This is a genomic window from Microbacterium sp. MYb54 (assembly GCF_002979515.1).
In the GTDB taxonomy this organism is placed as follows: Bacteria; Actinomycetota; Actinomycetes; order Actinomycetales; family Microbacteriaceae; genus Microbacterium.
In genome coordinates this window covers 341047-568422 of record NZ_PCPA01000001.1, presented here as the reverse complement: position 1 = coordinate 568422, position 227376 = coordinate 341047, and the positions used below count along the sequence as shown (strand labels likewise).

Genomic DNA, 227376 nt, shown 5'->3' with positions numbered 1-227376 from the left:
GACCGAGACCCCCTCGATCCTGGGTGCGGCCGGCGCGATGTTCTCGACGCTCGACGACGGGCGCGTGTGGGCCGAGATGCTGGGCACCGGTGCTCTGCTCACCCCCGACACTCAGAAGCTGCGGCTGATCGGCCATCCGATTCCCCGCCCGCCGTACGACGAGTATGCCGTGGGCATCGGTGAGACCGGCGGGTGGTGGGGGCACAACGGCGAGGGGATCGGCTTCACGGCTGCGACGTTCCACGACCCGGACTCCGGCGCGAGCATCGTCGTGTACATGAATGAGTCGAACATCCCCGAGGCGCATCCGGCCGATGCTGCGTTCCGCGCCCTCGCGGCGGTCCTCGACGTGTCCGCGGGCGGATGAAGCCGGGCCGTCCACATGCACTGTCGTCTCCTGTGCGACGCGACACGCACACCCTGGCGAGCGTCGCGTCGTAGACCTAGGCTCCCCGCATGGGACTTCTGACTTTCAGCATCAACGTCACCGTCGACGGCTGCGTGGATCACCAGGAAGGGATCGCCGACGACGAGACCCACGCCTTCTTCACCCGCCTCCTGCGGGAGTCAGGTGCGATGCTCTGGGGCCGCACGACCTACGAGATGATGGAGGTCTACTGGCCAGCGGTCGCGCGCGGTGATGTGGAGGCGCCGCCGGCACTGCAGGAGTGGGCGGTCGCGCTCGATGCCAAGCCGAAGTACGTCGTGTCATCCACGCGCGAGGTCTTCTCATGGACGAACAGCCATCGGCTCACCGGTGACCTCCGTGCGAGCGTGCAGAGACTTAAGGACGAGACGCCGGACGGCGTCCTCCTCGGAAGCGGCATGCTCGCCACCGAACTCGATCGGCTGGGCCTGATCGACGAGTACCGGTTCCTCGTCCACCCCCGGATCGCCGGCCACGGCCCGACGCTGTATCAGCGAGGGCTGCCGGGCACTCGTCGGCTCGACCTCGTCTCGGCTACGCCGCTGCGCAACGGGGTGATCGCGACGCACTACCGGCGCGCAGACTGAACCCGACCTTCCTGACGACGTCGCGGCGCGTACGCTGGAGCGCACGACTCGAATCGACCATCGGAAACGGGGCTCTCAGACATGGCGGGACGCATCGTCATCAGCGGGGCATCGGGCCTCATCGGCTCCGCCCTCGCCTCATCCCTCCGTGCCGACGATGTCGAGGTCACCACGCTCGTGCGGCGTGCCCCACGGTCGGACGACGAAGTGCAGTGGGCACCGGGGGAGAGCGTGCTCGACCCCGAGGTGCTGACCGGAGCCGACGCGGTCGTCGCGCTCGGAGGCGCCAGCGTCGGGCGTCTGCCCTGGACACGCGGCTATCGCCGTGAGCTCGTCGATTCGCGTCTGCAGGCGACGCGTACGCTCACGACGGCTCTGCGGGCTCTGCGCTCCGACGCTCCGGCCCTCGTCTCGGCATCCGCCGTCGGGTACTACGGCTCCGCGCCCGGCGAGGTACTCACCGAGGATTCCGCTGCAGGGCAGACCTTCCTGGCCGATTTGACCGTGCGATGGGAGGCCGAGGCCCGACAAGCGGAAGACCACACCAGGGTCGCGCTGCTCCGCACCGCCCCGGTCATCCACCGGCGCGGCGTCCTCAAGCCGCTCATCCAGCTGACCCGATTCGGTGTCTCCGGGCCACTCGGTCGAGGAACTCAGATCTGGCCGTGGATCTCCCTCGACGATGAGGTTCGAGCGATTCGCCATGTGCTCGACAGGAAGATCGCCGGGCCCGTGAACCTCACCGGCCCCACGTCGGCCTCCGCGAATGAGATCGGCCGAGCCCTCGCGGCGCATATGCATCGCCCGTTCTGGCTGCCAGCTCCGACGTGGGCGTTGCGATTCGCTCTCGGCGACGCGGCGGACTCGCTGTTGCTGCCGGACGCAGATGTGCAACCGCAGGTGCTGGAGAACTCGGGATTCCGGTTCACCCACGCCACCGTGACCGAGGCCATCGCGTCAGCGCTCTGACTTTGTTCCGGTGAGGCCCCTCCCGAATCGGGACCCTCCACTGCAAGACTGAGCGCATGGAGATCATCGAGAACTCGAAGCTCACGGTCGTCGGCGCGGGAAGCGTGGGATCGAGCGTCGCGTACGCCGCTCTCATCCGAGGATCGGCTCGCCACGTGGCCCTCTACGACATCGCGACCGAGAAGGTCGAGGCGGAGGTTCTCGACCTCGCCCACGGCACGCAGTTCACGGGCTCCAGCGACATCATCGGCGGCAGCGACATCTCCGTGGCGGCGGGTTCGCACGTCGTGGTGATCACCGCGGGCGCGAAGCAGAAGCCCGGCCAGACGCGGATCGAGCTCGCCGAGGTGAACGCGGGCATCATCCGCAGCATGATGCCCGACCTGCTCGAGGTCGCCCCGAACGCGATCTATGTGATCGTGACGAACCCGTGCGACGTGCTCACGGTCATCGCGCAGGAGGAGACGGGTCTTCCACCCGAGCGGATCTTCGCCTCCGGGACGGTGCTCGACACCTCGCGGTTGCGGTGGAAGCTCGGACAGCGCGCCGGCGTCTCGACCGCCAGCGTCCATGCGCACATCATCGGTGAGCACGGCGACACCGAGTTCCCGCTCTGGTCTCGCGCGACGATCGGCACCGTGCCGATCCTCGAGTGGGAGACTCCCGGCCACCCCCGCTTCACTCTCGACGAGCTGCAGGAGATCGCGGTCGACGTGCGCGACGCCGCGTACAAGGTCATCCAGGGCAAGGGCGCGACCAACTACGCGATCGGACTGTCGAGTGCGCGCATCGTGGAGGCGATCCTGAGTGACGAGCATGCCGTGATGCCGGTGAGCACCGTGTTGCGGGACTTCCACGGGGTCGACGGCGTGGCCCTTTCGGTGCCGTCGATCGTGAGCGCCACGGGCGCCGTGCCGATCCGGAACACCTCGTTCTCAGAGAACGAGCTGGCGCTGCTGCGACAGTCGGCCGACGCGCTCACAGCGGCGGCGGCATCACTGCGTCCCTGAGCGGGGTGCCGGTGCGGATCCGACACCCCGCCCCGGATCAACGCCCGTGCGGGTCCGTGCCGTTCAGCGTGGCGACGACCTGGTCGTAGTCGCCTCGGACCTCGGCGTAGCGGAGGAACTTCACACGCTCGACCTGGATCTCGGTCGCGTCGGGCTGTGTCTCGATCAGCGCCATGACCTCATCGATGAACTCGTCGAGCGGCATGGCCGACTCGTTGTCTTCGTGTCCGGGCATGAGAGGTGTGCGAACGGCCGGTGGCTCCAGCTCGAGCACCGACACGCTGCTGCCTTCGAACTGCAACCGCAGGGACTCGCTGAGCAGATGGATCGCTGCCTTGCTGGCGTTGTAGGTCGGCGTCACCCGCAGCGGTGCGAACGCAAGACCCGAAGAGACCGTCATGATCGTCGCATCCGGTTGTGCACGCAGGTGCTCGATGAAGGCAGCGATCAGCCGGATCGGCCCGAGGATGTTCGTGGTGACGGTCTCCTCTGCGGTGGACAGGAAGCCCGCTGGAGTGCTCCAGTCCTCAGCGCGCATGACACCGGCCATCGTGATGAGCACGTTCAGCTCAGGGTGCTCGGAGATGACGGCTCGGGAGGCCTCGTCGATGCTGTCCGCGTCGGTCGTGTCGATCCGCACCGTGTGGATGCCGGGATGCTCAGTCGCGATCGCCGTGAGACGGTCCTCGCGACGCCCGCCCACGATGACGGTGTTGCCACGGTCCTGCAGACGCAAGGCCATGGCGAGTCCGATGCCACTCGTCGCGCCCGGGATGAAGATGGTGTTTCCGCTGATGTTCATGCCCCCAGCCTCGGCCCTTCACCACTGGCGCTCCAGAGACCGGTCATCCAGGGATCGGCGGTCCCTGGAACGTGCACCCGGGGCGGGGGATACTTCAGGAGTGGATCGTGATGCATTGGCCGAATTCCTCCTCCGTCGGCGCGAGGCGCTGAGGCCCTCCGACGTCGGGCTCTCGGCCGGGCCGCGGCGTCGCACCGCAGGGCTCCGCAGAGAAGAGGTGGCGCAGTTGGCCACCATGTCGACGGACTACTACACCCGCCTGGAGCAGCGGCGGGGCCCCCAGCCGAGCGTGCAGATCCTCGCCTCTCTCGCGCGGGCGTTGCGTCTGACCGAAGACGAGCGCGACTACCTCTTCCGCCTCTGCGGCCACAGCGCCCCCGACCGGGCCCACGTGACCGAGTACGTGCGCCCTGGCATCCTCCGTGTACTCGACCGATTGCACGACACCCCGGCTTTCGTCGTCTCCGTGCTGGACGAGGTCCTCGTGCAGAACGACGCCTCTCGCGCGCTCGTCGGCGACTCGAGCGCGCTCACCGGGCTCGATCGCAGCGGCATCTACCGCTGGTTCGCCTATCCCGACGTCGAACGGCGTCGATATCGGGAGGCCGACCACGCGCGACAGGCCCGCGCGCTCGTGGGTTCGCTGCGCGCCGCGCACGGAGTCATGGGCGCCCGCTCCAGGGCGGGGGAGATCGTCACCGCGTTGACCGCCCGAAGCCCGGAGTTCGTCGAGCTGTGGGATGCGCACGAGGTGAGTCGCCGATTCGAGCAGCACAAGGTGATGGTGCACCCCGAGCTGGGCGAGATCGAAGTCGACTGTCAGGCCCTCTTCACCGAGGACGAGTCGCACGCGCTGATCGTGCTCACCGCCGCGCCTGGAAGCGAATCGGCGAGCAAACTCGAGTTCCTACGGGTGCTCGGAACGCAGAACGTCTGACGCGGATCGGCGTCAGGACTCCTCATGGGTTCGCGGATCGGCGTCGAACAGGCGTCCATCCGGGCGTCCGAGTGCGGTGATCGCCGCGACCTCTGCATCGTCGAGCGCGATCTCCGCTGCTGCGAGGTTCGCCACCTGGTGCTCGAGGGATGAAGCCTTGGGGATCGAGACCGTGCCTCGGGCGACGTGCCAGGCCAGGACCGTCTGTGCTGTCGTGATACCGCGGGCGGCGGCGATGTCGTGGATCACCGCTTCGTCGAAGAGCTCCTTCGCGCGTCCCAGCGGGCTCCACGCCTCGGTCAGGATGCCGCGCTCACGGTGATAGGCGAGCTGCTCCTCCTGAGGGAAGAACGGGTGCACCTCGATCTGGTTGACGACGGGCCGGACCCCGGTCTCCTGCTCGATGCGCTCCAGGTGCTCCGGGAGGAAGTTCGAGACGCCGATCTGCCTGACGACGCCGCGTGCCTGGGCGTCGACGAGCGCGGCCCATGCCTCGACGTACTCGTCCTGGATCGGGTTCGGCCAGTGGATGAGGTGCAGATCCGTCACGTCGAGACCGAGACGGGAGCGGCTCTCCTCGATGCTCGTGGTTGCCTTCGCCGAGGGATGATGGCGCCCGGGGAGCTTCGTGGTGACGATGATCTCGGGGCGCGCGACATCGGCAGCGGCGATTCCATGGCCGACAGAGCCCTCGTTCTCGTAGTTGAACGCCGTGTCGACCAGGCGATAGCCCGCGCCGATACCGCCGGCGACGGCTTCTGCTCCGGCATCGCCGTTGAGACCGTAGGTGCCGAGGCCGATGGCCGGGAGGGCGAACCCGTTGTGGGCGGTGAACGAGGGGACGACGGGCTGAGTGGTCACGGTGCTCCTTCTGGCCTTTTCGTCGAGCGTACGCTGAAGGGATGACAACGGAGACGGAGAAGGCGCTGGATGACGTCGTGATCGCGGACGAGGACCGCTGCCCGTGTTCGTCCGGGGACGTGTTCGGAGGATGCTGCCGACCGCTGCTCGATGGTGCACCTGCTCCGACGGCGGAGCGTCTGATGCGCTCGCGCTACACCGCCTTCGCCCTCCAGGACGCGGTGCACCTCCTGCGCACCTGGCACCCGACGACGCGGCCGGAGTCTCTCGACTTCGAGCCGGACTTCGAGTGGCGGCGGCTGCTCGTGCTCGATCGCGTGGCCGGAGGGCCCTTCGACCGCGATGGTGTCGTGGAGTTCGAGGCGTTCTGGCGTCAGGGGACGGATCGTGGCTCCCTGCATGAGCGCAGCCGCTTCGTGCGGGAAGACCGCCACTGGTACTACGTCGACGGCGACGTGCACTGATGGGGCGGATGTCGCGACAGCGACTAGATTTGGAAGCGTGAACGCCAGCCCCGAGAACCAGCGCACCCTGCTCGACATCGCCGACCTCGACCGGCGCATCGCGCAGGCCGAGCGTGCCCGAACGAAGCCGAGCCAGGCGGGGCGGATCACCGAGCTCGTCGCCATCCGCCAGGGGCAGCTCCGCGAGCTGACCACTCTCGCCGGCACGCGCGACGACGTGCGCACCGAGCTGAAGCGTCTGGAGTCCGATGTCGCCGTCGTCGAGGCGCGCCGGAATCGCGATGCCGAGCGCCTCGCCGCGTCGACGAGCTCGAAAGACGCACAGGCCCTCGAGCATGAACTCGCGAGTCTCGCCCGCCGTCAGAGTGACCTGGAAGACGCCGAGCTCGATGTCATGGGCCGGCTCGAAGAGGCAGAAGCCGCCCTCGCCGCCCAGCAGGCGCTCCTCGACACGACGACAGCCGAAGGCTCCGCACTCACCGCGCAGGCGAAGGCCGACGTCGCCGCCGCAACCGATCTCGGTGCACAGCTCGCCCGCGATCGTGCTGCCGTCGCCGAGAGCGTGTCGCCGCAGCTGCTGGCCGAGTACGACCGTCGTGCCACGAACAGTGCCGGTGCGGCGCTGCTCACCCGCGGCACCTGCGAGGGCTGCCGCATCCTGCTTCCCAGCACCGACCTCAACGACATCCGTCGCGCTGCGGACGACCTCGTGGTCTCCTGCCCCGAGTGCGGCTGCATCCTCGTGCGCACCGAGGAGTCCGGGCTCGCATGAGCGGCACCTGCCGACGCCGGCGATGACTGCACCGGCGTCGGGCGTCGAACGACGCATCGCGCTGACCTCCATCGGGTCGCAGCAGTATGTGGCGATCGAGCTCGACGGGAACGACCAGGAGCAGAATCGCACGTCTCTGCGTGCCGATGAGCTCGCGGGGTGGGTCGGCGCTGTCGAGGCGGCCGATGCCCCGCGATGGATCATGCGCTCTGCCGCGGAGACCTACGCTCTCCTTCTCGGCGACGGGGTGCGGATCAGCCGCAGTCATGATCTGGTCCTCTGCCATGCGATCCTGCGTGACACCTCCGCGGTGCCGACCCCGTTGCCCGCATCTCAGGATTGGGTGCGGCGGGAGCAGACCGTGGCGGCGCCGTCGCTCTTCGACGTGTTCGACGACGTGAGCGGCGACGACGCGATCGCGACGATGCTCGATCAGTACCGGGCGCAACGCGAGGTGATCGCTGCGGCACCGGACGGACGCCTCACGCTGCTCTGTGCAGCGGAGTCGGCGGGCGGACTCATCGCGGAGGAGATGCGGGCCGCGGGATTGCCCTGGGACGAGGGCGTGCACGATGCGATCCTGACCGACACCCTGGGCATCCGGCCGGTCGCCGGTGGAGTCCCGAGTCGCATGGTCGAGCTCGGCGATCGCGTGCGTGAGCTCCTCGGCGACGCATCGCTCCACCTCGACAGCCAGCAGAAGCTGCTCAGGGCACTGCATCGTGTCGGAGTGCAGGTGGAGTCCACGAGCCGCTGGGAGCTCGCGGAGCATGACCACCCCGTCGTCGAGCCGCTGCTCGCGTACAAGAAGCTCTCCCGCCTGCTCAGCGCCAACGGATGGGCGTGGCTCGCGGAATGGGTCCACGACGGCCGATTCCGCCCGGTGTACATCCCCGGCGGCGTCGTGACCGGGCGCTGGGCCTCGGCCGGTGGGGGCGCCCTGCAACTCCCGCGCAGTCTGCGCCCTGCCGTGCGCGCTGACCCGGGATGGACCCTTGTCGTGGCGGATGTCGCGCAGCTCGAGCCGCGGATGCTCGCCGCGATGGCAGCGGATGAGGCGATGGCTCAGGCTGCGCGGGGGACTGACCTCTACGCCGGCGTCGTCGCTTCCGGTGCGGTCGCGACCCGCGAAGAGGCGAAGTACGCGGTCCTCGGCGCGATGTACGGGGCGACGACCGGTGACAGCGGCAGGTTGGTTCCCCGGCTGCGGAAGGTGTATCCCCGAGCCATGGCGCTCGTCGACGCCGCAGCGCGCACCGGGGAGGACGGGGGCATCGTCTCCACCTGGCTCGGTCGGTCCTCGCCTCGGCCGTCGGCAGAGTGGATGCGACTGCAGTCAGAGGCGACCGATGCGGACGCCGACCCCGCGGTGGTGGCCCTCGCCCGGCGCAGAGCGCGCGACTGGGGGCGGTTCACACGGAACTTCGTGGTGCAGGGCACGGCTGCGGAGTGGTCGTTGATCTGGCTCGCCGAGATCCGTCACCGGTTGCAGCAGATTCCGGAGGTGTTCGCCGAGGCAGCGGCATCCGGTCCGTTCGCGCGCTCCCCGCATCTGGCGTTCTTCCTGCACGACGAGGTGATCCTGCACGTTCCGCTCGAACATGCCGAGGCGGCCGCCGAGGCCGTGCGAGAAGCTGCGGCCACCGCGACGACGCGGCTGTTCGGTTCCTTCCCGATCGACGTGCCCCTCGATCTGCGCATCGCGGAGTCGGCGGAGAAGTAGCCGCGGGCCGCGGGTTGCGGAGAACGTAGACTGGAGACGCGAATGGGTCGACTGGACGGTCGCGTTGCGGGCAACCGCACCGAGGAACGTCCGGGCTCCTCAGGGCAGGACGGTGGGTAACGCCCACCCGGAGCAATCCGCGAGAAAGTGCCACAGAGAGTAGACCGCCCCGCAAGGGGTAAGGGTGAAAGGGTGGTGTAAGAGACCACCGGGGGCCATGGTGACATGGCCCGCCAGGTAAACCTCGTCCGGAGCAAGGTCAGACAGAGGATGTTGACGCGGCTCGCCGAGTCCTCGGGTAGACCGCTAGAGTGCCACGGCAACGTGTCGCCGAGAGAGATGGCCGTCGAAGGGGCGAAGAACCCCGGAACAGAACCCGGCGTACAGGTCGGCCCATTCGCATAAACCGACTTGAACAGCTATTTGTCCTAGACCCCTCCGTGCAGATTCCGCAGGACTCCCAGGCACGGCTGTCAACGGCTTCTCGAGTTCGGTCATCAGAGTCCGCCCCACAAAGAGAGCCCCTTACAGTCGGTCTTACCGAGGCCTACCGTTGCGCCTGCAGCGGTCGTCGTTGTCCGGGGAGGGAACGCACGAGCGCTGCGAAGATGGCGGCCCGGTGTGGTGTGAAGGGACACCATGGCGGGTCGCCGTCGGCTCCGGTCTAGATGAGCGATGCCACGTGATCTATATACACCTGCTGGACTCCAACGCCCGAGGCGCCCTGCAGTCTGAAGTGGGCGAGGTGACCATATGCCGCCATTGAGTGGCTTGCCACCCCGGGATAGTCGGGTCCATACCCGGCTTCGTATCCAGGGTTAGCGAGAACCTCGTCACTAGGGATGTATCCGGGTACCTCGTTGGCGTAGGCCGTGAACCAAAGTTCGTTAGTTCCACCGTGAAGCGAACGGAAGTACACCGCATAGCCGGATACGACTTCGCCGCCGGAGAAGATCATGGTCAGACCGGGTGCCCCTGCGAATCGCCACCTCTGCACAGGGAGCGGGACCGTGGTATCGAGTGGGGCCGATGCGTCAGCAGCGACCGCCTTCATCGTCTGTCCGTGACGACGAATGTAGGGCGCTTCTCCCGTGAGTTCTCGCGATTGGAACACTTGCTGCAGTGCGGCTCTGTTCGCGGGGTTTTCTGTGACTTCAAGAGGAAGTGACACTTCGGAGATGGCCGTAAGAATCGGTCCAGTCAGCGTTCGACCTGGGGTTGCGATCGCGTTCGCTACCGTCAGTCCGAGGTCGTACCCGTACGCATCGGACTGCATGTATCCGTCAAGCGTGAGCGGGTTCTGATCCCCGGCCGGTCCGAGGACGAACTGGGCGAAAACACCGTCGTAGCTCGCTTCGATGGTCTTGATGGCTTCGCTGGGATAGTCGGGATCGAAGAGTGCTCCAGCGCCTCCAGCGACAGGGTGTGCGCCGTAGCTGAACAGCACGGCGCGCGGGGTTCCATCCGTCGCGCGCGCGACAAGAGTCGGGACTGCGGTTTCGACGTAGCTGAGTCCGATTCGGTTGTAAGAGAAGTTCTCGTCGGTGACGAGGTAGTCGAGGGTGCAAGTCGTCCGCGGGCTACTGAGGGCAGTGCTGACCAACGCGATGATCTCTGTGACCAACCAGTCGGAATAGCCGGCAATCTCTGCCATATCGGTGACCGCGTAGGAGATGTATGGGTCCAGCCTCTCGATCAGGACGGGCCCGTTGTGAGTGTGTGTCGCGTTTAGAACAAAGTCAGCGTTGCCAACGCCCAATGCCGTCACACCGGCGCGAATCTGCTGGTGCATTGTTCGGCCGAAAGCGAGCACATCTGCGCTTACGATCACGTTTGGTGCACCGTCATCCCAAAGGATGGTGCACCTCGCCATCAGCGGTTCATTCACCCCGGCAGCTCGACGCGGCTCGGTCGCCGTCGCGAATCCAGCCATGGGGTAGCCCGCTTCCGGCGTGATGTCCACCTTGGAGGTGGACACCTGAAATGACGACGCTGCGAAGGCAGGTTCGGCGAGGACCACTGAGACAGCGGCGACTGATCCCGCGATAAGGAAGCTTCGCCGAGACAGCTTCGGCAGCGGCGAGAACAGATCCTTGTGCGGGTTTTGGGGCGTCATGGGGAAACCGTACACGCGCGTGTGTACGTAGCGCTGTCCCCTTTTCTGGCTACAGACAAACACCGGATCTACTCGGTAGCTTAAGAGGTTTGTCTCACGCGTCGTCCATCATGACAGCGTTGCCTCGCCCCCAGCACCGAAGCGCCTGGTCGCCTGCCGTGAACTCGATTCCAGCAGCAATGGGGTCGACCGCATCAGTTCGCATCCACACGTATCACCTCCGGACCGAACCTCGCGATCGCACGCACTTGCTTAGGGCTTTGGTGATGCACAGCCAGCAACGCGGATTCAGAGCCCGGCGTACCGGTCGGCCCATTCGTATCATTTTCCCCTGATCCCCTCGTCCCCAATGGGCGAGCAAGCGGTTTCCTGCACGACGAGCATCTTGCTAGCTTCTGCTCCATCGTGCACGAATCGACGGAGGAGATCTCATGGCGAAGAAGCCCAACATCATCCTGTTCATGTCTGACGACGTCGGCTGGGGTGATCTCGGATGCTACGGAGGCGGGGAGAACCGTGGTGCCCCGACTCCGAACCTCGACCGACTCGCTGCCGAAGGCCTGCAGTTCATGTCGTTCTACGGGCAACCCAGCTGCACCCCGGGGCGCGCTGCCGCGCTGACGGGGCGCCTGCCGATCCGCAGCGGCATGACCACGGTCGCGTTCCCCGGGGACGGCGGAGGTCTCCCTGCCCCGGAGTGGACGCTGGCGAGCGTGCTGAAGAAGGCCGACTACAACACGTGCCATATCGGGAAATGGCATCTGGGCGAAGCGGACTACGCCATGCCCACCGCGCACGGGTTCGATGAGATGTACAACACGACCCTCTACCACCTGAACGCCTACACGTACACGGACAAGGGCTTCAACCCGGACTTCCCGTTCGACGACGAGGCGACCATGAAGATGTGGGGCAACATCATCGGGGCGCTCGACGGAAAAGCTGGCGAGGCGCCCACCGAGGTGGAGAAGCTGGATTCGGCGAACATCCCGTTCATCGACGAGAAGTCCACCGACCACGCGCTCGGCTACCTCGAGGCGCACGCAGACGACGACGAGCCGTTCTTCCTGTACCTGAACACGGCGAAGCTGCATCAGCCGAATCTCCCGCACCCCGACTTCGAGGGGGCTTCGATGGGGAAGTCGAAGTTCCTCGACTCGCTCGTCGAACTCGATCATCGAGTGGGAGCTGTCATCGACAAGGTCCGTGAACTCGGGATCGCCGAGGACACGCTGGTCGTGTGGACGACGGACAACGGGGCCTGGCAAGACGTCTACCCCGACTGCGGGTACACCCCGTACCGCGGCACCAAGGGCACGGACTACGAGGGTGGCAGTCGCGTCCCCGCCATCGCGTGGTGGCCCGGGACGATCGAAGCCGGCCGCCGCAATTCCGAGATCGTGGGATCGCTCGATTTCATGGCGACGTTCGCGGGTCTGGCGGGCGTCGAACTCCCCACCGAAGACAGGGAGGGCGAACCCACGATCTTCGACAGCTTCGACCAGTCGGCGCTGCTGAAGGGGGAGGCAGGCTCGGCCAGGGACCACTGGCTGTACATGACCGAGACGGAGATGATTCCCGGAGCTGTGCGGGTCGGAAAGTGGAAGGCGATCTGGAACGTCCGAGACCAGTGGCGAGGACCGTCGTCGTACACGGCGATCGTCCCCGAGCTCTTCGACCTCTGGCAGGATCCGCAAGAGCGCTACGACATCTTCATGACCAGCTTCGCGGAGAAGACATGGCAGGCACCGCAGATGGCCGCCCGCCTGCTGAGCGTTCTCCCGAGCTATCAGAAGTACCCGAACCGACCGCTGCAATCGGCCGGCATCAGTTACGCCATGTTCGATGTCGAGGACGCTCAGGTGCAGCAGCAGATCCAGAAGATGCTGCACGGCCTGACGTCGAGTGCCTGACGTCGAGTGCCTGACGCCGCCTCAGACAGACGAAGGCCCCGATGACTGCATGGTCATCGGGGCCTTCGGCGTCAGGACGTTCGCGGATCAGTCGCCGGCGAGAGAGGCCGCGCCGATGATGCCCGAGTTGTTGCGGTGGATCGCCGGGACGATCGGCGTCTTGAGGTCGAGCAGCGGGAGGAAGTCTCCGGCGTTCTTCGACACGCCGCCGCCGACCACGAACAGGTCGGGGCTGAACAGGAACTCGATGTGCGAGTAGAACGCCTGCAGGCGCTCAGCCCACTCGGCCCAGCTGAGCCCCTCGCGCTCACGCGCGGAGGTCGCAGCGTACGTCTCGACCGACTCGTACTCACGGAAGTTCAGGTGGCCGAGCTCGGTGTTCGGAAGGAGCACGCCGTCATTGAGGAAAGCCGATCCGATCCCGGTGCCGAGCGTGGTCAGCAGCGTGAAGCCGCGGACGTCCCTGGCGGCACCGTGGCGCGCTTCGGCGACACCGGCAGCGTCTGCGTCGTTCACGAACACGATGTTGCGACCGAGTCCGTCGCGGAAGAACCGCTCGGCATCGAAGTCGACCCATTCCTTCGACACGTTCGCAGCGGAGAGCGTCTTCCCGCGCTTGACGATCGCAGGAAAGGCGACACCGAGCGGCAGCGTCGAGTCGTCCACATCGAGTGTCTTCAGGACGGTCTGCACCGCCACGAGGACGTCCTGCGGCGATGCGCCCTCAGGTGTGGGGACCCGCACCCGGTCGGACGCCATGATGCCGTGGTCGAGGTCGACGATTCCTGCTTTGATTCCCGTGCCGCCGATGTCGACGCCGATCGCTTTTGCCATGGGGGATAGCTTAGCGACCGCGGTGCGCGCCAGTAGGATCGATGACATCACGTGAAGAAGGGGCAGACATGACTGACGGCGACCACAAGTACTGGTACAACTCCGAGACCGGTGAGATCGAGTTCGGCATGATCTCGCCATCCATCGACCGCATCGGTCCGTTCGACACGGAGGCCGAGGCCCGCCGTGCTCCTGAGGTCGTCAAGGCGCGTTCGCGCGCCTGGGCTGAGGAAGAAGCCGTCGAGCAGGGCTGGGATGTCAAGGGCGACGCAAAGGGCCAGGGCGCAGAGTAGTCATGGACAAGCAGAGGGACTTCGTCCTCCGGACCATCGAGGAGCGCGGCGTCAAGTTCGTGCGGCTGTGGTTCACCGATGTGATCGGCACTCTCAAGTCGGTGGCGATCGCCCCGGCCGAGGTCGAGGGGGCGTTCGCGGAGGGCATCGGGTTCGACGGCTCTGCGATCGAGGGGCTGACTCGCACCTACGAGTCCGACCTGCTCGCCCAGCCGGATCCGACGACGTTCCAGACGCTTCCCTGGCGTGGGGAGATCGATCCGACGGCGCGTATGTTCTGCGACCTGACGACACCTGACGGACAGCCGGCCGTCGCCGATCCGCGGCACGTGCTCAAGCGCACGCTGGCCAAGGCTGCCGACGCCGGATTCACGTTCTACACGCACCCGGAGATCGAGTTCTATCTGCTGAAGTCCTCCTCGTTCGGCCCCGACGGCCCCGTGCCGGTCGACTCGGCCGGCTACTTCGACAACGTTCCCGGAGGCACGGCGCACGACTTCCGTCGCCGTTCGGTGCGGATGCTCGAAGACCTCGGCATCTCCGTCGAGTTCAGCCATCATGAGGGCGGGCCCGGACAGAACGAGATCGACCTCCGTTACGCCGACGCGCTCACGACGGCCGACAACGTCATGACCTTCCGCACGGTGATCAAGGAGGTGGCGATCGAGCAGGGCGTCTACGCGACGTTCATGCCGAAGCCGCTCAGCGGCCAGCCCGGCAGCGGCATGCACACGCACATGTCGCTGTTCGAAGGCGATCAGAATGCGTTCTACGAGGAAGGCGCGAAGTACCAGCTCTCGAAGACCGGGCGGCACTTCATCGCAGGGCTCCTCAAGCACGCGAACGAGATCTCCGCGGTCACGAACCAGTTCGTGAACTCGTACAAGCGGCTCTGGGGTGGCGACGAGGCCCCGAGCTTCATCACCTGGGGCCACAACAACCGTTCCGCGCTCGTGCGTGTGCCGATGTACAAGCCCAACAAGGGGCAGTCGTCGCGCGTGGAGTACCGTGCGCTGGATTCGGCCGCGAACCCGTACCTGGCGTATGCGCTCATGCTCGCCGCAGGGCTCAAGGGCATCGAAGAGGGCTACGAGCTCCCGCCCGAGGCAGAGGACAACGTCTGGGCGCTCAGCGATGCCGAGCGACGGGCATTGGGCTATTCGGCTCTGCCGGCGAGCCTCGACCACGCGCTCGAGTACATGGAGGCGTCCGAACTCGTCGCCGAGACGCTCGGGGAGCAGGTGTTCAACTACGTGCTGCTCAACAAGCGCAAGGAGTGGGAGGCCTACCGCGGTCAGGTCACTCCGCTTGAATTGAAGAACAACCTCGAGCTTCTCTGAGGGGCGTGCATGGCCCGTCCGGACGATTCGGTCTCGCTCTCGGCGCTGGCCAGGCTCGGGTTCGCCGAGCTGAGCGAGGCTGCCGCATCCCTTTCGGAGCTGGCGATGATCCTCGATCAGCCACGCTCGGTGCTGCTCGAGGCTGCGGATGCCGCAGATCCAGACGCTGCGGTGCGCGGGCTCCTGCACGTGGCGCGCAGAGACGCGACACCGTTGCGGTCGCTGCTCGGTGACGAGCAGACGCGTCGGCGGGTCTGGCGGGTTTTCGGTGCCTCGGAAGGACTCGCCGAGTTCTTCCTTCGTCATCCCGAGCAGCTCTCCATCCTCGAAGAGCCGATCACGGGTCTGCCGTCGGCAGAGCAGCTACAGGAACGTCTGCTGGCTTCGGTCGGTGCGCACGACGGTTTCGCGGAGTCAGGAGACGACGACGCGGTCGTCGCGATCCGGGTCGCCTATCGCCGCAATCTCGCGGCCATCGCCGCATACGACCTCTCGCATCCGGCTCCGGAGACCGTCGTCGCAGAGGTATCGGCGACTCTGGCCGACATCGCGGGTGCCGCCCTCGAAGCGTCGCTCGCGGTGGCCAGAACACGACTGCAGGAGTCGATGGGCCGCGAGGAGGTCGCGGCTACCCGCCTCGCGATCATCGGCATGGGAAAGGCCGGCGCACGCGAGCTGAATTACGTCAGCGATGTCGACGTGATCTTCGTCGGGGGAAGCAGTGATGAAGATCGGGTGAGCGAGGCTCGTGCGATCGACATCGCGACGCGCCTCGCCCGCGAGACCATGCGCAACCTCGATGCGATCGAGGTGGAGCCTGCCCTGTGGGAGGTGGATGCCGCGCTCCGCCCCGAGGGAAAGCAGGGGGCGCTGGTGCGCTCTCTCGCATCGCATCTGGCCTACTATGACCGCTGGGCGAAGAGCTGGGAGTTCCAGGCGCTGCTCAAGGCGCGTCCGCTTGCGGGAGATGCCGAGCTCGGAGCCGAGTACATCGCAGCCGTGCAGCCGAAGATCTGGTCGAGTGCTGCCAGGCAGGACTTCGTCGAGAGCGTGCAGCGCATGCGCGAGCGGGTGATGGAGCACATCGATCCGGAGGATGCGCCGTATCAGCTGAAACTCGGTGCCGGCGGCTTGCGCGACATCGAGTTCACCGTGCAGCTGCTGCAGCTCGTGCACGGTCTCACCGATGAATCCCTGCGTACCCGAGGCACGCTCGAGAGCCTCGATGCGCTCGTCGAAGGCGGCTACATCGGACGGGTCGATGCGGCCGCGTTCGCCGACGATTACCGACTTCTCCGCCTCATGGAGCACCGTCTTCAGTTACGTGAGCTCAGTCGCACGCACCTCATGCCTCGCACACCCGCCGGTCTCCGGATCCTGGCGAGAGGCACGGGGCTCGCCGAGAGCGGCGAGGGTGTGTGGGCGAGGTGGGAGAGCGTGCGACGCGAGGTGCGGGAGATCCACACGCGCCTGTTCTACCGCCCGCTGCTCAGCGCCGTCGCAGGTCTTCCGGAGGAGGAGCGCACGCTCTCGGCCGCGCAGGCGCACGACAGGTTGGCTGCGATCGGCTTCCGCGATCCGGCTGGAGCCCTGCGTCACATCGGCGCCCTCACGAGCGGGCTCAGCCGTAAGGCGACGATCCAGCGGCATCTGATGCCCATCATGGTGCGCTGGTTCGCCGACGGCAGCGACCCCGACTACGCACTCCTCGCCTTCCGCCGCATCAGCGAGCGTCTCGGTGACACCCCCTGGTTCCTCCGGATGCTGCGGGACTCCTCAGGCGCAGCCGAGAGCCTCACGCGCCTGTTGTCGTCTTCGCGCTATATCGGCGAGCTGCTGGAGTGGATCCCCGAGTCGGTGGCATGGCTGGACAGCACGGGACGTCTGCGTCCCCGAGGCGCGGCCGCACTGGACGAGGAGGCCCGCGCGATCCAGACGCGGCACGAGACGATCGGCGACGCCCTTCGTGCGGTCAGGGCCCTGCGGCGACGGGAGCTGCTGCGCACGGCCATGGGAGCCGTCCTCGACGTTCTCACGATCGAAGAGGTCGCCGCAGCTCTCACCGAGATCACCGAGGCGACGATCCAGGCCGCCCTTCGCGCAGTGATCCGCGATGTGGTCCCGCCGGAGGACGAGGCGCTCGATTTCGCGGTCATCGCAATGGGACGGTTCGGCGGCGCGGAGCTCGGATTCGGCTCGGACGCCGACATCCTCTACGTGTACGACGCGAACGGCGTCGACTCCCAGCGCGCCCAGAAGCTCGCAACCCAGATCGTGGCGGGTCTTCGCGAGCACCTGACGGATCATCGCCTTCCGCTCGACCTCGATGCCGACCTCCGCCCGGAGGGACGCAACGGCCCGGTCGTGCGATCGATCGAGGCTTACACCGAGTACTACCGGCGCTGGTCGCTGTCGTGGGAGGCTCAGGCTCTGCTCCGCGCCCGCGGCGTGGCCGGGAGCACCAAGCTGATCGAGCGCTTCACGGCGCTTGCCGACACGATCCGTTACCCGGAATCCGTCGATCTGCAGGGCACGCGTGAGATCAAGCGCATCAAGGCCAGGGTCGAAGGGGAGCGTCTGCCGCAGGGGGCCGACCCTCGACGTCACCTGAAGCTCGGTCCCGGTTCACTCAGCGATGTCGAGTGGCTCGTGCAGCTGCTGCAGCTGCAGCACGCTCACGCCGTGCCGGGATTGCGCACCACCTCCACCCTCGGAGCTCTGGATGCCGCCGTCGCGGCGGAGCTCGTGGCAGAAGACGACGCCGTGCGTCTTCGAGAGGCCTGGCGCCTTTCAAGCCGGCTCCGCTCGGCGATCACACTGCTGACCGGGCAGACCAGCGACGTCCTTCCCGCAGATCGACGGCAACTCGATGCGATCGGACGGCTGCTCGGTTATCCCGATCGTTCGGCGAGCGAGCTCGAAGAGGACTATCTCGGTGTGACCCGACGGGCACGGAAGACGTTCGAGCAGCTCTTCTACGGCTAGCCGCCAGGCCGAGTTTGCGGTAACGGGCGGTGTGACCCAAGCTGGCGATATGACCCACGCACGCATCGGCATCGTCTGGAATCCATCGAAGGTCGACGAGAAGGTCCTGCAGGACGCGGTGGGTCGTGTGTTCGACGACCAGTACGACATTCGCTGGTGGGAGACGACGCCGGACGACCCGGGGCGCGGCATGGCGCGCGAGGCACGTGAAGACGGTCGCGACATCGTGATCGCGGTCGGCGGAGATGGCACCGTCCGCGCGGTCGCCGAGTCGCTGGCCGGTTCGGATACCGCTCTCGGAATCGTGCCGCAGGGGACGGGCAACCTTCTCGCGCGCAACCTCGAGGTTCCGCTGAACAACGTGAAGGCCGCGCTGGAGCGCGTTCGCGACGCCGAGCCGCGTCGTATCGACCTGGGGTGGGTGTCCTACGACGGCACCGAGCACGCGTTCGCCGTGATGGTCGGCTTCGGCGTCGATGCGCAGATGCTGGTGGAGACCGACGACGACCTCAAGTCGAAGGCCGGCTGGCTCGCCTACGTCGAGGCGATGGGTCGTGCTCTCGCCGGCACCGAGATGACAGACATCACTCTCACCATCGACGGCGAGAAGGCGGTCGCAGTCCGTGGCCACACGATGCTCATCGGCAACTGCGGAATGGTCCAGGGCGGCATCCGCCTGCTCCCGGACGCGGTCCTCGACGATGGCAAGCTCGACGTGCTGATGATCAGTGCCGACGGTGCGCTGCAGTGGTTGGACACCCTGCGCTCCTTCGTCTGGGACAACGGCATCCGTCGCCTCTTCGGAGCCACGGACGAAGCCGTCAGCACCGAGTCAGCGCGCCACCTGCCCGTCGAGAACATCTCGGTGGAGTTGAAGACGCCTCTTGTGTTCGAGATCGACGGCGAGGAGATGGGAGAGGTCTCGGCGTTCGAGGTGCGAGTCGATCCCGGTGCCCTGCTCGTTCGCTGAGAGCCGCCGGCCTGAGAAGAGGCCGACGACCGCTCAGACGCTGGCAGCGGGGGGAACGATCTTCCGGTCCTGAGCGGGGAAAGTCACCTTCTGCACGATGATGATGATGCTCGCGGCGACCGGGATCGCGACGAGCGCGCCCAGGATGCCACCCAGCGCGGCACCCGCCACTGCAGCGATCACGACGAGTGCGCCGGGTACGGCCACCGCCCGGCTCATGATCCGTGGCGAGAGTACGTATGCCTCGATCTGCATGTAGATGAGGTAGTAGATGATGGCGATCAGTGCGGTCAGGGGCGATACGAAGAGGCAGATCAGCGAGTTGATGATCGATGCCGTCAGCGTTCCGACCAGCGGGATCATCGAGCCGATGAAGGCGATGAGCGCGAGCAACGCCGGCACCGGGGCACCGATGATGCTGAGGAAGATGAGGCTCAGGATTCCGTTGATGAGTGCGAGGCTCACCTGGCCAATCACGTAACGGCCGACAGCGCCTGAGACGTCCTCCAGCAGGCCGCTGAACGTGTCGCGCTGGTAGGCCGGGACGAAGCGGGCGGCGACATGCTTCATGCTCCGCAGCGACGCCATGAAGTACAGAGTCAGGATCAACACGATCGTGATTCCCGTGAAGCCGCCGGCGATACCGGCGCCGACCGCGAACACGCCGCCACCGATGTCGACGAAGTTGCCAGGGTCCTTCACGAAGCCGAGCACACCCTGCACAGCGTCGTCGATGGTGGAGCCGAACTGGCCGCTGATGTCTTTGAACCAGGCGCTGGCCATGAAGTCCTCGACCATCTTCGGCCCGTCCTTGACCAGATTGGTGATCTGCTCGACCAGGATCGGGACGATGGCGAGGATGATGCCGGCGAACGCGAGGATCACGCCGGCCACCACGATGGCCACGGCTGCGGGTCGCGGGAGCTTCTTCTCGATGAACCTCACGATGGGGTCGAGGCCGAGTGCGAGGAACACCGCGACGCCGACGTACACGAGGACGGTGGCGAGCTGCCCGACGACGCCTCCGATCCCCAGCGCCACCAGCACCCCGAGCGCACCGAGCAGGCCGAACATGAACGGGTTGGTTCTCGCGTATGCCGCGACCGCATTCGACGGCTGTGACGGGGCGGCTTCGACCGGCGTTCGACGCTCGGTGTTCGCGTTCATTCTTCTACGGCGCATGATTCCCCCGGTCGATGGTCAGACTCACAAGTTGATCACCCGGAACACGCTCGGTCAAGCGGTCACAGGGAGGGCGATTCGTGTCACGTCAGCGTATGTCGCGCAGACCGAGAATCTTGGCGAGAACACTGCGAATCTCGTAGTTCGGCTCCCAGATGAACGCCACCAGGTCGTCGAAGTCAGCGTCCGGGCGAAGAAGGTCCAGCACGTCGCCTTCGAACACGTGGTGCGCTGCAGCCTTCGCCAAAGCGGTTGCTTGAAAGCGGAGGTAGTCGGCGCGCGATCGGAAGTGGATCGAGAACCTCCCATCGCTGCGCTCTGCGACGGAGACATTCCAGATGCGCACGAGTGTCTCGAGCGTGCTGTCGATCGAATCGTCAACGGGTGCGGCGGCAAGGAGATCGGTCCCGCGAGCTTCCCGCGCAGAATCGTCCGGACAGGTGCCTTCCCACTGGATGGCCACCTGCTGTTCGAACCCGATCAATTCGAGATTCCGCTGGCTGGTCTCGAAGAAGTCAGACTTGAGGTAACCACGCGCGTGACGGGTGAGCCAGATGATCGGGGCATCGATCAAGTTGTAGAGGAGTGAATCATCACGCGTGCCATCCACTGAGCGGCGAATGTCGCGCAGAAGTTCCTCGCGGTGATACTCCGTGCAGAATCGGAAGTAGTGGGCAGTGATCCGGGGAAGCTCATCCCAGATGGAGTTCGCTTTCAGCGGGAATTGGCTTTGGATCGCTTCGAGTTCGCGCTGAAGGTTCGTCGATTCAGGAGAGAGCACCCGCCCGTTCACGTCGTCCGGCATCCCGAGTCCCTCGCGCTCGAATGTCTCCTTGCACATCGTGTACAACGTGGAATGGACGCAGGCGCTCAGCAATTCGGGGCTTGCGCTGTACGCGATCTCTGCATGGTACTTCACGTCATAGCGGCCGAGGTCCTCGTCCGGGATCCGCTCGAAGATGTACTTCGCGGACAGGATGTCCTCGCTCGCCCGCGCCAGCACGCGCTCGGCTTGATCACCGCCGAAATCGACAGGAATCTCCGCCTCGGCGAGATTGGTCTTCGTGGTGATCATCGCAGCTTCGACTCGTCTCGTCGCAAGGTGGAGCATGTCCTTCACGGCTTCGATCCCTGTTCGCTGCGTGTCGTCCTGCAGCGTCATTCGCTCGACGACGAGGTCGAGGTCGGCGAGGAACGGATGCACATCTCCGATGCGTTTGTGCCGGACGCCCCGGGCATTCTGTTTCGTGAAGGCCTCGGTGATGATGAGGCCGAGCGCGAAGATGTCGGCGGGCTTTCCGATGCGTGCGGCTTCCTTCTTCGCCATCTGCTCGGGGGCTTGGTAGTTGCGATTCGCGAGGAGTTCCCCGCGCCGCGTGAGCGTCGAGTCCTTGAAATGAGCGATCCCGAAGTCCGCGAGGACCAAGCGCCGTTGCTCGGGGTCGATGAGGATGTTCTCTGGTTTGATATCGCGGTGATGGATGCCCTGGGCGTGGACGTATGCAAGACCGTCGCATAATTGCGAGAGGTAGTGGAGAAGGACCCCATAGTCGAACTCTTCGGAGATGACGTCCCTGAAGCTCTTCGCGTACAGGTCCATCGTGTAAAAGAAGTGGGTATCGTCCTCGTGCTGTGCGTGAATCTGGATCACGTGCTCATGCTTCGCGACCATGCCGAAAGCGATCTCGCTGCGGAACCGCTCGTTGCGCCGACGTGATTCGCCATCCTTCGCGATGCGTTTGAGTGCGTAGGACCGGCCGTCGGCTACGGACCGGACTCTCCAGACCTCGGCCGTTCCTCCCTGACCGAGCACGGATTCGAACGCGAAGGAAACGCCGTCGATCTCTGGAATCTCGCGCTGCCTCACAACATCAATCTATCGAAGCCCAAACCTCAGCCTTCTCGCACCAGAGAGACGGAAGAGCCCACCTCAGCGGACGCTGCGGCGGGCTCTTCTCGGAGTCGTGGTGTCTGTGAGGTCAGACCCCGAAGTACAGCTCGTACTCGAACGGGTGCGGACGCTGGGCCATCGGCAGGATCTCGTTCTCGTACTTGTAGGAGATCCAGGTCTCGATGAGCTCCTTGGTGAACACGCCACCCTCGAGGAGGAACTGGTGGTCGGCCGCCAGTGCGTCGAGCGAGTCGAGCAGCGAGTTCGGAACCTGAGGGATGTCCTTGGCCTCCTCGGGGGGAAGCTCGTAGAGGTCCTTGTCGACCGGCTCGTGCGGCTCGATCCGGTTCTTGATGCCGTCGAGTCCTGCCATCAGCTGTGCGGCGAAGGCGAGGTACGGGTTGCCGGAGGCGTCGGGCGCGCGGAACTCGATGCGCTTGGCCTTGGGGTTGGAGCCCGTGATCGGGATGCGGATCGCGGCGGAGCGGTTTCCGGCCGAGTAGACCAGGTTGACCGGAGCTTCGAAGCCCTTCACCAGACGGTGGTAGCTGTTCAGCGTCGGGTTCGTGAAAGCGAGCAGTGCCGGCGCGTGCGCCAGGATCCCGCCGATGTACCAGCGTGCGATGTCGCTGAGCTGGCCGTAGCCGGCCTCGTCGTAGAACAGCGGCTTGCCGTCGGCCCACAGCGACTGGTGCGTGTGCATGCCGGAGCCGTTGTCGCCGTACAAGGGCTTGGGCATGAAGGTCGCGACCTTGCCCCATTCCTCGGCGGTGTTCTTGACGATGTACTTGAACTTGAGGATGTCGTCCGCCGCGTGGACCATCGTGTCGAAGCGGTAGTTGATCTCCTGCTGGCCGCCCGTGCCCACCTCGTGGTGCGAGCGCTCGAGGATGAAGCCCGCGTCGATCAGGTTGAGGGTGATGTCGTCGCGCAGGTCAGCGGTCTTGTCGACCGGGCTGACCGGGAAGTATCCGCCCTTGTACGGGGTCTTGTTGCCGAGGTTGCCGCCCTCTTCTTCGCGGCCGGTGTTCCAGGCGCCCTCTTCCGAGTCGACGCTGTAGAAGCTGGAGTTCGCGGTGACCGAGTAGCGGACGTCGTCGAAGATGTAGAACTCGGCCTCGGGAGCGAAGAACGCGGTGTCAGCGATGCCCGTGGAAGTCAGGTACTTCTCGGCCTTCTTGGCGACCTGGCGCGGGTCCTTCGAGTAGATCTCGCCCGTGCGCGGGTTGTAGATGTCGAACAGCATCACGAGGGTGCTCGCCTCGCGGAACGGGTCGACGTACGCCGTGGTGACGTCGGGGATGAGCTGCATGTCGGACTCGTGGATGCTCGCGAAGCCGCGGATCGAGGAGCCGTCGAACAGCTGGCCGTCGGTGAAGAAAGCCTCGTCGACCGTCGATGCAGGAATGTTGAAGTGCTGCTGTACACCCGGGAGATCGGTGAAACGGATGTCAAGGAACTTGACGTCGTTCTCCTTGATGTAGGTCAGTACCTCGGACGAATCTTTGAACATGTACGACTCCTGTAATGCGGATCGATGGCTTCACGGCCACTCTGCAGAGTACGGACGGGGGATTTCTCTACGGTATCCGCTTTGTTTCGTGTGTGTTACAGGAGCCGGGCGACAGAGCGTCATGTTGCGCTCGGTAGGCTGGGGGAGTGACGGATGCTGTGAACACGTACCCCGGTGAGCGACTCGGACTCCCCGAATCCGGATCCAGGAGCATCGCTCGCCCCGGTCGTCGCATCGGCGCCCTCGTGATCGACTACGTCGCGGCGACGATCATCGCCACCGGTTTCCTCGGATACGATCAGTTCGCCCTCCCGACAGAGGCCGGACTCACCCAGTTCGCACCGATGCTGGTGTTCGCCGTGCTGCAGATCCTCTTCATTCCGACCGCTGGTGGCAGCCCGGGTCACCGCATCCTCGGAATGCGTCTGGTGCGTCTCGACGGCAGCTGGATCGGGCTGTGGCGTCCTATCGTTCGCACGCTGCTTCTCGTCGTCGTCGTGCCTGCGGTCATCTGGGACACCGATCAGCGAGGCCTCCACGACAAGGTGGTCGGCACGGTGCTGATCCGCACCTGAGGCTCGTGCTCAGTCCCGGCCGCGGTTGCGCCGACGGGCTTCCCGCGGAGCTCGTCCGCCGAGGAAGGAGCGCGCAGGATCGACGACGTAGCCGCGACGCAGTGCCTCGCGGCCGATGAGCATCCGGAAGCCCATCTCGTCGCGGTTGTTCAGCGTGACCTCCGCCAGCACCTCGCGGTCGACGAGACGGATCAGCAGCTCCACCACGAGTCGCTCCTGGGCATGTCCTGAGGAACTACGGACCGCGCGCCGATCGTGGACCGGGCACTCGACGACCACGGCATCCTCCTGGCTGTCCTGCCAGGGCTTGACCTTGAAGCGGACCCAGGGCTGATCGTCCTGCACGAACTCCACGATGTCGAACGCGTGCAGCGATGAGGTGCGCGCACCGGTGTCGATCTTCGCCTTTATCCAGTCGACTCCGAGATCGGGCAGGCTCACCCATTCTCGCCACCCCGTAAGGGTGTTTGAATGGGGGGTAGTCCTACTCACCTGATACATCCTGGCAGGAAATCCCCCGTGAAGATCGCAGTGCTCTCCCGCGCGCCGCAGGCGTACTCCACTCAGCGACTGCGTGCGGCTGCGCTTCAGCGCGGTCACAACGTCAGGGTGCTCAACACCCTGCGCTTCGCGATCGATCTGACCGCAGATGAACCCGACCTCCACTATCGGGGGCGCCAGCTCAGCGACTACGACGCGATCCTCCCGCGCATCGGCAACTCGATCACGTACTTCGGTACGGCGGTGGTGCGTCAGTTCGAGCAGATGGACGTCTACACGCCGAACACCGCGAATGGAATCTCCAGCGCTCGTGACAAGCTGCGCGCGAACCAGATCCTCTCCCGCCACAACATCGCGATGCCGCCGACCGCGTTCGTGCGCAACCGCGCCGACGTCCGTCCCGCGATCGAGCGCGTCGGCGGAGCGCCTGTCGTCATCAAGCTGCTGGAAGGTACTCAGGGGATCGGCGTCATCCTCGCGCCGCAGGTGAAGGTGGCCGAGGCGATCATCGAGACGCTGCATTCCACCAAGCAGAACGTGCTCATCCAGAAGTTCATCTCGGAGAGCCGTGGACGTGACATCCGCGCCCTGGTCGTCGGTGACCGCGTCGTCGCCGCCATGCGACGTTCCGCGGCCGGAGACGAGTTCCGATCGAACGTGCACCGCGGTGGATCGGTGGAGGCTGTAGAGCTTGACCCTGTGTACGAGCGCGCAGCCGTGCGCTCCGCCCAGATCATGGGGCTGCGGGTGGCCGGCGTCGACATGCTCGAGGGTGACGAGGGGCCTCTGGTGATGGAAGTGAACTCCTCGCCGGGACTGCAGGGCATCGAGACTGCGACGAAGCTCGACGTCGCCGGCGCCATCATCGACTACATCGCAGGTCAGGTGGCGTTCCCGGAGATCGATGTCAGGCAGCGTCTGACGGTCTCGACGGGTTACGGCGTCGCAGAGCTGATGGTGCACGGAGCGGTCGACCTGGTCGGAAAGACATTGGGTGAGGCGGGGCTCTGGGAACGGGACATCACCGTGCTCACGCTGCACCGCGGCGTCAGCGTGATCCCGAACCCCCGCAAGCACGTCGTCCTCGAGGCCGACGATCGGTTGTTCTGCTTCGGCAAGCTCGACGAGATGCGCTCGATGGTCCCCGAACGCCGTCGGCGTCGCGCGAAGGTCCGCCGGCTACCGCGCCAGCCTCTCTCAGAGTGAAAGAGAACGCGGCCGCCCTCGAAAGAGGACGGCCGCGTTCTTCGTTTCAGCGGAGACGGGAGCTCAACGAGGACGCTGAGAGCGCACCTTCGTCGGGTCGATGCCCTTCGGGATCGGCAATGACGACAGCGACTGCGACACCGAGTCCACGCGGCGGATGACAGCGGCCATCGTGGCCTTGTCGATCGCCTTCGGAAGCTTCTTGATCGTCTTCGATAGATCGGCGATCGCGACCTCGTCGTCACCGTGTCCGACGTAGAGGACGGTGACCGGGACGCCATGTGCGACGCGCTGGGCCTTGCTGCGCTCTTCGTTGACGAGACGGGTCAGCCGCCCGCGGGCACCCTCGCCCACGACGACGATGCCGCCGCGGCCGATGGTGCGGTACACGGCCTCCTGCGTCTTCGGGTTGATGCCGACGGGTGTCTCGGATGCCTGCCAGCTGCGGCCGAGGCTGGTGCTGAGCACGTGCCCGGTCGCGCCGGGCATGCCGTCGATCTTCGAGTACATGGCGGACGTCGACAACCGCGTCATGAGGAACAGAGCGCCGAGGACACCCAGCATCAGGCCGGTGATGCCCCAGAGGACGAGCGTCCACACCTGGAAAGGGGGAATCAGATACCCGGCGACGAGGCCGAGAAGCACACCACCGACGAGGATCGCAGCCTGTGCCCAGGGGAGCCAGGCGTACGCCTCACGAGTGAACCGGAAGAGGGACTTGATCTGGGAGAAGAACCCAGGACGCTTTTCGGGTTCAGGAGCACGCTTTGCCATGGGCACCAGCCTACCGAGTCTGCGGGCTCGGTGATGTCGGCGTTCGCGCGAAGCGGAGTGACAGTGACCTCACTTGTTCTGCACATCAGGGGTGTCGGCGACAATCCATCCCGATGGCGCCAGAATCAGCGGCCGCGCGTCCCCGTTGCGCTGTGATGGGGGAATGGCAGACATCGAGATCGCGGAGAGACGGGGGACGCCACTCATACCGGGTGCGCATCGGGTGATCAGGGCGATCGACGCGACCGAGGGCCCGTTCGCGGGGACGCTCGTGACCCAGGGGGAAGGGGTGGTGGTGAGGGTCGATGCGGTCGCGCTCAGCGGATGGGTGGGATGGCGGTTCTCGGGCGCTGAACACGTTGCTGCACCTCTCGATGTCAGTCGACGCCAGGGAGGTCACGATGCGCTGCTTCCGTGGTGCACGGACCGGGTGCTGGGGTTCCTCGGTCGTCGGACAGCGGCAGGAGGGGGCTTGGCGTCCGGGGAGTGCAGCACGGTCGTGGTCAGTCTTCTGCGTGGTCTCGATGAGCTGGGGGAGGGCGCAGAAGGTGTGCGCACCGGAGTGTGGTGGCTCACCGATGGTGGCCGCCCCGTGTTCGTCCTCGGGCACGGGTCCGATGCCAGGACGGGGGTCGTGGAGATCATCCAGCAGCTGAGCGAGCTCAGCACCGACAAAGTGCTGCGACGTGCGCTGGGAGTGATCGAGGAGGGGCTGGGCAAGACCCTCGCGCAGCCGCGTCTTCCGCGCAAGCTCACCGAGGTCTGGGAGCAGGAGTTGCTGAGCGTCGCCGCCCCGCAACCGCTGCAGCGAGGAGCCCCCGCCCCTGAGCGTGCGAGGGACGTTGCGCGGACGATGACTTCGCGTGAACTCGTCGTGCCCCCGCGCGAGCTTCGCCTGCGAGCGGATCGATCCCGCAGGAGGGAGGCACGGATCGTGAACAGGGTCGGGGGCGTTCGCAGCGCCGCACGCACTTTGGTCGGGGTGATTCAACCGCGGCTCGAGTCCGTGCGGCGCATCCGTTCCGCGCGAAGCACGCCGATGGCTAAGGCGACAGGGGGCAACGAGCCGCGGGGACACCTCCGACGACGTTCGTTGCTCGTCGCGGGAGCCGCCGCAGCACTGGTGCTCGCCGGCGGGTTGCTCTGGCCGAATGGCGACGCGCCAGGCAAGGCTTCGGATGAGGCTGGGGGAGCCTCATCCGAGGGGCCGGCGCCGACTCCCGATGAGACGCAAGCTCCGGGAACACCGGCAGCTAGCGAGGCCCCCGATGAAGACGACGGTAGTGGGCTCCCGTCGGCGGCAGTCGAAGACCCGGCGGCGGCCGCGCCCGCGCTTCTGAAGACGATCGCGGATTGTCGAGCTCAGGGGGACAGTTCGTGCACTGACGCGGTGGCGGGGGATTCAGAGGGTGTGGTGGAAGCTCTTCGCGGGGTGGAGCCGGCGCCATCGTCAGCGGAACTGGTCGATGCCTACGGTGATGTGGCGGTGATCCGACTCGGCACGGATGCCGGCGGTGGCGATGCGGTGGAGGAGAGCAGACGAGCTTCCGCGCAGATGATCGTCGTACTCATCCGGACCGAAGAGAAATGGCTGGTCCGCGACGTCTATGACGTCGCGGACCAGCCAGGATGACTTCTTGCGATCAGGCGCCGAGCTGAGCGGCGAACTGAGCCGCCTCGAGTCGAGACTTGATGGCACCGAGGAACCGGGCCGCGTCGGCGCCGTCGATGATCCGGTGGTCGTAGGAGAGGGCGAGGTACACGTACGAACGGATGGCGATCGCATCTGCACCCCCGACCTTCACAAGGCCCGGACGCTTGACGACCGTGCCGGTGCCGAGAATCGCGGACTGCGGAAGGAAGACGACCGGAGTGTCGAACAGCGCGCCACGTGAACCCGTGTTGGTCAGCGTGAAAGTACCACCGGCGAGCTCGTCGGGCTTCAGCTTGTTGTCGCGGGTGCGTGCAGCGAGATCGGCGATCTCGTGTGCGATCTGAGCGATGCTCTTCGAAGCAGCGTCACGCAGAACCGGGGTGAGCAGGCCGCGCTCCGTGTCGACAGCGATCGAGACATTCTCGCTGGCCGGGTAGACGATGTTCTCACCGTCGACGGTGGCGTTGACGATGGGGAACGCCTGCAGGGCCTCAGCGGTGGCGAGTGCGAAGAACGGCAGGAACGACAGCTTGTCGCCCGTCTTCTCCAGGAACGATGCCTTCACGCTGTCGCGGTAGTCAGCGACAGCCGTGACATCGACCTCGACGACCGTGGTCAGCTGAGCAGTCTGCTGCATCGACTCGACGGCACGCTTGGCGAGAACCTTGCGCAGACGCGACATCGGCTGCGTGGTCCCGCGAAGAGGCGAGACTTCGAGCGGAGCAGGTGCGGCTGCGGTAGCAGCGGGTGCTGCCGACGCGGTCTCTGCTGCCTTGAGGACGTCTTCCTTGCGGATGCGGCCTCCGACGCCGGTTCCGGTGACAGAAGCCAGGTCGACGCCCTGCTGTGCAGCCAGACGACGCACCAGCGGCGTCACATACAGGTTGTCGCTTTCGGTCGGCAGCGTGAGCTTCGATGCGGCCGGAGCCGATGCAGCCGCCGGCGCGGGTGCGGGCGCCGCCGCAGCGGGAGCAGGTGCAGCGGGAGCAGGTGCAGCGGCCGGAGCCGGGGCGGCGGCCGGAGCCGGGGCGGCGGCAGGAGCCGCGGGGGCCTCAGCAGCCGGTGCGGCTGCGGGAGCAGCACCGGAGCCGACGCGCGCGAGCACAGCACCGACGGCGACTGTCTCATCTTCGCCGGCGACGATCTCCTGCAGTACACCGGCAACCGGCGACGGGATCTCGGTGTCGACCTTGTCGGTGGAGATCTCCAGAATCGCTTCATCTACTGCGATGCTGTCGCCGACCTGCTTCAGCCAGCGGGTCACGGTGCCCTCGGTGACGCTCTCACCCAGCTCGGGAAGAACGATGTCGGTCGCATCGCCTGCGGGCGCAGCCTCGGCGGCGGGAGCCGGTGCTTCTGCTGCCGGGGCAGGAGCGGGGGCCGCGGGGGCGGGCTCGGTGGGTGCCTCTTCTGCTGCGGGTGCAGCGGCAGCCGGAGCATCCGTTGCCGGAGCCGGAGCGCTGCCATCGCCGATGCGCGCGAGGAGGGCGCCGACCTCGACGGTCTCGTCTTCGGATACGAGGATCTCCTCGATCACACCGGAAACGGGGGAGGGGATCTCGGTGTCGACCTTGTCGGTCGAGATCTCGAGCAGGCCCTCGTCCGCCTGCACGGTGTCTCCCACCTGCTTGAGCCAGCGGGTGACCGTACCCTCTGTGACGCTCTCGCCGAGAGCGGGGAGGACGACGGATGTGCTCATGACTGAGTCTCCTTCAGGAAGTTGTATGACGCTTGTCTAGCTTAGTGACTCGGGCACCGGTTGGTGCTCAGAGGGCGTGCAGGGGCTTGCCGGCCAGGGCGAGGAAGGCCTCGCCGAGGGCCTCGCTCTGTGTCGGGTGAGCATGGATCAGGGGAGCGATGTCCTCGGGGTGAGCCTCCCACGCGACCGCGAGCTGCCCTTCGGTGATGAGCTCGCCGACACGATCGCCGAGCAGATGCACACCGATGACGGGGCCGTCCTTGAGGCGGACGACCTTGACGAGTCCGCCCGTCCCGATGATCTCGCTCTTGCCGTTCCCGGCGAGGTTGTACTCGTAGGCGACGATCGCGTCGGCGCCGTGCTCGGCGGTCGCAGCTTCCTCGGTCACGCCGACAGAGGCGACCTCGGGGCTCGAGTACGTGACCTTGGGGATCTGCACGTCCGGGATGTTGGCCGGAGACAACCCGGCGATCCGCTCGGCGACGGCGATGCCCTGCTGGAATCCGCGGTGGGCGAGCTGGAGGCCGGGGACGATGTCGCCGACAGCCCAGACGCCGGGAACTCCGGTGCGCAGATCTTCGTCGACGGTCACGAAGCCCCGGTCGAGGGTCACGCCGGCCTCTTCGAAGCCGAGGTCGGCCGTGACCGGCCCGCGCCCGACGGCGACGAGGAGATAGTCGGCCGTGAATTCCTTGCCGTCTTCGAGTGTGACGGTGACGGACGAGTCGTCCTGAACCGCGCTCTGGAAGCGGATGCCGAGGGAGTACTGGATGCCGCGACGGCGGAAGGCTCGCTCCAGGCCCTTGCTGAGGGCGATGTCTTCGTTGGGCACGAGGTGCGGCAGTGCCTCGATGATCGTGACCTCGGAGCCGAACGAGCGCCAGACGCTGGCGAACTCCACGCCGATCACACCGCCACCGAGGATGAGGACACGCTCGGGAACCACGTCGAGGGCGAGTGCCTGCTCGCTCGTGAGAATCCGACCGCCGATGTCGAGGCCGGGAAGCGACCGGCTGTAGGAACCGGTCGCGAGTACGACGTCGGCACCGACGTACACGTCGTCGCCGACGGTGATGCTGTGGTCCGGGTTCAGTCGTCCGAGACCTGCGACGGTAGTGATGCCACGGGCTTTGACGAGCCCTTCGAGACCCTTGAACTTCTTGGCGACGATGCCTTCGCGGTAGGCGCGGACGCCGGCGGGGTCGATGCCTTCCAGCGTGGCGCTCACACCGACGGACGCGGCGTCACGCACATGCTCAGCGACCTCCGCCGCGTGCAGCAGCGCCTTGGTCGGGATGCACCCGCGGTGCAGGCAGGTGCCGCCGACCTTGTCCTTCTCGATCAGCGCGACCGACTTGCCGAGCTCACTCGCGCGCAACGCTGCGGCATAGCCGCCGCTGCCGCCGCCCAGGACGACGATGTCGAAGGTGTGGGTTGTCATATGTCATGCCTCCGTGTGGGATGCTGCGGCGAAGGCGATGATCGATCGGACCATCGCCCCGGTGGGGCCCTTCTCAGTGAAGCCGTAAGGGGCGCCGGCGTGCTCGCCGGATCCCGCGATGTCGAGGTGCACCCAGGGGATGCGGGGGGCGTCCTCGGCGTCCGATGTGCGCCCGACGAAGCGGCGCAGGAACAGGCCGGCGTACGAGGCGCCGCCCATCCGGTCTCCCATGTTCGCGTTCTGCAGATCGGCGATGGGGGACTCGAGCGACTCCTCCATGTACTCCGGCAGCGGCATGTGCCAGGCGGGCTCGTCGACCTGCGCGGTCGCGGAGATGAACGAGGAGACCGTCTCGACGTCGCCGAAGACACCGGTGTGCCGGTGGCCGAGTGCGGCGACGATGGCGCCCGTGAGGGTTGCCACGTCGATGATGACGTCAGGGTGTTCGCGGCTCGCGGCGACCAGGCCGTCGGCCAGGACCAGCCGACCCTCGGCATCGGTGTTGTTGACCTCGACGGTCGTGCCGTCGAGGATGCGGATGACGTCGCCGGGGCGCAGTGCCCGACCCGAGGGCATGTTGTCGGTGATGCAGAGCCATGCCGTCACGTGGACCGGGAGGCCGAGCGTGGCGATCGCGCGGACCGCGGCGAGCGAGGTCGCAGCTCCTGCCATGTCGAACTTCATGCCGACCATCGATGCGGCGGGCTTCAGCGACAGACCGCCGGTGTCGAAAGTGATGCCCTTGCCGACCAGTGCGATGTGTCGCGTGGCATCGGCGGGGGAGTAGTCCAGGCGCACCAGCCGCGGCGGGCGGTCAGAGCCCTGCCCGACGCCGAGGATGCCACCGAAGCCCTTTTCTGCCAGGGCGGTCTCATCGAGGATCTCGACCGTGACGTCGAGGTCGGCGACGCTGTCGGCCGCACTCTGCGCTAGCTGTGCGGGGCTCTGCCACTCGGCGGGGACATTCACGAGGTCCTTGATGAGCGCGACCGCGTCACCGATGACCTGGGCGTACTCGGCGTCCTCGTCGTCGAGTACGGCGTGCAAGGTGATCGCGGTGGCGCGCGTCTTGCCCTTCTCGGTCCGGTATCCGTCGAACTTGTGTCCACCGAGCACAGCGCCCTCGGCCGCTGCCGAGGCGAAGGACTCGAGACCCTCGGCAAGAGCGACCGCGACGTGCTCGAAGCCGGTGAGCGTTCGCAGCGCCGCTCCGGTCGCGTTGCGCACCGCCGCCGCATCCGGCTTGTCGCCGGCACCGACGACCGCGAAAGGCAGCGACGTCACCTCCGGCGCATACACGCGGGTGAACGATCCCGGCGAACCGGTGAAGCCGACACCGGCCAACGCATCGGCGAGGCCGGGATAGGCCGTCAGCGATTCCGCCGAATCGGGAAGAGCGGCGACGACGAGCACTGCGGCATCTGCAGCGCTTCCGGGGAACTGATCAGTGGTGTGCGAGAGCACGGGAAGCGTCATGTCTCCATCCTAGGATCTCCGCCGCAGCGAGGTCGCGCGCCCTCCGTGTGCGTGTTCGCTCTCAGCATGAAGCACCGGGCCCCGGTATCCGGACCTGCTCGTAGCATGGACACATGCCCTTCTCCGGTGAGATCCACGAACGCGTCGCGAACGCGCCCGCAGTGCCGCATGGCCTGCCGCTGGTGCTGCTGCTCACCGGCTTCACGGATGCGGGCAGCGCGGTGTCCGGCCTCATCGACCACCTTCGTGAGACGGCGTCGCCGGAGCCTGTCGTCGTGTTCGAGAACGACGCGCTGCTCGACTACCGCGCACGCCGCCCCGTGATCTCGTTCGATCAGGACCATCTCACCGAGTTCAAGCCGCCGAGGCTCGAGCTGTCGCTCGCGACGGATGCGCTCGGGCGCCCGTTCCTCCTTCTCGCCGGCTACGAGCCGGACTTCGCCTGGGACCTCTTCGCGAGCACCGTCCTCGCATTGGCCAGCGAGTTCGAGGTCTCCGGCCTGCACTGGGTGCACTCGATCGCGATGCCTGTTCCCCACACCCGCCCGATCGGTACCACCGTCAGCGGCAACCGCCGCGAACTCACGGTCGCGCACTCGGTCTGGCGGCCGCGCACCCAGGTGCCGGCGACCGCCGGCCATCTGCTCGAGTTCCGCTTCGTCGAGCGAGGCGACCGTGCGGTCGGCTTCGTCCTGCTGGTCCCGCACTACCTCGCCGAGACCGAGAATCCTGATGCCGTCATCGCCGCAGCCGAACGTCTGATGGCGTCGACGGGCCTGGTGCTGATGCTCGATGCCGTCCAGGAGCGTCGGGAAGACTATCTGAAGCGCGTCGACGAGCAGGTGGCGGGAAACGACGAGCTGCAGCAGATGGTGCACAACCTCGAGCGCCGTTATGACGCCTACATGGCGGGGCGCAATCCTGACGATGACTCCTACGACGAGGGTGGCTTCAGCGAGCGCGACCTTCCCAGCGCCGACGAACTGGCCGCTGAGCTGGAGCGCTATCTGGCGTCACGGCCCTCTGGCGATGAGGACAAGCCGGGCCGCGGCTGAGACCGATTCAGGAGAACTTCGACGGAATGCGTCCGCATCGCCACACGTGTGCGATACTAGGACTCTGACCCGTTGTCAATCAGTGTTTTCGAGCGCTGGACTTGACAAGGGTCTTACTAGTGTCCGAAATGTCCCGGGGCTACACAGCAGCTCCGTGAAAGGCGAAACGTGACTCCTGCCACGACGAAGAACACCCGGACGAAGAAGGCTGCCGAAGAGACGACCGCCGACGCTTCGGCCGAGGTCGAAGCTACCGAGAAGCCTGCGCCCCTGAGCGCGGCCAAGCGCGCCGCCGCGAAGCGTGCCCCCGTCAAGAAGAAGAAGTCCGAGGACGTCGTCGAAGAAGACGAGGCTCCTGTTGCTGGCGCTACCGACGACAGCGACGACGACGACGAAGACTCCAAGCCGAAGTTCACCGAGCCGCTGCCGACCGGCGCGATCGTCATCTCCTCGAACGATGACGAAGATGTCCCGGTCTACTCGACGCAGATCACCGGCGCGACGGCCGACCCGGTCAAGGACTACCTGAAGCAGATCGGAAAGGTCGCGCTGCTGAACGCGGCCGAAGAGGTCGAGCTCGCGATGCGCATCGAGGCAGGTCTCTTCGCCGAGGAGAAGCTGTCCGCGATGAGTGCAGCGGAGAAGACAGGCCAGCTCGGCCTCGACCTGCAGTGGGTCGCCCGTGACGGTCAGCGCGCCAAGAGCCACCTGCTCGGTGCGAACCTGCGACTGGTCGTCTCGCTCGCGAAGCGCTACACCGGCCGTGGAATGCAGTTCCTGGACCTGATCCAGGAGGGCAACCTCGGTCTCATCCGCGCGGTCGAGAAGTTCGACTACACCAAGGGCTTCAAGTTCTCGACGTACGCCACCTGGTGGATCCGTCAGGCCATCACCCGCGCCATGGCCGACCAGGCCCGCACGATCCGTATCCCGGTGCACATGGTCGAGGTCATCAACAAGCTCGCCCGCGTGCAGCGGCAGATGCTGCAGGACCTCGGTCGCGAACCCACTCCGGAAGAGCTCAGCCGTGAGCTCGACATGACGCCGGAGAAGGTCGTCGAGGTGCAGAAGTACGGCCGCGAGCCCATCTCGCTGCACACGCCGCTCGGCGAAGACGGAGACAGCGAGTTCGGTGACCTCATCGAGGACACCGAGGCCGTGGTTCCCGCCGACGCAGTCGGCTTCACCATGCTGCAGCGTCAGCTCGAGCAGCTGCTCGACTCGCTCTCCGAGCGTGAGGCCGGCGTGATCCGGATGCGCTTCGGACTCGGCGACGGCCAGCCCAAGACCCTCGACCAGATCGGTGACACGTTCGGCGTGACGCGTGAGCGCATTCGCCAGATCGAGTCGAAGACCATGGCGAAGCTGCGTCACCCGAGCCGCTCGCAGTCCCTGCGGGACTACCTCGAATGAGCCAGGAGAACGGCACCGCGAACGACGGCAAGGCGCTCGAGGCGAGCGTCGACGGCAAGAGCTATGCGCGTATTCCGCTGCGTACCCGAGTCGTCATGCCCGAAGACGATCTCGATGCGATCATCACCGAGTACGCGAAGGATCACGTGCAGCCGGGCGACCTGCTGTTCGTGACCGAGAAGATCGTCGCGATCACGCAGGGACGCTCGTACCGTCTCGATGAGATCAAGCCCCGCAAGCTCGCGCTGTTCCTTTCGAAGTACGTCACCCGCACGCCCTACGGCATCGGGCTCGGCATGCCGGAGACGATGGAGATGGCGCTGCGTGAATGCGGTACGCCACGCATCCTGTTCGCTTCAGCGGTCGCAGCGGTCACCAAGGCGTTCGGTCGTCGCGGTGACTTCTACCGCATCGCGGGCGACAAGGCGCGAGCGATCGACGGTCCCACTAAGCACACCATCCCGCCTTACAACGAGGCGGTCGTGCTCGGACCGAAGGATCCCGACGGTGTCGCCGCACGCGTGAAGGCCCTTGTCGGCGGTCAGGCTGAGGTCGCCGTGGTCGACATCAACGACCTCGGCGGCAACATCCTCGGATCGACGCTCGACAAGGACGGCGAACGTCGCCTGGTCAAGATCCTCGGCGACAACCCGCTCGGTCAGGGCCTGGAGTCCACGCCGCTCGGCATCGTGCGCGAGATCTGACCCGCGAGAACTCATGAAGAAGGCCCCGGATGCTGCGCATCCGGGGCCTTCTCGTTGTCTCAGAAGCCGATGGCCTCGCGGTAGCGCGGCTTGTGGCCGGTGCGGATGCCGGTGACGCTGGGCTTGTTCTCATACACGCCGGCGCCCCAGTTGCCTTCGACCAGTACCGGTCCGTCCGGAGAGACGACGATGTCCCAGCCGACGTACTGCACCTGCGGCACGACGCGAGCGACCTTGTCGATGAATGCGCGCACCTCGTCCATGTACGGCAGCTGGAAGTCGGCGATGCGGAAGCCGGAATCGGGATGCGTCTCATGTACGTGTCCGTGCGAGTCGTAGCCGGCGCCCACGGCGTGTCCGTTCTCGTCGAGCATCGTGTAGAAGCCGCCGAACGTCATCTGATCGCTCACTGCGCCGCGGCCGAACTTCTGCGCCATGGCGAGGATGTGGGCTTTCTCGCCGTCGAAGAATGCGGTGATGCGAGTGGTGTTCACGGTGCCGGGGCACACGGCCGCAAGCGCATCGTGCTGGCGGATCACCTCTTCGATGAGCAGTTCGCCTCGAGTCAGGAGCCCGCGGTGGAACTCGTCCCAGTCGGTGATGTCGGCGGCGTGGTAGCGGTGCACGCCGGTGCCGGCCTGTCCCACCGGCTCCTTCGTGACGATCGTGCCCAGGCGCTGCGTGAGCTCGCGCACAGCATCCGCGTTGCCCGCTTCGACGACCATCCACTCGCGATGCAGGTACTCGGAGAACTGCTTGTCGAACTCGACCTTGTCCTGGAAGATCCAGCGGTAGTCCGGGTGGTCGTACCGCTGCGAGAGCTGGTTCGAGACCGGATGCGTCATGTAGGTCTCACGCTCGGACCTGGTCAGGATGGCGAAGTCGTAGTCGATGTAGTCCTGGAATCCGACGTTGTGACGCGCGGCGGACCAGAGCATGTCGACGACGATGGCCGGGACAGCCTTGTGGTGCTGCTCAGATGCCTCTTTGGCACGTTCCACCACCGATCCGACATCGATACGGCGGGCACGTCCCAGCAGATAGCGGATGCGGGGCGCGAGGGAAAGACGAGACATGAGGCTCCAGGGTCGGGGTCTCCACCAGTCTACGGGGGCCACGGCGGCTGACCTGGGAGGCGGAAGCTAGGGTGGAACACGTGTGTGAGACGACTTCCAGCTCCCTGCCGCGCGCGATGATCTCGCGCTCCGCCCTGGCTGCGGGAGCCACGGCGGCCGTGCTCGGGGGTGGTCGAATCGCCGATCTCCGCCGCGACGCGTGGGGTCACGGTGTTCTCGCCGTCGCTCAGGTGGTTGCCGCTGCCGGTGCTGACCGGGTGCTCGTCGACGCGCAAGGAGAGGTCGAAGCGCTAAAGCTCGAAGGAATCCACGGTGTCACCACCGGTGTGCCCGATATCGATCCGATGCTCCTCTACGGCCTCCCTGATGACGCAGGCACGCTCATCACGCGACCGGTGATGCGCCTGACCGGCAGTGTCCTCTCGACGAAGCGCCTGCGGCCGGGCGATGCGGTCTCCTACGGATACACCTATCGTGCCGCGGAGGCGACCACGGTGGCCCTCGTGACCGGGGGATATGCGCAGGGGATCGTGCGGGCACTCGGCAATCGCGCCGATGTGGAAGTCGGCGGCATCGCCAGGCCCATCGTCGGGCGGGTTGCCATGGACGTCTGCGTGGTGGACCTCCAGGGTGAGGATGCAGAGGTCGGGGCGGCGGTCACGTACTTCGGCGGCGAAGGTCCCTTGGCGGCAGGTATCACGCGCTGGGCCGCGGTGACCGGGATGGACTCCGCGGAGCTCGTCGCCGTCGCCGGAGCACACGCCGTACGGGGGTGGGAAGCATGACGCGCCCCGAGCTCCGCCTGAGCTCCGGCGCCCTCCGCGCGAACGTCGAGGCCGTGCGCGCACGTATCGCCCCGTCCGCCCTGATGCTCGTCCTCAAGGACGACGCATACGGACACGGACTCTCCTGGGCGGTCGAGACCGCGGTCGACTCGGGTGTCGAGTGGTTCGGCAGCTACGACATCCGCAGCGCGATAGCGGTTCGGAGAGTAGCCGGAGGCGATGTCAGGATCTTCGCCTGGGTGACGTCGACCGATGGGGAGATCGATGACGCTCTGCTGCAGAGGATCGATCTCGGCGTCGGCACGATCGAGTACCTGAGACGGATCATCGCGCGCGCAGAAGCTCTCGGCACGAGCGCCAGAGTGCACTTGAAGATCGACACGGGGCTGCACCGCAACGGCATCCTTCCCGAGGACTGGGTGTCAGCCGTGATCGAAGCGCGGCAGGCCGAGCGGGCAGGTCATCTCGACATCGAGGGCGTGTGGAGCCACATCGCCGAGGCGAGCGATGCGGACGACGATGTCGCTCAGACGGTCTTCCTCGATGCTGTCCGCGTCGTGGGGGAGTCCGGTACGACGCCTGCTGCGCTGCATCTGACTGCATCCGCTGCGTCGTGGTGGCGACCAGAGCTTCGCGGCACCATGTCTCGTATCGGCGCGTTCTGCTACGGCGTCCGTTCAGCCGACGGGCCTGAGCTCGAGGGCATCCGCCCGGCGGCGAGCCTCATCGCCACCGTCACAGACATCGCCGACAACGAGGCGACGATCGGTATCGGGAGTTTCGACGGACTCCCGTCGTCTTTGTCCGGCGCCGGCGTCGGTACGCCGGGCGGCAAGCGAGAACTCACGTCTATCGGTCACACGACCTCGGTCGTCCGCAGTTGGCCGGGCGCCCGTATCGGCGACGAAGTCGTCGTCTTCGGTGATGGAGCTCACGGCGAGGAATCGGCGACGACCCTCGCAGAGCGGATCGACACCGTTGGCGAGGAGATCCTCACCAGGCTCACATCACGCGTGCGTAGGGTCGTCGCCGACTGACCTCGGTCAGTCGACGGATCAGACCGTCTCGACGAGACGGGCGGTCTCGTCGTGCCAGCTGGTGGCGATGCTACGGAGCTTCTCTTCGTACTTGCGACCATGGTGGGCGCAGAACAGAAGCTCGGATCCGTTGACCTCAGCGGCGATGTACGCCTGAGCGCCGCATGAATCACAACGATCCATGGCGGTCAGGCGGAACTCGACGGTGGAGGTGTCACGTTCGGTCGTTGCGTTCATCTCGGCGCCTCCTCGGGTGTCGGCTTCGCTGGGGGATTTGGTCAATACAACCACGCTCCACCTGTACGCATGCCCGGTTTGCGGCGTGTTTCGCTCAGCGCGTACGGGGCCGCGGTCAACTGCACTCTCGCGGGGAGTGTCTGCGGAGCCGGAGGAGCTCACGAGATTAGACTCGGAGATTGTGAATGCCGAGTACTCCGCCCATCATCTCCAGGTGCTTGAAGGCCTTGAGGCCGTCCGCAAGCGCCCGGGAATGTACATCGGGTCGAACGGGTCGCCCGGGCTCATGCACTGCCTCTGGGAGATCATCGACAACTCCGTCGACGAGGCGGTCGCCGGGAACGGCACGAAGATCGACATCATCCTGCATGCGGACGGCAGCGTCGAGGTGCACGACCTCGGTCGCGGTATCCCCGTCGACGTCGAGCCGCGCACCGGTCTCACCGGCGTCGAGGTGGTCTACACGAAGCTGCACGCCGGCGGGAAGTTCGGTGGTGGCTCCTACGCGGCATCCGGTGGACTGCACGGTGTCGGCGCCTCGGTCGTGAACGCGCTCTCCGAGCGCCTCGATGTCGAGGTCGACCGCAACGGCAAGACCTACGCGATGTCGTTCCACCGCGGCGAGCCCGGCATCTTCGAAGACTCCGGCGAGAAGCGCCCGGATGCACCTTTCACACCGTTCCAGGAGAACAGCGAACTGCGGGTGATCGGCAAGGCGCCTCGTGGTGTCACCGGCACCCGAGTGCGCTACTGGGCGGACAAGCAGATCTTCACGAAGGATGCGGCCTTCCAGCTCGCCGATCTCGAGACGCGCGCAAGGCAGACGGCATTCCTCGTTCCGGGGCTCGAGATCGTCGTCGCCGACGAGCGCACCAACCGCCCGGTCACGCCGGACGCCGATGTCGCCGTGGACTCCGATTCAGAGGTTCTGCAGGCTGAAGGGTCGGTGACCTCCTATCTCTATGAGGGCGGCATCTCGGAGTTCGTCGACTATCTCGCCGTCGACCCTCCGGTCACCGACAACTGGCGCATCCAGGGCGAGGGGACGTTCAAGGAGACGGTTCCGGTCCTGCAGGCCGACGGACACATGATCGCCACCGAGGTGGAGCGTGTGTGTGCCGTGGACATCGCGCTGCGCTGGGGCACCGGGTACGACACCAAGGTCCGCTCGTTCGTCAACATCATCGCGACGCCCAAGGGCGGCACCCATCAGCAGGGCTTCGAGCAGGAGCTCCTCAAGGTGCTCCGCTCACAGGTCGAGCAGAATGCCCGCCGGCTGAAGGTCGGCAACGACAAGCTCGAGAAAGACGACGTCCTCGCCGGACTCACCGCCGTGCTCACGGTCAACGTGCCCGAACCGCAGTTCGAGGGGCAGACCAAAGAGGTTCTCGGTACGCCTGCCGTTCGGCAGATCGTCGCACAGGTGATCCGGAAGGACCTGGCCCAGCGGTTCAGTTCGACCAAACGCGACGACAAGAATCAGGCATCGCAGCTGCTGGACAAGATCGTCTCCGAGATGAAGGCCCGTGTCTCCGCGCGCGCCCACAAGGAGACACAGCGCCGCAAGAACGCACTGGAGTCCTCGACGCTTCCGACGAAGCTCGTCGACTGCCGTACGAACGAGGTCGAGCGCAGCGAGCTCTTCATCGTCGAGGGTGACTCGGCACTCGGCACCGCCAAGAACGCGCGCAACAGCGAGTTCCAGGCGCTGCTGCCGATCCGCGGGAAGATCCTCAACGTGCAGAAGGCCTCCGTCAGCGACATGCTGTCGAACACCGAGTGCGCGTCGATCATCCAGGTGATCGGCGCCGGCTCCGGACGGACATTCGACATCGACGCTGCCCGCTACGGCAAGATCATCCTCATGAGCGACGCCGACGTCGACGGCGCGCACATCCGCACGCTGCTGCTCACCCTGTTCTTCCGGTACATGCGTCCCCTGATCGAGCACGGCCGCGTGTTCGCGGCCGTCCCGCCGCTGCACCGGGTCATCGTGATGAACCCGGGTTCGAAGCCGAACGAGACGATCTACACCTACAGCGAGCAGGAGATGCACACGCTGCTGGCTAAGCTCCGCAAGGCCGGCAAGCGCTGGCACGAGCCGATCCAGCGCTACAAGGGTCTCGGCGAGATGGATGCCGAGCAGCTGGCGAACACGACCATGGATCGTTCCGGGCGTCTGCTGCGTCGGGTGCGCATGGAAGATGCAGAGGCCGCCGGCCGCGTGTTCGAGCTGCTCATGGGCAACGAGGTCGCTCCTCGTCGCGAGTTCATCATCGACTCTTCCGACCGGCTGTCGCGCGAGTCGATCGACGCCTGAGCCGAACCGGAGGCCGACGATGATCCGCGGCCTCCGGTTCGCTCAGACGAGAGTTCGCCCGATGCTGCCGATCACACCGTCGATGGGCTGACCGGATGCGTCACGTCGTGCTCCTGCCTCTGGCAGCTTGCGCACGGCTCCGGTCGGGTCGACGGCCTGCGGCGGATTCGGACCCACCCATGCGACGGTGAGCCGGTCCTCGCCCTTCAGGAACGAATGCGCGCGCACGCCGCCCGTGGCCCGGCCCTTGGCGGGGTATTCGGCGAAAGACGACACCTTCGCACGTCCCGGATCAGTGCCGGGCAGGATGCTCTCGCCGCCGGATACGGTCGCAACGACGGCCTCCGCCGTCGGATCGACCACGCCGAAGAAGAGCACCGATGCACCGGATCCGAGCTTGACGCCCGCCATGCCTCCTGCAGGTGCGCCTTGCGGACGCACTGACGATGCCGCGAAGTGCAGCAGCTGGGCGTCGGTCGTGACGAATACGAGTTCGGCGTCGTCCGGCGCCTCAGCCGCGCCGACGACGGTGTCGCCGGGCTTCATGCCGATGACCTCGAGGTCAGGACGCACGGGGAGAGTCGAGGGGACGATGCGCTTCACCGTGCCCTGCGCGGTGCCGAGCGCGATCGGCGTCTCGCTGTCGAAGCGCACGAACCCGACGATCCGCTCACCCTTGGTCGTGATGCCGAGGTAGTCACGCAGGGGTGTCCCCGCTGCGAGCTGCACCGACGTGGCCGGCACGGAGGGAAGGTCGACGGGGGAGAAGCGCACGACGCGTCCGAGGCTGGTGAGCGCGCCGAGCTCGGCGCGGACGGTGGTCTCCACCGTGGTCAGGATCGCGTCGTGCTTGCTGCGGCGCGCGGGGACAGTGAGCTCCTGGCCCTCGCCGAGATCGACGCGGACCGTGCGTCCTGTGGTCGAGAGCAAGAGCACCGTAGGTGCGTCCGCGATCTGCAGATCGACCGCGCCCTTCGTGGCGCGCGGCTTGGGCGGCGCAGCGTTCATCAGCAGCGTGCGCCGAGGGGTGCCATAAGCGTCTGCAGCGGCATCCAGTTCCTTGGCGACCTCGGCGCGGAGCAGCACGGGGCTGCCCAGGAGCTCTCGGAGGGCCGCGATCTCCGCCAGCAAGGCATCGCGCTCGGTCTCGAGCTCGATACGGGAGAACTTGGTCAGGCGGCGCAGTCGCAGTTCCAGGATGTACTCCGCCTGCAGCTCGCTCAGGTCGAAGACGGAACGCAGGCGCGAACGGGCCTGCTCGGAGTCGTCCGAGGAGCGGATGACCTGGATGACCTCGTCGATGTCGAGGATCGCGATGAGCAGGCCCTCGACGAGGTGCAGGCGCTCTTCGCGGCGCTTCAGCCGGTATCGGCTGCGACGCGTGATGACCTCGAGACGGTGGCCGACGTAGACGCTCAGCATCTCCTTGAGCCCGAGCGTGCGCGGCTGCCCTTCGACCAGGGCCACGTTGTTGATGCTGAAGGAGTCTTCCAGCGGAGTCAGTCGATAGAGCTGATCGAGGACCGCGTTCGGGTCGAACCCGGTCTTGATGCCGATCGCGACGCGAAGACCGTGGTTGCGGTCGGTGAGGTCGGTGACGTCGCTGATGCCCTGCAGCTTCTTCGACTGCACAGCATCACGGATCTTCTCGAGCAGGCGTTCGGGGCCGACCATGTACGGCAGCTCCGACACGATGATGCCGGTGCGTCGAGGGCCGAGGGGCTCGATCGACGTCTTCCCGCGGACCTTGAGGGCACCGCGCCCGTTGGTGTAGGCGTCTTTGACGCCGTCGAGGCCCATCAGGATGCCGCCGGAGGGGAAGTCCGGTCCCGGCACGAACTCCATCAGGTCCTCGGTCGTGGCATCCGGGTTCTCGAGGAGGTGAATGGCCGCGGCCACGACCTCGATGAGGTTGTGTGGCGCCATGTTGGTCGCCATGCCGACCGCGATCCCGCTCGCGCCGTTGACGAGAAGGTTCGGAAATGCGGCGGGCAGCACGGCCGGCTGCTGGAACTGACCGTCGTAGTTCGGGATGAAGTCGACGACGTCCTCATCGAGGTTCTCGGTGAGCGCGAGTGCCGCGGCGGCGAGTCGAGCTTCGGTGTACCTGGCAGCGGCTGGACCGTCGTCGAGGGATCCGAAGTTTCCGTGTCCGTCGACGAGGGGCACGCGAAGAGCCCATTCCTGCGCCAGGCGGACGAGGGCGTCGTAGATCGCGGAGTCGCCGTGGGGGTGGAGTTTACCCATCACCTCGCCGACGACGCGCGCGCTCTTGACGTGACCGCGATCGGGGCGCAGGCCCATCTCTGCCATCTGGTAAAGGATGCGACGCTGTACGGGCTTCAGGCCGTCGCGGGCGTCGGGCAGAGCGCGCGAGTAGATCACCGAATACGCGTACTCGAGGAACGAGCCCTGCATCTCTGTGGAGAGATCGATGTCCTGGATGCGCTCCTCGACAGGCTCGGGCGGCGGGGTTTTCGGCATGGACTTCCTGAGGGCGTACGGGAGCCTGTGTCAGACTGGCTCGGATGTCCCTCATGTTACCGTCCGCGTCGCCGAGCGCCCGGAGCGTCGTCGGGGTGGCGGACGACCTGTTCGCCGTGCTCCGCGGCGAATCCCCGGTGCTCCCTCGCGCGGAGTCCGTCGTCCTCGTCGTGATCGACGGCCTCGGTGCGATCAGTCTCCGCGGGCACACAGGGCACGCACGTGCCCTCACCGTCGGGATGACGAAGAAGGATGTCGCCCAGTCGGTGTTCCCTTCGACCACGGCGGCGGCGCTCACGAGCATCGTCACCGGAGTGTGGCCGGGCGAGCATGGTCTCGTCGGCTATCGGGTGCTCGATGCGAGCCGGGACCTCCTCGTCAACCAGCTCAGCGGCTGGGAGACCGACGGGATCGATCCGCTCACGTGGCAGTCGGCACCGACCATCTTCGAGCGGGCTGGCCACAGCGGTCATGCGAGTTTCGCGGTCGGCTTCGCCGGATACGCGCACAGCGGGTTCACCAAGGCAACGCTCCGCGGAGCGGAGTTCGTCGCGGCCACGACGGCGGGTTCACGCATCGAAGCCGCCTACGAGCTCGCCCACGCTCATCCTGGTTCGCTCGTCTACTGCTATCTCCCCGAAGTCGACAAGGCCGGCCATAAGCACGGCATCGCCTCTCGCGAGTGGGTCGCGGCACTTGAGGATGTCGACGCCGCGTTGTCGATGCGGGTGCCGCCCGGGGTCGGCGTGCTCGTCACGTCGGATCACGGCATGGTCGATGTGGCGCCGAATCGGCAGGTCGTCTTGGAGGAGGAGCATCTCGAAGGCATCCGCCATGTCGGTGGAGAGCCCCGGATGCTGCACGCGTACCTCGAACCCGATGCGGATACGGCCGCCGTCACGGCAAGGTTGCGGAGAGACCTGGAGGGTGTTGCCGACGTCGTCACCCGCGACGAAGCCGTGCGCGGCGGGCTTTTCGGTCCGACGGTCACCGCCGCGGCATCATCGCGGATCGGCGACGTTCTCGTGATCGCCCGTGGCACCTGGGCTGTCTACGACGGGACGGCGGCAGATCAGCGCGGGCGCGGCATGGTCGGCCAGCACGGTGCTTTCACACCTGAGGAGCGACAGGTTCCGCTGATCCGGCTCGGCGCGTTCGCTCGCTGAATCGCCGAGCCGACACGGTCACCCGCGAGTCACTCGTCGGTGCGGGCACCGAAGACGATCTCATCCCACGAGGGCATCGCGTTGCGGCGGCGCCGGCGACCGTTGGTGTCACCCGAATCTGAAGCGTTGGTCGCCTGAGGAGCGGGCGTCGGCGGTTCCGGCTCGTCGGCAGGCTGGTCGAAAGCCTCGAAGAGCGAGATCGGGCTCGGGTCGGAGCGCTCAGAGTCTTCGGTGTCATCGAGCAGCGGCGCGGTCTCTCGCTGGCCACGACGACGACGGAGCGCCTCGAGCAGATCGGCCGTCTCCGGGCTCGTCGTCTGTGCGGCGGGTGCGCGCTTGATCGCTGCATCCTGCGCGGCAGCGTCGGAGCGCTCGGGGAGGGATGGATCTTCGATCTCCGCGTCCGGCGCAGGCAGCAGGCGCGGGCCGAAAGCACCGGAGTCGAAGCGACTCTCGTCCTTGTACGGAGAGGTGATCCGGTCGGCATCCACTGCGCGCAGGCGGGGGATGAGGCCTTCAGGCAGGGAACCCTGCCGAGACAGTTGCGTGGCGTCGGCGTTGAGCGGCGACAGAGCGCTGCGGCGAGGATCGAAACTCCAGCGGGCATCGTGCTCGACGTCGTTGGCAGTGAACTCGAGCTTGATGGTCCAGCCGGAGTCCTCCTTCCAGCTCGCCCAGCGCTCCGACGTGGCCTCGATCTCGGCGAGCTTCGCGCGGACGGCGACGCCGAAGGTCGGCTGCGCGTCAGGCTCGACTTCGCTGCCGATGAGGACGGGAACCGCGAGCGCCTGCCCGATCACGTGCTCGCGCTCGGCGAGGACAGGCCCCTCGAAACGGGCGACGTCATCGACGCTGATGCCGAGCAGCTCGGCAACCTCGGGCGCGGTGAGACCGGCACGGATCTGCGCCTGGATATCGCGCGGGCTCGCGGCGAGTTTCTGCGCGGTCGGCTCGCTCTGGCGGGTCGCGCGACGGATCTCGCGCTGCAGCATGTCGTCGATGGGCAGCGCGAACCGCTCGCCCGACTCGGTCGCGAGTACGAGGACTCCTGCTTCTGTGCCGACGATGGTGACGTTTTCCATGCGAATGCCCCTCTGATGGGTGTCCGATCATGGTGTCACGCATGGGGCGTCGGGGCCGGGAATACCCTGGGCGTGCCGTGAGTTTGCTCTGTCGAACGGACAGCATTTGCGTTATCGCGTCCGGTCGTGCAAACTATGGCCGCCGATACCCGACGGCGCACCACCCACTCGCACCATGAAAGTGGAGATTTACCGCATGGCAACCGATTACGACGCCCCCCGAAAGAGCGAAGACGACTCCGAGTCGATCGAAGCCCTCAAGGAGCGTGTGCCGGACAAATCCTCCGGCTCTAGCGGGGACGAAGACTCCGACAACCCGTCGAGCTTCGACCTTCCGGGTGCCGACCTTTCCGACCTCGAGCTCGACGTCGTCGTGCTGCCAGCGCAGCAGGACGAATTCACGTGCATGAGCTGCTTCCTCGTGAAGCACCGCTCACAGCTCGACCACGAGGGCGCATCCGGGCCCATCTGCAAGGAGTGCGCTGCGTAAGCAGTCCTCCGAGCGACGTATCACGCGCCCCCGACCACTCCGGTCAGGGGCGCGCTGTCGTGTACGGGCGCTTCTCAGTTCTGGGAGGCGCGGATCGCTGCGGCGAGGCGGTCCGGTGTTCGGGTGGAGATCGTCCACGCATCGACCGGGTCGTCCTGATCGAGGTTCGGGATCACCACGATGCCATCGATGCCGCCGCGGATCAGATGCCATCCGCGCGCCGGGAGACCGGGACCACGAGCCTCGCGGGCTTCTGCACCGGTCAGCGCCACAGGCTCGCCGAGATGCTTCGTGTCGATATGCGCGCGGCCCGCGCGCAGCACGGTGCCGACGACCGAGACGACGGGCGTGGCCGCTATGAAGCCCGCCACCAGGAGCGCGGAGACTGCCGCGCCGAGGACGAGCGCGACGGTCGAGCCGATCGGCACGAAGACGAGCGACACCATGGGGCCGGCCACGGCGACGGTCACGAGCAGCCAGAGGCTCGGAGCGAGTCGTTCGCGGTAGCGGGGACGTGTGTCAGTGGTGGGGTTCTGCATTAGCCTCATTGGGTGACCGATTCCGTTGATGTCCCCATTATCGCCGCAGTGGTGCCCGGGTATGCGCATCCGGGTGATGCCGGTGCCGATCTGATCGCGGCAGAAGCCGTGCACCTCGAGCCGGGGGAGCGCGCACTCGTGCCCACAGGGGTCAGCATCGCACTGCCGGATGGATACGCCGCATTCGTGGTTCCGCGCAGCGGGCTGGCGGCGAAGCACGGGATCTCGATCGTGAACTCGCCGGGTACGGTCGACGCCGGCTATCGCGGAGAGATCAAGGTGAGCCTGATCAACACCGATATCAAGAGCGCGTACGATGTGGCGGTCGGCGATCGTATCGCGCAGCTGATCATCATGCCGGTCACGCGCGCCACGTTCATCCCGGTCGACGAGCTGCCGGACAGCGTCCGTGGTGCCGGTGGATTCGGTTCCACCGGGTACCAGGCAGCGACCCCTCAGAACGAAGCAGGACAGGCCAATGACTGACAACAACGAGACTCCTTCGAAGTCGGCACCGCTGAACCGTGCCACCGACGGTCCTTTCGATGACTCCGAGGCGAACCCGGTCCGCCCGTACATCGATCTCGGCGGCATCAAGATCCTTCCGCGCGAAGGACTGAATCTGCGCCTCGAGGTCGAGGAGCAGTCGAAGCGCATCGTCGCGGTCGGTCTCGACTACGCGGATTCCTCGCTCCAGGTGCAGCCGTTCGCGGCCCCCCGTACCGGTGGACTGTGGGACGAGACGCGCGTGCAGCTTCGCGACCAGGTGAAGGCGCAGGGCGGCCGCGTCGAAGAGAGGGAAGGCCCTCTGGGCAAGGAGCTCCTCGCCGAGGTTCCCGCGACAGCTGCAGAAGGATCCGGTCTGCGGCTGGCACGCTTCATCGGCATCGACGGCCCGCGCTGGTTCCTCCGCGGCGTGATCGGCGGAGCCGGCGCCTCCGATCTGGAAGCGGCCGAGAAGGTCGAAGACCTCTTCCGCTCGATCGTGGTCGTCCGCGGCGGCACGCCGATGCCTCCTCGCGATCTGATCCCGCTGAAGATGCCGGCGACCCCTGGTTCCGCGTGAGCACCCCGGAACCCGACGCAGAACGCGAGAAGAGCACCTCCGAGATCCTCGGCGAGGCCCTCGGCGGCGTTGCGCGTCGTGCCGGGCTCGACCCGTCGGAGAGCTCGGCCACCCACAAGGTGGTGTGGACCGCCATGGGCGGGTGGCGGGGCATCCTCGAGTCGGTGCTGCCCAGCCTCGCTTTCGTCATCATCTTCACGATCCGCCCTGAACCGCTTGTCCTCTCACTCGGCATCTCGGTCGGTCTCGCCGCCGTCTTCACGATCGTGCGCCTCGTGCAGAAGTCGCCGCCATCGGCAGCCCTCGGCGGGCTCATCGCCGCCGTCGCCGCAGCCGCACTGGCGCTGTGGACCGGCCGCGGTGCGGACAACTTCGTCCCTGGTCTCATCACGAACGCGGTCTACGGATCGGTCATCTTGGTATCGGCTCTGATCGGGTGGTCGCTGATCGGTCTCGCGGTGGGATTCCTGATGGGGGAGGGCACGACGTGGCGCAACGATCGCCGCAAGCGTCGTGCGTACTTCTGGCTCGGAATCGCCTGGGCCGCGCTGTTCTTCACTCGCCTGGCCGTGCAGCTGCCGCTCTATCTCGCAGGCGACGTCACGGCGCTCGGCACGCTCAAGCTCATCATGGGTCTGCCGCTGTTCGCCCCGCTGATCGCCGTGACCTGGCTCGTCGTTCGCGCGCTCCATCCGCGCGCGCCTGCGCGCGAAGATGCCGCTGAGGCGTGATAGATTTATCTTGACATCAAGATAAATCGCAGGCTTTCGCCCGTGAGCTTCGCGGAGCAGACTGGTTAGGTCCGCCTTGCTAGCCGCAGGGGCTCTCTGGCGAGCAAGATGGAGGCGCCTGTCGCTCCCATCCGAATAGAAGGAGACGGATTCGTGTCCACGGTGAACAGCTTCGGTGCCAAGAGCACCCTGACAGTCGGCAGTACCGACTACGAGATCTTCCGCATCGACACGGTGCCCGGTTTCGAGAAGCTCCCCTTCAGTCTCAAGGTCCTCCTGGAGAACCTGCTTCGCACCGAGGACGGCGCGAATGTGACGAAGGCGCAGATCGAGGCTCTGGGTTCGTGGGACGCCGCGGCGGAGCCGAACACCGAGATCCAGTTCACGCCGGCCCGTGTGGTCATGCAGGACTTCACCGGTGTTCCCTGCATCGTCGACCTCGCCACCATGCGCGAGGCCGTCACGGCCCTCGGTGGAGACGCCAACAAGATCAACCCGCTCTCGCCGGCCGAGATGGTCATCGACCACTCCGTCATCGCCGACCTGTTCGGCTCGGAGAACGCCCTCGAGCGCAACGTCGAGATCGAGTACGAGCGCAACGGCGAGCGTTACCAGTTCCTGCGCTGGGGTCAGACCGCGTTCAGCGACTTCAAGGTCGTCCCGCCGGGAACCGGCATCGTCCACCAGGTGAACATCGAGCACCTGGCGAAGGTCATCTACGATCGCGACGTCAATGGAGTGCTCCGCGCATACCCCGACACCTGCGTCGGCACCGACTCGCACACGACCATGGTCAACGGCCTCGGCGTGCTGGGCTGGGGCGTCGGCGGCATCGAGGCCGAGGCCGCGATGCTCGGTCAGCCCGTGTCGATGCTCATCCCGCGCGTCGTCGGCTTCAAGCTCTCCGGTGAGATCCCGGCCGGCGTCACCGCGACCGATGTGGTGCTGACCATCACGGATCTGCTGCGCAAGCACGGCGTGGTCGGAAAGTTCGTCGAGTTCTACGGCAAGGGCGTCGCATCGGTGCCGCTCGCGAACCGCGCGACGATCGGAAACATGAGCCCCGAGTTCGGCTCTACCGCCGCGATCTTCCCGATCGACGACGTGACGCTCGACTACCTGCGTCTCACCGGTCGCAGCGAAGAGGCCGTCGCCCTGGTGGAGTCCTACGCCAAGGAGCAGAAGCTCTGGCACGATGCCGCGCACGAGCCGACCTTCAGCGAGTACCTCGAGCTCGACCTCGGCACGGTCGTTCCGTCGATCGCCGGTCCGAAGCGCCCGCAGGACCGCATCCTCCTCTCCGAGGCGAAGACGCAGTTCGAGCACGACATCCTGAGCTACGCGACGGCATCGACCTCGGACTCGATCGTCGACCTCGAGTCGAAGCACTCGTTCCCGGCCTCCGACCCCGGTCAGTCGCCCGGCGATGAGGAGACGACGACGCGTCCCGTGCACATCAACAGCGGCGCCCCGGCAAACGCCTCCACGCCCGTGCCGGTCACGACGCCGTCGGGGGAGAAGTACATCCTCGACAACGGTGCCGTCACTCTCGCCGCCATCACATCGTGCACCAACACGTCGAACCCGTCGGTGATGATCGCCGCCGGTCTCGTCGCACGCAAGGCGCTCGAGAAGGGCCTGAAGCAGAAGCCGTGGGTCAAGACCACGCTCGGCCCGGGTTCCAAGGTCGTCACCGACTACTACGAGAAGTCCGGACTCGACAAGGATCTCGAGGGCCTCGGGTTCTACACCGTCGGCTACGGCTGCACGATCTGCATCGGCAACTCGGGCCCGCTGATCGAAGAGGTCTCCGAGGCGATCAATTCGCACGACCTCGCCGTGACAGCTGTGCTCTCGGGTAACCGCAACTTCGAGGGTCGCATCAGCCCCGACGTGAAGATGAACTACCTCGCGAGCCCGCCGCTGGTCATCGCGTACGCACTCGCAGGGTCGATGCACTTCGACTTCGAGAACGACGCGCTCGGCAAGGGCACCGATGGCGAAGACGTGTTCCTGAAGGACATCTGGCCGACCCCGGCCGAGGTCCAGGAGCTCGTCGACTCGTCGATCTCGCGCGAGCAGTTCATCAAGCAGTACGCCACCGTCTTCGATGGCGACGAGCGTTGGAAGAGCCTGCCGACGCCGGATGACGCGATCTTCCAGTGGGACGAGAACTCGACCTACGTGCGCAAGGCCCCGTACTTCGACGGCATGACGATGGAGCTCACTCCGGTGCGCGACATCGAGGGTGCTCGTGTGATGGCCACGCTCGGCGACTCGGTCACGACCGACCACATCTCGCCGGCCGGAAACATCAAGACGGGCACGCCCGCGGCGCAGTACCTCACCGAGCACGGCGTCGACCGCAAGGACTTCAACTCCTTCGGATCGCGTCGTGGCAACCACGAGATCATGATCCGCGGCACGTTCGCGAACATCCGTCTGAAGAACGTCATGGTCTCGGCCGTGAACGATGGCCAGGTCGTCGAGGGTGGCTACACCCGTGACTTCACGCAGCCCGGAGGCCCGCAGTCGTACATCTACGATGCGAGCATGAACTACCAGGCGCAGGGCACGCCCCTCGTGATCTTCGGTGGCAAGGAGTACGGCTCCGGCTCGTCGCGCGACTGGGCTGCAAAGGGCACGAGCCTGCTGGGCGTCAAGGCGGTCATCACCGAGAGCTTCGAGCGCATCCACCGCTCCAACCTCATCGGCATGGGCGTCGTCCCGCTGCAGTTCCCTGCGGGCGAGAGCTGGGAGTCGCTGGGTCTCGACGGCACCGAGATCGTCTCGATCTCGGGCCTGGACGAGCTCAACAACGGTGTGACGCCGAAGACCGTCAAGGTCACGGCCACGCCGAGCGAGAACTCGGCAGAGGGCAAGCAGCCGGTGGAGTTCGACGCGGTCGTCCGCATCGACACCCCCGGTGAGGCTGACTACTACCGCAACGGCGGCATCCTGCAGTACGTGCTGCGTTCGCTGGTCTGATCCCACATACGAAGGGGCTCCGATCTTCGGATCGGAGCCCCTTCGTCGTGTCAAGGGGGTGCTGTTTCACCGTGCTCTCCGAGCCTGGCGGGGTAGGATCGACACGCGCCCGCACCGTCGTCGGGCGCTTCTGACGGAGCCTGTGAGGAGGTGCAGATGCCGATTCTTCCGAGCATCTCAGGACCCCGTGATCTGGACGCGCTTTCGACTGACCAGCTGGCCGAACTCGCTGCGGAGATCCGGGCATTCCTGGTCGAGAACGTCTCGCGGACGGGTGGCCACCTCGGCCCCAATCTGGGCGTCGTCGAGCTGACGATCGCCCTGCACCGGGTGTTCTCATCCCCGGACGATCCCTTCATCTTCGACACCGGGCATCAGTCCTATGTGCACAAGCTCCTCACCGGACGTCAGGACTTCTCGGCGTTGCGGGTGCGGGGAGGCCTCGCGGGCTACCCGCAGCGCGGAGAGAGCCCCCACGACGTCGTGGAATCGTCGCATGCCTCCAGCTCTCTCAGCTGGGCGGACGGCATCTCCCGGGCGCTGACGGCTACCGGCCGGGCCGATCGGCATGTGGTCGCGGTCGTCGGCGACGGTGCGCTGACCGGCGGCATGACGTGGGAGGCCCTGAACAACATCTCCGACGACAACGATCGCAACCTGGTGATCGTGGTCAACGACAACGGCCGCTCGTATGCGCCGACGATCGGAGGCATGTCGCGGTATCTCAACCGCGTGCGTACCGCGGCCGCATACAAAGACCTCCACCGCAAGTCCGACCGCCTGTTCCGGGCCTTCGGTCCCGTCGGGCGTGCCGTGTTCCGTGGCGTCCGCGGGGGCACGCACGGTTTCCTCTCACGATTCACCAACAACGAGGCGCTGTACTCCAACCTCGACATCAAGTACCTCGGGCCCATCGACGGACACGACCTCCCCGCCCTCCTCGAGACGCTGGAACTCGCCAAGTCCTACGGCGCCCCGGTGATCGTCCACACGATCACCGAGAAGGGCCGCGGCTATCAGCCGGCCCGCGACGATGAGGCCGATCAGTTCCACGCCGTGGGAAAGATCGATCCCACGACCGGTGAGACGTTGTCGTCCGGCGGGCGCGGCTGGACGGATGTGTTCTCGGAGGCGCTGGTCTCCGTGGGGGAGCGGCGCAGCGACGTCATCGCGATGACGGCTGCCATGTTGCGACCGACCGGCCTCGCGCCGTTCGCCGAGCGCTTCCCCGATCGGGTCTACGACGTGGGCATCGCCGAGCAGCACGCGGTGGCCTCTGCCGCCGGGCTCGCGTATGGCGGTCTGCACCCCGTTGTCGCGCTCTACGCCACGTTCATGGGGCGTGCTTTCGATCAGGTGCTGATGGACGTCGCGCTGCACCGCGCCGGCGTCACCTTCGTGCTCGATCGCGCGGGAGTCACCGGTCCAGACGGTCCCAGCCACCACGGGATGTGGGACCTTGCGATGCTGCAGATCGTCCCGCATATCCGCATAGCCGCACCTCGTGACGGCGCGCGACTGGCGGAGGCCCTCGCTGAGGCTGTCGAGGTTGACGATGCCCCGACCGTCATCCGCTTCCCGAAGGGGGAAGTCGCCGCCGACCTTCCAGCGATCGAGCGGCTGAAGGATGGGGTCGACCTGCTCGCCCGCGGCGAGTCGGAAGACGTGCTGATCGTCGCCATCGGCCCGTTCGCCGAGCTCGCACTCGATGTCGCCGAGCGCCTGCGGGCACAGGGCATCGGCGCGACCGTCATCGATCCTCGCTGGGCGATCCCGGTGCAGCCCTCGATCGTCGAGCTGGCGGCCCATCATCGCCTCGTGATCACACTCGAAGACGGCATTCGCGTGGGCGGCATCGGCACCCGAGTACGCCAGGTCCTTCGCGAGGCAGGCATCGATACCGCCGTCGACGAGCTGGGTCTACCTGACGAGTTCATCGACCACGCCTCCCGCGACCAGATTCTTGCCGATGCTGGTCTCACGGCGCCGAAGATCGCGCAGGACATCGTGTCGCAGGTGCTCGGAACGCGCATTCCCAAGGCGCGTCACGCCGGCGAGACCGGAACCATCGATCTGCCGCTGCACGAGCGGCGCTGACCCCGGGACGTCGCGGCGCCTGTAGCGTCCTCAGTTCAGGGCGTGCAGCGCTGCGACCGCCTGCGCTCCTCGATCTGCGTCCCGGAGCGCGGTCGCCATCAGGTACCCGTCGGTGAGTGCGTCGCCGGTGACCATCACCCGCACGAGCTCCACACCGCAGGCACGGCGGACCTCTTCCGCGCTGGCGGCTATCACGCGGGTGTTGATCTCGTCGTTGTGTGGCAGTTCCGAGCCGTCGAGCCCGCGGATAACGTCTCTCAGCGCCGCACCGACGATGTTGGAGGCGCGTTCCTTGACGTTGACGACATCCAGCTCGAAGACGCGCAGGTCACCGCCCGTCGGTATCGGGCGCCATTCGAACGACGCGTGAACCCGATGCTGATGCCCGCTCGAGCCGCTCATCTCGCGTGCGGGGAGATCTGTCGCGCGGCAGCGCACGTCGATGAGCCGATACCAGTAGAACAGCGGGAACGCTCCATGCGACCCCGGATCGAGCACGACCACCTCGCCGACTGCCCCGCCGCGGTTGGTCGGTCGGCGCTGCGGACGATTCCGGATGATCGGCTTGCCGTTCCGCGTGCGGATCGCCGCCCAGCCCTCGTCGACCGTGACGACGAACAGCTTGAGCAGAGCGGGGAGGATCAGGAGAGTCGTGAGGAGCGCCGTGCCGGTCTTCAGCAGCCCCGACATTCCCTTGCCGCCCAGCATCGTGAAGAGCATGTCCATGACACCACTGTGCAGGCTCGTCGCGCGTCAGAACGCAGCGGGGAGGCGCCGGGAGGGGGAGTTCATGCGCTGTTCGCCACACGTTCCCCGCGACGCTGTGCAGTGGAAACGCGCCGGCCCGGATCCGCCGGGGAAGGGGTCAGGTGAGGTCGGCCAGTGTGCGCGCGACGACCTCTTCGACGGCCTCGCGGCACCGCTCACGATCGGCATCCACGAGTCCGACACGCGTGCGTCGGTCGAGAACGTCATCCGGGGTCATGGCGCCTTCCACGCGCAACGAGAACTCCACCTCCGCGCGGGTCAGCCCCGTCGGTTCGTCGAGCAGATCGTCGGATGGGGGAATCACGCGCTCGACGAGTCGCAACGATGCCGTGCGGCTCGGCGCCGCCTGCAGCCCGAGGGTCCGCGACGCGAGGTCGACGGCATCTTCCGCCATCCGCCGGTAGGTCGTCAGCTTTCCACCGAGGACCGTGATGAAGCCTGACTCGGAAGCCGTCACGAGGTGCCGCCGCGATACGTCCGCCGTGGCATCCGCTCCGCTGCGCACCAGCGGCCGCAAGCCCGCGAAGGCGCCGCGTACGCGTTCACGGCCGATCGGTTCGGCGATGACACGGTTGAGGCTTCTCAGCAGGAACTCGATCTCGGGCTCTGTCGGCTGAGCCACGCGCGGGACTGCGCCGGGGGCGTCCTCGTCCGTGAGGCCGACGATCACCCGGCCGTAGGCCTGAGGCAAGGCGAAGACGTAACGGCTGATCGACCCCTCATGGGGGATCGTCAGCGCCACCGTCGGAGCACCGAGATCCTCCGCATCGAGCACGATGTGGGTGCCTCGGCTCGGGCGCACGCTGATCGTGTCGTCGAGGGAGCCTGCCCACACGCCGGTGGCGTTGATCACAGCGCGGGCGCGGATCTCGAATCGCTCGCCTGTGAGCGTGTCTTCGGCAGTTGCGCCGTCGCCTCGCAGCTCGATCGCGCGGACCCTCGTGAGGATCCGCGCACCGAGTGATGCCGCGGTGCGGGCCACCGTGGCCACGAGCCGGGCGTCGTCGACCAGCTGGCCGTCGTAGGAGAGCACGCCGCCGCGCAGACCGTGTGCGGCGAGCGCCGGTGCTAGTCGGGTCGCCGTGCGTGCGGAGATGAGAGTGGGAGCCGGCAGCACCGCGCGGGGCGTGCGCGCCTTCATCCGCAGGAGATCGCCCATGCCCATGCCTATCGCGCCAGCCGCACGCTGACGCAGCGTGACACCCGAGCTGAAAGGCAGCAGCTGTCCGAGCGGGCGGATGAGGTGCGGAGCGATCGTCGTCATGAGGAGGTGGCGTTCGATCGCGCTCTCCTTCGCGGTCGCGACATCACCGGTCGCGAGGTAGCGCAGTCCGCCGTGCACGAGCTTCGAGCTGAACCGGCTGGTGCCGAAGGCGAGGTCCTCGGCTTCGATCAAGGTCACGCTGAGGCCGCGGGACGCGGCGTCGAGAGCGACCCCCACGCCGGTGATCCCGCCGCCGACGACGAGTACGTCGACTCGCTCGTCTGCGGAGAGCGTGAGATCGACCCTCCGTCGCGCGGTGTTGAGCGCGGAAGACTCCCTGATCATGGGCGGAGCAGTCCGTCGAGCGCCGCACGCAGCTCACGCTCCCACGCGGCCTCGGAGATGAGGTCGGCCACAGTGCCGTGGGAGAGCACTGCGGACTGGGCGATGAGCAGCAGCATCACAGAGATCTCCTGCGGCGCGCCGGGTCTGACCGAGCCGTCCTCCTGCGCTGAACCGATGGCCGTGGCGAGCCACGACAGGATCATCCGCTGGCTCGACCCGACGCGCTGCAGCGTGTAACGGGTGAACGCTTCTGGTTCGTCTGCGAGCAGGCGCGCGTAGAGCGGATCGTTCCGGAAGAGCGTCGTGAAGCGCAGCACGTCATCGACGAGGGCTGTTCTGGTGCGCGCGTGGGCGGGGAACGTGCCGAGGATACCGTGGACTCGCCGCAGGAGAGCGGCCCGGACGACGTCGTCGGCATCGCTCCAGTTGCGATAGATCGTCGGACGGCTGAGGTCTGCGCGGCGCGCGAGTTCCGCGATAGTCACCCCGTGCACGCCGCGTCGCTCGATCAGTGCATCCGCGGCATCGAGGATCCGCGTCTGCGTCGCATCCCAGAGAGGTTGACGTTCTTCCATGATGTGTCACACTGTAACGCATGGGCCAAGACAATGGCAGGGTCGATGCCGACCCGTCGATGAGATGGAACGGCTGGGGCGATCCGGCCAAGGCGAAGGATCTGCCGCTCGCGGTTCGCGCGCTGCTGCCGCTGCTGCTCGGGCGCATCCGTCGACCGGAGCCGGCTGTCGAGTTCGCCGAGGTGCGGCTGGCGCCGTCTGCGTTGACCGATGGCGACCTCGAGGCGTTCCGCACTGCGGTCGGCCCGCAGAATGTCGATGACTCCGCCGAGGCCCGGATCCGTCACGCCGGTGGGCGGTCGACTCCCGATCTGCTGCGTCGACGGCAGGTCGAGCAGGAAGTGCCGGATGCCATCATCCGTCCTGCCAGCCACGACGAGGTCCGTGCGTGCCTGGCGGTCGCGGCCGCTCGCGGCGTCGCCGTCATCCCGTTCGGCGGCGGCACGAGCGTCGTCGGGGCGCTGGATCCCGAGAGGGGCAGACATCACGGGGTCGTGAGCCTCGACCTGCGACGCTTGAGCGGCCTGACCCGTCTCGATGAGATCAGCGGTGAAGCGGTGCTCGCTGCTGGCACGACGGGACCGGAGGCGGAGGTGCTGCTCGGCGCTTACGGGCTCGAGCTCGGTCACTTCCCGCAGAGTTTCCGTTACGCCACGATCGGTGGATTCGCCGCCGCACGCTCCTCAGGGCAGAACTCGGCGGGAAACGGTCGGTTCGACGCGATGGTGACCGGAATCCGGGTGGCGACGCCCACCGGCGACATCGAGCTCGGGCGTTCGCCCGGATCTGCGGCCGGCCCTGATCTGATCAGGGTGTTCCTGGGTTCGGAGGGGATCTTCGGGGTGATCACGGAGGTGCGCGTGCGGGTGCATCCGATCCCGCGAGACAGGTTCTTCGAGTCGTGGTCGTTCCCCGACTTCGCCGGCGGCGTCGAGGGGCTGCGTCGGGTGGCACAGCAGGGGGCAGGCCCGACCGTGATCCGCCTCTCCGACGAGGCGGAGACGGCCGTGAGCCTCGCCCAGGTCGGCAAGATCGGTAAAGCCCTCGCAAAGGGCGCGAGTGTCGTGACGGTGTACGAGGGTGACGCCATAGCGGAGCGTCGAGCCCGTGCCAGTGCACATCTCACGGCGGCAGGTGGAATCTCAGCGGGCGAGGGCGCGGCCGAGGAATGGTTGGAGGGCCGTTTCGACGGGCCCTACCTCCGGGACTCGCTGCTCGACGCCGGTGTCTTCTGCGAGACGCTGGAGACGGCGACGACCTGGTCGAACCTGCAGACGCTGCGGGCCGCCGTCGAGAGCGCGCTCAAGGACGGTTTCGCCGACGCGGGTGCCAAGTCCTACGTCATGTGCCATGTGTCCCACATCTATCCCACAGGTGCATCGCTCTACTTCACCGTGCTCGCCGGAATCCGCTCCGATCCTCTCAGCGTGTGGAGACCCGTCAAGGCGCGGGTCAACGATGCGATCATCGCGGCCGGCGGCACCATCAGCCACCACCACGCGGTCGGTCGGGATCATGCTCCCTGGCTGGAATCGGAGATCGGGGAGACCGGCATCCGCATTCTCGCCGCGATCAAGCGGGAACTCGACCCCACCGGCATCCTGAACCCCGGCGCCGTGATACCGATCGAGCGGACGCGCTGACGTGGCTGAGCACATCGCCGTGCTCGCGAACCCGTTCTCCGGCAAAGGCCGGGGTGGGCGAGCGGCGGAGACCGCTGTTCTGCACCTCAGAGAGCGCGGTGCAGACGTACGCACATACGCGGGGGCTTCCGCGGCGGACACCGCTCGACTCGCCGTCGTGGCCCTCGCTGACGAACCTCGGGCGCTCGTCGTGGTTGGTGGCGACGGAACGCTGTCCGGCGTGCTCGACACGGTGTGCGCCGCGTCGGTCCCGGTGGTTCTGGTCGCTGCCGGCACGGGCAACGACCTCGCCCGCGCCCTCGGTCTGCCTCGCAGCGATGCCGCAGCCGCCGCGGAGCTCGCGCTCACCGGTGTTCCCCGGGCGATCGATGTGGGAGAGATCCGCACCGCGGGGGGAACGCGCAAGTTCCTCACGATCGCCGCACTCGGGTTCGATGCGAAAGTCAGTGATCGAACCAACCGGCTTCGCTGGCCCCACGGCGCACCGCGCTACTACCTCGCCCTGTTGATCGAGCTCGTGCGCCTGCGTGCCATGGCCTTCACCCTCGCCGTCGACGACGAGCCGCCAACGAGTTCTCCCGGCACGCTGATCGCGGTCGGAAGCACATCGAGCTACGGCGGCGGGATGCCGATCTGTGCGGGGGCCGTTCCCGACGACGGGCTGCTCGACTTCGTGCACGTCGCTCCACTCGGACGACTGCGTCTGCTGCGTCTCTTTCCGTTGCTGTTGCGGGGGACGCACCTGAACCGGCGGGAAGTCGTGCATCGCCGTGCGCGGACCGTGACGGTCGCAGCGCCCGGCCTCGTCGTCTACGCGGACGGCGAGCGGATCGGCGAAGACGAATGCACGGTGTCGGTGCTTCCCGCAGCCTTCACGATGCTCGTGCCGGAGGAGACCAATGGCTGAGTTCGACGAGGACGTCGTCATCGTCGGCTCGGGCTTCGGAGGCTCGGTCGCCGCGCTTCGTCTGGTCGAGAAGGGCTATCGGGTGCGCGTGTACGAGGCGGGGCGTCGTTTCGAGGACGACGATTTCGCGAAGACCAGCTGGAACCTGCGCCGCTACCTGTGGGCTCCCGCGATCGGTTGCTACGGCGTGCAGCGCATTCATCGACTGCCGGACGTGATGATCCTCGCGGGTGCTGGGGTCGGCGGGGGCTCGCTCAACTATGCCAACACGCTCTATCAGCCGGGTGCCGCGTTCTTCCAGGACCCGCAGTGGCGGGGCATCGCCGACTGGGAGTCCGAGCTCTCCCCGCACTACGCGACGGCGAAACGGATGCTCGGCGTGGTGGAGCACTATCCGCACACCGGACCCGTCGAGCGGATCATGGCCGGCGCGGCCGACGACCTCGGAGTCGGCGCCACCTTCCGTCACGCGCCGGTAGGGGTGTGGTTCGGAAAGCCGGGGGAGCGCACGCCTGACCCGTTCTTCGGCGGCGAGGGCCCCGATCGCACCGGATGCACGCTCTGCGGCAACTGCATGGTCGGATGTCGTGTCGGCGCGAAGAACACCCTGATGAAGAACTACCTGGCGCTTGCCGAGCGACGCGGCGTCGAGATCGAAGCGCTGCGCACCGTCAGCGAGGTGCGTGAGCTCGCCGGCGGTGGATTCGCGGTGACGACGCAGCGCAGCGGCGCCTGGTTCCGGCACGCGCCTCGAACCGTGACAGCCGCGCAGGTCGTGTTGGCGGCCGGCACCTGGGGCACGCAGCAGTTGCTGCATCGGATGAAAGAGTCCGGCGCGCTGCCACGGATCTCGGATGCGGTCGGCCGCCTCACCCGTACCAACTCGGAGGCTCTCGACGGTGCGGTCGCCACGAAGGTCCCTGAATCCCTGCAGCTTGCTCGGGGTGTGGCGATCACCACCTCTTTTCACGTCGACGATCGCACCCACGTCGAGAACGTCCGCTATGGACCGGGCTCGAACCTGATGGGAGCACTCGCGACCGTGCTCGTCCCCGGCGATCGGCGCCTCGGCGCCCGATTGGGCAGCCTCCTGACGCAGGTGGTCCGTTCGCCGGTGCGACAGTTCCGACTCGGGAACCTGCGCCGGTGGAGCGAGCGAGGCATCATCGCCCTGGTCATGCAGACCGCGGACAACTCGCTCACGCTCTCGTTGCGGAGGCGGTTCGGCAGGCTCGTGATGACGAGTACCCAGGGGCACGGAGAGCCGAATCCGAGCTACCTTCCCCAGGCCCACACCGCTGCCGCAGCCATCGCGGCGCGGGTCCAGCACGAGGGCGGCGTGTCGGCGCAGGCGCGCGGATCATGGCCGGAGGTGTTCGGCATCCCGCTCACGGCGCATTTCCTCGGCGGTGCGGTGATCTCTGCCTCGCCGGAAGAGGGTGTCATCGACGCCTATCACCGTGTCTGGGGTCATCCCGGCCTGCACGTCGTCGACGGTGCGTCCGTTCCCGCGAATCCCGGTGTGAACCCGTCTCTCACGATCACCGCGCTGGCCGAACGGGCTCTGTCCTACTGGCCGAGGGTCGACGAAGCGGATTCCCGACCGTCGCAGTAGACGACGAAGGGGCCGCATCTCTCGATGCGGCCCCTTCGAGTGCGATCAGCGGCTCTCGATGCCGCGGATCTGCGGGGTGTGGAACGAGCCGCCGAACGCTCGCTCCGAAGCCCCTTCACGGTCGAGATACGGCGAGGCGCCACCGTCGATGAACGGCCAGCCCGCGCCCAGGATCAGGCACAGATCGATGTCTTCGACCTCGGGGACCACTCCCTCGTCGAGCATGAGCTTGATCTCGGTGGCGAGACCGTCCTGTACGCGCTGGAGGATGGTCGCAGCCGTTGCCGGAGTCTTGCCCACAGCCGGCTTGAGCACCTTCTCGGCCTGCTTGCTCCAGCCGACGACACGCCCACCCTTGTCCTTCTCCACGACCGCGTCGAGCTCGGCGAGAGCGTGGAAGTTCTCGTTCGCGTAGAACCGTTCGGGGAAGGCGTGCACCATCGTGTCCTGCACGTGGGCTGCGACCTTCCAGCCCACCAGGTCGATCAGCTGGAAGGGGCCCATCGGCAACCCGAGCGGGCCGAAGGCCTTCTCGACATCAGCGATCGGCGTGCCCTCGTAGACGGCACGAGCGGCCTCGCCCATGACCTTCGCGAGCAGTCGGTTCACGACGAACCCGGGGGCGTCCGCGGTGAGAACCGCGTTCTTGCCAAGGTTCTTCGCGACGACGAAGGCGGTCGCCAGCGCCGCGTCTGCCGTGTGCGGCGTCTTCACGATCTCGATGAGCGGCATCACCGCGACCGGGTTGAAGAAGTGGAACCCGACCAGGCGCTCCGGGTGGGCGAGCTTCGACCCGATCTCCTCGACCGAGAGCGACGAGGTGTTCGTCGCGAGGATCGCGTCCTCTGCGATGATCTTCTCGATCTCACCGAACACCTGCTGCTTGACGCCGACCTCTTCGAACACGGCCTCGATCACGAAGTCGCAGTCCGCGTAGAGGCTCTTGTCGGTGGTGCCGGTCACGAGCGCGCGCAGCTTGTTCGCGCTGTCGGAGTCCAGGCGGCCCTTGGCTTCGAGCTTGCCGATCTCCTCGTGGATGTACGCGACGCCCTTGTCGACGCGCGCCTGATCCAGATCGGTGATCAGAACGGGCACCTGGAGCTTGCGCACGAAGAGCAGCGCGAACTGGCTCGCCATGAGTCCGGCGCCGATGATGCCCACTTTGGTGACCTTCTTCGCGAGCTGCTTGTCGGGAGCGCCGACAGGTCGCTTCGCACGCTTCTGCACCAGGTCGAACGCGTACATCGAGGCGGCGAACTGGTCGCCCGTGACGAGATCGGCCAGAGCCTCGTCCTCGCGGGCGAAGCCCTCTGCCTTCGTGCCGCTCTTCGCCTTGTCGAGAAGCTCGAGTGCCGCATACGGCGACTTCGGCATGGTGCCGATCTTCGACTCCAGCATCCCGCGGGCCATCTTGATGGCGATCGGCCACTTGGTGAGGCGTTCGATCTTGCCCGGCTCGTTCTTGCGCTCGACCTTCTTGCCGCCGAGGACCGCATCAGCCCACGCCAGCGAGTTCTCGAGGTAGTTCGCTGCGGGGAAGATCGCATCGAAGATGCCGAGGTCGAATGCCTGCTGCGGCTTCAGCATCCGGTTCTGCTTGAGCGGGTTCGAGATGACGACCTCGAGCGCATTCTCGATGCCGATCAGGTTCGGCAGCAGGTACGCGCCACCCCAGCCGGGGATGATGCCGAGGAAGACCTCGGGCAACGCGATCGCGGCAGCAGAGGAGTCGACCGTGCGGTAGCTGGAGTTGAGTGCGATCTCCAGGCCGCCGCCGAGGGCGAGGCCGTTCACGAACGCGAACGACGGTACACCGAGCTCTCCGAACTTGCCGAGGACCTTGTGGCCGAGCTGCGCGATCAGCCGCGCGTTGTCACGGGATCCGACCTTGCTGATGTCGGACAGGTCGGCGCCGGCGGCGAGGATGTACTGCTTGCCGGTGATGCCGACTGCCTGGATCTCGCCGGCCGCGGCGCGCGCCTTGAGTCCGTCGAGGGTCTCACCGAGCTGCGTGAGCGTCGCAGGGCCCAGGGTGTTGGGACGGGTGTGGTCACGGCCGTTGTCGAGGGTGATGAGGGCGAGGACCTTGCCGGAGGCGAGACGGATGTCGCGCACGGGGGAGTGCGTGATGACCTCGCCCTCGGTGAGCGCCTGGATCGGGGAGAAGTCGATGGCTTCGTAGTTCGTCACGTTCGCGCTCACTTCTTCTTCTTGCCGTCGTAGTGCGGGTTCTCCCAGATGACCGAGCCACCCTGGCCGAGTCCGACACACATGGCGGTGAGGCCGTAGCGGACGTCGGGACGCTCAGCGAACTGGGCCGCGAGCTGGATCATCAGACGCACACCGGAGGCGGCGAGCGGGTGCCCGATCGCGATCGCGCCGCCCCACTGGTTGACGCGGGGGTCGTCGTCGGCGATGCCGAAGTGGTCGAGCAGGGAGATCACCTGGATGGCGAACGCCTCATTCAGCTCGAACAGGCCGATGTCGGCGATGGTGAGGCCGGCCTTCTTGAGCGCCTTCTCGGTCGACGGGATCGGGCCGATGCCCATGATCTCGGGCTGCACTCCGGCGAAGGCGAACGACACCATGCGCATCTTCGGGGCGAGGCCGAACTCCTTCACAGCACCACCGCCCGCGAGCAGCGACATGGTCGCACCGTCGGTGAGGGGAGACGAGGTGCCGGCCGTGACACGCCCGTGCGGACGGAACGGCGTCTTCAGCGCGGCGAGGTCTTCCATGGTGGTCTGCGGGCGTCGGCCCTCGTCCTCCGTGGCGAGACCCCACGCACCATCAGCGGTCTTGGTCGCCACCGGCACGAGGTCGGGCTGGAGCTTGCCGGCATCGTATGCCGCCTGCACCTTGTGCTGGCTGAGCATGCCGTAGCGGTCGGACCGCTCCTTGGTGAGGTGCGGGAAGCGGTCGAAGATGCGCTCGGCGGTGACGCCCATGTTGAGCGCGCCGGGGTCGACCATCTTCTCGGCCACGAAACGCGGGTTCGGATCGGCGTTGGCGCCGATCGGGTGGTGTCCCATGTGCTCGACACCGCCGGCGAGGGCGAAGTCGTACATGCCGACACCGATCGATGCGCCCATGGTCGTGACGCTGGTCATGGCGCCGGCGCACATGCGCTCGACGGCGAGACCAGGCACGCTCTGTGGGAGTCCGGCGAGGATGGCCACCGAACGACCGAGGGTCAGTCCCTGATCGCCGGTCTGGCTCGTCGCGGCGATCGCGACGTCGTCGATGCGGTCGGCCGGGACGGCCGCGTTCCGCTCCATCAGGCCGATGGTCGCCTTCACGGCGAGGTCATCAGCGCGGGTGTTCCAGTACATGCCCTTTTCGCCGGCACGCCCGAAAGGCGTGCGTACTCCATCGACGAAGAAGACGTCCGAGATCTCGGCCACTCTGCCTCCAAGTTAGTGCGTGACCTCAGTCTATGAAGCCCGCGAAACCGGGAGGAATCGGTTGGATCGAACCTACGAAGCGGGTGCGGGGGTGGTGTCGGGCTCTTGCGCCGCATCTACAAAGGCGGCCGCGATCTTCTGTGCGGTCTGTTCAATCTGCCACGGGCGAGCACCCAGCGCGGCGAGTGCCGCAGCGATCTCCTCCGGGGTTTCGCCAGGGAGGTCCCACGCGACGCGACGGAGGTACTCCGGCGTGAGCAGGTTCTCGGTGGGCATCCCCAACTCCTCGGCCACCGCTTCCACGACGGGGCGCGCGGCCTTCAGGCGAGCATCCGCCTCGGGGTTCCGGTCGGCCCAGGCACGGGGTGGAGGGAGAGTGTCGCTCGGCACACGTTCGCGGGGCAATTCTTCGGTGGCGCGGCCGTCGACGAATGCCTGCCACCAGCGGTCGAGTTGCGTGCGGCTCGCGCGGCCCTGGAACTCCTTGATGCCGGCGAGCGCCTGCTTCGACTGCGGGTTCGCCATCAGAGCGGCCACCAGGGAGCGGTCAGGGACGAGGCGACCGGGGGACACGTCCTGTTCCTGAGCGTAGGATTCGCGGGCCTGCCACAGCGAGCGGGCGACGGCGAGGTTTCGAGCTCCGCGCACCTGGTGCAGTCCGCTGAGTCGACGCCATGGGTCCTCGCGGGGAGGTTTGGGCGCGCGAGTGAGGGTTGCGGCGAATTCTTCGGCTGCGTAGGCGGTCTTTCCCTGTTCCTCCAGCTCGGCGACGAGGATGTCCCGCACATCGATCAGGTGCAGCACGTCGAGGGCGGCGTACTCGAGCCAGGAGTCGGGGAGCGGACGCGTCGACCAGTCGGCGGCGGAGTGCTCCTTCTTGAGGGTGATGCCCAGAGTGTCTTCGACGACGGCACCGAGACCGACACGCTCATGCCCGAGGAGGCGCGAAGCGAGCTCGGTATCGAAGATGACCGGAGGCTCGAGGTGGAGCTCCCGCAGGGAAGGGAGATCCTGGCTCGCAGCGTGCAGCACCCACTCGACATCGCCGATGGCCTCTTGGAGTGGCGCGAAGTCTCCGATCGCGGGTGGATCGAACAGGAAGACCCCGGCTTCTCGCCGGAACACCTGCACGAGATAGGCGCGCTGAGAGTAGCGGAAGCCGGACGCGCGCTCCACGTCCACGGCGACGGGCCCGGTGCCTGCGGCGAGCACGGCGCAGGCTGCGCGGAACTCCTCAGCATCCGAGATCACGGAGTATTCAGTCACGTACAGCCTTTCGCGCGCCGATCACGGCGATGCCCTCGGAGCCGGGCGGAAGTCCCGCCAGCATTCCGACCAGCTCGGCCCATGCTTCGACGTGAGGTCGGAACGGGCCTTCCGGAGTCCAGGACGCCCGCAATTCTATCTGGGCGCCGTCTCCTTCGACGGCGAGACCGCCGAATCCCTTCGACAGCGTCTTCGTCGAGGTACCGGACTCCGAGTGATAGACCGCGTCGCGCGAGTCGAGAGCGTCGACCAGCCAGGACCACGTCACGTCGGCCAGAAGCGGATCGGTCCCGATCTCGGTCTCCAGCGGTGCCTGCGCGAAGATGACGATGCGCCACGATCCACCCCAGGCGCCGGGCTCGTCGGGATCATGCAGCAGCACGAACCTGCCGGTGCCGTACACGGACTCGCCTTCGCCCTCCGGGCGCACATCGGCGGCGAGCGCGATGGCGAAGGGGGCGAGGCCCTGTGGGGTCGCGATCTCGCGCACCGTGATGTCATCTCGGAACTCGGTTTCGCGCAGTTCAGCCACGGCGCTCTCGAAAGGCGTCCCGGCTTCGGGGGGTGCGGTCACGGCAACAGGCTAGAGTCAGGAAGCGATGAAGAGTCTCAGGCACGCCGTTACGCTCCTTGTCCCTGCCTTGCTCGCACTCGGAGCGGGGTTCGCCTTGCTCGTGTTCGCGGTCGCCCGACGCGTCGTGACGCCCATGCGACGCGCCACCGACACCGAGATCATCGCCGTCGACACCGGCGCGCAGACGATCGAACTGCAGCGCACCCTCGACACCGCGCTGCCGGGGAGATACGGCCTCTTCACCACCGGTACCTACGGATACGTCAAGCTCGGCGCCGTTCTCAGCGCTGACGGGACGAGCGTTCGTCGCAAGCTCCTGACCCAGATCGAGCCCGGTGCTCGTGTCGATCGCGCTGCCGCATTCAGCGGGTACTACTACTCATCGCCGAGCGAGCTCCACCTGCGCTGGGAGAACCTGTTGATCGGTTCTCCCGCCGGACCTTGTCCTGCGTGGTACTTCCCCGCAGCTTCGTCGACCTGGGTGATCCAGGTGCACGGACGGGGTGCCACCCGTGCGGAATGTCTGCGGGCAGTGCCGGTGTTGCATGCCGCTGGTCTGCCCAACCTCGTCGTCTCCTACCGGAACGACGGTGAAGCTCCGCGCACCAGGGCAGGGGCATATGCGTTGGGGGCGTCGGAGTGGCGCGACGTCGATTCGGCGATCGCCTACGCGCTCCGGCATGGTGCGGAGCGGGTCATCCTGATGGGATGGTCGATGGGTGGAGCGGTCTCGCTGCAAGCCGCAGTGACCTCCGGTCACCGAGATCGAATCGCCGGGATCATCCTCGAGTCCCCTGTCGTCGACTGGCGCACAGTGCTGCGCTTCCAGGCGAGACTGGCCGGGGTGCGGGCTCCGCTGCCCGAGCTCGCGATGGGAGCTCTCCAGATGCCGCTCACCGCGCGCCTCAGTGGGGCCGACGAGCCGATCCCGTTCGACCGCCTCGACATGGTCGCGCGTGCCGATGAGCTGACCGCGCCGATCCTGATCCTGCACAGTGACGACGACGGCTTCGTGCCGGCCGACTCTTCGCACGCGCTGCAGGAGGCGCGTCCTGACCTCGTCACGATGCCGAGGTTCACGGTGGCGCGCCACACGAAGCTGTGGAACTACGACCAGACCGGGTGGACGACCGCGATCACCGACTGGCTGGATGCGCAGGGCTTCAGCGCTTCTGCCTGACCTGATTCTTCGCGCGCATCAGCATCCCGGTCATGCCGCCGATGCGCAGCGGTGACACCGCCTTGGTGAGTCCGATGCTCTGCGGGTAGTCGTTCGGGATGGCGAGGACCTCGTCGGCGGTGAGTCCGGTGAGGCCCTGCACCAGGATGCTCGCGAACCCGCGGGTCGTCGGAGCCTCCGGCGGCGCGGTCGCGTGCATGGTCACGATGTCGTCGTGCACCTCGACGTGGATGTACACGGGGGACTGGCACTCCGCGACGCGCTCGTACATCTCCGGGTGGGTCGCGACCTCGTCGGACACATCCGGAAGCTCGTCGGAGAACTCGAGCAGCAGCAGGAGGCGATCGGTTTCAGGGGTCTCGAGGAACCCGTCGCGGATCTCGGCGAGGGAGTCAGGAACGTCGCTGGTGCTCATCCCTGTCATTGTCACATGTTCAGAGCGCGCCGGGCTCCGAACCGGTGACGATCGGCACGCGTACCGCGCTGCCCCACTCGGTCCAGGACCCGTCGTAGTTGCGCACGTTCTCGAAGCCGAGGAGGTGCTTGAGTACGAACCAGGTGTGGCTCGAGCGTTCCCCGATGCGGCAGTAGGCCACGACGTCGTCTCCGTCGTTCAGACCGGCGCCGTCTCGGTAGATCGCATCGAGTTCGGCACGACTGCGGAAGCCTCCATCCTCAGCGACGGCCTTCGCCCACGGCACACTCTGCGCGGTGGGGATGTGACCGGCGCGCAGCGTCCCTTCCTCGGGGTAGGCGGGCGCCGTGGTGCGCTCACCGCTGTATTCCTCAGGGGAGCGCACGTCGATGAGCGGGCTGCCGATGTGCGCCAGGACGTCTTCCTTGTATGCACGGATCACCGAGTCGTCTCTCTCGACGATCGGATACTCGGTCGCCGGGCGGTTCGCCGGCTCCCGGGTCAGCTCGCGGCCTTCGGCGATCCAGCGGTCGCGACCGCCGTCGAGCAGACGCACGTCTTCGTGGCCGAAGAGGGAGAACACCCACAGGGCGTAGGCGGCCCACCAGTTGTTCTTGTCGCCGTAGATGACGACCGTGTCGTCGCGCGAGATGCCCTTGCGGCTGAGCAGCTCGGCGAAGCCCTCGCCATCGACGTAGTCGCGTCCGACGGGATCGTTGAGCTCGGTGTGCCAGTCGACCTTCACCGCACCCGGGATGTGGCCCGTCTCGTACAGCAGTACGTCCTCGTCGGATTCGACCACCACGAGGCCTGGGGCGCCCAGCCGTTCGGCGAGCCACTCGGTCGTCACGAGACGGCCGGGTTCGGCGTACTCGGCGAACTTGGGGGAGGAGGAATCGAACTCGATGGCCATGGGATCTCCGAAGCGTTGAGCGGACGAGGGCGCGGGTGCGAACGGCGTAGTGTTGATCCGTCCCTTCGACGATAGATCCCCGCCGAGCACCCTGCGCCCGATTCGTAAGACTTCGACACAGGCGAGCACCCGATTCAGGACCGTGATGACCGACACGACCAGCCGAACCGTGCACCTCACCGAGCGTCAGCCGACCGTCACCGGACCAGAGATGCTGGCGAGCATGGTGCCGCCGCCCCAGTTCGACACGGCGACGTTCGACAGCTACCGCGCTGATCCCGCCTATCCCTCACAAGAGGAGGCGAAGGAAACGCTGATGCGTTTCGCCGGGCGCGGCGCCCCCGTGAAGCGCGGCGGCCTGTTCAGTCGTGCGAAGAAGGAACCTGAGCTCAAGCCGGGCGTCTACCTTGACGGTGGGTTCGGCGTCGGCAAGACCCACCTGCTCGCCTCGATCTACCATGCGATGCCCGCACGTCGGAAGTACTTCGGCTCGTTCATCGAGTACACCGCGCTCGTCGGCGCACTCGGGTACAAGAACACCGTCGACCTGCTCAAGGGCGCCGACCTGCTGTGCATCGATGAGTTCGAGCTCGATGACCCGGGCGACACGATGGTGATGACCAGGCTCCTGGGCGAGCTCGTCCCGACCGGCACCCGGCTCGCCGCGACATCGAACACCCCGCCGAACGCCCTCGGCGAGGGGCGCTTCGCCGCGCAGGACTTCCTCCGTGAGATCCATGCCATGTCCGACAGCTTCCAGACCCTGCGCATCGACGGCGTCGACTTCCGCCAGCGCGCCCTCGACGGACACGCCGTCGTGCTCGACGACGCTGCCTATAAGGCCGCCATCGCGACCGTCGGAGCGGAGGGCGCAGTTTCCGACGACCTGTTCGACGAGCTGATCCGTCATCTCGCCCAGGTGCACCCCTCGCGCTACATCCGGCTCATCGACGGCGTCGGTGGCGTCGGCCTGCGCGACGTGCGCCAGCTCACGGACCAGTCCGAGGCGCTGCGTTTCGTCGCGTTCATCGACCGGGTGTACGACGCGCAGATTCCGATCATCGCCACCGGACTCGGCCTCGACTCGGTCTTCTCCGACGAGATGCTCGCCGGCGGTTACCGCAAGAAGTACCTGCGCGCCATCTCTCGGCTCAATGCGCTGACACATTCTGCGTAAGCCCGCAGACTCGCGTAACGCGATGTTCACAGGCGGAGCCGCGCTGTAACCGCGGGGAAACAAACCTCACGCATTGACGAAACCGCAGGTCGTCACACTGAAGCTCTCAATTACTTCGGATGTGAGGTTTTCCTATGGATGCTCCCGGCAACATCTCGTGGGCGATCACCGCGACAGCGTTGGTTCTGCTCATGACGCCCGGCGTCGCCTTCTTCTATGGCGGTCTCGTCAAGGCGAAGAGCGTCGTCAGCATGATGATGATGAGCTTCGGCTCCATCGGACTCGTCGCCGTGCTGTGGATTCTCTTCGGCTTCTCGATGAGCGCCGTCGACAGCCCGACCGCCTTCGCAGGCAACCCGTTCGCCGACTTCGGCCTCTCGAGCCTCGCCGAGGGTGAAGGGTCGAACGTGGCGCTCCTGGGTGTCGCCTACGGCGCCACCTTCGCGATCATCACCGTCGCGCTGATCTCCGGGGCGATCGCCGACCGCGCCAAGTTCGGCAGCTGGCTGATCTTCGCGGGCATCTTCGCCACCGTCGGCTACTTCCCGGTCGCCGCCTGGGTCTGGGGTGGTGGCTGGATCATGAATCTCGGCACCACGCTCTTCGGTGAGGACAGCGGTATCGGCGTCATCGACTACGCCGGTGGTACCGCGGTGCACATCAACGCGGGTGCTGCCGCACTCGCCCTCGCTCTGGTCCTCGGCAAGCGCATCGGATTCCAGAAGGGCATCCTCAAGCCGCACAACGTGCCGCTGACCCTGCTCGGCGCGGCATTGCTGTGGTTCGGGTGGTTCGGCTTCAACGCCGGTGCGGAGTGGCTGTCCGAGGACATGGGCGGTGTCGGCCTCATCGGTCTGAACACGCTCGGTGCGACAGCTGCGGCCATCCTCGGCTGGATCCTGATCGAGAAGATCAAGGACGGCAAGCCCACCTCGGTCGGTGCCGCTTCCGGTGCTGTTGCCGGTCTCGTCGCCATCACCCCGGCGTGCGCCAACCTCACACCCGGTTGGTCGCTGCTGCTCGGTGCCCTCGCCGGTGTCGTCTGCGCCCTCGCCGTCGAGCTGAAGTTCCGCCTCGGGTTCGACGACTCGCTCGACGTGGTCGGCATCCACCTCGTCGGTGGCCTCATCGGAACGCTGTACCTCGGCCTCTTCGCCACCGGCACCGGACTGTTCGTCGGAGGCGACGCTCGCCAGCTCGCGGTGCAGGTGATCGCCGCATTCGGTGTTCTGATCTACTCCTTCGTGGTCGCCTTCATCATCGGCTTCGCGATCGAGAAGACGATCGGCTTCCGCATCACGAACGAGGACGAGATCGCCGGTGTCGACTCGGTCGTGCACGGCGAGGAGGGCTACGCGCTCGCAGACGCCTGATCTGCGGTTAGGGTGACCGTGTGAGCAAGACCAACGGCATCCTGACGACACTCGTGGAGATCCTGCTCAAGGCGGTGGGATCCGGCCGGGCGTCTCGGACATCAGGTCCGAGGCGCCCGGACGCGCGTCTGCGGCCATCAGCACAGCCCTCGGCCCCGGCCTCTCCCGCAACGGATCCCGGACGTGTGCGCGGAACCGAGACCGTCCGCATCGATCCGGACCGGATCAAAGGGCTTCAGGTCGCGTATGCGCCACAGCGTGACGGCGCCCCGGATGCCGGCGAGATCGTCTGGACCTGGGTGCCGTACGAGGAGAACGACGGGCGTGGCAAAGACCGTCCTGTGCTCGTGATCGGCCGGGAGTCCGCGGAGCGGGTCTATGCGGTGCGGATGACGAGCAAACCGCACGAAGGCGAGCGTGACTACCTCTCCATCGGCGCCGGTGCCTGGGATTCCCAGGGACGGGAATCCTGGATCGATGTCGAGCAGCTGTACAGCGTGCACGAGCGAGGACTGCGGCGGGAGGCCGCCGTCCTCGATCGGGGGCGCTACGACCGCGTCGGAGCCGCTCTCACGCGGCGCTACGGGTGGTCCGTCGCGGGCTGAGGGCGGGGAACGCCTGCAGCACCATCTCCACGAGCTCGGCCAGAGGTCGGGTAAGCGGATCGGTCGCAGGAAGACCCGTGTCGAGTTCGATCTCATCGATCGCTGCGGCCAGCTGCGCCTTCGAGAGGTTCTCGTGGTTGACAGTGACACCGATCACCCGGGTGTCGGCGAACGCCTCGATCAGGGCGATCTCGCTGGTCACCGTGGGCATCGCCACCATGGGGAAGTCGCCGAGGACCTTCCGGCCCGGAGCATGCTGCACGATGACACCGGCGGGCTGGCTGCCTCGAAGGATGTGGGCGGACGTGATGTAGGCGGGGTGGCTGAGCGCCCCCTGACCCTCGACGATGATCACGTCGGGGTTCTCGCCCTCGAACGCGGCGACGACCTGGTTCTCGACCTCGCCGGAGCAGAACTGCGGCACGAGGGCATCGAGTGCGACGCCGTAGCGGCCACCCTGGATGATCGTCGTCTGTCCGGTGCCGACCATGACCGCGTGGATGCCCTGCTCGTTGAGCGCACGTACGAGGATCGTGGCGGTGGTGCGCTTGCCGATCGCTCCATCGGTTCCGAGGATCGTGATGCGCGGGCAGGTCACATCGAAGATGCGGCCCGAGAACAGGTGGAGGTCCTTCTTGTCGCGAGGACGACGGATGTCGGTGATGGTGACCTCGGCGAGGAGGGCAGCGGCGACGAATTCGGCGTCGTCCGTGAGGAACTCATGCAGACCGTTGATGATGTGCATGCCCCGAGCGATCCCGTCGAGCAGCACGGTGCGCTGACCGGCTGAGAGCAGCCCGTCGGCTGGTGCCACTCCGCAGATCAGGTAGTCCGGTACGTGCCCCGCATGCGCGATCGCGGTGGCGAGACCGTTGAGGATCGGGATGCCGTTCGCCTCCCCGTCGAGCACCATCCCCGCGTCGGCGCCGGCATGGGTGCTGTCGATGACGCTGAGGATGTCGTACTTCTCGGAGTGGCGGACGAGTCCGTTCGCGGTCTTGCCGTCCTGCTCGCCGAACTGGCCTTCGCAGTAGACGATCGCCGACGTACCGACCGGCAGGGCGATAGGGGCAGCCCACGCGTGCGCAGGGTCGCTGAAAGAGGGAACTGACGGGGTGGGCATGACGCTCCTCGGGCTCACACAGAGGAGGCGACGGAGAACGAAATGACCGGTGAGGCCCGTTGGTCGACAAGAAGTCTTCCCTGATGCCGGCAAGATACCGGCATGCTCACCGTAGCAGCGCTGCCTGGGACCGGGCCGCGAGTATGTGGCGGCCAATCCACAGCGCATACCCCCCCCGCGAACCTGGCGATATCGAGCGGAAACCGGAGAGGTGCAATCCGATCTGACGCGGGCTTCGAACCAGTGGTGAGTCGCGAAGAGCGGCGCCACACAAGGAGGAATCATGCGTTTCATCCCTACCAAGGTCCACGGAGCCCTCGACTACATCGTCGGTATCGCGTTGATCGCCGCGCCCTGGCTGTTCGGCTTCGCGAATGTGGGCGGAGCAGCTGTCATCATCCCGATCGTGCTCGGCATCGGACTCATCGTCTACAGCCTGTTCACGAAGTACGAATGGGGCCCCTTCGGCTTCATCCCGATGCCCGTCCACCTGGTGTTCGACATCGTCGCCAGCTTGTTCCTCGCTCTTTCACCGTGGATCTTCGGCTTCTCGGGCGAAGCGCTCAACGTCTGGCTCCCGCACGTTGTCGTCGGTGTCGCCGTGATCCTCGTCGTGCTGTTCTCGCAGCCGCAGCCGGCGACCACTCGGGGTCGTGCCGCCACGGCATGACCTCTTCGCAGACGCGATGCCGGGCGACTGGACTTCCCGAAGCAGTCACCCGGCATCGTCATGTTCATGCGTCGGACGAAGCGCCATCGAGGCCGCGTAAAGCGCGGCTGAGCCAGCGCGCGTAGAGCAGCCACGGGTCGCCCTCCTCGCGGAGGGCGCTCACGTGCGTGTGCAACTCGTTCGTGTAAGTGAACCACTCGCCGCCTTCGCGGATTCCGGCGAACTCCCGGTGGCGCTGTTGCTCGACTGCTCGACCGCCGCGTTCGAAGGCGAGGAGCTCGTCGTGCCGGATCGCGACCAGCCGCTGCCTGGGCCGTCTGCTGGTGCCGATCTTCACGCGCTTGTCGAAGCGGAGGTAGTAGACCACATCGACGCGGGGGAGCGGAAGGTCGGGGTCGGGTGCGTCACCGTAGCGCCAACCGCACGCTGCGCAGATCCACACCCCATCGGTGCGGATGCCCTGAACGCCCCCGCAGAGGGAGCAGGGGCCCGGGAGGGTGCGTTTCGACACGACTGCAGGCTACGCGCGACCTCGGACACCGTCATTCCTTCTCCGGACCCGCTCGCGCGCCTAGTGTCGAAGGCAGGACGAAGGCAGGACGAAGGGAGCGGCGCTGATGACGACCTCGCGGGGCTTCGGTGCGTGGTCCGTCATGTCGGTGGCCTCGATCGTGTTGGTGGCATGCGCTCCGACGCCTCAGGCGTCGCCCTCCCCGCCGCTCCCCTCGCCCTCCGGTTCTGTGTTGCCGGGGGAGGAGAGAACCATCGTCGACGAACTGGCTGCCCCCTGGTCCATTGCCTTCTATGAGGGGACGGCGCTGATCAGCGAGCGCGATGCCGCCCGCATCGTGGAGGTGACGGACGATGGCAAGGTTCGAGAGGTCGCAGTGATCGACGGCGTGGAACCGCGCGGTGAGGGCGGGCTGCTGGGCATCGCGGTCCAAGACGGTCGGTTGTACGCGTACTCCACGGCGGAAGACGAGAACCGGGTGCAGCGTTTCGACCTGTCCGGGTCTCCCGGCGCACTCGAGCTCGGAGAGCCCGAGACGATCCTCTCGGGGATGGCCGCAGCGACGAATCACAACGGAGGCCGTATCGCGTTCGGTCCCGACGGCATGTTGTATGTGACCGTCGGCGATGCGGGAGACCGCGAGAGCGCTCAGGACCTGACGTCTCTGTCGGGCAAGATCCTCCGCCTCACGCCGGATGGGGACGTGCCAGAGGACAACCCCTTCGACGGCTCGCCGGTCTTCAGCCTCGGCCACCGCAACCCGCAGGGTCTTGCGTGGGACGAAGACGGCACCCTGTATGCGAGCGAGTTCGGGCAGGACACCTGGGACGAGCTGAACGTGATCGAACCCGGTGGGAACTACGGCTGGCCGGAGGTGGAAGGCATCGCCGACCGGGACGGCTTCCTCGACCCGGTGCAGCAGTGGGCTCCTGATGTCGCAAGTCCCAGCGGCATCGCGATCGCTTCGGAGTCTCTCTTCGTCGCGAATCTCCGTGGCGAGAGGCTGCGAGAGGTGCCTCTGGATGACCTCGCAACGTCCGCCGAGTACTTCGTCGGTGCGTTCGGCAGGCTTCGCGACGTGGCAGTCGCCCCGGATGGCGCCCTGTGGGTGCTCACCAACAACACCGACGGTCGCGGCGATCCCGGGGACGGCGATGACCGAGTCCTGCGCGTTCCGATCGAGTGATCCTCGACCGCCCGGAGGATGCGAGCATACTCTCGGGCGTTCTTCGCCCCGGCCCGAAAACAGAAGAACCCCCGAATGGATCGGAGGTTCTGTGGTGGGCGATACCGGACTCGAACCGATGACCTCTTCCGTGTGAAGGAAGCGCGCTACCAACTGCGCCAATCGCCCATACCCGCGGGGTACGTCAACCGATACTACCCGACGCTCAGAGGCCGAGTGGACCACCCAGGGAGACACGCGCGAGATTCGCTGCCGGTTTGGCAGGTCGCAGATCTTCGGCTAATGTTTCATGAGTGCCCGGGACAACCGGGAACGAAATGCGGATGTAGCGCAGTTGGTAGCGCACAACCTTGCCAAGGTTGGGGTCGCGAGTTCGAGTCTCGTCATCCGCTCGAGTGAAGTAGGTCTTCTTCGGAAGATCTGCAGCACGTGGGGTCAATCCACACGGTGGCGTGGCCGAGCGGCTAGGCACCGGCCTGCAAAGCCGTTTACACGGGTTCGAATCCCGTCGCCACCTCACTGGAAAACTTAATAAGCCCCAACGGGCGCGATTGGCGCAGCGGTAGCGCGCTTCCCTGACACGGAAGAGGTCACTGGTTCGATCCCAGTATCGCGCACAGACAAACCCCCGGTTCTCCGGGGGTTTTTTCGTGTCCGGAGGAGTGCCGGCGAAGGCTGTGTGCCCAGGCGATCCCGGGCACGCAGCCTCCGCTCAGACCAGGAGCGTGTCTCCGATGAACCCGCCTTCCGTGCACCCGGGTGGGACGGCGAACACGGCGGAACCGATCGGGACCGTCCACTCGTTGAGAAGGTCGAGCTCGTCGAGCCGTCGCTGCATCGGGATGAACTGCCGCTCGATATCGGCCTGGAAGGACACGAAGATCAACCCCGACTCCGAGACTTCGGCGCCGACCGGTCTCTCGTCGTAGTTGTACGCACGCCGGAAGATGCGTTCCTCGCCGTCGCCACGGGCACGCCGGATGTGCGCGAACTGGGGGATGACGGGGAAGCCGATTGACGTCTTGGCCTCGAAGTCGGGCTCGTCGAACTCGTCGGTGCCGGTCAGCGGGGCACCGTTGGCCAGGGTCCTGCCCACGGATGCGTCGCGCCCGCCTCGGTCGAGACGGTCCCACTTGTCGAGGTCCATGCGGATGCGGCGGACCACGATCCCGGTCCCGCCGGCGAGCCATCCTTCGTCGCTCCAGACGACCCGATCGAAGTCTGACGTGCCCGGTTCCGGGTTGGTCGTGCCGTCGACCTGCCCGAACAGATTGCGCATCGTGGTTCCAGGGCGTTCGGTCCCGTAAGCACGCCGGAAGCCCTGCTGCGTCCAGCGGATGCTGGCGAAACCCCTGGCATCCTTCAGCAGCATCCGGGCCGCATGAGCGACGGTCAGCGGATCGTCGGCTGCGATCTGCATCAGAAGGTCGCCGTCGGAGAATTCAGGGCGCAGCTGATCCACTCCGAAAGCGGGAAGGGGAGCGAGCCAAGCCGGCCCGGTCGCGGTGGCTCGCGTGATGAAGCCGGGGCCGAATCCGAAGGTGATCGTCAGCCGTGCCGGTGACAAGGCGAGTTCCGGCTCGGAGTCGGCGAGGGCCGGGAGGCCCTGGGTGAGTCGCGCCGCATCGTCGGTCAGCAGGCGCATCAGGCGGACGAGGCCGTCGCGATCGACCTCATCGCGAAGATCCAGGCTGAGGAAGACGCCGTTGGCCTGTGCCGCGGTGTCGACACCCGCCTGGTGCACGCCGAAGAAGGGGACGCTGCGTTCACCGTTCATCGGAGGGGAGACCGGCTTCGCGCCGCTCTCCTGAGAGTTCAGGGCGAGATCCACTCCCACGGCCGCGACCGCGCCGACACCGGCGACAGCTCCTCCGAGGAGGAACTGTCGCCGAGTCGACCCGGCACGTCGGGAGCGGGCGCCCTCAGCGGGCGCCGACATCACTGCCCCGAGCCGTCTTTCTCATCGCCGCTTTCGTAGTTCTCGTTCGCGCCCGAGTAGTCCTTGACAGGAGCTGAGAACTCGTAGGTGGAGTCGTCCGAGAAGGTGAGCGTGAAGCTGACTTCGCTACCGGCCGTGAGTGGGCCGGTCAGCTCCATCATCATGATGTGGTTCGCGCCAGGCTCGAGTGCGAGCTCTCCGTCAGCGGGGATGACGAACCCGCCGTCCTTCTCGCGCATCACCATCTCGCCTGACTCGTTCTCGACCGTCTCATGCAGCTCGAGCATGGTCGAGGCATCCGAGGTGACGGAGACGACGGTCACGTCGTCTCCGCTGCCGTTGACGAGCGTTCCGAATCCGGCGGACATCCCTTCTTCGGCTGACTTCACCCAGGCGTCCTCGATCGTGACGACGTCGCCTGCCGGGCGCGTCTTCGATTCGGCTGGCGCGCTCTCCGGTGTGCATCCGGTCAGCGCGAGCACGGAGACCGCGATCACGGCCGCGAGGCGGGGGAGAGTTCTGGTGGTGTTCACAATGGTGCCTTTCACAGGTCATCTGCCGCGGAGCCGCCGGATTCCGGCGGTGCGGCTGCCGTCCGAGGACGACGAAGGAAACGAACGAGCACGAGGACGAGGACGGCTACGGCCGCCCCGCCTGCGCCGATGAGCAACACCCTGAGGGCGCCGCCCGACTCTGCGGTCTGATCTGACTGTTCTGTGGATGCTGAGGGGGTTTCCGGCGTGCCACCGGTCGTGGCCATCTTCATCGGTGCGGCGTCGCCCACCGTGAAGGGGACGACACCGGCGATCGGATGGCCGTCCTCTGACACGACCTGCCAGCGCACCTCGTAGCCGGCGGTCGGCATCCCTGGTGCGAGCGCCGCGGTGACGGTGCGTCCTTCCACCGTGACGTCTCCGGCGACCCAGTCCTTGCCCGACGCGTCGACGACCAGGACGACGGCGCCGGTCAACGATTCATCGAGTACCAGGAGCTCACCCGAGAACGTCATCGTGATGCTCTCCGGTGGAGTCGCCAGCTGTTCGTCTGTGGCGGGTGTGCTGGAGATCAGCTGGTCATGGGCCGACGCGGGTGCTGCGATCGCGAGTGTCGCGATCGCCGCCAACGTCAACCCGGCCGCGATCCTGCGGACAGGGGACATGGGAATGGCCTCTCATCAGACGTCGCGCGTGCGACGTGCATGCATGCGTTCAGAACCCGCGCACATCGGATGTGCGCGGCAGGACGCACCACGGAGCCATGAACCGGCCCAGGGTGCGGATCAGATCGCAGCGGAGAGAGGCGGTGCTCGACCACGAAGGGTCGCGAGGAGAACGAGGTCGACGACGCGTGCGATGTCGAAGCGACCGCGGAGACGGGCAGCGACGCGAAGTACGGGGAGGATCAGCGCATGATCGACGCGATGACGCAGCCACCGGACCAGCTGGACGGCGAGGTCGCGCACCAGGAGGAGCAGGCGTTCGCCCCGGTGCAGGGCTGCAACCGTCAGCAGAGCGGCGAGCGCGTGCCCGAGCCACATGGACGCGTCAGCGGTGACGGCTTCAGGGATGCCCGTCGCCGGAGGCAGCACGAGCGGCGCTCCGTGCACGTGCGGCATCGAGACAGCGGACGGTGTGATGGTGCCGAGGACGAAGAGCGTGTGGAACAGGAACTGGCTCACCGCGACGGAGATGCCGAGTCTGACCAAAGACAGCGAGCGTCCTGCGAGCAGCACGCAGATCATGAACGAGAAGACCCACGGCACGAGGATGCCGAGCGGGCCGGGCATCTGCCCTCCGCCCGAGACGTGGCCCGCGAGTGCGACGAAGATCGCCAGCGACGAGGCAGCGAAGCCGCGGACGACGGCTGGCTTCCTGGACTCGGTCACGCGTCCAGTCTGGCATGAACGCTGCGCCGGGCCCGTCGAGTCGGTGTGCGCATCCGCTCGACCAGACGGTGTTCGGTCAAGCGTGCCGAGCGCCGGCCGCACCCTTGACGACGTCGTATGCGGCGAGCGCGGCCTTCCTCGTCTCGCCGAGATCGACGATCGGCTGCGTCGGCGCTTCGGACGCCCACTGCGAGATGTAGATGCTCTGCGGATCGAACTTCTTCGCCTGGAGCTCCGGGTTGAACACGCGGAAGTAGGGAGCGGCGTCAGCACCTGAGCCCGCGACCCACTGCCAGTTGAAGGGGTTGTTGGCCTCGTCGGCGTCGACCAGCGTGTCCCAGAACCACTCTTCGCCGAGTCGCCAGTCGATGAGCAGGTTCTTCACGAGGAAGGATGCCACGACCATCCGCACGCGGTTGTGCATGTAGCCCGTACGCCAGAGCTCTCGCATCCCGGCATCCACGAGCGGCACTCCGGTCTCGCCGTGCTGCCACGCCTCCAGGTGCGTGGGGTCGAGAGGTGGCCAGGGGAAGGCGTCGAACTCCGGACGGAGGTTCTTCGTCGCCAGGTCAGGCGCTCGGTAGAGGGTGTGCCAGGCGAACTCGCGCCACCCGAGCTCGGAGAGGAATCCTCCCGCGCCGTCGACTCCGACCGACTCGTGCCAGACCGTGAAAGGGCTGATCTCGCCCCAGCGGAGCCGCGGCGACAACAGCGAGGTGGCTCCGGCGGCGGGTTCATCCCGTGCACGGTCGTAGGAGGGGAGGTCGTTCTCGAGGAACTCCTTCAACCGGCGACGCGCCGCGGGCTCACCGGGTTCCCACATCTCCCTCAGTCCGTCCGCCCAGTCCGGCGTCGTCGGCAGGAGGCGCCAGTCGTCCAGTGTCTCCGATGCGGGTGGTTCTGACAGGCCGGGAATCGCGCTCGGCTCGGGCAGTGGCATCCGTGGCGCGGGGAGGGCGAGGCAGGCGCGCCAGAACGGTGTGAAAACCGAGTAGTGGGTGCCGCTTCCGGTCGTCACGGTCCACGGCTCGTGCAGCAGAGATGCTGCGAAGGAGGTGACCGTCACTCCTTCGGCGCGGAGGGCCGTCTTGATCCCGGTATCCACCGAACGCTCGGGGCCGCCGTAGCGGCGGTTCCAGAACACGGCACCTGCTCCCATCTCCGCCACGACTCCGCGCACGACGGCATCAGCGGGACCACGACGCAGGATCAGTTGCGCGCCTCGCTCCCTGAGTCGCTCGCCGAGTGACGAGAGGGAATGATGCAGCCACCAGCGTGCCGCGGCTCCGAGCGGCCGGATCCCGAGGGATTCCTCGTCGAGCACGAACACTGCGACGACGGGTTCACCGCGATCGACGGCGGCGAGGAGCGCCGGGTTGTCCGCGATGCGGAGATCGTCACGGAACCAGACGAGTGAGGGCGAGGACATCGACCCATTCTCGCCGACCGCCCGCGGTTGCCGAGGCCGGCGTATCGAATGGGGTCTGTCTGCGAGGCGCTCAGGAGATCACACTGCGGTAGGGGCCGGTCGATACCCGCGTAGCTGTCGATCGCTCGCGTCGAAACCTACGCTCGTTCAGATGTGGACACGTGGTGTTGCGCTCGTCGCCGGACTGATCCTTGTCGGCGCGAGCCTGGGCGGATGCGCCGCTCTAGAGTCCGGGCCGAGGACGACCGAACAGATGCCCGTCGAAGACGTGGGCGTCGTCGAGCTCGCGACGGGAGGGTCGCTGCACATCACGCTGGGCACGACGCCGTCGCTGACCGTCACCGCGGGCGAGAAGGTCATCGATCGTCTGACCGCCGACCTCGATTCAGGAGTCCTCCGGCTGGGGGTCCGGGCCGAGTCGATCGAGTACGTGGGGGAGATCCGCTACGAGCTGGTGATCTCCGCCCTTTCCTCGATCACGGTTCTGGGGTCCGGCGACGCAGCGGTCGATTTCACCGGGACGGCCGACCCGTCGATCGTCGTGCGGGGTTCCGGTGGCGTCGAGGCGGTCGGCGTCGACGCGCAGACGGTGTCGTTGACCCTCGCCGGCTCCGGCTCGATCGACGTCTCGGATATGAAGGCGCAGCAGCTGACAGTGCGGATCGACGGATCGGGTGGTGTGCGAATCGACGGCACCGTCGCCGATCAGGACGTCGAGCTCCGCGGTCCTGGCGAGTACTCCGCCTCGGACCTGTCGACCGTCGACGCCCGAGTGGCCGTGCGCGGCGACGGCGAGGCATCCGTCGCCGCATCCGGAGCACTCGACGCTGAGGTCGACGGCAGCGGCGAGATCATCTACGTCGGTGACCCGCGCGTGACCGAGGACGTCACTGGCTCTGGTGAGGTGAACCGCCGCTGACCGGCGCCCCGCCAGGCCGAGGGCGTCGAGAGCTCAGCGGCGACGGGCACCGCTGCGCTGCGTGGGACCCTCGTCGGTGGACCACAGCGCCCATGCGACGAGCAGTGGCTGCAGGAAGAGTCGTCCGAGACGTCTGGCATCGGTGTCGAGCCCGGGAGTGGAGCGGCGGGTGCGCCACTGATGGATGTTCCCGGGAAGCACCGCCACGAAGAACGCCGCCGTCGCCCAGCCGATCCGTCGACGCTCCTTCGGCAGCGCCACCAGTCCCGCGGCGAGCGCGATCTCGGCAGCACCGGAGGCGATCACGATCGCGTTCTTGTCGAGCTTGGTGATCCGGGTCGCCCAGTCGGGGACCACGACGCGAAAGCCGCGGGTGCTCACGAAGTGGGTGACGCCGATGGCGCCGAGGGCGATGGCGAGGATCCAGCGTGCGACGGCTCTGCTCATCCGCTCACGCTACATGCCACGCCCCGGAACGCGGTCGCGCCCCGGGGCATCGCGCGCGACGGTCAGTCGCCCGTGACCTGGCTAGCCTGCTCCCACGCGCGGAAATCATCCGCGATCTCGGGGGAGTGCGTGTGGTGGAGGTAGTGCTCTCCGTCGACTGGCACGACCATTCCATCTGCGACAGCTGCCGCCTGGGTCTCGTGAAGGGCGAGCCAGTCGGGGTTCTTCGCGTTGTCGGCCTCCACGAAGAGGAGGAGCGGCAGGTCCTCCGGGAAGGCTGAGCCGAGTGCGTCGGCGAAGTTGATGCGGATGTGCGACATCTCATCCAGGTAGGTCGGTGTGAGGGAGTTCCGGTTACTGAGCAGGGCCATCTGCTCGCGCGCGTCTGCCGAGTACGCCGACAGACTGTCGTCGTCACCGCCGAAGGCCGTCAGCAGTCGGACGAGGCCGAGGTTCTTGGCGACGGCCATCAGATCGGTCGGGAACACCGTGTCCATGTTCGGCTGGCCGGGCACACTGGTGTCGATCCCGACGAAGGCGGTGACCTCATCCGGATAACGGTGCGCGAACTCGATGCCGTAGATGCCCGCGATGGAGTGCCCCATCAGAACGTAGGAGTGCACGTCGAGAGCCTGGAGCGCCTCATGCACCTCAGTCACGATGTTCTCTGTCGTCCGTGGCTGATCGGTGCTCTCGCTCAGGCCGTAGCCGAACGGTTCGACCACGATCACGCGATGATCCTGCGCGAGATCGTCGACCAGCGGCTCGAAGTCGAGAACCGGTGATGCCGTGCCGAATCCGGGAAGCAGCACGATCGTGTCCGCCCCTTCGCCCGCGACTTGGACGTTCATCTCACGCCCGTCGACCGTCACAGTCTCTCCGTAGGGGACGATCCGATCCGCTTCTGCGTTGCTTGCCACCGCGTTGACGATCGTCGTGGCAGCCAGCCCCACCGCCACCACGGCGCCGATGGCCGTCACGGTGATCAGCGCTTTCTTCGCGAACTTCTTCATGGAAACCTCTCCGGAGGCACGCGGTGCGCCTCTGGTCTCCAGCGTTTCGCGTCGTGCTCCGTTTCGCGTCCCTCTGGCGCAGACACCCTTGTACTGCGTTCGCGGTACGCGAATGTGGTCCCGGTGGGGGACTCGCCGTCGAGGCAACCGCGGAATACTGGAAGCATGCCGGTAGCCCGAACTCGTGGGATCGCAGGGCCCCTCCGCGACGTCATCGTCTTCGCCGTCATCGTGACCTTCGCCGTCCTGCCGTTCCCCGACGAGGATTTCCGTGCGCGCGGATGGCTGCTGGTGCCGGCGCTCGTGCCCGCGGCGGCGGTGCTGCTCCGACGCCGTCTGCCCTTCGTCGCGCTCGGGGTGAGCCTCGCGTGCGCGATCGCTCTGGCCATTGCGGGTGTCGTGTCGCCCAGCTCGCTGATCGCGGCCGCCGTCAGCTGCTACGCGCTCGTCGATCTGCGCGGACGCCGCATCGGGCTGATCGGAGTCGTCGCTGCCGCGGTGATCGTGTTCCTCTCCAACGGCTTGGCGATGGAGGGAGATCTGGTCGACGCGACGGCCCTGCAGTTCGTCCTGTTCATCCTGCTGGCCGGGGCGATGGGAGATGCGGCGCGGTCTCGACGGGAGTTCATGGAGGCGATGACGGATCGCGCGGAGCGGGCGGAGCGAACCCGCGACGACGAGGCCCGCCGCCGGGTGACGGAAGAGCGGGTGCGGATCGCACGGGACCTGCACGATGTCGTCGCTCACCAGATCTCGGTGATCAGTCTCAACGCGGGGGTGGCCTCATCCGCGTTGGAGACCCGCCCGGAGCGAGCGCGCGAGGCGCTCGCGACCATCCGCAGCGCGTCGCGAACCGTGCTCGCCGACATCGGTGGGTTGATGTCGCTCCTCAGATCTGATGACGCGGGTGACGCGCCCGACCTGCATCCTCAGCACGGACTCGCCGATCTGGACACGCTCGTCGAACGGTTCGCGGATGCCGGGCTCCGCGTGGGCATGGATCGTGCCGTCGATCCCGTCGCCCTGTCTCCTGCGAGCGACCATGTCGCGTACCTGGTGGTGCAGGAGGGCCTGACCAACGCGCACAAGCACGGAGCTGGCGGTACGGTCACCGTCATGGTCCGGGTGGTCGACGATGCGCTCGCGCTCACCATCACGAATCCGGTGCATTCGCTGGACGCCGTAGCCTCCTCGCCGAGCGGCCATGGGCTGCGCGGACTCCGCGAGCGGGTGTCTGCGGTGCGCGGCGAGGTCTCGACCGACCGGACAGAAGGAGAGTTCGTGCTGGCAGTTCGCATTCCCACGAATGAACGGAGCGCGCGCGCATGATCTCCGTGCTCGTGGTCGACGACCAGCCGCTGGTCCGTCAGGCGGTGCGTGACATCCTCACAGACGGCGGTCTGCGTGTGATCGGTGAGGCGGCCTCGGGGCGTACGGCGGTCGCATCTGCCGCAGGGCTCGTCCCCGACGTCGTGCTGATGGACATCCGGATGCCTGACCTCGACGGAATCGCCGCGACCGAGCTGATCTGCGCAGCGCGTCCGGCCGGAAGACCGCGGGTGCTCATTCTCACGACGTTCGAGGAGGACGAGTACGTGGTCGCCGCGCTCAGGGCTGGAGCGAGCGGTTTCATCGGCAAGGGGGCTGAGCCGGAGGACATCGTCCGCGCCGTGCGCACGATCGACGCGGGGGAGGCGCTGCTGTCTTCGACCGCGACGCGCACGCTCATCGAACGATCGGTACGAGGGGCCGCCGCGCCGGTGTCCGGTGCGCATCGCGAGGTGCTCTCACGGCTGACGTCGCGTGAGCACGAGGTGCTGCTGCTGGTCGCCGGCGGAAAGACGAATCAGGAGATCGCGTCTTCTCTCACGATCTCGCCGCACACGGCCAAGACGCACGTCAACCGGATCATGTCGAAGGCGGACGCGCGGGATCGGGCGCAGCTCGTGATCCTCGCCTACGAATCGGGCATCGTGGTCGCCGGCGGCTGAGCGGACGCCCTTGCGTGTGCCGCCGATCGTGCATGCACGGCGGTCAGGACCGCGTGATCATGCGAGTAACCTGGGTACCGACCCAGATGGAGAGTTTCTGTGCCTGAAAACGCCCGGCCGAATGACGGCTTCGCCCTGTTCACTGACCGAAACGTCGTCGCGATGCGCGTCAACGGCGATCTCAAGGATCTCGCCACGACCGTCACCGACACCGACGAGGTCGAAGCGGTCACGATCGACAGCGCGGACGGGTTGAACATCCTCCGCCACTCCGCGGCCCACGTGCTCGCGCAAGCCGTGCAGCGGATCAACCCGCAGGCGAACCTCGGTATCGGCCCGCCCATCACCGACGGCTTCTACTACGACTTCGGTGTCGAGACTCCGTTCACGCCCGAGGACATCAAGGCCATCTCGAAGGAGATGCAGCGCATCGTCCGCGAGGGCCAGCGATTCGTCCGCCGTGTGGTGACCGACGACGAGGCTCGCGCCGAGCTCGCGAACGAGCCGTTCAAGCTCGAGCTCATCGGGCTCAAGGGCCCGGGCAAGGAGGTCGCCGAAGGCGCCTCGGTCGAGGTCGGCGAGGGCGAGCTGACGATCTACGACAACACGACGCGTGACGGCGAGGTCGTCTGGAAGGACCTCTGCCGCGGACCGCACCTGCCGAACACCCGCATGATCGGCAACGGCTGGGACCTCACCCGCATCGCGGCCGCGTACTGGCGTGGCAGCGAGAAGAACCCGCAGCTGCAGCGCATCTACGGCACGGCATGGCCGACGAAGGATGAGCTGCGCGCCTACCAGCACCGTCTCGAGGAGGCAGCCAAGCGCGACCACCGGCGCCTCGGCAAGGAACTCGACCTGTTCTCGTTCCCCGAGGAGATCGGCTCCGGCCTCTCGGTCTGGCACCCTCGTGGCGGCGTGATCCGCGGCGAGATGGAGCAGCACGCTCGCAAGCGCCACATCGAGGGCGGCTACACCTACGTGTACACGCCGCACATCTCCAAGGAAGACCTCTTCCTCACCTCGAACCACCTCGTCACGTACAAGGACGGCATGTTCCCGCCGATCGTGATGGACGAGGAGCGCGACGACGAGGGCAACATCACCAAGCAGGGCCAGGACTACTACCTGAAGCCGATGAACTGCCCGATGCACATCCTGATCTACAAGGAGCGCGCGCGCAGCTACCGTGATCTGCCGCTGCGCTTCGCGGAGAACGGCACGGTCTATCGCAACGAGCTCTCCGGCGCGCTGCACGGCCTCACACGTGTGCGGGGCTTCACTCAAGACGATTCGCACCTCTTCGTCACGCCCGACCAGCTCGAGGCCGAGGTCAGCAAGGTCCTCGAGTTCATCCTCTCGATGCTTCGCGACTTCGGTCTGACCGATTTCGAGCTCGAGCTGTCGATGAAGGACGACGAGAAGTCGAAGTGGATCGGCTCCGACGAGTTCTGGGAGTCGTCCACCGATGCGCTGCGCCGCGTCGCCGTCGCCTCCGGCCTCAAGCTGACCGAGGTCCCCGGTGAGGCCGCGTTCTACGGTCCGAAGATCGACCTCAAGACGCGCGATGCGATCGGCCGCACCTGGCAGCTCTCGACCGTGCAGGTCGACCCGAACCTGCCGGAGCGCTTCGACCTCGAATTCATGGACAAGGACGGGCAGAAGAAGCGCCCGATCATGATCCACCGCGCGCTGTTCGGCTCTATCGAGCGGTTCTTCGCGATCCTGCTCGAGCACTACGCGGGTGACTTCCCGGTGTGGCTGTCTCCGGTGCAGGTCGTGGGTATCCCGGTCGCCGACGACTTCGCCGACTACCTGGGCGGCGTCGTCGACACACTGCGCTCCCAGGGCGTGCGTGCCGAGCTCGACACGTCTGACGACCGCATGCAGAAGAAGATCCGCACGCACACGACCGGCAAGGTGCCGCTGCTGCTGATCGCGGGGGAGAAGGACCGCGACGCGGGCACCGTCTCGTTCCGCTACCGCGACGGCGCGCAGGAGAACGGTGTGCCGATCGCAGACGCCGTGGCCCGTATCCGTGCCGCCATCGACTCCCACGCCCTCGTGCATACAGCGGGGGACCTGGCGTGACCGACGGGGCGCAGCCGCTGGAGGATGCCGGACTCCTCGCCGGGGTTCCGGACGAGTTCCAGCGGCTGTGGACCCCGCACCGGATGGCGTACATCCAAGCCGGACCTGAGCCGTTGCGTGAGGAGTGCCCGTTCTGCGAGGCGCCGAGGTTCCCTGATGCTGAACGGCTCGTGGTGGCTCGTGGCGAGACGGCCTACGTGCTGCTGAACCTCTTCCCGTACAACTCCGGACATCTCCTCGTGTGTCCATACCGCCACATCGGCACGTATGACCAGGCGACTCCCGAGGAGGTCGCCGAGATAGGCGCGCTGACGCAGACCGCGATGCGGGTTCTGCGGGAGGTGTCACGCTGCGACGGCTTCAACCTGGGCATGAATCAGGGCGCCGTGGCAGGGGCCGGTGTCGACGCCCACCTGCATCAGCACGTGGTGCCGCGGTGGACGTCGGACGCGAACTTCTTCCCGATCATCGCGAAGACCAAGGCGCTCCCGCAGCTCCTCGGCGAGGTGCGCGACGCCGTGGCCGACGCCTGGCCGCAGCCGCTCGCCTGACCTCGGTGCTGAACGATGACCTTCTCCCTGCGACGCAGTGCGTCCGTTGTCCTTCTCGGCCTCGTCGCCTCCCTCACCGTCTCGCTCGTCGCCTGCACGCCGCAGCCGACCCCCGAGCCCACCCCGACGCCGACCAGCGCGGAGGACGAGGGGCGTGCGTTCTACCTCGCCCAGGGCTATGCAGAAGGCGAGGGACGACTCACGCCGAAGACGCCACAGCAGCAGCAACTGGTGGACGAGGTGATCGAGAGCGGCGTCTGGGCGGGCATCCCTGACGACGATGTCGCGTGGATGAGCCTCGAACTCACGATCGACGCCTGCCTGGTGGCGATCGAGAACGAACATCGTGTCGATGCTGATCTGGTGAGCGCGCACATCGATTCCTCGAACATCCTTCGCACGTGGTCGGATGCGTTCGAGGAGAGCGATCCCGGTCTGCCGTTCATGCTCGGTGGACTCGCGATCTCCGGGATGCAATACCTCTGCCCTGACGACTATCCCGACTGGATCGCCGCGTATCGAGAGCTCCCGATCCCGTCCGGGTGAGCCAGGTCGGCCCACCCGATAGGAGGCTCAGCGCACCTGACGGGCCGTGAACTGCATCTGCGGGTTCGCGTAGAACTCCTGGGCTTCGACGAGCTGCAGCTCCCGCTCACCGGAATCCAGCGTGGCCTTGAGCAGGTCGTACACGCTGGAGGCCGTGCGCTCGAGAGCGATCTTCGCACTGCCGGTCTCGACATAGTGCGCGGTGAACAGTGCGGCGGTCACATCGCCGGAGCCGTTCGCCTTCATCGGCAGGTGCGGCGTCTGCACGACCCAGGCACCCTGGTCGTCGGCGGCGAGCATCTCGATGGTGCCCTCTTCGCGGTCGGGACGCTCGACGCTCGTGACGAGCACCGTGCGCGGACCCATCGCGTGCGCGAGGTCGACCGAGGCCAGAGTCGACTCCAGCGTGTCCGGCTCGGTGTCGGTGAGGAAGCCGAGCTCGAACTGGTTCGGCGTGATGATGTCGGCCACCGGCACGACGCGCTCTCGCAGCAGCACCGGGATGGCGGGGGCGACGAAGCATCCGGACTTCGCGTTGCCCATGACCGGGTCGCACGCGTACACGGCGTTCGGGTTCGCGGCCTTCACGCGTGCGACGGCGTCGATGATCACGTCACCGATGCCCTCTCCGCCCTGGTAGCCGCTGAGGAGGGCATCGATCTGGCCGAACACGCCGCGCTCCTCGATGCCGGTGATGACCTCGCGCACGTCATCGGGGGCGATCAGCGGCCCACGCCAGGCGCCGTAGCCGGTGTGATTGGAGAAGTTCACGGTGTAGACCGGGAGCACCTCGACGCCGATGCGTTGCAGCGGGAACACTGCGGCGGAGTTGCCGACGTGCCCGTAGGCGACGGCTGACTGGATGGAGAGGATCTTCATTCCCCGGCTCTTTCGTTCAGGGCGGGCCGGTGCCCGCGACGGATGGTCATCGCCCGGCGGCGACGAGGTCTGCGACGAGGGATTCGGCCTCATCGTCGGAGAGATCGTGCACGGTCAGGCGCAGGTGGTGCGACGGCTCTGCCTTCTCGTCGAGTGCGAAGTCGTCACCGGTGCGGGCGAGCCATCCGCGCCGCATCAGGCGATCGGCGACGGTGCGTGCCGACTGGGGGAACTCGACCCACAGGCTCATGCCGTCAGACACGGTCGCATCGATGCCGTTCGCCCGCAGCCGCGCGGCGAACGAGGCGTTCCGCTCCGCATAGTGCGACGCAGCAGCTGCGACCTCGGCCATCACGGTCTCGTCGGTCAGCTGTGTGAGTGCGAGGCGCTGCAGCAGGTGGCTCACCCACGTGGTGCCGGGGCTCAGCCGCATCGCGAGGCGTTCTGCGGTCTCGGTATCAGTCGCTGCGATCGCGACGCACATGTCGGGCCCCAGGAACTTCGACACCGACCGCACGAGCGCGAAGCGGCGGTGAGCGGGTCCGATGAGCGACTCGTAGCGGCGCTGCGACAGCATCGAGAAGTGGTCGTCCTCGATGATCAGCACGTAGGGGTGGTCGGCGAGCACGGCGCGGAGCGCTGCTGCTCGTGACTCGGTGAGGCTCGCGCCGGTTGGGTTCTGCGCGCGAGGAGTGCAGATGATCGCCCTGACGCCGGCATCCAGCGCGGCACGGAGGCCGTCTACCGTCATGCCCTCGTCGTCGACCGGCACCGGAACCGCGCGGTATCCGCCGAGGCGCACGGTGTGGATGCTCGCCAGGAAGCACGGGTCTTCGAGCGCCACCGCGTCATCGCGCATCAGAGCTTGAGCGAGCAGTCGTTCGACCGCATCGACGGCCCCACTCGTGATGGTGATGCGGAAGTCGACGTCTCCGAGATCGGCGGAGATCCACTGCCGCGCCCATTCGTCGAGGCCTCGGTCGATCACCGGCTCGCCGTAGAGCACGGGGCGCGAGGCGATGGTCATCAGCGCCGGAGCCGGGTCGGGGATGAGCCGGGGATCGGGGTTGCCCGTGCCGATGTCGCGCAGCACGGTGTCGGGCGCGTAGCCCTCCTGTGCCACCGACTCGAGACCGGCGACGACCGTTCCGGCGCGGCCGCGTGAGATCACGAGGCCGGCCTGTGCGAGTTGGCGGTAGGCGGCGACAGCGGTGTTCCGGTTCACCCCGAGAGTCGCTGCGAGCTCTCGCACCGGCGGCAGAACGCGCCCGGCCTGGAGGATTCCGCGGTCGCGCAACGAGCGCACGCTGTCGGCGATGTCCGATGCGGTGGTGCCTGTGATCTGGTCGCTCATGGTCCTCCTCAGTGATTCTAGGTCGAATCGGACAGTGCTATGTTTGACATAGATCAAACCCGACTTTGGTGCATCCGACAGGAGTTCCCCATGACCGAGCAGACCACCACCGGATCGTCGCGCGTCAAGCGCGGCCTCGCCGAGATGCTCAAGGGCGGCGTCATCATGGACGTCGTCACGGCAGAGCAGGCGAAGATCGCCGAAGACGCCGGCGCCGTCGCCGTCATGGCGCTCGAGCGGGTCCCGGCAGACATCCGCGCTCAGGGCGGCGTCTCGCGCATGAGCGACCCCGACATGATCGACAGCATCATCGACACGGTCTCGATCCCGGTGATGGCGAAGGCGCGAATCGGACACTTCGTCGAGGCGCAGATCCTTCAGGAGCTCGGCGTCGACTACATCGACGAGTCCGAGGTGCTCTCGCCAGCCGACTACGTGAACCACATCGACAAGTTCGACTTCAAGGTGCCGTTCGTGTGCGGCGCCACCAACCTCGGCGAGGCGCTCCGTCGTATCAACGAGGGTGCGGCGATGATCCGCTCCAAGGGCGAGGCCGGCACCGGTGACGTCTCCGAGGCGATGAAGCACATCCGCAAGATCCGCGGCGAGATCGCTGCTCTCACCGCGCTGCCCAAGGACGAGCTGTTCGTCGCGGCCAAAGAGCTGCAGGCGCCGTACGAGCTGGTCGCGGAGATCGCGCAGACCGGCAAGCTTCCTGTCGTGCTGTTCGTCGCCGGTGGCGTCGCGACGCCCGCGGATGCTGCGATGATGATGCAGCTCGGCGCCGACGGCGTGTTCGTGGGCTCCGGCATCTTCAAGTCGGGCAACCCGGTCGAGCGCGCGAAGGCGATCGTCAAGGCGACCACGTTCTACGACGATGCGAAGGTCGTCGCCGAGGCCTCGCGCGGTCTCGGCGAGGCGATGGTCGGCATCAACGTCTCCGATCTCCCCGCACCGCACCGCCTCGCCGAGCGTGGCTGGTAACTCCCGGGTCGGCGTCCTCGCGCTGCAGGGCGACGTGCGTGAGCATGCCGCCCTGCTCGCCGGACTCGGAGCCGACGTGGTTCTCGTGCGTCGCCCCGACGAGCTCGCGTCGGTCGACGGCCTCGTGATCCCGGGGGGAGAATCGAGCGTCATAGACAAGCTGTCCCGCATCTTCGGCATGCAGTCGCCCATCCGTGCGGCGATCGCCGCAGGGCTTCCCGTGCTCGGCACCTGCGCGGGGTTGATCATGTTGGCCGATGACATCGTGGACGCGATCGAAGGACAGGAATCGTTCGGTGGACTCGACGTCGTCGTGCGCCGCAATGCCTTCGGCCGGCAGGTCGAGTCGTTCGAGGCTGAGCTCGACGTTCCCGCCTTCGGTGGTGAGCGCGTCTCGGCGGCCTTCATCCGCGGCCCGGTGGTCGAATCGGTGGGGCCTCACGCCGAGGTGTTGGCGACCCTGCCCGACGGTCGCGTGGTCGCCGTGGAGCAGGGAAATCTGCTCGGGCTGAGCTTCCACCCCGAGATCACGGGGGAGAAGCGCTTCCACGAGCGCTTCCTCGCACGGGTGGAAGCGCGTCATCGAATGACGGCACCGCAGGGCGCGTAGTCAGAGCAGTGTGGCGAGCCAGCGCAGTGCCGGAACCGCCTGTGCGCGCTGGAAGGCGCGAAGGCCGGGAAGCTGCGGTATCTCGGGCTGAGCCTGCTGATACCAGAGGAATGACGCGAAGGCGGAGATCACCGGCAACAGTTCGCCCTGAGATGGTGCACCGTGCTCTTCGAAGACGGCCCACGCTTCTTCGCAAGACGGTCCGCCCGACGCCTCGATGCTCGGCAGCAGACAGGGCAGGTCTATCCAGGCGGTGCCCTTCCGCGCATGCGGCCAGTCCAACAGGTGCGCTCGCCCCTCGCTGATGAGGATGTTGTCGGCGCGCACGTCGTCGTGAACGATGACGTCGCCGTGCAGCGCGTCGCGGAAGTTCTCTTCGATGCGCAGGAGCTGCGGCATATGCGCTGACAGGCTGTGGGGGAGTGCATCGAGAAGGTGTGGATCCGCCGCGATCTCGGTCCAACGAGTGAAGCCCGGGATCATGCGGTCTTCTGCTCGAGGCATCTCCGACGGCGCCGCGGTGGTCGACAGCGTTCGGAGCGCCTGCGCCACGGCGTGCAGGTCGGCGGTGGTCCACGGCTGGCCCGGGTGGTGCCCGTCGATCGCCTCGATCACGAGTGCGGTGCCTGTCGCGTCGTCGATGGCGGCCAGGAGCCGCGGGGCGATGATGGATGGCAGGTGCGCGAGCGTGCGCATCTCCTCCCTGAGGAAGTGCAACGAGTCCGTGTGCCAGTCGGCGGCGCAAGCCTTTACGAAAACCCGGCCGACCGTCGTCGTCACGACGCCCGCGTAGGACGCGCTGAATCCGCCGTGCGCAGGTTCGTCCTTCACGAACTCACCTCCGATCGCTCCGACGATCTGTGCGCGGAGGGAAGAGGGAAGGGTCGTCCAGGCGGGACGGAGACGGTCCGCTCCTGCGTTCATCGCGCTGCGCCCTCGGCGTCCTCACCGTTCCGCCGGTGGGAGAGCAGCCAGTCGTAGAACGCGGGGTTATCGTACGTCTCGGTCCAGGAGTCGTGACCGACGCCCGCATATCGGGTGAACCGCACATCGGCGTCGAGAGACCGGAGCTCGGTAACGATCTGCTCCGTTGCGGAGATCGGCACGACGTCATCGGCGTCGCCATGGAAAGCCCAGACCGGCAGGCCGCGGATCGGCGCAGCGCTCTGCATCCACAGTCCGCCGCAGATCGGAGCGATCGCGGAGAACCGATCGGGGTAGCGCACCGCGAGGCTCCAGGTCCCGAATCCGCCCATGCTGAGTCCGGTCACCGATACGCGGGCCGGATCGATGCGATGCGCCGTGATGACCTCGTCGAGCAGCACGGACAACGTCGAGAGCTCGGCGACCCATTGACTCGACTCGGAGCACTGGGGTGTGACGAGGATGAAGGGGAACTCGCGGCCAGCATCCGCCAGCCTCGGCGGCCCGTGCACGGCGGCGAGATCGAGGTCGGAACCTCGTTCGCCGGCACCGTGCAGGAACAGTACTACGGGCCAGAGCCTGCCCGGATCAGCGTCGTAGTCGTCCGGCAGATGGATCAGATATCGCAGGGTATCGGCCGGTGTCTGCTCGTCGTCGCGCACGTCCGACGAGCGAAGGGCAGGAGTGATGTGTCGCGATCGGCGCATGCATCCATCCTGCTGCACTTGCGCCGTTCGTTAGACTGGACGACGCGCTGAGTGCGAGCTCACGCGGATACGACGAGCGGAGACTTATGTCCGGGCATTCCAAGTGGGCGACCACGAAGCACAAGAAGGCCATCATCGACTCGCGGCGCGCGAAGTCCTGGGCCAAGCTGATCAAGAACATCGAGGTTGCGGCGAAGCTCGGCGGACCAGACCTCGTCGGCAACCCGACACTCTTCGATGCCGTTCAGAAGGCCAAGAAGACCTCGGTCCCCAAGGACAACATCGACCGCGCAGTGAAGCGCGGTGCCGGCATCGGCGGCGAGGTCGTCGAGTACACCTCGATCATGTACGAAGGCTACGGACCCAACGGCGTCGCGCTCATGATCGAGTGTCTGACCGACAACAAGAACCGCGCGGCCGCTGAGGTTCGTACGGCGCTCAGCCGCAACGGTGGGACGCTCGCCGACCCGGGCAGCGTCGCCTACAACTTCAGCCGCAAGGGTGTCATCGTCGTCGGCTCCGATGGCACGACTGAGGACGACGTCATGATGGCGGCGCTCGAGGCGGGCGCAGAGGAGATCGAGCCGCACGCCGAGGGCTTCGAGGTCATCACCGAGGCGACAGACCTGGTTGCGGTGCGCAGCGCGCTGCAGGAAGCCGGGATCGACTACGAATCGGCCGACGTCGAGTTCGTGCCGAACCTCAAGGTCGAGATCGACGCAGACACCGCCCGCAAGATCTTCCGTCTGATCGACGCTCTGGAAGACAGCGAAGATGTGCAGAACGTGTTCACGAACTTCGATCTGACCGCCGAGGTGCAGGCGGAGCTCGAGAACGACGAGGCCTAGGCGCGCCGGAAGGCCGGTGTCGGTTCCGCCGCCTAGCCTGGGGGAGTGACCTCCACCCTGCGCGTGCTCGGCATCGACCCCGGGCTCACCCGCTGCGGCGTCGGCGTCGTCGACGTTGACGGCTCGCGCCGCGGCACGCTCGTGCACGTCGGGGTGATCAGGTCGTCGCCGGATGCCGAGATCGGCGATCGTCTCGCGATCGTCGCCGCTGGCATCCGCGCCGTGATCGCTGAGCATCGTCCGGATGCGGTGGCTGTGGAGCGCGTGTTCGCTCAGCAGAACACGCACTCGGTCATGGGAACGGCCCAGGCCAGCGGCGTCGCGCTGCTGATCGCCTCCGAGTCCGGCCTGCCCGCTGCGACCCACACTCCGAGCGAGGTCAAGGCGGCTGTCACGGGATACGGCGCAGCCGACAAGCGTCAGGTGCAGACCATGATCGCGCGCATCCTGCGCCTCGACGAGCTTCCACAGCCCGCTGACGCCGCTGACGCCCTGGCCATCGCCCTCTGCCATGCGTGGCGCAGAGGAGGGCCCTCCGCTTCCGGCCAGGGGGCACTGACTCCGGCGCAGCGCGCCTGGGCCGCCGCGGAGAAGCGTGTCGCTCGAACATAGATACGAGCGACGCCGTAGGCTGAGAAGATGATCTCCTCTCTGCACGGTGTCGTCCTGCATGCGACATCCGATCAGGTCGTCATCGACGTGGGCGGAGTCGGGTTCGCCGTCGCCGTCCCCGCTGACGTCGCGCACACGGCGACGGTGGGGGAGAAGCTCCTCCTGCACACGAGCCTCATCGTCCGCGAAGACTCGTTGTCGCTGTTCGGATTCGCCGACCGCGGCGAGCTGGAGATCTTCGGTCTGCTGATCAGCGTCACGGGCGTCGGTCCGAAGTCGGCGCTGGGGGTGCTCTCGCACCTCACAGGTGATCAGATCGCCGAAGCGGTCACGGCAGAAGACGACGCTCCCTTCCGGCGCGTGTCCGGCATCGGCCCCAAGACCGCGAAGCTCATCGTGCTCCAGCTCACCGGCAAGGTGCAGGCTTTCGCCGCACCGTCGAAGCCGATCGCCGCAGGCGGCACCGACGTCGTGTCGCAGGTCGCAGCGGCGCTGGTCGGCCTCGGCTGGTCGGAGAAGGTCGCTGTCGAGGCGGCATCGCAGACCGCGGCCGAAGCGACGGAGGGCGAGCGCGCATCGGTCGCCTCGCTCCTGCGCCGCACGCTCGCCCTTCTCGGGCCGGCGCAGGGAGGCCAGGCCCGTGTCTGACCCCCTCGACGCCGCCGAGCCCTCCGACGAGACCGAACTCGCGATCGAAGGCGCCCTGCGGCCCACCAGCCTGGGTGAATTCGTCGGACAGCAGAAGGTCCGCGGACAGTTGCAGCTGCTGCTCGAAGCCGCACGCATCCAGAGCCGGCCCGCCGACCACATCCTGTTGGCGGGGCCTCCTGGTCTCGGGAAGACCACGCTCGCGATGATCGTGGCGCATGAGAGTGAGCGTCCGCTCCGACTCTCCAGTGGCCCGGCGATTCAGCACGCCGGAGATCTCGCCGCCCTCCTGTCCAGCCTGGTGCCGGGCGAAGTCCTCTTCATCGATGAGATCCACCGCATGGCGCGCTCCGCGGAGGAGATGCTCTACCTCGCGATGGAGGACTACCGCATCGACATCATGGTGGGCAAGGGCGCCGGCGCCACGAGCATCCCGCTCGAGCTGTCGCCGTTCACCCTGGTCGGCGCGACAACGCGTTCCGGTCTGTTGCCGAACCCGCTGCGCGATCGCTTCGGGTTCACCGGACACCTGGAGTTCTACGATGAGCCCGAACTGGAGCAGGTGATCGCACGTTCGGCCGCCGTCCTCGGCGTCGACCTCCCGAGGGACTCTCTCTCCGAGATCGCGCGTCGCTCTCGCGGCACACCCCGTATCGCGAATCGTCTGCTTCGTCGGGTGCGCGACTATGCGCTCGTGCACACCAACGGCGTGGCGACCATCCACGAAGTCCGGGCGGCGCTGGAGCTCTACGACGTCGATCCGATCGGCCTCGACCGGCTGGATCGCGCGGTTCTCGAAGCGCTCGTCCGCCGTTTCCGCGGCGGACCGGTCGGCCTCAGCACGCTCGCCGTCGCCGTCGGCGAGGAGGCTGAGACCGTGGAGAGTGTCGTCGAGCCGTATCTCGTTCGCATCGGGTTCCTCGGACGCACTCCGCGTGGTCGCGTGGCGATGCCGGAGGCGTACGCGCATCTGGGCGTGGCGCATCCGGACGGGATGCTTAAGTTGAATGACCTATAATCACTGAAGACTTCCCGGTTACCTTCGCGCGCCCAAAGGCTGGAGCGTGCACCTGAGAAAGGCGCTTCCCCCATGCCCATGGAATTTCTCCTCTTCGGTCTTCTTGCCGTCCTCCTGGTCTTCATGATCTTCAACACGCGCAAGCGGACGAAGGCGATGAAGGCGGAGCAGGAGGAGAAGGCGACCAAGACGGTCCCCGGCGCCAAGGTGCTCCTGCAGGGCGGCATCTACGGGACGATCGTCTCGTACGACCCCGAGGACCTCGACACCCCGGCCCTCGTCGAGATCGCTCCCGGCACCATCATCGACGTCCACAGCCAGGCCATCCTGCGCGTCGTCGAGCCCAAGGACGCCATCGTCGAGTCGCCCGTAGACGAGATCGAGGAGCCGGCTGCTGATGCGTCGATCGCTCCCGAGGTCGAGACCCCCGAGGAGACGCGCGCCCGTCTCGAGCGCGACGCCGACGACAAGTAAGTCCGCGGCCGGCGCGGCCTCTCGGATCTCCGTCCTCCCAGAAAGCTGAACACACGTGGCTTCATCCTCTCCTGTCCGTCATGCCTGGCGGGTCCTTCTCGGCCTGCTCCTCGTGACGGGCGTGCTCTTCGGCATCAACGCCATGGGTGTTTACGTCTTCAAGGACAGCAACGGGGAAGCGGCCAGCTCCTGGTCGCCTGAGCTCGCGCTCGACCTCCAGGGCGGCACGCAGATAGTCCTGAGCGCCGAGACGGAGGATGGGGCTGCTCCCTCCTCCGAGCAGCTCGACCAGGCCGCCGCGATCATCCGCCAGCGTGTCGACGCGTCCGGTGTCGCCGAGGCCGACATCACGACCGAGGGCGGACAGAACATCGTCGTCCAGATTCCGGGTGAGGCCGACGCGCAGACGCGGGAGCGGATCCAGTCCAGCGCTCAGCTCGAGTTCCGTCCCGTGCTCTACACGACGGCGGCGACCAACGAGTTCGTCGGCGAAGACGGAAACTCCACGCCGTACCCCAGCCCGGACCCGGGCCTGAACTCGACGCCGACGGCTGAGCCGACCGACGCGAGCGACCTCTCCTGGGTCACCGACAAGCTGGCTGCAGAGTTCCAGGCATACGACTGCGCGAACCCCGACAACGACGCCGCGAAGGCGCCGAAGGACCAGCCGCTCATCGCGTGCTCGGCCGACGGCTCCGCGAAGTACATCCTCGGACCGGCTGAGCTCGACGGCACGGCCGTCACGGATGCCTCGGCCGGCCGCGACCCGAAGTCGGGAGCATGGCTCGTCCAGCTCACGATGAACGCGGACGGCGCTGACGCGTTCGGCAAGGTCAGCACGCGTCTGAACCAGAACCGCCTCGACAACCTGTCGCCTCGCGATCAGTTCGCCTTCGTCCTCGACGGCAACGTGATCAGCGCGCCGCGGATGAACGGTCAGATCCTCGACGGCAAGCCGAGCATCTCGGGCAGCTTCACGCAGGAGAGCGCGACGACTCTCGCCGATCAGCTCAAGTTCGGTGCCCTGCCCCTCAGCTTCACGGTTCAGAGCTCCGACACGATCTCCGCGACCCTGGGTACGCAGCAGCTACAGATCGGTCTGATCGCCGGTCTCATCGGTCTCGCGCTGGTGGCGATCTACTCGCTCATCGTCTACCGCGCGCTCGGGTCGGTGATCATCGCGTCGATCGCGGTAATGGCGATCCTGACCTACATCATCATCTGCATCCTGGCCTGGCGCATCGGTTTCCGCCTCTCGCTCGCCGGTGTCGCCGGTCTGATCGTCTCCATCGGCTTCACAGCCGACTCGTTCATCGTCTACTTCGAACGAATACGAGACGAACTCCGCGACGGGAAATCCATCACCGCTGCGGTCGAGGACGGCTGGGGGCGCGCGAAGCGCACGATCTACATCTCGAAGTCGATCAACATCCTGGCAGCGCTGGTCCTCTACATCCTGGCCGACGCCACTGTGAAGGGCTTCGCGTTCACGCTCGGACTCACCACCCTCATCGACGTGTTCATCTTCGTGATCTTCACCCACCCCGTGATGCAGCTGCTCGCGCGGACACGATTCTTCGGTGGCGGCCACAAGCTGTCCGGGCTCGATCCCGAAGCACTGGGAGCCGTGTACCGCAGCCGTTCGCAGTACCGCGAAGTGACCACTGCGACCGCCGGCCGCGGCGCGAAGAACGCCCGCTCCCGCGGTGAGGCGGATCGCAGACAGACCATTGCGGAACGCAAGCGCGCCGAGGCCCTCACCACGGGCGAGAAACCCACCAACGCCGGAAGTGAGGGAGACGCCTGATGCCTTCCATGAATGAGTTCGGCAACAACCTCTACTCGGGCAAGACGTCCTTCCCGTTCGTCGGCAAGCGTCGTCTGTGGTTCATCATCGCGATCGTGCTCGTCGTCGGTTCGGCACTCGTGCCGCTCATCCGCCCGATCCAGTTCTCGATCGAATTCACCGGTGGTTCGCAGTTCACGGTGCAGGCACCGGACAGCGTCGAGCAGGACACTGCGACCACTGCCGTGCAGTCCGTCGTGCCGGGGGCCGCCACCAAGGTGGTCGTCGTCAGCGGCAAGGACGTCCGTGTCCAGACCGACCAGATGAGCGCCGAAGAGACGCAGCAGGTCGCCGACGCGCTGGCCGAGGCCTACGAGGTCGAGCCGTCGGCTGTCACCTCGTCGTTCATCGGCCCAGCCTGGGGTGAGAACGTCACGAAGCAGTCCCTGTGGGGTCTCGCGATCTTCCTGGCGCTCACCTTCCTGATCCTGGCGATCTACTTCCGCACCTGGAAGATGTCGGCGGCCGCGATCATCGGTCTCCTCGACGTGCTCGTGATCACGGTCGGCGTCTACGCGCTGGCTGGCTTCGAGATCTCTCCCGCGGCCGTGATCGGCTTCCTGACGATCCTCGCGTACTCGCTGTACGACACCACGGTGGTGTTCGACAAGGTTCGAGAGAATACGACCGAGGACGGGGAGAAATCTGCCCGGTTGTTCGGGGAATCGGTGAACCTCGCGGTGAACCAGACTCTCGTCCGCTCGATCAACACATCGGTCGTCGCGGCGCTGCCGGTGGGTGCCGTGCTCTTCATCGGTGCCTTCTGGCTCGGTGCCGAATCGCTCACCGACATCTCGCTGTCGATCTTCGTCGGCATCCTCGTCGCGACGTACTCGACGCTCTTCGTGGCTGCTCCGCTCTACTCGCTGTTCCGCGAGAACGAGCCGCAGCTCAAGGCGCGTGACGCCCGCATCCGCGAGGCCCGCAGCAAGGCGTCCGTCGAGGCCTGACCGGTCTCCGCGGCGGGAGCTCCTCCCGTCCAGCACGCGTAGGATGAATTGATCGGGAGGTGAGTTGATGGCGGAACCGCAGACGTCATCGCAGGGTTCCAGTCTGCGACGGCTGGTTCCTCGCATCTTCTCCCGCGCGTCCCGGATCAACGACCTCGACAACCTGATCCGCACCGTGCGTGCGAATCACCCCAAGGGCGATTTCTCGGTCATCGAGAGGGCCTATGCGGTCGCCAAGGAGAAGCACGAGGGTCAGAAGCGACAGAGCGGCGAGCCGTACATCACGCACCCGCTCGCGGTCGCCCAGATCCTGGCCGAGCTCGGCCTCGGACCACGCGCGATCGCAGCGGCACTGCTGCACGACACGGTCGAGGACACCGGCTATGCCCTGACCGACCTCACCGCCGAGTTCGGTGACGAGGTCGCGATGCTCGTTGACGGCGTCACCAAGCTCGACAAGGTCAAATACGGCGAGAGCGCCCAGGCCGAGACCGTCCGCAAGATGATCGTCGCGATGTCGAAAGACATCCGGGTGCTGTTGATCAAGCTCGCCGACCGTCTCCACAACGCGCGTACCTGGGGCTTCGTGCCGCCCGAGAAGGCGGCCAAGAAGGCCAAGGAGACCCTGGAGATCTACGCGCCGCTGGCGAACCGCCTCGGTATCCAGGCGATCAAGTCCGAGCTCGAAGACCTCTCGTTCGCGGTGCTGCACCCGAAGATCTACAACGAGATCCACAGCCTCATCGCGCAGCGCACCCCGCAGCGTGAGAAGTACCTGAACCAGGTCGTCGAGGAGATCGACGAAGATCTTCGTGATCTCCGCATCCGCGGCAAGGTCGTGGGTCGTCCGAAGCAGCTCTACTCGGTCTATCAGAAGATGGTGGTCCGGGGCCGCGAGTTCGACGACATCTACGACCTGATCGGCATTCGGGTCATCGTGGCCTCTGTGCGTGACTGCTATGCGGTCCTCGGCGCGATCCATGCGCGTTGGACTCCGTTGCCCGGTCGGTTCAAGGACTACATCGCAACCCCGAAGTTCAACCTCTACCAGTCGCTGCACACGACCGTGATCGGTCCGGCCGGTCGCACGGTCGAGATCCAGATCCGCACGCACGAGATGCACCAGCAGGCCGAGTACGGCGTCGCCGCGCACTGGATGTACAAAGAGCGGATGAACGGCGGCAGCAAGACCGAGGTGCGCGCCTCCGATACCGACATGGCCTGGCTCGCGCACATCTCCGACTGGCAGGCAGAGACTGCCGACCCGGGTGAGTTCCTCGAGTCGCTCCGCTTCGAGATCGGCGCGAAAGAGGTCTACGTCTTCACGCCGAAGGGGCGCGTGATCGGACTCCCGTCCGGCGCCACTCCGGTGGACTTCGCCTATGCCGTGCACACCGAGATCGGCCATCGCACGATGGGCGCCAAGGTCAACGGTCGACTCGTGCCACTGGAGTCGGAACTCAAGAGCGGTGATGTGGTCGAGGTATTCACCTCGAAGAATCCCGATGCCGGTCCCAGCCAGGACTGGCTCGGTTTCGTGGCCAGCACTCGAGCCCGCAACAAGATCCGTGGATGGTTCACGAAGGAGCGGCGCGAAGAGGCGATCGAGCAGGGCAAGGAGGCCATCGCCCGCGCGATGCGTCGACAGAACCTGCCGCTGCAGCGCTTGATGAGTCATGACTCGTTCACCGAGGTGGCGAGGGGGATGCACTTCGAAGACGTCTCCGCGCTCTATGCCGCCGTCGGCGAGGGGCACGTCTCCACGCAGTCGGTGTTGGAGAAGGTCACCGCTCTGGTCGCCGCGAACGATCCGACGACTGGTGCCATCGATCTTCCCGGCACCGTCTCGACGCGCGAACCCCGCTCCGGCGACTCCGGGGTGCTCGTGCGCGGCGCGAACGACATCCTGGTGAAGCTCGCGAAGTGCTGCACTCCCGTCCCCGGAGACCAGATCGTCGGATTCGTGACGCGCGGTAGCGGCGTCTCGGTTCACCGCTCGGACTGCGTGAACGTCAAGGCCTTGAGCGCCGAGCAGGACCGGTTCGTCGAAGTATCCTGGGCGCCGACGACGAAGAGCGTGTTCCGCGTGCAGATCCAGGTCGAGGCACTCGACCGCTCAGGACTGCTCTCCGACGTCACGCGAGTGCTGAGCGAGCACCACGTCAACATCCTCTCGGCGACGGTCACCACGACCGATGAGCGACTGGCGCTCAGCAGGTTCGTGTTCGAGATGGGAGACGCCGTTCATCTGGACCGTGTCCTCAATGCCGTGCGACGCATCGATGCCGTCTACGACGTGTACCGCGTCACCTCGTCCTAAACTCGAGCCTCTCCAGCACGGCCAATCCGGCGCGACTTCCGGGGACGCGTCGCATGCCGCGCAACACGGCACCCGCGGCCTCAGGTGCATCGGGGAAGACGATGGCGAGACGGTGCATCCACGTCAGCACACGAGGATCGCGATGCAACGTCGTGGCGAGGTCGAGCATCGTCCGCACCGGCATCGACACCGGGACTCCGCCGATCATCTCGAGGTCGTCAGCCGGCAGCACCGTGTCATGGAAGACCAGTCGCGAGCTGGTTACCGGGCGGATCCGTCGTTCGACGCAGCGCTTCACATGATGCACTGCAGGCGGGGCATCGCCTGCGCCGTGGATCCAGGCGGCGGTCGGGCCTGATGCGGCGGTACCCGGCTGTATGAGCGATGCGATAGTGCTGGCCCTGACATCGGGACTTTCCACCAGGTCGGCGGGGACATACGCGTCGCCCACCTCGACCACATGCCCGTCGATGCGCGCCGCACTCAGCTCCGGTTGACTCAACCGCTCGCCGGGGACATACAGAAACGCGGGGTGCATCACGCCAGTCTGGCGCAGTGCACCCCGCGTCTTCAGCAGTCGCGGATTACCTGTGGAGAACCGATCAGCTGCCGAGGGCGTTCAGCCAGGCGCGGCGAGCCTCGAGGGCGTCGGTCGCGGCCTTGGCGGCCTTCTTGTCGCCCGACTTCTCTGCAGCGGCGACCTCGGCCTCGAGCTTCTCGATGGCCTCGAGCAGCTGCGAGCTCATGTCGTTCGCGCGCGCCTTGGTCTCGGGGTTGTTCTTCTTCCAGTCCACGTCTTCGCGGCCCTTGAGACCCTGCTCGATCGCACGGAGCTTGTCGTCGAGCGCGCGCTCCTTCTCCCGGGGGAAGACACGGCCGAGCTCGTCCCACTGACGCTGGATGCGCGTGAGAAGGGCGCGAGCGCGCTTGATGTTCGACTCGTCCGCGACGGCCTTCGCCTCTTCGAGGAGTGCCTCGCGGGCCTCGATCTTCGGCGCTGACTCGGCTTCCTCGGCGGCGGACTGCTCCGCACGCGCCGCGTAGAGCGCGTCACCGGCAGCCTTGAAGCGTGCCCAGAGAGCATCGTCGGCCTTACGGCCGGCCCGTCCGGATGCCTTCCACTCGTCGAGGAGGTTCCGGTAGGCGGGGATTCCGTCTGTGCCGCGCGGCGCGAGGGCCTCGGCACGCTCGACCAGGCGGGTCTTCGCGTCGCGAGCGGCCTTGTGCACGTCGTCGAGCTCGGAGTAGAACGCGCGGCGCTGCTTGTCGACGACGGCACGTGCATCGCGGAATCGCTTCCAGAGCTGCTGCGAGACGCCCTTCGACAGGCGCGGACCGCTCTGCTGCTGGGCCTGCCAGGTGTCGAACAGCTCACCGAGTTCGGCAGTGACCTGCTTCCACTGGACCTTGCTCAGGTCGCGTGCAGCGATCGCCTCAGCTCGTTCGACAAGGGCGGTGCGCTCGGCGATCGCCTGATCGACGAGTTCCTTGGCCTGCTGAGCTTCCTGCTCCGTCGCCTCGGACAGCGACGACGTGAGAGCCGTGAGTCGGTCGCGCAGTCCCGCCAGGTCACCGACGGCGGCGGCATCCGTGGCTTCGGCCAGCACGTGACCGGCCTGCTTGACGAGGTCGCTGGCCGCCGCTCCGCCGGCCTGGTGGCGCTGCTCGAGCGCGTGCACCTTGAAAGCGATGTCGTCGTACTTGCGCACGAAGTAGGCGAGTGCCTCGTCAGGCGTGCCGTCAGGGTATTGGCCGACGACGCGCCAGGCGTCGCCTTCCTTGACCTCGACGGTGCCGTCTTCGGAGACTCGACCCCATTCGGCCGATGTCGATGAAGAGACCGGTGCGGTCGTGATCGGTGCGACGCTGGCCGGGATCGGCGTTTTGCGTGGCATCGGCTTGGCAGGCGGTGCAGGAACGGGTGGAGTCGGCTTCGAAGGCTCGGTGGCAGACACGTGATTCTCCTTGCGCGGTCGGGCCGCGGGAGGCGGAAGGGACGGTGCTCAGCCTAGTACGCGCCGCGCTTCCGTGCCGGACTGGCCCCCTGCATGTGATCTCACATCACCGTTACCCAGTTGTGAGCAGAACGTTCGATCGGTGTAACACCGAGCGGGCGCTTCACGAAACACCGCGTCCATATCGTCGAGTACACGAACAGAGGAGAGCTCGTGGTGGTTCGGGAGAGCACATCGTCGGATGTCGTAGTGGTGGGCGCCGGGATGGTCGCGCACCGTTTCGTCGAAAGCCTTCGACGGGGTGGGCAAGGCGGTCCGACCGTCACGGTCATCGGCGAGGAGGGGCGAGCGCCCTACGACCGTGTGGGCCTGACCTCGTACTTCACGGGGATGAGCACCGACGACCTCACGCTGGATGAACGTGTGCTCCAGGACCATGGCGTGCGTTTCATCGGCGATGATCGCGTCACCGGAATCGACCGTTCCCGGCGCTCGGTTCGCACGCGCTCTGGATCGGAACACACCTACGGAACGCTGGTCCTCGCGACGGGCTCCTTCGCGATGCGACCGGCCGTCGACGGCGCAGACCTTCCGGGATGCTTCGTCTATCGCACACTCGACGATGTCGCCGCCATCCGCTCCTACGTCGCCCTGCGGACCGTCGCGCTCGGCCGTCCCCTTCGCGGAACGGTCATCGGCGGCGGGCTGCTGGGACTCGAGGCCGCTGGCGCGCTACAGGGGCTCGATGTGCAGTGCTCGGTGGTGCAGTCGTCCGATCGCCTCATGTCCGCCCAGCTCGATCAGGCCGGCGGGGCCATCCTGCGCCGTCTGATCGAGGCAAAGGGCATCGCCGTGCACACCGGAGCGCGCACCACCCGGCTTGATCCTGACGCCTCCGGGGCGGTGGCGGCTTTGCAGTTCCAGGACGGCAGCATGCGCTCGACGGACCTCGTGATCTTCACAGTGGGCGTGCGCCCGCAAGACTCGCTCGCTCGTCTCGCTCAGCTCGCAGTGCATCCGTCGGGCGGAGTGCTCATCGATTCGCGATGCCGCACCGCGGACGAGAACATCCTTGCGATCGGCGAGGTCGCCAGCTTCGACGGCCGGTCGGTCGGGCTGGTGGCCCCCGGGTATGCGATGGCCGAGGTCGCAGCGACTCGCCTGCTAGGTGGTGACGCGACCTTCCCTGGTTACGACGACGCAGCCAAGCTCAAGCTCTCAGGTGTCGATGTCGCGAGCTTCGGTGACGCGATGGCCGCGACCCCGAACGCGTTGGATGTGGTGTATACGGACCCCGTGAACGGCGTTTACAAGAAGCTCGTCCTTTCGGATGACGCCAAGACGCTGCTCGGCGGAATCCTCGTGGGCGATGCGTCGGCGTACGGATCACTCCGTCCGCTCGTGGGGGCGCCGCTGGGTGCGGATCCGGCCGCGTATCTGTTGCCGGCAGGCGGTATGTCGCTCCCGGACAGCGAACTGCCGGACGATGCGGTCGTTTGCTCCTGTTCGAACGTGACGGCCGGACGCATCCGCGCTGCTGTGCACACTGAGGGCTGTGCGGATGCCGCCGCGGTCAAAGCCTGTACCAGAGCGGGTGCGACGTGCGGATCGTGCATGTTCAGCGTCAAGAAGCTCGTCGGCCAGGAGCTGACCAAGCTCGGACAGACGACGTCCGACGCCCTGTGCGAGCACTTCGCGATGTCACGGCGGCAGCTCTTCGACGCGGTGCGGGTCTCCGAGCTCTCGACGTTCAGCTCGATCATCTCGCGCTTCGGCAGCGGACGAGGCTGCGACATTTGCAAGCCCGCACTCGCCAGCATCCTCGCCGTCCTCGTCGGCGCTCATGTGCTTGACGGAGAGAACGCCGCGCTGCAGGACACCAACGATCATGTGATGGCCAACATGCAGAAGGACGGTACCTACTCGGTCGTCCCGCGGATGCCCGGCGGTGAGGTGACCCCGGCCGGGCTCATCGCCATCGGCCACATCGCCGAGACATACGGTCTGTACACGAAGATCACCGGCGGCCAGCGGATCGACATGTTCGGCGCCCGTCTTGAGCAGCTTCCGCAGATCTGGCAGCGGTTGGTCGACGCCGGCTTCGAGTCGGGGCAGGCCTACGGCAAAGCACTGCGCACGGTCAAGTCGTGTGTCGGCTCCACCTGGTGTCGGTACGGGGTCCTGGATGCTGTCGGAATGGCGGTGCGGCTCGAGTTGCGCTACCGCGGGCTGCGTTCACCCCACAAGCTCAAGGTGGGTGTGTCGGGGTGCGCGAGGGAATGCGCCGAGGCGCGGTCCAAGGATGTCGGCGTGATCGCTACCGAGAACGGGTGGAACATGTACGTCGGCGGCAACGGCGGCTTCTCTCCGCGGCATGCGGAGCTGTTGGTCTCCGACCTCGACGATGAAGGTCTCATCCGCGCGATCGACCGCTTCTTCATGTACTACATCCGCACGGCCGACCGCCTGCAGCGCACTGCGGGGTGGTGCACTGAGCTCGACGGGGGACTGGAGGGGCTTCGCGAGGTGATCTTCGACGACTCCCTCGGAATCTGCGACGACCTCGATGCAGCCATGAGCGCGCATGTGGACCGCTACGAGGACGAGTGGGCGGCGACCCTGCGAGATCCGGTGAAGCTGCGTCGGTTCGAGTCGTTCCTGAACGCGACCGACACCCCGGACCCTTCGCTGGCCTATGTGGCCGAAAGAGGTCAGGTGCGCCCTGCCACGGTCGAGGAGCGCGCGGGGGAATCGGTCCTCATCGCCGGCACGACCCTGGAGGTACGACGATGACGCTCACCACCCACACCGCGGACCGGGTGCGCGTGTGCGCCGTGAGCGATCTCGAGGTCGAACGGGGCAGGGCGGCGCTCTTCGGTACTGTCCAGATCGCGCTCTTCCTGCTCGCCGACGGCAGCGTGCACGCCGTGTCGAACCTCGACCCCTACAGCGGCGCGCACGTGATGTCGCGCGGGATCGTCGGCACTCGGGGGGACATCCCGACGCTGGCCTCCCCGATGCACAAGCAGGTGTTCGACCTCCGCACCGGGTCGTGCATCGACACGCAGGGCAAGGATTCCGCGACGTTGCGGGTGTGGAGAGTGGCCGTCGTCGACGGTCAGGTGGAACTGAACATCGAGGAGATCCGATGACCGTGATGCTCGGGGTCGACCTGGACGGACGCGATGTGCTGTTGGTCGGCGGCGGTGCGGTCGCGGCGAAGCGTTTGCGGCGTTTCCTGGCCGAGGGGGCACGGGCGCGGATCGTCGCTCCCGTACTGCACGGTGAGATGGCGCGGCTCGTCGAGGATCATGGACTGGTCTGGCGGTCACGGCGCTTTCGCGGCGCGGATCTCGCCGGTGCCTGGCTCGTCCACGCTGCCACCGGCGATCCGCGAGTGGACCGGGAGGTCGCCGCGCGGTGCGAGCGGAAGCGGATCCTCTGCGTCAATGCCTCGGACGGCGTACACGGATCGGCCAGGCTAACCGCGCAAGCGGAGGTCGGAGATGTAACAGTGGCGGTCACGAGCACGGTCGGCGCGGACCCCCGCAGGTCCGTCGCGGTGCGTGACGCGATCGTCGATCTCGTGGGTGAGGGACGACTGCCTCTTCGCCGTCGACGCGCGGCCCGCAGCGGGCGCGTAGACCTCGTCGGCGGCGGCCCCGGCCCCGCTGACCTCATGACGGTGCGTGCTCGCCGGCTCCTCTCGGAGGCGGACGTGATCGTCACCGATCGGCTGGGACCATCGGCCGAGATCGTCCGCGGACTCGATCCGGACGTCGAGGTGATCGACGTGGGGAAGCACCCAGGGCGGCACCCCGTTCCGCAGGAGGAGATCAACCGGATCATCGTCGCCCGCGCCACCGAGGGGCGGCGCGTCGTCCGCCTCAAGGGTGGCGATCCATTCGTGTTCGGCCGCGGCGGTGAGGAGATGCAGGCGTGCCTGGCCGCGGGGATCCCGGTCGATGTCACCCCGGGCATCTCGAGTGCGATCGCCGTTCCACAGTCTGCGGGAATCCCGGTGACCCACCGGGGTACGGCCGCCGCGTTCCACGTCGTGAACGGCCAGGGCACTCTCGGTGACGGCACACTGGCAGCACTGGCGGACGCCACGGTGACGACGGTCGTGCTGATGGGCGTCGCCGGTCTCGACCGCCTGGTTGCTGCGGCTCTCGCGCGTGGTGTGCCGGCGGGGCGACCGATGGCGTTCGTCGAGAGTGGCCACACGCCGCAGCAACGCACCACTCGCACGACTCTCGGGCACGCGGTCGCCGACGCGCGTGCGATCAGTCTCCGCAACCCGGCGGTCATCGTGATCGGCGAGGTTGCGAGCGCGCGGCTTCTGCTGCCAGCCGACGACACGATCGGGGCTGTCCTGGCGTGACGATCCGTGCTCCGCTCACCCCCATCCTCACCGGATGCACGATCGTCGTGGCCGCGGACCGCCGCGCGGGCGATCTCGTCTCCGCGCTCGAACGCCGTGGAGGCCAGGCCTACCGGGCCCCGGCACTGAGCATCATCCCCAACGAGGACGACGACATCCTAATCGCCCGCACCCGGGATCTCATCGCGGATCCTCCCGACGTGCTGATCGTGACGACAGGGGTGGGTTTTCGTGGCTGGATCGATGCGGCGCACGAGAATGACCTCGCCGAGGCGCTCTCGAGTGCGCTTGCGAAGACGCAGTTCGTCGCGCGAGGTCCCAAAGCGCACGGCGCGATCCAGCAGGCGGGTTTCACGGCCGACTGGGTTGCCGAGTCCGAGACCTCCGCAGAAGTGGGGGAGTACCTCGCCACAGAGCGGGTCGCGGGACGCCGTATCGCGATCCAGCATCATGGCGCAGGTGCCGACGGGCTCGACACGCTGCTGTCGGGTCTCGGAGCGGACGTGGTGAGCCTCACGGTGTATCGATGGGGTCCGCCGCCCGACCCCCAGATCGTGCAGCGCTCCGTCGTGCAGGCGGGCGCGGGTGAGGTGGACGCGGTGCTCTTCACCTCGGCGCCCGGAGCTGCCGAGTGGGTTAGAGCCGCGGCCAGGGCAGATGCCCTCGATGCGATTCGACGCCGTGCCGCATCCGGACGCCTGCTACTCGCAGCGGTGGGACCGATCACAGCAGCGCCGCTGGAGGACGCGCAACTGCAGACGACCCTCGCGGCGCGCGGTCGTCTCGGCTCGCTGGTGCGTTGCGTCGTCGACCACTATGCCTCCGGTGCGGCTCCTCGACTGCGAACGGCTCTCGGCACGATGGAGATGCGCAGCGGCGGGGTCTTCATCGACGAGGCTTTTGTGCCGCTCTCCCGCGCCGGGGCCAGCATCCTCAGTGAACTCTTCGACGCCGCCGGCCGCGTGCTCTCGCGCGAGGAACTCGGCCTCGCGCTGCCCCGCGGCGGGGAGAGCGCACATGCCGTGGAGATGGCCGTCGCCCGGTTGCGGGAGGCGCTGGGTGGGGCCGGGGCGATCCAGACGATCGTCAAGCGCGGCTACCGATTGACTGTGGGGGAACCCCGATGACGACGCTCGTCGCCTGCTCCCATGGCACCGATTCCCCTGACGGCCGTCGTGCGGTCGCGGACATCGTCGATCTCGTCCGGTTGCAGATTCCGGGCACGCGGATCGTCCAGGCTTTCGTCGACGTTCAGGAACCCGAGGTGGGCGAGATCGTCGATCGCGAACGTGCCGACGACGTCGTCGTCGTCGTACCGCTGCTGCTCTCCGTCGGATTCCACACCGCGGTCGACATCGCACGTGCGGTGCACCCCTACGACAACGCCCGGCAGGCAGAGCCGCTGGGCACCCATCCGCTGATCGCCGATGTGCTGCACACCCGCCTGCGAGCGGTTGTGCATGACTGGCTGCCCGGCGACCATGTCGTGCTCGCCGCAGCAGGGTCCAGCAATCCTGCCGCCGTGGCCGATGTCGAGGCTGCAGCCGCGCACCTGCGCGCATTGATCCCCGCACCGGTGACGATCGGATATGCCTCGGCGATCGATCCTCGTATAGCCGACGCCGTGAGTGCGGCGCGCCGGGACGGCGCCACCAGGGTGATCGCCGCGAGCCATGTCCTCGCGCCCGGGTACTTCGCCGGGCTGGTGGAGCGGGCTGGCGCCGATCTGGTCGCCGCCCCTCTCGGCGCGGATCCCCGCATCGCCCAGGTCATCGTCGAGCGCTTCCGCTCCGCCTGAACCGCATCTCGCGCATTCCGCATCGTCGAGAGACCCCGGGCAGCTGAAGGGGCGGATGCTCCCGCATCCGCCCCTTCAGCTACTCGTGATCAGACGTGTGAGGGCTCGCGCTCGGATGCGGTCTGGTCGCGGTCTCGCACCTGCACATCCTCAGCGTCGGCAGCGACGTCCACGGGGTGCGCCCCCCGTCCGGCCGCGCGGACAGCGCGGACACGCCGGGCCTTCGGACGACCATGGGTGAAATAGATCGGCAGACCGACGAAGAGCAGACCGCCGACGAGGTTTCCCACTACTGTGGGCAGCTCGTTCCAGACGATGTAGTCCCACACGGTGAAGTCAGCGCCCATCAGCAGACCCGACGGGAACAGGAACATGTTGACGATCGAGTGCTCGAAGCCCATGTAGAAGAACAGCATGATGGGAAGCCACATGGCCACGATCTTTCCGATCGTGCTGTCCGACACCATTGCCAGCACTACGCCGGTGGAGACCATCCAATTGCACAGAACGCCACGGATGAACAGCGTCAGCATGCCGGCGGCTCCGTGATCGGCGTACCCGACTGTCCTCCCGTGGCCGATCTCGCTGATCGCCTCGCCCACGGCGCTGGGCGCGGTCGAGAACCCGTACGTGAAGTACACGGCCATCAGGATCGCCACCAGGAAGGCTCCGCCGAAGTTGCCGAGGAAGACGAGTCCCCAGTTGCGCATCAGGGCTCTGAACGAGGCTCCGGGTCGGCGGTCGAGCACGGCGAGCGGTCCGAGCGTGAAAACACCCGTCAGCAGGTCGTACCCCAGGAGATACAGCATCACGAAACCGACGGGGAAGAGCACGGCGCCCAGGAGCGGCTGGCCGGTCTGGGTCGAGACAGTGACGGCGAACGCCGCGGCGATCGTGAGGAGAGCAGCGCCCATGAAGGCGCGGATGAGGGTGTCGCGGGTGGACAGTTGAAGCTTGTACGCGCCGGCGTCGACCATGCGCGTGGCGAGCTCGGCGGGCTTGATGTAGGACACAGGACCTCCACGGGGACAGGAGCACGGATGCTCGGCTGCCTCGAGCATGGACGAGGGGCGTTTCCGGAGAGGACGCGCGAGGTTACATCTGTGGAGCGAACCGCTCACTTCTGGTTCCGTGCGGTGTGAGGTTGCGCCGTTACCTATCCGTGATGCGATCGTTCACGGGGGACACACGACCTGTGACATCCGAGAAACATGCCACGCATAGCGTCTTCGGTGCGGGACCATCGCCGCCGACAGGAGCCACACGGATGAACCACTCGACCGCCACCGAGATCCTGATCGTCGGTGCGGGGATGGCGGCGCGGCGGTTCGCCGAGCAGCTCTTGGAACGTGTGTCCGAACCGGTGCGGGTGACGATGATCGGCGACGAGGGGCGACAGCCCTACGACCGCTCTCGGCTCAGCGAGCTGTTCCTCGGGGTGGCTGAGGAAGATCTGTCCTTCGGTGCCTCGCTCTTCGACGACGAGCGGCTCGAGCTGATCGTCGACGACCGGGTACTCCGGATCGACCGCCGGGCGCGGACCGTGCTGACCCGATCCAGACGGATCCATCGCTACGACACCTTGGTGCTGGCCACCGGCGCCTATGCGGCCCGGGTCGCGATCGAGGGCTCCTCGCTGCCGGGATGCTTCGCATATCGCACGCTCGACGACATCGAAGAGCTCCGCGAGTTCGTCCAGGTGCGCGGGGCCGAGCTCGGTCGCGATCTGCGCGGGGTCGTGATCGGTGGCGGGGTGCTCGGTCTCGAGGCGGCGGGAGCGCTGCAGGCCATGGAGGTCGATGCGACCGTCATCCAGTACGCGGATCGACTCATGGCCGCGCAGCTCGACGGAACTGCTGGCAGCATCGTGAAGCGGCATCTGCAGGCGCGCGGCATCACTGTGCGCACCGGCACGCGAGCGACCAGGATCGATCCGGACGAATCCGGAGCGGTGACCGCGATCGAGTACCAAGACGGGTCGTTCCAACGCGTCGACGTGGTGATCTTCACAGTCGGGATGCAGGCGCGCGACGAACTCGCCCGCAACGCCGGGATCGACGTGCATCCGTTCGGTGGCATCGTGATCGACGACGGGTGCCGCACCTCGGACCCGAGTGTGCTGGCGATCGGCGAGGTCGCCAGCTACGACGGGCGCTGCGTCGGGCTCACCACGGCCGCGCACGAGATGGCCGATGTGGCGGTCGCCAGGATGCTCGGCGGCGATGTCTCGTTCTCCGGATACGACGAATCGGCTGCGGTCACGCTGGCCGGCGTCGAGGTGGTCAGCTTCGGCGACGCACTCGCCAGCACGCCGGATGCGGTCGACGTGCTGTACGCGGATCCGATCGCCGGGGTCTACAAGAAGCTCGTCCTGGCGGAGGACGCTCACACGCTGCTCGGCGGGATCCTGGTAGGCGATGCATCCGCATACGGCGCGCTGCGACCGCTGGTCGGGGCGCGGCTCCTCGGCGAGCCCTCGTCGTACGTGCTGCCGGTGCGTGGCTGATCCGCGCCGAGGCTGCTATCCGGCGGGCGTCTCGCTCGGGACGGGGGTCTCAGAGGGGGCCGGTGTCTCGCTCGGAGCGATCGTCGGGGACGGCGTGGGCTCAGGGGCCGCCACCTGGGCGTGCACGACCTGGCTGGCGATGGCAGCGGCGACGATGACGACGCCGACGATGACGCCGATCGTGTTGTCGCGCACGCGGCGACGGATCTGCCCGTCGTGCCAGCTGGTGCGGGCCGCATGGATGCGAGCACGTTCCGCCTGCGCTCGCTGCTGTGCGTTCTTGGACCCGCGTGCCACCATCTGCCCTGGTTCCCCTCACTGCGTCGCCATTCGACGTCGCGTCAGAGCCTACCGTCGTCACGACTTCGCGCTGAAGCGATGGCCTTCTGCAGGGCTTGGTCCACCAGGCAGGGTCGCCATACCGGTGCCGACCGGTTACTTTGGTGGCAATTGACCGCCTCCGTCCGAAACAGGAGCATTCCCATGCAGTGGACCAGGAACGTCGTCGCCGCCCTCGCCATCAGCGCCATCGTCGCGCTGGGCGTCGTCCCGACGACGCAGGCGGCCGAGATCCCGCCACCGAACAACGACATCGCACGCATCCTGGCAGACACGAACGCCGCACGAGCCGCGAACGGGCTTGCTCCGCTCGTGTTGGACGGCGCCGTGACCACGGTCGCGCAGAACTGGTCGGCGACCCAATCGCGTGAAGGCCGGATGTATCACAACCCGCAGTACTCGAACCAGATCCCGGGCGGATGGAGCAGAGCCGCGGAGAACGTCGCGTCCGGGTACTCGCCCGCGGATGTCGTCGGCGGGTGGATGAACTCGCCGGGGCACCGGGCGAACATCCTCGGTGACTACACGACGATCGGCATCGGCTACGTCAACGGGTACGCCACGCAGGTGTTCGCGAAGTATCCGGTCTCGACGCCGACTCCGACCGTGCTGCCCCAGGATGCTTCGGTGCGGAGCCACGTCGCCCAACGGGGATGGATCACAGGCGGCGGTACCACCGGTCAGGGCCTGGGCCTCGAAGCGCTGGCCGTGCGACAGCAGGCGGGAAAGATCATCTGCCTCCAGGCGCACGTCCAGAACATCGGGTGGATGACACCCGTGTGCACGCAGGGTTCAGGGACCGAGGCCACGGTGGGTACGACCGGTCGCGGACTCCGCATGGAGGCGCTCCGGGTCTGGAGCCCGGACAACAGGGTGTCCGGACGAGGGCATGTCTCGAACATCGGCTGGCAGGCACGCATGGTCTCATCCGCGCCAGGTGCACAGATCTCGATCGGCACCACCGGGCAGTCCCGACAGCTCGAGTTCGCCGACCTCTTCCGGTGACAGGGATGTCGCCCGCCCCGAGTAGCCTTGGCGGGTGACCCCTTCCGCGCCGCTCCTCTCCGGGCAGACGCCTCTCGCCGTGCGCATGCGCCCGGTGTCCCTTGCAGAGGTCGCCGGGCAGCGGCACCTGCTGCGCGCCGGATCGCCGATCGTCGCCCTCGCCGATCCGGAGGCGACTTCACCCGGAGCCGTATCGATCATCCTGTGGGGGCCTCCGGGCACCGGGAAGACGACGCTCGCGCAGGCGATCGCCCGTTCATCCGGGCGCCGCTTCGTCGAGCTCTCCGCGATCACGGCCGGTGTGAAGGACGTGCGCGAGGTCATGCAGGAGGCCATCACGCAGCGCGATCTCTACGGGCAGACGACGATCCTCTTCCTCGACGAGATCCATCGCTTCACGAAGGCTCAGCAGGATGCATTGCTCCCCGGCGTCGAGAACGGCTGGGTCATCCTGATCGCCGCGACCACCGAGAATCCCTCGTTCTCCGTCATCTCGCCGCTGCTCTCGCGCTCGCTGCTGCTGACGCTCCAGCCCCTCACCGATGACGACATCGGACTGCTCGTCGATCGTGCGGTCGACGATGCCCGTGGCCTCAACGGAGCTGTCGCGCTCAGCGACGAGGCCCGCTCCGCCCTGGTGCGGTTGGCATCAGGCGATGCGCGACGCGCACTCACGGGACTCGAAGCGGGGGCGGCGGTCGCGATGTCCCACGCCGCCGCTGCAGACCCCGAAGACGATTCAGGAGACCAGCCCGGTGCGGAGGGAGTGCCGCAGGTGTCCGCCGACGACGTCGCGCAGGCCGTCGACAAGGCGCTGTTGCGCTACGACCGGCAGGGCGATGAGCACTACGACGTCATCAGTGCGTTCATCAAGTCGATCAGAGGTTCTGACCCTGATGCCGCGCTGCACTATCTCGCGCGCATGATCGAGGCGGGGGAGGACCCGCGCTTCATCGCCAGGCGGCTGGTGATCTCGGCTTCGGAAGACGTGGGTCTCGCCGACCCCCAGGCGCTCGGCATCGCAGTGGCCGCCGCGGACGCGGTGGCGTTCATCGGGATGCCGGAAGGCCGCATCCCACTCGCCGAGGCGACCGTCTACCTCGCGACCACAGCGAAGTCGAATGCGGCGTATGTCGGCATCGATGCCGCGATCGCAGACATCCGCTCCGGCGGTTTCGGGCGTGTGCCGCTGCATCTGCGAGACGCGCACTATCCCGGGGCGAAGCGCCTCGGCCACGGCCGCGGATACGTGTACTCGCACGACAGCGAGTTCGGGGTCGTGCCGCAGCAGTATCTGCCCGATGAGCTCGACGGGCGGCACTACTACGAGCCGAAGAACCTCGGGGCGGAGCGCGACATCGGCGCGCGGCTCGAGCGCATCCGCCGCATCCTCGGCGACCGCTGACGCTTCCGATCGGGTGGAGAACCGCGATCTGTTAGACTTGAGCGGCTCGAAACCGAGTTTTCGGGCATCTCCTCGTTCACACCACACCTTGCTGGCGCCCCGGCGTGCGCTCCAAGGCAGAACGCGGACGATACGTCCGTGAGTCGTGAAAGACGCGACCACGTCATCGGAAGGACAAACTTCGTGACCACGAAGTCCCAGGACCGCCGCAAGGTGCGTCTGAGCCGTGCCCTTGGCATCCCGCTCACCCCGAAGGCCGCCCGCTACCTCGAGAAGCGTCCCTACGCTCCGGGTGAGCACGGCCGTACCAAGCGCAAGGCAGACAGCGACTACGCCGTCCGTCTTCGTGAGAAGCAGCGTCTTCGCGAGCAGTACGGCATCCGCGAGAAGCAGATGCGCAACACCTTCAACGAGGCACGTCGTCACGACGGTCTGACCGGTGAGAACCTGGTCGAGCTCCTCGAGATGCGTCTCGACGCTCTCGTCGTGCGTTCGGGCTTCGCCCGCACCACGGCTCAGGCTCGCCAGCTCGTCGTGCACCGCCACATCCTCGTCGACGGCCAGCTCGTCGACCGCCCGTCGTTCCGCGTGAAGCCGGGTCAGCTCATCCACGTCAAGGCCAAGAGCGAGGGCACCGAGCCCTTCCAGGTGGCAGCAGCCGGCGGTCACGCCGAGGTTCTGCCCCCCGTTCCGGGCTACCTCGAGGTCGAGCTCGACAAGCTCCAGTCGCGTCTGGTTCGTCGCCCGAAGCGCGCCGAGGTCCCCGTGACCTGTGAAGTGCAGCTCGTCGTCGAGTACTACGCGGCTCGCTGAGCATCGCTCACACTGCTCGCTGAGAGCATCAGGGCAAGAGGCGTCGGGATTCCCGACGCCTCTTGTCGTTTCCGCATACGATGGAGGCACCGCGCCTACGCGGGTAGAGGCAAGGATGACGACATGAAGAATGTGCTGTGGTTCCTGATCGGTGTGATCGGCGGCTTCGTCGCGGCTCACTTCATGAACAAGGACCCGCGCGGTCACGACATCCTCGCCGAGGTCGATGCCCGGATCAACGGTTTCACCGCGATCCTCGGCGACGCCTACCGCGAGCAGGAGGCACGGCTCACGGAGCCGGGCGACAACTGAACCACCGCAGCAGCGCTTCGGCGCGGCATCTTCACGCAAGGACACCCGGAACCTTATGAAAACTGCGGAAATCGCGCAGCGTTACCTCGACTTCTTCGAGAAGAACGACCATCTCATCGTCCCCTCCGCCTCCCTGGTCAGCGACGACCCGTCTCTGTTGTTCACGGTCGCCGGAATGGTGCCGATGATCCCGTATCTCACGGGTGTCGTGCCTGCGCCCCACCCGCGCATCGCCGATGTGCAGAAGTGCATCCGCACCAATGACATCGAAGAGGTCGGTCGCACAGCCCGTCACGGAACGTTCTTCCAGATGCTGGGCAACTGGTCGTTCGGCGATTACTTCAAGGAAGGCGCGATCCGCTACGCCTGGGAGCTGCTGACGAGCTCCGAGTCCGACGGCGGTCTCGGCTTCGATGAGAAGGACCTCTGGGTCACCGTCTACGAGACCGATGACGAGGCCGAGGCCATCTGGCGCGACATCATCGGGCTGAAGCCGGAGCGGATCCAGCGCCTCGGACGCGCTGACAACTACTGGAACACCGGCCAGCCCGGTCCCGGCGGCCCCGACTCGGAGATCTTCTTCGACCGTGGTCCGTCCTACGGCAAAGATGGCGGGCCAGCCGTCGACGACTCGAGGTTCCTGGAGATCTGGAACCTGGTGTTCATGCAGGACTTCATCGAGAACATCCGCGGCAAGACGGAGTTCGACATCGTCGGCGAACTGCCGATGAAGAACATCGACACCGGCATGGGACTCGAGCGCGTCGCGTTCATCAAACAGGGCGTCGAGAACATGTACGAGTCCGACCAGGTGCGCCCGGTGCTCGACCGTGCCATCGAGCTCTCCGGCCGGCGCTACGGTGCAGAGCACGAAGACGACGTCCGTTTCCGCGTGATCGCAGACCACGTGCGCTCGTCCCTCATGCTGCTCTCCGACGGCGTCCGGCCCTCCAACGAGGGACGCGGCTACATCCTGCGTCGTCTCATGCGTCGCACGGTCCGCGCCATGCGTCTGCTCGGTGTGGATGAGCCCGTGTTCCCCGAGCTCTTCGCCGCCTCGCGCGACGCCATGAAGTCGGCCTATCCGGTGTTGGAGAACGACTGGTCGGTGCTCTCCGCGTCTGCTTTCGCCGAGGAGGAGACGTTCCGTCGCACACTCGTCGCCGGCTCAACGATCCTCGATCTGGCGCTCGACGAGACCAGGAAGAGCGGGGGGAAGACGCTCAGCGGCCCTGAGGCCTTCCTGCTGCACGACACCTACGGATTCCCGATCGATCTCACGCTCGAGGTCGCCGAGGAGGCGGGCCTCAAGGTCGATCGCTCCGCTTTCGACACGCTCATGCAGGAGCAGCGCCAGCGCGCGAAGGCTGACGCCCGCAACCGCAAGCGGCAGTTGGCCGACGTGTCTATCTACCGCGATCTGCGTGCTCTGGGTGAGACCGGCTTCGACGGCTACACCGCCCTCGAGGTCGAATCCCGTGTGCTCGGACTCCTCGTCGACGGTGCGCCGGTACGGAGCGCCTCCGAGGGGCAGGTCGCAGAGGTCGTCCTCGCCGAGACCACCCTGTACGCCGAGTCGGGTGGCCAGGTCGCCGACAAGGGCACCATCGTCGGCCCGGGCTACGTGCTCGAGGTGCTCGATGTGCAGAAGCCTGTGCCCGGACTGATCAGCCACACGGTCGAGGTCACTCGCGGGAGTGTGGCCGTCGATGACATCGCGACCACGGTCGTGGATGCCGCGAACCGTCGCGCCGCGCGCCAGGCGCACTCGGCCACCCACCTCGTGCACGCCGCGCTCCGCGACACGCTGGGCCCGACCGCCACTCAGGCCGGGTCGTTGAACCGCGCCGGCTACATGCGGTTCGACTTCTCCTGGTCGCAGGCTCTCTCCGCCGACACCCGCAGCGAGATCGAGGAGATCACGAACCGTGCGGTGCAGGATGCCCTCGAGGTGACCACGCGCATCGTGTCGCTCGATGAGGCGAAGGAAGCAGGCGCCATGGCGCTGTTCGGCGAGAAGTACGGCGATGTCGTGCGCATGGTCGACATCGGCGGCCCTTGGTCGCGCGAGCTGTGTGCCGGCACGCACGTGAGCACGAGCGCGGAGATCGGACTCGTCAGCCTGGTGGGAGAGTCCTCCGTCGGAGCCTCCAACCGTCGCATCGAGGCGCTCGTCGGCGCCGACGCCTTCCGCGAGCTCGCCGCAGAACGGGCCATCGTCTCTCAGCTCACCAGCTCCCTGAAGACTCCGCGTGAACAGCTGCCGGAGCGGATCGCCGATCTCACCGCGAACCTGAAGGCTGCCGAGAAGCGCATCGCTCAGTTCGAGGCGAAAGAGCGCGCAGGGCTCGTCCCCGCGATCGTCGAGTCTGCGACGCGCGTCGGCGCATTCCGCGTTGCGGCGCAGAACCTCGGCGACGTGGCTTCTGCGGACGACGTCCGCGATCTCGTCAACGGTGTCCGCGATCGACTCGGGTCGGACGCGGCGGTCGTGGCTCTCGGCGCAGTCGTCAACGGGCGCCCTGTCGTGGTCGTGGCGACCAACGATGCGGCCCGCTCGGCCGGTGCGAAGGCGGGTGCGCTCGCGAAGCGCGCCGCCGGAATCCTCGGCGGTGGTGGCGGCGGTCGCGACGACGTCGCCCAGGGTGGTGGCGCCGATGTCGAGGCCCTTCCGTCGGCGCTCGAAGCCATCAGCCAGGAGCTGCACGTCGCGTGAGTGGGTTCCGCCGCGGTGTGCGGCTCGGAATCGACGTCGGCCGGGCGAGGGTCGGTGTCGCTCGCTGCGACCCCGACGGCATGCTCGCGGTCCCGGTCGAGACGGTTGCGAGGGACGACGCATCGATCGATCGCATCGTGCAGCTTGCGGGGGAGTACGACCTACTGGAGTTCGTCGTGGGTCTGCCGGTGAACATGCAGGGCGCCGACACCGCGTCGACCACGGATGCGCGGGAGTTCGCCGCAGCGCTTCACACGCGAAGCGGCCTCCCCGTGCGGCTCGTGGACGAGCGGCTCAGCACCGTGACGGCGCACGCAGCTTTGCGCAGTTCCGGGAGATCTCAGAAGAAGTCTCGTAGCATTGTGGATCAGGTCGCCGCCGTGGTGCTTCTGCAGCAGGCGATCGACATGGAGAAGAGCACCGGAAACCCGGCCGGTGCCACCATCTCGCCTGACGAGGAGCACGCCTGACGATGTCTGAACGAGACAGCGCTACCCCCCGACACGACCACGACTCCCGCTTGGGGGACCTGTTCGAGAACCTCCCCGATCCCACGCGGCAGATTCCGACCGTCGACGACAGCGCGCCCCTGCCCGGATCGCGTCGCGCAGCTCGTGAAGCGGCCTCGGAAGATGGCGCCGCCACACCGGCGCGCGGAACGGCGAGCGCTCCGTCCGAGCCATCGCCCGTTCCGGTTCGTGCCTCGGCCGACGATGCGGCTTCACCAGCCACGGCCGCTGTGCCTTCGTCGACCCCGGTCCGAGCTTCGGCCGATGCGGCTGAGACGCCAACGCGAGCGGTGCCGCTGGTGGCGCCGTCCGGCGCAGCCACGCCGGAGCCGCCCCTCGGAGGCGGGCTCGACGACCTTTTCGCACCCCATGACGACCATGTGGATGCGCGACCGAAGAAGAAGAAGCGCCGCAAGGGATGCCTGATCGCACTGATCATCGTCCTCGCTGTCCTCGGCGGAATCGCGGCGACCGGTGTCTGGGTAGCGAACACGTACGGGGACAAGATCAGCGACGTCATGGGCTGGGGCGAATCCAAGGACTGGGAGCCGGGGCTCGCGAGCGGCGAGGCACTCGTCACGATCAAGCAGGGCGATACCGGTGCGCCGGTGTCGGCCGCCCTCTTTGAGGCGGGTGTGACGAAGACGAAGGACGTCTTCTACGACTACATCGTCGATGAGAACCTCGCGGTCACCTTCTACCCCGGCGTCTACCGCCTGCAGGAGAAGATGACGGCTGAGGCTGCTCTGGATGCTCTCAAGAACGACGCCAACAAGATGGCGAACGCGGTCTCCGTGTCGGAGGGGGGCACGATCGTGTCGTCGCTGCCGGCAATGGCCGAGACTCTGGGGCTTCCGCTGGCCGACTTCGAGGCTGCAGTCCAGGACCCGTCGGCGTACGGTGTCGACGCGCCGAGCCTCGAGGGCTGGTTGTTCCCTGCCGTGTACGAGTTCGATCCCGGTGTCACCGCGCCCCAGGTCATCCAGCGCATGGTCGATCGCACCCGTGAGTCTCTCGATGGCGCCGGTGTCCCTGCCGCTGATGCGGAGCGCATCCTGACGATCGCGTCGATCATTCAGCGCGAGGGGCGACTGGACGACTTCGCGAAGGTGTCGAGGGTCATCCAGAACCGTCTCGACATCGACATGCTCCTGCAGATGGATTCGACGGCGCAGTACGGCTACGGCTCCCTCCACGAGGGCGTCGTGTCGAGCTCCAAGGAAGCGCTGGAGGACGACAACGAGTGGAACACCTACGTGCGCAAGGGGCTCCCGGCGACGCCGATCGCGAGCCCGAGCGACGCGGCCATCAAAGCGGCCATGAATCCGGCGGACGGCCCGTGGCTCTACTTCGTGACGATCAACCTGGCGACGGGGGAGACGCAGTTCTCCCAGACCATGGCGGAGCACGAGCAGGGCATCGAGAAGTGGCGCGAGTGGTGCAGGGCGAACCCTGAGGGCGGTTGCTGAGACGGTGGCTCGAACCCGATTGGCGGTCTGGGGGGACCCGATCGCGCACTCCAAGTCGCCTGACCTGCATGCCAGCGCGTATCGGGTCCTGGGACTGGACTGGGAGTACGGGCGCCGTCAGGTCGCAGCCGAGACCTTCGAGTCGACCTTCAGCCAGCTCGACAGCACCTGGCGCGGTCTCTCGCTGACGATGCCGCTCAAGGAGGCGGCGTTCCGGGTCGCTGCGACAAGAGACCGACACGCCGAGCTCACTGGCGCGGTCAACACGCTGCTTCTGGGTGACGCCCCCGCCGGATACAACACGGATGTCGGCGGGATCGTGGACGCGCTGGCCGAGGCGGGCGTCGACCAGGCAGGACACGTGCGCATTCTCGGAGCCGGGGCCACGGCTGCGTCGGCACTCGTGGCAGCTTCCGAGCTCGGAGCAGGTCGAGTCGAGATCCGCGCTCGACGGCCGGAGCGCGCAGCAGCACTCGTCGACCTCGGGGAGCGGATCGGAACGGTCGTGGAGGTGTCGCCTCTCGATGCGCCGCCCCTCGATGTCGATCTGACGATCGCTACCTTGCCCAGTGGGACAACGCTCCCCGTCGAGACCGCCACCGCGTTCGGGACGAGTGGCGGGACGCTCTTCGACGCCGCCTACGCTCCGTGGCCATCGGCTCTCGCTGTGTCCTGGGGCGAAGGAGCGGTCGTCTCCGGACTCGGAATGCTGCTGCACCAGGCGGTCCGCCAGATCCGGATCTTCCACCACGGTGACCCGGTGATCGAACTCCCCGACGAGGATGCCGTCATCCGCGCCATGCGCGCTGCGCTCTGACAAGAAGCCGCGGACGAAACGCGGCGCAGCAACGGTCCGAACACATGGGAGACTGGAGCAATGCTCCGCGTGCTCACGGCCGGCGAATCCCACGGCCCAGAACTCATCGCCGTCATGGAGGGTCTGCCCTCCGGTGTCCCGGTCTCCTCCGTTGCCATCCAGGCCGATCTCGCCCGCCGCAAACTGGGCTACGGCCGCGGCTCGCGGATGAAGTTCGAGCAGGACGAGTTGACGATCTCCGGCGGCGTCCGCCACGGCAAGAGCCTCGGCAGCCCGATCGCCCTCCGCATCGGCAACACCGAGTGGCCGAAGTGGATCGAGGTCATGAACCCCGAGCCGGTCGAGCTCACCGACAAGTCGCGCGGACGCAGCGCTCCGCTGACGCGCCCGCGTCCCGGCCACGCAGACCTCGTCGGCATGCAGAAGTACGACTTCGATGAGGCGCGACCCATCCTCGAGCGCGCGAGCGCGAGGGAGACCGCCGCCCGCGTCGCACTCGGTGCGATCGCGCGCTCGTTCCTGGGCGAACTCGGCATCCGCCTCGTCAGCCACACCCTGTCGATCGGCCCGGTGCAGGTGCCGGCCGGTTCTGCGCTGCCCACACCGGACGACGTCGAGGTGCTCGATGCCGATCCGCTGCGTTGCTTCGACCCGGCGACATCAGCGCTCATGGTCGCCGAGGTCGACGATGCGAAGAAGGATGGCGACACGCTCGGTGGCATCGTCGAGGTGCTCGCCTACGGCCTTCCGCCAGGACTCGGCTCGCACGTGCACTGGGACCGCCGCCTGGACGCGCGTCTTGCTCAGGCGCTGATGAGCATCCAGGCGATCAAGGGCGTCGAGGTCGGCGACGGATTCGAGACCACACGACGCCGAGGCTCGGCAGCGCACGATGAGCTCTTCGCCACCAGCGACGGCATCACTCGTGGTTCGGATCGTGCCGGTGGTACCGAGGGTGGCATGTCCACGGGCACCGTGCTCCGCGTTCGTGCCGGCATGAAGCCGATCGCCACTGTGCCGCACTCCCTGCGGACCATCGACATCGCAACGGGCGAGGACGCAACGGCGCATCACCAGCGCTCGGACGTGTGCGCCGTGCCGGCCGCCGGAGTGGTCGCCGAAGCCATGGTCGCCGTCGAGCTCGCGAACGCCGTGCTGGAGAAGTTCGGCGGCGACAGCATCCGCGAGACGCGTCGCAACCTCGACGGCTACCTGGCGGGCATCCCCGCCGAGCTGCGCACGACACCGGCGTCCGAGGCGGCGCTCATCGCGCATGACGAGCGCGTCTGACTCGCTGACGTTGGTGCTGGTCGGCCCGATGGCCGCCGGCAAGACCAGCGTCGGCAGGCGCGTCGCGCGTCGGCTCGGTGTCGCCTTCATCGATACAGACCGGCGCATCGTCGCCGCACACGGGCCGATCCCCGGCATCTTCGCTGAGCACGGGGAGGCTCATTTCCGCGAGATCGAGCGCGCGGCGGTGGCCGACGCTCTCGCCGAGGGCGGAGTGATCTCGCTCGGGGGCGGAGCGGTCACCGAGGCCGCGACGCGCGACCTGCTGCGCCATCAGCCCGTGGTCTTCCTGACGGTCAGTCCGGAAGCAGTCGCGGACCGTCTGCGTGGCAGCAGCCGACCGTTGCTGGCGGGGGAGGATCCCGTGGAACGTTGGAAGAAGATCTTCGAGGAACGTCGGGGCTGGTACGCCGAGGTCTCCTCGGCGACCTTCGACACCTCACGGCGTCCGATGCAGAAGATCGCGGACGAGATCGTGACATGGAGGAGAGAGCAGCGATGAGCACGACGACCATCAGCGTCACAGGGAACGACGCCTACGACATCTCGATCGGACGGGGGATCCTCGACCAGGTTTCCGCCGCCCTCGCGCCGGGTGTGCGCAAGATCCTGGTCGTGCACCCCCCGACCCTCGCCGCCCGCGCGGCCGAGCTGCGCGATCGCCTTCTCGCGGACACCGCCGAAGGTCCGCGTGAGGTGCTGCTCGCCGAGATCCCCGACGCCGAGCAGGGCAAGCGAATCGAGGTCGCGGCCTTCTGCTGGCAGGTGATGGGACAGGCCGACTTCACGCGCAGCGATGCCGTCGTCGGCTACGGCGGCGGCTCCGTCACCGATCTCGCCGGGTTCGTCGCTGCCACCTGGCTGCGCGGTGTGCAGCTCATCCAGGTGCCGACCACCGTGCTCGGACTCGTCGACGCGGCGGTCGGCGGCAAGACCGGGGTCAACACGGCTGAGGGCAAGAACCTCGTCGGAGCCTTCTGGGCTCCGAGCACCGTCGTCGGCGATCTCGACGAGCTCGCCAGTCTGAGCCCGAACGAGGCGACGGCCGGGTTCGCCGAGGTCGTCAAGGCCGGGTTCATCTGGGCGCCGGAGATCCTCGACATCGTCGAAGCCGATCCCGCACGCGCGGTCGACCCGACGACGGATGAGTTCCGGCGTGCCATCGAGCTCGCCATCGACATGAAGGCCAAGGTCGTCTCCGACGACTTCCGTGAGGCGGGGCTCCGCGAGATCCTCAACTACGGCCACACTCTCGGCCACGCGATCGAGCATGCCGAACGGTACCGCTGGCGCCACGGCGCGGCCATCTCCGTCGGGATGCTGTACGCCGCTGAGCTCTCACGTCTCGCGGGACGCCTGCCGGATGCCGCGGCCGAACGTCATCGCACCATCCTCGAATCGCTGGGTCTTCCCACCTCGTACCGCGCCGGTGCGTGGAAGCAGCTGCTCGCCACGATGCAGCGCGACAAGAAGAGCCGCGGCGGAATGCTGCGCTTCATCCTGCTCGATGACATCGCCAAGCCCACCGTGCTGCAGGCTCCCGACGAGTCGCTCATGTTCGCCGCGTACCAGGAGGTCGGCTCGTGAGCGGGCGCATCCTCCTCGTGAACGGCCCGAACCTGAACCTCCTCGGCACGCGGGAGCCGGAGGTGTACGGCACGGCGACCCTCGCCGACGTGGAACGGATCACCGCCGAGGCCGCGGCCGAGTTCGGGTTCGAGGTGCGTGCGGTGCAGAGCAACCATGAGGGAGTGCTGATCGACGCGATCCACGCCGCGCGCGAGGACTGCGCAGCCATCGTGATCAACCCCGGAGGTCTCACCCACACGTCCGTCGTCCTGCGCGACGCGCTCACTGGGGTGTCGCTCCCGTTCGCCGAGGTTCACATCTCCGACGTCTACAAGCGCGAGGAGTTCCGGCACCACTCATACCTCGATGGCGTCGCAGCAGTGCGTGTGGTCGGACACGGCGTCGACGGCTACGCAGACGCGGTGCGGCAGCTCGCAGCACTCATCCCTTAGAATCGACTGTCGGCCCCGTCCGACCCCGCAGACTCACGAACGGAACTCGCAGCGCATGGCATCTACCGCAGACATCAAGAACGGCGTCGTCCTCAGCATCGACGGGCAGCTCTGGAGCGTCATCGAGTTCCAGCACGTCAAGCCCGGCAAGGGTGGCGCATTCGTCCGCACCAAGCTGAAGAACGTCGTGTCGGGCAAGGTCGTCGACCGCACGTACAACGCGGGCGCGAAGATCGAGATCGAGAACGTCGATCGTCGTGACTACACGTACCTGTACACCGACGGCGACGGCTACGTCTTCATGGACCAGACCGACTTCGACCAGATCACGGTCGGTGCTGCCACGGTCGGCGATGCGAAGAACTTCCTCCTCGAGAACCAGGCGGTGACGATCGCGTTGAACAACGGCAACCCGCTGTACATCGACCTCCCCGCCTCCGTGGTCCTCGAGGTCACCTACACCGAGCCGGGCCTGCAGGGCGACCGTTCGTCGGCCGGCACCAAGCCCGCAACGCTCGAGACCGGCTACGAGATGCAGGTGCCGCTGTTCGTCGAGGCCGGCACCAAGGTCAAGGTCGACACCCGCACGGGTGACTACCTCGGCCGCGAGAAGTAAGGCGTGAGCGCCCGGACGAAGGCGCGCAAGCGCGCTCTCGACATCCTGTTCTCCGCCGATGTGCGCGGTGACGACCTCGCGGTGACACTGGCCGCCGAGGCGAAGCGTGCAGCGAGCGAGCCCGCACGCGAAGCCTCATGGCTCTATGCCCGCGAGATCGTCGACGGAATCATCGATTCGCGCGACGAGATCGATGAGCAGATCACCACCCACAGCAGGGACTGGAAGCTGGAGCGGATGCCGGCCGTCGACCGCGCACTGCTTCGTATCGCCGTGTGGGAGATCCTCTTCAACGACGAGGTTCCTACCGCTGTCGCGATCGACGAGGCCGTGGAGCTCGCGAAGGAGTTCTCGACCGACGACTCCGGTGCCTTCGTGCACGGCGTACTCGCTCGGGTGGCCCGCGCCGCCTGATCCGTCCGCCGCGAGGCACTGTCGGCGGTGTCGGAGAGGATGGCAGTATGCCCCTTCCGCTTGACCCTTCCCGTTCGGAGGGCGCACCGTCAGCAGGCTGGCGCTCGCTTCTGGGGGCTCCGCGTGATGATGCCCAGACGCAGCTCGCCCTCGGTATCGAACTGCGGATGCGGGACGGGCGCGGGGCCAACCCCTGGGCCTCGCGGCCGCAGCGCACGGCGACCCCGCGCGACGTCGCGAAGCGCACGAGCGAGATCCTGCTGGGCATCCGCCCGCTCGAGAAGAGCCCGGCGACAGGCGCCTGGGTGCTGGGCCAGGCGTCCTGGGACGCGGTGCGCCGTTCGCCGACGCAGTACGGGCGCGACCGATCCAGATGGTTCGCCGATCTGCTCAGCATCGCCCGTGACGCACTCCTCTCCGGTACTGCCGGTGACTGGCTGGTCGCCGATCTGATCGAGTCCGGGCTGCTGTGGGGTCACCTGCGCGCCGCGGCCGACGTCGGGATCCCGCTGGTCGCGACGCAGAAGGGCACATCGATCGTGCTTGCGGACCGTGCCACGATCGGTGCGACGGTGGAACGCGACCTCGACGGCGGGCTCGTGCTGCTTCCCGACATCACGATCGACGGACGCGCAGCCGCCCCGTTCGCCGTACATACGATCGGTCACAGCGGCGTGTACGAGGTCTTCCAGCAGGGAACCCGGCTCCGCGTGACGCTCGCCGAGGTACCGGTCGCCGAACCCGTGCACGCGCTGCTCGCCGCGCGCGAGGGGCTCGTGGTGCCGGTCACAGACGAAGCGGTGTTCTTCCGTGATGCCTATCCGCTGCTGGCGCGCCGGATCGATGTGCGCTCTGTCGGCAGGCTCGAGCTTCCGGAGCTCCCTGCGCCCCGCCTGGTGCTGCAACTGTCCTTCCACCGCGGTGACACGGTCAAGTACACGTTCGAATGGGACTATCGCGGGTTCGGGCGCGTGCCGTTTCCGCTCAGCTCGCATGCGGTGCGGGATTCCGAGGCGGAGGACACCATTCGTGATGTCGTCCAGGCTGTCTGGACGGAACAGCTGGGTGAAGAGCTCGGGCCGACGGGAGCATTTCACGATGTCGCGGCGGCAGAGTTCGTCACGCGCATCGTGCCCGTCCTCGAGGCCGATGGCGTCATCGTCGAGGTCTCCGGCCGACGCAAGAGCTATCACGAGCTGACCGGAGAACCGGAGATCACGGTGACCACGGTCGAGAGCACCGATCCTGACTGGTTCGACCTCGGCGTCCTGGTGAAGATCGACGGACGCACCATCCCGTTCGGCCCGCTGTTCACGGCGCTCAGCAAGGGCAAGAGGAAGCTTCTCCTCTCGGACGGCGGGTACTTCTCGCTCAGTCATCACGCACTCGATCGGCTCCGCGAACTCATCGAGGAGTCGGGCGAGCTCGAGGAATGGGAGACCGGTCCGCGGATCAGCCGCTACCAGACCGACCTCTGGGAGGAGTTCGAGGACCTCGCGGACGAGGCGCTCCCCGCTGTCACCTGGCGCGCGATCGCCGACGGGCTGCGTCGGGCCACCTCGGTGCAGGCCATTCCCGTCCCGCGTGGGATCACCGCCGAGCTCCGCCCGTACCAGAAGGAAGGGCTGGACTGGCTCGCGTTCCTCTGGAGTCATCGGCTGGGTGGCATCCTCGCCGACGACATGGGCCTCGGCAAGACTCTCCAGCTCCTCGCCCTCATGGTCCACGCACGGGAGTCTGGGGAGCGACGCCCGTTCCTCGTGGTCGTGCCCACCTCGGTGCTGGCCACCTGGCGAGGCGAGGCCGATCGCTTCGCGCCGTCGCTCAGGGTGCTGCTGCGTGGCAGCACGCAGGGACCGGCTCTGGCCGATGCGCTCCACGGAATCGATGTCGTGATCACGACCTACGCGGTGGCGCGGCTCGACGAAGCCGAGTACGCCGGTGTCGAGTGGGCAGGACTCATCCTCGACGAGGCGCAGTTCGTGAAGAATCCATCGACCAAATTGCATCGTGCGGTCGCATCGTTCCGTGCGGATGTGACGTTCGCCGTCACCGGTACACCGATGGAGAACAGCCTCAGCGAGCTGTGGGCGCTGCTGAAGCTCACCGCTCCCGGTCTCTTCGCCTCCGCGCGGAAGTTTCGGGAGAACTACATCCAGCCGATCGAGCAGGGGAAGGTCCCCGAGAACGAGGAGGGCGGCGCTTACCGGCAGCGACGCCTCGAACAGCTGCGTCGACGTATCCGTCCTCTGCTGCTGCGGCGCACCAAAGAGCTCGTGGCGCCCGACCTGCCGGCGAAGCAGGAGCAGATCCTCGAAGTCGAGCTCAGCGCGTCCCACCGGGCGCTGTACGAGGTGGTCCTGCAGCGCGAGCGGCAGAAGGTGCTCGGCCTGCTCGAAGACCTCGATCGCAACCGCTTCATCGTCTTCCGCTCGCTCACTCTGATGCGCATGCTCAGCCTCGCTCCGGGGCTGATCGACCCCGAAGACGCGAAGATCGGCTCGCGCAAGCTCGACGTGCTTCTCGATCGCGTGATCGAGCTGCAGGCCGAGGGCCACCGGGCGCTCGTGTTCAGTCAGTTCACGTCGTTCCTCGACCTGGCGGCGGCCCGCCTCGATGCTGCCGGCATTCCGTACGCGCATCTGGACGGATCGACTCGACATCGGCAGAAAGTCATCGACGGATTCACCTCGGGGGAGCAGCCGGTCTTCCTGATCAGCCTGAAGGCCGGCGGTTTCGGCCTCACCCTGACCGAGGCCGACTACGTGTTCCTGCTCGACCCGTGGTGGAACCCGGCGGCGGAGGCGCAGGCCGTGGATCGCACGCACCGCATCGGCCAGGAGAGCCAGGTGTTCGTCTACCGGATGATCTCGACCGGCACGATCGAGGAGAAGGTGCTCGAACTGCAGCGCCGCAAAGCGCGACTGTTCACCGCCGTGCTCGACGACGAGGCGCTGTTCGCGCAGTCGCTCTCCGCCGACGATATCCGAGGCCTGTTCGAGGGCTGACCGGAATACTCACGGCCGGGTCGACCGGGCGCACAGGGAGCCCTCGGTACAATCGAACGGTTCACTTTCGGGAGGAATGCAATGCGGATCACGGGACTCGGCCACGCCGGGATGTTCATCGAGACGGTCGGCGGGAACATCATCTGCGACCCGGTCCTCGGACCCTCGTTCTACGGATCCTGGTTCCCGTTCCCCGACAACAGGGGCCTGGACTGGGAGCGCTTCGGGCGCGAGGCGGACTTCCTCTGGATCTCGCACCGCCACCGCGACCACTTCGACCCGAAGCTCCTCGAGCGCTACATCCGCAAGGACATCGAGGTGCTGCTGCCGGAGTACCCGACCGACGACCTCGAGAAAGACCTGAGGGCCCTCGGGTACACGAACATCACCTATGCGCCGGCGGGCCAGGTGATCCAGCGTGGTGAGCTCAAGATGATGATCACACCTCTTCGCGCACCGAGCGACGGCCCGATCGGCGACTCCTCGCTGAGCGTCGACGACGGCACCGGCTCGGTGCTCAACCAGAACGACTCGCACCCGCTCGATCTCGAGAAGCTGCTCGACTTCGGCAAGCCCGACGCCTACTTCACTCAGGTGTCCGGTGCGATCTGGTGGCCCATGGTCTACGACCTGCCGCTGGACGCCAAGCAGAACTTCGCGCGGCTCAAGCGCGAGGCGCAGAACAAGCGCGCGATGTACTACATCGAGAAGGTCGACGCTCCGCACGTCTTCCCGATGGCAGGGCCCCCCATGTTCCTGCGCGACGATCTCTTCGACTTCAATGGTCTCGGCAAGAACGGCGAGTCGATCTTCACCGATCAGAAGCAGTTCCTCGCCCACATGAAGGAGCTCGCGCCGAAGTACGACGGGCAGCTCTTCATCCCCGGCACCGTCGTCACGGTCGACGGGGGAGCGGTCACGAGCGAGCAGACCCTCTACACCGAGGCCGAGATCGCGCACATCTTCGATGAGAAGTGGGACTACCTCGAGGAGCAGCGGGCGAGCCGCCAGCAGGAGATCCGCGACGAGGAGGCGTCTCGCGCCGAGGTCATCCCGCCCGCGGAGATGCTCGAGGCGATCAAGACCTGGTGGGAGCCGCTGCTGAAGAAGTCCCGCACGATCCGGCTCGGCGTCGGCGGATGCGTCCGCTTCCGCATCGGCGAGCTCGACATGGTCGTCGACTTCCCGCGTGCCAAAGTCCGCGAGTACGACGGTGAAGACTGCATCTACTGGTACACGATTCCCGCCGACCTGGTCTCGACGAACATCGTCGATCATGAGATCGACTGGTCGAACTCGATCTTCCTCTCCATGCAGTTCTCGGTGGGGCGCAGCGGCAAGTTCAACGAGTTCCTCACCACGTTCCTCAAGTGCCTCTCGGTCGACCGGATCGAGTACGTCGAGAACTGGTACCAGGAGCAGACCGACCAGACCGAAGACGCCGAGATCGGCGACTGGGTCGTGCAGCGCCGTTGCCCGCACCTGCGCGCCGACCTCACCCGCACCGGCACGGTCGACGACGACGGAATCCTCACGTGCAGCATGCACGACTGGAAGTGGGATCTGAAGACCGGTCGGTGCTTGTCGACCGCCGGACACCCGATCCGCTCCTCGAAGATCGACGAGGTCACCGACCCCGTGCTGCAGGAGGCGAGCTGATCCACCGGGGCTCCGCGCTCCGATAGACTGACCTCACAAGCAACCTTTAACACCGTCCTGTGAGGCGGAGAAGGGAGCGGCCGATGAGCATGCGCACTGTGCTGCACGAAGCCGACATCTCACGAGCGCTGACCCGTATCGCGCACGAGATCCTCGAATCCAATCGAGGATCCGAGAACCTCGTCCTGCTGGGCATTCCGACCCGCGGCGTCACTCTCGCTCATCGCCTGGGCACCCTGATCAGCGAGATCGCGCAGCAATCCGTCCCGGTCGGAGCGCTCGATGTCACGCTCTTCCGCGACGACCTCGCCAAGCACCCGACCCGGTCCCCGCAGCCCACCGAGATCCCGGTCGGCGGCATCGACGGCAAAACCGTGGTGCTCGTCGACGACGTCCTCTTCTCCGGTCGCAGCATCCGCGCCGCGTTGGACGCGATCCAGTCGATCGGACGCCCCTCCGTCGTGCGACTGGCGATCCTGGTCGACCGGGGGCACCGTGAGCTTCCGATCCGCCCCGACTATATCGGCAAGAACATCCCCTCGGCCCGCACCGAGCGCGTCAACGTTCGTCTCCTCGAGAACGATGGCGCCGAGGAGGTGACGATCGGCGAATGAGACACCTCCTCGACACCCGTACCCTCGACAGGGCGACTGCCCTTCGCATCCTCGACGTCGCCGAGGACATGTCCGACACGCAGTCGCGTGAGGTCAAGAAGCTCCCCACGCTGCGCGGCAAGACGGTCGTGAACCTCTTCTTCGAGGACTCGACCCGGACGCGCATCTCATTCGAAGCCGCAGCCAAGCGGCTCTCCGCCGACGTCATCAACTTCGCGGCGAAGGGCTCGAGCGTCTCGAAGGGCGAGAGCCTGAAGGACACCGCGCAGACGCTGGAGGCCATCGGCGCAGACGCTGTCGTCGTCCGCCATCCCGGCTCCGGCGCCCCGCAGACCCTCGCCACCAGCGGCTGGATCTCGGCCGGTGTGGTCAATGCCGGCGACGGCACCCACGAGCACCCGACGCAGGCACTGCTCGACGCATTCACCATCCGCAAGCGCCGCTTCGGCGCCGAGAGCCGCGGTCGCGACCTCAGCGGTCTGCGGGTCGTCATCGTCGGCGACGTGCTGCACTCGCGGGTCGCCCGCTCCAACGTCTGGCTGCTCACCACGCTCGGCGCGGAGGTCACTCTGGTCGCGCCGCCCACCCTGGTTCCGCAGAACGTGTCCCTCTGGCCGGTCCGCGTCGTCTACGACCTCGATCAGGCGCTGGCTGAAGACCCGGACGCGGTGATGATGCTGCGCATCCAGCTGGAACGGATGAACGCCGCATATTTCCCGACTGAGCGGGAGTATTCCCGTCGCTGGGGTCTGGACGCGCGGCGTGTGGCAGGCCTTCCGGCAGGTAGCATTGTGATGCACCCCGGACCCATGAACCGGGGACTGGAGATCTCCTCGGAAGCAGCCGATTCCCCCCGCTCGACGGTGCTGGAACAGGTCACGAACGGGGTATCCGTCCGCATGGCGGTGCTGTACCTGCTGCTGGCAGGAGAACGAGACGACGAACGAGGGGGAGACCTGTGAACGAGACCCTCGTCATCACCGGTGCACAGCTGCTCGGTGCCGAGAGCGCCGACATCATCATCGAAGACGGCCGGATCGCCGAGATCGGCACCGGGCTGAAGCGCTCCGGCGCCCGCGTCATCGACGCGGCGGGGCTCGTCGCCCTGCCGGGCCTGGTCGACCTGCACACGCACCTGCGGGAGCCGGGCTACGAGGCATCGGAGACGATCCTCACCGGCACGAGGGCTGCGGCCGCCGGTGGTTTCACCGCCGTCTTCGCGATGCCCAACACCTCGCCGGTCGCCGATACCGCGGGTGTGGTAGAGCAGGAGCTCGCGCTCGGAGAAGCGGCCGGCTACGCCACGGTGCAGCCCATCGGTGCCGTCACGGTGGGCCAGAAGGGCGAGCGGCTCGCTGAGCTGGGCGCGATGGCGACGTCCCGCGCACAGGTCCGCGTCTTCAGCGATGACGGCTTCTGCGTGTTCGACCCGCTCATCATGCGCCGCGCACTGGAGTACGTGAAGTCGTTCGACGGTGTCATCGCCCAGCATGCGCAGGACCCCCGTCTCACCGAGGGCGCGCAGATGAACGAGGGCACGGTGTCGGCCGAGCTGGGCCTCGCCGGCTGGCCCGCAGCCGCCGAGGAATCGATCATCGCCCGCGACGTCTTGCTTGCCGAGCACGTCGGCTCGCGACTGCACGTCTGCCACCTCTCGACCGCCGGTTCCGTGGACATCATCCGCTGGGCCAAGAAACGCGGCATCAACGTCACGGCCGAGGTCACCCCGCATCACCTGCTGCTGACCGACGAGCTCGTCCGCGGATATGACGCGCGCTACAAGGTCAACCCGCCGCTGCGTCGGGCAGAGGATGTGCTCGCCGTGCGCGAGGGCCTCGCCGACGGCACGATCGACATCGTCGCCACCGACCACGCACCGCACCCGAGCGAGCACAAGGCGTGCGAGTGGCAGGCCGCCGCGAACGGCATGGTCGGTCTCGAGAGCGCGCTTCGCGTCGTGCACCAGTCGATGGTGCAGACCGGCCTGCTCGAGTGGGCCGACATCGCGCGGGTGATGAGTGCGGCACCGGCCCAGATCGGGCGGCTCGCCGGACACGGCACGCCGCTCGAGGTCGGACAGCCCGCCCAGATCACTCTGTACGACGCCTCGGTCGACGGCGTCTTCACCGAGGCCGACCTCCACGGTCGGAGCGTCAACTCGCCGTACCTCGGCCGCGCTCTCCCCGGACGGGTGGAGTACACGATCCACGGCGGCATCCTCACGGTCGACGGCGGCAGCGTCGTCGAGGAGCTTCGCGCATGAGCGCTCGGGATCTGGCCGTCGCGATCACGATCGCGTTCGCACTCCTCGTGCTGCTGGTCATGCTCCTCGCCTGGCGACGACGAATCCGCCGCGATTCCGCGTTCACGGCCCCGCTGGGTGTCCCTGAGCACGCAGAGGTCGCCCGCCGCGACGAGGTGCTGTACGTGTCGACGACACGGCACGAGCAGCCGCTCGAGCGTCTCGCGGTGTCGCCCCTCGCGTACCGGGCACGCGGCGAGCTCGCGCTCACGGATCGCGGTATCGCCCTCTGCCTCGACGGCGCACCGACGGTCTTCCTGGCGAAGGACCGGCTCGTCGCCATCGACCGCGCCACGGTCACGATCGACCGTGTCGTGGAGCCCGGCGGTCTCGTGCGCATCGCCTGGAGCATCGACGACGACACGATCGTCGACAGCTACCTGCGCCTCGCCACCGGCGACCCCAAGAACCTCATCTCCGACCTGCAGCGGCTCGTCCCCGCCGCCCCCTACACAGGAGCAACGTCATGACACTCTCGACAAACTCCGGGCAGACCCCCGCTGCCCAGCTTCCCGATCCCGCCGTCCTCGTCCTGGAAGACGGCACCCGCCACACCGGACGCGCGTACGGCGCTCGCGGGCGCACTCTCGGTGAGGTCGTCTTCGCCACCGGCATGTCCGGATACCAGGAGACGATCACAGACCCGTCGTACGCGGGACAGATCGTGCTGCAGACCGCGCCGCACATCGGCAACACCGGCATGAATGACGAAGACGCCGAGTCGCGCCGCATCTGGGTCGCGGGCTACATCGTGCGCGACCCCTCGCGCGTCGTGTCGAACTGGCGCGCGAACGCCTCCCTCGACGACGTGCTCGTGGAGGACGGCATCGTGGGGATCAGCGGTATCGACACGCGGTCGATCACCCGCCACATCCGCTCTGCCGGCTCCATGCGCGGCGGCATCTTCTCCGGTGCCGACGCGGCGCTCGACCCCGATGAGCAGGTGCGCATCGTCCGCGAAGCGCCCGAGATGGCAGGACGCAACCTGTCGGCCGAGGTCTCGGTCGACGTCGCGACCGTGACGACCGCCATGGGGGAGCGGATCGGCAACCTCGCCGTGCTCGACCTCGGCGTCAAGCAGGCGACGATCGACAACCTCGCCGCGCGCGGCTTCGAGGTGCACGTGCTCCCACAGAGCGTCACGATCGACGAGATCCGGGCGGTCGACCCTGTCGCCGTCTTCTACTCGAACGGGCCCGGCGATCCCGCGGCCTCCGGCGACCACGTCGAGCTGCTGCGCTCGGTCCTCGATGACGGCCTTCCGTTCTTCGGGATCTGCTTCGGCAACCAGCTGCTCGGTCGTGCGCTGGGTCTCGGCACCTACAAGCTGCCGTTCGGTCACCGCGGCATCAACCAGCCGGTGCTGGACAAGCAGACCGGCAAGGTCGAGATCACCGCCCACAACCACGGCTTCGCGGTCGAGGCTCCGATCGAGGGCACCTTCGACAGCCCGAACGGCTACGGCAAGGTCGAGGTCAGTCACGTCGGCCTCAACGACAACGTGGTCGAGGGGCTCCGCGCTCTCGACATCCCCGCCTTCTCGGTGCAGTACCACCCCGAGGCGGCAGCGGGCCCGCACGACGCCAACTACCTCTTCGACAGGTTCCGCGACCTGGTCATCGCAAGCCAGAAGGACTCCAAGTAATGCCCAAGCGCGACGACATCAAATCCGTCCTCGTCATCGGCTCCGGCCCGATCGTCATCGGTCAGGCCTGCGAGTTCGACTACTCAGGCACCCAGGCGTGCCGTGTGCTGCGCGAGGAGGGCGTCCGGGTCATCCTGGTCAACTCCAACCCGGCCACCATCATGACCGACCCCGACTTCGCCGATGCCACGTACATCGAGCCGATCACGTGGCAGGTCATCGAGACGATCATCGCCAAAGAGCGTCCCGACGCGATCCTGCCGACACTCGGTGGCCAGACCGCGCTGAATGCTGCGATCGAGCTGCACAATCACGGCATCCTCGAGAAGTACGACGTCGAGCTCATCGGCGCCAGCTTTGAGGCGATCAACAAGGGCGAGGACCGCCAGATCTTCAAGCAGCTGGTGCTCGACGCCGGTGCCGACGTGGCGGACTCCCGGATCGCGCACACGATGGACGAGGTACTCGCCGCGGCCGGCGAGCTCGGCTACCCGGTGGTCGTCCGCCCCAGCTTCACGATGGGCGGCCTGGGCTCCGGCTTCGCCTATGACGAGAAAGACCTGCGTCGTATCGCCGGCGCGGGCCTGCGCGACTCGCCCACGACCGAGGTGCTCCTGGAGGAGTCGATCCTCGGCTGGAAGGAGTACGAGCTCGAGCTCATGCGCGACACGGCCGACAACACGGTCGTCGTCTGCTCGATCGAGAACGTCGACCCGGTCGGGGTGCATACGGGCGACTCGATCACGGTCGCGCCCGCACTGACTCTCACCGACCGCGAGTACCAGAAGATGCGCGACATCGGCATCGACATCATCCGCGCCGTCGGGGTCGACACCGGAGGCTGCAACATCCAGTTCGCGGTCGACCCCTCGAACGGGCGCATCATCGTCATCGAGATGAACCCGCGCGTCTCGCGGTCCAGCGCCCTGGCATCCAAGGCCACCGGCTTCCCGATCGCGAAGCTCGCGGCCAAGTTGGCGCTCGGATACCGTCTGGACGAGATCCCGAACGACATCACGGGTGTGACGCCGGCGAGCTTCGAGCCGACGCTCGACTACGTGGTCGTCAAGGTTCCGCGCTTCGCGTTCGAGAAGTTCCCGGCCGCCGACGCGACCCTCACCACGACCATGAAGTCGGTCGGCGAGGCCATGGCGATCGGCCGCAACTACGCGACCGCGCTGCAGAAGGCGCTCCGCTCGCTGGAGAAGCGCGGATCGATCTTCCACTGGGGTACGGAAGATCGCTCGATGGAAGAGCTTCTCGAGATCTCGAAGATCCCCACCGACGGCCGCATCGTCACGCTGCAGCAGGCGCTGCGCAAAGGCGCGACCATCGAGCAGGCCTTCGAGGCGACCGCGATCGATCCCTGGTTCCTCGACCAGATCGTCCTGATCAACGAGGTCGCCGAGATCGTCCGCTCAGCCCCCGAGTTGGATGCCGCCACGCTCCGCTACGCCAAGGAGCATGGCTTCTCGGACGCGCAGCTCGCTGAGCTCCGTGGCACGACCGAGGCAGAGGTGCGCGGCGTCCGCCACGGCCTCGGCGTCCGCCCGGTCTTCAAGACGGTCGACACCTGCGCCGGAGAGTTCCCGGCTCTGACGCCGTATCACTACTCCAGCTACGACTTCGAGACCGAGGTCGCCCCGTCCGATCGCACCAAGGTCGTCATCATCGGCTCCGGCCCGAACCGCATCGGGCAGGGTGTCGAGTTCGACTACTCGTGCGTGCATGCCTCGTTCGCGCTGTCGGACGCCGGGTTCGAGACCGTCATGGTCAACTGCAACCCGGAGACCGTGTCGACCGACTACGACACCTCCGACCGCCTGTACTTCGAGCCGCTGACGCTCGAAGACGTGCTGGAGGTGCTCGACGCGGAAGCAGCCAGCGGAACCATCCTCGGAGTCGTGTGCCAGCTGGGCGGCCAGACGCCGCTCGGACTCGCGAAGGGCATCGAGGCCGCCGGTTACACCGTTCTCGGTACCAGCCCTGAGGCGATCGACCTGGCCGAGGAGCGCGAGCTCTTCTCCCGACTGCTCGACGAGGCAGGTCTGGTCGCACCGCGCAACGGCACCGCGATCGACGCGGACGGCGCCGTGCGCATCGCCGAGGAGATCGGCTACCCGGTGCTGGTGCGTCCGAGCTTCGTGCTCGGGGGCCGCGGCATGGAGATCGTGTACGACACCGCCTCGCTGCGTGACTACTTCGTGCGCACCGCCGGCGAGGTCATCATCGAAGAGGGCAAGCCGCTCCTGGTGGACCGCTTCCTCGACGACGCGATCGAGCTCGATGTCGACGCGCTCTACGACGGTACCGACCTGTACATCGGCGGCGTCATGGAGCACCTCGAAGAGGCGGGTATCCACTCGGGCGACTCCAGCTGCACGCTGCCGCCGGTCTCGCTCGGCCGCACCGACGTCGATCGTGTGCGCGAGGCGACCCTCGCGATCGCGAAGGGCGTGGGAGTGCGCGGGCTGCTAAACGTGCAGTTCGCCATCAGCGCCGGGGTGCTCTACGTCATCGAGGCGAACCCTCGCGCCAGCCGTACCGTGCCCTTCGTCTCGAAGGCGCTCGGGATCCCGATGGCGAAGGCCGCGAGTCGCATCATGACGGGTTCCACGATCGCTGAGCTGCGCGCCGAGGGCATGCTGCCGGAGCAGGACGGCTCGCGTGTTCCGCTCGACGCCCCGGTCTCGGTCAAGGAGGCCGTGCTGCCGTTCAAGCGGTTCCGCACCGCCGACGGCAAGACCGTCGATTCCGTGCTCGGCCCGGAGATGCGCTCCACCGGCGAGGTCATGGGCATCGACCGCGATTTCCCGACCGCCTTCGCGAAGAGTCAGGCCGCAGCCTACGGCGGCATGCCCACGTCGGGGACCGTGTTCATCTCGGTCGCCGACTCGGACAAGCGCGCCGTGATCCTCCCGGCGCACCGACTGCAGCAGCTCGGGTTCACGATCGTCGCTACGGAGGGAACCGCCGAGATCCTCTCCCGCAACGGCATCGCCGTCACCGTCGTCGAGAAGTACAGCGAGACGCAGGAGTCGGGGGCGAAGAACATCGTCGACCTGATCAACGAGGGCGCGATCGACATCGTCGTGAACACTCCGTCAGGCGGGGCCGCCCGTGCCGACGGGTATGAGATCCGCGCAGCGGCAGTGGCCGCCGACAAGGCACTGTTCACCACGATGGCGGTGCTCGGCGCCGCAGTGAGCGGGATGGACGCCGCCCACGAGGGCTTCCAGGTCAAGAGCCTCCAGGAGTACGCACTGGACCGGAAGGCGGCACTGTGAGCGAACGCTTCGGCGAGCGGGTCCGAGCCGCGCTGCACGCGCGGGGACCGCTCTGCGTCGGAATCGACCCCCACGCCGCGCTGCTCGCGGCGTGGGGGCTGACCGCCGATGCGCAGGGCGTCCGCGAGTTCGGATTGCGCACGGTCGAGGCGGCCGCGGGACGGGTCGGTTTCGTGAAGCCCCAGGTCTCGTTCTTCGAGCGTTTCGGGTCTGCGGGCATCGCGACCCTGGAAGAGGTCCTCGCCGCGTCTCGCGCGGCCGGCCTGATCGTCATCGCTGATGCCAAGCGCGGCGACATCGGCTCGACGATGGACGACTACGCCCGTGCCTGGCTCACTCCGGGTTCCCCTCTGGAGGCGGATGCTCTCACTGTGAGTCCCTTCCTCGGAGTGGGTGCTCTGGATGGGACCTTCACCCTCGCGGAGAAGTACGGGAAGGGCGTGTTCGTGCTCGCCGCGACCAGCAACCCCGAGGCTGAAGGGCTGCAGCGCTCCACCGGTTCCACTGACGCGACGGTGTCGGCGTCGGTCATCGCCGAGGTCTCCGCGCGCAACGCCGAACTCTCTGCGGCAGGGGAGTGGGGGAGCTTCGGCTTCGTCATCGGCGCGACCGTCGACTGGACACAGGCGGGTATCGAGCCCTTCGCTCCGGCGGCGCCCATCCTCGCCCCGGGCTTCGGTGCTCAGGGGGCGACGCCCGCCGATCTCCGCCCCCGGTTCGGTGAGATGTCTGCTGCGGTGATCGCGAGCGAGAGCCGCAGCATCCTCTCCGCCGGCCCTGCTGATCTGCCCGAGGCGATCTCCGCACGGGCCTCCGAGTATCTCGAGGTGGCCGGTGTCTGACGCTCAGCGCACGGTTCCCGAGGTCGACAGAGCCGCGGCCGCCCGCCGCGCTGTCGAGCGCCGCCGCGCCAGAGCCTCGGTCAAACGCGACCTCACGATGCGCGTGGTGACACCGCAGACGGTCCTCCATCGCGCGTCGGCGGATGCCGACTCCGTCGAGGGTTCGATGCGCATCACCGACTTCCTGCTGGCTCTCCCGGCGATCGGCGCCGGCAAGCGCGACCGCGTTCTCGAAGAGCTGCACATCTCCCCGGTCAAGCGTCTCGGTGGTCTCGGTGCCCGCCAGCGCCGGGTGCTGGAGACGTGGCTCGACTCCCGCTTCCCGGTGCCGACCCCTCGCGATGCGCGGAGCCGGCTGCTGGTTCTCGCCGGCCCCACCGCCGTGGGGAAGGGGACGGTCGCCGCGCACATCCGCGAGAATAACCCGGAGATCCACCTGTCGGTATCGGCGACGACCCGACCTCCGCGGCCGGGTGAGATCGACGGCGTGCACTACTACTTCGTGGACGACGCCGAGTTCGACCGGCTCATCGCCGACGACGAGCTGCTCGAGTACGCCGTGGTGCACAACCGATCCCGCTACGGCACGCCGCGCGCACCGATCGACGCCGCGCTGGCCGAGGGCAAGACGGTCCTGCTCGAGATCGATCTGCAGGGCGCACGTCAGGTTCGGCGCGCCGAGCCGTCGGCGACGCTGATCTTCCTGCTGCCCCCGAGCTGGGACGAACTCGTGCATCGACTGGTCGGACGAGGCACGGAAGATGCCGAGGAACGGGCCAGACGACTGCGCACCGCGAAGGTCGAACTCGCCGCTCAGAACGAGTTCGATCACCTCGTCGTGAACGAGGACGTCGCCACGGCGGCTCGCGAGGTCGTAGAATTGTCTACAAGCTCTGCGCGCTGAGCGTCTTCGCGCGCCTTTCGCACCGTCTTCGCGACGATCTCGTCGCCTGATCAGGAGGTCTCATCATGGCCGGACACAACAACGGAATCATCGATCCCCCCATCGACAACCTGCTCGACCGCGTCGACTCGAAGTACGAGCTCGTGATCTACGCCGCCAAGCGCGCGCGCCAGATCAACGACTACTACTCCGACCTGCACGAGGGAAACCTCTTCGACAACGTCGGCCCGCTCGTGGACTCCTCGGTCGAGGACAAGCCGCTCACCATCGCGCTGCACGAGATCAACGAGGACAAACTCCGCCTGCGTCACGCAGAGTGATATTCGAGACCGCGCCTCCCGTCTGTCGGAGGCGCGGTCCAGAATGGGTGCAACACCCTCCTTCCGTCCGTCCCGTTCTGGAGTATCGATGAGCGCCTTGCGTCTGTTCACGTCCGAGTCCGTCACCGAAGGGCACCCGGACAAGATCTGCGACCAGATCTCGGACAGCATCCTCGACGGCCTCATCGCGAAGGACAAGGGTTCTCGCGTCGCGGTCGAGACGCTCGTCACGACGGGCCTCGTGCATGTGGCGGGTGAGATCCGCACCGACGCCTACGTCGACATCCCCACGATCGTCCGCCAGGTCGTGAACGGGATCGGCTACACCTCCAGCGACACCGGTTTCGATGGTTCTTCCTGCGGCGTCAGCGTCTCGGTGGGGGAGCAGTCGACTGACATCGCCCACGGTGTCGACAGCGCGCAGGAGCACCGCGACGGATCATCCGTCGACCCGCTCGATGCCCTCGGCGCCGGCGACCAGGGCATCATGTTCGGTTTCGCGACGAACGAGACCCCGCAGCTCATGCCGATGGCCGCGTGGACTGCACACCGTCTCGCTGAGCGTCTCACCGAGGTGCGTCGCAGTGGTGCACTGCCGTTCCTGCGCCCCGACGGCAAGACCCAGGTCACGCTCGGCTACGACGGCTTCACGCCGAAGACGGTCGACGCGGTCGTGGTCTCCACTCAGCACCACCCGGAGATCTCTCAGGAAGAGCTCCAGGCGCAGGTCCGCGAGCACGTGATCGACCCGGTGCTCGAGACGACAGGCCTCGACCTCGATGACGTCACCTTCTACATCAATCCCGCTGGTCCCTTCGTGACCGGTGGCCCCAAGGGTGATGCCGGTCTCACCGGACGCAAGATCATCATCGACACCTATGGGGGAGCAGCACGCCATGGCGGCGGTGCCTTCAGCGGCAAAGACCCCTCCAAGGTCGATCGTTCCGGTGCCTACGCGACCCGGTGGGTGGCGAAGAACGCGGTGGCAGCGGGCCTCGCAGATCGCCTCGAAGTTCAGGTCGCCTACGCGATCGGCGTCGCTCGGCCCGTCGGGCTGTACGTCGAATCGTTCGGCACCGGCAAGGTGTCTGACGAAGCCATCACCCGTGCGATCAACGAGGTGTTCGACCTGCGTCCTCAGGCCATCATCGAGCAGCTCGACCTGCTGCGCCCGATCTACGCCCAGACGGCCGCCTACGGGCACTTCGGCCGCGAGCTCCCCGACTTCACCTGGGAGCGCACCGACCGCGCCGAAGAGCTGCGCCGCGCTGCCGGGCTCTGATGGGACCGCGGTCCTGATGCCTCCGGAGAGCCGGCGCATCGCGCGCGTGCTCCTCGATTCGCCCCTGCCGCAGCTCGACCGACTGTTCGACTACGCCCTTCCGGCGGCGTTGGGCGACGTGCCCCTGGGCGTCCGCGTGCAGGTGCCGCTGCGTACCGCAGGGCGGATGGTCGACGGCTACGTCGTCGAGATCGACACCGAGGACGACGCCGACCGGGCGCTCTCGGAGGTCGAGAGCGTGGTATCCACGGTGCCGGTGCTCCCGGAACGACTGCACACCCTCGCGCGACGTGTCGCGGATCGGGCCGCCGGTTCCGCCTCCGACGTGCTGCGACTGGTGATCCCGAAACGTCAAGTGCGCGTGGAGAAGGCCTGGACCCGCGACACACCGGCCGCGACACCCGATGCAGAGGCACTCGTGCTCGCGGAAGACACCGTCAGCCTTTACGAAGGCCTCGATGCCGTCCTCGACTCGGGCGGTCGTGCGGCAGTGGAGGCGATTCCCCAGCTGGTCGACGCAGTGCAGGGATGGGCGAGGCTGCTGGCATCCTCCGCGGCGCGGATGCTCGCCGCCGGCAAGTCGTCGATCATCGTCGTCCCCGACAGCCGAGACCTCGACCGACTCCTGGTCGCGCTCGAGACGCTCGTTCCTGCCGAGGCGGTGGTGCGTCACGACTCCCGGCAGACCAACCCCGACCGCTATCGCGGCTTCCTGCGCACTCTCGAAGATGCCCCGTGCATCGTGGTGGGAAACCGCTCGGCCGTCTACTCTCCGGTCGTAGCGGGCCTGGTGGCGCTCTGGGACGACGGCGACCCGCTTCTGGGGGAGCAGCTGGCCCCCTATGTCAACGCGCGAGATGCGGCGCTGCTTCGGCAGGAGCTCGAGGGCTCAGCGCTCCTGTTCGCCGGGCACACCCGCACCACCGATGTGGAGCGTCTCGTCGTCCTCGGTTGGCTGCACGACGTCAGGGCAGCGCGCCGCGTGCTCCCGCGCGTGGTTCTCAGCACACCGCAGGAGATGGAGCAGCCCACGGCGCAGCGGATGCCGTCGTCCGCATTCCTCGCCGCCCGCAACGCGGCCGCAGAGGGGCCGGTGCTCGTGCAGGTCTCGCGGCCGGGGTTCTCTCCGTCACTGGTGTGCGCGGAGTGCCGGGCTCCGGCCCGATGCGCCCACTGCGGCGGTCCTCTCGGCGCGAAGCATCGTGGCGCCGTCCCCGTGTGCGGGTGGTGCGGTCGCGCGGCGAGTGCCTGGGCGTGCTCTTCCTGCTCTTCCACGAAGCTGCGCCTCGCCTCGTCAGGGAGCGAGCGCACCGCTGACGAACTCGGTAGGGCGTTCCCCGGTGTGCGCGTGATCGTCGCGGACGGCGCGCACCCGGTGGAGCGTGTCCCTGCCAAACCTGCGCTGGTGGTCGCGACCCGCGGCGCAGAACCGATCGCCGAAGGCGGTTACCGCGCAGTCGTCCTCCTCGACGGCCCGCGAATGCTCCAGGCGCCCGATCTGCGTGTCGCCGAGTCCTGTCTGCGCTGGTGGTCGAACGCCGCTGCGCTGGCGGCGCCCGGTGCCCCCATCCATCTCGTCGGAGTGAACGGTGCAGTGGCCAAGGCGCTGGCGACGTGGAACCATGCCGCCCATGCCCGATCCGAGCTCGAGAGCAGAGCCCCTCTGCACATGCCCCCGACGACCCGGGTCGCGCTGGTCCAGGGCTCGGTTCTCGCGGTCGGCAACGCTCTCGCCGCCCTCTCCGAACTCGCCCTGCCTCCGGGCGCGGTGCTCGGCCCGGTCCCCGTCGAATCAGATGACGTCCCACCCCGCGTGCGGGCGCTCGTCAGGTTCGACTACGGCGCGGGGCCCCGCGTGGCCACAGCGCTGCGCGCGGCCGTGGTCGCCGAGGCCGTGAGCGGCCGCCGCAGAAAGGGGCGTGCGACCAAGAGCACGCTCTCCGTCCGCCTCGATATCCTCGAACCAGAGCTCTGACCCTTCCGGAGAACCTTCATGCGCCTCGTCTTCGCCGGCACACCATCCGCCGCCGTGCCCACACTCCGTCTTCTCGCGGCGTCCCACGACATCGCTGCGGTCGTCACACGACCTGACGCGCCACTCGGGCGTCGTCGCGTGCTGACCCCGTCTCCCGTGGCCCAGGCCGCCGTGGAACTGGGGCTCCCCGTCATCAAGACCGCCCGACTCGACGATGCCGCGACCGCGGACATCTCGGCCCTGCAGGTGGAGCTCGGTGTGATCGTGGCTTACGGCGGGCTGGTGCGCGAGCCTCTGCTCTCTGCGCCGACGGCTGGCTGGATCAACCTGCACTTCTCGCTGCTTCCTGCCTGGCGTGGAGCCGCGCCCGTCCAGCGTGCGCTGATCGCCGGAGACGAGGTGCTCGGCGCCAGCGTCTTCCAACTCGTCGCTGAGCTCGATGCCGGCGACGTCTTCGCCAAGCGTGAGGTCGACGTCGTCGCGACGGCGACAGCCGGCGAGGCGCTCGAGGCCCTCGCGGTGGATGGAGCAGAGCTCACAGCCGACGTCGTGTCCGCGATCGCGGACGGCACGGCGAAAGCGGTGCCCCAGAGGGGAACGCCGACCTTCGCCGCGAAGCTCACGCTCGCCGACGGACTGCTCGATTGGAACCAGTCGCTCGACGCCGTGTTCGCCCGTTTCCGCGGGGTCACTCCCGAGCCCGGCGCGCACACGACCGTCGGAGGGCAGCCGCTCAAGGTGCTCGAGGCCGTGCCCGCCCCGGATGCCGAACCACTGGCACCCGGGCGCTTCCGCGGAACCAAGACCGCACTCCAGATCGGCACGGCCACCGGAGCATTGGCCGTCTCACGGCTCCAGCCGGCAGGCAAGGGAGCGATGAACGCGGTCGACTGGTGGCGCGGACAGCGCGGCGGCGAAGAGCTGCAGGCCGGATCATGAGCGACGAGGGACGGAACAAGCGGTCGTCGCAGGCGCACGGTCGACGCGCCCCACGACACGGCGATGGCGACGGGCGGCGCTCCGAGCAGCGTGGGCCTACACGGACGGTACAACCGGCGAGACGTGTGGCCTACGACGTGTTGCGAGCCGTCTCAGAGACGGACGCCTACGCGAACCTGGTGCTTCCCTCCGCCATCGCGGACGCGCGACTCAACCCGCAGGATGCCGCACTCGCGACCGAGCTCACCTACGGCACACTGCGTCGACTCGGTACCTATGACGCGATCATCGCAGCTGCGGCCGATCGCCCGGCCGACAGCATCGATTCAGCCGTGCTCGATGCGCTGCGACTCGCGGTTCACCAGCTGTTCGCCACGCGCGTCGCGTCGCATGCGGCGGTGAACGAGTCGGTGAACCTCGTCGCACTGGCATCCGGCCGTGGGGCCTCGAGCTTCGCGAACGCGGTTCTTCGTCGCATCACGCGGGATTCGGCCGAGCAGTGGCAGGAGCGGATCGAAGAGCAGGCGCGGTCGGATGACGAGAAGCTGGCGCTGCGGTCCGCGCATCCGGTCTGGGTGATCAGGGCCCTGCGTCGTGCACTGACCGCCGAGGGGCGTGGCGATGAACTGGAAGCGCTGCTCGAGGCCGACAACGCCTCGCCAGAGGTGACTCTCGTCGCGCTGCCGGGTCTGGCAGAGCCGGGTGAGCCCCATCTTCCCTACGCGCCCACTGCGTTCGTCTCCCCTGGGGGCGACCCGCGCCGGTCGGTCGAGGCGTCCGGTGGCACGATCCGCGTGCAGGACGAGGGCTCCCAGCTGGTGGCCCTCGCGCTGGCCGGCGCCATGCCCATCACCGCGGGGGAGCGGTGGCTCGACCTCTGCGCCGGTCCCGGCGGCAAGACCGCACTGCTCGCTGCGATCGCCCGCGAACAAGACGTCACGCTCGAGGCGAACGAGGTCGTCCCCGTGCGTGCGCGCCTGGTGCGCAAAGCCCTCAGGGCGGTCCCCGGCGAAGTGGTCGTGCACGAGCAGGACGGCCGTGAACTCGGCGCCGCACGCATCGGAGAGTTCGACCGCATCCTCGTGGATGCCCCGTGCACGGGTCTCGGCGCGCTGCGTCGTCGTCCGGAGGCGCGCTGGCGCAAGACGCCGGCCGACGTCGCCGAGCTGGTTCCGCTGCAGGTGGAGCTGCTCTCCGCGGCGCTGGATGCCCTCGCACCCGGCGGGATCGTCGCCTACGTCACGTGCTCCCCGCATCTCGCCGAGACGACCGGAGTGGTGAGAGAGGTGCTGCGCGAGCGCGCCGACGTCGTAGAGCTCGACGCTCGGGCGGTGATCGCCGACGTCGCATCGTCCCCGATCGACCTCGCCGAGGAGGGGCGCGCGGGCTCGGGTAGTGCCCAGCTCTGGCCGCACCGCCACGGTACCGACGCGATGTTCCTCGCGCTGCTGCAGCGCTCCGCAACGGTGAACACCTCAGGGAAGGAAGGGTAAGACCGTGGAACTGCCTCGCGCCCCGCGCATCAACCCGAGCATTCTGGCCGCCGACTTCGTGAACATGCAGGCCGATCTCGCCCGGATCGCCACCGCGGACTTCGCACACGTCGACGTGATGGACAACCACTTCGTGCCGAATCTCACGTTCGGCACCCAGATGGTCGAGCGGATCCAGGCGACCAGTCCGATCCCGCTCGATGTCCATCTGATGATCACCGACCCGGAGCGATGGGCTCCCGAGTATGCGGAGATCGGCGCGGCGAGCGTCACATTCCACCTCGAGGCCGCTGCGGATCCTGTCGCGCTCGCCCGTCGCCTGCGCGACATCGGCACGCGCGCCGGTGTCGCCGTGAAGCCGGCCACCCCCGTCGACTCGCTCTACGACGTGCTCGACGAGTTCGACCAGATCCTCGTGATGACCGTGGAACCGGGCTTCGGAGGTCAGGGATTCATGCCCGAGACGATGCCGAAGCTTCGCGCCCTCGCCGACGAGGCCCGACGGCGCGGATCGCAGGTCTGGCTCCAGGTCGACGGTGGCATCTCCGACCGTACGATCGAGATCGCAGCCGCTGCCGGGGCCGACACGTTCGTCGCGGGATCCGCCGTGTACGGCGCCGATGACGTCGAGGCAGCCGTCACCCGGCTGAGAGACCTCGCCCGAGCCGCTAGCCTGGAACCGTGAAGACTTTCGACGAGCTGTTCGCCGAGCTCAGCGTCAAGGCCGAGACCCGCCCAGAGGGATCCGGGACCGTCGCCGAGCTCGACGGCGGCGTGCACACGATCGGCAAGAAGATCGTCGAAGAGGCCGCCGAGGTGTGGATGGCGTCGGAGTACGAGTCCGACGAAGCCGCAGCCGAAGAGATCTCCCAGCTGCTCTATCACGTCCAGGTGATGATGCTCGCGAAGGGTCTCAGCCTGCAGGACGTCTACCGACATCTGTGATGCGCTCCGTTCCGATCCCCTCGAACTGAAAGCCATCCATGCTGCGCATCGCTGTTCCCAACAAGGGCTCGCTCTCCGAGACCGCCGCCGACATGCTCGCCGAAGCCGGTTATGCCGGTCGACGTGACCCCAAGACCCTCCACGTCATCGACGCCGAGAACGACGTCGAGTTCTTCTTCCTCCGCCCCAAGGACATCGCGACCTACGTGGGTTCCGGCGCCATCGATGTGGGAATCACCGGTCGTGACCTGCTCATCGACGCCAGGATGCCGGGTGCGCGTGAGATCGAAGCTCTCGGCTTCGCCGGCTCCACATTCCGGTTCGCTGCGCCGACGGGCCGTTACACCGATGTGTCCGAGCTCGATGGTCTGCGCATCGCGACCTCGTATCCCGGCTTGGTGGATGCGTTCCTCGACGAGCGCGACATCGCGGTCGACCTCGTGCCGCTCGATGGGGCCGTGGAGTCCGCTGTCCGCCTCGGTGTGGCCGATGCGGTCGCGGATGTGGTCGAGACCGGAACCACCCTGCGTCAGGCGGGGCTGGAGGTGTTCGGACCGGTCATCCTGGAATCCGAAGCCGTGCTCATCGCCGGGCCGGTCGACGCCGAAGGTGCCGACACGCTCCTGCGCCGCCTCCGTGGCGTCATGGTCGCGCGGCGCTTCGTGATGATCGACTACGACCTTCCGGTAGCGCTTCTCGATGACGCGGTGAAGATCGCCGGTGGCGTCGAGTCGCCGACCGTCTCACCGCTGCGGGATCCCGAGTGGGTCGCAGTGCGGGTGATGGTGGCGCGCACGCGCGTCAACCCGGTGATGGACGCCCTCTACGGGCTGGGCGCAAGGGCGATCCTGGTCACCGCCATCCACAACGCGAGGCTCTGATGACGCTCGCCAGTCGTGTCATCCCTTGTCTTGACGTGGCCGATGGCCGTGTGGTCAAGGGCGTGAACTTCGAGAACCTGCGAGACATGGGCGACCCGGTCGAGCTCGCCAGGCACTATGCCGCGCAGGGAGCGGATGAGATCACCTTCCTCGATGTGACCGCGACGGTGGATGCGCGAGCGACGACGTATGACGTGGTGCAGCGCACGGCCGAGCAGGTGTTCGTGCCACTGACCGTCGGCGGGGGAGTGCGCAGCGTCGATGACGTCGCCCGACTCCTGGCGGTGGGGGCCGACAAGGTCGGGGTGAACTCCGCCGCGATCGCGCGTCCTGAGCTCATCGGGGAGATCGCCGACCGGTTCGGCGCACAGGTGCTCGTGCTGTCGCTCGACGTGAAGCGCGCTGCGACGACGCATTCCGGTTTCGTGGTGACCACGCACGGCGGCCGCACGCAGACCACGCTCGACGCACTCGACTGGGCACGCGAAGCCACCGAGCGAGGTGCCGGCGAGCTGCTCGTGAACTCGATCGACGCGGATGGCACGCGTGACGGATTCGACCTGGAGCTCGTACGGCTGATGCGCGAGGCGGCCTCCGTGCCCGTCATCGCCTCGGGCGGCGCGGGTCGAGCATCCGACTTCGCTCCCGCCATCAAGGCAGGGGCGGACGCGGTTCTTGCGGCCAGCGTCTTCCACACCGGCGCGCTCACCGTGGGCGATGTCAAAGACGCGCTTCGCGCGGAGGGAGTGCTCGTACGATGACCGACGCAGACGGGCAGACGACTTCTGTCGAAGAGCGCATCGCCCAGGTCGCCTTCAACGCCGATGGTTTGGCCCCCGTGATCGTGCAGCAATGGGACACGCACGAGGTGCTCATGCTCGCCTGGGTGGATGCCGAGGCGCTCCGACGCACACTGACTTCGGGGCGGGCCACCTACTGGTCGCGCTCCCGCCAGGAGTACTGGCGCAAGGGTGACACGTCCGGGCACATCCAGGTCGTGCACGAGGCACGTCTGGACTGCGACGGGGATGCGATCCTCCTTCTCGTGGCGCAGACGGGCCCTGCCTGCCACACAGGTACGCGCACCTGCTTCGACACGAACGATCTCGACGCGTTCGCAGGAACGGATCAGTCATGACCTTCGCGCAACGCGGTCGCTCACTCTCCGTCTCCGGCTTCCTTCTGGCCGGCGCGATCGGCATCATCTCATCGACCCAGACCTGGTTGACGGTGGAGCGTGCGGATGCGGGCGAGGCGATCCTGGTCCCCGGCGCATCCGCACTCGTGCTGCTGGCTCCGCTCAGCCTGGCTGTCCTGGCCCTCGGTGCCGCACTGTCGATCGCCGGCAAGGTGGTGCGCCTCGTGTTCGGAGTGCTCGCGGCAGCGACTGCGCTGTTCCTCGGCTGGTCGACGCTCCAGCTGCTCCTCAGCGAACCCTTCGGGGCTGTGGCTGCCACCGTGACCGATGTCACGGGTCTCGCCGGTGGTGATGCGGTCCACGAGGTCGTGGTGAGCATCGTCCCGTCCGCCTGGCCGTACATCGCTCTGGTCGGCTGGGCGATCCTGCTCGTCGCCTCGATCGTCGTCTTGACGACGTGGCGCGGCTGGAAGGCCGGCGGGCGACGGTATCGCACCGATCACGTCGATGTCGCCCACGACGGTCCCGTCGACGCTGTCGATTCCTGGGACGAGCTGTCCCGCGGGACCGATCCGACGCGTTGACCCCGATAGACTTGTCACGAACTGCACGTCGTCCCCCGGAGGAGAACATGACCAACCCGATCGCCGACCCCGGCCACGGACACTCGCCTGCAGCCTGGACCGCCGTCGTCATCATGCTGGTCGGCGTCACCGCCGGCACCGTCGCATTCTGCTTCGAGCAGCCGACCCTCGTCGTGATCTCGGTCGCGCTCGTCCCGATCGGCGCGATCGTCGGGTGGGTGCTCTCGAAGGCCGGCTACGGCGTGAAGGGTCCGAAGTACGCTCCGAAGGCGCACTAATGGTGCTCGCCGACCTGACGGCCGGCGCTGTCGCAGACGCTGAGCGTCGCGCTCTGTCGCGTCCGCTCGCCGTCCTCGAGCGGGAAGCGCTCGCACGTCCGGCTGCCAAGGATGCCCTGTCGTTCCTTGCGCCCGCCGACCGGGTGAAGATCATCGCCGAGGTCAAGAGGGCTAGTCCCTCGCGCGGAGCGCTTGCGGAGATCCCTGATCCCGCTCTCCAGGCCTCGCTCTATGAGACGGGTGGAGCTTCGGCGATCAGCGTGCTGACAGAGGAGCGCCGTTTCGGCGGCAGTCTCGCCGACCTCGAAGCGGTCACCGCAAGGGTCTCGCTCCCGGTGCTGCGCAAGGATTTCATCGCCACTCGCTATCAGGTGCTCGAAGCCCGTGCGGCGGGCGCCGATCTGGTGCTGCTGATCGTCGCAGGACTCGACGTCGAGGTGCTTCGTGACCTCTTCGCCTTCATCGGCGAACTGGGCATGACGCCCCTGGTCGAAACCCACTCGGCCGACGAGCTCGAAGTCGCGATCGATCTCGGGGCCCCTCTCATCGGTGTGAATGCGCGGGATCTGAAGACCCTGGAACTCGACCGCGACCTGTTCGGGCGCCTGGTCGAGCGCATTCCGGACTCCGCGGTGAAGATCGCGGAATCCGCGGTGCTCACTCCTGCTGACGTGGTGCACTACCGCTCTGCGGGTGCTGACGTCGTCCTGATCGGCGAGGCGCTCGTTACCGGCGACCCCGTCGCCACCCTCAAGAGTTTCCTGGAGGCATGATGAGCCTGCGCGACCAGCACGGCCCCTTCTTCGGAGAGTTCGGCGGGCGCTACATGCCCGAGTCGCTCATCGCCGCGATCGACGAGCTGACGGTCGCCTACGAAGCGGCGATCGTGGATCCTGAGTTCCGCGCCGAGCTCGCGCACCTGCTCAGCTCCTACGCCGGACGCCCCTCCGCGATCACCGAGGTACCGCGGTTCGCAGAGCATGCCGGTGGCGCGCGCGTCTTCCTCAAGCGCGAAGATCTGAACCACACCGGGTCTCACAAGATCAACAACGTGCTCGGTCAGGCGCTGCTCACCAAGCGCCTCGGCAAGACTCGCGTGATCGCCGAGACCGGTGCCGGCCAGCATGGCGTGGCTACTGCGACGGTGGCGGCGCTGTTCGGACTCGAGTGCACGATCTACATGGGCGAGGTCGACACCGAGCGCCAGGCTCTCAACGTCGCGCGCATGCGTCTGCTGGGAGCGGAAGTCGTTCCGGTGAAGTCCGGCTCGCGCACGCTCAAGGACGCGATCAACGATGCCTACCGCGACTGGGTGGCGTCGGTGGAGACCACCAACTACATCTTCGGCACCGCCGCCGGGCCGCACCCGTTCCCGGCGATGGTCCGCGACTTCCAGAAGATCATCGGCGAAGAGGCGCGCGCGCAGCTGCTCGACGAGGTCGGCCGGCTTCCCGACGCGGTCGTCGCCTGCGTGGGCGGCGGCTCCAACGCCATCGGCATGTTCGACGCGTTCCTCGACGACGAGGGCGTGAAGCTCTACGGCGTGGAAGCGGCGGGCGACGGCGTCGACACCGACAAGCACGCGGCCTCGATCGAGCGCGGGCGCCCCGGTGTGCTGCACGGCGCGAAGACGTATGTGCTCCAGAACGAAGACGGTCAGACGATCGAGTCGCACTCGATCTCCGCCGGACTCGACTACCCGGGGGTCGGTCCTGAGCACTCCTGGCTCGCCGACATCGGTCGGGCCGAGTACATCCCCGCCACCGACGACGAGGCGATGCAGGCGCTGCGTCTGTTGAGCCGTACCGAAGGCATCATCCCGGCGATCGAGTCGGCGCATGCCCTCGCGGGCGCGATGCGCATCGGCCGCGACCTCGGGCCCGACGGACTGATCGCGGTGTGCCTCTCCGGCCGTGGCGACAAGGACATGGACACCGCCGCTCGCTACTTCGAGCTCTACGACGAGGGAGCAGCGCAGTGAGCCGTGTCGAGCAGGCGATCCAGCGCGCCCAGGATGCCGGCCGCAGCGCGTTCGTCGGCTACCTGCCGGTGGGCTTCCCCGACCTCGAGACGAGCATTCAGGCGGCCATCGCCCTCGCCGAGAACGGCGTCGACATCATCGAGTTGGGCCCGCCGTACAGCGACCCCGTGATGGACGGCGCGATCATCCAGGAGGCGACCACCAAGGCTCTGGCCGCAGGCTTCCGGATGGCCGACCTCTTCACGGCGATCCGTGCGATCACGGCCGCGACCGACGTGCCGGTCCTGGTGATGACGTACTGGAACCCGGTGATGCAGTACGGCATCGATCGCTATGCGGACGACCTGCTCGCCGCGGGCGGCGCCGGCCTGATCACCCCCGACATCACGCCCGATTCTGCAGGGGAGTGGATCGCCGCCAGCGAGCGGACGGGCCTCGACCGGGTCTTCCTCGCGGCTCCGACATCCTCCGACGAGCGTCTGGACCTGGTCGTCAAGTCATCGACCGGTTTCGTCTACACCGTCTCGACGATGGGTATCACGGGGGAGCGCGCCGAGCTCGACCGCGCAGCACGCACCCTCGTCGGACGTCTGCGCGCGCACGGTGCTCACCGCGCCTGCGTCGGCATCGGCATCTCGACCGCCGAGCAGATCGCGGGAGTGTCGGAATACGCCGACGGCGCGATCGTCGGCACAGCCCTCGTCCGCGCCCTCCGCGACGGCGGCGTCCCCGCTCTCGCAGAAGTCACCCGCAACCTGGCATCCGGCACGTCGTCGGCACGCCCCGATACCGAGAACTAGAATCGCACTCATGTCACTCGCGCTCCACAGCACCTTCACCAACGTGCTCGCCAGCATTCCGAGCCCCACGGTCTCCTACTTCGACCTCGGGCCCATCCGGATCCACTTCTACGCGCTGTGCATCATCGCCGGCATCATCGCCGCGACGTTCCTGACGAACCACCGCCTCACCAAGCGGGGTGCGGAGCCGTGGGTCGTGATCGACATCTCGATCCTGGCCGTGCCGCTGGCCATCATCGGTGCGCGTATCTTCCACGTGCTCACGCACCCGAACGACTACTTCGGCGAGGGGATCAACACCTGGAATCCCTTCCAACCCGGCTCCGTATGGGCGATCTGGGAGGGTGGCATCGCCATCTTCGGTGCGCTCATCGGTGGAGCGATCGGCGCCTATCTCGGCTGCCGTTGGACGGGGATCCGGTTCTGGACCTTCGCCGACGCGTTGGCTCCGGGTCTACTGCTGGCCCAGGCGATGGGTCGCTTCGGCAACTGGTTCAACAACGAGCTCTTCGGACTCCCCACCGATCTGCCCTGGGGTCTTGAGATCCCCTCCGACAACTCCGCTTTCCCCCCTGGCCTGCCCGAGGGCACGCTGTTCCACCCGACCTTCCTCTACGAGGTGATCTGGAACGGACTCGGGGTGTTGGTCCTGCTCTGGCTCGGTCGCAAGCTGTTCTTCCAGTGGGGTCGCCCGTTCGCGATCTACCTCATCTGGTACAGCGCGGGCCGCATCCTCTGGGAGTCGATCCGCATCGATCCGAGCGAGATCATCCTGGGTCTGCGCAGCAACGTCCTCGCGGCGATCATCGGCGTCCTCGTCGGCCTCGCGATCCTCATCGTGCAGACGCGACGTCACCCCGGTCTCGAGCCCTCCCCGTACCAGCCGGGTCGCGAGCGGACCGATGCAGACGCTGATGTACAATCGCAGAACAATCCATCTGACTTCGTAGACGTGAGCGAGCCTCCGACCGAAGAAGTCACCGCAGGAGCCACCGCCACAAGCACTGCTCCCACGAGCGAGGACGGCTCTCGATAACGCCGCCTCGTAGCGGGAGAACCATTGCACTGAACGAGCGGGCCGACGTCGTCCCCGGGTTTCACTCGAAGATCTGAGGACGGTAACTGGTGTACTTCCAGCCCCCTTACGGCGCCTCCGGCGCATACCCCCCGAAGCAGGGCATGTACAACCCGGCGTTTGAGAAAGACGCCTGCGGCCTCGCCATGGTCGCGACACTGCGCGGCGAAGCCGGGCACGACATCATCGCGTTGGCCCTCGAGGCCCTGCGCAATCTGGAGCACCGCGGAGCCATCGGCTCGGATGCGGGCACCGGAGACGGCGCCGGCATCCTGACGCAGATGCCCGATGCATTCCTCCGCGCCGTGGTCGGCTTCGAACTGCCGCCGGTGGGGGAGTACGCCGCAGGGCTCGCCTTCCTGCCCCGCGATTCGAGTGAGCGTCGTCAGCAGAAGGCGGGGATCGAGAAGATCGCCCGCTCCGAGGGACTCCGCGTCCTCGGCTGGCGAGACGTCCCCACCGCCAACGAGAACCTCGGCAAGCTCGCCGATGAGGCCCGTCCTGCCTTCGAGCAGCTCTTCGTGAGCGCCGGTGGGGCCACCCACACCGATGCACCGCTCACCGGCATCGCGCTCGACCGCATCGCGTACCGTCTGCGCAAGCGTGCCGGCCACGAGCTCGGGGCCTACTTCGTATCGCTCTCCGCCCGCACGCTCGGGTACAAGGGCATGGTCACGACCCTGCAGCTCGAGCCGTTCTACCCCGACCTGCAGGATGAGCGCTTCGCCTCCGAACTCGCGGTGGTGCACTCCCGCTACTCGACCAACACCTTCCCGTCGTGGCCGCTCGCGCAGCCGCTGCGCATGCTCGCGCACAACGGCGAGATCAACACGGTCGGTGGAAACCGCAACTGGATGCGCGCGCGGCAGTCACAGCTCGAGTCCGAGCTGCTCGGCGACGTCGCACCGCTGCTCCCGATCTGCACCGACGGCGCCAGTGACTCCGCCTCGTTCGACGAGGTTCTCGAACTGCTGACCCTGACCGGTCGCAGCCTTCCCCACGCCATCATGATGATGGTTCCGGAGGCGTACGAGAAGCAGGCCGACATCACTCCGGAGCTGCGCTCGTTCTACGAGTACCACTCCAACCAGATGGAGCCGTGGGACGGCCCGGCAGCCCTCATCTTCACCGACGGCACGCTCGTGGGCGCAACGCTCGACCGCAACGGGCTGCGCCCTGGTCGCTGGACCGAGACGACCGACGGCCTGGTCGTGATCGGGTCCGAGACCGGCGTGCTGCAGTTCGAGCCGGAGCGCATCAAGCGTCGCGGTCGTCTGCAGCCCGGCAAGATGTTCCTGGTCGACACCTCTGAGCGTCGCATCGTCGAAGACAGCGAGCTCAAGCACGACCTGGCCACGATGCATCCGTGGCAGGAGTGGCTGGATGCCGGTGCCGTGCGGCTCGCCGAGTTGCCGGAGCGCGAGCACATCGTGCATCCACCGGCGTCGATCACCCGCCGTCAGCGCACCTTCGGCTACACCGAGGAAGAGGTCCGGATCCTCCTCACCCCGATGGGCCAGACGGGTGTCGAACCGCTCGGTGCGATGGGATCCGACACGCCGATCGCCGTGCTCAGCAAGCGCCCGCGCCTGTTGTTCGACTACTTCACGCAGCAGTTCGCGCAGGTCACGAACCCGCCGCTGGACTCGATCCGTGAAGAGGTCGTGACGAGCCTCAAGCTGGGCCTCGGGCCGGAGAGCAACCTGCTCTCGTGGGGTCCCGAGCACACCCGCACCGTCTCGCTGGACTTCCCGGTGATCGACAACGACGAGCTCGCGAAGATCCGCCACATCGACAAGGCGATGCCTGGCCGATCGAGCGCGACCATTCGCGGTCTGTATCACTTCGATGCGGGCGCCGAGACGCTGCAGGACCGTCTCGCCGAGATGTGCGCCGAGGTCGATGAGGCCATCGCGAACGGCACCGAGTTCATCATCCTGTCCGACCGCGACTCGAACAAGGACCTGACGCCGATCCCGTCTCTGCTCATGGTCTCGGCCATCCACCACCACCTCATCCGGCGTGAGAACCGGATGAAGGTCGGTCTCATCGTCGAAGCGGGCGATGTGCGCGAGGTCCACCACGTCGCAACGCTGATCGGCTACGGCGCCTCCGCCGTCAACCCGTACCTCGCGATGGAGTCGGTCGAGCACCTCGTGCGCACCGGCTACATCACCGGCATCACGCCGGAGAAGGCCGTCAAGAACCTGATCTACGCGCTCGGCAAGGGCGTGCTCAAGATCATGTCGAAGATGGGCATCTCCACGGTGTCGTCGTACGCGGGTGCCCAGGTGTTCGAGGCGGTCGGTCTCAGCCAGGAGTTCATCGACGCATACTTCACGCGCACCGAGTCCAAGCTCGGCGGCATCGGCATCGAGGAGATCTTCGCCGAGAACCAGGCGCGCCACGACTACGCCTACCCCGAGGATGCCGCGGCCAGGGCGCACGAACGCCTGTGGACCGGGGGTGAGTACCAGTGGCGTCGCGACGGATCTCCGCACCTGTTCAACCCGGAGACGGTGTTCAAGCTGCAGCACTCCACCCGCACGCGGCGCTACGACATCTTCCGGGAGTACACGAAGCTCGTCGACGACCAGGCTGCAGAGCTCAAGACGCTGCGTGGACTTTTCACGCTGCGTACCGGAACCCGCAAGCCCGTTCCGCTGGACGAGGTCGAACCGGTGTCCGCGATCGTCAAGAGGTTCTCCACCGGGGCGATGAGCTACGGCTCCATCTCGCGCGAGGCGCATGAGACGCTCGCGGTGGCGATGAACAGCATCGGCGCCAAATCGAACACCGGTGAAGGCGGCGAAGACCCCGATCGTCTCGTCGACCCCGAGCGCCGGAGCGCCATCAAGCAGGTCGCCTCCGGCCGTTTCGGGGTGACGAGTCTCTACCTCACCGAGGCGGAGGACATCCAGATCAAGCTCGCTCAGGGCGCCAAGCCCGGCGAGGGCGGTCAGCTGCCTCCGACCAAGGTGTATCCGTGGGTGGCCCGCACCCGTCATGCGACAGCCGGCGTCGGGCTCATCTCCCCGCCCCCGCACCACGACATCTACTCGATCGAAGACCTCAAGCAGCTCATCTTCGACCTGAAGCGGGCGAACCCCGAGGCGCGCATCCACACCAAGTTGGTGAGCCAGTCGGGCATCGGCGCGGTTTCGGCCGGTGTCGCCAAGGCTCTGAGCGACGTCATCCTGGTCTCCGGCCACGACGGCGGAACGGGCGCGAGCCCGTTGAACTCGCTCAAGCACGCGGGTACCCCGTGGGAGCTCGGCCTTGCCGAGACGCAGCAGACGCTCATGCTCAACGGCATGCGCGACCGCGTGGTCGTGCAGGTGGACGGGCAGCTCAAGACCGGCCGTGACGTGATCATCGGCGCTCTGCTGGGCGCGGAGGAGTTCGGCTTCGCTACGGCTCCACTCGTGGTGAGCGGCTGCATCATGATGCGCGTGTGCCACCTCGACACCTGCCCGGTGGGTGTCGCGACCCAGAACCCGGTGCTTCGTGAGCGATTCACGGGCAAGCCGGAGTTCGTCGTGAACTTCATGGAGTTCATCGCCGAGGAGGTGCGCGAGCTCCTCTCCGAACTCGGGTACCGATCTCTCGACGAGATCGTCGGTCGCGCCGACCTCATCGAGGTGAACGCGGCCGTCGATCACTGGAAGGCCGAAGGACTCGATCTCACCCCTGTGCTCGAAGGTCCGGTCTTCCCCGCCGGGGAGCCGCGTCGCAGTGGTCGGGCGCAGGACCATGAACTCGAGAAGCACTTCGACGTGCAGCTGATCGACATCGCGAAGGGCGCGCTGCTGAACGGCGAACCGGTCGTCGTGGAACTGCCCATCGCCAATACCGAGCGTGCGGTCGGAACGATGCTGGGGCACCAGGTGACATCTCGACACGGTGCCGCAGGCCTGCCGCAGGGGACGATCGACGTCACGCTGCACGGTACTGCCGGTCAGTCGCTCGGCGCCTTCCTGCCGCCGGGGATCGTGCTCCGCCTGGAGGGCGACGCGAACGACTACGTCGGCAAGGGACTGTCGGGCGGCGACATCACGATCCGTCCGCCGCGAGGTTCCAAGATCGCCCCGCATGAGAACGTGATCGCCGGCAACGTGATCGGCTACGGCGCGACCTCGGGCACGATGTTCATCTCCGGAGTCGTCGGCGAGCGGTTCCTCGTCCGTAACTCCGGCGCGACCGCGGTCGTCGAGGGCGTGGGCGACCACGCACTGGAGTACATGACCGGCGGTCTGGCCGTGATCCTCGGTTCCACCGGCCGCAACTTCGGTGCCGGCATGTCGGGCGGAGTGGCGTATGTTCATGCGCTCGACACGAGCAAGGTGAACGCGCAGTCCCTCGGCAGCGGTGAACTGCTGCTCGAGCCGCTCGATCGAGCCGATCTCGAGGTGCTGCGCAGCATTCTCGTCTCGCACGTCGAGCGCACGGCCTCACCGCTGGCGGCGAGGCTGCTCGAGAACTTCGACGAGACCGCCGCAGAGTTCGTGAAGGTGCTGCCTCGAGACTTCGCTGCCGTGCGGAGCATGCGCGAGGAAGCATTGGCCGAGGGGATCGACCCCGACGGCGACATCGTGTGGAACCGCATCCTGGAGGTGACCGGTGGCTGATCCCAAAGGCTTTCTGAAGGTGACCGAGCGGGAACTTCCCGCACGACGTCCGGTGCCGGTGCGCATCATGGACTGGAAAGAGGTCTACGAGCCCGGTGACAAGCAGGTTCTGCGCCGTCAGGCCGGACGCTGCATGGACTGTGGTGTGCCGTTCTGCCATCAGGGCTGCCCGCTGGGCAACCTGATCCCGGAGTGGAACGACCTCACCTGGCGCGGCGAGGGCCGCGAGGCGATCGAGCGGCTGCACGCCACGAACAACTTCCCGGAGTTCACGGGGCGACTCTGCCCCGCGCCGTGCGAGAGCTCGTGCGTGCTCGGCATCAACCAGCCAGCCGTCACGATCAAGCAGATCGAGGTCTCGATCATCGACGAGGCCTTCGCCAAGGGCTGGGTCGAGGCGGAGCCGCCGGAGCGCCTGACCGGCAAGACGGTCGCGGTCGTCGGATCGGGACCCGCGGGTCTCGCCGCCGCCCAGCAGCTCACCCGTGCAGGGCACACGGTCGCGGTCTTCGAGCGCGACGACCGCATCGGCGGGCTGCTCCGCTACGGCATCCCCGACTTCAAGATGGAGAAGACGCAGCTCGAGTCGCGCCTTCGCCAGATGCAGGAGGAGGGCACCCGCTTCCGCGCGGGCGTCGAGATCGGCAAGGACATCTCCTGGCCCGATCTGCGTGCGCGCTACGACGCCGTCGTCATCGCGACCGGATCCACGGTTCCGCGCGACCTCGCGATCCCCGGACGCGACCTCGACGGCGTGCACTTCGCCATGGAGTACCTGGTCGAGTCCAACCACGCCGTGGCGGGTGACAAGGTGTCCGACCAGATCAGCGCCGAGGGCAAGCACGTCATCGTGATCGGTGGCGGTGACACCGGCGCCGACTGCATCGGCACCGCTCATCGTCAGGGCGCGCTCAGCGTCACCAACCTCGCGATCGGCACGCAGCCGGGCGACGCGCGTCCGGACCACCAGCCGTGGCCGATGATGCCCACTCTCTTCGAGGTGTCTTCCGCGCACGAGGAGGGTGGCGAGCGGGTCTTCCTCGCATCCACCGTCGAGTTCCTCGGCAACGAGGTCGGCGAGGTGCGTGCGCTTCGCGTGGCCGAGACCGAGTACGTCGACGGGCGACGCGTGCCCAAGAGCGGCACGGAGCGCGAGATCCCCGCCGACCTGATCCTCATCGCCATGGGCTTCACCGGTCCCGACCAGGACGGCTACACCGAGGACACGCTTCCGCAGGTGACCGACCGTGGTGCCTTCCGTCGGGACTCCACCTACGAGTCGACGGTTCCCGGAGTGTTCGTCGCCGGTGACGCCGGCCGTGGGCAGTCCCTCATCGTGTGGGCCATCGCCGAGGGGCGCGCGGCAGCCGCGAACGTCGACCGGTTCCTGATGGGCACGACTGTGCTTCCCGAGCCTGTGCGCCCAAGCGATGTCGCGATCGGTCTCCAGCCCGCGTAGGCTGAGGCCGGCACCGTCGCCTGATTTACCTTCCCCCACTTCTACCCTGGAGAAATCTTTGAGACGCGCGAAAATCGTCGCCACCCTGGGCCCCGCCACCTCCACCTATGAGACGGTGCGCGCACTGATCGATGCGGGGGTGGACGTCGCTCGACTGAACCTCAGCCACGGTGACTACTCCGTGCACGAGAACAATTACGCCAATGTGCGTCGTGCTGCTGAGGATGCCGGTCGCCCGGTCGCCATCCTCGTCGACCTGCAGGGCCCCAAGATCCGCCTCGGAAAGTTCGAGAACGGTCCTTACGAGCTCGCCAAGGGTGACATCTTCAAGATCACCACCGAAGACATCATCGGCAACAAGGACATCTGCGGAACGACCTTCAAGGGTCTGCCGCAAGACGTCAAGCCTGGCGACTTCCTCCTGATCGACGACGGCAAGGTCCGCGTCGAGGTCGTGGAGACAGACGGCGTGACCGTCACCACCAAGGTCATCGTCGCCGGAGCGGTTTCCAACAACAAGGGCATCAACCTCCCGGGTGTCGCCGTCAACGTTCCCGCCCTGAGCGAGAAGGACGAGGACGACCTCCGCTGGGGTCTGCGCATCGGCGCCGACCTGATCGCGCTGTCGTTCGTGCGCAACGCATCCGACGTCACCCGTGTGCACGAGATCATGGCGGAGGAGGGCGTGCGCGTCCCCGTCATCGCCAAGGTCGAGAAGCCGCAGGCGGTCGACGCACTCGAAGAGATCGTCGACGCCTTCGATTCGATCATGGTCGCCCGTGGCGACCTCGGTGTCGAGCTCCCGCTCGAGGCCGTGCCGATCGTCCAGAAGCGCGCCGTCGAGATCGCCCGCCGCATGGCGAAGCCGGTGATCGTCGCCACGCAGATGCTCGAGTCGATGATCAACAGCCCGGTGCCGACCCGCGCCGAGACCTCGGACGTCGCGAACGCGGTGCTCGACGGTGCAGACGCGGTCATGCTGTCCGGTGAGACCAGCGTCGGCGACTACCCGGTCGTGGTCGTCGAGACGATGGCCCGCATCATCGAGTCGACCGAGGAGCACGGCCTGGAGCGCATCGCGCCGCTCACGAGCAAGCCGCGCACGCAGGGTGGCGCGATCACCCTCGCCGCTCTCGAGGTCGCCGAGTTCGTCGACGCGAAGTTCCTCTGCGTGTTCACGCAGTCGGGCGACTCCGCTCGTCGCCTCTCCCGCCTGCGCTCGCGCATCCCGATGATCGCCTTCACGCCGGAGCCCGGCATCCGTCGCCGCATGGCCCTCACCTGGGGCATCCGCTCGACGCTGGTCGACATGGTGCAGCACACCGACCTGATGTACCACCAGGTCGACGAGTATCTGCTCGGCAACGGACTCGCCGAGGAAGGGGACAAGGTCGTCGTGATCTCCGGTTCCCCTCCCGGAATCGTCGGATCCACGAACGACCTCCGTGTACACAAGGTCGGCGATGCGATCCGCGGTGCAGCTCCGATCTACAAGGCCGGCGTCTGACGCACAGCATCCAGAGGGGGCGGGACTTCGGTCCCGCCCCCCTCTGCCGTGCGCTTCGGGTAGTTTTCACTCATGGAGTTGTGCCGTCGTCCGAGGAGCACGCCATCGGTGTGCTGAGGAACGCGGGGTGGTGGATCGCCGACTATGCGTACGCGGGGTACTGGCAGATCCGAGCGATGTTCGACCGCACCGATCCTGCATCTTTCGCCTCCGGACAAGCCGCCCACATCGTCGTGCTTCCCGGTGTCTACGAGACCTGGAAGTTCATGCAGCCGCTCGTCGCGGCTTTGCACGAACGCGGGCATCCGGTCCACATCGTCGACACGCTCCATCGGAATCAGCGTCCGGTGGTCGACATGGCTGCGGCTGTGGCGGTGTTCCTGGAAGAGCACGGACTCACCGACGTGATCCTCGTCGCGCACAGCAAGGGCGGCCTGGCGGGGAAGCTCGTGATGACGGGGCCGGCCGCTGCGCGGGTACGTTCCATGCTGGCGATCGCGACGCCGTTCGTCGGCTCGCGGTACGCCCGATTGATGCTGTCCCGCACGCTGCGGGAGTTCTCACCCGAAGATCCATCCATCGTCGGTCTCGGGCAGCAGCTCGCCGTCAACGAGCGGATCGTCTCGGTCTATGCGGAGTTCGATCCGCACATTCCTGAGGGGAGCGAACTCGCCGGTGCGAAGAACGTGTGTCTCGACACGGGTGGGCACTTCCGGATCCTCGCGCATCCCCGCGTCCTGGCAGAGCTCGCGGTTCTGGCGGAGTAGCCGTTCAGCCGCAGCCGTCGGCCGACGGACGGTCTCCGTCCAATGTCGGTAGCCACAGGAGCAGGTCCGGCAGAGCGGCATAGGCGGCGAGACCGTGGGTGACACCCGGATAGCGGTGGAACGTCACGTCCGCGTTCTGCGTGCAGAGCAGTTTCACGTATCCCTCGGTCGCGCTCGGCAGCACGAGTTGGTCTGCTTCTCCCTGCCCGACGAAGACGGGAACCCTGATGGGGCTGTTCCCCGCGCTGTTCTCCTGGAGCATCGTCTGCCACGGCTGCGTCGTCGCGGGATCGCTTCGCACATATCCGCCGACGAGCGGGTCGGCGATCGCATGGATCTCCTTGTTCTGCGTGAGCAGACACAGTGCGGCCATGTCGGGCGTCGCCGACAGCCCTGCAGGTGTGAGGATGTCGGTGATCGCTGAGGAGCCGTACTGCTCGGCGTAGGCGGCGTCATACGCCGGGATCGCGAAGGAGGCGATCGTGACGCCGGAGAGGTTCACGATGTCGTCGGTCATCAGCGCATTCAGATTCGCCGCCGGTGCCGCCACCGCGACGCCCTCGACAGAGAGCTCGGGTGCGTACTCCGCTGCACGCTCAGCGGCGAAGAGCACCGCCTGTCCGCCCTGCGAATGCCCCCACAGCACGACCCGGTCGCTCACGTCCGCATCGTCGATCCGCTGTGCCGCCCGGACGATGTCGAGCACACTGTTGGATTCCGGAATGCCGAGCAGATACGACGAGGCGCCGTCGACGCCGAGCCCCGGATAGTCGGTGGCCACGACTGCGTACCCTTCGGCGAGCAGCTCATGCATCCCCTCGATGTACTGGAACGGATCAAGCCCGAGCGACGGCGCGCACTGTGTCGCCGCGCCGGTGGTCGGGTGGCCCCAGGACACCACGGTGCGTCCGCCGTCGGGAGCGGGCCCATCCGGGACGATCACGATGCCCGAGACCGGGATGTCCACCCCCGCAAGGTCGCGTGAGTGGTAGATCACCCGCCACGCGGTGGTGTCGATCGGTGCGCTCTCGATCGGCTCGATGCGGATGATCTCTCCTGGATCTCCGCTGGGCAGGGGAGTGGGGAGCGCGTAGAAGGCCGGATCGGTCCGCGCGTCCTGCTGCTCGGCGAGGGTCCTGCGCGTGACCTCGGCTGCGATGAGCACGAGCGCCAGGATGAGAATGGCGCCGATGATGATGAGGGCGCTTCGCCGGCGTCTCGGTCGCCTGGCGTGTGCCGCCGGCGTGGCATCACCGTTGTGCATAACGACTTCTTAGCGCATCGCGGAAGGTTCCGGGGACGCGGATCGCTGATCGGAGAGTCGGGTTCCGTCGAGGGGACTCTCATCGAGGGTGCCGGCGGTGGGACTCGAACCCACACGCCCTTTCGGACAAAGCATTTTGAGTGCTCCGCGTCTGCCATTCCGCCACGCCGGCTCGTGTGTCGCGTCTACGACTTTAGCGTAGGAGAGAGGCGCGATCCTCCGCGCCGACCACCTACGGCCTGCTGACAGGGGCACTCCACTAGGATGGATGTGTGACAGAGCAAGAAGAGCAGGCTGAGCAGCCCACGTCATCCGCACCCCGACGCGTCGTCGTCGCCGAAGATGAGTCGCTGATCCGTCTCGACATCGTCGAGATCCTCCGCGACAATGGCTTCGATGTCGTCGGTGAGGCCGGTGATGGCGAGACTGCGGTCGCTCTGGCGACCGAGCTGCGCCCCGACCTGGTCATCATGGACGTCAAGATGCCTCAGCTCGATGGCATCAGCGCCGCCGAGAAGCTGCACAAGGGCAACATCGCACCGGTGGTCCTCCTCACGGCGTTCAGCCAGAAGGAGCTCGTCGAGCGTGCGAGCGAGGCCGGTGCGCTGGCGTACGTCGTGAAGCCGTTCACCCCGAACGACCTTCTGCCCGCGATCGAGATCGCGTTGGCGCGCCACGAGCAGATCATCACGCTCGAGGCCGAGGTCGCCGACATGGTCGAGCGCTTCGAAACCCGCAAGCTCGTCGACCGGGCCAAGGGCCTGCTCAACGAGAAGATGGGCCTGAGCGAGCCTGAGGCGTTCCGCTGGATTCAGAAGGCGTCCATGGACCGTCGTCTGACCATGCAGGATGTCGCGAAGGCGATCATCGAGCAGCTCGCTCCGAAGAAGTAGTGGTGACGTCCGGGATCCTCCGGCTCGACACCGAGCACATCCTGCGGCCGGTCCGCATCGGTGACGGGGCCGCCCTCTCCAGGGCGTACCTCTCGAACCGTGAGCACCTGGCGCCGTGGGAGCCCACTCGCACCGAGGCGTTCTTCACCGTCGCCTCACAGGAGCAGAGTGCGCAGCAGTGTGTGGCTGATGCGGCCGCCGGGCGCAGCATCCGCTTCGTGATCGAATCCGCCGACGGCGAGATCCGTGGGCGGATGAACCTCAACAACATCGTCCGCGGTGCTTTCTGGAGCGCCGACCTGGGCTACTGGGTCGATGCCACACGGCTACGTCGAGGGCTCGCGGGTCGTGCGGTCGCGCACGTCGCAGACTACGCGCGTACAGAGTTGCGTCTGCACAGGCTGCAGGCCGCGACGTTGCTACACAATCTCGGCTCTCAGCGCGTGCTCGCAGGGAACGGCTTCGAACGCATCGGACTCGCGCCGAAGTATCTCCGGATCGCGGGGGAGTGGCAGGATCACCTGCTGTTCCAACGTCTGCTGGAGGAACCGCTCAGCGCGCGGCGGGAAGGTCCTTGATCATGTTGGTGATGCGGATCGTGGAGCAGCGCCGCCCCTGATCGTCGGTGACCACGATCTCGTGCACGGTGATGCTCCTACCCAGGTGCACCGGCGTGCACACCCCGGTGACGACGCCCGAGGTCGCCGAACGCGTGTGGGTGGCGTTGATGTCGACACCCACGGCGAGTCGGCCCGCTCCGGCGTGCAGATTCGCGGCCATCGAACCGAGTGATTCGCCGAGCACCACATAGGCGCCACCGTGCATGAGACCGACAGGCTGCGTGTTGCCCTCGACGGGCATGGTCGCGACGCAGCGTTCGACGCTGAATTCGAGGAACTGCATGCCCATCTTCTCGGCCAGGGCGCCCATTCCGCGGGCCGTGGCCCAGTCGAGTCCCTCGCTCATCGCGACGTCGCTCATGCATCCTCCTCAGCGGGTGTCTGTCGTCCTCGTTAGGCTGACAGGGTGACGGACTCCGCAAAGCCTACCCTCATGGTCATCGACGGCCATTCGCTCGCCTATCGTGCCTTCTTCGCCCTTCCGGTCGAGAACTTCACGACCAAGGACAACCAGCACACGAACGGCATCTACGGCTTCCTGTCGATGCTGGTGAATCTCCTCAAGGCCGAGCAGCCGACGCACCTGGCGATCGCCTTCGACACCTCGCGGCACTCTTTCCGAACGGATGAGTACCCGGAGTACAAGGCCACGAGGTCGGAGTCTCCGCAGGAGTTCAAGGGACAGATCCCCCTCCTGCAAGACTGCCTCGCAGCCATGTCGATCCCCGTCCTGACGAAGGAGGGGATCGAGGCCGACGACATCCTCGCGACGCTCGCTGCGCAGGGTGCTGAGCAGGGGTTCGACGTGCTCGTCGTCTCGGGCGACCGCGACACCATCCAGCTCGTCAACGACGACGTCACGCTGCTCTACCCGTCGGTGCAGGGCGTCTCGCAGCTCAAGCGCTACGACCCGGTGACCGTGCAGGAGCGCTACGGCGTCCGCCCGGAGCAGTACCCCGACATCGCGGCTCTCGTCGGCGAGACCAGCGACAACCTTCCCGGCGTGCCGAAGGTCGGCGAGAAGACGGCGGTGAAATGGCTCACCCAGTTCGGCTCGCTCGACGACCTGATCGCCCGCGCGGATGAGATCAAGGGTGTCGTCGGCGGCAACCTGCGAGACCACATCGAAGATGTCCGGCGCAATCGCAAGCTCAATCGCCTGCTGACCGACGTCGAGCTTCCTGTCGGACCGGCCGACCTCGCCGTGGCGCCGATCGATGCCCAGGCCGTCCGTGACATCTTCGCGCGCCTCGAGTTCCGCACGCTGCTGCCTCGCGTGTTCGAGGCCGTCGGGGCAGGAGAGGTGGCAGACGACCCCGCATCGCTCGTCGTCTTGCCCGTCCCTGCTGAGGTCTCGCCGGCAGATCTCGCGGCCTGGGTGGCCGCACAGGAGGGCGACGTCTCGCTTCGCCTCACCACGCAGGGGGGAGTCCCGGTTCGGATCGGTGCTGCCACGGTGACGGAGCTGCGTGAGACCGACTGGTCGGAGGCCGCTGCAGACGCGCTGCGCGGATGGATCGAGTCAGACGCACCGAAGGTGCTCCACGACGCGAAGCCGCAGGTGAAGGCGCTGATCCGCCAGGGCATCCGTCTGCGCGGCCTCGCCTATGACACGAGCCTCGCCGGATGGTTGCTGCGCCCCAGCTTCCCCGACAAGACGCTCGCCGACCTGGTCGAGCGCTACCTCGGCGAGAAGCTTCCGGAGGCCGATCCGACCCAGCTCGTGCCCGAGACAGAGGGGGCCACGCCTTCGCAGGAGGCGTGGTTCGCGCTGCGCGTCGCCGACGCCCTCCGCGAAGACATCCCCGAGTCGGTCGCCAAAGTACTGGTCGACATCGAGCTGCCGACGCTCCTGACGCTCGCCGACATGGAGGTCGCCGGTGTCGCGGTCTCGCACGAGGTGCTCTCGACCTTCTCCGGCGAACTCGCCACGCGCGCCGAGGGGCTCGCTCAAGAGGCATACACGGTCGTCGGGCGTGAGTTCAACCTGGGGTCGCCGAAGCAGCTGCAGGAGGTGCTGTTCGAAGACCTCGAGCTTCCGAAGACCCGCAAGACCAAGACCGGCTATTCGACGGATGCCGCGGTGCTCGCCGACCTGCAGGAGAGCAACCCGCACCCGTTCCTGAGCCTGCTTTTGCAGCACCGCGAGGCCACCAAGTTGCGTCAGATCATCGAATCGCTCGACACGGCGATCGGCGAAGACCACCGCGTGCACACCACCTACGTGCAGACCGGAAGCCAGACCGGGCGCCTCTCCAGCACCGACCCCAACCTGCAGAACATCCCGGTTCGCACCGAGGAGTCCCGCCGTATCCGCAGCGCGTTCGAGGTCGGCGAGGGCTACGAGGCGCTGCTGACTGCGGACTACTCGCAGATCGAGATGCGCATCATGGCGCACCTCTCGGGCGACGAGGGGCTGATCGAGGCGTTCAACAGTGGGGAAGACCTGCACCGCTTCGTGGGTGCCCGGGTGTTCGGAGTCGAGCCGAGCGATGTCACGGCTGCCATGCGCACCAAGGTCAAGGCGATGTCATACGGCCTCGTCTACGGGCTGTCGGCGTTCGGCCTCTCCAAGCAGCTTCGCATCGAGCAGTCCGAGGCGAAGCAACTCATGATCGAGTACTTCGCGCGCTTCGGCGCCGTGCGTGACTACCTGCGTGCGTCGGTCATGAAGGCGAAGGAGGTCGGCTACACCGAGACGATCTTCGGCCGCCGCCGTCCGTTCCCCGATCTCGCGAGCCCCAACCGCGTGTTGCGCGAGAACGCCGAGCGTGCGGCCCTCAACGCCCCTATCCAGGGCAGTGCCGCTGACATCATGAAGATCGCGCTGCTGCACATCCACGACGATCTCCGAACCGAAGGGCTCGCTTCTCGCGCCCTGCTGCAGATTCATGACGAACTCGTCGTGGAAGTCGCGCCGGGGGAATGGGAGGCGACTGAGCGCATCGTGCGAGCGCGAATGGGTGACGCTGCCGAGCTCTCGGTGCCGCTCGATGTGCAAGTCGGACGCGGTCGAGACTGGAACGAAGCCGCGCACTGAGGTCCGGCGGTGGAAGGGGGCCGGGGATTAGGCTGGCAGCTATGACTTCAGCTCCCCGAACCTCTTCCGCCATCGACGCCGTCGCCGATGAATGGGTCGACACGATCGCGGTACTGGCTCCCACGCTCGGAACGTACATCGGCCGCGATGAGGTGAACGACCGCTTCGGCGATCTGAGCCCCGCAGGGCACGAAGAGATCGCCGCGGCGACCCGCACGACGCTCGACAAGCTCGCAGCGCTCGAGCCTGTCGATGCGATCGACGAGGTGACCAAGACCGACCTCAGTGCGGAACTTCGTCTCGACCTCGAGCTGCACGACGCGAAGTGGCATCTGCGCGACCTCAACGTCATCGCGTCGGCGGCGCAGGATGTGCGCGCGGCATTCGATCTGATGCCCACCGCGACCGTCGACGACTGGGACGTGATAGCGACCAGGCTCGCCGCTGTCCCCAACGCCCTCCGCGGGTACGTCGAGACTCTTCGGACCGGGATCGCCGAAGGCGTCATGCCGGCGCGTCGCCAGGTCGTCGAAGTGGCGACGCAGATCGACCGCTACACCGCAGACGATGGCTTCTTCGCCGCCTTCGTCGCGGATGCCGATCCCGACCAGGGACAGTTGCCTGCATCTCTCGCGCGCACCCTCGCCGACAACTCTGCTGCCGCACGTGTCGCCTACGACGAGCTGCGCCGCTTCCTCGCGGAAGAGCTCGCGCCCGCGGCTGGCGAGGTCGACGCCGTAGGACGTGAGTTGTATGCGTTGAACTCCCGCCGCTTCCTCGGCGCGACGATCGACCTCGATGAGACGTACGAGTGGGGTCGTGAAGAGCTCGCGCGCATGGTGGCGGAGCAGACCGCGATCGCGAACGAGATCCTCCCTGGTGCTTCCGTCGAGGAGGCCGTGGCGCACCTGGAGTCCGACCCCGCCCGCAAGCTGGTCGGCACCGAGGCGCTGCAGAAGTGGATGCAGGAGACGAGCGATCGTGCGATCGCCGAACTCGGCGCTTCGCACTTCGACATCCCCGAGGCGATCCGTACTCTCGAGTGCATGATCGCGCCCACCCAGGAGGGTGGCATCTACTACACGGGTCCGACGGACGACTTCTCCCGTCCCGGGCGCATGTGGTGGTCGGTTCCCGAGGGCGTCACGGAGTTCGACACCTGGCGTGAACTCACCACGGTCTTCCACGAGGGCGTGCCCGGACACCACCTCCAGATCGCACAGGCCGTGTACAACCGCGCCGAACTCAACTCCTGGCGCCGGCTGCTGGCCGGCACCTCGGGGCATGCCGAGGGGTGGGCACTGTACGCCGAGCGCCTGATGGAGCAGCTCGGATACCTCGACGACCCGGCTGACCGACTCGGCATGCTCGACGGACAGCGGATGCGCGCGGCCCGCGTGGTGCTCGACATCGGTGTGCACCTCGGCAAGCCCCGTCTCGACGGCACCGGGGTGTGGGACGCGGATTACGCCCTCGACTTCATGCGCCGCAACGTCAACATGTCCGACCAGTTCGTGCAGTTCGAGGTCAACCGCTACCTGGGCTGGCCCGGACAGGCGCCGTCCTACAAGGTCGGACAGCGCATCTGGGAGCAGGTCCGCGACGCGGTCCGCGACGAACAGGGCGACGCTTTCTCCTTCAAGGACTTCCACAAGCGCGCATTGGACATGGGCGGCGTCGGCCTCGACACGCTGCGCACCGCGCTGCTTCCACGCTGACGGGAATGCGGCGGGGTCGACTCGTGTTCATTCACCTGAATGGAAAGGGATGACATGAGCATCGAATTCGGGCTGGACACCTTCGGCGACATCACGAGAGACACGGATGGAGAGCTCCTCAGCGGCGCTCAGACGATCCGCAACGTCGTGGCTCAGGCGGAACTCGCCGACACGGTCGGTGTCGACTTCTTCGGGGTGGGGGAGCATCACCGCAAGGAGTTCGCCGTCTCGTCGCCGGAGATGGTCCTCGCCGCGATCGCGGCTCGCACCGATCACATCCGACTCGGCACCGCGGTGACGGTGCTCTCATCGGATGACCCGGTGCGGGTGTTCGAACGTTTCTCGACCCTGGACGCGGTGTCGAACGGACGAGCCGAAGTCGTTCTCGGCCGCGGTTCCTTCATCGAGTCGTTCCCTCTGTTCGGGTACGACCTACGCGACTACGACGCGCTCTTCGAGCAGAAGCTCGAATTGTTCGTCGAGCTTCTCAAGGAAGAGCCCGTCACCTGGTCGGGAACGATGCGTGCCTCTTTGGAGGACGCGAACGTCTTCCCGAAGACCAAGAAGGGTCTGCGCACCTGGGTCGGCGTCGGCGGCAGCCCTGAGTCGGTGGTGCGCGTCGCACGCCACGGCCTCGGTCTCATGCTGGCGATCATCGGCGGTCCGGCTCATCGGTTCAAGCCCTTCGTCGATCTGTATCACCGTTCCGTCGCCTCTTTCGGCACGACGTCGCACCCGATCTCCGTGCATTCGCCAGGACACATCGCCGAGACGGATGCTGAAGCATGGGATGCCGCCTACTCCGGATTCGAGGCGATGAACAACACCATCGGCCGTGAGCGGGGATGGCCGGCCTACAGCCGCGCACGTTTCCAGAACGACGTCGGGCCCGAAGGAGCGATCTACTCGGGTTCGCCGGACCGAGTAGCGGCGAAGATCGCCGACACGATCACGACCCTGGGGCTCGGCCGCTTCGACCTGAAGTACGCCACGGGCACCCTGTCGCACGAATCGATGCTGCGCAGCATCGAGCTCTACGGCACCGAGGTGATCCCGCGGGTCAAGCGGATCCTCGACGCCCAGGACTGACGACATCGCGCGCGGGACGTCCGGCGCGCTCGGCTCTACGATGAGGAGCATGGCCAACACCGCCCTGCCGAGCCGCTCATCGCTGGCTGAGCGCCTGGACGTCCTGCCGTTCACGCGCCGACACCTTCGCCTGCTCACCGGATCGGGGCTCGGCTGGGCTCTGGACGCGATGGATGTGGGGCTGATCTCTTTCATCCTCGCGGCGCTCACACAACAGTGGGGGCTGTCCAAGGGCGAGGCCGGTTGGATCGCGTCGGTCGGCTTCATCGGCATGGCGATCGGCGCGACTCTCGGCGGCCTCTTGGCCGACCGCTTCGGGCGACGGCAGGTGTTCGCGCTCACGCTACTCGTGTACGGCATCGCGACCGGCGCCAGTGCGCTTGTCGGTGGGCTCGCGGCGCTCCTGGTGCTGCGGTTCCTCGTGGGCCTCGGCCTCGGCGCCGAACTCCCGGTCGCGTCGACCTACGTGAGCGAGTTCGCTCCCGCTCGGATCCGCGGCCGTCTGATCGTCGTGCTCGAGGCGTTCTGGGCCCTCGGGTGGACCGCCGCCGCGGTCATCGGATTCCTGGTTATCCCGGCATCCGACGACGGTTGGCGCTGGGCATTCGCACTCGGGGCGATCCCCGCGGCGTACGCACTGTTCGTTCGCTGGCGGATGCCGGAGTCGCCACGGTGGCTCGCGTCGCGCGGACGCATAGCGGAAGCCGACCGCATCGTCTCGGCGTTCGAAACTGACGCTGGTGTGGGGACGGCTCCGGCTATTCGCAAGGAGCCCGCGTCACGAGCGATCGCGGTCACCGCCCGAGCGCGGCTGGCAACGCTCTGGAACCCCGAATTCCGCGTGCGCACACTGTGCTTGTGGGTGGTGTGGTTGGGGGTGAACTTCGCCTATTACGGAGCCTTCATCTGGATCCCCAGCATTCTCGTGGATGCCGGTTTCGATCTGGTGCGCTCGTTCGGCTTCACGCTGATCATCACTTTGGCGCAGCTTCCGGGCTACGCGGTCGCCGCGTGGCTGATCGAGGTCTGGGGGCGACGGCTGACGCTGTCCGTGTTCCTTCTCGGTTCGGCCGTCTCCGCGGTCGTGTTCGGTACCGCGACGACCGAAGGCGCGATCATCGCCGCAGGAATGGCGCTGTCGTTCTTCAACCTCGGCGCCTGGGGTGCGCTGTATGCCGTCACTCCTGAGATCTATCCGACGTCGTTGCGGGGGACAGGCGCGGGCTGGGCGGCCGGCGTGGGCCGGATCGCGTCGATCGTGGCGCCGCTGTCCGTGCCGGTGCTGCTGATCGCCGGTGGGGCGCCGCTGCTGTTCGCCGTGTTCGGCGTGTGCTTCCTCGTCGCGGCCGCGGCGGCATGGGGGCTGCTCGATCGAGGTGGCCAAGCGCTCGACGACCGTTGACACCAGGTGCCGCCGACCCGCAATAGGCTGGGACGATGGCAGATGTGCGGTTCGTGGCGATCGGCGACTCGTTCACAGAGGGAGTCGGTGACGTCCTCCCGGATGGGCGGGAGCGCGGCTGGGCCGACCTCGCGGCCCAAGGATGGGCCGACGCTGCAGGACATTCGATCCAGTATGCGAACCTCGCGATCAGGGGCAAGCTCGCCTGGCCGATCGTCGAGCAGCAGCTCGAACCCGCACTCGCCTTGCGCCCCACGCACCTCTCATTCAACGGGGGTGGCAATGACATGCTGCGTCCGCGCACCGATGTCGAGCACATCGCCGACGCGTTCAGCCGAGTGCTGCGTCGGTGCGACGAGGAGGGCGTGACGATGATCCTCCTCTCCGGGGCGAATCCGAGCGGACAGCTTCCGATGGGCTCGCTCGTCCAGCGCCGAGGAGATCTGCTCTCCGATGCAGTGCTGAGACGCATTGAACAGCGCCCCGACGTGATCCGCGCGCTCAACTGGCCCGATCGTGAGCTTTCCCGGGATGCCTATTGGGCCGACGACCGTCTGCACATGAGTGCGGCCGGTCATCACCGGGTGGCCGCCCGGGTGCTGCACGCGCTGGGCCTTGAGCCTCCGGAGGAGTGGTGGGCACCGAGTGACCGGCTGCGTTCGGGGCCTTCGGGTCTCGCGTACTACCGAGAGTTCGTCGGTCCGTGGGTGCGTCGGCGAGTGACGCGAACCTCGTCGGGCGACGGGCGCGCCGCGAAGTACCCGACGTGGGTGGAACGGGTGCCGTCGTGAATCACGTGTGGGCCCGCTTGCGCGACGCGTCGTGAGCGACTTCGAACTGGCACGCATCTCCGCCGGTGCGTTGACGCTGAACGATGCACGTCAAGATGAGCAGCGCGACGTCGTGCTCGAGCCGTTCGAGATCGGCGTGTTCCCGGTGACCGAAGAGCAGCTCGCAGAGGTTCTCGGCATCCCCGTGCAGCATCCTCGGCGCCCTGCGACAGACCTCAGCTGGCTGCGCGCCGTGCACTTCTGCAACGCCGCCTCTGAGTGGGAAGGATTGGACCAGGTCTATTTCTTCGACGGCGAAGACGTGACCTGGGACACGACGGCCGATGGATATCGGCTCCCGACCGAAGCGGAGTGGGAGTACGCGTGCCGAGCGGGTTCGACAGGCCCGCACTACGCTCCGCTCGCAGACGCGGCGTGGACCAGTGCTGACGGGGTGTCGTCGCCGCAGGACATCGGTGGCAAGCTGCCGAACCTCAACGGTCTCTTCGACACACTCGGCAACGTCTGGGAATGGTGCTGGGATCTGCTCGATCCGGCTCGCTACGACGACTATCGAGTGTTCCGCGGGGGTGGATTCGCCGATGATGCCTGGAGCGTGCGTGCGTCGGTCCGCCGCGGTGGAGCCCCGCGCATGCATCACGATGACGTCGGGCTTCGGCTGGCACGCGGTGCGTTCGACACGGTCGGCTACGCACAGGGGTGGTCTGCGCGGGCAGACCAGGAACGTGGTGTGCAGGACGGTCCTCTGCCGTCGGGATGGACTCCGCGCGGGCGTTGAGCTCCGTCTCGTCGACGAGAAGCCGACGGATGAGACCCGCCCCGCGAGAAACCCGATCCGGGGTGCTCAGCGTCGGCGTTCGGGATCGAGACCCATGCGGATCCGGGTCCGCTTTCGCTCGATGAGGATGAACACCGTGCCGATGATCCACAGCGGAATCGGCATCAGGAAGGCGATCCGGAAGGCCTCGAGCGAGTACGTCTCGGGGGTGCCGGCGCCCTGCAGGTCGAGCGCGAGACCGATGAGGAAGATCGCGATGAGCGCGGCGATGAAACCGCCGGCGTTCGTCACGCCCGTGGCCGTGCTCAGCCGGTGGGTCGGGTTGTGCGTCCTGGCGTGGTCGAACGCGATCATCGAGGCGGGACCGCCGGTCGCGAGGGCGATCGCCAGCACGTAGAGGAGCCAGATCGGCGCCGTGTCCGGCAATGAGATGATGACGATCCACGCCGCCATCTGCACGCCGACGGCCGGGAGTACCAGAGCGAGCGAGCGATGATTCGGAAGTCGACGGGAGAGGTCGCCGATGATCGGTCCGAGAAGCATGCCCGCAATGACATATACCGAGATGATTCCGGCGGCATGGGCGGTATCGAGCCCCTCAGCCGCTGTGAGGAACGGCATCCCCCACAACAGCACGAAGGCGGTGCCTGCGAAGGGCGTCGTGAAGTGCGACCAGAACGCCAGGCGCGTGCCCGGATGTGCCCAGGCCGCACGTATGCCGACTCCGGTATCTATCGCGGACGTGACGACGCGGACGACACCGGTATCGGTGTTCACTGTGACGTCGGCGCCGCGTTCGGCGGGGTGGTTGCGAATGACCAGGGCGACGAGGACCGTGAACAGCACCCCGAGTCCGGCGATGCTGCCGAACGTGATGGTCCAGCTCGTGGCGTGGAGGAGCGCGGCGAGGGGGACCAGGGCGATCAGCTGGCCGGCCTGACCGATGATCCCGGTGAACTGCACCATGAGGGGTCCGCGCTGGGCCGGAAACCAGGTCGCGACGAGACGCAGCACGGCGGGGAAGATCGCGGCATCGCCGGCGCCGAGCAGCACACGCGCGAAGATCGCGATGCCGATGCTGGGGGAGAGGGCCATGGTCAGCTGCCCTGCGGCCATGAGGAACATGCCGATCGTCATGATCGGTCGGGAGCCGAAGCGATCGAGAAGCACGCCGACGGGGATCTGCATTCCGCCGTATACGGCGAGCTGAACCACGGCGAACAGGGCGAGCGTCGACGCGTCCGCCTGGAACCGGTCCGCCGCTTCGACGCCGACCGCCCCGAGAGATGTGCGGTTCGTGATCGCCAGCACGTAGGCCGCGACTCCGACAGACCAGATCACCCAGGCTCGCCATCCCGGTGTCGAGACGGGGGAGTGGGAGACCTGCGGCACGCCTCAACGCTACTCCTCCGGCGGCACGCCGCCGGCGACCGCGGTGCGATGTCGGTGGTGGTGGCTACGGTGGCGCCATGACCAGTTCACCTCTGCACCACTCACTCGACTACGTCGAGCTCGTCGTCACCGATCTCGCGTCATCGAAGCGCTTCTTCGCCGACGCGTTCGGCTGGAGTTTCAATGACTACGGGCCCGGGTATGCGGGGATCGTGTCCCCGCGCGGCGACGGCAACGAAGCCGGCGGCCTGATGCTCGCCGACGAGGCACGTCCCGTCGGCGGCCCCCTGGTGCTTCTCTATTCCGACGACCTCGACGCTACGAAGGCAGCCATCGAGAAGGCCGGCGGCACGATCCTCCAAGAGCCGTATGAGTTCCCCGGCGGGCGCCGCCTGCACTTCGCCGACCTGACGGGCAACGAGCTCGGAGTCTGGTCCACGCAGTAGCACTCGGCCCCGGCATCGGCGGTCTCCTGCGCGTGCGACGATTGCGGGTATGACGGACATCGTGGCGGGGAGCGTTCCCGAGGACATAGCGAAGTGCCTAGATGTCTGGGTGCAGGCGCTTCGTCACCGCGACGGCGATGTCGACGCGGAGACGGTCGCAGAACGTATGCGGACGCTGTTCGACGGTCCTCTCATCCGGTTCGCGCTCACGGGGGCGCCCCTGGTCGGTTTCGCCCTGACCGCACCGAAGTCGGGCGATGCGACGGTAGCGGTGCTGGAGCGGATCGCGGTGCTGCCAGAGTCTTCCGGACTGGGCACCGGCCGTGCTCTGCTGCAGGACGCGGTGCAAGCGTCGAAGGACGCCGGGTTCTCCACGATCGAGCTCGCTGTGAGGCGAGGGAACCCTGCCATCCGGTTCTACGAGCGGGAGGGATTCGAGCCGATCTCCGGTCCGGTTCCTCACCCGCTCGGTGGCGAACCCATGATCACCTACAGTCGCGATCTCTGACCGCGATACTGGGGTGATGGTGGCGCGCTCGGCAATCACAGTCCCACGAATCTCCGGCCTCGGAGTCGTCCTCCGCCCGTTCGAGGCTCGTGATGTCGATGCCGTACGAGACGCGTCGTCGGATCCTTCGATCACAGACGTCACCACCGTTCCCACTGCTGTTGATCCCGGACTCGCGGAGGAATGGCTGGCGCGGCAGCACGAACGAGCAGCCACCGGTGTCGGGTACTCGTTCGCGATCGAAGCGGACGAAGAATGCGTGGGGCAGATCGGTCTCTGGCTTCGAGAACGGGATCAGGGGCGCGCGACCATCGGCTATTGGATCCGACCCACGCGGCGCGGTCAGGGATACGCCCTCAGCGCGCTGCGTACCCTCACGGAATGGGCGTGGCACCTCTCCGATCTGCATCGTCTGCAGCTGCACATCGATCCAACGAACGTCGCCTCACTTCGGACAGCTGAACAGGCAGGGTACGAGCGCGAAGGCCTGCTCCGTTCGTGGCAGAAGATCGGTGATGAGCGCAGAGACATGCTCGTGCACAGCCATCTGAGACCCCGGTAGCCGATCGCTCTTCCCGCCGCTGACGAACCGGCTTAGTCGACGATGTCGAGTTCGAACGGAAGGAGGGACCACGGCGGACAGGTCTCGGGCCCGACTTCAGATTCCCGCTGGTAGTAGTCGAGATCTGCCGGGCCGAACTCGTGCGTGAGATAGTCGAGCAGGTCGTCTCCGTAGAAGATGACGTCCGACTGCCATACCGAGAAGACAGGGGCGCCGACGGGTGCCGGTGCAGCCGGTGTATACCGGTGCGAGTAGATCGGGACGAGCGTCGGCCATCTCCTGATCCGCTCGGTGGCGACTTCGCGCTGTTCGTTGAGCGTATCCGGCTTCGCAGGCCAGGTCGACGGCCAGAAAGAATTGTGCTCCACGTCGAACAGGAGACCGTCCAACGGCCAGTCCAGTCGACCTTGTATGGACTCTTCGCTTCCATTCCGCCAGTCGACCCAACCGTTCCCGATGGGCATCACGGTCTCCAACAGCTGTCGATGATCGGGGCTGAACTCGAATCCGTACCGTTGCTCGATCTCTACGAACTCGCTTGAGGTGAGTCCGGGGTCGAGCTGTACGTTGTGGGTTTCGAGAACGGCGATGCAGTCGGAGATGGACACGACCCGATCCTAGGCTGAATAGTCAGGCGCTTGGAGGGGAGAATCAGGCTCCGTGCACGGTCACACAGCCCTGCAGTGGCCGAGATCTTCGAGGACGATCTTCACGAGCTGATCGGTGGTCGTCTCCGGGCCGACTCGTCGCTCGTCGAACCAGGGGAGTGGCTGCCACCCGTCGTGCCATCGGCGGATCTCGTCTTCCCCGAACTCGCTCGCGAGCGGCCTGCCGGCGTGTCGCCGAATCGTTTCGTCGAGTCCGACATCGAACTGGTAGATCAGCGTCGTTCCGCGGTGTTCGCGGTGTAGCCGTTCGAAGGCGTCCGAGTAGTCGCGCAGATTGAAGATTCCGTCGAGGATGACGTCGTATCCGAGATCCAGCGCCTGCCGGGCGGTGCCGGTGATCAGGATGCTCGCATCTCGAGAACGCTGCAGTCGATCGGCGCCGTGCAACAATTCGCGGCGAAAGTGATCCTGCGAAATGAGGGCGACCCGCTCGCCGAGTTCGGACCGCAGTGCCGTCGCCGTCGTCGTCTTTCCCGACGCCGCATCGCCGCGGAGGATGATGAGACGTGTGGAGTCGCTGCCGGTGAGAGCCATCGAATCATCCTTGCAGCGCCTACCCCGCCGGTCCAGACGGGCGATCAATCGAGCACTGATGGCATCCCCAGGGCGGCCCTGAGTCTCGATGCGAATGTCTCGCGAAGGTCGGAATCCGCCCAGTCCGCGTCGCCGTGCCGTTGGTACAGAAGATCACCCGGATAGCGGGGGAACACATGCACGTGCAGATGCCAGACGTCCTGGCCTCCCGCGGGCTCATTGTGCTGCCGGATCGAGGTCCCCTCGCACCCGTACGACGACCGGATGCCGATCGCCACTTTCTGCGTCAGATCCCACACGGCGAAGCCATCCTCCGGTGACAGGTCATAGATGTTCTCCACGTGTGTCCGGGGGATGACGAGCACACCTCCAGGGTTTCCCGGCCACCATTTCGGAGCAATCCGGGCGAATGCGCGGTCGGTGACGGCGACCACGTCAGACGGCATGCTGTGTTCGTCGAACAGACCCAGTTGGAACCTGCAGAACGGACACGGATAGCCGCGCGGCTCATGGGTGGTCGGGTGCACGCATCGATCATCGCACGGGGGAGGGGCGGTTCCGAGGGCCGTGTTCATCAGCCCGTTCCTGTCCGGCGCGTGTTGAATAGGCGGATGCCGCACGCTCTGCCGCCCGACCCTGTCGCAGGACCTTCGGCACACACCCGTCGGCGCTTCCTCCTCGCTGCGGGCACGGGTGTCGCGGTGACCGCGGCGGGGGTGTGGCTCGCGACGACCTCGGCGGTGCCCGACAACGCGACGACGACCCTGGATCCGGACAACCCGAGAGATCTGCCGGAGTATGCCCCCGTATACGCGCGTGCGGTGAGAGGCCTCGAAGCGCCTCTCGGGTTCACGGACTGTGCGAACCCCACCATCCGGGCTCATCGTGACACCGCGGGAAGCGACGGTCACGCGGTTGCGCCGGTCATCGATCGGTTCGTCATCCACCACACCGGTACGACGGCGGACCAGTTGGACTTCCTCTCGCGCTGCAACAAGCGATCGTCCGCGCCGACCTTCTATCTGCGCAATGATGGATCAGTCATCGAGTTGATTCGCCCCGGCGCGAAACCGTCCGCAACCGGAGCCGACTGGAACTGGCGATCCGTGGCAGTGGAGACTCTGAACGCCACGGGTGCGCCTGAGTACACCGTGACGGACGCTCAGCTGGAAGAACTCGCGCAGATGATCGCGTGGCTCGCGACTTTTGATGGCAAGAGTCTGGACGGCGTGCCGGTGTCGTTCACGATCGACCGGGAGCATGTCATCACGCATCGGGAGACCTGGTCGGGCACCGAATGTCCCGGCCCGTACCTGCAATCTCGACTCGACGACATCGTGAGCCGCGCCCAGCAGATCTTCGACGGCGGGGAGTGACGTCGTTCATGCGAACTGACATAATGTGCATTATCGGATATAGCTCACGATTCGAGAGCGGCGCTCGATAGGCTCACATCGTGAACGGAAACAATGTCGACATCGACTGGGAATCCGCACGGGACGCGAACCAGGAGAACTGGGAAGATCGAGTCCCGTTGCATGAGAACGCCTACGGGCTCGACGTCTTTGACGAGCCAAGCCATCTCAGCGACGTCGTGCGTGACGATCTTGAGGCGATGTCTGCGTTCCTTCCATCAGGAAGTCTGTCCGGGCTCGATCTGTGTCACCTCCAATGTCACATCGGCACCGACACCATCTCCCTGGCGCGCGCCGGCGCGAAGGTCACCGGCGTCGACTTCTCGCCGTCCGCGCTTCGTGCCGCCAGAGACCTTGCGACGCGTCTGGGCCTCGAGGCGACCTGGGTGGAGACCGACGTCCTCGACGCACGTGCCGCAGTGGAAGGCGACTTCGATGTCGTCTACACGAGCATCGGGACGATCACCTGGCTCGACGACTTGGACCGGTGGGCTGCGCAGATCGTGGCACTGCTGCGTCCCGGCGGCACGTTCTTCATCCGTGACGGACATCCGGCGCTCTATGCACTGGATGAGGACGCCCCAGGCCTGATCACCCGTTACCCGTATTTCGCGACCGGGCACGCCCAGCAATGGGATGACGACTCCACCTATGCAGGAGACGGGCGCACCGCTCATGCCCGTACGTATGAGTGGCCGCACCCGCTGTCCGAGATCCTCGGCGCGCTGCTCCGGGCCGGCCTCAGACTCGTTCACTTCGACGAAGGTCGAACCCTGCCGTGGCAGTTCAGCGACCGCATGGTCGAGGTACCCGGCGGCTACGCCTGGCCGGAGACCGAACGTGACCTGGTGCCCTGCACGTACACGATCATCGCCCGCCGGGACTGAAGCATTCCGCAGCGTTTTCGGAGGGATGCGGCAGCGCGGCTTCCCTCCGAAAACATCAAGCGCCGACGTACTCGGCGAGGTGCTCCCCCGTGAGGGTCGATTTTTGGGATACCAAATCGGTCGGCGTTCCCTCGAACACGACCTTTCCACCGTCGTGGCCGGCTCCGGGCCCGATGTCGATGATCCAGTCCGCGTGTGCCATGACCGCCTGATGGTGCTCGATCACGATCACCGTCTTGCCCGCGTCGACGAGTCGATCCAGCAACACGAGGATCTTGTCTACATCGGCCAGGTGAAGGCCTGTCGTGGGCTCGTCGAGAACGTAGACATCGCCCTTCTCCCCCATCTGGATCGCGAGCTTGATCCTCTGGCGCTCGCCTCCCGACAGGGTGGACAGCGGCTGTCCGAGTGACAGATATCCGAGGCCCACGTCTTCCATGCGTCCGAGGATCGCCGTGGCCGCAGGCAGCTTGGCTTCTCCGTCGCTGAAGAAGACTCTCGCCTCCGATACAGGAAGATCGAGAACCTGGGTGATGTCCTTGCCGGCCAGCTTGTATTCGAGCACGCTCGCCTGAAAGCGCTTGCCGCCGCAGTCTTCGCAGGGCGTCTCGATCGTGTCCATAAACCCGAGCTCGGTGATGATCACGCCAGCGCCCTTGCAGGAGGGGCAGGCTCCCTCGGAGTTCGCGCTGAACAGAGCAGGCTTGACGCCGTTCGCCTTCGCGAAGGCTTTGCGGATCGGCTCCAGAAGTCCCGTGTACGTCGCGGGGTTGCTCCGCCGAGAGCCCTTGATCGCGGCCTGGTCGATAGCGACGACGCCCTCGCGCTTGGAAACGGATCCGTGGATGAGCGAGCTCTTACCCGAACCCGCCACTCCCGTCACGACAGTGAGCACGCCCGTCGGAATGTCGACATCGACGTCCTGCAGGTTGTTGGCCGTCGCGCCGCGGACCTCGATCGCTCCCGTGCCCGCGCGCACCGCATCCTTCAGCTGCGCCCGATCGTCGAGGTGATCTCCGGTCTTCGTGCCGCTGGCCTTCAAGCCCTCGACCGTGCCCTCGAAGCAGATCTCCCCGCCGGCACTCCCCGCACCCGGCCCCAGGTCGACGACGTGGTCGCCGATGACGATGGTCTCGGGCTTGTGCTCGACGACCAGCACGGTATTGCCCTTGTCGCGCAGCTGGAGCAGCAGCCCGTTCATCCGCTGGATGTCGTGCGGGTGCAACCCGATGGTCGGCTCGTCGAACACATAGGTGATGTCGGTGAGCGACGACCCGAGGTGACGCAGCATCTTGATGCGCTGCGCCTCTCCCCCGGACAGGGTTCCGGACGGGCGCTCGAGGCTGAGGTAACCGAGGCCGAGGGTCACGAACGCATCGAGGTTGGCGCTGAGCGCCTGCAGCAACGGTCCTGCCTCTGGGAGGTCCAGCCCGCGCACCCATTCGGCGAGGTCTGTCACCTGCATCCGACATGCATCCGCGATGCTTACGCCCTCGATCTTGGAGGAGCGCGCGCCTTCCGTGAGCCGAGTGCCGTCGCACTCCGGACAGACCGCGAAAGTGGCGACCCGCTCGACGAACGCCCGGATGTGGGGCTGCAGTGCATCGAGGTCTTTCGACAGCATCGACTTGGTGATCTTCGGGATCAGACCCTCGTAGGTCATGTTGATCCCTGAGATCTTCACCTTCGTGACCTCGCCGTAGAGGAAGAGATGGCGCTGCTTGTCACTGAACTCAGCGATCGGCTTGTCAGCGGGATAGAAGCCCGACTGCGAGAAGCCCTTCACCATCCACCCGTCGGCGGTGTATCCGGGCACCATGATGGCGCCCTCGTCGAGCGACTTGGACTCATCGATGATCTGGGCGAGCTCGAGGTCGGACACCGCTCCCCTGCCCTCGCATCGCGGGCACATGCCACCGAGATAGATCGCATCCTTCACGATCTTCTTCTCGCCGCCGGGGCCGGTCATCACCCCGCTGGCCTTCTGCGTCGGGATGTTGAACGAGAACGCCGTAGGTCCGCCGATGAACGGCTGCCCGAGCTTGCTGAACAGGATGCGGAGCATCGCGTTCGCGTCGGTGACGGTTCCGACCGTCGACCGCGGGTTGGCGCCGAGGCGCTCCTGATCGACGATGATCGCGGTCGTAAGCCCCTCGAGGATGTCGACGTCTGGCCGAGGCACCGACGGCATGAAGCCCTGCACGAAAGCGCTGTAAGTCTCGTCGATCATCCGCCGAGACTCCGCGGCGATCGTGTCGAAGACGAGCGAGCTCTTCCCCGAACCGGACACGCCGGTGAACACGGTCAGGCGTCGCTTCGGAATGTCGACGCTGACATCTTTCAGGTTGTTCTCCCGTGCGCCTTGCACCCGAATCAGGTCATGGGTGTCGGCGGGGTGCTCGTCAGCGGTCATCGGCGTCCTTCGTAGGGTCGGTTGATGGTCAGGCGGCCTGGTTGATACGGAGCAGATTGCCTGCGGGGTCGCGGAATGCGCAGTCTCGAACGCCGTACGGCTGGTCCATCGGCTCTTGGACGACATCGGCGCCGCCTTCGACGAGGCGCTCGAACAGGCCGTCGACATCATCGCTCGCCAGCGTCAGAGCTGCATAGCTGCCCTTGGCGATCAGCTCGAGGATCGTCTGACGCTCGGTGTCGGTGATGCCGGGGTCGGTTGCCGGCGGGTGCAGCACGATCGACGTCTCCGGCTGGCCTTCCGGCCCGACGGTGAGCCAGCGGAGACCGTCGTACCCGACATCGTTGCGCACTTCGAAACCGAGCGCGTCGCGGTAGAACGCGAGAGCCGCCTCGGCGTCGGTGTGCGGAAGGAATGCGTAGTGGATGCTGATCTTCATGGTCTTCACGTTAGGTGCGCACCGGTACGCGGCGCTTCTTGATTCCTGATCGGTCTGGTTACCTGCTTCGCCTGGAACGAGGGAATCCCTTCGACGTTCGCGGCGCGTTCACGGTACACGCTGGGTGCGACACCGACCAGTTCCGAGAATCTCGTGCTGAATGTGCCGAGCGATGAGCACCCGACCTCGAAGCACACTTCGGTCACCGTCAGGTCGCCTCGGCGCAGGAGCGCCATCGCCCGTTCGATCCGTCGCGTCATCAGATAGGAATACGGAGACTCTCCATATGCTTCCTTGAACTGTCGGCTGAGATGGCCAGCCGACATGTGCACTCCGCGTGCGAGCGCCTCCACATCGAGTGGCTTCGCGTACTCCCGGTCGATGCGGTCCCTGACTCTTCGCATCACGGTCAGCTCGCGGAGGCGAACTTCGTCGGCGGCTGTCACCTCTCGATAGTGCCATGTCCCAGGAAGTCGCGGCATGACGGAGAGAAACGCGGGTGGCCGCTTCTCCCCCGCAGCGGGTCGCGAGAGCGCTACCCTGAGGATGCATCCTCACAGGATCTTCTCAGAAAGGGGTCCCCACCATGACTGAACCACTCACCGAGGCCAAGTCCTTGTTCAAGTCGATCCGCGTCACGCTGGCCGTCGCCGGTGTCCTCGCGCTGATCGCAGGTATCGTCCTCCTCGTCTGGCCGGTGAAGTCCGCTGTCATCGTCACGGCGATCTTCGCCTCGTACCTGATCATCGCTGGTCTGGTCTACGTCGGACTCGGTATCTTCTCGAGCGCGAAGGGCGGATGGGCACGTGTCGGCCACATCGTCCTCGGGCTGCTGTACATCGCAGCCGGTGTCATCGCGTTCTTCAACCTGAACGCTGCTGCAGCCACGCTCGCGTTCGTCGTCGTGATCTTCATCGGCGTCAGCTGGATCGTGGACGGCGTCGTGGCGCTGACCCTCCTGGGTAGCGACGGTTCTCGCGTCTGGACGCTCCTGTACGCGATCCTGAGCATCATCGCGGGAATCATCGTGCTGTTCTCGCCGCTCATCGCCGGTTTCGCTTTCTGGCTGCTGCTCGGAATCGCGCTCGTCGTGCTCGGAATCGTCCAGATCGTGCGTGCCATCACGCTCGGCAAGGACGCGAAGGAGTTCGTCGCCGCGGTTCAGGATGGCGCCGCGAGCTGACACACCCCGTCAACACACAGATCGGCCCCGTCCAGCGTGATGCAGGACGGGGCCGATCTGTGTGTCTACGCCTACTCGGCGACGAACGCGCTCACATCGCCGACGAGGCGCGTGTTGTCAGCAGGTACGGGGTCGACCGTGGCCTTGGCGACCTCAGCCGCGAACTCCGACACGTTGTACAGCTTGCCGGCCGACTCGCGGCGCTCTGCGATCGCGCCGGGGTTCGCTCGTTCCAGCAGCGTCGCGGTGATGGTGCCCTCGATCATGTCGCCGGAGACGACGGTGAATCCGACTCCCTTTTCCGCGAGGCCGGGGATGAGCTCACGAAGGGCATCCTCGCCGGCACGCTTCGAGAGCGCGACCGGCTCATACTCCGGCATGGTCGGCGTGGTGCGGATGAAGTGCGCCTGGTGGCTGGTCACGAACACGACGCGCGCGCCTTCGCCGAGCAGCGGCGTCGCCGCGTTCAGGACGTTGAGCTGTGCGTCGCGGTTCAGGGTCAGCGCGTAGTCCTCGGCCATCCCCGACTCCATGCCTCCTGAAGCGTTGAGGACCAGGACGTCGAGCCGACCGTACTCAGCGCGAATGGCGTCGAACATCTCGGCGACGGACGCCGGGTCCGTCAGGTCGGCGCCGACCACGAGCGCCCGGCGCCCGAGCTCGCGCAGCTGAGTGGCCAGCTTCTCCGCACGGGGGGCCTTGTTGCGGAAGTTGATGACGACATCGGCACCGGCCTCGGCGAGGTAGCGCACGGTATCGGCACCGATGCCCCGCGACGAACCGGTGACAAGGGCGACCTTGTCGTCAAGGGATCCTGCGGGAAGAACGTCGGTCACGGTGACTCCTCATGATGCGTGAAAAAGCCGTGATCGCACGGCCCTCACACACTACCAAGCACGCGCTGTGGCGCCGGGATCGGTGGTCCCCCGCGTGATACGTTGACCACAAAGGAGGCCGCATGGACAACTTCGCGACATTCGTCACGTTCATCGACCAATGGGCTTGGATCGGCTGGCTGGTCCTGATCGCCGTCTTCCTCGTCATCGAGATGCTCTCGCTGGACTTCACCTTCCTCATGCTGAGCTTCGGCAGCGTCGTAGGTCTCGTCACCGATCTGATCGGCGTCCCGGTCTGGCTGCAGGTGATCATCGCTGCGGCCGCCGCCGCGCTGTTCATCCTGTTCCTGCGCCCGCCGCTGCTCAAGCGATTGCGGCGCGGCGAAGACCCCACCAAGTCCAACGTCGACGCGCTCGTCGATCTGCGCGGCATCGCGCTGCATGAGATCACTCAGATCTCCGGTCAGGTCAAGCTCGCCAACGGCGACACCTGGACCGCACGCGCCGCCACCCCCGTTCCGATCCCGCAGGGTGCCCCGGTTGCCGTGAGCGCGATCAACGGCGCCACCGCCATCGTCCGTCCCGTAAACGACTAGGAGAACTCCGTGAACGACGCATCGTTCATCCCCACCGCGATCCTGTGGATCCTCGTGATCGCGATCATCATCTTCGTGGTGGTCACGGTTGCCCGCGCGATCCGCATCATCCCGCAGGCGACCGCAGGTGTCGTGGAGCGTCTCGGGCGCTATCACAAGACCTTGACCCCCGGCCTGAACGTGCTCGTCCCGTTCATCGATCGGCTGCGCCCCTTGATCGACATGCGCGAGCAGGTCGTCTCCTTCCCGCCGCAGCCCGTGATCACCGAGGACAACCTCGTGGTCTCGATCGACACCGTGGTCTACTTCCAGGTGACCGATGCGCGTGCCGCGACGTACGAGATCGCGAACTACCTCGGCGCCGTCGAGCAGCTCACCACCACCACGCTTCGCAACGTCGTCGGTGGTCTCAACCTCGAAGAGGCGCTCACGAGCCGTGACAACATCAACGGCCAGCTGCGTGTGGTGCTCGACGAGGCGACCGGCAAATGGGGAATCCGTGTCGGTCGCGTGGAGCTCAAGGCGATCGATCCGCCTGTCTCCATCCAGGACTCCATGGAGAAGCAGATGCGTGCCGAGCGTGACCGTCGAGCGGCCATTCTCACCGCCGAAGGAACCAAGCAGTCGGCGATCCTCGAGGCCGAGGGTGCTCGACAGGCCGAGATCCTCCGTGCCGAGGGTGACAAGCAGGCTGCCGTTCTTCGCGCGCAGGGTGAGGCCGAGGCTATTCAGAACGTCTTCAGCGCCATCCACCAGGGAGCGCCTGACGACAAGCTCCTCGCGTACCAGTACCTTCAGATGCTGCCGAAGATCAGCGAGGGCCAGTCCAACAAGCTGTGGATCATTCCGAGCGAGCTCACCGAGGCGCTGAAGGGCATCGGCAGCGCGTTCACCCCGAAGCCGGGCCAGGGCCCGACGAACACGCTTCCGGGCGCGTGACGCACCCCTACTTCTCGAAGACGCGGCATCCCCGAGTCCTCGCCCACCGTGGTCTGATCACCGCGGCGGGCGAGGACTCGGGCGTCTGGGAGAACTCCGCTGCCGCGTTCGCGGCCGCGCATGCCGCGGGCGTGGAGTACATCGAGTCCGACTGCCAGGTCACCGCCGACGGTGATGTGGTGCTCTTCCACGATGCGACTCTCGACCGCCTCGCCGGTGACGCTCGCGCGGTCAGCGACGTCCGCACCCGAGAACTGCGTGCGCTGTTCGCCGACCACGGCGGTCTCCTCACAGTGGCCGAGGCCTTGGCGTCCTTTCCTGACGTCCGCTTCAACATCGATGTGAAGACGGGCGCTGCGGTGGAACCCCTCGGGCCGATTCTCGTCGAGCACACGCACCGGGTACTCGTGACGAGCTTCTCCGACGCGAATCGTCGTGCGACGTTGGCTTCCGTGCTGCGATCCGGAGCATCGCTTCGCCCGGCCACGTCTGGTGGAAGCAGGACGATCGCCTCGTTGCGGGCGCTGTCCGCCCTCCGCCTCTCCCCCACTCGGGTGCTGCGCGAAATCGATGCGCTCCAGATACCTGATCGATACGGTGCTCTGAAGGTGTTGACCCCCGCCCTTCTCCGTGCGGCTCATCGCAGCAGCGTCGAAGTGCATGTGTGGACCGTCAACGACCCCGCGGAGATGCGTCGACTCGTCGCTCTCGGCGTCGACGGCATCATCTCCGACCGGGCGGACGTCGCGCTCAAGACCCTCTCCCCTCGCTAGGCAACGACTCGCCCCATAACCTCCGCCGCTGGGATTAACCTGTGAGTTCCGCCGAGAAGACGCTCGCGTGGATGAAGCGCACAGGCTGGACCGTTATACCTGACAGCGACGAGAGGACCACACAATGGCAGATCGCAGCCTGCGCGGCATCCGACTCGGCGCCCAGAGCCTACAGAGCGAAGAGGGCGTCGTTTTCATGGAGCGCCGTGAGACCACCTACACCTGTGACACTTGCGGCCACGTCACGAACCTGATGTTCGCGGCGGATGCAGAGCCGCCCCAGACCTGGGAGTGCCGCGCGTGCGGCGCCGAAGCCCGCCTGAACGTCGACGGCCAGGCCGTCACGCTCGAGGCCAGCGACGAGAAGGCCGCCCGCACCCACTGGGACATGCTCCTGGAGCGTCGTACCCGTGCCGAGCTCGAGGAACTGCTCGAAGAGCGCCTCGCGTTCATCCGCGCCCGCCGTGGCGCCGGAGAAGACCCGACCCGCGAGAAGATCGGCGCCTAGCGCTTCCTGGCGCGCCACCACCCGACCAGGAGCGCGCCGAGACCGCCCCACAGCAGGATCGCCTGTACCCAGGGGCCAAGCACGACACCAGCCGTGAGGCCGGACCGGAGCTCGACATCTTCGAGCATCGCTCCGGCCTCATCTGCGTCCAGGCTGGTGACGGTCGAACCGTCCGCGCGGATGACCTGGCTGGTTCCCACTGTGGAGACGTTGACGACGCTGCGCCCGGTCTCGATCGCACGCATGCGGGCGAATGCCAGCTGTTGAAGGTTCTCGTCCGTGCCGCGGAAGTCGGCGTTGTTGGTCTGGAACACCAGCACCTCGGCGCCGGCGTTCAGACCCTGCCAGATGACGTCGTCGTAGATGACATCGAAGCAGATGGCGAGGCCGACGAGATCTCCGTCGACATCGACGATGGGCGGGTTCGAGCCTGGTGTGTACTCCCTCTGGATGAGTCCGATCAGATCGGGAGCCAGAGCGTTGAAGAAGGCACGGTCGGGCACGTACTCGCCGAACGGAACCGGGTGCCGTTTGTCGTGCACCTGCGTCGCGGTGCCGTCGGCGTTCCACAGCATCGACGTGTTGAAGTAGCGGTCGTCCCGTCCGGTGGCCGCATTGGCCAGCAGCGGAGCGTCGATCCGGTTCGAGATGAGAGTCATGCGCCGAGCGAGGGCATCGATCTGGAACGGATCGCCATCGAGTGAGCCCTCGGGCCAGACCAGGAGATCGACGTCCTCGCCGTAGAGCGGGGCGGTCGCGTCGGTCTGCGCCTGGACGACCGCGAACGGCTCGCGCTCATCGAAGTATCCCGTCGGCCCGTTACCCTGGACGGCCGCGATCCTCATGGAACCGGTGGAGGACGTCGGGAACAGCGGTGTGAACAGCAGGACGACGACGAGTACTGCCGGCACGACAAGGCGAAGCGGAGTGCGCCAGGCGCGCAGCCGCACGACCTCGATGAGCATCGCGACGATCAGCACCATCAGGAAGCTGAGCCCGCTGACTCCCACCCACGAGGAGATCGGTGCGAGCGGGCTCTCCGCCTGGCTCATGCCGATCCGTGCCCACGGGAAGCCTCCGTAGGGCCAGGAGCCGACGAACAGCTCACGGCCGACCCACAGGGCGGCAACGATGTTCGGGAGGCCCAGCAGTCGTCCTGCGGCTCCTGGGAAGGCCCGCGGCAGCCAACGGTAGGCGAGAGCGATCGGTACCAGGGCCAGAGCCGTCAGCACGCCCTCCACGACGCTGAGCGCCGCCCAGGGAATCGGGCCGAGATAGCGAGAGGTCCACGACACGAGAAGCCCGAAGAACAGGATGCCGTAGACGAGTCCGACCAGCAACGCTCCTCCGAAGCGTCGCCCGATCAGCGCGACGAGCAGCAGTGCGGTCGCAGGGAAGGCGAGGATCCAGACTGCGGCCGCGGGATACGAGAAGAACATCAGCACGGCTGCAAGCGCTGCGCTCGATGTCGCGGCCCACAGCGGCAGGAGAGGGCGCTGTGGAACTCGGGGTTCGGGCATCGTCTTCACTTCACGCTCACATGGATGAGTAGGCGACGATGCCGCGGCGCACGCCGTCGAGGGCGGCGCGGGCAGTGCGGGCGAGCGTGGCATCCTCTGCGACGATCGACAGCTGATCGAGCAGGTCGATCGTCTGCTTCGTCCAGCGCACGAAGTCGCCGGCGGCCATGTCGGCGTCGATGAGGACTCGATCGAGCATGCCGCCGCGCGCCCAACTGTGCATCGCACCGGCCAGCCCTGCGGCCAGAGGCTCGCTCCCGGGCAGGTGGTGATCCTGCTCCAGATCGTCGAGCTCGGCCCAAAGGGTGGTCGTCTTCTCGTACGCGGCGCGGAAGGCTCCACGAGGCAGGCCCCGCTCCCCCGAGTTCGCCTCGTCACGCCGGGGCTCGTACACGAGACAGCACGCCATCGCGGCGAGGGAGGGAGCATCGAGGCCTGCCCACAGCCCCTGGCGCAGAGACTCGGCCACGAGCAGGTCCCGTTCGCCGTAGATGCGCCGCATGGTGCGTCCGGCGTCGGTCAGCGCGGCTTCTCCGTCAACCTCGGTCAGGTAGTCCAGCGTCTCCAGCACCTCGACGACGCGATCGAAGACGCGCGCCACCGTTCCGGTGCGCGTCTCGATCTGACGCCGGATCCGATCGGTCTGTCGTTTGAGCTTCCAATAGCGCTCCGCCCATCGGGCATGCGCCTCACGGTCGGGGCAACGATGACAGGGGTGACGCTGCATCTGCGTCCGGAGGGTCTGAATACGCTTCATGCGCTTGTCGCGAGAGGCCCGCGGCGCGTTCGAGTCCTGCCGGTTCTTCTTCTCGAGGTCGCTCAGCTCACGTCGGATGGCCGCGTACTCCGGGAAATCGCCGTGCTCGCAGGCCATCGCCGTCTGGTAGCCCGCAAGGGACTCCTCGGCCTCCCGCACCTGCCGTGCGAGTCCGACGACTGCGCGATCCGCCTGGAACTGCGCGAACGACGACTCGAGGATCTGCCGGGCCCTGGACTTGCCGAACATGTCGATCAGGTTGACGGCCATGTTGTAGGTGGGCCGGAAGCTGGAATTCAGCGGGTAGGTGCGTCGGGACGCGAGCGCCGCGACCGACTGCGGATCCATCCCCTCGGTCCACTGCACGACAGCGTGGCCCTCGACGTCGATCCCCCGACGCCCTGCGCGTCCGGTGAGCTGGGTGTACTCCCCCGACGTGATGGCGACACGGGCTTCGCCGTTGAACTTCTCCATCTTCTCGAGCACGACAGTGCGCGCCGGCATGTTGATTCCGAGCGCGAGGGTTTCCGTGGCGAAGACGACTTTCACGAGCTTGCGCTGGTAGAGCTCCTCGACGACTTCCTTGAAAGCGGGCAGCAGTCCGGCGTGGTGGGATGCCACGCCCCGTTCGAGGTTGTCGAGCCACTCCCAGTAGCCCAGCACGCCGAGATCCTCCTCCTGGAGGGTGCGCGTGCGCTCTTCGACGATCGCGCGGATCTCGGCCCGTTCGTCGTTCGAGGTCAGCCTGATGCCGGAGCGACGTACCTGCTGCACGGCCGCGTCGCAGCCCACCCGGCTGAAGATGAAGAAGATCGCGGGGAGCAGGTTCGCGCGCTCCAGCAGGCGGATGACATCGGGACGGTCCATCCGCTCGATGCTGCGGACATTCGAGGCTCGGACCGGACGACGACCGCCGCGAGGCGGCCGCTGGGCTTGGCGACCCGCGTGTCGGTTGCTGCGATAGGACTGCGCCTGACGGTTGTTGTCGTAGTTCGAACCCGTCGAGGAGCGGATGCGCATCAACTCCTGGTTCACCTGGGCTGTCGCGATTCCGGCACGATCGTCGAACAGCGGAAGGAGGTCGTCACGGACCAGCACGTGCTGCTCCAGGGGCACGGGCCTGATCTCCGAGACGATCACCTCGGTATCGCCGCGAACCGTGTCGAGCCAGTCGCCGAACTCCTCCGCGTTGGACACCGTGGCACTCAACGACACCAGCCGCACACGGGCCGGGAGGTGGATGATGACCTCTTCCCAGACCGCGCCGCGGAACCGATCCGCGAGGTAGTGGACCTCGTCCATGATCACGTACCGCAGGTCACGCAGGGCCGCGGAATCGGCGTAGATCATGTTCCGCAGCACTTCGGTGGTCATAACCACGATTCGCGCGTTGCCGTTGATGTTCGTGTCGCCGGTGAGCAACCCCACCTGGTCGGCGCCGTACACATCGACCAGTTCGCGGAACTTCTGGTTCGACAGCGCCTTCATCGGCGTCGTGTAGAACGCCTTGTCGCTCGAAGTCTGCATGGCGAGGTGGATCGCGAACTCGCCGACGATCGTCTTTCCGGCACCGGTCGGCGCGGCGACGAGCACGCTGCGTCCGCTCTCGATCGCATGACACCCCGCGACCTGGAACGGATCGAGCTCGAACTTCTGCAGTGCCGCGAATGCCGTCGACTGCGGATGCTCCACTGCTTCCTGCGCGCGCGCGTACTTCTCCGAAGGAGAACTCATGCCGGATCCGGCAGAAGCCCCGAGGCCTCGTCGCGCTTGCGCTTGCGCCGGTCGAAGAGCATCGACAAACCTGCAGCCGCGAAGAAGAGCACGATCAGGATGCCGGCGAGCATCAGCATGCTGACGACATCCGCAGCCGGAGTCGCGAGCGCGGCGAACACCGTCGCGATGATGATCGCGACGCGCCATCCTTTGAGGATCGCTTTGCCCGACATGACTCCCGCGAGATTCAGCGCCACGAGGAACACCGGGAGGACGAAGGAGACCCCGATGACGATCATCAGCTTGAAGACGAAGTCGTAGTACTCCTGCGCGTTGTAGAGGTTCGTCGCCCCGTCCGGGGTGAAGCTCCACATGAGCTCGATCACGTGGGGCATGATCATCACACCCAGGTAGCATCCGGCGAAGAACAGCGGAACGGCGGCCACGACGAAGCCGATGGTGTACCGGATCTCCTTGCGGGTGAGCCCGGGCATGATGAACGCCCACACCTGCCAGAGCCAGACCGGCGCCGAGAGGAAGAGCCCGATCGAGAACGCGATGCGCATGCGCATGTCGAACGCGGCGGTGATCGTGCCGAAGTTCAGCGCACTGAAGTCGTCACCACGCTTCTCGGCGATGACCCTGATCGGCTCCGTGATGAAGTGGATCACCGGATCAGCCACGATGAACGCGATGACCATCCCGACGACAAGCGCGATCGCCGCGTACATCAGGCGCTTGCGCAGTTCAACGAGATGCGCGCCGAGCGACATCCGCCGATCCCGATTCGCCTTGGGCGTCACGGTCGGTTCGATGGTTGCCACGGGCGGTCAGGCGCGGGGCGGAGTCTCAGGGTCGATGCCCGAGTCCTTCACCGTGGTCGGCTCGACGACTACGGAATCGGCGCGAGAGGCGTCATCATCCTTCATCGCCTTCATCTCGCCCTTGAACACGCGGGCCGACTGGCCCATGCTCTTCGCGAGAGCCGGCAACTTGGCAGCACCGAACAGGAGGAGGATCACGGCGAGCACGATAAGCAGGTGCCAGCCTTGCATTCCAGCGAACATGTCAGAATTCCCGTCGTCAGTGAGCGTTCGATCCAGTCTACAGATCAAACCTTTGCATCGGGCTTGTGATAGAGCGCGAGTCCTGATGCGGCCCAGTCCCTTGTCGCGGAACGCGCGACGCCGGGCTCGAGAACCTCCATCGCCCCGCCGAACCGCGCGGCAAGTCGCTTGATGCTGCGAGGGTCGGCGAGATGCAGCTGGGCGGTCACCGATCCGTCGATCGCCTCTGCTGTGCCGGTCGGCACGAATCCGCTCAGAAGCGGTGCGAGTCGCTCGGGCACCCGCACCGTGACCACGCGTTCGTCGTCCAGCCCTGCGAATGCCTCCGGCACCTGATCGCCACCATGGGTGATCCTGATGTCGGTCAGAGTCGGTGCGCTCACGCGATCGAGGTGGAAGGTGCGCATCGCCTGCCGCAGATGGCACCACCCCTGCAGATACCACTGTCCGTTCGTGATGAGGATCTGCATCGGGTCCACCGTGCGCGTCGTCGGCGCGGCGTCCGGAGCCTGGTAGGTGAATGAGATCGCGACGCCCTCGTGCAGGCCCCGTGCCACGGCCTCGCGAACCTCGTCGACGGCGCTCGGAGCCACGACCACGTCGGCGGTGGCGTCTGCTGCACCGCGGGAGAGTTTCGAGATCAGTCCGGCTACCAGACCTGAATCCGACACAGCCGGCACTGCCGCCACCATCTGCAGGCCGGCGAGAAGCGCCGCTGCTTCTCGTGCGGTGAAGCGCGGCACGCGGCGGAGGGCGACGTCGTTCGTGATCTCGATGACGTCTTCGAGATCGAGCAGATCCCAGTTGATGTCGAACATCTCCTGCGGCTGCTGCCAGTAGCCAGACTCCCCGGGCAGCCCGATGACGGTGAGCTTCTCGACCATCCCGCGCATCTCCTGCGCGGTCACACCGAACTCTGCCGCTGCCTCTTCGAGGGACACCTGACCGTGCTCGAGCAGATACGGCACGAGGGTCAAGTACAGCCGCACGCGATCAGCAGCGAGCAGTGGTTTCGATTTCGCGCTCATCTCGCCTCCTCGGCATCGGCGTTGGCGCGGACGACTGCTCGGAGCCGAGAGATGACGGCCTCGCGCAGCGGCGCAGGCTCCACTACGCGTACTTCCGGTCCGTACGAAGCAAGTTCATCGGCGAGGATGTGCAGATCGACGAAGGGAACGTTGATGCCCTGTGCCGCAGTCGTCGCCCTTCTGCCCAGGCGCAGCGCTGCCTCCGTGCCAGGGGTGATCTCCAGCAGCGCGGAGTTCTCGGATGCGACACGCTCCAACCCCGACAGTGCCCGCTCCCCCGCACCGTCACGCAGCGCAGGGTCGAATGCCTGTGAGCTCACGCGCACGTCGCCGACGATTCGACTGAGAAGGAAGGTGCGATCTTCTTCTGCGTCCACGTCGACGCCGAACACATGCCATCGAGCTTCGTAGTCGACGAGTGCCAGCGGGCGGATGCGCCGACGGCGGGGTGCTTCTTCACCAGGCTTCAGATACTCGAAAGCGACCACTCTGCACCGCTCGATGGCGTCCTGAAGCGGAGAGAACGCCGCATCCCGCGCCGTGATCCGCGGAGCGAAGCCGATGATCGGCTCATCACCGTCGATGCCCAGCGCGCGAATCTTCCGGACGCCCGACTGGGCATCTCCGGAGACCGATTCCGCGCTCCACACGCTGCCGGCGAGGCGCAGGACGGCGAGCTCCGCAGGAGAGAACTCGATATCGCTGGGGAGGTCGTATTCCGCCTGCGGAATGCGATAGCGCGCCTCGCGGAGGTCGTTCGGGTCAGCGGCATCTCCGATCGTCTCGATCGGAACGCCGAGCGAGCGCAACTCTTCCTTGTCACGCTCGAACATCTTCTCGAGCGCGTCTGATCGGGTGCCGGCTTCGGCGCGCTGCCGATAACCCGAGACGTTGTCGAGGATCTGCTGCTTCGTCAACCCGATCTCCGTGGCCATCAGCGCCACGACGAGATTCGTCAGGCGCTCCTCCGCGGGGATACGGGCAGCCATCACTTCGTGGGCGCCGTCACTGCGCCCAGGATGTCGACGACCACAGCAGTGGCAGGAGTGCTCTCGGATGCGGGGAAGACGACGAGGAGCTGGGAGCCGACCGTGGCGCCGACGAGCTGTTCAGCCGCAGCACCGATGCTGGCTTCTGCGCCCCACGAACTCGTGGTGACCTTCTTCTCATCCCAGCCGACACCCATGATGTTGGACACGACGATGTCGCCCGCCTTCACCTTGGGCCCGTCGCCCTTGATCAGAGTCTGCGTGGTGATCTCGGTCGGTGCCGGCACGTCGGGGATGATGACACCCGGGGTGCCGTCGGGAGCGCGAACCACCGTCGGAAGCCCGCGTGCATCGTTGAACTGCAGCGCACCCGAAGCCTTCGTGGGCATCACATCGAGCACGTCGATGACCGCGACGATGTTCTCGCCCTTGTCGAGTCCGAATGCTTCGACGTTCTGAGCCCCGAAGTCCTCAGGCGTCAGGACTGCGAGCACCCTGCTGCCGGCGGTCGCGCACTCCAGCACATCAGAGAGCCCGGCGGAGCGCTGAGCCCAGTAGTCGATGCTGTGCACACGGCTCTGGTCGCCGTTGAACTCGGACTGGTAGAGCTTCTCGCCGCTGTCGCCGCCATAGAAGGCGATGTCGAGGACCACTGGCTGGAACTTCGTCTCGAGCGCCAGGCCGTCACCGACGGTGACGTCGGCGTACGACGTCTTGTCGGACTTGACCGGTCCGAAGACCGAGACCTCCGGCAGTGAGCCGATGTCGCCGCTCACGTCTGCGATGTTCAAGATCTTTTCGTTGCCGCCGCGATCACACGCGACGGCACCGTCGGATGCGGTCGCGGTGCACCCGGTCAGGGCGAGGACGGCGAGGCTGAGGGATGCCAGAACGGCGGACGTTTTACGCACGCGCTCCAGTCTATTCCGTCGCGTGCCCGGAATCGCGCGATGCGGCAGCCAGGCGCGCCCCTTCCGCGGCCTTCTCGGCTTCCCTGGCGCGCTTGCGGAGGTTCTTGTCGCTGATCTCACGGTCGCCGACAGCGCCGGGCGTCCACGCTTCCACGTCTTCGTCTCCGTAGCTGCTCTTCGACGCGCGTCGCTTGACCGTCGGTGCGACCGCTCCGGGCGCGAGCCTCCGAGCGGTGAGCAGGAACCCGGTGTGCGCGACCATGCGGTGGTCGGGTCGCACCGCGAGGCCTTCGACATGCCAGCCGCGGACCATCGTCTCGGAGGCTTCGGGGTCGGTGAAGAGTCCGGTGTGGCGGATGTACTCCGCCACACGCGAGAGCTGTGTCGCCGTCGCCACATAACAGAGGACGACCCCGCCTGGCGTGAGCGCCTCCGCGACGGCGTCGATGCATTCCCACGGTGCGAGCATGTCGAGCACGACACGGTCCACGGAACCTGCGACTGCTTCGTTCGGAAGCGATTCGACCAGATCGCCCACGACGACTCGCCACGTGTCAGGGTGCTCACCGAAGAACGTCTCGACGTTGCCGCGCGCGACATCGGCGAAGTCTTCGCGACGCTCGAACGAGATCAGTGTGCCCGCGGTGCCGATGGCGCGCAGGAGGGAAAGGGAGAGTGCGCCTGATCCGACTCCGGCTTCGACGACGACGGCGCCGGGGAAGACGTCGGCCTGCATCACGATCTGAGCGGCGTCCTTCGGATACACGATCGCCGCGCCACGGGGCATCGACATCGCGAAGTCCCGCAGCAGTGGTCGGAGCGCCAGGTAGTCGTGACCCGAGCTGTTGGCCACCACCGAACCATCCGGCAGGCCGATCAGGTCACGGTGGCGAAGCACACCCTGGTGCGTGTGGAGCTCGCCGTCCTCCCGGAGCGTGACGGTGTGCAGACGGCCCTTCGGGCCGGTCAGCTGCACACGGTCGCCCACTCGGAACGGACCGCTCGGCCGCTGGACACGGGATTCGGTCATCGGGTGGCTCCTGTCACGGCGCTGTTGCTGTCGAAGAGGTCGGTGAGATCATCGGCTCCCCGGCCCGCGAGCGTCGCCCAGAGCTCATGCGCACCGAGGTGGTCGAGCGGAACGATATGCGGCACTGCGAGCGTGAGAGCACCGGAGGCGAGGCCCGCGCGGACACCGGTCGGCGAGTCTTCGATGACGATCACCTCGGCGATGTCCACATCGAGGAGAGCAGCCGCCTGCAGATACGGCTCGGGGTGCGGCTTGGGGTTGTCGACGTCGTCGCCGGCGACGACGATGTCGAACGCCTCGAAGTCGATCAGGTCGATCACGCTCAGTGCCATCCGCCGCAGCGACATCGTCACGAGGCCGGTCGGAATGCCCGCCTCCCTCAGATCGCGGAGCAGTTCACGGGCACCGGGTCGGAAAGGGACTCCCTGAGTACGCAGCGACTCCTGCACGAGGTCGGTCAGGTGCGAGACGATCGCTTCGGCCTCCATCGCGACGCCCGCGTTCTGCAAGATCACGGCGCTGTCGATGAGCCCGCTTCCCACGAGCTGCAGTGCGTCCTCGTGGCTCCAGGAACCTCCGAACGATTCGACCAGCGCCGTCTCAGCCGCCATCCAATACGGTTCGGTGTCGACGAGTGTTCCATCCATGTCCCAAAGGACCGCGCTGGGCTTTCTGCTCACTGAACCCATGCTAGCCGGGGTGCTGCCCGCATCCTGTCCTCGCGGACTAGCCTGGAAGGATAACGACCGCGATCTCGAAGGGAGCCCTCGATGGATGTTCTCGGTCCGCGCATCGTCATCGCCGCCTTCGACGGGTGGAATGATGCGGGTGAAGCAGCCAGCGCCGCGATCGAAGCGTTGCGCTCGTCGTCGGAGTACGACCTCGTGCATTCCGTCGACCCTGAGCTGTACTTCGACTACCAGTACACGCGCCCATCCACCCGGATGGATGCGGAAGGGCGTCGCCAGCTCACCTGGCCAGAGGCGGGACTCTGGCGACCTCGTGACCCCGGACCCGGTCCCGAGTTCTGGCTCCTCACCGGAGCAGAACCAGCGCGTACCTGGCAAGCCTTCGCCTCGGAGTTCATCGATATCGCTTTGCGAGACGACATCACCGGACTCGTCACCCTCGGGGCGATGCTGTCCGATGTCCCGCACACCCGACCGATCTCGATCTTCGCCTCCAGCCAGAACGAGCAGGTCCGTGAGGCGCATGACCTCGAGCGCTCGCTCTACGAGGGCCCGGTCGGAATCCTCAGCGTCTTCGAGCACTTCGCCGAGAACGCGGGCATCCCCACGGCGAGCCTCTGGGCGAGCGTCCCCCACTACGTCGCTTCGGCGACCCCGTCGCCGAAGGTGACGCTCGCGCTCCTCGACCGGCTCGAGGAACTCACCGGGCTTGACATCGATCGTCAGGCGCTTCGCACGGAAGCTGCTGCATGGGAGGCGTCCATCGATGCCGCCGCGTCTGAAGACGAGGACATGGCGGAGTACATCCGCCAGCTCGAGCGCACGCGCGACACGTGGGACTCCCCCGAGGCCTCCGGCGACGCCATCGCCCAGGCCTTCGAGCGGTACCTCCGCCGCCGTGATGACGGACCAGGCGACCGAAAGCGCTGAATCGGGCTCAGGCTGCGATGACGCCGGTGCCGAGCAGGACCAGGAGTACGGTGCCGAGCAGGATCCGATAGATCACGAACGGCAGGAAGCTGCGCTTCGAGATCCAGTTCATGAAGAATGCGATCACGCCGAGTGCGACGACGAAGGCGATGCCGGTGGCTGCGAGAGTGTCTCCGAAGGAGAAGAACGAGGGCTCGTCCCAGCTCTTGAACACCTGGTAGAAACCACTGCCGAAGACCGCGGGGATCGCGAGAAGGAACGCATAGCGCGCTGCCGCGGCCCGCTCGTAGCCCAGGAAGAGTCCGATCGTGATGGTGCCGCCGGAACGGGAGACACCGGGGATCAGTGCCAGTGCCTGCGCGAACCCGAAGGCGATGCCGTTCGGGTAGGTCAGATCGTCGAGCTTGCGACGCTTCGCCCCCACGTAGTCGGCCACTCCGAGGAGGATGCCGAAGACGATCAGCATGACAGCGACTATCCACATCGATCGGAGCACGGTCTCGATCTGATCCTGGAACAGCAGCCCCAGCACCACGATGGGGATGCTGCCGATGATGATCAGCCAGCCCATCCGGGCGTCCGGGTCGTTTCGCGGGGCCTTGCCGACCAGCGAACGGAACCATTGCGTCACGATGCGCACGATGTCGCGCCAGAAGAACACCACGACCGCCGCCTCCGTGCCGATCTGCGTGATCGCGGTGAACGCCGCCCCCGGATCCTCCCCTGACGGGAGGAACGTGCCGACGATGCGCAGATGTGCGCTGGAGGAGATCGGAAGGAACTCGGTGAGTCCCTGGACGATGCCGAGGATCAGAGCTTCGAGCAGGTGCATGGAGGGCTTTCAGTTCAAGGGCGACACGGAGCGCGCAGCGCTCAGTACGTGCGCAGCAGATCGGTCAGCACCCGCTGACCGAAGACAAGCGATTCTACGGGTACTCGCTCATCGACTCCGTGGAACATGCCCGTGAAGTCGAGGTCGGCCGGAAGCTTCAACGGTGCGAATCCGTAGCCGGTGATGCCGAGGTAGGCCAGCGCCTTGTTGTCGGTGCCGGCGCCGAGCAGGTACGGGATCACCGGTACACCCGGGTCATGACGGCCGATGCTGGCGACCATCGCCTCGACCAATTCGCCCTCGAACGGAGTCTCCATGCCGATGTCGCGGACGACCGTCTCGATGACTATCTCGTCACCGACGATCTCCTGGAGCTCAGCCAGGACATCGTCTTCGGTGCCGGGGATCACACGCACGTCGATGAGTGCCTCCGCGCGCTCAGGGATGACGTTGTGCTTGTAGCCCGCGGTCAGCGCCGTCGGGTTCGTCGTCGTGCGGAACGACGACCGGAGGAAGGCTTCGGTGGGTCCGGCCGCCGAAGCGAGTGCATCCGGGTCGTCGACGCTGCGCCCGCTCAGGGCGCTCAGTCCCTCGAGCAGGGCCTTCGTCGTCGAAGTCAGCCGGATCGGCCAGCGAGTGCGTCCGATCGCTGCGACCGCCTCGGCGAGCTTCGTCACGGCGTTGTCGTCATGCAGGCGGCTGCCGTGGCCCGCACGCCCCTTGGCGACCAGACGGATCCAGATCAGGGCCTTCTCCCCCACCTGCAGCAGGTAGGCGCGTCTGTCGTCGACGGTGATCGAGTAACCGCCGACCTCGCTGATCGCGGCCGTCGCGCCCTCGAACCACTCGGGGTGGTTCTGCACGACGAGGGCCGAACCCTCGACACCGCCGTTCTCCTCGTCGGCGAAGAACGCCAGCACGAGGTCACGCTCCGGCTGCTCCCCCGCGCGCAGGATCTCTGCGACCGACGTGAGGATCATCGCGTTCATGTTCTTCATGTCCACGGCGCCTCGACCCCACAGCATCCCGTCCTGCACGAGGCCTGCGAACGGATCGACGCTCCAGTCCTCGGCCATCGCGGGAACGACGTCGAGGTGACCATGCACGACGAGCGCCGGCTTGCTCCGATCTCGCCCCGGCACTCTCGCCATCACGTTCGTGCGACGCGGGATCGGCTCGTAGTACTCGACCTCAAGCCCGAGCTCTTCCAGGTAGGCCCCGACGTACTGGGCGGCCTCGTGCTCGCCCTTCGCGTTGCCGCCACCGAAGTTGGACGTGTCGAAACGGATGAGGTCGCTCGCGATGCGGACGACCTCCGGAAGGGACGGATCGGTCATGGGTCCAGGCTACCGATACCGCGCGCCACGCCCGGGCGTATGGCTCGGTTCGAGAGGCCGCGGAGGACGTGGTAATGTCATTCTTCGGTCGGCAACGATCATCCAACACCTGCGCGGGTGGCGGAATGGTAGACGCGCTACGTTGAGGTCGTAGTGCCCGTAAGGGCGTGGGGGTTCAAGTCCCCCTCCGCGCACAGGAAGAAGAAGGCCCCGGATCCACAGATCCGGGGCCTTCTTCGTTGTCTTCGTCGCTCGCGGGACAGGCACTGTGGCCGGCCCCGCGAGCGACCAGGAATCAGGCCACGCCGACGCCGAAGACCAGACCGAGAACGTAGGTGATGGCAGCGGCGCCGAAGCCGATCGCCAGCTGACGGAGAGCTCGTCGCAGGGGCGGTCCTCCGGAGAGGACACCCACCATCGCTCCGGTGCTCAGCAGCGCGATGCCGACGAGCACAAGGGCCACGATGACCGCGGTCGCGCCCTGCAGCCCGAAGATCCAGGGCAGGACGGGGATGATCGCCCCGGATGCGAACAGGAGGAAGCTGGAGATCGCCGCCGTCCAGTCGCTGCCGACGATCTCATGGTCATCTGCGCCCTGGATGTTCACGGGGCCGGTTGCCGTGCGACTGACTCCCGCTTGTGCGGCCGCGACGATGCGCCGCGCCCGCGACAGGGATTCCGCCTGATCGATGCCGCGGGCCCGATAGACGAGGGCCAGTTCGTTCTCGTCGATGTCGAGGTCACCGGCAGCTGCAGCCGCATCCTCGTTCGCCTCCGTCGCGGCGAGCAGCTCGCGCTGAGACCGCACCGAGACGAACTCGCCGGCGCCCATCGACAGCGCTCCGGCCAGGAGGCCCGCGATGCCGCTGAAGAGCACGAAGCCGGAGCTGACTCCGGTCGCACCGATACCCAGAACGAGGGCGAGGTTGCTCACGAGGCCGTCGTTCGCACCGAACACCGCGGCCCGGAAGGATCCGGAGAGGCGTCTGCGGCCACGGGCGGCGAGTCCGCGCACGACTTCGTAGTGCACCTTCTCGTCGGCCCGCATCGCCGGTGTGGCGTACTGCTCTGAGTCGTAGGGCGAACGGGCCTCGGCGCTCTGGGCCAGGGCGAGGACGAAGATGGAGCCGAAGCGGCCGGCCATCCAGCCGAGCAGGCGGGAGTGGACGCCTGCACGAGGTAGTCTCGCGGGCTCAGCGCCGAGGAGATCGAGCCAGTGCTGCTCATGGCGTCGTTCGGCGTCGGCGAGACTCAGCAGAATGTCGCGCTCCTCGCCCTCTCGACGCGCGGCGAGCTTCTGATACACGGCGCCTTCGGCGCGCTCCTCGACCAGATAGCGCGCCCAGCGCCGGCGATCGGCGGGGGTCGGGTCGGCTGCAGCGGGGGCTGTCATGGATCCTCCAGATGTGACGGTGCCCGGTGCGCGGGCAACCGTTCAACGCTAGCCGCGCACGCTCGCGCGCACCCCGCTAAGACGCGGATTGACAGCATTTCGGGGATCCGAAGCACGCGTCCGGGGCGGCGAGCTGGGAGGCCGGGACGCGGTATCAGGCGCGGACGCGTTTGCGCAGGACTTCGATGCGCGACTGCAGCTGCGTCACGGTCGCCTGCGCCACGGCGGGCCCGCCGCAGATGCGGCGGAGTTCGGCGTGCACGGCTCCGTGGGGTTCGCCCCTCTGCCGGGCGTACAGGCCCACGAGGCTGTTCAGCAGCTGCCGCTGCTCCTTGAGCGTGCGGTGGAGCGGGGCGGGCAGCGTCGTCGTCTCGGTGGGCCCTGCAGCGGCCTCGCGGACCTCACGCAGACGGGATTGACGGGTCTGTCGCTGCATGAGCAGCTCGTGCACGTGCTCCGGTTCGAGAAGCCCGGGGAAGCCGATGAACTCCTCTTCCTCCGGAGTGCCCGGCTCAGCCAGCTGACCGAACTCCTGCCCCTCGAACACCACGCGATCGAAGTGTGCGACGGATGAGAGCGCCTGGTAGCTGAACTCCTGGGTCAGCGCGTCCGAAGTCTCTTCCTCACGATTCGCACTCTCGAGCAGCGAATCGTCAAGGCCGTCTTCTTCTTTCGACTGCCGGTCGAGCGCATGATCGCGCTGCTTGTCCATCTCGTTCGCGAGCCCCATGAGCACCGGGACCTGCGGGAGGAAGACGCTGGCTGCCTCGCCCCTTCGCCGCGCTCGCACGAACCGGCCGATGGCCTGCGCGAAGAAGAGCGGGGTCGACGACGACGTCGCGTACACACCGACGGCGAGACGGGGTACGTCGACGCCCTCCGACACCATGCGAACGGCCACCATCCATCTGGCGTCGTTCGCGCTGAACTTCTCGATGCGCTCCGAAGCCGTCGCGTCGTCGGAGAGCACGATCGTCGGCTGTTGACCCGTGAGGCTGTGCAGGATCTTCGCGTAGGCGCGGGCGACCGTCTGATCGGTCGCGAGAACAAGGCCACCGGCATCGGGAACATGATGGCGGATCTCGGTGAGGCGGCGATCCGCTGCCGACAGCACAGCCGGCATCCAGTCGCCTTCGGGATCGAGCGCCGTCCGCCAGGCCTGCGACGTCACGTCTTTCGTGTTGTCCTGACCGAGGTGCGTCTCGAGCTCATCGCCCGTCGTCGTGCGCCAGCGCATCTTGCCGGCGTACATGTGGAAGAGCACGGGCCGCACCACGCCGTCGGCCAGAGCCCGGCCGTAGCCGTAGTTGTAGTCGGTGCGTGAGATGCGCGCACCGGACTCGTCGGGGTGGTACTCGACGAACGGGATCGGCGCGGTGTCGCTGCGGAAGGGCGTACCCGAGAGCAGGAGGCGCCGCTTCGCGGGGCCATAGGCATCGCGGATCGCATCGCCCCAGCTCAGTGCATCGCCACCGTGATGCACCTCGTCGAGGATCACGAGCGTCTTGGCATCTTCGGTGAGATGCCGATGCACGGAGGACTTCGCCGCAACCTGCGCGTAGGTCACCACGGCACCGTGATAGTGCCGGGCCGGGGCCCAGTCGCTGTTGCGGAAGCGCGGGTCGAGGCGGATGTGCACCCGAGCGGCCGCGTCGGCCCACTGCGTCTTGAGATGCTCGGTCGGGGCGACCACGATGATGCGGTTGATCTCTCCCATGCGCATGAGCTCGACCGCGAGCGTGAGCGCGAACGTCGTCTTTCCTGCACCCGGCGTCGCGGCGACGAGGAAGTCGCGCTGATCCGCCTCGAAGTACTGCTCCAGCGCCTCCTGCTGCCAGGCGCGCAGCTTGTTCGCGGTTCCCCATGGGGCACGCTGAGGAAAGGACGGAGAAAGCATCGACTCCACGATAATCGTTGCCGGCGACACTGGATCACTCACCGCGATTCCCGCGCGCGCCACGCCCCCAGCGAGGCCGCTGCGAGTAGGCTCGGTCACTGCGCCGCGGCCACCCCGCCTCGCACACCGTTCGCGAAGGAGAGCCGGATGACCGACCAGGATTCGACACGGACCCCTTACATCCCCAACGAGATCGTGCACCCCTGGCGCCGCTTCGTCGCGATCGGCGATTCGTTCACGGAGGGCATCGGCGATCCCGATCCCGCGCATCCCGGGAGCCATCGCGGTTGGGCAGACAGAGTCGCCGAGGTGCTCGCCCTGCAGGTGGATGACTTCGCCTACGCGAACCTCGCCGTCCGCGGGAAGCTGATCGCCCAGATCGTCGCCGACCAGATCGAGCCGGCTGTCGCCCTGCGCCCCGACCTGGTGTCGATCTGCGCCGGCGGCAACGATGTGATCCGCCCTGGCACCGACCCGGATGCGATCGCCATCCAGCTCGAGGATGCCGTGACGCGACTGGCGTCGACCGGCGCTGCCGTGCTGCTCTTCACCGGCATCGACACGGGATTCACTCCGGTCTTTCGCGCGTTCCGGGGCAAAGTCGCGATCTACAACGAGAACGTGCGCGCCATCGCCGAGCGGCACGACTGCATCGTCGCCGATCAGTGGGCGCTCAAGGTCGTGCAGGACATGCGTTTCTTCGACGACGACCGGCTGCATTACAACGCGCTCGGGCACCACGAGGTCGCCCGCATGGCGTTGCGTGCGCTGAACGTTCCGAACGACCTCGAAGCCATGCAGCCTGAGCCGTTCCCGCTGCGCACCTGGCGCGAGGCCCGCTCAGAAGACCTCGGCTGGGCTCGGGAGCATCTCGTCCCCTGGGTGCTGCGTCGACTGCGCCATCAGTCCTCGGGCGACAACCTGGCCGCGAAGCGTCCGGAGCCCTCGCCGATCATCCTGCCCGAACGCGACTGAGCAGCTCAGCTCTTCATGGCCCAGAGCGCGACCGCGGCCGCGGATGCCACATTGAGGGAGTCGACTCCACCGGACATCGGGATCGTGACGATGGTGTCAGCTCCCTGCATCGCCTCCCGGGAGAGGCCGTCGCCCTCTGACCCCATGACGAGGGCGACCCGTTCTGGCCGCTCCGCAGCATAGGCGTCGAGCGTCACCGCATCGTCGCGCAGAGCGAGAGCAGCGATGTCGAACCGCGCTGCGTGAAGATCTGCGACGGCCGACTCCCAGTCGGTGATGCGGGTCCACGGCACCTGGAACACCGTCCCCATGCTCACGCGGACGCTGCGCCGGTAGAGCGGGTCGGCTCCGCCGGGCGACACCAGCACCGCGTCGGCACCCAGACCGGCAGCCGCGCGGAACGCCGCACCGACGTTCGTGTGATCGCCGATGTTCTCGAGGATCAGGACGAGCGATGCTCCCTCGAGCAACTCGCTCACGGTCGGCAGCGGTGGGCGATGCATCGACGCGATGGTTCCGCGGTGCACGGCGAAGCCGGTCACCGCTTCTGCGATCTCATCCGGGACGACGTACACCGGCACGTCGAGTTCGCCGACGATTCCACGGATATCGTCCACGCGCCGTTCCTGCACCAGCACCGAGCGCGGACGGTGCCCGGCTGCCACCGCGCGAGCGATCACCTTCGTCGACTCGGCGATGTACAGACCGCCCGCCGGTTCCGACACGGCGCGAAGGGCGGTGTCGGTGAGTCCTCGGTAGTCGTCGAGGCGTCGGTCGTCGGCATCAGTCACAGGAAACAGTTCCACAGGCACCACTCTGCCATCGCAGGCGCGCTCTCCTGCACGGGAGCCGAAACCGGGGCCGGGCAGAGGCCCGGAGTCGGCTCCGCACCGTAGACTCGCTCGAGGAGGTCCTGTGAGCGTGTCGAACCCCGCCGAGCTGTCGGCCACCATCGCCCACGCCGCCGAGTTGCTGCGTGACAAGCGCATCGCACTCCTGACCGGTGCCGGCATCTCCACCGATTCGGGTATTCCTGCCTATCGCGGCGAGGGCGCCAGGACCCGCAGCGATCCGATGACGATCCAGACCTATCTGGGCGATGAAGCCGCCCGGCGGCGTTACTGGGTCGGCGGCCACCTCGGCTGGCGTGCGTTCGCTCGCGCCGAACCCAACGCGGGACATCTCGCCCTCGCCCAGCTCGAGGCCGCAGGGAAGGTCTCGGGAGTCATCACCCAGAACGTCGACGGACTGCACCTGCGCGCCGGGAGCTCGCACGTCATCGAGGTGCACGGGACCATGCGCCGGGTGCTGTGTCTCCAATGCGGCCAGGTCTTCGACCGGCGAGACATCGCCGTGCAGATCGAGGAGCTCAACCCCTGGATCACCGTGCCGGAGAACGTCGCGCTGGCGCCTGACGGGGACGTCCTCCCGGAGAGCACTGAGGGCTTCATCGTCCCCGTATGCACCGTCTGCGCAGGCATGCTCAAGCCGGACGTGGTCTTCTTCGGCGAGTATGTGCCACAGGATCGCTTCCGCGCGGCGGAGTCGCTGCTGCGCTCCAGCTCCGCGCTGATCGTCGCCGGCTCCTCGTTGGTCGTGAACTCCGGAGTGCGACTGGTCGAGCGCGCCCGCCGCCGCAGCATCCCCCTGATCATCGTCAACCGTGAGCCGACGCGCGCGGATGCCTGGGCGCATGTCACCATCGCCGCCGGCACCAGCGATGTGCTCCCCGCACTCCAGGAACTCCTCTCGTGACCCACCTCACTCTCGTCCGCCACGGTCAGACCGACTGGAACCTCGCCAAGCGCATCCAGGGCTCCACCGACATCCCCCTGAACGAGACCGGGCGTGAAGACGCCCGCTGGGCAGCGGAGAAGCTCGCCGCCGGCACGCATCACGCCGTCTACACCAGCCCGCTGCTCCGGGCGAAGGAGACGGCGGAGATCATCGCCGATCGTCTCGGCCTGGAGATCGCCGGTGTCGTTCCCGACATCCGTGAGCGGGAGTTCGGCGAGGGCGAGGGCATGCTCGTGCCCGACTACATCAAGGCCTACGGGAACTGGCACGCCGAGGTCCCCGGTGCGGAATCCCTCCACGAGGTCGGCGAACGCGCCATCGCGGCGTTGCATGCGATCGCGCGTGAAGCGCGTCGACGGTCGACTCCCCGCGCGGAGTCGGTCATCGTCGTCGCGCACGGTGGAGTGATCCGCGCCGTGATCGATCACGTCTCCGGAGGCACGCTCCCCCGCGATGGTGAGGTCCTCCAGAACGGCTCCGCGCACCGCTTCGTCGCAGCGCCGGGCTACCTGCGCCTGCTCGAGGAGTCGCCGGTCCTCTGATCAGCCGGCGCGGGAGACGATCGCGCGCGCGTGACGGAGCACCGGTTCGTCGATCATGCGTCCCTCGAAGCGGAAGACGCCGCGTTCCACCGCGGCAGCTGCGAGCACAGCATGTGCCCACCTCACGGTCGCCTCGTCCGGCCGGTAGGCCGCCCGGATCGCTGCGACCTGGTTCGGGTGGATGCAGGCGCTCGCCCTGAAACCGGAGGCGGCTGCGTCGATCACCTCGTCTCGGAGGCCATCGGCATCGTCGAGGTCGATGTGCACCGCGTCGATCGCGGCTTTGCCGTGCGCTCCTGATTCGAGGAGAACTCGCGCGCGGGCGTAGCGGGCGATGTCGCGATAGCTGCCGTCCGCGTTCCGAGACGAGGTGCCTCCGAGCGAGGCCACGAGGTCTTCGGCGCCCCACATCAACGCGGAGACCTGCGGGTGCGCGGCGATGCTGTCGGCCGCATGAATGCCGCGGGCGGTCTCGCACAGGGCGATGAGTGAGTAGCGCTCATCGAATGCCGACAGACTCTCCGCGCGCTCGGTCTTGGCCACCATCACGGTGCGGAAGTCGGTCTGTGCCAGCGCCGCGAGATCGGCCGCGAAAGCGTCGCTGTCCGGAGCATTGACGCGCACGATCACGCGGTCGGGGTCGACATCGGCGGCGATCACATTCTTGCGAGCGGCCTCCTTCGCATCCGGAAGCACAGCGTCCTCGAGATCGAGGATGATCGCATCGGCCCGTTCGAGTGCCTTCTGAAAGCGCTCGGGACGGTCAGCAGGGCAGAACAGCAGCGCGGGCCCGAGGTCGAAGGTCATACGGTCGATCCTTCCGGAAGGCAGTGCACGAGAACGGAGCGGACGGCGGTGGCGACGACCGTCGCGTCTTGATTCCGCCCGGTGTGCGCGATCTTGACGATTCCCTGACCCGGTCGGGACGACGAGAGCCGCTTCTCGACGACGATGCTCTCGGTGTAGAGAGTGTCGCCGGCGAACAGCGGATGCGGGAACGCGACGTCACCGAATCCGAGCTGGGCGACGAGAGTCCCCTGCGTCAGTTGAGCGACCGACGAACCCACCATGGTCGACAGCGTCCACATCGAGTTCATCAATCGCGCACGGAACGGGTCTTGTGCATCGGCGAACGCCGCATCGAGGTGCAGGGCCTGCGTGTTCATGGTGAGCGTGGTGAAGAGCACGTTGTCGGCCTCTGTCGCCGTGCGGCCCGGGCGGTGCAGGTAGCGGGCGTCGACCACGAACTCCTCGTAGTACAGACCCCTCTGGAGGATGTCGTGCGTGGTCATACCGCCACGCTACCCGGCGAGTCCGAGTCCGCGCGCGATGACGAGGAGTTGCACCTCGGTGGTGCCCTCGCCGATCTCGAGGATCTTCGAGTCTCGGTAATGACGCCCCACCGGGAACTCGTTCATGAATCCGTTGCCGCCGAAGATCTGCGTCGCATCCCTGGCGTTGTCCATCGCGGCCTCTCCACCGACCAGCTTCGCGATGGCCGCGGCTTCGGCGAACGGCTTCCCCGCGTCGCGGAGCCTCGCGGCGTGGTGCCAGGCGAGCCGAGCGGTGTGCACCCGAGCGCGCATGCGCGCCAACGTGAACTGGGCGTTCTGGCGGGTGCTCAGCGCGGCACCGAAGATCGTGCGGCTCTTGGCGTACTCGACCGCCGCCTCCAGGCAGCCCTCCGCCGCTCCCGTAGAGAGAGCCGCAATCGCGATGCGGCCTTCGTCGAGGATGCTGAGGAAGCTGCGGAAGCCGCTCCCCCGTGCGCCCAGCAGGTTCGAGGCCGGAACCCGTGCGCCGTCGAACGTCAGTGGATGCGTATCGGAGGCGTTCCAGCCCACCTTGTCGTAGGGCGCCTCGACGGTGAAGCCGGGCGTGCCGTTGGGGACGATGATCGTGGAGATCTCCTTGCGACCGTTCTCGTTCCCCGTCACCGCCGTGACCGTGACGAAGCGAGTGATCGGGGTTCCCGAGTTGGTGATGAACTGCTTGGAACCGTCGATCACCCATTCATCGCCGTCGAGCCGCGCCGTCGTCCTGGTGGCACCGGCGTCGCTGCCCGCCTCCGGCTCAGTGAGGCCGAAGCCGGCCAGCGCGCGGCCCGCGAGCAGATCCGGCAGCAGTTCCTGGCGCTGCTCCTCGGTGCCGAAGCGGAAGATCGGCATCGCGCCGAGGCTGACACCCGCTTCGAGCGTGATCGCGATCGACTGATCGACGCGACCGAGCGCCTCGATCGCGATGCCGAGCGCCATGTAGTCTCCGCCCTGCCCGCCGTACTCCTCGGGGAACGGCAGACCGAACAGCCCGAGATCGCCCATCTGCGCCACGACATCCATCGAGAGCGTGTGCGTGCGATCGGCCTCGTAGGCCTGTGGCGCGACGACGGTGTCGGCGAACTCGCGCACCATCGCGGCGAGCTCGCGCTCCTCCTCGGACAGATCTTCCATGTTCAACTCTCCTCCGTCGTCACGCGGGCGACCGGTTGGTCGCGCCGCACCTGATCGCCCACCGCGACCAGCAGATGCACCACACCGTCGTGCGGTGCGAGCACCGGGTGCTCCATCTTCATCGCCTCGATCGAGACGAGCGCGTCGCCGGCGGAAACCCACGCTCCGTCCGCGACGTGCACCGCTACGACACTGCCCGGCATGGGGGCGCGTCCTTCCGGTTCCGTCGCCGCAGATCCTGCCTCGCGTGCAGACAGCCGACGCTGCATCCGCTGCTTCCTGTCGAGCGGGCGCAGGCGAACCGTGCGCCCGTCTTCGGCGACCCAGACCGCACCGTCGCCGTCGATCGCGGCATGAACAGCCCGTCGTGGGCGTGCGGTCGAGGCCTCGTCGAGCACGACCTCTTCGTCGTCATCCGTGAGCGCTACGAAAGGCGTGGATGCCGCCTCTGCGGCCCCCAGACGCCAGCCCGGCCGATCGCGCCACAGTGTGCTGGTTCGAAGCGGCTCGGCGGATCCTGCGACCGTGTCCCTCGCCGCAGCGAGCTGCGCGGGCGAAGGGCTATCCCCTTCGAGGGGAAGCAGCGTCTCGATGAGTCCCGTGTCCAGATCGCCCGCGATGACGCGCGCGTCCTGGCAGAGCACACGGAGGAATGCGATGTTGGTCTCGACGCCCAGCACGACAGTGCGGGCGAGCGCTTCATCCAGCCGCGCGAGCGCAGTGGCACGGTCGTCCGCGAACGCGACCACCTTGGCGATCATGGGGTCGTAGAACCCGGTGACCTCGCTTCCGGTCTCGATCGCCGCATCCACGCGGACCCCGACCGGCGGCTCGAACAGCAGAATCGTTCCGGTGGAGGGAAGGAAACCACGCTCCGGCGATTCCGCGTACACGCGCGCCTCGACCGCATGCCCCCGGATGCGTGGCGTGACATCCAGAGGAAGACCACTGGCCGCGCGGAGCTGAAGGGCGACGAGATCGAGCCCGGTGACCTCTTCGGTGACCGGATGCTCCACCTGAAGGCGCGTGTTCATCTCGATGAAGAAGACTTCGTCCGGCGCATCGGCGTCGATGAGGAACTCGACCGTGCCCGCGCCGACGTAGTCGACGCTTTCGGCCGCGAGTACCGCTGCGGAGAGCAGCCGATCCCGCGTGTGCGCAGGGATACCCGCTGACGGCGCCTCCTCGATGACCTTCTGGTGTCGTCGCTGCAGGGTGCACTCGCGTTCGCCGAGCGCGAGGACCGTGCGATGCGTGTCGCCGAAGACCTGCACCTCGATGTGTCGCGGTCGACGGATCAGCCGCTCGAGGATGAGCGAGTCGTCGCCGAAGGCCGAGGCCGCAACGCGGCGGGCCGAGGCGAGCGCACCCCGCAGACCCGACGCGTCTGCGACGACCTCCATCCCCTTCCCGCCTCCGCCGGCGCTCGGCTTGACCAGCAGCGGGTATCCGACGTCCTCCGCCTCCTCGGCGATCTCGAAGTCGGACAGGCCCTTGGCGTCGAATCCGGGGACGACAGGAACGCCGTACCGCAGTACGTGCTCGCGAGCGCGGGCCTTGTCCCCCATGATCTGCAGTGCCTCGACGGACGGACCGATGAAGACGATGCCGCTCTCGGCGCAGGCCTCGGCGAGTCCGACGCTCTCGGAGAGGAATCCGTAGCCGGGGTGGATGGCCTGGGCACCGGTGCTGCGGGCGGCGGCGATCACGGCATCGATGTCGAGGTACGAATCCGCGGCAGGTGCCGGGCCGATCCGGACGGCCGCATCGGCCTCGCGGACGTGGGGAGCCGAAGCATCGGCATCGCTGTACACCGCGACACTGCGGATGCCGAGCGCTCGCAGGGTTCGAATGACCCGGCGCGCGATCTCACCGCGGTTGGCGACGAGAACCGTGTGGAAGGTGATGCCGTTCGATGGCGATGTTGCAGTCATGGACAAGGCACTCACATCCGGAAGACGCCGAAGCGCGGTTCGGGCAGCGGGCTGCGGGAGACGACATCGAGGGCCAGGCCCAGGAGGTCACGGGTCTGTGCGGGGTCGACGATGCCGTCGTCCCAGAGCCGTGCCGTGGCGTAATACGGCTCACCCTGGTGTTCGTACTGTTCGCGGATCGGGGCCTCGAACGCCGCGCGGTCCTCGCCGCTCCAGGAGTCTCCGCGCGCGGAGAGCTGGTCCTCCTTGACGGTGGCGAGCACGGATGCTGCCTGGGCGCCACCCATCACGGAGATGCGGCTCGCCGGCCAGGTCCACAGGAAGCGGGGCGAGTAGGCACGCCCGCACATGGAGTAGTTGCCGGCTCCGAACGACCCGCCGATGATGACGGTGAGTTTGGGTACTCTCGTGCTGGCCACGGCTGTCACCATCTTCGCGCCGTCCTTCGCGATCCCGCCGGCCTCGGCATCGGACCCGACCATGAAACCGGTGATGTTCTGGAGGAACAACAGCGGGATGCCGCGCTGATCGCACAGCTCGATGAAGTGCGCTCCCTTGAGCGCGGATTCGCTGAACAGCACGCCGTTGTTCGCGACGATACCGACGGGATGCCCATGCAAGCGGGCGAATCCGGTGACGAGGGTCGTGCCGTACTCGGGCTTGAACTCGAGGAACGTGTCCCCGTCGACGAGGCGCGAGATGACCTCGTGCACGTCGTACGCGGCGTTCACGTCGACGGGGACGGCGTCGTACAGGCTCGTGGTCTCAGACGGCGGACGACTGCTCAGCACCTCCCAGGCGGGAGCCGCAGGAGGGGGAAGTGTGGCGACGATGTCGCGCAGGATCTCGAGTGCGTGTTCGTCATCTTCCGCGAGATGGTCGACCACACCGCTGCGTCGGGCATGCAGCTCGCCCCCGCCCAGTTCTTCGGCGGTGACGATCTCGCCGATCGCCGCCTTCACGAGGGGCGGCCCACCGAGGAAGATCGTTCCCTGACCGCGGACGATGACGGTCTCATCGCTCATGGCGGGAACGTAGGCGCCGCCGGCGGTGCAGGATCCGAGCACCGCGGCCAGCTGCGGGATCCCCTCGGCCGACATGCGCGCCTGGTTGAAGAAGATCCGCCCGAAGTGCTCGCGGTCGGGGAAGACCTCGTCCTGTTTGGGAAGGAAGGCGCCGCCGGAGTCGACGAGATAGAGGCACGGCAGCCGGTTCTCGAGAGCGATCTCCTGCGCGCGCAGGTGCTTCTTCACCGTCAGCGGAAAGTACGTGCCGCCCTTCACGGTCGCATCGTTGCAGACCACCATCACGTGCCGGCCATGGACGAGACCGATCCCGGCGATCACTCCGGCCCCCGGGGCCTCTCCCCCATACAGACCGTCGGCCGCAAGCGGCGCGATCTCCACGAACGGACTGCCCTCGTCGAGCACACGCGCGACGCGATCACGAGGCAGCAGCTTTCCCCGGGCGACATGGCGCTCTCGAGACGCTTCCGGTCCTCCGCGAGCCGCGGTCTCGAGGCGTTCTCGCAGCTCGTACGCGAGTGACTCCTGGGTTGCCGGCATCGTGATGTCCTCCTCGACCCACGTCCGCGAGGGCGGAGCCCTGGCGCGGTGCATGCACTTTCGGTTAGTGTTCACTAACCCGTTGATTCAGGTTAGCGAGGATTAACTGAGATGACAAGCCCGGTCACCGCCCGAGACCGCGCCAAGGCCGAACGGTCCGATGCGATCCTGCACGCCGCTGCGCGTCTGTTCGCCGCGCGCGGCTACAGCGGGGTGAGTCTCGAGGACATCGGCGCAGCCGTCGGCGTGTCAGGGCCTGCCGTGTACCGTCACTTCGCCGGGAAACAGGCTCTGCTGGGTGCGGTGCTCGTCAAGGTCAGCCAGGACCTGATCCACGGAGGCCGTCGCGTCTCCGAGGAGTCACCGACCGCGGACGAGCGGATGCGCGCGCTGATCGGCTTCCACGTCGAATTCGCCCTGGGCAATGCCGAGGTCATCCAGGTGCAGGACCGAGATGTCGCGTTCCTGTCCGAAGCCGACCGCGCCGAGGTCCGCCGCCTCCAGCGCGCCTACATCGAGCTGTGGATGGCTGCGCTCTCGCCGTTGCATGCGACGCCGGACGGTGGCACCGATCAGGACGAGTTGCGTCTGCGCGTGCAGGCCTGCTTCGGACTCATCAACTCGACGCCGCACAGCACCCGCGCCGCAGCCAGACGCCACTCCGCCACCGCGACCGTGCTGATCGCGATGGCGGATGCGGCGCTGCGCGCGACTACCTGAGTAGCATCGCCCGCCCTGGCTCCTCGAGGATGTCGGCGACGTCCTTGAGGAACCGTGCACCTTCGGCTCCGTCGACCAGGCGGTGATCGAACGAAAGGCTGAGCGTCATCAGCTGACGAAGTGCGATCTCGCCGCGGAACTCCCACGGCTGGCGGCGCACCGCACCGACTGCCAGGATCCCCGACTGCCCCGGCGGCAGGATGGGAGTGCCGGCATCGACGCCGAACACGCCGATGTTGGAGATCGAGAACGTGCCGCCTGCGAGTTCCGCCGGTGAGGTCTTCCCCGAACGAGCGACTTCGGCCAGGGACTTCACGGCGTCCGCCAGGTCGATCAGGGTCAGGCGTTCCGCATCCCGGATCATCGGGACGATGAGTCCGCGCTCGGTCGCCGCGGCGATTCCGAGATCGACGTAGTTGTACTGAACGATCTCCCCTGCCGGCTCGTCCCACCGGGAGTTCAATCCGGGTGCGCGCCCGAGCGAGAGGCATACGGCTTTCGCCACCACCGCGAGGGGACCGACCCGGTGCCCGTCGAGCGAACGGTCGCCGCGAAGGCTCTCCACCAGGTCCATCGTCGCGGTCACATCGACCGTATGGAAGACAGTGACATGCGGCGCGGTGAACGCGCTCTGCACCATCGCCGCCGCGGTGTGCTTTCGAACGCCGCGGATCGGGATCCGGGTCTCTCGGTCCGGCTCGCCGAGAGCGGCGGGGCTGGACGGCGTGACCGAGTGGATAGCCGGCGTCTGCACGGCATCCGAACCACGAACGCCGATCCGCTCGGCATATGCGTCGACGTCACTGCGGGTGATCACTCGGTCCCCCACCTCCGCAGCGACGAGCACCAGGTCGATGCCGAGGCGTTTGGCGTGGGCCCGCACCGGCGGAGTCGAACGCGGCCGCTCGAGCACCGCGTCGGTGGCGAGGGATGGTGTGGCGTCGTGCGGCGCGGCCTCGAGGACCGCGGTGTCGACCTTTGCCGGGGTGCCGCCGATTCGACGTGCGCGGCGTGCCGGTCTCCCCGCCGCGGTCGGCGCGGCACCGTAGCCGACGAGGTTCGGTTGCGCCTTCTCCCCGGAATCGGACTCCGGTACCTGGGCATCCGATTCCTCGCCGACGACGTCGAATGCGATCAGCGGAGAACCGACGGCGATGGTCTCGCCTGCTTCCGCGTGCAGTATCGACACGGTTCCCTCGTAAGGCGACGGAAGCTCCACGACCGCCTTGGCCGTTTCGACCTCGGCGAGCGTCTGATTGAGGGTCACCGTATCCCCTGGAGCGACCAGCCACGCCACCACTTCGGCCTCGGTGAGCCCCTCCCCGAGGTCCGGAAGACGGAACTCCGCGATCATGCCCCTGCTCCCGTCAGTCTGTTCGGTCGATCCAGAACACGATCGACCGCATCGAGCAGCCGATCGAGGTCGGGCAGATGGTACTTCTCGAGCTTCGCCGGCGGGTAGGGGATGTCGTGGCCCGTGACCCGTAGCGGCGCCGACTCCAGGTACTCGAAGCAACGCTCGGTGATGCTCGCGATGACCTCGGCCGCCACGCCCGCTTCGCGAGACGCCTCATGGGCGACGACCACGCGTCCGGTCTTGCGCACCGATGCGGCGACCGAGTCGTAGTCGACAGGCGAGAGCGAGCGCAGATCGATGACCTCGAGGGAGATTCCGTCGTCTTCGGCGGCATCGGCGGCCTGCAGCGCGGTACCGACCATGGCGCCGTAGGTGATGAGGGTCGCGTCCGTTCCGGCTCGCACGACACGCGCGAGCCCCATCGGCGGCGCATCCGCGAGCGGAGCAGCGAGGTCGACGTCGCCCTTGTGGTGATACAAGCGCTTCGGCTCGAAGAAGATCACCGGGTCATCGGAGGCGATCGCCTGCCTGAGGCTGCGATAGGCATCTTCCGGGTTGGACACCGCGATCACACGCAGACCTGCCGTGTGCACGAAGTACGCCTCGGGAGATTCCGAATGATGCTCGGCGGCACCGATGCCACCCGCCCAGGGGATCCGGATCGTGATGGGCATCTTCACCCGGCCCTGCGTGCGGTAGTGCAGCTTCGCGACCTGGGCGACGATCTGGTCGAAGGCGGGGTACACGAAGCCGTCGAACTGGATCTCCACGACGGGGCGGTACCCACGGAACGCGAGTCCGACGGCCATCCCGACGATGCCGGACTCCGCGAGCGGCGTGTCGATCACACGGGCTGCACCGAACTCATCGAGGAGTCCATCGGTGATCCGGAAGACGCCGCCGAGCTTGCCGATGTCCTCGCCGAGCAGCACGACCTTGTCGTCGTCGTGCATCGCCTGGCGGAGCCCCGCGCCGAGTGCCTTGCCGAGAGTCAGTTCGGTCATGCTCACACCTCGCTCTCGAACGACGCCAGGTAGGCGGCGTACTCATCGCGCTGACGCTCGAGACCGGTGTGCGGCTCGGCGTAGACACCGTCGAAGACAGCCAGCGGCGGCCGCGTGACCATACCGAGGCACGCCGCGCGCATCTCCTTAGCGACGGCGTCCGCAGCGGCCTGGGTCTCGGCAAGGTGCTCTTGCGTGAGCTCGCCGGCCGCGCGCAGATGTGCTTCGACGCGCGCGATCGGGTCACGGCGGCGCCAGGATTCGAGCTCAGCCTCGTCGCGGTAGCGCGTCGGATCATCCGCCGTCGTGTGCGGGCCCATTCGGTAGGTCACAGCCTCGATGTAGGCGGGGCCCTTGCCGGAGCGTGCGTGCTCCAGTGCCCATCGCATCGCAGCCATGCAGGCGAGAACGTCGTTGCCGTCGACCCGAACGCTCGGAATCCCGAACCCGGGCGCCCGCCCCGCGATCGGGTACTGCGACTGCACGGCGACGGGCTCGGAGATCGCCCAATGGTTGTTCTGGCAGACGAAGACCACAGGAGCCTGGTAGGACGCGGCGAAGATCATCGCTTCGTTGACGTCGCCCTGACTCGTCGCGCCGTCGCCGAAGTACGTCACAGCGACCTCGTCTGCACCATCGTGCTGGATGCCGATGGCGTAGCCCACCGCATGCAGCGTCTGGGCGCCGATGATGATCTGGAGAGGGGCGACTCCGAGCGCGGCCGGGTCGTATGCCGCGCCCTCTTCGCCGCGCCACATGCGCACGTAGTCGCCGGGCTGCGCGCCCCGAGCGTAGATCACGCCGGTCTCGCGATAGCTGGGGAAGACATAGTCCTCGGGTGCGATCGCGCGGGCCGTGCCGATCTGCGTGGCTTCCTGACCCTGGCACGGCGCCCACAGACCGAGCTGACCCTGCCGCTGGAGCGCCACCCCCTCGGCGTCGATCCGGCGGAGGATGACCATGTCCCGAAGCAGGGAGCGCAACTGTGCGGGGTCGACGTCGGCGACGAAGGGATCGAGCAGCGGGTTCGCGACACGGCTTCCATCCGGAGCCAGGATGCGCTCCGAGAGCTCTAGATCCTGGGCGGTGTCTGCGATGGGGGTGATCTGCGGTGACATCGTCGTCCTCCTCCTCCTCGGCGGCCCTCGTGAGGCTCCGCGCACTGATGCCAGCGTCATCACCGGCATGGTCTGAGAGTACGTCTGCTCAACACCTCGCTCAAGCATTCTGAGAGCGCTTGAGCATGTTGCTCAATTTGGGGTGATTCCCTACTGCTAGGGTTTGGCATTATGCCAGGACTGGACCGCATCGACCTCGAGCTTCTCGCCGCCCTCGCCGACGACCCGAGGACCACCGTCGTCGCGCTGGCGGAGAACCTGGGGCTCTCGCGCAACACGATCCAGGCGCGGATGGCCCGCCTGGAGCAGAGCGGGATCTTCCTCTCCTATGAGCGGTCGTTCTCCCCCGACGTGCTCGGCTTCCCGCTTCAGGCTTTCGTGAGCATCGGCGTGCGGCAGACGGAGTTGCCCCGCATCATCAACGAGCTCGCGCGGATTCCCGAGGTCGTGCAGGCCCACGGACTGAGCGGATCCATCGATCTACTGGCACGCGTGGCCTGTCGTGACGCACGACACCTGTTCGACACCGACGCGCGCATCCTGTCCATCGAAGGCGTGGAGCGCACCGAGACCTCACTCGCGATGGGCGAGGTCATCCCGTTCCGGGTGGCCGGGCTCATCGGCCTCGCGCGACGGGAATCCTGAGGAAGCGACGGACCGCGCCGGCTGCTTCTGCCGGCGTCTCGTAGTGGATGAGATGCCCGACATGGGCGATCTCGACCAGCGTCGCGTCCGGGAAGATCGTCGCCAGCTTCCGCTCCGCCTCGATCGGCGTGATGTCGTCGTGCTCGGCGGCGACCAACAGCGTCGGGACATCGATCTCGGGCGCGAACTCGCGTACGTCGTGGGAGACGCTCGCGATGAAGGCGTCGCGCAGGACGTCGCGGTCGGAGAACCGGGAGAAGTACGTGTCGTGCTGATCGTGGATGAACCGGCGGAGTTCGGGGTCCTTCGTCTTGGCCATGGTGATGCTCATCACACGGACGATGACGCGGTTGCGCAGCAGCGCGGTTCCGATCTTCTCGGGAAGACGGGCGCCGAGATCGTAGTAGAGCACCGCAAGACGCGTCATGAGCCCCTTGGGACCTTCGAGGGCCGGGGCGCCGATGGGATTCAGGAGGATCAGACGAGGCGTCTGCAGACCGCGGGCGACGGCCGCAGCCGTGACGATCGAGCCGAACGAGTGGCCGAGGATCACGGCACCGGGGGCGACTGCCGACGCGAAGTCTTCGAGCCATCCTGCGTACTCGTCGAGGTCGTGCGTACGTCCGGGCAACGGAGCCGACTCTCCGAATCCGGGAAGGTCCGCAGCGATCACGCGCACCTCGGGAAGATAGGCGAGCACCGGCTCGAGGCCATGGTGCTCACCGCGGAACCCGTGCACCGCGATCACCGTCGTCTCGGCGTCATCCGGTCCGTACACCCAGTAGGCCGTGGTCGCCCCGCGCACCTCGACCTCGTGACGCTGCACGGGAAGGCGACGAAGACGGTCCGCATACGGGGAAGGCACGGTCATCCCCTGAGTCTACGAGTCGCCGTGCGCCTTCTCCTGAATGTCAGCGGTCCGCCATACCGTGAGGGCATGCCATCCGGTCCCGCGCTTCCCGCCTGGCTCACTCGCGTCGGCGTGTTCGATCTCGAGACGACGGGCGTCGATGTCACCTCCGATCGCGTGGTCACCGCGTATGTCGGTGTTCTCGACGCGAACGGCAGGCAGATCGCCGCGCGCTCCTGGCTCGCAGACCCCGGAATCCCGATCCCTGAAGGCGCGACCGCGGTGCATGGGATCAGTACCGAGCATGCCCGAGCGCACGGTCGCCCGGCGCGCGAGGTCGTCGCCGAGGTCACGGCGGCTCTGAGATCGCTGTTCGAGCAGGGCGTGCCGGTCGTCGCCTACAACGCTTCGTATGACTTCTCGCTGCTGGCCTGCGAAGCCGCGAGGAAAGGAATCGAACCACTCGTCGATCCTTCCCCGGTGATCGATCCGCTCGTGATCGACAAGGCGTACGACCGCTACCGGCGGGGCCGACGCACCCTCGAGGTCGTAGCGGCACACTATGCCGTCCCCCTCGAGAGTGCGCACGAGGCGTCGGCCGATGCGATCGCCGCTGGGCGCGTCGCCCAAGCGCTGGCCCGCCAGTTCAGCCTTCCCTCGACTCCGACAGAGCTGCATACCCAGCAGATCAGCTGGGCCCGCTCGCAGGCCGCGAGCCTCACGGAGTACTTCGTGAAGCTCGGCCGTCTCGACCCCGAGGACTCGCTCGACGGAAGCTGGCCGGTGCGATCGAATCGATCCATCGAAGGTTGAAGCCCACGACCGGTCAGGGCGAGATCGCGCCTGTGTCACCGGGAGCCGCCACCCCGATGTCGTGACGGGGAAGGTGTACAAGAACAAGGAGGAGCCCATGCAGTTCACGTCGACCGACGTCGAGCAGGTGGAATCGACGTGGCAGCAGTTCGTCCCGTCGTCTTCGCTGCAGAACGCTGATCCTCGCGACTTCCGTTTCGATTGGCGCTCCGAAGAACTCGATTCAGCGACGCTGGTCGACTACCGGCTCGCTGCCCAGGTGCATTCCCGAGCCGAGCCTCAGGAACAACTGCTCGTATGTCGTGTCGAGGCACCGGATGCTCGCGTCTGGTCCGAGCGTCAGAATCTCGACGCGCATTCGCCCTGGATCTCGGATGGCGCCAGGGTGGAAGCCAAGTGGGATCGGTCTGCTCGAGTTCGTGCCTTCGTCTTCGACCATCAGGCTGCACAGAACCGCGCCAGGCAGATCACGGGCGACGATGCACGTGAACTGCGAGCAACCGGTCTCATGCCGCATTCCGCCACCGATGCCCAGCGCTGGGAGCGGATGTTCGGGTACATCGACCAGGTGCTCGGTATGTCCGGCGCCGAGCCGCTGCTGGCCGCCGAGCTCGCGCGTCATGCGCTGACGATGACCCTCTCCGCCTTTCCCACGACATTCACCGAATCCCTCCGCCGCCCCGCACAGCGCGCGGGTGCCCCGGCATCCGTCCGCCGAGCCCTCGCCTACATCGACGCGAACGCGCACCTCGCGATCACGATCGATGATGTCGCTGCTGCGTCGTACATCTCGACAAGAGGGCTCCAGTACGCCTTCCGGCGGGCACTCGACATCACACCTGCCGATGCGCTGCGTCGGGCTCGTCTCGACGGCGCACACCGCGACCTCCGCAACGGCGATGGCCGCTCCGTCGGTGAAGTCGCTCGGCGATGGGGCTTCAGCAACTCCTCACGGTTCGCCGCGGCCTACCGAGACGCGTTCGGTGCTCCGCCCGCTCTGCCTTCTCCGTGACATCTGGCGAAGACTCTGTTCGCATCACGCGGCGGGTCGCGGCCGGAAGCCAGTGGTCCCGCCCCTTGGTGGTTAGAGTTCGAGTATCCCGGACCGCCTTCTCGGTCCTTCAAGCACGCCATCGAGGAGAACCATGGTCCATGCCCCGTACACCGCCGAATCGTTCTGTCTCTGATGGGCAGCCTTTACTACGGCGACGCGAGGACGCCCATTCAGATAGATGACCGCGCACTCGCACACCTGAAGGTCGTCATCGCCACCAAACTCCGCCGCAACGAGAGCTTCACACTCTCCTGGAGGCACCCCGAGGGCGATGCGCCCGGACGCTCCACGCTGTGGCTGCACCCGTCGATCCCCCTCCGGTTCGTGTTCCAGGAAGCGGAGACGCCCGACCTGAGCCGGAAGTGGATCGAGGAGCTCGCGCATTCGGCCAGTTCCAGCGGAGGGATCACTCTCGTCGAAGAGCACCTCGAGAGCAGTACCGCAGACTGACGGCGTTCCTCACCCTCGGCACCCGAAGGTCGTCAGCCGCTACCGTCACACACCTTCTTCGCCGCTGGAGCTGACAGATCGACGAGTCGTCGGCTCGCCGGTCGCCGGGTCGACGAAGGTGCGAGAGACCGTCTCGGTCCGGCGCCGACGTGCCAGCAGCACGATGCCGATCAGGAAGACGATCACTCCTGCGCCCATCAGGATGTATCCGACCATGTCGAGATCGATCCACGGCACGTCGACGTTCACCGCGAAGACGAGGATCGCCCCGATCACGAAAAGTGCGATTCCGCTGCCGATGCTCATGGTGCCTCCCGTTCTGCGGCGCGGTGCCGCACCCACGAAGGATGGCGTGACGCGGACGTACCGGGGAGGGGCTTGACAGCCGCATGGATGTGCCCCTCCCCCGTCCACGCCGGCATCAGGCCGCGTCAGACGTGGGCTGCTGCGCCCACAGATCCGGCCCGAACACCTCGTAGGAGATGCGTTCCGCAGGGATGCCGCGCGCGATGAGTGTCGTTCGTGCGGCCCGCATGAATGCGAGCGGCCCGCACATGAAGACCACCGCATCATCGGGCAGGTCGACCTCGGCGAGGTCCATTCTTCCGGGAAGTGCGGGATGCAGGGTCGGCGCGGCCTCCGCATCCATCTCGTACCAGTTCTGCGCCTTGGCATCGTCCATCGCCAGAACCTGTCGCCGCAGCGAAGCGTAGAGCGCATGGCTGTCGTGGGCGCGATCGGCGTGGAACAGTCGAACGGTTCGGCCAGGTGAACGGCGCGACAGGTCCTCGAGGATCGCGGCGATCGGTGTGATGCCGATGCCTGCCGATACCAGGATGAGAGGGTGTTCCGCCTCGTCGAGAACGACATCGCCCGCGGGCTGGGACACATCGAGCTCCGTGCCGGGATGGCCATGCTGGTGCAACCAGGTCGAAACCTGTCCATCCGGCGTCTCACCGACACCGCGCACGCGCTTCACCGTCACCCGCAGTGAGTCACCGCGCGGACCGGACGAGATCGTGTACTGGCGGGGTTGACGCGAGCCGTCGGGGAGGTCGACGGCGATGGCCACGTACTGGCCGGTGCGATGCGAGGCGACTTCACCCGACACCGGAGAGAGAAGGAGGGAGATCACATCCTCCGACTCCTCGATCCGTTCGACGACCCGGTGCCTGCGCCACGGCTGTTCGGGATTCGTGCCGCCCAGCGCATAGAGCTTCGCCTCTTCGGCGATGAGCGAGCATCCGAAGAGCCAGTAGACCTCATCCCACGCGGCACGCACCTCGGGGGTGACGGCGTCGCCCAGAACGGTACCGACCGCGTCGAGGAGGTAGTGTCCGACGATCGTGTACTGGCGCGCCTGGATGCCGAGTGACACGTGCTTGTGCGCGATCCGACGCATGACCGGGGTGAAGTCGGGAGCATCCGGATCGATGAGCTGCACGGCGAACGCGACCACCGACGCTGCCAAGGCCTTCGGCTGCTCTCCGATAGCCTGATTCGCGCGGTTGAACACGTGCAGAAGCTCCGGGTGCGCCGCGAACATTCCTCGATAGAACAGCGTCGTGATCTCGTCGGCATGTTCTGCGACGACTCCGGCGGTCGCGCGTACGACCGCTTCTGACTCCGATGAGAGTTTCATGACTTCCTTTCACTTCACCGTCATGGTTCTCCCACCCTCGTCACTGGTGTCGGACGCCGCTGACGGTTTCACCGGGTTATTTCCGGTCGAACGGATGACGCGGCCGCTGCCGCCCGTCTAGCCTCGCCACATGCCCCGCCGTGCCCATGACTTCCGCGGACTGACGCAACCTCGTCGGCTCCGACTGCTTCGCGCCATCCAACAGACACCGGGATGCCGTGCCGGTGCCTTGGCCGAGGAGAGCGGAATACCGCTCAACACCGTGCGGGATCACCTCAAGGTGCTCGAAGACGAGGGGCTCATCCGCACCGAGACTCTGCACACGGGCGAGCGAGGTCGCCCTCCGGTCGTGTTCCATCCCGTGCGTGACGCATCATCGAGCATGGTGGCACGCAGGCGCGTCGAAGGGGCGAGCGCGAGGGGGCGAATGCTCCGCGCGGTATCAGGCGATGCTCCGCCGACACTCGGCGACGAGGCGCTGCGGCAGGTCGACGCACTGTACGAACATCTCGACGATGCCGGATTGAACCCCGTCGTCGACGAAGACTCCCTGCAGTTCGACCTTGCGCCTTGCCGCTACCACGAGCTGCTCGACGAGGATCAGGAGCTCGTCTGCGGTGTGCACGCGCAGCTCGTACGGGATGTTCTCCAGCACAGCGGCGGACCGCTCGAGGTGCAGCGCCTCGAGCCGTTCGTGTCGGCGCACCGCTGCACGCTCATGCTTACCCGTGCGGGGTCTGGCTCAGCTCGCGACGAAAAGTAGGGCGGGCGGGACTTGAACCCGCGATCGTTGGGTTATGAGCCCACTGCCTTAACCAGCTTGGCCACCGCCCCGTACACGATCCAGCCTAGCGGCCGGAGAACTCAGACCGGAGTCGCGGCCGCGTGCGTCTGGAGGTGTCCGAGGTAGATGTCGGCGTTCGCGATCAGACCGGCTCTCTCTTCTTCGCTGAGCATGCGACGTACTTTGGCGGGTACGCCGGCGATGAGCGATCCTGCGGGTACGTCCGTTCCGCCGAGGACGACCGCACCTCCGGCGATCAGGCAGCCAGCGCCGATCACCGCTCCGCTGAGGATCACCGAGCCCATGCCGATCAGCGTTCCGTCGCCGACGGTGCACCCGTGTACGACGGCGTTGTGCCCGATCGACACCTTGGCGCCGATCACGACGGGATGCCCGGAGTCGACGTGCATCGAGACGTTGTCCTGAACGTTGGAGCCGGGGCCGATCACGATCTCGGCGGAGTCGCCCCGCAGAACCGCGTTGTACCAGACGCTGGAACCGGCCGCGAGGGAGACATCCCCCACGATGCGCGCACCGTCTGCGACGAATGCTGTGGGGTCGATCGTCGGCGTGCTGTTCGGCAGGGCGAGGACAGAGGCTCCGGCTGCGATGCTCATGAGGCGAGACTACCCTCACTTCCGCGGAATCACGCGGAAGTGAGCCCAGCCTCAGCTTGCTTGCGGAATGTCTGAGGCTGAGTAGCGTTGTCTACATCAGATACGAGAATCCGTTCCAGAGGAGCACAAGATGAGCAAGGCACAGACCGTTTCCACCACCGCCATCGACCCGACCGTGGCTGCAGGGGCGGCCCAGTTCCTCTCCCCTGTCGTCCTCGGTCTGCAGGCACTGACAATCAACGGCAAGCAGGCCCACTGGCACGTCCGTGGAGCGAACTTCGTCGGTGTCCACGAGCTGCTCGACACGATCGTCGCCCACGCCGGTGACTTCGCCGACACCGCTGCAGAGCGGATCGTCGCGCTCGGCCTGCCGATCGACGCTCGCGTGAGCGCCGTCGCCGACAAGGTCGGCAACACGACGGTTCCCGCCGGCTTCACCCAGTCCGACGAACTGATCCGTGCGGTCATCTCCGACATCGACGCGATCCTGGTCGACGTCAAGGCTGCAGTCGAAGGCCTCGACGAGGTCGACCTGACCAGCCAGGACGTCGCGATCGAGATCCAGCGCGGACTCGAGAAGGACCGCTGGTTCCTGGTCTCGCACATCGCAGCCTGATCGCAGTCATCAACGCCTGATCGCAGTCATCAACGACTGACACCTGGATAAGGGGTGGTCTTCGGTTCGCCGAGGACCACCCCTTCTTCGTTGTCCTCGAGCTACCTCGAGTGCGTGATGCGTCCTGCCAGCACCGTCGACAAGACGGACATCGACCGGAGCACCTCCCGCGTCGCGTTACGGGGATCGGAGCCGCAGAGCACGATGTCTGCCGGCTCGCCCGGGCGCAAGGCGGAGCGCACGCTCGCTTCGAGTGCCTGGTCGACGGTGACCCGCTCCTCCGGGTGCCAAGGAGCGCGGTCGTCGTCGGTGCGTGAGACCGCTGCCGAGATCGCGTGCCACGGATCGAGTTCGGACACCGGGGCGTCGGATCCGAAACGCAGCTCTGCTCCAGCATCGCGGAGTGACGCCAATGGATAGCCGATCGCCGTCTGCTCCGACCAATGACGGTCGACCAGATCGCGGTCGTCGACAGCGTGCTGCGGCTGAACGCTGGCGATGACCCCGAGACGGGCGAACCGTGCCAGATCGGCATGCCGCACGAGCTGCACATGCTCGATCGATCCGACAGCACCGGTCGTGGTGAACGCGTCAAGCGCCGACGTGATCGCCCGGTCGCCGATCGCGTGCACGGCCACCGCCAACCCCGCCCCGGTGGCGCGGGTCAGGAGCTCGACGAGTTCATCCGATGGCACCGTCAGCATCCCGAAATTGGCGGGGTCCCCCGGATAGGCGTGGGAACAAGCGGCCGTTCGCGTACCGAGCGAACCGTCGGTGATGACCTTCAGCGGCCCGACATGCACGAGCCCGCGGCCGCCCTCCGGTGCGTCGGGCGCCTCCCGGAGTTCGCCCGTCCGAAGCCCTGCTGTGATCGCTCGGTCGAGGTCGAACGGGTACATCGCGAACTCGACACGGTGCGAGGCGAAGCCCGCCTGCACGCGCCGCGGCCAGGCCTCGGCACTCCACGCCATGTCGAAGTCGACGAGGCCTGTGATGCCCCGCGCAGCGGCTTGCTCTCCGGCCTGTTGCATCGCGCGGTCGCCATGCTCGGGATCGACCGCGTTCAGACGCCGCGAGATCTCGAACGCATCCGTCTCCCGCAGCACGCCGTCCTCGCTTCGTAAGCCTTCACGAGCGAGAGCGGCCGTGTTGAGCCAGACACTGTGGACGTCGGCATTGATGAGATACGTCGGGACGGTGCCGGTCCTGGCATCCAGGAGATCGAGCGACGGCCGATCCGGCCAGAGGGCGTCTCGGAATCCGGTGCCGACTCGTCGCCCGTCGGGCAGAGCGTCGACACCGCTCATGGCCTGCGCAGCAGCGGCGGCGGAAGCCGCATGCCCCAGC

Annotated in this window: 213 protein-coding genes, 7 tRNA genes and 1 other RNA gene (2 of these 221 cut by a window edge); 138 read left to right on the top strand and 83 right to left on the bottom strand. The window is 66.9% G+C overall.

Going from position 1 to position 227376, the window contains the following annotated elements:
- The 4 genes from CQ040_RS02725 to CQ040_RS02710 all read left to right on the top strand — a co-directional run.
- A protein-coding gene (locus CQ040_RS02725; RefSeq protein ID WP_105525896.1) for a serine hydrolase crosses the window boundary here: on the top strand, nt 1-367 show its final stretch. It extends 821 nt beyond the left edge of the window; 367 of the gene's 1188 nt are visible here — the last part of the coding sequence; the start codon falls outside the window, past its left edge; the stop codon is at nt 365-367.
- Between the two features lie 89 nt (nt 368-456).
- Nucleotides 457-1014, top strand: a complete 558-nt coding sequence (locus CQ040_RS02720; RefSeq protein ID WP_105525897.1) for a dihydrofolate reductase family protein — start codon at nt 457-459, stop codon at nt 1012-1014.
- Between the two features lie 81 nt (nt 1015-1095).
- Nucleotides 1096-1983, top strand: a complete 888-nt coding sequence (locus CQ040_RS02715; protein WP_105525898.1) for a TIGR01777 family oxidoreductase — start codon at nt 1096-1098, stop codon at nt 1981-1983.
- 56 nt (nt 1984-2039) lie between these two features.
- On the top strand, nt 2040-2993 hold the full coding sequence (locus tag CQ040_RS02710; protein WP_105525899.1) for an L-lactate dehydrogenase: 954 nt from the start codon (nt 2040-2042) through the stop codon (nt 2991-2993).
- A 37-nt stretch (nt 2994-3030) separates the two neighbouring features.
- On the opposite strand, the gene CQ040_RS02705 is transcribed toward CQ040_RS02710, so the two are convergent.
- The gene (locus CQ040_RS02705; protein ID WP_105525900.1) at nt 3031-3795 is read right to left on the bottom strand and encodes an SDR family oxidoreductase; all 765 of its coding nucleotides are present in this window, start codon (nt 3793-3795) and stop codon (nt 3031-3033) included.
- A 100-nt stretch (nt 3796-3895) separates the two neighbouring features.
- Here CQ040_RS02705 and CQ040_RS02700 point away from each other — a divergent pair, with 100 nt between their 5' ends.
- Nucleotides 3896-4732: a helix-turn-helix transcriptional regulator gene (locus CQ040_RS02700; RefSeq protein WP_028501729.1), complete on the top strand. Its 837-nt coding sequence runs from the start codon at nt 3896-3898 to the stop codon at nt 4730-4732.
- A 12-nt stretch (nt 4733-4744) separates the two neighbouring features.
- Here CQ040_RS02700 and CQ040_RS02695 read toward each other — a convergent pair whose 3' ends face one another.
- Nucleotides 4745-5593, bottom strand: a complete 849-nt coding sequence (locus tag CQ040_RS02695; protein WP_105525901.1) for an aldo/keto reductase — start codon at nt 5591-5593, stop codon at nt 4745-4747.
- Between the two features lie 41 nt (nt 5594-5634).
- Between CQ040_RS02695 and CQ040_RS02690 the strand changes: the two genes are divergently transcribed.
- The 4 genes from CQ040_RS02690 to rnpB all read left to right on the top strand — a co-directional run bounded on the left by CQ040_RS02690 (nt 5635) and on the right by rnpB (nt 8952).
- Nucleotides 5635-6057, top strand: coding sequence for a YchJ family protein (locus tag CQ040_RS02690; protein WP_105525902.1), 423 nt, complete (start codon nt 5635-5637; stop codon nt 6055-6057).
- Nucleotides 6058-6094: 37 nt separating this feature from the next.
- Entirely contained in the window at nt 6095-6829 is a 735-nt protein-coding gene (locus CQ040_RS02685) for a zinc ribbon domain-containing protein (protein ID WP_028501732.1), read from the top strand.
- A 22-nt stretch (nt 6830-6851) separates the two neighbouring features.
- Nucleotides 6852-8552, top strand: coding sequence for a bifunctional 3'-5' exonuclease/DNA polymerase (locus CQ040_RS02680; RefSeq protein ID WP_105525903.1), 1701 nt, complete (start codon nt 6852-6854; stop codon nt 8550-8552).
- 43 nt (nt 8553-8595) lie between these two features.
- Nucleotides 8596-8952: RNase P RNA component class A (gene rnpB / locus CQ040_RS02675), an RNA gene on the top strand.
- A gap of 264 nt (nt 8953-9216) precedes the next feature.
- Here rnpB and CQ040_RS02670 read toward each other — a convergent pair.
- On the bottom strand, nt 9217-10668 hold the full coding sequence (locus CQ040_RS02670; protein WP_146113850.1) for a hypothetical protein: 1452 nt from the start codon (nt 10666-10668) through the stop codon (nt 9217-9219).
- 431 nt (nt 10669-11099) lie between these two features.
- Here CQ040_RS02670 and CQ040_RS02665 point away from each other — a divergent pair, with 431 nt between their 5' ends.
- The gene (locus tag CQ040_RS02665) at nt 11100-12581 is read left to right on the top strand and encodes an arylsulfatase (protein ID WP_105525905.1); all 1482 of its coding nucleotides are present in this window, start codon (nt 11100-11102) and stop codon (nt 12579-12581) included.
- Nucleotides 12582-12668: 87 nt separating this feature from the next.
- Here CQ040_RS02665 and ppgK read toward each other — a convergent pair whose 3' ends face one another.
- Nucleotides 12669-13415, bottom strand: coding sequence for a polyphosphate--glucose phosphotransferase (gene ppgK, locus CQ040_RS02660; protein WP_028501734.1), 747 nt, complete (start codon nt 13413-13415; stop codon nt 12669-12671).
- 68 nt (nt 13416-13483) lie between these two features.
- Here ppgK and CQ040_RS02655 point away from each other — a divergent pair, with 68 nt between their 5' ends.
- The 4 genes from CQ040_RS02655 to CQ040_RS02640 are packed head-to-tail and all read left to right on the top strand — an operon-like array spanning nt 13484 to nt 19003.
- Entirely contained in the window at nt 13484-13708 is a 225-nt protein-coding gene (locus tag CQ040_RS02655; protein ID WP_036273930.1) for a hypothetical protein, read from the top strand.
- A gap of 2 nt (nt 13709-13710) precedes the next feature.
- On the top strand, nt 13711-15048 hold the full coding sequence (gene glnA, locus CQ040_RS02650) for a type I glutamate--ammonia ligase (RefSeq protein WP_017830463.1): 1338 nt from the start codon (nt 13711-13713) through the stop codon (nt 15046-15048).
- Nucleotides 15049-15057: 9 nt separating this feature from the next.
- Nucleotides 15058-18033, top strand: coding sequence for a bifunctional [glutamine synthetase] adenylyltransferase/[glutamine synthetase]-adenylyl-L-tyrosine phosphorylase (locus CQ040_RS02645; RefSeq protein WP_105525906.1), 2976 nt, complete (start codon nt 15058-15060; stop codon nt 18031-18033).
- Nucleotides 18034-18082: 49 nt separating this feature from the next.
- The gene (locus tag CQ040_RS02640; RefSeq protein ID WP_105525907.1) at nt 18083-19003 is read left to right on the top strand and encodes a diacylglycerol kinase family protein; all 921 of its coding nucleotides are present in this window, start codon (nt 18083-18085) and stop codon (nt 19001-19003) included.
- A 33-nt stretch (nt 19004-19036) separates the two neighbouring features.
- Here CQ040_RS02640 and CQ040_RS02635 read toward each other — a convergent pair whose 3' ends face one another.
- The 3 genes from CQ040_RS02635 to glnA (CQ040_RS02625) form a co-directional block, all read right to left on the bottom strand.
- A complete protein-coding gene (locus CQ040_RS02635) occupies nt 19037-20170 on the bottom strand; it encodes an AI-2E family transporter (RefSeq protein WP_105525908.1) in 1134 nt (377 codons plus the stop codon).
- 103 nt (nt 20171-20273) lie between these two features.
- On the bottom strand, nt 20274-22052 hold the full coding sequence (locus CQ040_RS02630) for a serine/threonine-protein kinase (RefSeq protein ID WP_181156699.1): 1779 nt from the start codon (nt 22050-22052) through the stop codon (nt 20274-20276).
- A gap of 112 nt (nt 22053-22164) precedes the next feature.
- On the bottom strand, nt 22165-23589 hold the full coding sequence (gene glnA / locus CQ040_RS02625) for a type I glutamate--ammonia ligase (protein ID WP_028501741.1): 1425 nt from the start codon (nt 23587-23589) through the stop codon (nt 22165-22167).
- 146 nt (nt 23590-23735) lie between these two features.
- Here glnA (CQ040_RS02625) and CQ040_RS02620 point away from each other — a divergent pair, with 146 nt between their 5' ends.
- The gene (locus CQ040_RS02620; RefSeq protein ID WP_258131182.1) at nt 23736-24164 is read left to right on the top strand and encodes an RDD family protein; all 429 of its coding nucleotides are present in this window, start codon (nt 23736-23738) and stop codon (nt 24162-24164) included.
- Nucleotides 24165-24173: 9 nt separating this feature from the next.
- Here the strand turns inward: CQ040_RS02620 and CQ040_RS02615 are convergent, their stop codons facing one another.
- Nucleotides 24174-24665, bottom strand: a complete 492-nt coding sequence (locus CQ040_RS02615; protein WP_181156697.1) for a RimK/LysX family protein — start codon at nt 24663-24665, stop codon at nt 24174-24176.
- Nucleotides 24666-24683: 18 nt separating this feature from the next.
- Between CQ040_RS02615 and CQ040_RS02610 the strand changes: the two genes are divergently transcribed.
- On the top strand, nt 24684-25871 hold the full coding sequence (locus CQ040_RS02610; protein WP_105525911.1) for a RimK family alpha-L-glutamate ligase: 1188 nt from the start codon (nt 24684-24686) through the stop codon (nt 25869-25871).
- Nucleotides 25872-25934: 63 nt separating this feature from the next.
- Here CQ040_RS02610 and CQ040_RS02605 read toward each other — a convergent pair whose 3' ends face one another.
- On the bottom strand, nt 25935-26645 hold the full coding sequence (locus CQ040_RS02605; RefSeq protein ID WP_028501745.1) for a DUF4191 family protein: 711 nt from the start codon (nt 26643-26645) through the stop codon (nt 25935-25937).
- Between the two features lie 163 nt (nt 26646-26808).
- Between CQ040_RS02605 and CQ040_RS02600 the strand changes: the two genes are divergently transcribed.
- Nucleotides 26809-28278, top strand: a complete 1470-nt coding sequence (locus tag CQ040_RS02600; protein WP_105525912.1) for a hypothetical protein — start codon at nt 26809-26811, stop codon at nt 28276-28278.
- A gap of 10 nt (nt 28279-28288) precedes the next feature.
- Here CQ040_RS02600 and sucB read toward each other — a convergent pair whose 3' ends face one another.
- The 3 genes from sucB to CQ040_RS02585 all read right to left on the bottom strand — a co-directional run bounded on the left by sucB (nt 28289) and on the right by CQ040_RS02585 (nt 32915).
- Nucleotides 28289-29998: a 2-oxoglutarate dehydrogenase, E2 component, dihydrolipoamide succinyltransferase gene (sucB, locus tag CQ040_RS02595; protein ID WP_105720484.1), complete on the bottom strand. Its 1710-nt coding sequence runs from the start codon at nt 29996-29998 to the stop codon at nt 28289-28291.
- A 67-nt stretch (nt 29999-30065) separates the two neighbouring features.
- The gene (gene lpdA / locus CQ040_RS02590) at nt 30066-31439 is read right to left on the bottom strand and encodes a dihydrolipoyl dehydrogenase (RefSeq protein ID WP_105525273.1); all 1374 of its coding nucleotides are present in this window, start codon (nt 31437-31439) and stop codon (nt 30066-30068) included.
- Between the two features lie 3 nt (nt 31440-31442).
- Nucleotides 31443-32915 (bottom strand): leucyl aminopeptidase, encoded by a 1473-nt coding sequence (locus CQ040_RS02585; protein ID WP_105525274.1) that lies wholly within the window; start codon nt 32913-32915, stop codon nt 31443-31445.
- 113 nt (nt 32916-33028) lie between these two features.
- On the opposite strand from CQ040_RS02585, the gene CQ040_RS02580 reads away from it, so the two are divergent.
- The 3 genes from CQ040_RS02580 to CQ040_RS02570 all read left to right on the top strand — a co-directional run bounded on the left by CQ040_RS02580 (nt 33029) and on the right by CQ040_RS02570 (nt 36087).
- Nucleotides 33029-33970: a proteasome assembly chaperone family protein gene (locus CQ040_RS02580; RefSeq protein WP_028501750.1), complete on the top strand. Its 942-nt coding sequence runs from the start codon at nt 33029-33031 to the stop codon at nt 33968-33970.
- A gap of 168 nt (nt 33971-34138) precedes the next feature.
- Nucleotides 34139-35383, top strand: coding sequence for an RNA polymerase sigma factor (locus CQ040_RS02575; RefSeq protein WP_028501751.1), 1245 nt, complete (start codon nt 34139-34141; stop codon nt 35381-35383).
- Nucleotides 35380-36087 (top strand): coenzyme F420-0:L-glutamate ligase, encoded by a 708-nt coding sequence (locus tag CQ040_RS02570; RefSeq protein ID WP_028501752.1) that lies wholly within the window; start codon nt 35380-35382, stop codon nt 36085-36087. Before CQ040_RS02575 ends, CQ040_RS02570 begins: the two co-directional genes overlap by 4 nt.
- 59 nt (nt 36088-36146) lie before the next feature.
- Here the strand turns inward: CQ040_RS02570 and CQ040_RS02565 are convergent, their stop codons facing one another.
- A complete protein-coding gene (locus CQ040_RS02565; RefSeq protein WP_105525275.1) occupies nt 36147-37163 on the bottom strand; it encodes a sugar-transfer associated ATP-grasp domain-containing protein in 1017 nt (338 codons plus the stop codon).
- Between the two features lie 80 nt (nt 37164-37243).
- Between CQ040_RS02565 and CQ040_RS02560 the strand changes: the two genes are divergently transcribed.
- Entirely contained in the window at nt 37244-37948 is a 705-nt protein-coding gene (locus CQ040_RS02560; RefSeq protein ID WP_258131183.1) for an alanine racemase, read from the top strand.
- On the top strand, nt 37945-38985 hold the full coding sequence (locus CQ040_RS02555; RefSeq protein WP_105525276.1) for an alanine racemase: 1041 nt from the start codon (nt 37945-37947) through the stop codon (nt 38983-38985). The genes CQ040_RS02560 and CQ040_RS02555 overlap by 4 nt, the downstream gene beginning before the upstream one ends.
- Before the next feature lie 18 nt (nt 38986-39003).
- Here the strand turns inward: CQ040_RS02555 and CQ040_RS02550 are convergent, their stop codons facing one another.
- Nucleotides 39004-39222, bottom strand: a complete 219-nt coding sequence (locus CQ040_RS02550) for a hypothetical protein (protein WP_021200689.1) — start codon at nt 39220-39222, stop codon at nt 39004-39006.
- A 178-nt stretch (nt 39223-39400) separates the two neighbouring features.
- Between CQ040_RS02550 and CQ040_RS02545 the strand changes: the two genes are divergently transcribed.
- A complete protein-coding gene (locus CQ040_RS02545; protein ID WP_105525651.1) occupies nt 39401-41542 on the top strand; it encodes a type IIA DNA topoisomerase subunit B in 2142 nt (713 codons plus the stop codon).
- A 42-nt stretch (nt 41543-41584) separates the two neighbouring features.
- Here CQ040_RS02545 and CQ040_RS02540 read toward each other — a convergent pair whose 3' ends face one another.
- Entirely contained in the window at nt 41585-44026 is a 2442-nt protein-coding gene (locus CQ040_RS02540; RefSeq protein WP_105525277.1) for a DNA topoisomerase (ATP-hydrolyzing) subunit A, read from the bottom strand.
- A 44-nt stretch (nt 44027-44070) separates the two neighbouring features.
- Between CQ040_RS02540 and CQ040_RS02535 the strand changes: the two genes are divergently transcribed.
- The gene (locus CQ040_RS02535; RefSeq protein WP_258131184.1) at nt 44071-45192 is read left to right on the top strand and encodes an alkaline phosphatase family protein; all 1122 of its coding nucleotides are present in this window, start codon (nt 44071-44073) and stop codon (nt 45190-45192) included.
- A gap of 29 nt (nt 45193-45221) precedes the next feature.
- Here CQ040_RS02535 and sepH read toward each other — a convergent pair whose 3' ends face one another.
- Nucleotides 45222-46274, bottom strand: coding sequence for a septation protein SepH (sepH, locus tag CQ040_RS02530; protein WP_105525279.1), 1053 nt, complete (start codon nt 46272-46274; stop codon nt 45222-45224).
- Between the two features lie 196 nt (nt 46275-46470).
- Here sepH and CQ040_RS02525 point away from each other — a divergent pair, with 196 nt between their 5' ends.
- Nucleotides 46471-46764 (top strand): DUF4193 domain-containing protein, encoded by a 294-nt coding sequence (locus CQ040_RS02525; RefSeq protein WP_028501760.1) that lies wholly within the window; start codon nt 46471-46473, stop codon nt 46762-46764.
- A 74-nt stretch (nt 46765-46838) separates the two neighbouring features.
- Here CQ040_RS02525 and CQ040_RS02520 read toward each other — a convergent pair whose 3' ends face one another.
- A complete protein-coding gene (locus CQ040_RS02520) occupies nt 46839-47303 on the bottom strand; it encodes a DUF3093 domain-containing protein (RefSeq protein ID WP_105525280.1) in 465 nt (154 codons plus the stop codon).
- Between the two features lie 12 nt (nt 47304-47315).
- Here CQ040_RS02520 and dut point away from each other — a divergent pair, with 12 nt between their 5' ends.
- The 5 genes from dut (at nt 47316) to dxs (ending at nt 54185) form a co-directional block, all read left to right on the top strand.
- A complete protein-coding gene (dut, locus tag CQ040_RS02515) occupies nt 47316-47789 on the top strand; it encodes a dUTP diphosphatase (RefSeq protein WP_181156669.1) in 474 nt (157 codons plus the stop codon).
- The gene (locus CQ040_RS02510; RefSeq protein WP_105525282.1) at nt 47782-48369 is read left to right on the top strand and encodes a DUF3710 domain-containing protein; all 588 of its coding nucleotides are present in this window, start codon (nt 47782-47784) and stop codon (nt 48367-48369) included. The genes dut and CQ040_RS02510 overlap by 8 nt, the downstream gene beginning before the upstream one ends.
- Nucleotides 48366-49100, top strand: a complete 735-nt coding sequence (locus tag CQ040_RS02505) for a DUF3159 domain-containing protein (RefSeq protein WP_105525283.1) — start codon at nt 48366-48368, stop codon at nt 49098-49100. The genes CQ040_RS02510 and CQ040_RS02505 overlap by 4 nt, the downstream gene beginning before the upstream one ends.
- Before the next feature lie 153 nt (nt 49101-49253).
- The gene (locus tag CQ040_RS02500; protein WP_105525284.1) at nt 49254-52088 is read left to right on the top strand and encodes an aconitate hydratase; all 2835 of its coding nucleotides are present in this window, start codon (nt 49254-49256) and stop codon (nt 52086-52088) included.
- 156 nt (nt 52089-52244) lie between these two features.
- A complete protein-coding gene (gene dxs, locus CQ040_RS02495) occupies nt 52245-54185 on the top strand; it encodes a 1-deoxy-D-xylulose-5-phosphate synthase (RefSeq protein WP_105525285.1) in 1941 nt (646 codons plus the stop codon).
- 30 nt (nt 54186-54215) lie between these two features.
- Here dxs and CQ040_RS02490 read toward each other — a convergent pair whose 3' ends face one another.
- The 3 genes from CQ040_RS02490 to CQ040_RS02480 form a co-directional block, all read right to left on the bottom strand.
- Complete coding sequence (locus CQ040_RS02490) at nt 54216-54911, bottom strand: SPFH domain-containing protein (RefSeq protein WP_258131185.1); 696 nt, start codon at nt 54909-54911, stop codon at nt 54216-54218.
- Between the two features lie 139 nt (nt 54912-55050).
- Entirely contained in the window at nt 55051-56502 is a 1452-nt protein-coding gene (locus CQ040_RS02485) for a glycerol-3-phosphate dehydrogenase/oxidase (protein ID WP_105525287.1), read from the bottom strand.
- A complete protein-coding gene (locus CQ040_RS02480) occupies nt 56499-57077 on the bottom strand; it encodes a TetR/AcrR family transcriptional regulator (RefSeq protein ID WP_105525288.1) in 579 nt (192 codons plus the stop codon). The genes CQ040_RS02485 and CQ040_RS02480 overlap by 4 nt, the downstream gene beginning before the upstream one ends.
- A gap of 20 nt (nt 57078-57097) precedes the next feature.
- On the opposite strand from CQ040_RS02480, the gene CQ040_RS02475 reads away from it, so the two are divergent.
- From CQ040_RS02475 to CQ040_RS02465, 3 genes are read left to right on the top strand one after another with little or no spacing between them, the layout of a single operon-like run.
- Nucleotides 57098-58720 carry an FAD-binding oxidoreductase gene (locus tag CQ040_RS02475; protein ID WP_258131186.1) on the top strand — a complete coding sequence of 541 codons (1623 nt, stop codon included), beginning with the start codon at nt 57098-57100 and terminating at the stop codon, nt 58718-58720.
- A gap of 1 nt (nt 58721) precedes the next feature.
- Nucleotides 58722-59627 (top strand): YegS/Rv2252/BmrU family lipid kinase, encoded by a 906-nt coding sequence (locus CQ040_RS02470; protein ID WP_105525289.1) that lies wholly within the window; start codon nt 58722-58724, stop codon nt 59625-59627.
- A complete protein-coding gene (locus tag CQ040_RS02465) occupies nt 59620-61242 on the top strand; it encodes a GMC oxidoreductase (RefSeq protein WP_105525290.1) in 1623 nt (540 codons plus the stop codon). Before CQ040_RS02470 ends, CQ040_RS02465 begins: the two co-directional genes overlap by 8 nt.
- A 45-nt stretch (nt 61243-61287) precedes the next feature.
- On the opposite strand, the gene CQ040_RS02460 is transcribed toward CQ040_RS02465, so the two are convergent.
- The 4 genes from CQ040_RS02460 to CQ040_RS02445 form a co-directional block, all read right to left on the bottom strand.
- Nucleotides 61288-63432, bottom strand: a complete 2145-nt coding sequence (locus CQ040_RS02460; RefSeq protein WP_105525653.1) for a 3-hydroxyacyl-CoA dehydrogenase NAD-binding domain-containing protein — start codon at nt 63430-63432, stop codon at nt 61288-61290.
- An 8-nt stretch (nt 63433-63440) separates the two neighbouring features.
- On the bottom strand, nt 63441-64646 hold the full coding sequence (locus CQ040_RS02455; RefSeq protein WP_105525291.1) for a thiolase family protein: 1206 nt from the start codon (nt 64644-64646) through the stop codon (nt 63441-63443).
- Nucleotides 64647-64718: 72 nt separating this feature from the next.
- Nucleotides 64719-65912, bottom strand: coding sequence for a ribonuclease D (locus CQ040_RS02450; protein WP_105525292.1), 1194 nt, complete (start codon nt 65910-65912; stop codon nt 64719-64721).
- Nucleotides 65905-66486: a DUF3000 domain-containing protein gene (locus CQ040_RS02445; RefSeq protein WP_028501774.1), complete on the bottom strand. Its 582-nt coding sequence runs from the start codon at nt 66484-66486 to the stop codon at nt 65905-65907. The genes CQ040_RS02450 and CQ040_RS02445 overlap by 8 nt, the downstream gene beginning before the upstream one ends.
- A gap of 25 nt (nt 66487-66511) precedes the next feature.
- Here CQ040_RS02445 and CQ040_RS02440 point away from each other — a divergent pair, with 25 nt between their 5' ends.
- Complete coding sequence (locus tag CQ040_RS02440; RefSeq protein ID WP_105525293.1) at nt 66512-67666, top strand: S9 family peptidase; 1155 nt, start codon at nt 66512-66514, stop codon at nt 67664-67666.
- Here the strand turns inward: CQ040_RS02440 and CQ040_RS02435 are convergent.
- Complete coding sequence (locus CQ040_RS02435) at nt 67650-68081, bottom strand: SufE family protein (protein WP_028501776.1); 432 nt, start codon at nt 68079-68081, stop codon at nt 67650-67652. The two genes, CQ040_RS02440 and CQ040_RS02435, sit on opposite strands and share 17 nt — an antisense overlap.
- A 19-nt stretch (nt 68082-68100) precedes the next feature.
- Nucleotides 68101-68994 carry a sulfurtransferase gene (locus CQ040_RS02430; protein WP_105525294.1) on the bottom strand — a complete coding sequence of 298 codons (894 nt, stop codon included), beginning with the start codon at nt 68992-68994 and terminating at the stop codon, nt 68101-68103.
- A gap of 145 nt (nt 68995-69139) precedes the next feature.
- Here CQ040_RS02430 and zapE point away from each other — a divergent pair, with 145 nt between their 5' ends.
- From zapE to CQ040_RS02415, 3 genes are all read left to right on the top strand, one after another.
- Nucleotides 69140-70171 carry a cell division protein ZapE gene (zapE, locus tag CQ040_RS02425; protein WP_105525295.1) on the top strand — a complete coding sequence of 344 codons (1032 nt, stop codon included), beginning with the start codon at nt 69140-69142 and terminating at the stop codon, nt 70169-70171.
- Nucleotides 70172-70305: 134 nt separating this feature from the next.
- Complete coding sequence (locus tag CQ040_RS02420; RefSeq protein ID WP_105525296.1) at nt 70306-71544, top strand: ammonium transporter; 1239 nt, start codon at nt 70306-70308, stop codon at nt 71542-71544.
- A gap of 20 nt (nt 71545-71564) precedes the next feature.
- A complete protein-coding gene (locus CQ040_RS02415) occupies nt 71565-72149 on the top strand; it encodes a type II toxin-antitoxin system PemK/MazF family toxin (protein ID WP_105525297.1) in 585 nt (194 codons plus the stop codon).
- Here CQ040_RS02415 and CQ040_RS02410 read toward each other — a convergent pair.
- Nucleotides 72115-73272: a DUF1611 domain-containing protein gene (locus tag CQ040_RS02410; protein ID WP_181156673.1), complete on the bottom strand. Its 1158-nt coding sequence runs from the start codon at nt 73270-73272 to the stop codon at nt 72115-72117. The genes CQ040_RS02415 and CQ040_RS02410 overlap by 35 nt on opposite strands.
- 283 nt (nt 73273-73555) lie before the next feature.
- Between CQ040_RS02410 and CQ040_RS02405 the strand changes: the two genes are divergently transcribed.
- Entirely contained in the window at nt 73556-73942 is a 387-nt protein-coding gene (locus CQ040_RS02405) for an SPW repeat protein (RefSeq protein WP_105525298.1), read from the top strand.
- A 64-nt stretch (nt 73943-74006) separates the two neighbouring features.
- On the opposite strand, the gene CQ040_RS02400 is transcribed toward CQ040_RS02405, so the two are convergent.
- Entirely contained in the window at nt 74007-74453 is a 447-nt protein-coding gene (locus tag CQ040_RS02400; RefSeq protein ID WP_258131187.1) for a GIY-YIG nuclease family protein, read from the bottom strand.
- Nucleotides 74454-74559: 106 nt separating this feature from the next.
- On the opposite strand from CQ040_RS02400, the gene CQ040_RS02395 reads away from it, so the two are divergent.
- Entirely contained in the window at nt 74560-75639 is a 1080-nt protein-coding gene (locus CQ040_RS02395; protein ID WP_105525299.1) for a sorbosone dehydrogenase family protein, read from the top strand.
- 92 nt (nt 75640-75731) lie between these two features.
- Here the strand turns inward: CQ040_RS02395 and CQ040_RS02390 are convergent.
- A tRNA-Val gene (locus CQ040_RS02390) sits at nt 75732-75807 on the bottom strand.
- A 151-nt stretch (nt 75808-75958) separates the two neighbouring features.
- Here CQ040_RS02390 and CQ040_RS02385 point away from each other — a divergent pair.
- The 3 genes from CQ040_RS02385 (at nt 75959) to CQ040_RS02375 (ending at nt 76256) form a co-directional block, all read left to right on the top strand.
- A tRNA-Gly gene (locus CQ040_RS02385) sits at nt 75959-76031 on the top strand.
- Nucleotides 76032-76085: 54 nt separating this feature from the next.
- A tRNA-Cys gene (locus CQ040_RS02380) sits at nt 76086-76156 on the top strand.
- A 28-nt stretch (nt 76157-76184) separates the two neighbouring features.
- A tRNA-Val gene (locus tag CQ040_RS02375) sits at nt 76185-76256 on the top strand.
- A gap of 95 nt (nt 76257-76351) precedes the next feature.
- On the opposite strand, the gene CQ040_RS02370 is transcribed toward CQ040_RS02375, so the two are convergent.
- From CQ040_RS02370 to CQ040_RS02350, 5 genes are all read right to left on the bottom strand, one after another.
- A complete protein-coding gene (locus CQ040_RS02370) occupies nt 76352-77578 on the bottom strand; it encodes a Dyp-type peroxidase (protein WP_105525300.1) in 1227 nt (408 codons plus the stop codon).
- Nucleotides 77578-78111 (bottom strand): copper chaperone PCu(A)C, encoded by a 534-nt coding sequence (locus tag CQ040_RS02365; RefSeq protein WP_105525656.1) that lies wholly within the window; start codon nt 78109-78111, stop codon nt 77578-77580. Before CQ040_RS02365 ends, CQ040_RS02370 begins: the two co-directional genes overlap by 1 nt.
- Before the next feature lie 11 nt (nt 78112-78122).
- Nucleotides 78123-78737, bottom strand: coding sequence for a copper resistance CopC family protein (locus tag CQ040_RS02360; RefSeq protein ID WP_105525301.1), 615 nt, complete (start codon nt 78735-78737; stop codon nt 78123-78125).
- Nucleotides 78738-78857: 120 nt separating this feature from the next.
- Nucleotides 78858-79463, bottom strand: coding sequence for a hypothetical protein (locus CQ040_RS02355; RefSeq protein ID WP_146113839.1), 606 nt, complete (start codon nt 79461-79463; stop codon nt 78858-78860).
- A 76-nt stretch (nt 79464-79539) separates the two neighbouring features.
- On the bottom strand, nt 79540-80892 hold the full coding sequence (locus CQ040_RS02350; protein ID WP_105525303.1) for a deoxyribodipyrimidine photo-lyase: 1353 nt from the start codon (nt 80890-80892) through the stop codon (nt 79540-79542).
- A gap of 253 nt (nt 80893-81145) precedes the next feature.
- On the opposite strand from CQ040_RS02350, the gene CQ040_RS02345 reads away from it, so the two are divergent.
- Nucleotides 81146-81811 carry a GIN domain-containing protein gene (locus CQ040_RS02345; RefSeq protein ID WP_181156674.1) on the top strand — a complete coding sequence of 222 codons (666 nt, stop codon included), beginning with the start codon at nt 81146-81148 and terminating at the stop codon, nt 81809-81811.
- A gap of 33 nt (nt 81812-81844) precedes the next feature.
- Here the strand turns inward: CQ040_RS02345 and CQ040_RS02340 are convergent, their stop codons facing one another.
- Together CQ040_RS02340 and CQ040_RS02335 are read right to left on the bottom strand one after the other, a co-directional pair.
- Entirely contained in the window at nt 81845-82258 is a 414-nt protein-coding gene (locus CQ040_RS02340; protein WP_105525304.1) for a hypothetical protein, read from the bottom strand.
- Between the two features lie 62 nt (nt 82259-82320).
- On the bottom strand, nt 82321-83271 hold the full coding sequence (locus CQ040_RS02335) for an alpha/beta hydrolase (RefSeq protein WP_105525305.1): 951 nt from the start codon (nt 83269-83271) through the stop codon (nt 82321-82323).
- A gap of 165 nt (nt 83272-83436) precedes the next feature.
- Here CQ040_RS02335 and CQ040_RS02330 point away from each other — a divergent pair, with 165 nt between their 5' ends.
- The 5 genes from CQ040_RS02330 (at nt 83437) to CQ040_RS02310 (ending at nt 88450) form a co-directional block, all read left to right on the top strand.
- Nucleotides 83437-84600, top strand: a complete 1164-nt coding sequence (locus CQ040_RS02330) for a sensor histidine kinase (protein ID WP_105525306.1) — start codon at nt 83437-83439, stop codon at nt 84598-84600.
- Nucleotides 84597-85262 (top strand): response regulator transcription factor, encoded by a 666-nt coding sequence (locus CQ040_RS02325; RefSeq protein WP_105525307.1) that lies wholly within the window; start codon nt 84597-84599, stop codon nt 85260-85262. The genes CQ040_RS02330 and CQ040_RS02325 overlap by 4 nt, the downstream gene beginning before the upstream one ends.
- A 162-nt stretch (nt 85263-85424) precedes the next feature.
- Nucleotides 85425-87353 (top strand): threonine--tRNA ligase, encoded by a 1929-nt coding sequence (gene thrS, locus CQ040_RS02320; RefSeq protein ID WP_219844667.1) that lies wholly within the window; start codon nt 85425-85427, stop codon nt 87351-87353.
- Complete coding sequence (locus CQ040_RS02315) at nt 87350-87904, top strand: HIT domain-containing protein (RefSeq protein WP_105525309.1); 555 nt, start codon at nt 87350-87352, stop codon at nt 87902-87904. Before thrS ends, CQ040_RS02315 begins: the two co-directional genes overlap by 4 nt.
- Before the next feature lie 15 nt (nt 87905-87919).
- Nucleotides 87920-88450: a hypothetical protein gene (locus CQ040_RS02310; protein WP_105525310.1), complete on the top strand. Its 531-nt coding sequence runs from the start codon at nt 87920-87922 to the stop codon at nt 88448-88450.
- Nucleotides 88451-88477: 27 nt separating this feature from the next.
- Here CQ040_RS02310 and pdxY read toward each other — a convergent pair whose 3' ends face one another.
- Nucleotides 88478-89329, bottom strand: a complete 852-nt coding sequence (gene pdxY / locus CQ040_RS02305) for a pyridoxal kinase PdxY (protein WP_105525311.1) — start codon at nt 89327-89329, stop codon at nt 88478-88480.
- A 46-nt stretch (nt 89330-89375) separates the two neighbouring features.
- Entirely contained in the window at nt 89376-90683 is a 1308-nt protein-coding gene (locus CQ040_RS02300; RefSeq protein WP_105525312.1) for an aminotransferase class I/II-fold pyridoxal phosphate-dependent enzyme, read from the bottom strand.
- A 90-nt stretch (nt 90684-90773) separates the two neighbouring features.
- Here CQ040_RS02300 and pdxS point away from each other — a divergent pair, with 90 nt between their 5' ends.
- On the top strand, nt 90774-91667 hold the full coding sequence (pdxS, locus tag CQ040_RS02295; protein WP_105525313.1) for a pyridoxal 5'-phosphate synthase lyase subunit PdxS: 894 nt from the start codon (nt 90774-90776) through the stop codon (nt 91665-91667).
- Entirely contained in the window at nt 91657-92277 is a 621-nt protein-coding gene (gene pdxT, locus CQ040_RS02290) for a pyridoxal 5'-phosphate synthase glutaminase subunit PdxT (protein WP_105525314.1), read from the top strand. Before pdxS ends, pdxT begins: the two co-directional genes overlap by 11 nt.
- On the opposite strand, the gene CQ040_RS02285 is transcribed toward pdxT, so the two are convergent.
- Both CQ040_RS02285 and CQ040_RS02280 read right to left on the bottom strand, forming a co-directional pair.
- On the bottom strand, nt 92278-93201 hold the full coding sequence (locus tag CQ040_RS02285) for an aminoglycoside phosphotransferase family protein (RefSeq protein ID WP_105525315.1): 924 nt from the start codon (nt 93199-93201) through the stop codon (nt 92278-92280).
- Nucleotides 93198-93908 (bottom strand): alpha/beta hydrolase-fold protein, encoded by a 711-nt coding sequence (locus CQ040_RS02280; RefSeq protein ID WP_105525316.1) that lies wholly within the window; start codon nt 93906-93908, stop codon nt 93198-93200. The genes CQ040_RS02285 and CQ040_RS02280 overlap by 4 nt, the downstream gene beginning before the upstream one ends.
- Nucleotides 93909-93994: 86 nt before the next feature.
- Between CQ040_RS02280 and CQ040_RS02275 the strand changes: the two genes are divergently transcribed.
- The 8 genes from CQ040_RS02275 to CQ040_RS02240 all read left to right on the top strand — a co-directional run bounded on the left by CQ040_RS02275 (nt 93995) and on the right by CQ040_RS02240 (nt 102624).
- The gene (locus CQ040_RS02275; protein ID WP_028501801.1) at nt 93995-94756 is read left to right on the top strand and encodes a YebC/PmpR family DNA-binding transcriptional regulator; all 762 of its coding nucleotides are present in this window, start codon (nt 93995-93997) and stop codon (nt 94754-94756) included.
- 45 nt (nt 94757-94801) lie between these two features.
- Entirely contained in the window at nt 94802-95368 is a 567-nt protein-coding gene (gene ruvC, locus CQ040_RS02270) for a crossover junction endodeoxyribonuclease RuvC (protein ID WP_105525317.1), read from the top strand.
- Between the two features lie 27 nt (nt 95369-95395).
- Nucleotides 95396-96016, top strand: coding sequence for a Holliday junction branch migration protein RuvA (ruvA, locus tag CQ040_RS02265; protein WP_028501803.1), 621 nt, complete (start codon nt 95396-95398; stop codon nt 96014-96016).
- On the top strand, nt 96009-97034 hold the full coding sequence (gene ruvB, locus CQ040_RS02260) for a Holliday junction branch migration DNA helicase RuvB (RefSeq protein ID WP_028501804.1): 1026 nt from the start codon (nt 96009-96011) through the stop codon (nt 97032-97034). Before ruvA ends, ruvB begins: the two co-directional genes overlap by 8 nt.
- A gap of 72 nt (nt 97035-97106) precedes the next feature.
- Nucleotides 97107-97508 (top strand): preprotein translocase subunit YajC, encoded by a 402-nt coding sequence (gene yajC / locus CQ040_RS02255; RefSeq protein ID WP_374954107.1) that lies wholly within the window; start codon nt 97107-97109, stop codon nt 97506-97508.
- Between the two features lie 55 nt (nt 97509-97563).
- Nucleotides 97564-99315, top strand: a complete 1752-nt coding sequence (gene secD, locus CQ040_RS02250) for a protein translocase subunit SecD (RefSeq protein WP_105525319.1) — start codon at nt 97564-97566, stop codon at nt 99313-99315.
- Entirely contained in the window at nt 99315-100304 is a 990-nt protein-coding gene (gene secF / locus CQ040_RS02245) for a protein translocase subunit SecF (RefSeq protein WP_105525320.1), read from the top strand. Before secD ends, secF begins: the two co-directional genes overlap by 1 nt.
- A 67-nt stretch (nt 100305-100371) precedes the next feature.
- Nucleotides 100372-102624 carry a bifunctional (p)ppGpp synthetase/guanosine-3',5'-bis(diphosphate) 3'-pyrophosphohydrolase gene (locus CQ040_RS02240; RefSeq protein WP_105525321.1) on the top strand — a complete coding sequence of 751 codons (2253 nt, stop codon included), beginning with the start codon at nt 100372-100374 and terminating at the stop codon, nt 102622-102624.
- Here CQ040_RS02240 and CQ040_RS02235 read toward each other — a convergent pair.
- Complete coding sequence (locus CQ040_RS02235; protein WP_105525322.1) at nt 102611-103162, bottom strand: type IV toxin-antitoxin system AbiEi family antitoxin; 552 nt, start codon at nt 103160-103162, stop codon at nt 102611-102613. The two genes, CQ040_RS02240 and CQ040_RS02235, sit on opposite strands and share 14 nt — an antisense overlap.
- A 64-nt stretch (nt 103163-103226) precedes the next feature.
- Nucleotides 103227-104579, bottom strand: coding sequence for a DUF349 domain-containing protein (locus tag CQ040_RS02230; protein WP_181156676.1), 1353 nt, complete (start codon nt 104577-104579; stop codon nt 103227-103229).
- A gap of 264 nt (nt 104580-104843) precedes the next feature.
- Here CQ040_RS02230 and nirB point away from each other — a divergent pair, with 264 nt between their 5' ends.
- Genes nirB through CQ040_RS02205 form a run of 5 tightly spaced genes read left to right on the top strand, consistent with a single transcriptional unit; the run spans nt 104844 to nt 110761 of the window.
- Nucleotides 104844-107372: a nitrite reductase large subunit NirB gene (gene nirB, locus CQ040_RS02225; RefSeq protein ID WP_258131217.1), complete on the top strand. Its 2529-nt coding sequence runs from the start codon at nt 104844-104846 to the stop codon at nt 107370-107372.
- Nucleotides 107369-107731, top strand: a complete 363-nt coding sequence (gene nirD, locus CQ040_RS02220) for a nitrite reductase small subunit NirD (RefSeq protein WP_105525324.1) — start codon at nt 107369-107371, stop codon at nt 107729-107731. The genes nirB and nirD overlap by 4 nt, the downstream gene beginning before the upstream one ends.
- On the top strand, nt 107728-108963 hold the full coding sequence (gene cobA, locus CQ040_RS02215) for a uroporphyrinogen-III C-methyltransferase (RefSeq protein ID WP_105525325.1): 1236 nt from the start codon (nt 107728-107730) through the stop codon (nt 108961-108963). The genes nirD and cobA overlap by 4 nt, the downstream gene beginning before the upstream one ends.
- Nucleotides 108960-110090 (top strand): uroporphyrinogen-III synthase, encoded by a 1131-nt coding sequence (locus CQ040_RS02210; RefSeq protein WP_105525326.1) that lies wholly within the window; start codon nt 108960-108962, stop codon nt 110088-110090. Before cobA ends, CQ040_RS02210 begins: the two co-directional genes overlap by 4 nt.
- Nucleotides 110087-110761, top strand: a complete 675-nt coding sequence (locus CQ040_RS02205) for a sirohydrochlorin chelatase (protein WP_105525327.1) — start codon at nt 110087-110089, stop codon at nt 110759-110761. The genes CQ040_RS02210 and CQ040_RS02205 overlap by 4 nt, the downstream gene beginning before the upstream one ends.
- Nucleotides 110762-110850: 89 nt before the next feature.
- Here the strand turns inward: CQ040_RS02205 and CQ040_RS02200 are convergent, their stop codons facing one another.
- Nucleotides 110851-111774, bottom strand: a complete 924-nt coding sequence (locus tag CQ040_RS02200; RefSeq protein ID WP_258131189.1) for a formate/nitrite transporter family protein — start codon at nt 111772-111774, stop codon at nt 110851-110853.
- A gap of 254 nt (nt 111775-112028) precedes the next feature.
- Here CQ040_RS02200 and CQ040_RS02195 point away from each other — a divergent pair, with 254 nt between their 5' ends.
- The gene (locus tag CQ040_RS02195; protein ID WP_105525328.1) at nt 112029-113267 is read left to right on the top strand and encodes an NAD(P)/FAD-dependent oxidoreductase; all 1239 of its coding nucleotides are present in this window, start codon (nt 112029-112031) and stop codon (nt 113265-113267) included.
- A 15-nt stretch (nt 113268-113282) separates the two neighbouring features.
- Here the strand turns inward: CQ040_RS02195 and CQ040_RS02190 are convergent, their stop codons facing one another.
- Entirely contained in the window at nt 113283-113567 is a 285-nt protein-coding gene (locus CQ040_RS02190; RefSeq protein WP_105525659.1) for a hypothetical protein, read from the bottom strand.
- Between the two features lie 183 nt (nt 113568-113750).
- On the opposite strand from CQ040_RS02190, the gene CQ040_RS02185 reads away from it, so the two are divergent.
- The 44 genes from CQ040_RS02185 to CQ040_RS01970 all read left to right on the top strand — a co-directional run bounded on the left by CQ040_RS02185 (nt 113751) and on the right by CQ040_RS01970 (nt 163306).
- On the top strand, nt 113751-114611 hold the full coding sequence (locus CQ040_RS02185; RefSeq protein WP_219844664.1) for a CAP domain-containing protein: 861 nt from the start codon (nt 113751-113753) through the stop codon (nt 114609-114611).
- Nucleotides 114612-114645: 34 nt separating this feature from the next.
- Nucleotides 114646-116016 carry a replication-associated recombination protein A gene (locus tag CQ040_RS02180; RefSeq protein ID WP_105525329.1) on the top strand — a complete coding sequence of 457 codons (1371 nt, stop codon included), beginning with the start codon at nt 114646-114648 and terminating at the stop codon, nt 116014-116016.
- Between the two features lie 183 nt (nt 116017-116199).
- On the top strand, nt 116200-116829 hold the full coding sequence (gene rpsD, locus CQ040_RS02175) for a 30S ribosomal protein S4 (RefSeq protein WP_105525330.1): 630 nt from the start codon (nt 116200-116202) through the stop codon (nt 116827-116829).
- A 123-nt stretch (nt 116830-116952) separates the two neighbouring features.
- On the top strand, nt 116953-117141 hold the full coding sequence (locus tag CQ040_RS02170) for a hypothetical protein (protein WP_017202147.1): 189 nt from the start codon (nt 116953-116955) through the stop codon (nt 117139-117141).
- A gap of 55 nt (nt 117142-117196) precedes the next feature.
- Nucleotides 117197-119857, top strand: coding sequence for an alanine--tRNA ligase (alaS, locus tag CQ040_RS02165; protein ID WP_105525331.1), 2661 nt, complete (start codon nt 117197-117199; stop codon nt 119855-119857).
- The gene (ruvX, locus tag CQ040_RS02160; protein WP_105525332.1) at nt 119854-120327 is read left to right on the top strand and encodes a Holliday junction resolvase RuvX; all 474 of its coding nucleotides are present in this window, start codon (nt 119854-119856) and stop codon (nt 120325-120327) included. The genes alaS and ruvX overlap by 4 nt, the downstream gene beginning before the upstream one ends.
- Before the next feature lie 2 nt (nt 120328-120329).
- Nucleotides 120330-121835, top strand: coding sequence for an endolytic transglycosylase MltG (gene mltG / locus CQ040_RS02155; RefSeq protein WP_105525333.1), 1506 nt, complete (start codon nt 120330-120332; stop codon nt 121833-121835).
- Between the two features lie 4 nt (nt 121836-121839).
- Entirely contained in the window at nt 121840-122652 is an 813-nt protein-coding gene (locus CQ040_RS02150; protein WP_105525334.1) for a shikimate dehydrogenase, read from the top strand.
- Nucleotides 122653-122712: 60 nt separating this feature from the next.
- Nucleotides 122713-123942, top strand: coding sequence for a chorismate synthase (gene aroC, locus CQ040_RS02145; protein ID WP_028501822.1), 1230 nt, complete (start codon nt 122713-122715; stop codon nt 123940-123942).
- Nucleotides 123926-124444 carry a shikimate kinase gene (locus CQ040_RS02140; RefSeq protein WP_105525335.1) on the top strand — a complete coding sequence of 173 codons (519 nt, stop codon included), beginning with the start codon at nt 123926-123928 and terminating at the stop codon, nt 124442-124444. Before aroC ends, CQ040_RS02140 begins: the two co-directional genes overlap by 17 nt.
- Complete coding sequence (aroB, locus tag CQ040_RS02135) at nt 124441-125529, top strand: 3-dehydroquinate synthase (RefSeq protein ID WP_105525336.1); 1089 nt, start codon at nt 124441-124443, stop codon at nt 125527-125529. Before CQ040_RS02140 ends, aroB begins: the two co-directional genes overlap by 4 nt.
- Entirely contained in the window at nt 125526-125963 is a 438-nt protein-coding gene (gene aroQ, locus CQ040_RS02130; RefSeq protein WP_105525337.1) for a type II 3-dehydroquinate dehydratase, read from the top strand. Before aroB ends, aroQ begins: the two co-directional genes overlap by 4 nt.
- 55 nt (nt 125964-126018) lie before the next feature.
- Complete coding sequence (gene efp / locus CQ040_RS02125; protein ID WP_028501826.1) at nt 126019-126579, top strand: elongation factor P; 561 nt, start codon at nt 126019-126021, stop codon at nt 126577-126579.
- A 3-nt stretch (nt 126580-126582) separates the two neighbouring features.
- A complete protein-coding gene (gene nusB / locus CQ040_RS02120) occupies nt 126583-126993 on the top strand; it encodes a transcription antitermination factor NusB (protein ID WP_028501827.1) in 411 nt (136 codons plus the stop codon).
- Between the two features lie 47 nt (nt 126994-127040).
- Complete coding sequence (locus CQ040_RS02115) at nt 127041-130001, top strand: DEAD/DEAH box helicase (RefSeq protein WP_105525338.1); 2961 nt, start codon at nt 127041-127043, stop codon at nt 129999-130001.
- Between the two features lie 81 nt (nt 130002-130082).
- Complete coding sequence (locus tag CQ040_RS02110; RefSeq protein ID WP_105525339.1) at nt 130083-131660, top strand: Rieske 2Fe-2S domain-containing protein; 1578 nt, start codon at nt 130083-130085, stop codon at nt 131658-131660.
- A gap of 83 nt (nt 131661-131743) precedes the next feature.
- Entirely contained in the window at nt 131744-132274 is a 531-nt protein-coding gene (pyrR, locus tag CQ040_RS02105) for a bifunctional pyr operon transcriptional regulator/uracil phosphoribosyltransferase PyrR (RefSeq protein ID WP_028501830.1), read from the top strand.
- Nucleotides 132271-133236 carry an aspartate carbamoyltransferase catalytic subunit gene (locus tag CQ040_RS02100; protein WP_028501831.1) on the top strand — a complete coding sequence of 322 codons (966 nt, stop codon included), beginning with the start codon at nt 132271-132273 and terminating at the stop codon, nt 133234-133236. The genes pyrR and CQ040_RS02100 overlap by 4 nt, the downstream gene beginning before the upstream one ends.
- Nucleotides 133233-134537 carry a dihydroorotase gene (locus CQ040_RS02095; RefSeq protein ID WP_105525340.1) on the top strand — a complete coding sequence of 435 codons (1305 nt, stop codon included), beginning with the start codon at nt 133233-133235 and terminating at the stop codon, nt 134535-134537. Before CQ040_RS02100 ends, CQ040_RS02095 begins: the two co-directional genes overlap by 4 nt.
- Nucleotides 134534-135046 (top strand): hypothetical protein, encoded by a 513-nt coding sequence (locus tag CQ040_RS02090; RefSeq protein ID WP_105525341.1) that lies wholly within the window; start codon nt 134534-134536, stop codon nt 135044-135046. Before CQ040_RS02095 ends, CQ040_RS02090 begins: the two co-directional genes overlap by 4 nt.
- Nucleotides 135043-136221 (top strand): glutamine-hydrolyzing carbamoyl-phosphate synthase small subunit, encoded by a 1179-nt coding sequence (gene carA, locus CQ040_RS02085; RefSeq protein ID WP_105525342.1) that lies wholly within the window; start codon nt 135043-135045, stop codon nt 136219-136221. Before CQ040_RS02090 ends, carA begins: the two co-directional genes overlap by 4 nt.
- On the top strand, nt 136221-139508 hold the full coding sequence (gene carB / locus CQ040_RS02080) for a carbamoyl-phosphate synthase large subunit (protein WP_105525343.1): 3288 nt from the start codon (nt 136221-136223) through the stop codon (nt 139506-139508). Before carA ends, carB begins: the two co-directional genes overlap by 1 nt.
- The gene (pyrF, locus tag CQ040_RS02075) at nt 139505-140350 is read left to right on the top strand and encodes an orotidine-5'-phosphate decarboxylase (RefSeq protein ID WP_105525344.1); all 846 of its coding nucleotides are present in this window, start codon (nt 139505-139507) and stop codon (nt 140348-140350) included. The genes carB and pyrF overlap by 4 nt, the downstream gene beginning before the upstream one ends.
- On the top strand, nt 140343-141254 hold the full coding sequence (gene gmk / locus CQ040_RS02070) for a guanylate kinase (RefSeq protein ID WP_105525345.1): 912 nt from the start codon (nt 140343-140345) through the stop codon (nt 141252-141254). Before pyrF ends, gmk begins: the two co-directional genes overlap by 8 nt.
- Nucleotides 141255-141319: 65 nt before the next feature.
- The gene (gene rpoZ, locus CQ040_RS02065; protein ID WP_017204385.1) at nt 141320-141574 is read left to right on the top strand and encodes a DNA-directed RNA polymerase subunit omega; all 255 of its coding nucleotides are present in this window, start codon (nt 141320-141322) and stop codon (nt 141572-141574) included.
- Between the two features lie 88 nt (nt 141575-141662).
- Nucleotides 141663-142856 carry a methionine adenosyltransferase gene (metK, locus tag CQ040_RS02060; protein ID WP_105525346.1) on the top strand — a complete coding sequence of 398 codons (1194 nt, stop codon included), beginning with the start codon at nt 141663-141665 and terminating at the stop codon, nt 142854-142856.
- Nucleotides 142857-142872: 16 nt separating this feature from the next.
- The gene (locus tag CQ040_RS02055; protein ID WP_105525347.1) at nt 142873-144831 is read left to right on the top strand and encodes a hypothetical protein; all 1959 of its coding nucleotides are present in this window, start codon (nt 142873-142875) and stop codon (nt 144829-144831) included.
- A gap of 18 nt (nt 144832-144849) precedes the next feature.
- Complete coding sequence (gene fmt / locus CQ040_RS02050; protein WP_105525348.1) at nt 144850-145770, top strand: methionyl-tRNA formyltransferase; 921 nt, start codon at nt 144850-144852, stop codon at nt 145768-145770.
- The gene (locus CQ040_RS02045; RefSeq protein WP_258131190.1) at nt 145767-147263 is read left to right on the top strand and encodes an RsmB/NOP family class I SAM-dependent RNA methyltransferase; all 1497 of its coding nucleotides are present in this window, start codon (nt 145767-145769) and stop codon (nt 147261-147263) included. The genes fmt and CQ040_RS02045 overlap by 4 nt, the downstream gene beginning before the upstream one ends.
- Before the next feature lie 4 nt (nt 147264-147267).
- Nucleotides 147268-147948 (top strand): ribulose-phosphate 3-epimerase, encoded by a 681-nt coding sequence (rpe, locus tag CQ040_RS02040; RefSeq protein ID WP_105525350.1) that lies wholly within the window; start codon nt 147268-147270, stop codon nt 147946-147948.
- Complete coding sequence (locus CQ040_RS02035) at nt 147945-148208, top strand: phosphoribosyl-ATP diphosphatase (RefSeq protein ID WP_017202142.1); 264 nt, start codon at nt 147945-147947, stop codon at nt 148206-148208. The genes rpe and CQ040_RS02035 overlap by 4 nt, the downstream gene beginning before the upstream one ends.
- Before the next feature lie 38 nt (nt 148209-148246).
- Nucleotides 148247-149089, top strand: a complete 843-nt coding sequence (hisG, locus tag CQ040_RS02030; protein ID WP_105525351.1) for an ATP phosphoribosyltransferase — start codon at nt 148247-148249, stop codon at nt 149087-149089.
- Nucleotides 149089-149850: an imidazole glycerol phosphate synthase subunit HisF gene (gene hisF, locus CQ040_RS02025; protein WP_105525352.1), complete on the top strand. Its 762-nt coding sequence runs from the start codon at nt 149089-149091 to the stop codon at nt 149848-149850. Before hisG ends, hisF begins: the two co-directional genes overlap by 1 nt.
- Nucleotides 149847-150227, top strand: a complete 381-nt coding sequence (gene hisI, locus CQ040_RS02020) for a phosphoribosyl-AMP cyclohydrolase (RefSeq protein ID WP_105525353.1) — start codon at nt 149847-149849, stop codon at nt 150225-150227. The genes hisF and hisI overlap by 4 nt, the downstream gene beginning before the upstream one ends.
- Nucleotides 150224-150811 carry a Trp biosynthesis-associated membrane protein gene (locus CQ040_RS02015; protein ID WP_105525354.1) on the top strand — a complete coding sequence of 196 codons (588 nt, stop codon included), beginning with the start codon at nt 150224-150226 and terminating at the stop codon, nt 150809-150811. Before hisI ends, CQ040_RS02015 begins: the two co-directional genes overlap by 4 nt.
- Nucleotides 150812-150858: 47 nt before the next feature.
- On the top strand, nt 150859-151089 hold the full coding sequence (locus CQ040_RS02010; RefSeq protein WP_028501848.1) for an HGxxPAAW family protein: 231 nt from the start codon (nt 150859-150861) through the stop codon (nt 151087-151089).
- A gap of 2 nt (nt 151090-151091) precedes the next feature.
- A complete protein-coding gene (gene trpC / locus CQ040_RS02005; RefSeq protein ID WP_181156695.1) occupies nt 151092-151862 on the top strand; it encodes an indole-3-glycerol phosphate synthase TrpC in 771 nt (256 codons plus the stop codon).
- A complete protein-coding gene (trpB, locus tag CQ040_RS02000; protein ID WP_105525356.1) occupies nt 151862-153070 on the top strand; it encodes a tryptophan synthase subunit beta in 1209 nt (402 codons plus the stop codon). The genes trpC and trpB overlap by 1 nt, the downstream gene beginning before the upstream one ends.
- Complete coding sequence (trpA, locus tag CQ040_RS01995) at nt 153067-153870, top strand: tryptophan synthase subunit alpha (RefSeq protein ID WP_105525357.1); 804 nt, start codon at nt 153067-153069, stop codon at nt 153868-153870. Before trpB ends, trpA begins: the two co-directional genes overlap by 4 nt.
- 10 nt (nt 153871-153880) lie before the next feature.
- A complete protein-coding gene (gene lgt, locus CQ040_RS01990) occupies nt 153881-154906 on the top strand; it encodes a prolipoprotein diacylglyceryl transferase (RefSeq protein WP_105525358.1) in 1026 nt (341 codons plus the stop codon).
- 143 nt (nt 154907-155049) lie between these two features.
- Nucleotides 155050-159573 carry a glutamate synthase large subunit gene (gene gltB / locus CQ040_RS01985; RefSeq protein WP_105525359.1) on the top strand — a complete coding sequence of 1508 codons (4524 nt, stop codon included), beginning with the start codon at nt 155050-155052 and terminating at the stop codon, nt 159571-159573.
- A complete protein-coding gene (locus CQ040_RS01980; RefSeq protein ID WP_105525360.1) occupies nt 159566-161032 on the top strand; it encodes a glutamate synthase subunit beta in 1467 nt (488 codons plus the stop codon). Before gltB ends, CQ040_RS01980 begins: the two co-directional genes overlap by 8 nt.
- Before the next feature lie 58 nt (nt 161033-161090).
- Nucleotides 161091-162539 (top strand): pyruvate kinase, encoded by a 1449-nt coding sequence (pyk, locus tag CQ040_RS01975; protein WP_028501855.1) that lies wholly within the window; start codon nt 161091-161093, stop codon nt 162537-162539.
- Nucleotides 162540-162619: 80 nt separating this feature from the next.
- Entirely contained in the window at nt 162620-163306 is a 687-nt protein-coding gene (locus tag CQ040_RS01970) for a triacylglycerol lipase (protein WP_105525361.1), read from the top strand.
- A gap of 4 nt (nt 163307-163310) precedes the next feature.
- Here CQ040_RS01970 and CQ040_RS01965 read toward each other — a convergent pair whose 3' ends face one another.
- Both CQ040_RS01965 and CQ040_RS01960 read right to left on the bottom strand, forming a co-directional pair.
- The gene (locus tag CQ040_RS01965) at nt 163311-164570 is read right to left on the bottom strand and encodes a S9 family peptidase (protein WP_105525362.1); all 1260 of its coding nucleotides are present in this window, start codon (nt 164568-164570) and stop codon (nt 163311-163313) included.
- An 89-nt stretch (nt 164571-164659) separates the two neighbouring features.
- Nucleotides 164660-164742 (bottom strand) — tRNA-Leu (locus CQ040_RS01960).
- Nucleotides 164743-164842: 100 nt separating this feature from the next.
- Between CQ040_RS01960 and CQ040_RS01955 the strand changes: the two genes are divergently transcribed.
- Nucleotides 164843-165463 (top strand): ANTAR domain-containing response regulator, encoded by a 621-nt coding sequence (locus CQ040_RS01955; protein ID WP_017830602.1) that lies wholly within the window; start codon nt 164843-164845, stop codon nt 165461-165463.
- Between the two features lie 2 nt (nt 165464-165465).
- Nucleotides 165466-166041 (top strand): GNAT family N-acetyltransferase, encoded by a 576-nt coding sequence (locus CQ040_RS01950; RefSeq protein ID WP_181156677.1) that lies wholly within the window; start codon nt 165466-165468, stop codon nt 166039-166041.
- On the opposite strand, the gene CQ040_RS01945 is transcribed toward CQ040_RS01950, so the two are convergent.
- Complete coding sequence (locus CQ040_RS01945; RefSeq protein WP_105525363.1) at nt 166016-166444, bottom strand: hotdog fold thioesterase; 429 nt, start codon at nt 166442-166444, stop codon at nt 166016-166018. The two genes, CQ040_RS01950 and CQ040_RS01945, sit on opposite strands and share 26 nt — an antisense overlap.
- A gap of 45 nt (nt 166445-166489) precedes the next feature.
- Here CQ040_RS01945 and polA point away from each other — a divergent pair, with 45 nt between their 5' ends.
- The 6 genes from polA to CQ040_RS01915 are packed head-to-tail and all read left to right on the top strand — an operon-like array spanning nt 166490 to nt 174901.
- Nucleotides 166490-169123, top strand: a complete 2634-nt coding sequence (polA, locus tag CQ040_RS01940) for a DNA polymerase I (protein ID WP_181156679.1) — start codon at nt 166490-166492, stop codon at nt 169121-169123.
- 41 nt (nt 169124-169164) lie between these two features.
- A complete protein-coding gene (locus CQ040_RS01935; protein WP_105525365.1) occupies nt 169165-170841 on the top strand; it encodes a DUF885 domain-containing protein in 1677 nt (558 codons plus the stop codon).
- Between the two features lie 54 nt (nt 170842-170895).
- Nucleotides 170896-171930 carry an LLM class flavin-dependent oxidoreductase gene (locus CQ040_RS01930; RefSeq protein ID WP_105525366.1) on the top strand — a complete coding sequence of 345 codons (1035 nt, stop codon included), beginning with the start codon at nt 170896-170898 and terminating at the stop codon, nt 171928-171930.
- A gap of 49 nt (nt 171931-171979) precedes the next feature.
- Nucleotides 171980-173332 carry an MFS transporter gene (locus CQ040_RS01925; RefSeq protein WP_105525367.1) on the top strand — a complete coding sequence of 451 codons (1353 nt, stop codon included), beginning with the start codon at nt 171980-171982 and terminating at the stop codon, nt 173330-173332.
- A 35-nt stretch (nt 173333-173367) separates the two neighbouring features.
- The gene (locus CQ040_RS01920; protein WP_181156681.1) at nt 173368-174123 is read left to right on the top strand and encodes an SGNH/GDSL hydrolase family protein; all 756 of its coding nucleotides are present in this window, start codon (nt 173368-173370) and stop codon (nt 174121-174123) included.
- Between the two features lie 31 nt (nt 174124-174154).
- Entirely contained in the window at nt 174155-174901 is a 747-nt protein-coding gene (locus tag CQ040_RS01915; protein ID WP_105525661.1) for an SUMF1/EgtB/PvdO family nonheme iron enzyme, read from the top strand.
- Between the two features lie 66 nt (nt 174902-174967).
- On the opposite strand, the gene CQ040_RS01910 is transcribed toward CQ040_RS01915, so the two are convergent.
- A complete protein-coding gene (locus CQ040_RS01910; protein WP_105525369.1) occupies nt 174968-176293 on the bottom strand; it encodes a nitrate/nitrite transporter in 1326 nt (441 codons plus the stop codon).
- 77 nt (nt 176294-176370) lie between these two features.
- Between CQ040_RS01910 and CQ040_RS01905 the strand changes: the two genes are divergently transcribed.
- From CQ040_RS01905 to CQ040_RS01895, 3 genes are read left to right on the top strand one after another with little or no spacing between them, the layout of a single operon-like run.
- Nucleotides 176371-176739, top strand: a complete 369-nt coding sequence (locus CQ040_RS01905) for a VOC family protein (RefSeq protein WP_105525370.1) — start codon at nt 176371-176373, stop codon at nt 176737-176739.
- Between the two features lie 49 nt (nt 176740-176788).
- Entirely contained in the window at nt 176789-177247 is a 459-nt protein-coding gene (locus CQ040_RS01900) for an N-acetyltransferase (protein ID WP_105525371.1), read from the top strand.
- A 16-nt stretch (nt 177248-177263) separates the two neighbouring features.
- Entirely contained in the window at nt 177264-177809 is a 546-nt protein-coding gene (locus CQ040_RS01895) for a GNAT family N-acetyltransferase (RefSeq protein ID WP_105525372.1), read from the top strand.
- 32 nt (nt 177810-177841) lie between these two features.
- Here CQ040_RS01895 and CQ040_RS01890 read toward each other — a convergent pair whose 3' ends face one another.
- Genes CQ040_RS01890 through CQ040_RS01880 form a run of 3 tightly spaced genes read right to left on the bottom strand, consistent with a single transcriptional unit; the run spans nt 177842 to nt 179538 of the window.
- A complete protein-coding gene (locus tag CQ040_RS01890; protein WP_105525373.1) occupies nt 177842-178417 on the bottom strand; it encodes a hypothetical protein in 576 nt (191 codons plus the stop codon).
- 60 nt (nt 178418-178477) lie between these two features.
- On the bottom strand, nt 178478-179011 hold the full coding sequence (locus CQ040_RS01885; RefSeq protein ID WP_105525374.1) for an AAA family ATPase: 534 nt from the start codon (nt 179009-179011) through the stop codon (nt 178478-178480).
- 44 nt (nt 179012-179055) lie between these two features.
- Nucleotides 179056-179538, bottom strand: coding sequence for an HIT family protein (locus CQ040_RS01880; protein ID WP_258131191.1), 483 nt, complete (start codon nt 179536-179538; stop codon nt 179056-179058).
- Nucleotides 179539-179622: 84 nt separating this feature from the next.
- Between CQ040_RS01880 and CQ040_RS01875 the strand changes: the two genes are divergently transcribed.
- Nucleotides 179623-180387 (top strand): peptidoglycan recognition family protein, encoded by a 765-nt coding sequence (locus CQ040_RS01875; protein ID WP_181156682.1) that lies wholly within the window; start codon nt 179623-179625, stop codon nt 180385-180387.
- Nucleotides 180388-180467: 80 nt separating this feature from the next.
- Entirely contained in the window at nt 180468-181313 is an 846-nt protein-coding gene (locus CQ040_RS01870; protein ID WP_105525377.1) for a bifunctional 2-polyprenyl-6-hydroxyphenol methylase/3-demethylubiquinol 3-O-methyltransferase UbiG, read from the top strand.
- Between the two features lie 55 nt (nt 181314-181368).
- Here CQ040_RS01870 and CQ040_RS01865 read toward each other — a convergent pair whose 3' ends face one another.
- From CQ040_RS01865 to CQ040_RS01855, 3 genes are read right to left on the bottom strand one after another with little or no spacing between them, the layout of a single operon-like run.
- A complete protein-coding gene (locus tag CQ040_RS01865; protein WP_105525378.1) occupies nt 181369-183726 on the bottom strand; it encodes an excinuclease ABC subunit UvrA in 2358 nt (785 codons plus the stop codon).
- A 28-nt stretch (nt 183727-183754) separates the two neighbouring features.
- Nucleotides 183755-184165, bottom strand: a complete 411-nt coding sequence (locus CQ040_RS01860) for a VOC family protein (protein WP_028501881.1) — start codon at nt 184163-184165, stop codon at nt 183755-183757.
- Nucleotides 184166-184170: 5 nt separating this feature from the next.
- A complete protein-coding gene (locus CQ040_RS01855) occupies nt 184171-184647 on the bottom strand; it encodes a helix-turn-helix transcriptional regulator (protein ID WP_105525379.1) in 477 nt (158 codons plus the stop codon).
- Between the two features lie 104 nt (nt 184648-184751).
- Here CQ040_RS01855 and CQ040_RS01850 point away from each other — a divergent pair, with 104 nt between their 5' ends.
- Nucleotides 184752-185348, top strand: coding sequence for an HdeD family acid-resistance protein (locus CQ040_RS01850; protein WP_028501883.1), 597 nt, complete (start codon nt 184752-184754; stop codon nt 185346-185348).
- Nucleotides 185349-185419: 71 nt separating this feature from the next.
- Here CQ040_RS01850 and CQ040_RS01845 read toward each other — a convergent pair whose 3' ends face one another.
- Nucleotides 185420-186184: an SDR family oxidoreductase gene (locus tag CQ040_RS01845; RefSeq protein WP_105525380.1), complete on the bottom strand. Its 765-nt coding sequence runs from the start codon at nt 186182-186184 to the stop codon at nt 185420-185422.
- 122 nt (nt 186185-186306) lie between these two features.
- On the opposite strand from CQ040_RS01845, the gene CQ040_RS01840 reads away from it, so the two are divergent.
- The 4 genes from CQ040_RS01840 to CQ040_RS01825 all read left to right on the top strand — a co-directional run bounded on the left by CQ040_RS01840 (nt 186307) and on the right by CQ040_RS01825 (nt 189000).
- Entirely contained in the window at nt 186307-186780 is a 474-nt protein-coding gene (locus CQ040_RS01840) for an NfeD family protein (RefSeq protein WP_105525381.1), read from the top strand.
- Nucleotides 186781-186789: 9 nt separating this feature from the next.
- Nucleotides 186790-187719, top strand: a complete 930-nt coding sequence (locus CQ040_RS01835; protein WP_028501886.1) for an SPFH domain-containing protein — start codon at nt 186790-186792, stop codon at nt 187717-187719.
- Nucleotides 187716-188492 (top strand): glycerophosphodiester phosphodiesterase family protein, encoded by a 777-nt coding sequence (locus tag CQ040_RS01830; RefSeq protein WP_105525382.1) that lies wholly within the window; start codon nt 187716-187718, stop codon nt 188490-188492. The genes CQ040_RS01835 and CQ040_RS01830 overlap by 4 nt, the downstream gene beginning before the upstream one ends.
- A gap of 124 nt (nt 188493-188616) precedes the next feature.
- Complete coding sequence (locus CQ040_RS01825) at nt 188617-189000, top strand: RNA polymerase-binding protein RbpA (protein WP_021200565.1); 384 nt, start codon at nt 188617-188619, stop codon at nt 188998-189000.
- On the opposite strand, the gene lnt is transcribed toward CQ040_RS01825, so the two are convergent.
- The 9 genes from lnt to CQ040_RS01780 are packed head-to-tail and all read right to left on the bottom strand — an operon-like array spanning nt 188997 to nt 198707.
- Nucleotides 188997-190520: an apolipoprotein N-acyltransferase gene (gene lnt, locus CQ040_RS01820; RefSeq protein ID WP_105525662.1), complete on the bottom strand. Its 1524-nt coding sequence runs from the start codon at nt 190518-190520 to the stop codon at nt 188997-188999. The genes CQ040_RS01825 and lnt overlap by 4 nt on opposite strands.
- A gap of 16 nt (nt 190521-190536) precedes the next feature.
- A complete protein-coding gene (locus CQ040_RS01815; protein ID WP_105525383.1) occupies nt 190537-193011 on the bottom strand; it encodes an RNA helicase in 2475 nt (824 codons plus the stop codon).
- Entirely contained in the window at nt 193008-193766 is a 759-nt protein-coding gene (tatC, locus tag CQ040_RS01810) for a twin-arginine translocase subunit TatC (RefSeq protein ID WP_028501890.1), read from the bottom strand. Before tatC ends, CQ040_RS01815 begins: the two co-directional genes overlap by 4 nt.
- Before the next feature lie 57 nt (nt 193767-193823).
- The gene (gene tatA / locus CQ040_RS01805) at nt 193824-194060 is read right to left on the bottom strand and encodes a twin-arginine translocase TatA/TatE family subunit (RefSeq protein ID WP_028501891.1); all 237 of its coding nucleotides are present in this window, start codon (nt 194058-194060) and stop codon (nt 193824-193826) included.
- Between the two features lie 44 nt (nt 194061-194104).
- Nucleotides 194105-195088, bottom strand: coding sequence for a YafY family protein (locus tag CQ040_RS01800; protein ID WP_105525384.1), 984 nt, complete (start codon nt 195086-195088; stop codon nt 194105-194107).
- A complete protein-coding gene (locus CQ040_RS01795; RefSeq protein ID WP_105525385.1) occupies nt 195085-196077 on the bottom strand; it encodes a YafY family protein in 993 nt (330 codons plus the stop codon). Before CQ040_RS01795 ends, CQ040_RS01800 begins: the two co-directional genes overlap by 4 nt.
- Entirely contained in the window at nt 196077-196988 is a 912-nt protein-coding gene (locus CQ040_RS01790; protein WP_105525386.1) for a hypothetical protein, read from the bottom strand. Before CQ040_RS01790 ends, CQ040_RS01795 begins: the two co-directional genes overlap by 1 nt.
- 10 nt (nt 196989-196998) lie before the next feature.
- Nucleotides 196999-198018: a tRNA (adenine-N1)-methyltransferase gene (locus CQ040_RS01785; RefSeq protein WP_105525387.1), complete on the bottom strand. Its 1020-nt coding sequence runs from the start codon at nt 198016-198018 to the stop codon at nt 196999-197001.
- Nucleotides 198015-198707, bottom strand: coding sequence for an HAD family hydrolase (locus CQ040_RS01780; RefSeq protein WP_374954111.1), 693 nt, complete (start codon nt 198705-198707; stop codon nt 198015-198017). Before CQ040_RS01780 ends, CQ040_RS01785 begins: the two co-directional genes overlap by 4 nt.
- Before the next feature lie 81 nt (nt 198708-198788).
- On the opposite strand from CQ040_RS01780, the gene CQ040_RS01775 reads away from it, so the two are divergent.
- A complete protein-coding gene (locus tag CQ040_RS01775) occupies nt 198789-199637 on the top strand; it encodes a PAC2 family protein (protein ID WP_028501897.1) in 849 nt (282 codons plus the stop codon).
- 7 nt (nt 199638-199644) lie between these two features.
- Here the strand turns inward: CQ040_RS01775 and CQ040_RS01770 are convergent, their stop codons facing one another.
- Nucleotides 199645-200469 (bottom strand): undecaprenyl-diphosphate phosphatase, encoded by an 825-nt coding sequence (locus CQ040_RS01770; protein ID WP_028501898.1) that lies wholly within the window; start codon nt 200467-200469, stop codon nt 199645-199647.
- Nucleotides 200470-200510: 41 nt separating this feature from the next.
- The gene (locus tag CQ040_RS01765; RefSeq protein WP_105525388.1) at nt 200511-201806 is read right to left on the bottom strand and encodes a M20/M25/M40 family metallo-hydrolase; all 1296 of its coding nucleotides are present in this window, start codon (nt 201804-201806) and stop codon (nt 200511-200513) included.
- Between the two features lie 111 nt (nt 201807-201917).
- Here CQ040_RS01765 and CQ040_RS01760 point away from each other — a divergent pair.
- Nucleotides 201918-202000 (top strand) — tRNA-Leu (locus CQ040_RS01760).
- Nucleotides 202001-202101: 101 nt separating this feature from the next.
- Here the strand turns inward: CQ040_RS01760 and CQ040_RS01755 are convergent.
- Together CQ040_RS01755 and CQ040_RS01750 are read right to left on the bottom strand one after the other, a co-directional pair.
- Nucleotides 202102-203199, bottom strand: a complete 1098-nt coding sequence (locus CQ040_RS01755) for a VIT1/CCC1 family protein (RefSeq protein WP_105525389.1) — start codon at nt 203197-203199, stop codon at nt 202102-202104.
- Nucleotides 203200-203353: 154 nt separating this feature from the next.
- Nucleotides 203354-205096, bottom strand: coding sequence for a DEAD/DEAH box helicase (locus CQ040_RS01750; protein WP_105525663.1), 1743 nt, complete (start codon nt 205094-205096; stop codon nt 203354-203356).
- Nucleotides 205097-205243: 147 nt separating this feature from the next.
- On the opposite strand from CQ040_RS01750, the gene CQ040_RS01745 reads away from it, so the two are divergent.
- Nucleotides 205244-206071 (top strand): SGNH/GDSL hydrolase family protein, encoded by an 828-nt coding sequence (locus CQ040_RS01745; RefSeq protein ID WP_105525390.1) that lies wholly within the window; start codon nt 205244-205246, stop codon nt 206069-206071.
- 5 nt (nt 206072-206076) lie between these two features.
- Here CQ040_RS01745 and CQ040_RS01740 read toward each other — a convergent pair whose 3' ends face one another.
- Complete coding sequence (locus tag CQ040_RS01740) at nt 206077-206877, bottom strand: RNA methyltransferase (protein ID WP_105525391.1); 801 nt, start codon at nt 206875-206877, stop codon at nt 206077-206079.
- A gap of 109 nt (nt 206878-206986) precedes the next feature.
- Here CQ040_RS01740 and CQ040_RS01735 point away from each other — a divergent pair, with 109 nt between their 5' ends.
- Nucleotides 206987-207826, top strand: coding sequence for a Sir2 family NAD-dependent protein deacetylase (locus CQ040_RS01735; protein WP_028501904.1), 840 nt, complete (start codon nt 206987-206989; stop codon nt 207824-207826).
- Nucleotides 207823-208410, top strand: coding sequence for a histidine phosphatase family protein (locus CQ040_RS01730; protein ID WP_105525392.1), 588 nt, complete (start codon nt 207823-207825; stop codon nt 208408-208410). The genes CQ040_RS01735 and CQ040_RS01730 overlap by 4 nt, the downstream gene beginning before the upstream one ends.
- Here the strand turns inward: CQ040_RS01730 and CQ040_RS01725 are convergent, their stop codons facing one another.
- Genes CQ040_RS01725 through CQ040_RS01705 form a run of 5 tightly spaced genes read right to left on the bottom strand, consistent with a single transcriptional unit; the run spans nt 208411 to nt 214359 of the window.
- Nucleotides 208411-209217 carry a CoA ester lyase gene (locus tag CQ040_RS01725; RefSeq protein ID WP_105525393.1) on the bottom strand — a complete coding sequence of 269 codons (807 nt, stop codon included), beginning with the start codon at nt 209215-209217 and terminating at the stop codon, nt 208411-208413.
- Nucleotides 209214-209702 (bottom strand): MaoC family dehydratase, encoded by a 489-nt coding sequence (locus CQ040_RS01720; RefSeq protein WP_105525394.1) that lies wholly within the window; start codon nt 209700-209702, stop codon nt 209214-209216. Before CQ040_RS01720 ends, CQ040_RS01725 begins: the two co-directional genes overlap by 4 nt.
- A 9-nt stretch (nt 209703-209711) precedes the next feature.
- The gene (locus CQ040_RS01715) at nt 209712-210860 is read right to left on the bottom strand and encodes an acyl-CoA dehydrogenase family protein (protein ID WP_105525395.1); all 1149 of its coding nucleotides are present in this window, start codon (nt 210858-210860) and stop codon (nt 209712-209714) included.
- Between the two features lie 2 nt (nt 210861-210862).
- On the bottom strand, nt 210863-212794 hold the full coding sequence (locus tag CQ040_RS01710; RefSeq protein WP_105525396.1) for a biotin carboxylase N-terminal domain-containing protein: 1932 nt from the start codon (nt 212792-212794) through the stop codon (nt 210863-210865).
- Nucleotides 212795-212805: 11 nt separating this feature from the next.
- Nucleotides 212806-214359 (bottom strand): carboxyl transferase domain-containing protein, encoded by a 1554-nt coding sequence (locus CQ040_RS01705; RefSeq protein ID WP_258131192.1) that lies wholly within the window; start codon nt 214357-214359, stop codon nt 212806-212808.
- 111 nt (nt 214360-214470) lie between these two features.
- Here CQ040_RS01705 and CQ040_RS01700 point away from each other — a divergent pair, with 111 nt between their 5' ends.
- Nucleotides 214471-215079 carry a TetR/AcrR family transcriptional regulator gene (locus CQ040_RS01700; RefSeq protein ID WP_105525398.1) on the top strand — a complete coding sequence of 203 codons (609 nt, stop codon included), beginning with the start codon at nt 214471-214473 and terminating at the stop codon, nt 215077-215079.
- Here CQ040_RS01700 and CQ040_RS01695 read toward each other — a convergent pair.
- From CQ040_RS01695 to pdhA, 3 genes are read right to left on the bottom strand one after another with little or no spacing between them, the layout of a single operon-like run.
- Complete coding sequence (locus CQ040_RS01695; RefSeq protein WP_105525399.1) at nt 215072-216433, bottom strand: dihydrolipoamide acetyltransferase family protein; 1362 nt, start codon at nt 216431-216433, stop codon at nt 215072-215074. The genes CQ040_RS01700 and CQ040_RS01695 overlap by 8 nt on opposite strands.
- Nucleotides 216430-217440 (bottom strand): alpha-ketoacid dehydrogenase subunit beta, encoded by a 1011-nt coding sequence (locus tag CQ040_RS01690; protein ID WP_105525400.1) that lies wholly within the window; start codon nt 217438-217440, stop codon nt 216430-216432. The genes CQ040_RS01695 and CQ040_RS01690 overlap by 4 nt, the downstream gene beginning before the upstream one ends.
- 2 nt (nt 217441-217442) lie before the next feature.
- The gene (gene pdhA / locus CQ040_RS01685; RefSeq protein ID WP_105525401.1) at nt 217443-218558 is read right to left on the bottom strand and encodes a pyruvate dehydrogenase (acetyl-transferring) E1 component subunit alpha; all 1116 of its coding nucleotides are present in this window, start codon (nt 218556-218558) and stop codon (nt 217443-217445) included.
- A gap of 171 nt (nt 218559-218729) precedes the next feature.
- On the opposite strand from pdhA, the gene CQ040_RS01680 reads away from it, so the two are divergent.
- Nucleotides 218730-219203, top strand: coding sequence for an Lrp/AsnC family transcriptional regulator (locus CQ040_RS01680; protein ID WP_105525402.1), 474 nt, complete (start codon nt 218730-218732; stop codon nt 219201-219203).
- On the opposite strand, the gene CQ040_RS01675 is transcribed toward CQ040_RS01680, so the two are convergent.
- Complete coding sequence (locus CQ040_RS01675; protein ID WP_105525403.1) at nt 219175-220074, bottom strand: alpha/beta fold hydrolase; 900 nt, start codon at nt 220072-220074, stop codon at nt 219175-219177. The genes CQ040_RS01680 and CQ040_RS01675 overlap by 29 nt on opposite strands.
- Nucleotides 220075-220140: 66 nt before the next feature.
- Here CQ040_RS01675 and CQ040_RS01670 point away from each other — a divergent pair, with 66 nt between their 5' ends.
- The 3 genes from CQ040_RS01670 (at nt 220141) to CQ040_RS01660 (ending at nt 222370) form a co-directional block, all read left to right on the top strand.
- Nucleotides 220141-220866 (top strand): 3'-5' exonuclease, encoded by a 726-nt coding sequence (locus CQ040_RS01670; RefSeq protein ID WP_105525664.1) that lies wholly within the window; start codon nt 220141-220143, stop codon nt 220864-220866.
- Nucleotides 220867-220963: 97 nt separating this feature from the next.
- Nucleotides 220964-221878, top strand: a complete 915-nt coding sequence (locus CQ040_RS01665) for a helix-turn-helix domain-containing protein (protein ID WP_105525665.1) — start codon at nt 220964-220966, stop codon at nt 221876-221878.
- Nucleotides 221879-222052: 174 nt separating this feature from the next.
- Nucleotides 222053-222370 carry a hypothetical protein gene (locus CQ040_RS01660; protein WP_105525404.1) on the top strand — a complete coding sequence of 106 codons (318 nt, stop codon included), beginning with the start codon at nt 222053-222055 and terminating at the stop codon, nt 222368-222370.
- A gap of 45 nt (nt 222371-222415) precedes the next feature.
- On the opposite strand, the gene CQ040_RS01655 is transcribed toward CQ040_RS01660, so the two are convergent.
- Complete coding sequence (locus CQ040_RS01655; RefSeq protein ID WP_105525405.1) at nt 222416-222676, bottom strand: DUF6458 family protein; 261 nt, start codon at nt 222674-222676, stop codon at nt 222416-222418.
- Between the two features lie 115 nt (nt 222677-222791).
- On the bottom strand, nt 222792-224012 hold the full coding sequence (locus tag CQ040_RS01650; protein WP_105525406.1) for a globin domain-containing protein: 1221 nt from the start codon (nt 224010-224012) through the stop codon (nt 222792-222794).
- A gap of 130 nt (nt 224013-224142) precedes the next feature.
- On the opposite strand from CQ040_RS01650, the gene CQ040_RS01645 reads away from it, so the two are divergent.
- Nucleotides 224143-224775, top strand: a complete 633-nt coding sequence (locus CQ040_RS01645) for a helix-turn-helix domain-containing protein (RefSeq protein ID WP_105525407.1) — start codon at nt 224143-224145, stop codon at nt 224773-224775.
- Here CQ040_RS01645 and CQ040_RS01640 read toward each other — a convergent pair.
- Together CQ040_RS01640 and CQ040_RS01635 are read right to left on the bottom strand one after the other, a co-directional pair.
- Nucleotides 224773-224846 (bottom strand) — tRNA-Ile (locus CQ040_RS01640). The two genes, CQ040_RS01645 and CQ040_RS01640, sit on opposite strands and share 3 nt — an antisense overlap.
- A 30-nt stretch (nt 224847-224876) precedes the next feature.
- The gene (locus CQ040_RS01635; RefSeq protein ID WP_105525408.1) at nt 224877-225413 is read right to left on the bottom strand and encodes a gamma carbonic anhydrase family protein; all 537 of its coding nucleotides are present in this window, start codon (nt 225411-225413) and stop codon (nt 224877-224879) included.
- A 130-nt stretch (nt 225414-225543) separates the two neighbouring features.
- On the opposite strand from CQ040_RS01635, the gene CQ040_RS01630 reads away from it, so the two are divergent.
- On the top strand, nt 225544-226029 hold the full coding sequence (locus tag CQ040_RS01630; RefSeq protein ID WP_105525409.1) for a Dps family protein: 486 nt from the start codon (nt 225544-225546) through the stop codon (nt 226027-226029).
- Nucleotides 226030-226130: 101 nt separating this feature from the next.
- On the opposite strand, the gene CQ040_RS01625 is transcribed toward CQ040_RS01630, so the two are convergent.
- Nucleotides 226131-227376 carry the 3' portion of an amidohydrolase gene (locus tag CQ040_RS01625; RefSeq protein WP_105525410.1) on the bottom strand. It continues 251 nt past the right edge of the window, so the window shows 1246 of its 1497 coding nt (coding positions 252-1497); its start codon lies off the right edge, out of view; its stop codon occupies nt 226131-226133.

Coding starts and splice junctions, on each gene's coding strand:
- CQ040_RS02720 (WP_105525897.1), top strand. CDS start 457: ATGGGACTTCTGACTTTCAGCATCAACGTCACCGTCGACGGCTGCGTG.
- CQ040_RS02715 (WP_105525898.1), top strand. CDS start 1,096: ATGGCGGGACGCATCGTCATCAGCGGGGCATCGGGCCTCATCGGCTCC.
- CQ040_RS02710 (WP_105525899.1), top strand. CDS start 2,040: ATGGAGATCATCGAGAACTCGAAGCTCACGGTCGTCGGCGCGGGAAGC.
- CQ040_RS02705 (WP_105525900.1), bottom strand. CDS start 3,795: ATGAACATCAGCGGAAACACCATCTTCATCCCGGGCGCGACGAGTGGC.
- CQ040_RS02690 (WP_105525902.1), top strand. CDS start 5,635: ATGACAACGGAGACGGAGAAGGCGCTGGATGACGTCGTGATCGCGGAC.
- CQ040_RS02680 (WP_105525903.1), top strand. CDS start 6,852: ATGACTGCACCGGCGTCGGGCGTCGAACGACGCATCGCGCTGACCTCC.
- CQ040_RS02670 (WP_146113850.1), bottom strand. CDS start 10,668: ATGACGCCCCAAAACCCGCACAAGGATCTGTTCTCGCCGCTGCCGAAG.
- CQ040_RS02665 (WP_105525905.1), top strand. CDS start 11,100: ATGGCGAAGAAGCCCAACATCATCCTGTTCATGTCTGACGACGTCGGC.
- ppgK (WP_028501734.1), bottom strand. CDS start 13,415: ATGGCAAAAGCGATCGGCGTCGACATCGGCGGCACGGGAATCAAAGCA.
- CQ040_RS02655 (WP_036273930.1), top strand. CDS start 13,484: ATGACTGACGGCGACCACAAGTACTGGTACAACTCCGAGACCGGTGAG.
- glnA (WP_017830463.1), top strand. CDS start 13,711: ATGGACAAGCAGAGGGACTTCGTCCTCCGGACCATCGAGGAGCGCGGC.
- CQ040_RS02645 (WP_105525906.1), top strand. CDS start 15,058: ATGGCCCGTCCGGACGATTCGGTCTCGCTCTCGGCGCTGGCCAGGCTC.
- CQ040_RS02640 (WP_105525907.1), top strand. CDS start 18,083: ATGACCCACGCACGCATCGGCATCGTCTGGAATCCATCGAAGGTCGAC.
- CQ040_RS02635 (WP_105525908.1), bottom strand. CDS start 20,170: ATGAACGCGAACACCGAGCGTCGAACGCCGGTCGAAGCCGCCCCGTCA.
- glnA (WP_028501741.1), bottom strand. CDS start 23,589: ATGTTCAAAGATTCGTCCGAGGTACTGACCTACATCAAGGAGAACGAC.
- CQ040_RS02615 (WP_181156697.1), bottom strand. CDS start 24,665: ATGTATCAGGTGAGTAGGACTACCCCCCATTCAAACACCCTTACGGGG.
- CQ040_RS02605 (WP_028501745.1), bottom strand. CDS start 26,645: ATGGCAAAGCGTGCTCCTGAACCCGAAAAGCGTCCTGGGTTCTTCTCC.
- CQ040_RS02600 (WP_105525912.1), top strand. CDS start 26,809: ATGGCAGACATCGAGATCGCGGAGAGACGGGGGACGCCACTCATACCG.
- sucB (WP_105720484.1), bottom strand. CDS start 29,998: ATGAGCACATCCGTCGTCCTCCCCGCTCTCGGCGAGAGCGTCACAGAG.
- lpdA (WP_105525273.1), bottom strand. CDS start 31,439: ATGACAACCCACACCTTCGACATCGTCGTCCTGGGCGGCGGCAGCGGC.
- CQ040_RS02585 (WP_105525274.1), bottom strand. CDS start 32,915: ATGACGCTTCCCGTGCTCTCGCACACCACTGATCAGTTCCCCGGAAGC.
- CQ040_RS02580 (WP_028501750.1), top strand. CDS start 33,029: ATGCCCTTCTCCGGTGAGATCCACGAACGCGTCGCGAACGCGCCCGCA.
- CQ040_RS02570 (WP_028501752.1), top strand. CDS start 35,380: ATGAGCCAGGAGAACGGCACCGCGAACGACGGCAAGGCGCTCGAGGCG.
- CQ040_RS02565 (WP_105525275.1), bottom strand. CDS start 37,163: ATGTCTCGTCTTTCCCTCGCGCCCCGCATCCGCTATCTGCTGGGACGT.
- CQ040_RS02555 (WP_105525276.1), top strand. CDS start 37,945: ATGACGCGCCCCGAGCTCCGCCTGAGCTCCGGCGCCCTCCGCGCGAAC.
- CQ040_RS02550 (WP_021200689.1), bottom strand. CDS start 39,222: ATGAACGCAACGACCGAACGTGACACCTCCACCGTCGAGTTCCGCCTG.
- CQ040_RS02540 (WP_105525277.1), bottom strand. CDS start 44,026: ATGCCGAAAACCCCGCCGCCCGAGCCTGTCGAGGAGCGCATCCAGGAC.
- CQ040_RS02535 (WP_258131184.1), top strand. CDS start 44,071: ATGTCCCTCATGTTACCGTCCGCGTCGCCGAGCGCCCGGAGCGTCGTC.
- sepH (WP_105525279.1), bottom strand. CDS start 46,274: ATGGAAAACGTCACCATCGTCGGCACAGAAGCAGGAGTCCTCGTACTC.
- CQ040_RS02525 (WP_028501760.1), top strand. CDS start 46,471: ATGGCAACCGATTACGACGCCCCCCGAAAGAGCGAAGACGACTCCGAG.
- CQ040_RS02520 (WP_105525280.1), bottom strand. CDS start 47,303: ATGCAGAACCCCACCACTGACACACGTCCCCGCTACCGCGAACGACTC.
- CQ040_RS02510 (WP_105525282.1), top strand. CDS start 47,782: ATGACTGACAACAACGAGACTCCTTCGAAGTCGGCACCGCTGAACCGT.
- dxs (WP_105525285.1), top strand. CDS start 52,245: ATGCCGATTCTTCCGAGCATCTCAGGACCCCGTGATCTGGACGCGCTT.
- CQ040_RS02490 (WP_258131185.1), bottom strand. CDS start 54,911: ATGGACATGCTCTTCACGATGCTGGGCGGCAAGGGAATGTCGGGGCTG.
- CQ040_RS02485 (WP_105525287.1), bottom strand. CDS start 56,502: ATGATCAGGGAGTCTTCCGCGCTCAACACCGCGCGACGGAGGGTCGAT.
- CQ040_RS02480 (WP_105525288.1), bottom strand. CDS start 57,077: ATGGAAGAACGTCAACCTCTCTGGGATGCGACGCAGACGCGGATCCTC.
- CQ040_RS02475 (WP_258131186.1), top strand. CDS start 57,098: ATGGGCCAAGACAATGGCAGGGTCGATGCCGACCCGTCGATGAGATGG.
- CQ040_RS02465 (WP_105525290.1), top strand. CDS start 59,620: ATGGCTGAGTTCGACGAGGACGTCGTCATCGTCGGCTCGGGCTTCGGA.
- CQ040_RS02440 (WP_105525293.1), top strand. CDS start 66,512: ATGAAGAGTCTCAGGCACGCCGTTACGCTCCTTGTCCCTGCCTTGCTC.
- CQ040_RS02435 (WP_028501776.1), bottom strand. CDS start 68,081: ATGAGCACCAGCGACGTTCCTGACTCCCTCGCCGAGATCCGCGACGGG.
- CQ040_RS02430 (WP_105525294.1), bottom strand. CDS start 68,994: ATGGCCATCGAGTTCGATTCCTCCTCCCCCAAGTTCGCCGAGTACGCC.
- zapE (WP_105525295.1), top strand. CDS start 69,140: ATGACCGACACGACCAGCCGAACCGTGCACCTCACCGAGCGTCAGCCG.
- CQ040_RS02420 (WP_105525296.1), top strand. CDS start 70,306: ATGGATGCTCCCGGCAACATCTCGTGGGCGATCACCGCGACAGCGTTG.
- CQ040_RS02410 (WP_181156673.1), bottom strand. CDS start 73,272: ATGCCCACCCCGTCAGTTCCCTCTTTCAGCGACCCTGCGCACGCGTGG.
- CQ040_RS02405 (WP_105525298.1), top strand. CDS start 73,556: ATGCGTTTCATCCCTACCAAGGTCCACGGAGCCCTCGACTACATCGTC.
- CQ040_RS02395 (WP_105525299.1), top strand. CDS start 74,560: ATGACGACCTCGCGGGGCTTCGGTGCGTGGTCCGTCATGTCGGTGGCC.
- CQ040_RS02370 (WP_105525300.1), bottom strand. CDS start 77,578: ATGTCGGCGCCCGCTGAGGGCGCCCGCTCCCGACGTGCCGGGTCGACT.
- CQ040_RS02360 (WP_105525301.1), bottom strand. CDS start 78,737: ATGTCCCCTGTCCGCAGGATCGCGGCCGGGTTGACGTTGGCGGCGATC.
- CQ040_RS02350 (WP_105525303.1), bottom strand. CDS start 80,892: ATGTCCTCGCCCTCACTCGTCTGGTTCCGTGACGATCTCCGCATCGCG.
- CQ040_RS02345 (WP_181156674.1), top strand. CDS start 81,146: ATGCCCGTCGAAGACGTGGGCGTCGTCGAGCTCGCGACGGGAGGGTCG.
- CQ040_RS02340 (WP_105525304.1), bottom strand. CDS start 82,258: ATGAGCAGAGCCGTCGCACGCTGGATCCTCGCCATCGCCCTCGGCGCC.
- CQ040_RS02335 (WP_105525305.1), bottom strand. CDS start 83,271: ATGAAGAAGTTCGCGAAGAAAGCGCTGATCACCGTGACGGCCATCGGC.
- CQ040_RS02330 (WP_105525306.1), top strand. CDS start 83,437: ATGCCGGTAGCCCGAACTCGTGGGATCGCAGGGCCCCTCCGCGACGTC.
- CQ040_RS02325 (WP_105525307.1), top strand. CDS start 84,597: ATGATCTCCGTGCTCGTGGTCGACGACCAGCCGCTGGTCCGTCAGGCG.
- thrS (WP_219844667.1), top strand. CDS start 85,425: ATGCGCGTCAACGGCGATCTCAAGGATCTCGCCACGACCGTCACCGAC.
- CQ040_RS02310 (WP_105525310.1), top strand. CDS start 87,920: ATGACCTTCTCCCTGCGACGCAGTGCGTCCGTTGTCCTTCTCGGCCTC.
- pdxY (WP_105525311.1), bottom strand. CDS start 89,329: ATGAAGATCCTCTCCATCCAGTCAGCCGTCGCCTACGGGCACGTCGGC.
- CQ040_RS02300 (WP_105525312.1), bottom strand. CDS start 90,683: ATGAGCGACCAGATCACAGGCACCACCGCATCGGACATCGCCGACAGC.
- pdxS (WP_105525313.1), top strand. CDS start 90,774: ATGACCGAGCAGACCACCACCGGATCGTCGCGCGTCAAGCGCGGCCTC.
- CQ040_RS02285 (WP_105525315.1), bottom strand. CDS start 93,201: ATGAACGCAGGAGCGGACCGTCTCCGTCCCGCCTGGACGACCCTTCCC.
- CQ040_RS02280 (WP_105525316.1), bottom strand. CDS start 93,908: ATGCGCCGATCGCGACACATCACTCCTGCCCTTCGCTCGTCGGACGTG.
- CQ040_RS02275 (WP_028501801.1), top strand. CDS start 93,995: ATGTCCGGGCATTCCAAGTGGGCGACCACGAAGCACAAGAAGGCCATC.
- ruvA (WP_028501803.1), top strand. CDS start 95,396: ATGATCTCCTCTCTGCACGGTGTCGTCCTGCATGCGACATCCGATCAG.
- yajC (WP_374954107.1), top strand. CDS start 97,107: ATGCCCATGGAATTTCTCCTCTTCGGTCTTCTTGCCGTCCTCCTGGTC.
- secF (WP_105525320.1), top strand. CDS start 99,315: ATGCCTTCCATGAATGAGTTCGGCAACAACCTCTACTCGGGCAAGACG.
- CQ040_RS02240 (WP_105525321.1), top strand. CDS start 100,372: ATGGCGGAACCGCAGACGTCATCGCAGGGTTCCAGTCTGCGACGGCTG.
- CQ040_RS02235 (WP_105525322.1), bottom strand. CDS start 103,162: ATGCACCCCGCGTTTCTGTATGTCCCCGGCGAGCGGTTGAGTCAACCG.
- nirB (WP_258131217.1), top strand. CDS start 104,844: ATGGTCGCGCACCGTTTCGTCGAAAGCCTTCGACGGGGTGGGCAAGGC.
- nirD (WP_105525324.1), top strand. CDS start 107,369: ATGACGCTCACCACCCACACCGCGGACCGGGTGCGCGTGTGCGCCGTG.
- cobA (WP_105525325.1), top strand. CDS start 107,728: ATGACCGTGATGCTCGGGGTCGACCTGGACGGACGCGATGTGCTGTTG.
- CQ040_RS02205 (WP_105525327.1), top strand. CDS start 110,087: ATGACGACGCTCGTCGCCTGCTCCCATGGCACCGATTCCCCTGACGGC.
- CQ040_RS02195 (WP_105525328.1), top strand. CDS start 112,029: ATGAACCACTCGACCGCCACCGAGATCCTGATCGTCGGTGCGGGGATG.
- CQ040_RS02190 (WP_105525659.1), bottom strand. CDS start 113,567: ATGGTGGCACGCGGGTCCAAGAACGCACAGCAGCGAGCGCAGGCGGAA.
- CQ040_RS02185 (WP_219844664.1), top strand. CDS start 113,751: ATGCAGTGGACCAGGAACGTCGTCGCCGCCCTCGCCATCAGCGCCATC.
- CQ040_RS02170 (WP_017202147.1), top strand. CDS start 116,953: ATGAAGAATGTGCTGTGGTTCCTGATCGGTGTGATCGGCGGCTTCGTC.
- alaS (WP_105525331.1), top strand. CDS start 117,197: ATGAAAACTGCGGAAATCGCGCAGCGTTACCTCGACTTCTTCGAGAAG.
- mltG (WP_105525333.1), top strand. CDS start 120,330: ATGTCTGAACGAGACAGCGCTACCCCCCGACACGACCACGACTCCCGC.
- aroC (WP_028501822.1), top strand. CDS start 122,713: ATGCTCCGCGTGCTCACGGCCGGCGAATCCCACGGCCCAGAACTCATC.
- CQ040_RS02140 (WP_105525335.1), top strand. CDS start 123,926: ATGACGAGCGCGTCTGACTCGCTGACGTTGGTGCTGGTCGGCCCGATG.
- aroB (WP_105525336.1), top strand. CDS start 124,441: ATGAGCACGACGACCATCAGCGTCACAGGGAACGACGCCTACGACATC.
- efp (WP_028501826.1), top strand. CDS start 126,019: ATGGCATCTACCGCAGACATCAAGAACGGCGTCGTCCTCAGCATCGAC.
- CQ040_RS02115 (WP_105525338.1), top strand. CDS start 127,041: ATGCCCCTTCCGCTTGACCCTTCCCGTTCGGAGGGCGCACCGTCAGCA.
- CQ040_RS02110 (WP_105525339.1), top strand. CDS start 130,083: ATGCGGATCACGGGACTCGGCCACGCCGGGATGTTCATCGAGACGGTC.
- pyrR (WP_028501830.1), top strand. CDS start 131,744: ATGAGCATGCGCACTGTGCTGCACGAAGCCGACATCTCACGAGCGCTG.
- CQ040_RS02100 (WP_028501831.1), top strand. CDS start 132,271: ATGAGACACCTCCTCGACACCCGTACCCTCGACAGGGCGACTGCCCTT.
- CQ040_RS02090 (WP_105525341.1), top strand. CDS start 134,534: ATGAGCGCTCGGGATCTGGCCGTCGCGATCACGATCGCGTTCGCACTC.
- carA (WP_105525342.1), top strand. CDS start 135,043: ATGACACTCTCGACAAACTCCGGGCAGACCCCCGCTGCCCAGCTTCCC.
- carB (WP_105525343.1), top strand. CDS start 136,221: ATGCCCAAGCGCGACGACATCAAATCCGTCCTCGTCATCGGCTCCGGC.
- rpoZ (WP_017204385.1), top strand. CDS start 141,320: ATGGCCGGACACAACAACGGAATCATCGATCCCCCCATCGACAACCTG.
- metK (WP_105525346.1), top strand. CDS start 141,663: ATGAGCGCCTTGCGTCTGTTCACGTCCGAGTCCGTCACCGAAGGGCAC.
- CQ040_RS02055 (WP_105525347.1), top strand. CDS start 142,873: ATGCCTCCGGAGAGCCGGCGCATCGCGCGCGTGCTCCTCGATTCGCCC.
- fmt (WP_105525348.1), top strand. CDS start 144,850: ATGCGCCTCGTCTTCGCCGGCACACCATCCGCCGCCGTGCCCACACTC.
- CQ040_RS02045 (WP_258131190.1), top strand. CDS start 145,767: ATGAGCGACGAGGGACGGAACAAGCGGTCGTCGCAGGCGCACGGTCGA.
- hisG (WP_105525351.1), top strand. CDS start 148,247: ATGCTGCGCATCGCTGTTCCCAACAAGGGCTCGCTCTCCGAGACCGCC.
- hisF (WP_105525352.1), top strand. CDS start 149,089: ATGACGCTCGCCAGTCGTGTCATCCCTTGTCTTGACGTGGCCGATGGC.
- hisI (WP_105525353.1), top strand. CDS start 149,847: ATGACCGACGCAGACGGGCAGACGACTTCTGTCGAAGAGCGCATCGCC.
- CQ040_RS02015 (WP_105525354.1), top strand. CDS start 150,224: ATGACCTTCGCGCAACGCGGTCGCTCACTCTCCGTCTCCGGCTTCCTT.
- CQ040_RS02010 (WP_028501848.1), top strand. CDS start 150,859: ATGACCAACCCGATCGCCGACCCCGGCCACGGACACTCGCCTGCAGCC.
- trpB (WP_105525356.1), top strand. CDS start 151,862: ATGAGCCTGCGCGACCAGCACGGCCCCTTCTTCGGAGAGTTCGGCGGG.
- lgt (WP_105525358.1), top strand. CDS start 153,881: ATGTCACTCGCGCTCCACAGCACCTTCACCAACGTGCTCGCCAGCATT.
- gltB (WP_105525359.1), top strand. CDS start 155,050: ATGTACAACCCGGCGTTTGAGAAAGACGCCTGCGGCCTCGCCATGGTC.
- CQ040_RS01965 (WP_105525362.1), bottom strand. CDS start 164,570: ATGCACAACGGTGATGCCACGCCGGCGGCACACGCCAGGCGACCGAGA.
- CQ040_RS01945 (WP_105525363.1), bottom strand. CDS start 166,444: ATGAGCGACGTCGCGATGAGCGAGGGACTCGACTGGGCCACGGCCCGC.
- CQ040_RS01935 (WP_105525365.1), top strand. CDS start 169,165: ATGACTTCAGCTCCCCGAACCTCTTCCGCCATCGACGCCGTCGCCGAT.
- CQ040_RS01930 (WP_105525366.1), top strand. CDS start 170,896: ATGAGCATCGAATTCGGGCTGGACACCTTCGGCGACATCACGAGAGAC.
- CQ040_RS01925 (WP_105525367.1), top strand. CDS start 171,980: ATGGCCAACACCGCCCTGCCGAGCCGCTCATCGCTGGCTGAGCGCCTG.
- CQ040_RS01920 (WP_181156681.1), top strand. CDS start 173,368: ATGGCAGATGTGCGGTTCGTGGCGATCGGCGACTCGTTCACAGAGGGA.
- CQ040_RS01905 (WP_105525370.1), top strand. CDS start 176,371: ATGACCAGTTCACCTCTGCACCACTCACTCGACTACGTCGAGCTCGTC.
- CQ040_RS01900 (WP_105525371.1), top strand. CDS start 176,789: ATGACGGACATCGTGGCGGGGAGCGTTCCCGAGGACATAGCGAAGTGC.
- CQ040_RS01895 (WP_105525372.1), top strand. CDS start 177,264: ATGGTGGCGCGCTCGGCAATCACAGTCCCACGAATCTCCGGCCTCGGA.
- CQ040_RS01885 (WP_105525374.1), bottom strand. CDS start 179,011: ATGGCTCTCACCGGCAGCGACTCCACACGTCTCATCATCCTCCGCGGC.
- CQ040_RS01875 (WP_181156682.1), top strand. CDS start 179,623: ATGCCGCACGCTCTGCCGCCCGACCCTGTCGCAGGACCTTCGGCACAC.
- CQ040_RS01865 (WP_105525378.1), bottom strand. CDS start 183,726: ATGACCGCTGACGAGCACCCCGCCGACACCCATGACCTGATTCGGGTG.
- CQ040_RS01860 (WP_028501881.1), bottom strand. CDS start 184,165: ATGAAGATCAGCATCCACTACGCATTCCTTCCGCACACCGACGCCGAG.
- CQ040_RS01855 (WP_105525379.1), bottom strand. CDS start 184,647: ATGCCGCGACTTCCTGGGACATGGCACTATCGAGAGGTGACAGCCGCC.
- CQ040_RS01850 (WP_028501883.1), top strand. CDS start 184,752: ATGACTGAACCACTCACCGAGGCCAAGTCCTTGTTCAAGTCGATCCGC.
- CQ040_RS01840 (WP_105525381.1), top strand. CDS start 186,307: ATGGACAACTTCGCGACATTCGTCACGTTCATCGACCAATGGGCTTGG.
- CQ040_RS01825 (WP_021200565.1), top strand. CDS start 188,617: ATGGCAGATCGCAGCCTGCGCGGCATCCGACTCGGCGCCCAGAGCCTA.
- lnt (WP_105525662.1), bottom strand. CDS start 190,520: ATGCCCGAACCCCGAGTTCCACAGCGCCCTCTCCTGCCGCTGTGGGCC.
- CQ040_RS01815 (WP_105525383.1), bottom strand. CDS start 193,011: ATGAGTTCTCCTTCGGAGAAGTACGCGCGCGCGCAGGAAGCAGTGGAG.
- tatC (WP_028501890.1), bottom strand. CDS start 193,766: ATGTCGCTCGGCGCGCATCTCGTTGAACTGCGCAAGCGCCTGATGTAC.
- tatA (WP_028501891.1), bottom strand. CDS start 194,060: ATGTTCGCTGGAATGCAAGGCTGGCACCTGCTTATCGTGCTCGCCGTG.
- CQ040_RS01800 (WP_105525384.1), bottom strand. CDS start 195,088: ATGAGCGCGAAATCGAAACCACTGCTCGCTGCTGATCGCGTGCGGCTG.
- CQ040_RS01795 (WP_105525385.1), bottom strand. CDS start 196,077: ATGGCTGCCCGTATCCCCGCGGAGGAGCGCCTGACGAATCTCGTCGTG.
- CQ040_RS01785 (WP_105525387.1), bottom strand. CDS start 198,018: ATGACCGAATCCCGTGTCCAGCGGCCGAGCGGTCCGTTCCGAGTGGGC.
- CQ040_RS01780 (WP_374954111.1), bottom strand. CDS start 198,707: ATGGGTTCAGTGAGCAGAAAGCCCAGCGCGGTCCTTTGGGACATGGAT.
- CQ040_RS01775 (WP_028501897.1), top strand. CDS start 198,789: ATGGATGTTCTCGGTCCGCGCATCGTCATCGCCGCCTTCGACGGGTGG.
- CQ040_RS01770 (WP_028501898.1), bottom strand. CDS start 200,469: ATGCACCTGCTCGAAGCTCTGATCCTCGGCATCGTCCAGGGACTCACC.
- CQ040_RS01765 (WP_105525388.1), bottom strand. CDS start 201,806: ATGACCGATCCGTCCCTTCCGGAGGTCGTCCGCATCGCGAGCGACCTC.
- CQ040_RS01755 (WP_105525389.1), bottom strand. CDS start 203,199: ATGACAGCCCCCGCTGCAGCCGACCCGACCCCCGCCGATCGCCGGCGC.
- CQ040_RS01750 (WP_105525663.1), bottom strand. CDS start 205,096: ATGCTTTCTCCGTCCTTTCCTCAGCGTGCCCCATGGGGAACCGCGAAC.
- CQ040_RS01745 (WP_105525390.1), top strand. CDS start 205,244: ATGACCGACCAGGATTCGACACGGACCCCTTACATCCCCAACGAGATC.
- CQ040_RS01725 (WP_105525393.1), bottom strand. CDS start 209,217: ATGACCTTCGACCTCGGGCCCGCGCTGCTGTTCTGCCCTGCTGACCGT.
- CQ040_RS01720 (WP_105525394.1), bottom strand. CDS start 209,702: ATGACCACGCACGACATCCTCCAGAGGGGTCTGTACTACGAGGAGTTC.
- CQ040_RS01715 (WP_105525395.1), bottom strand. CDS start 210,860: ATGGAAGATCTGTCCGAGGAGGAGCGCGAGCTCGCCGCGATGGTGCGC.
- CQ040_RS01710 (WP_105525396.1), bottom strand. CDS start 212,794: ATGACTGCAACATCGCCATCGAACGGCATCACCTTCCACACGGTTCTC.
- CQ040_RS01705 (WP_258131192.1), bottom strand. CDS start 214,359: ATGCCGGCAACCCAGGAGTCACTCGCGTACGAGCTGCGAGAACGCCTC.
- CQ040_RS01700 (WP_105525398.1), top strand. CDS start 214,471: ATGACAAGCCCGGTCACCGCCCGAGACCGCGCCAAGGCCGAACGGTCC.
- CQ040_RS01695 (WP_105525399.1), bottom strand. CDS start 216,433: ATGATCGCGGAGTTCCGTCTTCCGGACCTCGGGGAGGGGCTCACCGAG.
- CQ040_RS01690 (WP_105525400.1), bottom strand. CDS start 217,440: ATGACCGAACTGACTCTCGGCAAGGCACTCGGCGCGGGGCTCCGCCAG.
- pdhA (WP_105525401.1), bottom strand. CDS start 218,558: ATGTCACCGCAGATCACCCCCATCGCAGACACCGCCCAGGATCTAGAG.
- CQ040_RS01680 (WP_105525402.1), top strand. CDS start 218,730: ATGCCAGGACTGGACCGCATCGACCTCGAGCTTCTCGCCGCCCTCGCC.
- CQ040_RS01675 (WP_105525403.1), bottom strand. CDS start 220,074: ATGACCGTGCCTTCCCCGTATGCGGACCGTCTTCGTCGCCTTCCCGTG.
- CQ040_RS01670 (WP_105525664.1), top strand. CDS start 220,141: ATGCCATCCGGTCCCGCGCTTCCCGCCTGGCTCACTCGCGTCGGCGTG.
- CQ040_RS01665 (WP_105525665.1), top strand. CDS start 220,964: ATGCAGTTCACGTCGACCGACGTCGAGCAGGTGGAATCGACGTGGCAG.
- CQ040_RS01660 (WP_105525404.1), top strand. CDS start 222,053: ATGGGCAGCCTTTACTACGGCGACGCGAGGACGCCCATTCAGATAGAT.
- CQ040_RS01655 (WP_105525405.1), bottom strand. CDS start 222,676: ATGAGCATCGGCAGCGGAATCGCACTTTTCGTGATCGGGGCGATCCTC.
- CQ040_RS01650 (WP_105525406.1), bottom strand. CDS start 224,012: ATGAAACTCTCATCGGAGTCAGAAGCGGTCGTACGCGCGACCGCCGGA.
- CQ040_RS01645 (WP_105525407.1), top strand. CDS start 224,143: ATGCCCCGCCGTGCCCATGACTTCCGCGGACTGACGCAACCTCGTCGG.
- CQ040_RS01635 (WP_105525408.1), bottom strand. CDS start 225,413: ATGAGCATCGCAGCCGGAGCCTCTGTCCTCGCCCTGCCGAACAGCACG.
- CQ040_RS01630 (WP_105525409.1), top strand. CDS start 225,544: ATGAGCAAGGCACAGACCGTTTCCACCACCGCCATCGACCCGACCGTG.